214 protein-coding genes, 5 tRNA genes and 9 pseudogenes (2 of these 228 only partly in view) are annotated in these 222,343 nt (G+C 63.9%); 98 read left to right on the top strand and 130 right to left on the bottom strand.

What is annotated here, in order from left to right; all coding sequences use genetic code 11:
• The 3 genes from CCOS865_RS09870 to CCOS865_RS09860 form a co-directional block, all read right to left on the bottom strand.
• Positions 1–241 carry the beginning of a L,D-transpeptidase family protein gene (locus tag CCOS865_RS09870; RefSeq protein ID WP_119140233.1) on the bottom strand. The gene continues 737 nt to the left of window position 1, outside the view, so the window shows 241 of its 978 coding nt (coding positions 1–241); its start codon is at positions 239–241; the stop codon falls past the left edge of the window.
• A 158-nt stretch (positions 242–399) separates the two neighbouring features.
• Positions 400–681 (bottom strand): hypothetical protein, encoded by a 282-nt coding sequence (locus CCOS865_RS09865; RefSeq protein ID WP_119140231.1) that lies wholly within the window; start codon positions 679–681, stop codon positions 400–402.
• 58 nt (positions 682–739) lie between these two features.
• Positions 740–1,345 carry an arylesterase gene (locus CCOS865_RS09860; protein WP_167469039.1) on the bottom strand — a complete coding sequence of 202 codons (606 nt, stop codon included), beginning with the start codon at positions 1,343–1,345 and terminating at the stop codon, positions 740–742.
• 10 nt (positions 1,346–1,355) lie between these two features.
• Here CCOS865_RS09860 and CCOS865_RS09855 point away from each other — a divergent pair, with 10 nt between their 5' ends.
• Both CCOS865_RS09855 and CCOS865_RS09850 read left to right on the top strand, forming a co-directional pair.
• Positions 1,356–2,039, top strand: a complete 684-nt coding sequence (locus tag CCOS865_RS09855) for an ABC transporter ATP-binding protein (protein WP_119140227.1) — start codon at positions 1,356–1,358, stop codon at positions 2,037–2,039.
• The gene (locus CCOS865_RS09850; RefSeq protein WP_119140225.1) at positions 2,039–4,546 is read left to right on the top strand and encodes an ABC transporter permease; all 2,508 of its coding nucleotides are present in this window, start codon (positions 2,039–2,041) and stop codon (positions 4,544–4,546) included. The genes CCOS865_RS09855 and CCOS865_RS09850 overlap by 1 nt, the downstream gene beginning before the upstream one ends.
• Before the next feature lie 38 nt (positions 4,547–4,584).
• Here the strand turns inward: CCOS865_RS09850 and greB are convergent, their stop codons facing one another.
• The 4 genes from greB to CCOS865_RS09830 form a co-directional block, all read right to left on the bottom strand.
• On the bottom strand, positions 4,585–5,067 hold the full coding sequence (gene greB, locus CCOS865_RS09845; protein ID WP_119140223.1) for a transcription elongation factor GreB: 483 nt from the start codon (positions 5,065–5,067) through the stop codon (positions 4,585–4,587).
• 89 nt (positions 5,068–5,156) lie between these two features.
• Positions 5,157–5,465 carry a hypothetical protein gene (locus CCOS865_RS09840; RefSeq protein ID WP_119140221.1) on the bottom strand — a complete coding sequence of 103 codons (309 nt, stop codon included), beginning with the start codon at positions 5,463–5,465 and terminating at the stop codon, positions 5,157–5,159.
• 212 nt (positions 5,466–5,677) lie between these two features.
• The gene (locus CCOS865_RS09835; protein ID WP_119140219.1) at positions 5,678–6,115 is read right to left on the bottom strand and encodes a DoxX family protein; all 438 of its coding nucleotides are present in this window, start codon (positions 6,113–6,115) and stop codon (positions 5,678–5,680) included.
• 114 nt (positions 6,116–6,229) lie between these two features.
• Entirely contained in the window at positions 6,230–7,636 is a 1,407-nt protein-coding gene (locus CCOS865_RS09830; protein WP_119140217.1) for an MltF family protein, read from the bottom strand.
• 150 nt (positions 7,637–7,786) lie between these two features.
• Here CCOS865_RS09830 and CCOS865_RS09825 point away from each other — a divergent pair, with 150 nt between their 5' ends.
• The 3 genes from CCOS865_RS09825 to CCOS865_RS09815 all read left to right on the top strand — a co-directional run bounded on the left by CCOS865_RS09825 (position 7,787) and on the right by CCOS865_RS09815 (position 10,670).
• Entirely contained in the window at positions 7,787–8,584 is a 798-nt protein-coding gene (locus CCOS865_RS09825) for a TatD family hydrolase (protein ID WP_119140215.1), read from the top strand.
• A 163-nt stretch (positions 8,585–8,747) separates the two neighbouring features.
• Entirely contained in the window at positions 8,748–10,226 is a 1,479-nt protein-coding gene (locus CCOS865_RS09820) for a methyl-accepting chemotaxis protein (protein WP_119140213.1), read from the top strand.
• Positions 10,227–10,301: 75 nt separating this feature from the next.
• Positions 10,302–10,670 carry an Mpo1-like protein gene (locus tag CCOS865_RS09815; protein WP_119140211.1) on the top strand — a complete coding sequence of 123 codons (369 nt, stop codon included), beginning with the start codon at positions 10,302–10,304 and terminating at the stop codon, positions 10,668–10,670.
• Here the strand turns inward: CCOS865_RS09815 and CCOS865_RS09810 are convergent, their stop codons facing one another.
• From CCOS865_RS09810 to CCOS865_RS09800, 3 genes are all read right to left on the bottom strand, one after another.
• A complete protein-coding gene (locus CCOS865_RS09810) occupies positions 10,671–11,468 on the bottom strand; it encodes an acyl-CoA thioesterase (RefSeq protein ID WP_119140209.1) in 798 nt (265 codons plus the stop codon). It abuts the gene before it with no gap.
• A gap of 108 nt (positions 11,469–11,576) precedes the next feature.
• On the bottom strand, positions 11,577–12,344 hold the full coding sequence (locus tag CCOS865_RS09805; RefSeq protein WP_119140207.1) for a CHAD domain-containing protein: 768 nt from the start codon (positions 12,342–12,344) through the stop codon (positions 11,577–11,579).
• A 14-nt stretch (positions 12,345–12,358) separates the two neighbouring features.
• On the bottom strand, positions 12,359–12,637 hold the full coding sequence (locus CCOS865_RS09800) for a hypothetical protein (protein ID WP_027593946.1): 279 nt from the start codon (positions 12,635–12,637) through the stop codon (positions 12,359–12,361).
• A gap of 155 nt (positions 12,638–12,792) precedes the next feature.
• Between CCOS865_RS09800 and CCOS865_RS09795 the strand changes: the two genes are divergently transcribed.
• Positions 12,793–13,833, top strand: coding sequence for a patatin-like phospholipase family protein (locus CCOS865_RS09795; RefSeq protein WP_119140205.1), 1,041 nt, complete (start codon positions 12,793–12,795; stop codon positions 13,831–13,833).
• Between the two features lie 75 nt (positions 13,834–13,908).
• Here the strand turns inward: CCOS865_RS09795 and CCOS865_RS09790 are convergent, their stop codons facing one another.
• From CCOS865_RS09790 to CCOS865_RS09735, 12 genes are all read right to left on the bottom strand, one after another.
• Positions 13,909–15,780, bottom strand: coding sequence for a SurA N-terminal domain-containing protein (locus tag CCOS865_RS09790; protein WP_119140203.1), 1,872 nt, complete (start codon positions 15,778–15,780; stop codon positions 13,909–13,911).
• 181 nt (positions 15,781–15,961) lie between these two features.
• Entirely contained in the window at positions 15,962–16,234 is a 273-nt protein-coding gene (gene hupB / locus CCOS865_RS09785; protein ID WP_119140201.1) for a nucleoid-associated protein HU-beta, read from the bottom strand.
• 152 nt (positions 16,235–16,386) lie between these two features.
• A complete protein-coding gene (gene lon, locus CCOS865_RS09780; RefSeq protein WP_119140199.1) occupies positions 16,387–18,783 on the bottom strand; it encodes an endopeptidase La in 2,397 nt (798 codons plus the stop codon).
• Between the two features lie 154 nt (positions 18,784–18,937).
• Positions 18,938–20,221: an ATP-dependent Clp protease ATP-binding subunit ClpX gene (gene clpX / locus CCOS865_RS09775; RefSeq protein WP_119140197.1), complete on the bottom strand. Its 1,284-nt coding sequence runs from the start codon at positions 20,219–20,221 to the stop codon at positions 18,938–18,940.
• Positions 20,222–20,329: 108 nt separating this feature from the next.
• Entirely contained in the window at positions 20,330–20,971 is a 642-nt protein-coding gene (gene clpP, locus CCOS865_RS09770) for an ATP-dependent Clp endopeptidase proteolytic subunit ClpP (RefSeq protein ID WP_119140195.1), read from the bottom strand.
• 91 nt (positions 20,972–21,062) lie between these two features.
• A complete protein-coding gene (tig, locus tag CCOS865_RS09765) occupies positions 21,063–22,376 on the bottom strand; it encodes a trigger factor (protein WP_119140193.1) in 1,314 nt (437 codons plus the stop codon).
• 240 nt (positions 22,377–22,616) lie between these two features.
• A complete protein-coding gene (locus tag CCOS865_RS09760; RefSeq protein WP_119140192.1) occupies positions 22,617–22,922 on the bottom strand; it encodes a DUF6388 family protein in 306 nt (101 codons plus the stop codon).
• A gap of 95 nt (positions 22,923–23,017) precedes the next feature.
• Complete coding sequence (locus tag CCOS865_RS09755) at positions 23,018–23,809, bottom strand: alpha/beta hydrolase (protein ID WP_244216076.1); 792 nt, start codon at positions 23,807–23,809, stop codon at positions 23,018–23,020.
• Positions 23,810–24,011: 202 nt separating this feature from the next.
• A tRNA-His gene (locus tag CCOS865_RS09750) sits at positions 24,012–24,087 on the bottom strand.
• Positions 24,088–24,123: 36 nt separating this feature from the next.
• Positions 24,124–24,208, bottom strand: a tRNA-Leu gene (locus tag CCOS865_RS09745).
• A 57-nt stretch (positions 24,209–24,265) separates the two neighbouring features.
• Positions 24,266–24,341, bottom strand: a tRNA-His gene (locus CCOS865_RS09740).
• A gap of 42 nt (positions 24,342–24,383) precedes the next feature.
• Positions 24,384–24,460 (bottom strand) — tRNA-Arg (locus CCOS865_RS09735).
• A gap of 271 nt (positions 24,461–24,731) precedes the next feature.
• Here CCOS865_RS09735 and folD point away from each other — a divergent pair.
• Positions 24,732–25,586, top strand: a complete 855-nt coding sequence (gene folD / locus CCOS865_RS09730) for a bifunctional methylenetetrahydrofolate dehydrogenase/methenyltetrahydrofolate cyclohydrolase FolD (protein ID WP_119140188.1) — start codon at positions 24,732–24,734, stop codon at positions 25,584–25,586.
• 1,092 nt (positions 25,587–26,678) lie between these two features.
• Here folD and CCOS865_RS09725 read toward each other — a convergent pair.
• From CCOS865_RS09725 to CCOS865_RS09700, 6 genes are read right to left on the bottom strand one after another with little or no spacing between them, the layout of a single operon-like run.
• Positions 26,679–28,415, bottom strand: a complete 1,737-nt coding sequence (locus CCOS865_RS09725; protein ID WP_119140978.1) for an ABC transporter substrate-binding protein — start codon at positions 28,413–28,415, stop codon at positions 26,679–26,681.
• A gap of 34 nt (positions 28,416–28,449) precedes the next feature.
• Positions 28,450–28,722, bottom strand: coding sequence for a DUF2160 domain-containing protein (locus CCOS865_RS09720; RefSeq protein WP_119140186.1), 273 nt, complete (start codon positions 28,720–28,722; stop codon positions 28,450–28,452).
• A 13-nt stretch (positions 28,723–28,735) separates the two neighbouring features.
• Entirely contained in the window at positions 28,736–29,536 is an 801-nt protein-coding gene (locus tag CCOS865_RS09715; protein ID WP_119140185.1) for a carbohydrate ABC transporter permease, read from the bottom strand.
• 3 nt (positions 29,537–29,539) lie between these two features.
• Positions 29,540–30,403, bottom strand: a complete 864-nt coding sequence (locus CCOS865_RS09710; RefSeq protein WP_119140183.1) for a carbohydrate ABC transporter permease — start codon at positions 30,401–30,403, stop codon at positions 29,540–29,542.
• Positions 30,400–31,497, bottom strand: a complete 1,098-nt coding sequence (locus CCOS865_RS09705; protein WP_119140181.1) for an ABC transporter ATP-binding protein — start codon at positions 31,495–31,497, stop codon at positions 30,400–30,402. The genes CCOS865_RS09710 and CCOS865_RS09705 overlap by 4 nt, the downstream gene beginning before the upstream one ends.
• Entirely contained in the window at positions 31,497–32,591 is a 1,095-nt protein-coding gene (locus CCOS865_RS09700; protein WP_119140179.1) for an ABC transporter ATP-binding protein, read from the bottom strand. The genes CCOS865_RS09705 and CCOS865_RS09700 overlap by 1 nt, the downstream gene beginning before the upstream one ends.
• Positions 32,592–32,822: 231 nt before the next feature.
• Between CCOS865_RS09700 and CCOS865_RS09695 the strand changes: the two genes are divergently transcribed.
• Together CCOS865_RS09695 and CCOS865_RS09690 are read left to right on the top strand one after the other, a co-directional pair.
• Positions 32,823–34,628, top strand: coding sequence for a sigma-54-dependent Fis family transcriptional regulator (locus CCOS865_RS09695; protein WP_119140177.1), 1,806 nt, complete (start codon positions 32,823–32,825; stop codon positions 34,626–34,628).
• Positions 34,629–34,693: 65 nt separating this feature from the next.
• Complete coding sequence (locus CCOS865_RS09690; RefSeq protein WP_119140175.1) at positions 34,694–39,535, top strand: dermonecrotic toxin domain-containing protein; 4,842 nt, start codon at positions 34,694–34,696, stop codon at positions 39,533–39,535.
• Positions 39,536–39,634: 99 nt separating this feature from the next.
• Here CCOS865_RS09690 and CCOS865_RS28725 read toward each other — a convergent pair.
• Together CCOS865_RS28725 and CCOS865_RS28720 are read right to left on the bottom strand one after the other, a co-directional pair.
• Positions 39,635–40,126: pseudogene (locus CCOS865_RS28725) on the bottom strand (methyl-accepting chemotaxis protein); the annotation flags it as partial.
• A gap of 792 nt (positions 40,127–40,918) precedes the next feature.
• A pseudogene (locus CCOS865_RS28720) lies at positions 40,919–41,200 on the bottom strand (PAS domain-containing protein); the annotation flags it as partial.
• 442 nt (positions 41,201–41,642) lie between these two features.
• Here CCOS865_RS28720 and CCOS865_RS09680 point away from each other — a divergent pair.
• From CCOS865_RS09680 to CCOS865_RS09665, 4 genes are all read left to right on the top strand, one after another.
• Entirely contained in the window at positions 41,643–42,953 is a 1,311-nt protein-coding gene (locus CCOS865_RS09680; RefSeq protein WP_119140171.1) for a C4-dicarboxylate transporter DctA, read from the top strand.
• A gap of 70 nt (positions 42,954–43,023) precedes the next feature.
• Positions 43,024–43,728 carry a FadR/GntR family transcriptional regulator gene (locus CCOS865_RS09675; protein ID WP_119140169.1) on the top strand — a complete coding sequence of 235 codons (705 nt, stop codon included), beginning with the start codon at positions 43,024–43,026 and terminating at the stop codon, positions 43,726–43,728.
• Between the two features lie 16 nt (positions 43,729–43,744).
• Complete coding sequence (locus tag CCOS865_RS09670; protein WP_119140167.1) at positions 43,745–44,440, top strand: GntR family transcriptional regulator; 696 nt, start codon at positions 43,745–43,747, stop codon at positions 44,438–44,440.
• A gap of 246 nt (positions 44,441–44,686) precedes the next feature.
• Positions 44,687–45,697: a hypothetical protein gene (locus CCOS865_RS09665; RefSeq protein ID WP_119140165.1), complete on the top strand. Its 1,011-nt coding sequence runs from the start codon at positions 44,687–44,689 to the stop codon at positions 45,695–45,697.
• Here the strand turns inward: CCOS865_RS09665 and CCOS865_RS09660 are convergent.
• Positions 45,675–46,100 (bottom strand): annotated as a pseudogene (locus CCOS865_RS09660) (PACE efflux transporter); the annotation flags it as partial. The gene CCOS865_RS09665 and the pseudogene CCOS865_RS09660 overlap by 23 nt on opposite strands.
• Before the next feature lie 105 nt (positions 46,101–46,205).
• On the opposite strand from CCOS865_RS09660, the gene CCOS865_RS09655 reads away from it, so the two are divergent.
• From CCOS865_RS09655 to CCOS865_RS09645, 4 genes and pseudogenes are all read left to right on the top strand, one after another.
• On the top strand, positions 46,206–47,084 hold the full coding sequence (locus CCOS865_RS09655; protein WP_119140163.1) for a LysR family transcriptional regulator: 879 nt from the start codon (positions 46,206–46,208) through the stop codon (positions 47,082–47,084).
• A 157-nt stretch (positions 47,085–47,241) separates the two neighbouring features.
• Positions 47,242–48,273 (top strand): annotated as a pseudogene (locus CCOS865_RS28715) (HAMP domain-containing protein); the annotation flags it as partial.
• 114 nt (positions 48,274–48,387) lie between these two features.
• Positions 48,388–49,128: a methyl-accepting chemotaxis protein gene (locus CCOS865_RS28710; protein ID WP_415842619.1), complete on the top strand. Its 741-nt coding sequence runs from the start codon at positions 48,388–48,390 to the stop codon at positions 49,126–49,128.
• 171 nt (positions 49,129–49,299) lie between these two features.
• Entirely contained in the window at positions 49,300–50,085 is a 786-nt protein-coding gene (locus tag CCOS865_RS09645; RefSeq protein WP_119140159.1) for a sulfite exporter TauE/SafE family protein, read from the top strand.
• Between the two features lie 12 nt (positions 50,086–50,097).
• Here CCOS865_RS09645 and CCOS865_RS09640 read toward each other — a convergent pair whose 3' ends face one another.
• Positions 50,098–50,637 carry a histidine phosphatase family protein gene (locus CCOS865_RS09640; RefSeq protein WP_119140157.1) on the bottom strand — a complete coding sequence of 180 codons (540 nt, stop codon included), beginning with the start codon at positions 50,635–50,637 and terminating at the stop codon, positions 50,098–50,100.
• Positions 50,638–50,798: 161 nt separating this feature from the next.
• On the opposite strand from CCOS865_RS09640, the gene ptaA reads away from it, so the two are divergent.
• A complete protein-coding gene (ptaA, locus tag CCOS865_RS09635; protein WP_119140155.1) occupies positions 50,799–51,890 on the top strand; it encodes a pyoverdine biosynthesis transaminase PtaA in 1,092 nt (363 codons plus the stop codon).
• Positions 51,891–51,909: 19 nt separating this feature from the next.
• On the opposite strand, the gene CCOS865_RS09630 is transcribed toward ptaA, so the two are convergent.
• The 4 genes from CCOS865_RS09630 to CCOS865_RS09615 all read right to left on the bottom strand — a co-directional run bounded on the left by CCOS865_RS09630 (position 51,910) and on the right by CCOS865_RS09615 (position 56,450).
• Positions 51,910–52,242 (bottom strand): DUF3325 domain-containing protein, encoded by a 333-nt coding sequence (locus tag CCOS865_RS09630; RefSeq protein WP_119140153.1) that lies wholly within the window; start codon positions 52,240–52,242, stop codon positions 51,910–51,912.
• Entirely contained in the window at positions 52,236–53,774 is a 1,539-nt protein-coding gene (locus tag CCOS865_RS09625; RefSeq protein WP_119140151.1) for a PepSY-associated TM helix domain-containing protein, read from the bottom strand. Before CCOS865_RS09625 ends, CCOS865_RS09630 begins: the two co-directional genes overlap by 7 nt.
• Positions 53,771–54,058, bottom strand: coding sequence for an iron transporter (locus CCOS865_RS09620; protein ID WP_119140149.1), 288 nt, complete (start codon positions 54,056–54,058; stop codon positions 53,771–53,773). Before CCOS865_RS09620 ends, CCOS865_RS09625 begins: the two co-directional genes overlap by 4 nt.
• A 151-nt stretch (positions 54,059–54,209) precedes the next feature.
• On the bottom strand, positions 54,210–56,450 hold the full coding sequence (locus CCOS865_RS09615) for a TonB-dependent siderophore receptor (protein WP_119140147.1): 2,241 nt from the start codon (positions 56,448–56,450) through the stop codon (positions 54,210–54,212).
• A gap of 278 nt (positions 56,451–56,728) precedes the next feature.
• Here CCOS865_RS09615 and CCOS865_RS09610 point away from each other — a divergent pair, with 278 nt between their 5' ends.
• The 5 genes from CCOS865_RS09610 to CCOS865_RS09590 all read left to right on the top strand — a co-directional run bounded on the left by CCOS865_RS09610 (position 56,729) and on the right by CCOS865_RS09590 (position 59,603).
• Positions 56,729–57,073 carry a metalloregulator ArsR/SmtB family transcription factor gene (locus CCOS865_RS09610; protein ID WP_119140145.1) on the top strand — a complete coding sequence of 115 codons (345 nt, stop codon included), beginning with the start codon at positions 56,729–56,731 and terminating at the stop codon, positions 57,071–57,073.
• 21 nt (positions 57,074–57,094) lie between these two features.
• On the top strand, positions 57,095–58,378 hold the full coding sequence (locus tag CCOS865_RS09605) for an arsenic transporter (protein WP_119140143.1): 1,284 nt from the start codon (positions 57,095–57,097) through the stop codon (positions 58,376–58,378).
• A gap of 15 nt (positions 58,379–58,393) precedes the next feature.
• Complete coding sequence (locus CCOS865_RS09600) at positions 58,394–58,864, top strand: arsenate reductase ArsC (RefSeq protein WP_119140141.1); 471 nt, start codon at positions 58,394–58,396, stop codon at positions 58,862–58,864.
• A 114-nt stretch (positions 58,865–58,978) separates the two neighbouring features.
• Positions 58,979–59,299 carry a transcriptional regulator gene (locus tag CCOS865_RS09595; RefSeq protein ID WP_167469038.1) on the top strand — a complete coding sequence of 107 codons (321 nt, stop codon included), beginning with the start codon at positions 58,979–58,981 and terminating at the stop codon, positions 59,297–59,299.
• Positions 59,286–59,603 (top strand): helix-turn-helix domain-containing protein, encoded by a 318-nt coding sequence (locus CCOS865_RS09590; RefSeq protein WP_119140139.1) that lies wholly within the window; start codon positions 59,286–59,288, stop codon positions 59,601–59,603. The genes CCOS865_RS09595 and CCOS865_RS09590 overlap by 14 nt, the downstream gene beginning before the upstream one ends.
• A gap of 58 nt (positions 59,604–59,661) precedes the next feature.
• Here CCOS865_RS09590 and CCOS865_RS09585 read toward each other — a convergent pair whose 3' ends face one another.
• The gene (locus CCOS865_RS09585; RefSeq protein WP_119140137.1) at positions 59,662–60,852 is read right to left on the bottom strand and encodes an MFS transporter; all 1,191 of its coding nucleotides are present in this window, start codon (positions 60,850–60,852) and stop codon (positions 59,662–59,664) included.
• Between the two features lie 105 nt (positions 60,853–60,957).
• The gene (locus tag CCOS865_RS09580) at positions 60,958–61,632 is read right to left on the bottom strand and encodes an RraA family protein (RefSeq protein ID WP_119140135.1); all 675 of its coding nucleotides are present in this window, start codon (positions 61,630–61,632) and stop codon (positions 60,958–60,960) included.
• A 229-nt stretch (positions 61,633–61,861) separates the two neighbouring features.
• Between CCOS865_RS09580 and CCOS865_RS09575 the strand changes: the two genes are divergently transcribed.
• Together CCOS865_RS09575 and CCOS865_RS09570 are read left to right on the top strand one after the other, a co-directional pair.
• Positions 61,862–62,839, top strand: coding sequence for a hydroxyacid dehydrogenase (locus CCOS865_RS09575; RefSeq protein ID WP_119140133.1), 978 nt, complete (start codon positions 61,862–61,864; stop codon positions 62,837–62,839).
• Between the two features lie 82 nt (positions 62,840–62,921).
• Positions 62,922–64,241: an MFS transporter gene (locus CCOS865_RS09570; RefSeq protein ID WP_119140131.1), complete on the top strand. Its 1,320-nt coding sequence runs from the start codon at positions 62,922–62,924 to the stop codon at positions 64,239–64,241.
• A gap of 89 nt (positions 64,242–64,330) precedes the next feature.
• Here the strand turns inward: CCOS865_RS09570 and CCOS865_RS09565 are convergent, their stop codons facing one another.
• Entirely contained in the window at positions 64,331–65,065 is a 735-nt protein-coding gene (locus CCOS865_RS09565; protein WP_119140129.1) for an IclR family transcriptional regulator, read from the bottom strand.
• 277 nt (positions 65,066–65,342) lie between these two features.
• Between CCOS865_RS09565 and CCOS865_RS28705 the strand changes: the two are divergent.
• Together CCOS865_RS28705 and CCOS865_RS28700 are read left to right on the top strand one after the other, a co-directional pair.
• A pseudogene (locus CCOS865_RS28705) lies at positions 65,343–66,440 on the top strand (cache domain-containing protein); the annotation flags it as partial.
• Between the two features lie 87 nt (positions 66,441–66,527).
• On the top strand, positions 66,528–67,295 hold the full coding sequence (locus tag CCOS865_RS28700) for a methyl-accepting chemotaxis protein (protein ID WP_415842620.1): 768 nt from the start codon (positions 66,528–66,530) through the stop codon (positions 67,293–67,295).
• A gap of 116 nt (positions 67,296–67,411) precedes the next feature.
• On the opposite strand, the gene CCOS865_RS09555 is transcribed toward CCOS865_RS28700, so the two are convergent.
• The 5 genes from CCOS865_RS09555 to CCOS865_RS09535 form a co-directional block, all read right to left on the bottom strand.
• Positions 67,412–67,633, bottom strand: coding sequence for a formate dehydrogenase subunit delta (locus CCOS865_RS09555; protein WP_119140125.1), 222 nt, complete (start codon positions 67,631–67,633; stop codon positions 67,412–67,414).
• Positions 67,630–70,515 carry a formate dehydrogenase subunit alpha gene (fdhF, locus tag CCOS865_RS09550; protein ID WP_119140123.1) on the bottom strand — a complete coding sequence of 962 codons (2,886 nt, stop codon included), beginning with the start codon at positions 70,513–70,515 and terminating at the stop codon, positions 67,630–67,632. Before fdhF ends, CCOS865_RS09555 begins: the two co-directional genes overlap by 4 nt.
• Positions 70,512–72,065: a formate dehydrogenase beta subunit gene (locus CCOS865_RS09545; protein ID WP_119140121.1), complete on the bottom strand. Its 1,554-nt coding sequence runs from the start codon at positions 72,063–72,065 to the stop codon at positions 70,512–70,514. The genes fdhF and CCOS865_RS09545 overlap by 4 nt, the downstream gene beginning before the upstream one ends.
• On the bottom strand, positions 72,059–72,544 hold the full coding sequence (locus tag CCOS865_RS09540) for a formate dehydrogenase subunit gamma (RefSeq protein WP_119140119.1): 486 nt from the start codon (positions 72,542–72,544) through the stop codon (positions 72,059–72,061). The genes CCOS865_RS09545 and CCOS865_RS09540 overlap by 7 nt, the downstream gene beginning before the upstream one ends.
• Before the next feature lie 277 nt (positions 72,545–72,821).
• Positions 72,822–73,454: a hypothetical protein gene (locus CCOS865_RS09535; protein WP_119140974.1), complete on the bottom strand. Its 633-nt coding sequence runs from the start codon at positions 73,452–73,454 to the stop codon at positions 72,822–72,824.
• Positions 73,455–74,097: 643 nt separating this feature from the next.
• Between CCOS865_RS09535 and CCOS865_RS09525 the strand changes: the two genes are divergently transcribed.
• The 3 genes from CCOS865_RS09525 to CCOS865_RS09515 are packed head-to-tail and all read left to right on the top strand — an operon-like array spanning position 74,098 to position 76,148.
• Positions 74,098–75,585 (top strand): sensor histidine kinase, encoded by a 1,488-nt coding sequence (locus tag CCOS865_RS09525; RefSeq protein WP_119140117.1) that lies wholly within the window; start codon positions 74,098–74,100, stop codon positions 75,583–75,585.
• A gap of 46 nt (positions 75,586–75,631) precedes the next feature.
• Positions 75,632–75,874, top strand: a complete 243-nt coding sequence (locus tag CCOS865_RS09520) for a CopG family transcriptional regulator (protein WP_119140972.1) — start codon at positions 75,632–75,634, stop codon at positions 75,872–75,874.
• On the top strand, positions 75,864–76,148 hold the full coding sequence (locus CCOS865_RS09515) for a type II toxin-antitoxin system RelE/ParE family toxin (protein WP_119140115.1): 285 nt from the start codon (positions 75,864–75,866) through the stop codon (positions 76,146–76,148). Before CCOS865_RS09520 ends, CCOS865_RS09515 begins: the two co-directional genes overlap by 11 nt.
• A gap of 11 nt (positions 76,149–76,159) precedes the next feature.
• On the opposite strand, the gene umuC is transcribed toward CCOS865_RS09515, so the two are convergent.
• The gene (umuC, locus tag CCOS865_RS09510) at positions 76,160–77,437 is read right to left on the bottom strand and encodes a translesion error-prone DNA polymerase V subunit UmuC (RefSeq protein ID WP_119140113.1); all 1,278 of its coding nucleotides are present in this window, start codon (positions 77,435–77,437) and stop codon (positions 76,160–76,162) included.
• Complete coding sequence (locus CCOS865_RS09505) at positions 77,427–77,855, bottom strand: LexA family protein (RefSeq protein ID WP_119140111.1); 429 nt, start codon at positions 77,853–77,855, stop codon at positions 77,427–77,429. The genes umuC and CCOS865_RS09505 overlap by 11 nt, the downstream gene beginning before the upstream one ends.
• Before the next feature lie 104 nt (positions 77,856–77,959).
• Here CCOS865_RS09505 and CCOS865_RS09500 point away from each other — a divergent pair, with 104 nt between their 5' ends.
• From CCOS865_RS09500 to CCOS865_RS09490, 3 genes are all read left to right on the top strand, one after another.
• Positions 77,960–78,655 (top strand): SOS response-associated peptidase family protein, encoded by a 696-nt coding sequence (locus CCOS865_RS09500; protein ID WP_119140109.1) that lies wholly within the window; start codon positions 77,960–77,962, stop codon positions 78,653–78,655.
• Between the two features lie 225 nt (positions 78,656–78,880).
• On the top strand, positions 78,881–79,159 hold the full coding sequence (locus tag CCOS865_RS09495; protein WP_119140107.1) for a type II toxin-antitoxin system Phd/YefM family antitoxin: 279 nt from the start codon (positions 78,881–78,883) through the stop codon (positions 79,157–79,159).
• Complete coding sequence (locus CCOS865_RS09490) at positions 79,131–79,433, top strand: Txe/YoeB family addiction module toxin (RefSeq protein ID WP_119140105.1); 303 nt, start codon at positions 79,131–79,133, stop codon at positions 79,431–79,433. The genes CCOS865_RS09495 and CCOS865_RS09490 overlap by 29 nt, the downstream gene beginning before the upstream one ends.
• 9 nt (positions 79,434–79,442) lie before the next feature.
• On the opposite strand, the gene CCOS865_RS09485 is transcribed toward CCOS865_RS09490, so the two are convergent.
• From CCOS865_RS09485 to CCOS865_RS09475, 3 genes are read right to left on the bottom strand one after another with little or no spacing between them, the layout of a single operon-like run.
• Positions 79,443–80,372: a 5-oxoprolinase subunit C family protein gene (locus tag CCOS865_RS09485; protein WP_119140103.1), complete on the bottom strand. Its 930-nt coding sequence runs from the start codon at positions 80,370–80,372 to the stop codon at positions 79,443–79,445.
• A complete protein-coding gene (locus tag CCOS865_RS09480) occupies positions 80,369–81,073 on the bottom strand; it encodes a 5-oxoprolinase subunit B family protein (RefSeq protein WP_119140101.1) in 705 nt (234 codons plus the stop codon). The genes CCOS865_RS09485 and CCOS865_RS09480 overlap by 4 nt, the downstream gene beginning before the upstream one ends.
• The gene (locus CCOS865_RS09475) at positions 81,070–81,819 is read right to left on the bottom strand and encodes a 5-oxoprolinase subunit PxpA (RefSeq protein WP_119140099.1); all 750 of its coding nucleotides are present in this window, start codon (positions 81,817–81,819) and stop codon (positions 81,070–81,072) included. Before CCOS865_RS09475 ends, CCOS865_RS09480 begins: the two co-directional genes overlap by 4 nt.
• Positions 81,820–81,956: 137 nt before the next feature.
• On the opposite strand from CCOS865_RS09475, the gene CCOS865_RS09470 reads away from it, so the two are divergent.
• From CCOS865_RS09470 to CCOS865_RS09425, 10 genes and pseudogenes are all read left to right on the top strand, one after another.
• Entirely contained in the window at positions 81,957–82,862 is a 906-nt protein-coding gene (locus tag CCOS865_RS09470; RefSeq protein WP_119140097.1) for a LysR family transcriptional regulator, read from the top strand.
• 188 nt (positions 82,863–83,050) lie between these two features.
• Entirely contained in the window at positions 83,051–83,893 is an 843-nt protein-coding gene (locus tag CCOS865_RS09465) for an ABC transporter substrate-binding protein (RefSeq protein WP_119140095.1), read from the top strand.
• Positions 83,894–83,908: 15 nt separating this feature from the next.
• Complete coding sequence (locus CCOS865_RS28545; RefSeq protein WP_119140093.1) at positions 83,909–85,414, top strand: amino acid ABC transporter permease/ATP-binding protein; 1,506 nt, start codon at positions 83,909–83,911, stop codon at positions 85,412–85,414.
• Positions 85,411–86,088 carry a GntR family transcriptional regulator gene (locus tag CCOS865_RS09455; protein ID WP_119140091.1) on the top strand — a complete coding sequence of 226 codons (678 nt, stop codon included), beginning with the start codon at positions 85,411–85,413 and terminating at the stop codon, positions 86,086–86,088. The genes CCOS865_RS28545 and CCOS865_RS09455 overlap by 4 nt, the downstream gene beginning before the upstream one ends.
• A gap of 27 nt (positions 86,089–86,115) precedes the next feature.
• Complete coding sequence (locus CCOS865_RS09450) at positions 86,116–86,982, top strand: urea carboxylase-associated family protein (RefSeq protein WP_119140090.1); 867 nt, start codon at positions 86,116–86,118, stop codon at positions 86,980–86,982.
• 438 nt (positions 86,983–87,420) lie between these two features.
• Positions 87,421–87,591, top strand: a pseudogene (locus CCOS865_RS28405) (serine/threonine protein kinase); the annotation flags it as partial.
• A 312-nt stretch (positions 87,592–87,903) separates the two neighbouring features.
• Positions 87,904–88,728, top strand: coding sequence for a WG repeat-containing protein (locus tag CCOS865_RS09440; protein WP_167469037.1), 825 nt, complete (start codon positions 87,904–87,906; stop codon positions 88,726–88,728).
• 729 nt (positions 88,729–89,457) lie between these two features.
• The gene (locus tag CCOS865_RS09435; RefSeq protein WP_119140086.1) at positions 89,458–90,204 is read left to right on the top strand and encodes a hypothetical protein; all 747 of its coding nucleotides are present in this window, start codon (positions 89,458–89,460) and stop codon (positions 90,202–90,204) included.
• The gene (locus CCOS865_RS09430) at positions 90,201–90,707 is read left to right on the top strand and encodes a hypothetical protein (RefSeq protein WP_147406497.1); all 507 of its coding nucleotides are present in this window, start codon (positions 90,201–90,203) and stop codon (positions 90,705–90,707) included. The genes CCOS865_RS09435 and CCOS865_RS09430 overlap by 4 nt, the downstream gene beginning before the upstream one ends.
• On the top strand, positions 90,704–91,108 hold the full coding sequence (locus CCOS865_RS09425) for a hypothetical protein (RefSeq protein ID WP_119140082.1): 405 nt from the start codon (positions 90,704–90,706) through the stop codon (positions 91,106–91,108). Before CCOS865_RS09430 ends, CCOS865_RS09425 begins: the two co-directional genes overlap by 4 nt.
• Positions 91,109–91,119: 11 nt before the next feature.
• Here the strand turns inward: CCOS865_RS09425 and CCOS865_RS09420 are convergent.
• A pseudogene (locus CCOS865_RS09420) lies at positions 91,120–92,117 on the bottom strand (DUF4113 domain-containing protein); the annotation flags it as partial.
• Positions 92,118–92,502: 385 nt separating this feature from the next.
• On the opposite strand from CCOS865_RS09420, the gene CCOS865_RS09415 reads away from it, so the two are divergent.
• Both CCOS865_RS09415 and CCOS865_RS09410 read left to right on the top strand, forming a co-directional pair.
• The gene (locus tag CCOS865_RS09415) at positions 92,503–93,822 is read left to right on the top strand and encodes an AAA family ATPase (RefSeq protein WP_119140080.1); all 1,320 of its coding nucleotides are present in this window, start codon (positions 92,503–92,505) and stop codon (positions 93,820–93,822) included.
• Positions 93,822–94,472: an RloB family protein gene (locus CCOS865_RS09410; protein WP_119140078.1), complete on the top strand. Its 651-nt coding sequence runs from the start codon at positions 93,822–93,824 to the stop codon at positions 94,470–94,472. The genes CCOS865_RS09415 and CCOS865_RS09410 overlap by 1 nt, the downstream gene beginning before the upstream one ends.
• Positions 94,473–95,088: 616 nt before the next feature.
• On the opposite strand, the gene CCOS865_RS09400 is transcribed toward CCOS865_RS09410, so the two are convergent.
• The 30 genes and pseudogenes from CCOS865_RS09400 to CCOS865_RS09255 all read right to left on the bottom strand — a co-directional run bounded on the left by CCOS865_RS09400 (position 95,089) and on the right by CCOS865_RS09255 (position 119,620).
• A complete protein-coding gene (locus tag CCOS865_RS09400) occupies positions 95,089–95,883 on the bottom strand; it encodes a DNA adenine methylase (RefSeq protein ID WP_119140076.1) in 795 nt (264 codons plus the stop codon).
• Between the two features lie 150 nt (positions 95,884–96,033).
• The gene (locus tag CCOS865_RS09395; protein WP_119140074.1) at positions 96,034–96,552 is read right to left on the bottom strand and encodes a lysis system i-spanin subunit Rz; all 519 of its coding nucleotides are present in this window, start codon (positions 96,550–96,552) and stop codon (positions 96,034–96,036) included.
• Positions 96,549–97,100 carry a glycoside hydrolase family 19 protein gene (locus CCOS865_RS09390; RefSeq protein WP_119140072.1) on the bottom strand — a complete coding sequence of 184 codons (552 nt, stop codon included), beginning with the start codon at positions 97,098–97,100 and terminating at the stop codon, positions 96,549–96,551. Before CCOS865_RS09390 ends, CCOS865_RS09395 begins: the two co-directional genes overlap by 4 nt.
• The gene (locus CCOS865_RS09385; protein WP_119140070.1) at positions 97,100–97,729 is read right to left on the bottom strand and encodes a DUF7338 family protein; all 630 of its coding nucleotides are present in this window, start codon (positions 97,727–97,729) and stop codon (positions 97,100–97,102) included. The genes CCOS865_RS09390 and CCOS865_RS09385 overlap by 1 nt, the downstream gene beginning before the upstream one ends.
• A 29-nt stretch (positions 97,730–97,758) precedes the next feature.
• Positions 97,759–98,805 (bottom strand): phage late control D family protein, encoded by a 1,047-nt coding sequence (locus CCOS865_RS09380; RefSeq protein WP_119140068.1) that lies wholly within the window; start codon positions 98,803–98,805, stop codon positions 97,759–97,761.
• Positions 98,806–98,865: 60 nt separating this feature from the next.
• Positions 98,866–99,072, bottom strand: coding sequence for a tail protein X (locus tag CCOS865_RS09375; RefSeq protein ID WP_119140967.1), 207 nt, complete (start codon positions 99,070–99,072; stop codon positions 98,866–98,868).
• Entirely contained in the window at positions 99,047–99,892 is an 846-nt protein-coding gene (locus CCOS865_RS09370) for a phage tail protein (RefSeq protein ID WP_167469036.1), read from the bottom strand. Before CCOS865_RS09370 ends, CCOS865_RS09375 begins: the two co-directional genes overlap by 26 nt.
• A 9-nt stretch (positions 99,893–99,901) precedes the next feature.
• On the bottom strand, positions 99,902–102,952 hold the full coding sequence (locus CCOS865_RS09365) for a phage tail tape measure protein (RefSeq protein ID WP_119140066.1): 3,051 nt from the start codon (positions 102,950–102,952) through the stop codon (positions 99,902–99,904).
• Between the two features lie 131 nt (positions 102,953–103,083).
• Positions 103,084–103,383 carry a phage tail assembly protein gene (locus CCOS865_RS09355; RefSeq protein WP_119140062.1) on the bottom strand — a complete coding sequence of 100 codons (300 nt, stop codon included), beginning with the start codon at positions 103,381–103,383 and terminating at the stop codon, positions 103,084–103,086.
• 30 nt (positions 103,384–103,413) lie between these two features.
• A complete protein-coding gene (locus CCOS865_RS09350) occupies positions 103,414–103,923 on the bottom strand; it encodes a phage major tail tube protein (protein WP_119140061.1) in 510 nt (169 codons plus the stop codon).
• Positions 103,924–103,935: 12 nt separating this feature from the next.
• Positions 103,936–105,102, bottom strand: coding sequence for a phage tail sheath C-terminal domain-containing protein (locus tag CCOS865_RS09345; RefSeq protein ID WP_119140059.1), 1,167 nt, complete (start codon positions 105,100–105,102; stop codon positions 103,936–103,938).
• 84 nt (positions 105,103–105,186) lie between these two features.
• Positions 105,187–105,585 carry a tail fiber assembly protein gene (locus tag CCOS865_RS28400; protein ID WP_244216075.1) on the bottom strand — a complete coding sequence of 133 codons (399 nt, stop codon included), beginning with the start codon at positions 105,583–105,585 and terminating at the stop codon, positions 105,187–105,189.
• Between the two features lie 11 nt (positions 105,586–105,596).
• A pseudogene (locus tag CCOS865_RS28600) lies at positions 105,597–106,115 on the bottom strand (glycine-rich domain-containing protein); the annotation flags it as partial.
• Between the two features lie 888 nt (positions 106,116–107,003).
• Positions 107,004–108,101, bottom strand: a pseudogene (locus tag CCOS865_RS28395) (phage tail protein); the annotation flags it as partial.
• Positions 108,094–108,702, bottom strand: coding sequence for a phage tail protein I (locus CCOS865_RS09330; protein ID WP_119140055.1), 609 nt, complete (start codon positions 108,700–108,702; stop codon positions 108,094–108,096). The pseudogene CCOS865_RS28395 and the gene CCOS865_RS09330, both read right to left, overlap by 8 nt.
• Positions 108,699–109,583, bottom strand: coding sequence for a baseplate assembly protein (locus CCOS865_RS09325; RefSeq protein ID WP_119140053.1), 885 nt, complete (start codon positions 109,581–109,583; stop codon positions 108,699–108,701). The genes CCOS865_RS09330 and CCOS865_RS09325 overlap by 4 nt, the downstream gene beginning before the upstream one ends.
• Positions 109,580–109,906, bottom strand: a complete 327-nt coding sequence (locus CCOS865_RS09320) for a GPW/gp25 family protein (RefSeq protein ID WP_119140051.1) — start codon at positions 109,904–109,906, stop codon at positions 109,580–109,582. The genes CCOS865_RS09325 and CCOS865_RS09320 overlap by 4 nt, the downstream gene beginning before the upstream one ends.
• 3 nt (positions 109,907–109,909) lie before the next feature.
• The gene (locus tag CCOS865_RS09315) at positions 109,910–110,113 is read right to left on the bottom strand and encodes a hypothetical protein (RefSeq protein ID WP_119140049.1); all 204 of its coding nucleotides are present in this window, start codon (positions 110,111–110,113) and stop codon (positions 109,910–109,912) included.
• A gap of 41 nt (positions 110,114–110,154) precedes the next feature.
• The gene (locus CCOS865_RS09310) at positions 110,155–110,736 is read right to left on the bottom strand and encodes a phage baseplate assembly protein V (RefSeq protein ID WP_119140047.1); all 582 of its coding nucleotides are present in this window, start codon (positions 110,734–110,736) and stop codon (positions 110,155–110,157) included.
• Positions 110,733–111,266, bottom strand: a complete 534-nt coding sequence (locus CCOS865_RS09305) for a hypothetical protein (protein ID WP_119140045.1) — start codon at positions 111,264–111,266, stop codon at positions 110,733–110,735. Before CCOS865_RS09305 ends, CCOS865_RS09310 begins: the two co-directional genes overlap by 4 nt.
• Positions 111,263–111,919 (bottom strand): hypothetical protein, encoded by a 657-nt coding sequence (locus CCOS865_RS09300; protein ID WP_119140043.1) that lies wholly within the window; start codon positions 111,917–111,919, stop codon positions 111,263–111,265. Before CCOS865_RS09300 ends, CCOS865_RS09305 begins: the two co-directional genes overlap by 4 nt.
• The gene (locus tag CCOS865_RS09295) at positions 111,916–112,230 is read right to left on the bottom strand and encodes a head-tail joining protein (protein ID WP_119140041.1); all 315 of its coding nucleotides are present in this window, start codon (positions 112,228–112,230) and stop codon (positions 111,916–111,918) included. The genes CCOS865_RS09300 and CCOS865_RS09295 overlap by 4 nt, the downstream gene beginning before the upstream one ends.
• Before the next feature lie 2 nt (positions 112,231–112,232).
• Positions 112,233–113,228: a major capsid protein gene (locus CCOS865_RS09290; protein WP_119140039.1), complete on the bottom strand. Its 996-nt coding sequence runs from the start codon at positions 113,226–113,228 to the stop codon at positions 112,233–112,235.
• A gap of 62 nt (positions 113,229–113,290) precedes the next feature.
• The gene (locus CCOS865_RS09285) at positions 113,291–113,638 is read right to left on the bottom strand and encodes a head decoration protein (protein WP_119140037.1); all 348 of its coding nucleotides are present in this window, start codon (positions 113,636–113,638) and stop codon (positions 113,291–113,293) included.
• On the bottom strand, positions 113,635–114,792 hold the full coding sequence (locus CCOS865_RS09280; protein WP_119140035.1) for a head maturation protease, ClpP-related: 1,158 nt from the start codon (positions 114,790–114,792) through the stop codon (positions 113,635–113,637). The genes CCOS865_RS09285 and CCOS865_RS09280 overlap by 4 nt, the downstream gene beginning before the upstream one ends.
• Positions 114,789–116,279 carry a phage portal protein gene (locus CCOS865_RS09275; protein WP_119140033.1) on the bottom strand — a complete coding sequence of 497 codons (1,491 nt, stop codon included), beginning with the start codon at positions 116,277–116,279 and terminating at the stop codon, positions 114,789–114,791. Before CCOS865_RS09275 ends, CCOS865_RS09280 begins: the two co-directional genes overlap by 4 nt.
• A complete protein-coding gene (locus CCOS865_RS09270; RefSeq protein ID WP_119140031.1) occupies positions 116,276–116,482 on the bottom strand; it encodes a phage head-tail joining protein in 207 nt (68 codons plus the stop codon). The genes CCOS865_RS09275 and CCOS865_RS09270 overlap by 4 nt, the downstream gene beginning before the upstream one ends.
• A gap of 1 nt (position 116,483) precedes the next feature.
• Positions 116,484–118,523, bottom strand: a complete 2,040-nt coding sequence (locus tag CCOS865_RS09265; protein WP_119140029.1) for a phage terminase large subunit family protein — start codon at positions 118,521–118,523, stop codon at positions 116,484–116,486.
• A gap of 4 nt (positions 118,524–118,527) precedes the next feature.
• On the bottom strand, positions 118,528–119,109 hold the full coding sequence (locus CCOS865_RS09260; RefSeq protein ID WP_119140028.1) for a terminase small subunit: 582 nt from the start codon (positions 119,107–119,109) through the stop codon (positions 118,528–118,530).
• 166 nt (positions 119,110–119,275) lie between these two features.
• Positions 119,276–119,620, bottom strand: coding sequence for a hypothetical protein (locus CCOS865_RS09255; RefSeq protein ID WP_147406496.1), 345 nt, complete (start codon positions 119,618–119,620; stop codon positions 119,276–119,278).
• A 121-nt stretch (positions 119,621–119,741) separates the two neighbouring features.
• On the opposite strand from CCOS865_RS09255, the gene CCOS865_RS09250 reads away from it, so the two are divergent.
• Positions 119,742–119,990: a hypothetical protein gene (locus CCOS865_RS09250; RefSeq protein WP_119140023.1), complete on the top strand. Its 249-nt coding sequence runs from the start codon at positions 119,742–119,744 to the stop codon at positions 119,988–119,990.
• Between the two features lie 11 nt (positions 119,991–120,001).
• Here CCOS865_RS09250 and CCOS865_RS09245 read toward each other — a convergent pair whose 3' ends face one another.
• The 6 genes from CCOS865_RS09245 to CCOS865_RS09220 form a co-directional block, all read right to left on the bottom strand.
• Positions 120,002–120,349, bottom strand: coding sequence for a phage holin family protein (locus CCOS865_RS09245; protein WP_119140021.1), 348 nt, complete (start codon positions 120,347–120,349; stop codon positions 120,002–120,004).
• Between the two features lie 204 nt (positions 120,350–120,553).
• Entirely contained in the window at positions 120,554–121,033 is a 480-nt protein-coding gene (locus CCOS865_RS09240) for a hypothetical protein (protein ID WP_244216074.1), read from the bottom strand.
• Positions 121,034–121,359: 326 nt separating this feature from the next.
• Positions 121,360–124,125 carry a bifunctional DNA primase/polymerase gene (locus CCOS865_RS09235; protein WP_119140019.1) on the bottom strand — a complete coding sequence of 922 codons (2,766 nt, stop codon included), beginning with the start codon at positions 124,123–124,125 and terminating at the stop codon, positions 121,360–121,362.
• The gene (locus tag CCOS865_RS09230; protein WP_119140017.1) at positions 124,122–124,325 is read right to left on the bottom strand and encodes a TraR/DksA C4-type zinc finger protein; all 204 of its coding nucleotides are present in this window, start codon (positions 124,323–124,325) and stop codon (positions 124,122–124,124) included. The genes CCOS865_RS09235 and CCOS865_RS09230 overlap by 4 nt, the downstream gene beginning before the upstream one ends.
• Positions 124,318–124,806 carry a phage regulatory CII family protein gene (locus tag CCOS865_RS09225; RefSeq protein WP_119140015.1) on the bottom strand — a complete coding sequence of 163 codons (489 nt, stop codon included), beginning with the start codon at positions 124,804–124,806 and terminating at the stop codon, positions 124,318–124,320. The genes CCOS865_RS09230 and CCOS865_RS09225 overlap by 8 nt, the downstream gene beginning before the upstream one ends.
• A gap of 207 nt (positions 124,807–125,013) precedes the next feature.
• Positions 125,014–125,310 carry a YdaS family helix-turn-helix protein gene (locus tag CCOS865_RS09220; protein ID WP_244216073.1) on the bottom strand — a complete coding sequence of 99 codons (297 nt, stop codon included), beginning with the start codon at positions 125,308–125,310 and terminating at the stop codon, positions 125,014–125,016.
• Between the two features lie 97 nt (positions 125,311–125,407).
• Here CCOS865_RS09220 and CCOS865_RS09215 point away from each other — a divergent pair, with 97 nt between their 5' ends.
• From CCOS865_RS09215 to CCOS865_RS09170, 8 genes are all read left to right on the top strand, one after another.
• Positions 125,408–126,112 (top strand): LexA family transcriptional regulator, encoded by a 705-nt coding sequence (locus CCOS865_RS09215; protein WP_119140013.1) that lies wholly within the window; start codon positions 125,408–125,410, stop codon positions 126,110–126,112.
• A 305-nt stretch (positions 126,113–126,417) separates the two neighbouring features.
• The gene (locus CCOS865_RS09210; protein WP_119140011.1) at positions 126,418–126,927 is read left to right on the top strand and encodes a hypothetical protein; all 510 of its coding nucleotides are present in this window, start codon (positions 126,418–126,420) and stop codon (positions 126,925–126,927) included.
• A complete protein-coding gene (locus CCOS865_RS09205; RefSeq protein ID WP_119140009.1) occupies positions 126,924–127,172 on the top strand; it encodes a pyocin activator PrtN family protein in 249 nt (82 codons plus the stop codon). Before CCOS865_RS09210 ends, CCOS865_RS09205 begins: the two co-directional genes overlap by 4 nt.
• A gap of 84 nt (positions 127,173–127,256) precedes the next feature.
• Positions 127,257–127,775 carry a hypothetical protein gene (locus CCOS865_RS09200; protein WP_119140006.1) on the top strand — a complete coding sequence of 173 codons (519 nt, stop codon included), beginning with the start codon at positions 127,257–127,259 and terminating at the stop codon, positions 127,773–127,775.
• Positions 127,772–129,451, top strand: coding sequence for a DNA cytosine methyltransferase (locus tag CCOS865_RS09195; protein ID WP_119140004.1), 1,680 nt, complete (start codon positions 127,772–127,774; stop codon positions 129,449–129,451). Before CCOS865_RS09200 ends, CCOS865_RS09195 begins: the two co-directional genes overlap by 4 nt.
• Complete coding sequence (locus tag CCOS865_RS09190) at positions 129,448–129,732, top strand: hypothetical protein (RefSeq protein WP_119140002.1); 285 nt, start codon at positions 129,448–129,450, stop codon at positions 129,730–129,732. Before CCOS865_RS09195 ends, CCOS865_RS09190 begins: the two co-directional genes overlap by 4 nt.
• A 371-nt stretch (positions 129,733–130,103) precedes the next feature.
• Complete coding sequence (locus CCOS865_RS09180) at positions 130,104–130,829, top strand: hypothetical protein (RefSeq protein WP_119139998.1); 726 nt, start codon at positions 130,104–130,106, stop codon at positions 130,827–130,829.
• A 183-nt stretch (positions 130,830–131,012) separates the two neighbouring features.
• Positions 131,013–131,288 (top strand): pyocin activator PrtN family protein, encoded by a 276-nt coding sequence (locus CCOS865_RS09170; protein WP_119139994.1) that lies wholly within the window; start codon positions 131,013–131,015, stop codon positions 131,286–131,288.
• On the opposite strand, the gene CCOS865_RS09165 is transcribed toward CCOS865_RS09170, so the two are convergent.
• The gene (locus CCOS865_RS09165; RefSeq protein ID WP_119139993.1) at positions 131,289–132,410 is read right to left on the bottom strand and encodes a site-specific integrase; all 1,122 of its coding nucleotides are present in this window, start codon (positions 132,408–132,410) and stop codon (positions 131,289–131,291) included. It abuts the gene before it with no gap.
• A 101-nt stretch (positions 132,411–132,511) separates the two neighbouring features.
• On the opposite strand from CCOS865_RS09165, the gene dusA reads away from it, so the two are divergent.
• The 3 genes from dusA (at position 132,512) to CCOS865_RS09150 (ending at position 136,816) form a co-directional block, all read left to right on the top strand.
• Positions 132,512–133,522 carry a tRNA dihydrouridine(20/20a) synthase DusA gene (gene dusA / locus CCOS865_RS09160; RefSeq protein WP_119139991.1) on the top strand — a complete coding sequence of 337 codons (1,011 nt, stop codon included), beginning with the start codon at positions 132,512–132,514 and terminating at the stop codon, positions 133,520–133,522.
• 310 nt (positions 133,523–133,832) lie between these two features.
• Positions 133,833–134,759 (top strand): transaldolase, encoded by a 927-nt coding sequence (gene tal / locus CCOS865_RS09155; RefSeq protein ID WP_119139989.1) that lies wholly within the window; start codon positions 133,833–133,835, stop codon positions 134,757–134,759.
• 170 nt (positions 134,760–134,929) lie between these two features.
• Entirely contained in the window at positions 134,930–136,816 is a 1,887-nt protein-coding gene (locus CCOS865_RS09150; RefSeq protein WP_119139987.1) for an alkaline phosphatase D family protein, read from the top strand.
• On the opposite strand, the gene rssC is transcribed toward CCOS865_RS09150, so the two are convergent.
• Positions 136,813–137,295, bottom strand: coding sequence for an anti-sigma factor antagonist RssC (rssC, locus tag CCOS865_RS09145; protein WP_119139985.1), 483 nt, complete (start codon positions 137,293–137,295; stop codon positions 136,813–136,815). The genes CCOS865_RS09150 and rssC overlap by 4 nt on opposite strands.
• The gene (rssB, locus tag CCOS865_RS09140; RefSeq protein ID WP_119139983.1) at positions 137,292–138,476 is read right to left on the bottom strand and encodes a two-component system response regulator RssB; all 1,185 of its coding nucleotides are present in this window, start codon (positions 138,474–138,476) and stop codon (positions 137,292–137,294) included. Before rssB ends, rssC begins: the two co-directional genes overlap by 4 nt.
• A gap of 269 nt (positions 138,477–138,745) precedes the next feature.
• On the opposite strand from rssB, the gene CCOS865_RS09135 reads away from it, so the two are divergent.
• Positions 138,746–139,045: a PilZ domain-containing protein gene (locus CCOS865_RS09135; RefSeq protein WP_119139981.1), complete on the top strand. Its 300-nt coding sequence runs from the start codon at positions 138,746–138,748 to the stop codon at positions 139,043–139,045.
• A gap of 66 nt (positions 139,046–139,111) precedes the next feature.
• Here CCOS865_RS09135 and CCOS865_RS09130 read toward each other — a convergent pair whose 3' ends face one another.
• Positions 139,112–139,819: an MlaA family lipoprotein gene (locus tag CCOS865_RS09130; protein WP_119139979.1), complete on the bottom strand. Its 708-nt coding sequence runs from the start codon at positions 139,817–139,819 to the stop codon at positions 139,112–139,114.
• Positions 139,820–140,012: 193 nt separating this feature from the next.
• Between CCOS865_RS09130 and pcrP the strand changes: the two genes are divergently transcribed.
• Both pcrP and CCOS865_RS09120 read left to right on the top strand, forming a co-directional pair.
• On the top strand, positions 140,013–140,576 hold the full coding sequence (gene pcrP / locus CCOS865_RS09125; protein ID WP_119139977.1) for an HAD superfamily inactivated hydrolase PcrP: 564 nt from the start codon (positions 140,013–140,015) through the stop codon (positions 140,574–140,576).
• 121 nt (positions 140,577–140,697) lie between these two features.
• The gene (locus CCOS865_RS09120; protein WP_119139975.1) at positions 140,698–140,961 is read left to right on the top strand and encodes a DUF4404 family protein; all 264 of its coding nucleotides are present in this window, start codon (positions 140,698–140,700) and stop codon (positions 140,959–140,961) included.
• Between the two features lie 133 nt (positions 140,962–141,094).
• Here the strand turns inward: CCOS865_RS09120 and queF are convergent, their stop codons facing one another.
• On the bottom strand, positions 141,095–141,925 hold the full coding sequence (gene queF / locus CCOS865_RS09115; RefSeq protein ID WP_119139973.1) for an NADPH-dependent 7-cyano-7-deazaguanine reductase QueF: 831 nt from the start codon (positions 141,923–141,925) through the stop codon (positions 141,095–141,097).
• 65 nt (positions 141,926–141,990) lie between these two features.
• On the bottom strand, positions 141,991–142,500 hold the full coding sequence (locus tag CCOS865_RS09110) for a cupredoxin domain-containing protein (RefSeq protein WP_119139971.1): 510 nt from the start codon (positions 142,498–142,500) through the stop codon (positions 141,991–141,993).
• A 159-nt stretch (positions 142,501–142,659) separates the two neighbouring features.
• On the opposite strand from CCOS865_RS09110, the gene CCOS865_RS09105 reads away from it, so the two are divergent.
• A complete protein-coding gene (locus tag CCOS865_RS09105; protein ID WP_119139969.1) occupies positions 142,660–143,340 on the top strand; it encodes a heavy metal response regulator transcription factor in 681 nt (226 codons plus the stop codon).
• Positions 143,340–144,686 (top strand): heavy metal sensor histidine kinase, encoded by a 1,347-nt coding sequence (locus CCOS865_RS09100; protein WP_415842618.1) that lies wholly within the window; start codon positions 143,340–143,342, stop codon positions 144,684–144,686. The genes CCOS865_RS09105 and CCOS865_RS09100 overlap by 1 nt, the downstream gene beginning before the upstream one ends.
• A gap of 1,044 nt (positions 144,687–145,730) precedes the next feature.
• On the opposite strand, the gene CCOS865_RS09090 is transcribed toward CCOS865_RS09100, so the two are convergent.
• Genes CCOS865_RS09090 through CCOS865_RS09080 form a run of 3 tightly spaced genes read right to left on the bottom strand, consistent with a single transcriptional unit; the run spans position 145,731 to position 148,977 of the window.
• Positions 145,731–146,975, bottom strand: coding sequence for a lipoprotein-releasing ABC transporter permease subunit (locus tag CCOS865_RS09090; RefSeq protein ID WP_119139965.1), 1,245 nt, complete (start codon positions 146,973–146,975; stop codon positions 145,731–145,733).
• Between the two features lie 60 nt (positions 146,976–147,035).
• Complete coding sequence (gene lolD, locus CCOS865_RS09085) at positions 147,036–147,719, bottom strand: lipoprotein-releasing ABC transporter ATP-binding protein LolD (protein WP_208644513.1); 684 nt, start codon at positions 147,717–147,719, stop codon at positions 147,036–147,038.
• Positions 147,720–147,726: 7 nt separating this feature from the next.
• Positions 147,727–148,977, bottom strand: coding sequence for a lipoprotein-releasing ABC transporter permease subunit (locus tag CCOS865_RS09080; RefSeq protein ID WP_119139961.1), 1,251 nt, complete (start codon positions 148,975–148,977; stop codon positions 147,727–147,729).
• A gap of 93 nt (positions 148,978–149,070) precedes the next feature.
• Here CCOS865_RS09080 and CCOS865_RS09075 point away from each other — a divergent pair, with 93 nt between their 5' ends.
• Positions 149,071–149,655 (top strand): PilZ domain-containing protein, encoded by a 585-nt coding sequence (locus CCOS865_RS09075; RefSeq protein ID WP_119139959.1) that lies wholly within the window; start codon positions 149,071–149,073, stop codon positions 149,653–149,655.
• 30 nt (positions 149,656–149,685) lie between these two features.
• Positions 149,686–150,408 carry a glycerophosphodiester phosphodiesterase gene (locus CCOS865_RS09070; RefSeq protein WP_119139957.1) on the top strand — a complete coding sequence of 241 codons (723 nt, stop codon included), beginning with the start codon at positions 149,686–149,688 and terminating at the stop codon, positions 150,406–150,408.
• A 42-nt stretch (positions 150,409–150,450) separates the two neighbouring features.
• On the opposite strand, the gene sthA is transcribed toward CCOS865_RS09070, so the two are convergent.
• The 3 genes from sthA to CCOS865_RS09055 form a co-directional block, all read right to left on the bottom strand.
• The gene (gene sthA / locus CCOS865_RS09065) at positions 150,451–151,845 is read right to left on the bottom strand and encodes a Si-specific NAD(P)(+) transhydrogenase (protein WP_119139955.1); all 1,395 of its coding nucleotides are present in this window, start codon (positions 151,843–151,845) and stop codon (positions 150,451–150,453) included.
• 202 nt (positions 151,846–152,047) lie between these two features.
• Positions 152,048–153,046: an FAD:protein FMN transferase gene (locus CCOS865_RS09060; protein WP_119139953.1), complete on the bottom strand. Its 999-nt coding sequence runs from the start codon at positions 153,044–153,046 to the stop codon at positions 152,048–152,050.
• Between the two features lie 206 nt (positions 153,047–153,252).
• Positions 153,253–154,716 (bottom strand): glyceraldehyde-3-phosphate dehydrogenase, encoded by a 1,464-nt coding sequence (locus CCOS865_RS09055; protein WP_119139951.1) that lies wholly within the window; start codon positions 154,714–154,716, stop codon positions 153,253–153,255.
• Positions 154,717–154,884: 168 nt separating this feature from the next.
• Between CCOS865_RS09055 and mfd the strand changes: the two genes are divergently transcribed.
• Genes mfd through CCOS865_RS09040 form a run of 3 tightly spaced genes read left to right on the top strand, consistent with a single transcriptional unit; the run spans position 154,885 to position 162,224 of the window.
• Complete coding sequence (gene mfd, locus CCOS865_RS09050; RefSeq protein ID WP_119139949.1) at positions 154,885–158,328, top strand: transcription-repair coupling factor; 3,444 nt, start codon at positions 154,885–154,887, stop codon at positions 158,326–158,328.
• A gap of 10 nt (positions 158,329–158,338) precedes the next feature.
• Positions 158,339–158,911: a CsiV family protein gene (locus tag CCOS865_RS09045; protein WP_119139947.1), complete on the top strand. Its 573-nt coding sequence runs from the start codon at positions 158,339–158,341 to the stop codon at positions 158,909–158,911.
• Between the two features lies 1 nt (position 158,912).
• Positions 158,913–162,224 (top strand): DEAD/DEAH box helicase, encoded by a 3,312-nt coding sequence (locus tag CCOS865_RS09040; protein ID WP_119139945.1) that lies wholly within the window; start codon positions 158,913–158,915, stop codon positions 162,222–162,224.
• A gap of 36 nt (positions 162,225–162,260) precedes the next feature.
• Here the strand turns inward: CCOS865_RS09040 and nagZ are convergent, their stop codons facing one another.
• From nagZ to CCOS865_RS09025, 3 genes are read right to left on the bottom strand one after another with little or no spacing between them, the layout of a single operon-like run.
• Positions 162,261–163,259, bottom strand: coding sequence for a beta-N-acetylhexosaminidase (gene nagZ / locus CCOS865_RS09035; RefSeq protein ID WP_208644520.1), 999 nt, complete (start codon positions 163,257–163,259; stop codon positions 162,261–162,263).
• 36 nt (positions 163,260–163,295) lie between these two features.
• Positions 163,296–163,820, bottom strand: a complete 525-nt coding sequence (locus CCOS865_RS09030; RefSeq protein ID WP_119139941.1) for a L,D-transpeptidase — start codon at positions 163,818–163,820, stop codon at positions 163,296–163,298.
• 52 nt (positions 163,821–163,872) lie between these two features.
• The gene (locus CCOS865_RS09025) at positions 163,873–164,580 is read right to left on the bottom strand and encodes a TetR/AcrR family transcriptional regulator (protein ID WP_119139939.1); all 708 of its coding nucleotides are present in this window, start codon (positions 164,578–164,580) and stop codon (positions 163,873–163,875) included.
• Positions 164,581–164,867: 287 nt separating this feature from the next.
• Here CCOS865_RS09025 and lexA point away from each other — a divergent pair, with 287 nt between their 5' ends.
• Both lexA and sulA read left to right on the top strand, forming a co-directional pair.
• Positions 164,868–165,476, top strand: a complete 609-nt coding sequence (lexA, locus tag CCOS865_RS09020) for a transcriptional repressor LexA (RefSeq protein WP_119139938.1) — start codon at positions 164,868–164,870, stop codon at positions 165,474–165,476.
• Between the two features lie 13 nt (positions 165,477–165,489).
• Positions 165,490–165,966 carry an SOS-induced cell division inhibitor SulA gene (sulA, locus tag CCOS865_RS09015; RefSeq protein WP_119139936.1) on the top strand — a complete coding sequence of 159 codons (477 nt, stop codon included), beginning with the start codon at positions 165,490–165,492 and terminating at the stop codon, positions 165,964–165,966.
• A gap of 49 nt (positions 165,967–166,015) precedes the next feature.
• Here the strand turns inward: sulA and CCOS865_RS09010 are convergent, their stop codons facing one another.
• From CCOS865_RS09010 to CCOS865_RS08980, 7 genes are all read right to left on the bottom strand, one after another.
• Positions 166,016–166,249: a hypothetical protein gene (locus CCOS865_RS09010; RefSeq protein WP_011534820.1), complete on the bottom strand. Its 234-nt coding sequence runs from the start codon at positions 166,247–166,249 to the stop codon at positions 166,016–166,018.
• Between the two features lie 50 nt (positions 166,250–166,299).
• Positions 166,300–166,821 carry a DUF6586 family protein gene (locus CCOS865_RS09005; protein ID WP_119139934.1) on the bottom strand — a complete coding sequence of 174 codons (522 nt, stop codon included), beginning with the start codon at positions 166,819–166,821 and terminating at the stop codon, positions 166,300–166,302.
• Positions 166,822–166,968: 147 nt separating this feature from the next.
• On the bottom strand, positions 166,969–169,581 hold the full coding sequence (gene topA / locus CCOS865_RS09000; RefSeq protein WP_119139932.1) for a type I DNA topoisomerase: 2,613 nt from the start codon (positions 169,579–169,581) through the stop codon (positions 166,969–166,971).
• A gap of 101 nt (positions 169,582–169,682) precedes the next feature.
• Positions 169,683–169,934, bottom strand: a complete 252-nt coding sequence (locus CCOS865_RS08995; RefSeq protein ID WP_119139931.1) for a DUF1653 domain-containing protein — start codon at positions 169,932–169,934, stop codon at positions 169,683–169,685.
• Positions 169,935–170,012: 78 nt separating this feature from the next.
• Positions 170,013–171,188 (bottom strand): acetyl-CoA C-acyltransferase FadA, encoded by a 1,176-nt coding sequence (gene fadA / locus CCOS865_RS08990; RefSeq protein WP_119139929.1) that lies wholly within the window; start codon positions 171,186–171,188, stop codon positions 170,013–170,015.
• A 31-nt stretch (positions 171,189–171,219) separates the two neighbouring features.
• Positions 171,220–173,367, bottom strand: a complete 2,148-nt coding sequence (fadB, locus tag CCOS865_RS08985; protein WP_119139927.1) for a fatty acid oxidation complex subunit alpha FadB — start codon at positions 173,365–173,367, stop codon at positions 171,220–171,222.
• A gap of 509 nt (positions 173,368–173,876) precedes the next feature.
• Positions 173,877–174,314: a hypothetical protein gene (locus CCOS865_RS08980; protein ID WP_119139925.1), complete on the bottom strand. Its 438-nt coding sequence runs from the start codon at positions 174,312–174,314 to the stop codon at positions 173,877–173,879.
• A gap of 109 nt (positions 174,315–174,423) precedes the next feature.
• Between CCOS865_RS08980 and CCOS865_RS08975 the strand changes: the two genes are divergently transcribed.
• A complete protein-coding gene (locus CCOS865_RS08975; protein WP_119139923.1) occupies positions 174,424–174,870 on the top strand; it encodes a universal stress protein in 447 nt (148 codons plus the stop codon).
• Positions 174,871–175,014: 144 nt separating this feature from the next.
• Here CCOS865_RS08975 and CCOS865_RS08970 read toward each other — a convergent pair whose 3' ends face one another.
• Positions 175,015–176,943, bottom strand: a complete 1,929-nt coding sequence (locus CCOS865_RS08970) for an ATP-binding cassette domain-containing protein (protein WP_119140961.1) — start codon at positions 176,941–176,943, stop codon at positions 175,015–175,017.
• Positions 176,944–177,159: 216 nt separating this feature from the next.
• Here CCOS865_RS08970 and CCOS865_RS08965 point away from each other — a divergent pair, with 216 nt between their 5' ends.
• Positions 177,160–179,088 (top strand): transglycosylase SLT domain-containing protein, encoded by a 1,929-nt coding sequence (locus CCOS865_RS08965; RefSeq protein ID WP_119139921.1) that lies wholly within the window; start codon positions 177,160–177,162, stop codon positions 179,086–179,088.
• 914 nt (positions 179,089–180,002) lie between these two features.
• Here the strand turns inward: CCOS865_RS08965 and CCOS865_RS08960 are convergent.
• Together CCOS865_RS08960 and CCOS865_RS08955 are read right to left on the bottom strand one after the other, a co-directional pair.
• Positions 180,003–181,691, bottom strand: coding sequence for a DEAD/DEAH box helicase (locus CCOS865_RS08960; protein WP_119139919.1), 1,689 nt, complete (start codon positions 181,689–181,691; stop codon positions 180,003–180,005).
• 436 nt (positions 181,692–182,127) lie between these two features.
• Positions 182,128–182,883 (bottom strand): spermidine synthase, encoded by a 756-nt coding sequence (locus tag CCOS865_RS08955; protein WP_119139917.1) that lies wholly within the window; start codon positions 182,881–182,883, stop codon positions 182,128–182,130.
• Positions 182,884–183,004: 121 nt separating this feature from the next.
• On the opposite strand from CCOS865_RS08955, the gene CCOS865_RS08950 reads away from it, so the two are divergent.
• Positions 183,005–184,351 carry a class II 3-deoxy-7-phosphoheptulonate synthase gene (locus CCOS865_RS08950; RefSeq protein ID WP_119139915.1) on the top strand — a complete coding sequence of 449 codons (1,347 nt, stop codon included), beginning with the start codon at positions 183,005–183,007 and terminating at the stop codon, positions 184,349–184,351.
• 122 nt (positions 184,352–184,473) lie between these two features.
• Here CCOS865_RS08950 and CCOS865_RS08945 read toward each other — a convergent pair whose 3' ends face one another.
• Positions 184,474–184,692: a DUF1127 domain-containing protein gene (locus tag CCOS865_RS08945; protein WP_119139913.1), complete on the bottom strand. Its 219-nt coding sequence runs from the start codon at positions 184,690–184,692 to the stop codon at positions 184,474–184,476.
• 96 nt (positions 184,693–184,788) lie between these two features.
• On the opposite strand from CCOS865_RS08945, the gene CCOS865_RS08940 reads away from it, so the two are divergent.
• Complete coding sequence (locus CCOS865_RS08940) at positions 184,789–185,643, top strand: LysR substrate-binding domain-containing protein (protein WP_119140959.1); 855 nt, start codon at positions 184,789–184,791, stop codon at positions 185,641–185,643.
• Positions 185,644–185,655: 12 nt separating this feature from the next.
• Here the strand turns inward: CCOS865_RS08940 and CCOS865_RS08935 are convergent, their stop codons facing one another.
• Positions 185,656–186,405 (bottom strand): sulfite exporter TauE/SafE family protein, encoded by a 750-nt coding sequence (locus CCOS865_RS08935; RefSeq protein ID WP_119139911.1) that lies wholly within the window; start codon positions 186,403–186,405, stop codon positions 185,656–185,658.
• 112 nt (positions 186,406–186,517) lie between these two features.
• Between CCOS865_RS08935 and CCOS865_RS08930 the strand changes: the two genes are divergently transcribed.
• The 3 genes from CCOS865_RS08930 (at position 186,518) to CCOS865_RS08920 (ending at position 188,543) form a co-directional block, all read left to right on the top strand.
• The gene (locus CCOS865_RS08930; RefSeq protein ID WP_119139909.1) at positions 186,518–187,471 is read left to right on the top strand and encodes a LysR family transcriptional regulator; all 954 of its coding nucleotides are present in this window, start codon (positions 186,518–186,520) and stop codon (positions 187,469–187,471) included.
• Between the two features lie 57 nt (positions 187,472–187,528).
• On the top strand, positions 187,529–187,984 hold the full coding sequence (locus tag CCOS865_RS08925; RefSeq protein ID WP_119139907.1) for a MarR family winged helix-turn-helix transcriptional regulator: 456 nt from the start codon (positions 187,529–187,531) through the stop codon (positions 187,982–187,984).
• 130 nt (positions 187,985–188,114) lie between these two features.
• Positions 188,115–188,543 (top strand): organic hydroperoxide resistance protein, encoded by a 429-nt coding sequence (locus CCOS865_RS08920; RefSeq protein ID WP_119139905.1) that lies wholly within the window; start codon positions 188,115–188,117, stop codon positions 188,541–188,543.
• 62 nt (positions 188,544–188,605) lie between these two features.
• On the opposite strand, the gene efp is transcribed toward CCOS865_RS08920, so the two are convergent.
• Entirely contained in the window at positions 188,606–189,175 is a 570-nt protein-coding gene (gene efp / locus CCOS865_RS08915) for an elongation factor P (RefSeq protein WP_119139903.1), read from the bottom strand.
• Positions 189,176–189,223: 48 nt separating this feature from the next.
• The gene (gene earP / locus CCOS865_RS08910; RefSeq protein WP_119139901.1) at positions 189,224–190,348 is read right to left on the bottom strand and encodes an elongation factor P maturation arginine rhamnosyltransferase EarP; all 1,125 of its coding nucleotides are present in this window, start codon (positions 190,346–190,348) and stop codon (positions 189,224–189,226) included.
• Between the two features lie 136 nt (positions 190,349–190,484).
• Here earP and CCOS865_RS08905 point away from each other — a divergent pair, with 136 nt between their 5' ends.
• Positions 190,485–190,877, top strand: coding sequence for a hypothetical protein (locus CCOS865_RS08905; RefSeq protein WP_119139899.1), 393 nt, complete (start codon positions 190,485–190,487; stop codon positions 190,875–190,877).
• Positions 190,878–190,879: 2 nt separating this feature from the next.
• Complete coding sequence (locus CCOS865_RS08900; RefSeq protein ID WP_119139897.1) at positions 190,880–191,362, top strand: GreA/GreB family elongation factor; 483 nt, start codon at positions 190,880–190,882, stop codon at positions 191,360–191,362.
• A 214-nt stretch (positions 191,363–191,576) separates the two neighbouring features.
• Here CCOS865_RS08900 and CCOS865_RS08895 read toward each other — a convergent pair whose 3' ends face one another.
• Positions 191,577–192,515 (bottom strand): LysR family transcriptional regulator, encoded by a 939-nt coding sequence (locus CCOS865_RS08895; RefSeq protein WP_119139895.1) that lies wholly within the window; start codon positions 192,513–192,515, stop codon positions 191,577–191,579.
• Between the two features lie 120 nt (positions 192,516–192,635).
• On the opposite strand from CCOS865_RS08895, the gene CCOS865_RS08890 reads away from it, so the two are divergent.
• The gene (locus CCOS865_RS08890; RefSeq protein WP_119139893.1) at positions 192,636–193,385 is read left to right on the top strand and encodes a 3-oxoacyl-ACP reductase family protein; all 750 of its coding nucleotides are present in this window, start codon (positions 192,636–192,638) and stop codon (positions 193,383–193,385) included.
• 104 nt (positions 193,386–193,489) lie between these two features.
• On the opposite strand, the gene CCOS865_RS08885 is transcribed toward CCOS865_RS08890, so the two are convergent.
• On the bottom strand, positions 193,490–194,374 hold the full coding sequence (locus tag CCOS865_RS08885) for a LysR family transcriptional regulator (RefSeq protein WP_119139891.1): 885 nt from the start codon (positions 194,372–194,374) through the stop codon (positions 193,490–193,492).
• Positions 194,375–194,482: 108 nt separating this feature from the next.
• On the opposite strand from CCOS865_RS08885, the gene CCOS865_RS08880 reads away from it, so the two are divergent.
• The 3 genes from CCOS865_RS08880 to CCOS865_RS08870 all read left to right on the top strand — a co-directional run bounded on the left by CCOS865_RS08880 (position 194,483) and on the right by CCOS865_RS08870 (position 198,573).
• On the top strand, positions 194,483–195,670 hold the full coding sequence (locus tag CCOS865_RS08880) for an MFS transporter (protein ID WP_119139889.1): 1,188 nt from the start codon (positions 194,483–194,485) through the stop codon (positions 195,668–195,670).
• Positions 195,671–195,873: 203 nt separating this feature from the next.
• Complete coding sequence (locus tag CCOS865_RS08875) at positions 195,874–196,251, top strand: hypothetical protein (protein ID WP_119139887.1); 378 nt, start codon at positions 195,874–195,876, stop codon at positions 196,249–196,251.
• A gap of 192 nt (positions 196,252–196,443) precedes the next feature.
• The gene (locus tag CCOS865_RS08870) at positions 196,444–198,573 is read left to right on the top strand and encodes a TonB-dependent siderophore receptor (RefSeq protein ID WP_119139885.1); all 2,130 of its coding nucleotides are present in this window, start codon (positions 196,444–196,446) and stop codon (positions 198,571–198,573) included.
• Between the two features lie 279 nt (positions 198,574–198,852).
• On the opposite strand, the gene CCOS865_RS08865 is transcribed toward CCOS865_RS08870, so the two are convergent.
• Positions 198,853–198,942, bottom strand: a tRNA-Ser gene (locus CCOS865_RS08865).
• Between the two features lie 288 nt (positions 198,943–199,230).
• Here CCOS865_RS08865 and CCOS865_RS08860 point away from each other — a divergent pair.
• The 3 genes from CCOS865_RS08860 (at position 199,231) to CCOS865_RS08855 (ending at position 201,173) form a co-directional block, all read left to right on the top strand.
• Complete coding sequence (locus CCOS865_RS08860; RefSeq protein ID WP_119139883.1) at positions 199,231–199,920, top strand: crotonase/enoyl-CoA hydratase family protein; 690 nt, start codon at positions 199,231–199,233, stop codon at positions 199,918–199,920.
• 72 nt (positions 199,921–199,992) lie between these two features.
• On the top strand, positions 199,993–200,121 hold the full coding sequence (locus CCOS865_RS28385) for a hypothetical protein (RefSeq protein ID WP_415842658.1): 129 nt from the start codon (positions 199,993–199,995) through the stop codon (positions 200,119–200,121).
• An 80-nt stretch (positions 200,122–200,201) separates the two neighbouring features.
• Positions 200,202–201,173, top strand: coding sequence for a magnesium and cobalt transport protein CorA (locus CCOS865_RS08855; protein WP_119139881.1), 972 nt, complete (start codon positions 200,202–200,204; stop codon positions 201,171–201,173).
• A 121-nt stretch (positions 201,174–201,294) separates the two neighbouring features.
• Here the strand turns inward: CCOS865_RS08855 and CCOS865_RS08850 are convergent, their stop codons facing one another.
• Positions 201,295–202,029 carry an amidotransferase gene (locus CCOS865_RS08850; RefSeq protein ID WP_119139879.1) on the bottom strand — a complete coding sequence of 245 codons (735 nt, stop codon included), beginning with the start codon at positions 202,027–202,029 and terminating at the stop codon, positions 201,295–201,297.
• Positions 202,030–202,555: 526 nt separating this feature from the next.
• Here CCOS865_RS08850 and CCOS865_RS08845 point away from each other — a divergent pair.
• Positions 202,556–203,356: a cytochrome c gene (locus CCOS865_RS08845; RefSeq protein WP_119139877.1), complete on the top strand. Its 801-nt coding sequence runs from the start codon at positions 202,556–202,558 to the stop codon at positions 203,354–203,356.
• Between the two features lie 93 nt (positions 203,357–203,449).
• Here the strand turns inward: CCOS865_RS08845 and CCOS865_RS08840 are convergent, their stop codons facing one another.
• From CCOS865_RS08840 to CCOS865_RS08825, 4 genes are all read right to left on the bottom strand, one after another.
• Complete coding sequence (locus CCOS865_RS08840; protein ID WP_119139875.1) at positions 203,450–203,782, bottom strand: ribonuclease E inhibitor RraB; 333 nt, start codon at positions 203,780–203,782, stop codon at positions 203,450–203,452.
• Between the two features lie 184 nt (positions 203,783–203,966).
• Entirely contained in the window at positions 203,967–204,203 is a 237-nt protein-coding gene (locus tag CCOS865_RS08835; RefSeq protein WP_119139874.1) for a hypothetical protein, read from the bottom strand.
• A 156-nt stretch (positions 204,204–204,359) separates the two neighbouring features.
• Positions 204,360–206,438, bottom strand: coding sequence for an LTA synthase family protein (locus CCOS865_RS08830; protein ID WP_119139872.1), 2,079 nt, complete (start codon positions 206,436–206,438; stop codon positions 204,360–204,362).
• Positions 206,439–206,712: 274 nt separating this feature from the next.
• On the bottom strand, positions 206,713–206,904 hold the full coding sequence (locus CCOS865_RS08825) for a PLDc N-terminal domain-containing protein (protein WP_119140957.1): 192 nt from the start codon (positions 206,902–206,904) through the stop codon (positions 206,713–206,715).
• 127 nt (positions 206,905–207,031) lie between these two features.
• Between CCOS865_RS08825 and CCOS865_RS08820 the strand changes: the two genes are divergently transcribed.
• A complete protein-coding gene (locus CCOS865_RS08820; RefSeq protein WP_119139870.1) occupies positions 207,032–207,970 on the top strand; it encodes a ZIP family metal transporter in 939 nt (312 codons plus the stop codon).
• 118 nt (positions 207,971–208,088) lie between these two features.
• Here the strand turns inward: CCOS865_RS08820 and CCOS865_RS08815 are convergent, their stop codons facing one another.
• The gene (locus CCOS865_RS08815) at positions 208,089–208,619 is read right to left on the bottom strand and encodes a hypothetical protein (protein WP_119139868.1); all 531 of its coding nucleotides are present in this window, start codon (positions 208,617–208,619) and stop codon (positions 208,089–208,091) included.
• A 59-nt stretch (positions 208,620–208,678) separates the two neighbouring features.
• A complete protein-coding gene (locus tag CCOS865_RS08810) occupies positions 208,679–209,203 on the bottom strand; it encodes an ankyrin repeat domain-containing protein (RefSeq protein ID WP_119139866.1) in 525 nt (174 codons plus the stop codon).
• 267 nt (positions 209,204–209,470) lie between these two features.
• Between CCOS865_RS08810 and CCOS865_RS08805 the strand changes: the two genes are divergently transcribed.
• On the top strand, positions 209,471–209,743 hold the full coding sequence (locus CCOS865_RS08805; RefSeq protein WP_119139864.1) for a DUF3509 domain-containing protein: 273 nt from the start codon (positions 209,471–209,473) through the stop codon (positions 209,741–209,743).
• A gap of 127 nt (positions 209,744–209,870) precedes the next feature.
• On the opposite strand, the gene CCOS865_RS08795 is transcribed toward CCOS865_RS08805, so the two are convergent.
• The 3 genes from CCOS865_RS08795 to aroC all read right to left on the bottom strand — a co-directional run bounded on the left by CCOS865_RS08795 (position 209,871) and on the right by aroC (position 212,785).
• Positions 209,871–210,407, bottom strand: a complete 537-nt coding sequence (locus CCOS865_RS08795) for an oxidase (RefSeq protein ID WP_119139862.1) — start codon at positions 210,405–210,407, stop codon at positions 209,871–209,873.
• A complete protein-coding gene (locus CCOS865_RS08790) occupies positions 210,407–211,561 on the bottom strand; it encodes an MFS transporter (RefSeq protein WP_119139860.1) in 1,155 nt (384 codons plus the stop codon). The genes CCOS865_RS08795 and CCOS865_RS08790 overlap by 1 nt, the downstream gene beginning before the upstream one ends.
• 132 nt (positions 211,562–211,693) lie before the next feature.
• A complete protein-coding gene (gene aroC / locus CCOS865_RS08785) occupies positions 211,694–212,785 on the bottom strand; it encodes a chorismate synthase (RefSeq protein WP_119139858.1) in 1,092 nt (363 codons plus the stop codon).
• Positions 212,786–213,050: 265 nt separating this feature from the next.
• Here aroC and CCOS865_RS08780 point away from each other — a divergent pair, with 265 nt between their 5' ends.
• Positions 213,051–214,013, top strand: coding sequence for an alpha/beta hydrolase (locus CCOS865_RS08780; protein ID WP_119139856.1), 963 nt, complete (start codon positions 213,051–213,053; stop codon positions 214,011–214,013).
• Positions 214,014–214,106: 93 nt separating this feature from the next.
• Positions 214,107–214,892, top strand: a complete 786-nt coding sequence (locus tag CCOS865_RS08775) for a hypothetical protein (protein ID WP_119139854.1) — start codon at positions 214,107–214,109, stop codon at positions 214,890–214,892.
• A 135-nt stretch (positions 214,893–215,027) separates the two neighbouring features.
• Here CCOS865_RS08775 and prmB read toward each other — a convergent pair whose 3' ends face one another.
• Entirely contained in the window at positions 215,028–215,936 is a 909-nt protein-coding gene (prmB, locus tag CCOS865_RS08770) for a 50S ribosomal protein L3 N(5)-glutamine methyltransferase (protein ID WP_119139852.1), read from the bottom strand.
• 178 nt (positions 215,937–216,114) lie between these two features.
• Here prmB and CCOS865_RS08765 point away from each other — a divergent pair, with 178 nt between their 5' ends.
• The 5 genes from CCOS865_RS08765 to CCOS865_RS08745 all read left to right on the top strand — a co-directional run bounded on the left by CCOS865_RS08765 (position 216,115) and on the right by CCOS865_RS08745 (position 218,899).
• Positions 216,115–216,705: a cysteine hydrolase family protein gene (locus CCOS865_RS08765; RefSeq protein WP_119139850.1), complete on the top strand. Its 591-nt coding sequence runs from the start codon at positions 216,115–216,117 to the stop codon at positions 216,703–216,705.
• Between the two features lie 94 nt (positions 216,706–216,799).
• Positions 216,800–217,120 (top strand): hypothetical protein, encoded by a 321-nt coding sequence (locus tag CCOS865_RS08760; protein WP_119139848.1) that lies wholly within the window; start codon positions 216,800–216,802, stop codon positions 217,118–217,120.
• A 170-nt stretch (positions 217,121–217,290) separates the two neighbouring features.
• A complete protein-coding gene (locus CCOS865_RS08755) occupies positions 217,291–217,851 on the top strand; it encodes a Smr/MutS family protein (protein WP_119139846.1) in 561 nt (186 codons plus the stop codon).
• A 70-nt stretch (positions 217,852–217,921) separates the two neighbouring features.
• Positions 217,922–218,467, top strand: coding sequence for a GTP cyclohydrolase I FolE (gene folE, locus CCOS865_RS08750; protein ID WP_119139844.1), 546 nt, complete (start codon positions 217,922–217,924; stop codon positions 218,465–218,467).
• Between the two features lie 60 nt (positions 218,468–218,527).
• Positions 218,528–218,899 (top strand): glutaredoxin family protein, encoded by a 372-nt coding sequence (locus tag CCOS865_RS08745; protein WP_119139842.1) that lies wholly within the window; start codon positions 218,528–218,530, stop codon positions 218,897–218,899.
• Positions 218,900–219,001: 102 nt separating this feature from the next.
• Here CCOS865_RS08745 and CCOS865_RS08740 read toward each other — a convergent pair whose 3' ends face one another.
• Entirely contained in the window at positions 219,002–219,604 is a 603-nt protein-coding gene (locus CCOS865_RS08740) for a glutathione S-transferase family protein (RefSeq protein WP_119139840.1), read from the bottom strand.
• A 142-nt stretch (positions 219,605–219,746) separates the two neighbouring features.
• On the opposite strand from CCOS865_RS08740, the gene CCOS865_RS08735 reads away from it, so the two are divergent.
• From CCOS865_RS08735 to CCOS865_RS08725, 3 genes are all read left to right on the top strand, one after another.
• On the top strand, positions 219,747–220,937 hold the full coding sequence (locus tag CCOS865_RS08735; RefSeq protein WP_119139838.1) for a benzoate/H(+) symporter BenE family transporter: 1,191 nt from the start codon (positions 219,747–219,749) through the stop codon (positions 220,935–220,937).
• A 257-nt stretch (positions 220,938–221,194) separates the two neighbouring features.
• The gene (locus CCOS865_RS08730; protein ID WP_119139836.1) at positions 221,195–221,611 is read left to right on the top strand and encodes a helix-turn-helix domain-containing protein; all 417 of its coding nucleotides are present in this window, start codon (positions 221,195–221,197) and stop codon (positions 221,609–221,611) included.
• Between the two features lies 1 nt (position 221,612).
• Positions 221,613–222,343, top strand: the 5' portion of a protein-coding gene (locus CCOS865_RS08725) for a type II toxin-antitoxin system HipA family toxin (protein ID WP_119139834.1). 595 nt of this gene lie beyond the right edge of the window; the window shows 731 of its 1,326 coding nt (coding positions 1–731); it begins with the start codon at positions 221,613–221,615; the stop codon falls past the right edge of the window.

The following is a 222,343-nucleotide window of genomic DNA, read 5'->3' as shown; positions in this document are numbered from 1 at the left end:
CGGCGCCCGGCAGCCACGGGTCGACACCCGGGTTGGCGGCGATCATCTCCAGGTAGCCCAGGTCGTTGGCGGTACCGATGTCGGCAAAGGTGTCTTCGTACTTGGCCTTGATGGTCTGCACCTGACCGACGACGTCCTCACCAGGCGGTGGCAACGGCAGTTCCAGCGCGCAGGCGGGGCCTGCTACCAGCAGGGCGGCCAGGGACAGGCTACGGGTGACGGCGGGAAAGCGCGGCAACATCCGGTAAATCCTTCGAAAGATGGGACAAGAGGATCGATTGTACACCCGCCCCGGCACCAGCGGGAGGCATCGGTCCGATGCATGCATTTCAGATGATGAAAGGCAGCCAGAGTTCCGCGCCATTGGGCCGCGCGCCGGCGCCGCCAAGCCGCGCCGATCTAGAGCTGCGGCCAGATCGGCCGGGTGCCGCGGCGCTGCGCATCGAGGATCGCCCGGCACAGCGTGCACAGGCGCCGGTCGCGGTTGATCGCCCGCGGCACCAGCGACCAGCGTGGCTGCGCCGGCAGCAACCCACCGCACAAGGTGCGGTCGACCGGCGCCCCCAGTTCCAGTTGGCGGGCTACCAGGTGGACGCGGACTTCCTGACACGCGAACAGGTCGAGCTGCTCATCGGGCTCGATCAGTTGATAGGCATACAGGGACCAGGCAGGACGCGGCATCGGGGGGTCTCGAAACGGGGGGCGCAACATTATCCGAAAGCCGCCCCCGTTTAAAGCGTCACAGCAAGGGTTTTATCGCCGGCCAGGCATTTTCCAGCAGTTGCTGCTGCGCACCCGCGGCCGGGTGAATGCCATCGGCCTGCATCAGCTCCGGCACGCCGCCCACACCTTCGAGGAAAAACGGCACCAGGGCGACCTTCTGCTGCGCGGCCAGCTGTTCATAGGCCTGGGCGAAGGCGGTGGTGTAACGCACCCCGTAGTTGGGCGGCAGGCGCATGCCGAGCAGCACCACCTTGGCCCCCGCCGCGCGGGAACGTTCTATCATCGAAGCAAGATTTTGTTGCAATTGCGCCGGAGGCTGCCCGCGCAGCCCGTCATTGCCACCCAGCTCGAGCACCACGACACTCGGCTTGTGTGCTGCAAGCAGCGCCGGCAGCCGCGCCTGGCCACCGGCACTGGTGTCGCCACTGATCGAGGCATTGACCACCTTGTCGGTGAATCCCTCGTCCTTCAGGCGCTGCTGCAGGAGGGAAACCCACCCCACCTGGGTATCCAGGCCAAAACCGGCGCTGATACTATCGCCAACCACTAGCAGTGTTCCCGCCGCCGCGCTCTGGGCCAGGCAATACAGGGCCAGACCGGCACTCAACCACCACACTCGCATTGGATTCTCCATGGGCCCAAGCATTCTCGTTGCGCAGAACCTTAGCAAAGTGGTCCCCAGCGCGGAAGGCGACCTGACCATCCTGCACGCGCTTTCGCTCGACCTCGCGCAGGGCGACAGCCTGGCCATCGTCGGCGCGTCGGGCTCGGGCAAGTCGACCTTGCTCGGCCTGCTCGCCGGCCTCGACCGCCCCAGCGCGGGCAATGTGATCCTGGCCGGCAACGACCTCGGCCCGCTCGACGAAGACCAGCGGGCCAAGGTGCGCGCTGAACATGTCGGCTTCGTGTTCCAGTCGTTCCAGTTGCTCGACAGCCTCAACGCCCTGGAAAACGTCATGCTGCCGCTCGAGCTGGACGGTCGCCGGGATGCTCGCGAACACGCCCGCAGCCTGCTCGAACGGGTTGGCCTGGGCAAACGCCTGACCCACACCCCGCGCCAACTGTCGGGCGGCGAACAGCAACGGGTGGCGATCGCCCGGGCCTTCGCCGCGCAGCCGGCGGTGCTGTTTGCCGACGAACCGACCGGCAACCTCGACAGCCACACCGGCGAGCGCATCAGCGACCTGCTGTTCGAACTGAACCAGGAGCGCGGCACCACCCTGGTCCTGGTGACCCATGACGAGCGCCTGGCCACGCGCTGCCGTCGCCTGATCCGCCTCGACGCTGGCCGCCTGGTGGCGCCCCTGGAGCCCTGATGACCCGAATGCCGTTGTTGCGCCTGTGCACCCTGGCGCTGCGTCAGCTGCTGCGCGATGCCCGCGCCAGTGAAGTACGCGTGCTGTTCTTCGCCCTGCTGGTGGCCGTCGCCGCCAGCACCGCCATCGGCTATTTTGGCGCCCGCCTGAACGGCGCCATGCAGTTGCGCGCCAGCGAGTTCCTCGGCGCCGACCTGGTCCTGCAGGGTAATTCGCCGGCGCGCGCCGAGCAGATCGAGGCGGGGGCCACGCTGGGCTTGCGCCATGCCCAGGTGGTGGAGTTCACCAGCGTGGTCGGCGCCGATGCAGGCATCCAGCTGTCGAGCATCAAGGCCGCCGACCCTGCCTACCCGTTGCGTGGCGAACTGCGCAGCGCCGCCGCGCCGTATGCCGAAGAAACCCCAGGCGGCGGGCCCGCGCCCGGAGAAGCCTGGGTCGAACCGCGCCTGCTGGTGGCGCTCGGCCTGGCGATCGGCGACAGCATCGACGTCGGCATGAAGACCCTGCGCATGACCCGCGTGCTGACCTACGAACCGGACCGCGCCAACAACTTCTACAGCCTGACCCCGCGCGTGCTGATCAACCTCGACGACCTGCAAGCGACCGGGGTGATCCAGCCCGGCAGCCGCGTCACCTACCGCGAGCTCTGGCGCGGCGAGCCCGAGGCACTGGCGCAGTATCGTCAGGCGGTGGACAAGGACCTCGCCGCCAACCAGCGCCTGCGCGACACCCGCGACGGCAACCGGCAGATCGGCGGTGCGCTGGGCAAGGCCGAGCGCTACCTGAACATGGCCAGCCTGGTCGCGGTGCTGCTCGCAGGCGTCGCCGTGGCGCTGTCGGCCAGCCGCTATGCCGCCCGCCGCCTGGACGCCAGTGCCTTGCTGCGCTGCCTGGGGCTGTCCCGCCGCGAGGCCCTGGGCCTGTACTGCGTGCAGCTGGCCGCCCTCGGGCTGGTGGCGGCAGTGGCGGGTGCGGCCATTGGCTGGCTGGCGCAACTGGGCCTGTTCCGCCTGCTGCACGGCCTGATGCCGAGCACCATTCCGCCGGGCGGGATCACCCCGGCCCTGGCCGGCATCGCTACCGGCCTGGTCGCGCTGGCCGGCTTTGCCCTGCCACCGCTGGCCGCGCTGGGCCGGGTGCCACCGCTGCGGGTGCTGCGCCGTGACCTGCTGCCGGTGCCGCCGAGCAGCTGGCTGGTGTACGGTACCGCCCTGCTCGCCCTGGGCCTGATCATGTGGCGCCTGAGCCTCGACCTGCTGCTGACCTTTGCCCTGCTCGGCGGCGGCCTGATCGCCGCGCTGGTGCTCGGCGGCCTGCTCCTGCTCGGCTTGCGCAGCCTGCGCCGCTTGCTGGTAGGCGCACCGCTGACCTGGCGCCTGGGCCTTGGCCAACTGCTGCGCCACCCCCTGGCGGCAGCGGGCCAGGCGCTGGCGTTCGGCCTGATCCTTCTGGCCATGGGCCTGGTGGCGCTGCTGCGGGCCGAACTGCTGGACAACTGGCAGGCACAGTTGCCCAAGGACGCGCCCAACCATTTTGCCTTGAACATCCTGCCGGATGACCGCGACGCCTTCGCCCAGCACCTGCGTGACGCCAACGCCACCTCGGCGCCGCTGTACCCGGTGATCCCCGGGCGGCTGACGCACATCAACCAGGAGCCGGTGCGGCAACTGGTCAGCAAGGAGTCCACCGGCGAGCGCGCGGTGCAGCGCGACCTCAGCCTGACCTGGGCCGCCGATCTGCCCCAGGGCAATGCACTGGTCGCCGGCAGATGGTGGCAGGCAACGCCGCCCAGTGACGATGTGCCAGGCGTCTCGGTGGAGTCGGAACTGGCCGCCAGCCTCAACCTCAAGCTCGGCGACCTGCTCGACTTCGACATCGGCGGCCAACCGCGCCAGGCCCGCGTGAGCAGCTTGCGCACGGTGCACTGGGACAGCTTCCAGCCCAACTTCTACATGATCTTCCAGCCCGGCACCCTGCAAGGCCTGCCGACCACCTACCTGACCAGCTTTTACCTGGCGCCGGGGCACGACCAGCAGGTGGTCGCCCTGTCGCGGGCGTTCCCGGCGGCGAGCATTCTCCAGGTCGACGCCCTGCTCGCGCAGTTGCGCAGCATCCTGGCGCAGGTGACCCTGGCCGTGCAGTACGTGCTGCTGTTCGTGCTGGCGGCGGGCCTGGCCGTGCTGTTTGCCGGCCTTCAGGCAACCCTGGATGAGCGCATCCGGCAAGGCGCGTTGCTGCGCGCGCTGGGTGCGGGGCGGCCATTGCTGGTGCGGGCGCGGCGCATCGAGTTCGGCCTGCTCGGGGTGGCCAGCGGGCTGCTGGCCGCGCTGGGCTGCGAGCTGATCAGCTGGGCGCTGTATCGCTATGCGTTCGACTTGCAGTGGAGCCCACACCCGTGGCTGTTGCTGCTGCCGGTGCTGGGCGCGCTGCTGATTGGCGGGGCCGGCGTGTGGGGTACCCGGCGCGCGTTGAATGCGAGCCCGCTGACGGTGTTGCGCGAGGGCTAGCCGAGCGGCGTCGTTGCCGACCGCAGCGACGCCGTTGCTTACGCCTGACTCACGCCGTAATGGATCCGCGCGATATACCAGGTCGCCTCGCCGGTCGGGGTCTGCACCACCACCTCATCGCCCTCCTCCTTCTTGAGCAGCGCGCGGGCCATCGGTGAGTCGATCGAGATGTAGTCGTTGCGCCCGTAGATCTCGTCATAGCCGACAACGCGGAATTTCAGGATCTCGCCCTCATCGTTGTCGATCTCCACCCAGGCACCGAAGAACACCCGGCCTTCCTGCTCGGGCGAATAGGCCACCACCTTGACGTCCTCGAGGCGCTTGCGCAGGTAGCGCACGCGGCGGTCGATCTCGCGCAGGAGCTTCTTGTTGTACTGGTAATCGGCGTTTTCGCTGCGGTCACCGAGCGACGCCGCCCACGCGACCTTCTGGGTGATCTCGGGGCGGTACACGCGCCACAGATGATCAAGCTCCTGCTTGAGCGCCTGATGACCTTCGGCAGTGATGATGTTGGTGCTCAAACGGCGTTCTCCTCAGCGCTTGCCCGGCGAGCAACAGAGGCTGACCGAAGCGCCGAGCTTACCGAAAAAAGCCCAGCGCGACACGCCGCTCAAGCACGGGTGATCAGGCCTTGGCGGGCGATGCGGGTGAGATGACCGATGACCTCGGCGGCCTGGTCGGCCGCAGGCGCCTGGATCACCGCCAGATCGAAGCGATCGGCCGCATACTGATCGAGCAGCGCGAAGGTTTCGGCGAACTGGATGAGAAAGGCACGGGCCTGGCCTTTACGCCGCGAAAAACCGTCGAGGTGACGCAGCAAGGTAGGTTGATGCTGGCCGCCGAGCAGGATGCGCGGCGTACGGGAGGCCTGGTTGGCAGGCAGAGGGGTCAGGCAGACACTGGTACGTGGACAACTCATGGAGATTATCTCCGCCTCGCGAATCCCGCTGGGCAGCGGTGGGAGGCGTCACCGAACCAGCGCTTTAGCGGTATTTCGGAGGGCCGTCGAGGCCTCTCCTGCGCCCCGCAAGTAGCTGTTTAAATCGGCGCAAGCGTTATCCTAGAGCGTCAAACCGCAAGCTGCAAGTAGTCGCTACTGGCAGCTTGCGGTTTTCTCGTTGCAGCCGTGTGTCAGCGGGCGATCAGGCGGTCCAGCGAGAAACGACCGGCACCTTCGATGAGCACCGCCACGGTGCCGGCGAGCAAGGCCAGGGCGAATTCATAGCCGTTGTTGGCCATGAACAGGCCGTTGCCGATGTGCACCGAGAGAATCGCCACTACCAGGGTCACGCTCAGCGCCAGGGCCGCGGGGCGCGCCAGCAGGCCGATCACCAGGGCCAGGCCGCCGAAGAACTCGGCGCTACCGGAGAGCAAGGCCATCAGGTAGCCCGGCGCCAGGCCGATGCTTTCCATCCACTGGCCGGTGCCTTCCAGGCCGTAGCCACCGAACAGGCCGAACAGCTTCTGCGCGCCGTGGGCCATGAAGATCACGCCGACGAGGATGCGGATGACGCTCATGCCAGCGCCGGCACGGGTGGAGAACAGGGCGTTGAGGGTGGTGGTGTTCATGGTGAGACTTCCTTGAGCAATTCAGTGTTGTGTTGGGATGGGCGCCATCTTAATCAAAATAATAAATAGTAAAATCGCAAAAAATGCGTACTAACTATCGACCATATCGATTTGTCAGCGCTTGGCCACCCGCTCCAGCGCAGCGCGCTCGCGATTGAATGCCAGGAAGTACTTGTTGACGCTGTTGACGAAGTTGACCGGCCCCATGCCCACCTGCTCCATGGCGATGCGCTCGGTCTGGAAGAACCATTGGTTGCCATTGAGCCCGCGCCGACGCGCCTCGGCACGCATGGCCTGGACCCGCTCCGGGCCGAGGTTGTAGGCCGCCAGGATAAACGCCATGCGCTCACGCTCGTTGAGTTGGGGGCTGGCAAAGAATTTACGGCGGATCAACGCCAGGTAGCGGGCGCTGGCCTGGACATTGCCATCCACCGTCGCGGTGTTGCTCACCCCTACCCGCTGCGCCGCTGCCGGGGTGATCTGCATCAGCCCATGGGCACCGCCGGTGCCGCGTGCCGCCGGGTTGAGCGTGGACTCCTTGAACGCCAGTGCGGCCAGGTTGAGCCAGTCGATCTGCTGCGCCTGGCCGTGCTTCTGCAACACCGCGCGCACCGACTGCAGGCGCTGGCGGTCCTGCCGGGCGAGCGGGTCATGCACCCGGTACTGGCGCCGGTAGATCCGTTCAAAGGCGGCGTCCTGGTTCTCCGGGGCTCGGTAACCCGCCAGAAAACGGTCGACGGTCTCCAGCAGCAAGGTCGCATCGCGGCCCACGTACCAGCGCACGGCCTGCGGCTGGCCCAGCTGCAGGCGGGTGTCCAGGCGCAGGCGCGGCATGACCCGGGCCCAGCGCTGGGCGATCGGCCGCTCGACCACGGTGAGGTGATAGATACCGGCCTGGACCATCTCCAGCACATCCTCGACCGCCAGCGTCGGGTCGACCCATTCCACCTTGATCGGCGCACGCTTGCGTAACGCCAGTTGCTGGTTGAGCGCCTGGATCACTGCGCCGGCGCCACTGGCGCTGGTCAGGGCGATGGTCCGCCCGGACAGCTGCTCGACCCGGCTGAAGCTGCGCTCGCCCTTGCGCCCGACCAGCAGCAACGCCACCTGGTCGACGACTGGCGCACTGCCGCTCACGCCCCGCACCAGGCCGGGATCGAGCAGTTCGCCGGGCGCGGCAAGGTCGCCCTCGCCACGCTGCAAGGCACCGAGCAGCTGTTCCTTGGCGCGCGGGATGAGCTTGACCTTGATCAGCTGGCCCTGGCGTTCACGCCCATTGAGGTAGTGCTCAAGAGCCCGCAGGCGGTGGTATTCGACGCCCACCGGCTCACCCTTGATCTCGCCAGAGCTGTTGCGGCTCTGGTTGACCAGCACGCGCAATTCCTTGGTGCTGCGCACTTGCGGGAGGTCGCGTGGCTGGCTGTTCGCGCTGGTCTGCAGCGGCCCGGGCAGGCGTGCGCTGGCCGGGCCCGCGAACAACAGGCCGAAGATCAACAGCAGGGTCAGCAACGGTCGCTGCATGCGAAGACGTATCCGAAAGCGGTGGGCTGGCGCCAACAAGGCGGTGACAAATGACGTCAAAAGACCATGGCAAACGATTGAAGTTCTTGGATTTTTCGTGAAATCAGGGGTTTTTGCTATGCTGACGGCCCCGCAGCACGAGGTAGCACCATGCAACTGATCGATATTGGCGTCAACCTGACCAACAGCAGCTTCCACGACAAGCAGGCCGAGGTTGTCGAGCGTGCGGTGCAGGCTGGCGTGGTGCAGATGGTCCTCACCGGCACCAGCCTGGACGGTAGCGAGCATGCCCTGGAGCTGTGCCAGCAACTGGACGCGCCGGGCCAGCGGCTGTTCTCCACGGCTGGCGTGCACCCTCACGACGCCAAGAGCTGGGTGGCCGACAGCGACCGCCGACTGCGCCAGTTGCTCGAGCAACCGCGGGTCAAGGCGGTGGGTGAGTGCGGCCTGGACTTCAACCGCGACTTCTCCCCTCACCCACAGCAGGAGCAGGCACTGGAAGCGCAACTGGCCCTGGCTGCCGAGTTGCGCCTGCCGGTGTTCCTGCATGAGCGTGATGCCAGCGAGCGGCTGCTGGCGATCCTCAAGGACTACCGCGATCATCTGCCTGCCGCAGTCGTGCACTGCTTCACTGGCGAGCGCGAGGCGCTGTTCGCTTACCTCGACCTGGACCTGCACATCGGCATCACCGGCTGGATCTGCGACGAGCGCCGCGGCACCCACCTGCACCCGCTGGTAGGCAACATCCCCGAGGGCCGGCTGATGCTCGAGAGCGATGCGCCGTACCTGCTGCCACGCAGCCTGCGGCCCAAGCCGAAAAGCGGCCGCAATGAGCCGGCGTTTCTGCCTGAGGTGCTGCGCGAGGTGGCGTTGCATCGGGGTGAGACACTGGAACATACCGCGCGACACACCACTGAATGTGCGCGCCAGTTCTTTAACCTGCCCTGACTGCGCGTCGCACTTTTCGCGGGTAAACCCGCTCCCACAGGGTCCCGGGGTGATCCTGTCGGGGGTGGTTTCTTGATGCATATCAAGACTCACTCTGAAGCAAGCGGACACAATGATGGCACCTTGCCAATACTGTTTCCGCTCAACTCAGAGAAGACCTACCATGGGTGCCTGGCTTAGCAATATTTCCTTGAAGTACAAGTTCTGGGCCGTCAACGCAGTGGCCTTTGTCACCACCCTGCTGCTGGTGCTGTACGCCGTGCACCTGGAGCAGCAGGCCCGCGCCGAGGGTGCGCGCGCGCAAGCCCAGGCACAGGCACAACTGATTGCCGCCTGGCCTGCCGGGCAAGCCCTGCCCAAGCAAGCGAACGTGATCACCTGGCAAGCCGGCCAGACCCCGAGCTATGCCGGTGCGCCACTGCCGGCGCTTGGCAATGCCCAGGGCTGGGTCGAACTGCCCAGCGCCGCGCTGCTGGGCGACAACCCGGTGCACGGCGCCCAGGTGCTGCGCCAAGGTGACCAGCAACTGGCCGTGGTGGCCCAGTCGCCCAGCCTGCGCCAGGTGTTCGTCGAGCGCTTCAGCAACTACGCCGTGTGCGTGATGATCCTGATGCTGGCCATGCTCGGCGCGTCGCAGTTGCTCATCCGCTTCTTGCTCAGCCAGCTCAACACACTCAAGGACGTCATGCTGCACGTCGAGAAGACCGGCGACCTGTCGGCCCGCGTGCCGCTGGCCTGCGGCGATGAGGTGGGCCAGATGGCCGGGGCGTTCAACGCCATGCAGTCCACCTATCACCGGGTGGTCAGCACCGTTGCGCGCACGGCGGCCCAGCTCGACGCCGGCGCGGCGCGCCTGGCGGCGAGCATGAACGACGTCCGCCAGGGCATGCTCGGCCAGCAGAGCGAGACCGACCAGGCCGCCACGGCAATCAATGAAATGTCCGCCACCGTGCACCATATCGCCCAGCACGCCGGTGCCACCCGCGACCTCTCGCAGACCGCCGACACCCTCGCCGGCAGCGGCCAGGCGGTGGTCAGCCGGGTGCAGGACTCGATTGCCGGCTTGTCCAGCGGCGTGCAGCAGACCGCCGAGATGATTCGCCAACTGGCGGAAGACAGCCAGAAGATCAACAGCGTGGTCGGGGTGATCCACAGCATCGCCGAACAGACCAACCTGCTGGCTCTCAATGCCGCCATCGAAGCGGCCCGCGCCGGCGACCTCGGACGCGGCTTCGCGGTGGTCGCCGATGAGGTGCGCAACCTGGCCAAGCGCGTGCAGACCTCCACCGACGAGATCACCGAGATGGTCTCGGCGCTGCAGGCGGGCACCCGCGATGCGGTCGATTTCATGCAGGAGAGTTCGTACAAGGCCGACGACTGCGTCAAGCAGGCCCGCGAGGCCGGTGAGTCGCTGGCGGACATTACCGGTGCGGTGGCGCAGATGCGCGAGAGCAACACCCAGATCGCGGTGGCCGCCGAGCAGCAGAGCCAGGTCGCCGAAGAGATGAACCGGGCGGTGGTGAGCATTCGCGACGTCACCGAGCAGACCGTCCAGCAGACCGTCGGCTCGGCGACCACCAGCAACGAGCTGGCGACCCTGGCCGGCGAGCTCAACAAAGCCATCGGCCAGCTCAAGCTATAGTGATGATAGCCAGCCTCGATTGGCCCCCTTGCCGGGGCCGCACTAAGCTTTGGGCATACCGAGAGGAATTGTCCAATGAGCAAACGCCTGCCTAACCTGCCCGCCTGGCAATGGCGTGGCTACCCCAACAACCATCGCCACCCGGCCAACCTGGTACTGCACCTGATTGCCGTGCCGTTGTTCATCCTTGGCGCACTGCTGGTGCTGTCAGGGCTGTTCGGCTTCGACCTCGGGCAGATCGCGGTGGGGGTCATTGCCCTGATCGCCGGGCTGGGCCTGCAACGCCACGGCCACCGCCTGGAGGCCGAGCAGCCCGAACCCTTCGCCAACCGCAAAGACGCCGTCAAACGCCTGCTCACCGAGCAGTTCATCACCTTCCCCCGGTTCGTCCTCAGCGGCGCCTGGTGGCGAGCCTGGCGCGAGCGCCACAAGCACCACCGCTAGCTAGGCGAACACCGTCACCGTCTGCCGGCTGAGTGCCAGCAACTCCCCCTCGGCCGTCCACAGGGCGGCCGAGGCGTGTCCGTAGCCATCGCGCGCATACTCGGTCTCGACGCAGTACTGGCACCAGTCGAGGGTGCTCAGGCGCGGCGTGGGCTGGACGAATTCGATGGTCCAGGTCAGGGTACTGCCCGCCGCCGGCTGCTTGAGCATCGGCAGCACGCTGGGTGGCCAGGCATCGACCAGGGCCAGCAGGTGGGCGGGATCGACTGGCCCCTCGGCAACGTCGCGCAGGCGCACCCAGCCGCCCATGTGGCGTGAGCTGTTGCCGCTGAACGGCAGGCCGCCGATCGCCCAGCGCAGCGCTACGTGGCGCATGAACTCCGGCGTCACCCCTTTGATGTAAGGCAGTTCGGGGGCGGCCTGATCGAGCGGCTTCATCTCGAGCGGCGGCTGCGCGTGCACCTCGACCGCCGAGGGGCGCCCCGCGCCGAAGCTGCCCTGCACCAAGGTCACCACCTGCCCTGCCTGGACCGCACGGCCAAGCAGCGTGCTGACCGCCTTGCCCTCGCGCAGCACCTCGACCTCGAAGCTGATCGGCACATCAGGTGCAGCGGGGCCGACAAAGGTGATCGCCAGGGAGCGCACCGGACGCTCGTCGACCAGCCTGGCGCGCATGGCCTCATAGACCATCGCGGCCATCAGGCCACCAAATGCGGCCCGGCCCTGGGCCCAATCGGCCGGCACGGTGACGGTTTCAGCAGACTGGCGCACTGCCGTCAGCAATTGCGTGAAGTTCATGGGGTTCCTCGACACCTGGACAGACAATGGGGCAAGGCCTGATGTTAACCAGCGCAGGGCTGGCGAGCAGCCCGCATATCGGTCATTTGCAGGGGCTATTCGCACGCGCTATCGGCGCGCCAGAGCGTCTTGCAGGCGTTGCAGGGTGATGTCGGACTTCGCCTCGGCCTGGTGCAGCTCCGCCTCCCAGGTGGCCTGACAGGGCGCCAGGTCGGGGTGCTGGGGCACCTGCAGCAACCATTGCAGGCGATCGTGCCAGTCACCCAGGTCTCCCTGCGCGCGCTTGAGCAGGCGCTGCAACTTGCTGCCGGCATGATCGAGCTGCGGATAGGCGTCATCGCCATAGCGTACCCGCTTGATCAGCAGGCGCAGGCGATGGCGGTCGTGGGCGGGGTCTTTCAGGCCTTTCTCAAGCTTGCGCCACTGGCTGTGCAGGCGCTTGTCGATACGCTTGCCCAGGCCATCGACCAGGCCTTCTCGGTCCGCAGCGCGCAGGAACACCGGGAACGCATCGACGATCGCCAGCATGCGTGTGAGCTCGGCACTGCCCGCGACACCGGCAAAGGTCGCCGCCCTGCCCTGCAGACGCTGCTGGGCCGCCTGCTGCAGGCCGCGCCCGAGCAGCTCGGCAGCGAGCACCTCGCGGTCGCGCAGCGGCGTGGTCAGCGTGCCGAGGGCCTCGGCCGCCTGCTCCAGCTGCTCGACCGCAGGCAACCCGCGCAAGGGCCGCAGCAGGCTACGCAGGCGCCGGGTGGAGGTGCGCAGGTCGTGCAGGGCTTCGCTGTCGACATCGGCCGCAAGGCGCTCGCGGCACGCCAGCAGGCGTACGTGCAAGGTCAGGACCTGGGCGACCACATGATCGAGCATGGCGGACATAAGGCGCTCCTTGTTCAACGGCCGGCGCGCGACTCACGAATGTAGAAGCGTGCCTTCTCGGCCTTCTTGGTGCAGCCCTCGAAACCTTCGAACTGCTGCTGGGTCTTGGCACCGGTCAGCAGCGACAGTGCCTTGGAGTAACTCACAGTGCCGGCGAAGCCTTCGGCCTTGGCCAGGTCGAGCTCCTTCCAGGCGGCATCCAGCTGGGTCGCGCAGCTGTCACGGTAGGCCGTCTTGCCCGCGCAGCCAGCCAGGGCCAGGGCAATCAGTGGAAGGCAGATCCAGGCTTTCATCGGTATTACCTCAAAGTGAACGAGAGAGTGGCAGTTCGACGCACGGGCAATCGAAAAGTGCCCTGCCCAAGGGTAGTTCAGCACACATGGCATTGAAGCACAGGCCGCAATAGGTGCATTGTTGACCCATGCTTGCACAGCCGCGAGGGAATATCATGAGCAAACGTGTCGCGTTGGTATTGGGGTCGGGTGGAGCGCGCGGGTATGCACACATCGGGGTGATCGAGGAAATCGAACGGCGCGGGTATGACATCGCCTGCATCGCGGGGTGTTCGATGGGGGCCGTGGTCGGCGGCGTGTATGCCGCGGGCAAGCTCGACGAGTACCGCAACTGGATCGAGAGCCTGGACTACCTCGATGTACTGCGCCTGGTCGACGTCAGCTTTCGCCTGGGGGCGATTCGCGGCGACAAGGTGTTTGGGCAGATCCGCAAGATCGTCGGCGAGATCAACATCGAGCAGTTGCGCATCCCCTACACGGCAGTGGCCACCGACCTCACCAACCAGCAGGAAATCTGGTTCCAGGAGGGCTGCCTGCATCAAGCCATGCGCGCCTCGGCGGCGATTCCCAGCCTGTTCACGCCGGTGGTGCAAGGCAATCGCATGCTGGTCGATGGCGGCATTCTCAACCCGCTGCCGATCGTCCCGGTGGTGTCCAGCCACTGCGACCTGATCATCGCGGTCAACCTCAACGCGACCAACCAGAACCAGTACCAGTTGCCGGTGATCGAGCGGCCGGCGGCGTTCAAGAAGCGCTTCGATGCGCTGATCGACTCGGTGGGTTCACGCCTGCCGTTTCGCCGCCGGCCCGCCGAGCAGATGATCCGCCTCGACCAGGAAATCAACGCCGAAAGCCTGTCTGTGCCCAACCCCTGGCTGGGCGAAGCCGCCAATCCTGAGGGTCAGCAGCCAGCGGCGGCGCCAGAGAGCAGCGGCGCACCCAAGTCGGCGACCGGCTCGTTCATCATCGACAACGTCGGCCCCGCGTCGCTGCTGGACTTGATCAACCAGAGCTTCGAGGTGATGCAGACCTCGCTGGCGCAGTACAAGATCGCCGGGTACCCGCCCGACATCCTGATCAACGTGCCCAAGCGGGTGTGCCAGTTCTTCGAGTTCTACAAGGCGCCGGAGCTGATTGCGCTGGGGCGGGAGATTGCCCGCGATACCCTGGATACCTATGAGGGCAAGCGACGCTAGTCCCCAGCCTGAACAACCGGATTGCAGAAACACGACAGGCCGCATAAGCGGCCTGTCGTGTTATCCGAGGTGCACTCAGTAGCGAGTGATATCGGCGGTGGCTTCCAGCTGCTTGCGGTAAGCCGCGAAGTCCTGCTGGCCGGCACGCGAGGCGAGGTAGCGACGGATCTGCTGCTTCTCCTCGTCAGTGGCCGCAGCGCCTTCGTTGACGCCTTTGAGCTGCACCAGCACCAGGCTGCCATCAGCCAGGACTACGCTGCTGAACTCCGGCTTGTCCTTGCCTTCAGGCTTGGCCAGGCGGAACACGGCCTGCAGCTCGGCCGGCTCGATGCCGTCCTGGCCGCGGGTGACCGCTTCCTGGGTTTTCCAGGTCTGGCCGTCGTGGGCAGTGCCCGGCTTGATCGAACCGTCACGCAGGCCGGCGATCAGCGTGTCAGCCTTGACCTTGAGTTCGGCAGTCGCCTTCTCCTTGGCCAGGTGCTCGCTGATGCGCTGGGCCACCGCTTGCAGAGGCAGTTGCTCTGGCTTGCGGTGCTCCTTGGCACGCAGGACGATCACGGTTTCCGGGTCCAGCTCGATGGCGTTGCTGTTGGAACCTTCGTCGATCACTTCTTCGCTGAACGCGGCCTGCACCACCGAACGGTTGGCGGTGATGCCTTCGCCACCCTCGCGGCCAAACGGCGCCGAGGTCTGCACCTTGAGGCCCAGGTCCTGGGCCGGTTGGGCCAGGTCGGAGGCTTCGAAGGCAGCGTCTTCCAGCGCTTTGGTCACTTCGACGAAGCGCTGCTCGACCTGCTGGGTCTTCAGCTCACGCGACAGCTTGTCTTTCAGGCTGGCAAAGCTTGGCACCTCAGGTGCCTCGACGCCCAGCAGCTTGATCAGGTGGTAGCCGAACTCGGTGCGCACCGGCTGCGAAACCTGGTCCTTGTTCAGCTGGTACAGGGCGTCTTCGAACGCTGGGTCATAGACGCCAGGGCCGGCAAAGCCGAGGTCACCACCGGTAGTGGCCGAACCCGGATCCTGGGAGAACTCCTTCGCCAGCGTGGCGAAGTCCTCACCCTTGGCCAGGCGCTGCTGGATCTCTTCGATACGTGCCTTGGCCTGGGCATCGGTGACCTTGTCGTTGACGTCGATCAGGATGTGAGCGGCATGACGCTGCTCGGCCAGGTTGGCGATTTCTTTCTCGTAGAGGGCCTTGAGCTGGTCTTCGTCGACCTTGACCTGATCGAAGAACGACGACTTCTTCAGCTCGATGTAGTCGATGACCACCTGGTCCGGCGTCATGAACTCCTTGGCGTGCTGGTCGTAGTGCGCCTTGACCTCTTCATCGCTGACCTTGACGGCGGCCGGGTTGGCCTTGAAGGTCAGCGAAGCGAAATCGCGGGTCTGCTTTTCCAGGCGGGCAAAGGCGTCGACCTGCTTGTCAGTGACGAAGCTGCTGCCGGCAAGGCCGGTGCGCAGCTGGCCGATGAGCATTTCTTCGGCCAGCATCTCGCGGAACTGCAAGCGGCCATAGCCCATCTGGCGAATGACCTGGTCGAAACGGTTGGCGTCGAACTTGCCATCGACCTGGAACTCAGGCGTCTGCAGGATCACTTGATCCAGCGCGGCTTCGGAGAAAGCGAACTTGGCGTCTTCAGCACCCTGCAACAGCAGTTTGCGGTCGATCAGCCCTTTCAGCGCGGCTTCGCGCAGCATCTTCTCGTCGAGCAAGGCAGGATCGAAATCCTTGCCCAGCTGTTGCATCAGCTGGCGGCGCTGCATGTCGACGGCCTGGCTCAGCTCGTTCTGGCTGATGGTCTGGCCGTTTACCTTGGCGGCGTCCTGGCTATGGCTGGCGGCCTGGAAAATGGCCTCGAAGCCAGTCAACGCCATCAGTACGACGATAAGGCCGATGATGGTCTTGGCAATCCAACCCTGTGAATTGTCCCTGATATTCTGCAGCATGCGTCCCCCAGAAACGGTTGTACCACTGCGTCGTCAACCGCGGAGCGTGGGTAGAGTCCTGATAGAAGAAAGGCGCATCCGAAGATGCGCCTTCTCGAAGCGAGCGTGTCGGGCGGGAACGTTTGCGTCCCGCCGTCACGCGGTCGACCCGAGCAATGCCCGGGCCGGCTGAAGAGACGACTTAGTTGACGGCGTCTTTCAGGCCTTTACCAGCTTTGAAGCCTGGAACCTTGGCAGCGGCGATCTTGATGGCGTTACCGGTTTGCGGGTTACGGCCGGTGCGCTCAGCGCGCTCCTTGACGGAGAACGTACCGAAACCTACCAGTACCACGTCGTCGCCTTGCTTCAGGGCACCGGTAACGGATTCGATCACGGCGTCCAGCGCCTTACCGGCGGTGGCTTTGGAAATGTCAGCAGATGCGGCGATAGCGTCAATCAGTTCCGACTTGTTCACTCTAAGTCCCCTTATCTCTATTTGAGTTTGTTTCTAAATATGTAATGAAATGCGTGTGAAACTAGCGCTGGGTGGCCTGTTGACACTGGCGTGCCGCTTTATAACAAGGGCCCGAAAAAACTGTCAAGGAAAGCCCCCCAGCGAAAACCGTATTAGTGCGTGCTGATTCTTTCCTTGGCATCGCTGTCGCGCTTTTCATCCTTTGCGACAATCTCCGGAGCCACATCTGGCAAGGGCTCCGGGGCGTATTGCAGCGCAATTTGGAGGACTTCGTCAATCCATTTGACCGGTTTGATCTGAAGATCCTGTTTGATGTTTTCCGGAATCTCCTTCAGATCGCGAACATTCTCCTCTGGAATGATCACCGTCTTGATCCCCCCACGGTGTGCCGCGAGCAGTTTTTCCTTCAAGCCACCGATCGCCAGCACCTGCCCACGCAGGGTGATTTCACCGGTCATGGCGACGTCTGCACGGACCGGAATCTGCGTCAGCGCCGACACCAGCGCGGTGCACATGCCGATACCGGCACTTGGCCCATCCTTCGGCGTGGCGCCCTCTGGCATGTGGATATGCACGTCACGCTTCTCGTGGAAGTCGTTGCCGATCCCCAGGCTGCGGGCACGGCTGCGGACCACGGTCTGCGCGGCGGTGATCGACTCGACCATGACATCGCCGAGCGAGCCGGTCTTGATCAACTGCCCCTTGCCCGGGATCACCACGGCTTCGATGGTCAGCAGTTCGCCGCCCACCTGGGTCCAGGCAAGGCCCGTGACCTGACCGATCTGGTCTTGCTGCTCGGCCAGGCCGTAGCGGAACTTGCGCACGCCGAGCAATTGCTCGAGCTGCTCGCCAGCCACCTTGACCTTGACCAGTTTCTGCCCGGTATGTTCCTTGACCACCTTGCGGCAGACCTTGGCGATCTGCCGCTCGAGGCCACGCACACCGGCTTCGCGGGTGTAGTAACGGATGATGTCGCGGATCGCGCTGACGTCGACGTCCAGCTCGTCCTTCTTCAAACCGTTGGCCTTGACCTGCTTGGGCACCAGGTACTTGACCGCGATGTTGATCTTCTCGTCCTCGGTGTAACCCGGCAGGCGGATGACTTCCATCCGGTCGAGCAGCGCCGGCGGGATGTTCATCGAGTTCGAGGTGCACAGGAACATCACGTCGGAAAGGTCGTAGTCGACTTCCAGGTAATGGTCGTTGAAATTGTGGTTCTGCTCGGGGTCGAGCACTTCGAGCAACGCCGACGCCGGGTCGCCACGCATGTCGCTGCCCATCTTGTCGATCTCGTCGAGCAGGAACAGCGGGTTGCGTACGCCTACCTTGGTCATCTTCTGGATCAGACGGCCAGGCATGGAGCCGATGTAGGTGCGACGGTGGCCGCGGATCTCGGCCTCGTCACGCACGCCACCGAGGGCCATGCGCACGAACTTGCGGTTGGTCGCGGTAGCGATCGACTCGGCCAGCGAGGTCTTGCCGACGCCAGGCGGGCCGACCAGGCACAGCACCGGGCCGCGGATCTTCTTCACCCGCTTCTGCACGGCGAGGTACTCAAGGATGCGTTCCTTGACCTCTTCCAGGCCGTAATGGTCGGCGTCGAGGATTTCCTCGGCCTTGGCCAGGTCAAGGCGCACCTTGCTCTGGGCCTTCCACGGCACTTGCACGAGCCAGTCGAGGTACGTCCGGACCACGGTAGCTTCGGCCGACATCGGTGACATCTGCTTGAGCTTGTTCAGCTCGGCCTGGGCCTTGGCCAGGGCGTCCTTGGGCAGGCCCGCGGCGTCGATGCGCTTTTTCAGCTCTTCGACTTCGTTGTGGCCTTCGTCGCCATCACCGAGCTCTTTCTGAATGGCCTTCATCTGCTCATTCAGGTAGTACTCGCGCTGGCTGCGCTCCATTTGCTTCTTGACCCGACCGCGGATGCGTTTTTCCACCTGCAGCAGGTCGATTTCAGCGTCCAGCAGGGCCAACACGTGCTCGACACGGGTCTGCAGGTCGACGATCTCGAGGATCTCCTGCTTCTGCTCGATCTTCAGGGCCATGTGTGCGGCCATGGTGTCGACGAGGCGACCAGGCTCTTCGATGCTGTTGAGCGACGAGAGCACTTCGGCAGGGACCTTCTTGCCCAGCTGCACATACTGTTCGAACTGCGACAGCAGGCTGCGCACGAAGACTTCCGACTCGCGCTCGGGCGCGTCGGTTTCTTCGATCAGGCTGACTTCGGCACGCACGTGCCCATCGACTTCGGTAAAGCGCTCGACCGCGCCACGCTGCTCGCCTTCGACCAGTACCTTGACGGTACCGTCGGGCAGTTTCAGCAGCTGCAGAACGGTGGCAATGGTACCGACGCGGTACAGGGCGTCTTCGCCTGGATCATCGTCGGCCGGGTTTTTCTGGGCGAGCAGAAGGATCTGCTTTTCGCCGGTCATCGCGGCCTCGAGGGCCTCGATGGATTTTTCGCGCCCCACAAACAGCGGGATGACCATGTGCGGATAAACGACGACATCGCGCAATGGCAAAAGAGGCAAGTCGAGGGTGGTCTTCATGATTTCGCCTCTACAGCGGCCTTGTGGCCGGAAACCGGTGGAAATGATGCTTGGACCTAATGTGGGGGCAGCCCTGGGAAATTACAAGCGTTGAAGCAGGAAAAGCAGAAAGGGGCCCGAAGGCCCCTTTCTTTTTACCCACCGTCGGCCTGAATCAGGCGTCCGGTACGGCTTTGGCTTGCGGCTCGCTGTTCTCGTAGATGAGCAGCGGCTGCGAGGTGCCTTCGATAACGCTCTCGTCGATCACCACCTTGCTGACTTCCTTCTGCGAAGGAATTTCGTACATGGTGTCGAGCAGCACGCCTTCGAGGATCGAACGCAGGCCACGGGCGCCAGTCTTGCGCTCCAGGGCTTTGCGGGCAACGGCCTTGAGCGCATCGCTGCGGAACTCGAGGTCGACGCTTTCCATCTCGAACAGCTTGGCGTACTGCTTGGTCAGGGCGTTTTTCGGCTCGGTGAGGATCTGCATCAACGCAGCCTCATCCAGCTCGTCGAGGGTCGCCAGGACCGGCAGACGGCCAACGAATTCCGGGATCAGACCGAACTTGACCAGATCGTCAGGCTCGACTTCACGCAGGGACTCACCAACCTTCTTGCCTTCTTCCTTGCTGCGCACTTCAGCACCGAAACCGATGCCACCTTTGGTGGAGCGGTTCTGGATGACCTTTTCAAGGCCCGAGAATGCGCCACCGCAGATGAACAGGATGTTGCGGGTATCAACCTGCAGGAATTCCTGTTGCGGGTGCTTGCGGCCACCTTGCGGCGGTACCGAAGCGACGGTGCCTTCGATCAGCTTCAACAGCGCCTGCTGCACGCCTTCGCCCGAAACGTCACGGGTGATCGACGGGTTGTCCGACTTGCGCGAAATCTTGTCGATTTCGTCGATGTAGACAATGCCCATCTGGGCCTTCTCCACGTCGTAGTCGCACTTTTGCAGCAGTTTCTGAATGATGTTCTCGACGTCCTCACCGACATAACCGGCTTCGGTCAGGGTGGTGGCGTCGGCAATGGTGAACGGTACGTTCAACAGGCGTGCAAGGGTTTCGGCGAGCAGGGTCTTGCCCGAGCCAGTTGGCCCGATCAGGAGGATGTTGCTCTTGCCGAGTTCGACTTCGTCGCCCTTCTTGTCACGCTGATTCAGGCGCTTGTAGTGGTTGTAGACCGCTACCGCAAGCACCTTCTTAGCGCGCTCCTGACCGATCACGTACTGATCCAGGATGCCGCTGATTTCTTTCGGCGAAGGCAATTTGTGCGCGTTGCTCTCGGCCTGGGCTTCCTGCACCTCCTCACGGATGATGTCGTTGCACAGGTCGACGCACTCGTCGCAGATAAATACCGAGGGCCCGGCAATCAATTTGCGCACTTCGTGCTGGCTTTTGCCGCAGAAGGAGCAATAGAGCAATTTGCCGCTGTCCTCGCCGTTACGGGTGTCAGTCATTCGATCGATCCAATCCGGTAGGCTTGAAACACAAGATGAAGGCAATTGCGGGCTTTTTCAAGTCCGCAGGTGGGCGCTTTTGGCACCCACCTGCTCTGGCCCCTAGGATCAGGAGACCAGTTGCCGCTTGTCGTATACCGAGTCGATCAGGCCGTACTCGGCCGCGCGCTGGGCGCTCATGAAGTTGTCACGCTCAGTATCACGCTGGATGGTCTCGAGGTCCTGGCCGGTGTGGTAGGCCAGCAGCTCGTTGAGACGTGCCTTGATGCTGAGGATTTCCTGGGCGTGGATCTGGATGTCGGTGGCCTGACCCTGGAAGCCGCCAAGCGGCTGGTGGATCATGACGCGCGAGTTCGGCAGGCAGTGACGCTTGCCCTTGGCACCCGCGGTCAACAGGAAGGCGCCCATGCTGCAGGCCTGGCCGATGCAGATGGTCGAGACATCCGGCTTGATGAACTGCATGGTGTCGTAGATCGACATGCCCGCAGTCACCGAACCGCCCGGCGAGTTGATGTAGAGATGGATATCCTTGTCCGGGTTTTCCGCTTCGAGGAACAGCATCTGCGCCACGACCAGGTTGGCCATGTAGTCTTCTACAGGACCTACCAGGAAGATCACTCGCTCCTTCAACAGGCGCGAGTAGATGTCATAGGCGCGTTCGCCACGGGCGGACTGCTCGATAACCATCGGGACCAGGCCGCCTGCGGCCTGGATGTCAGAGCTCTGCTGAATATAAGAATTGCGGGACATGTCCTGCACTCACTCCCAAATAGTCATGGCTTGATAACGCACAAGCCAGCGCGAAGGCTGGCTTGTGGGGGTTTCCTACGATAGCTGCAGGTTACTCAGCTTCGGCAGGAGCCTGTGCTGGTTTTACTGCATCTTCGTACGAGACCGATTTGTCGGTCACAGTCGCTTTCTGCAGGACAGTATCCACAACTTGTTCTTCAAGCACAACCGAACGCACTTCGTTCATTTGCTGGTCGTTCTTGTAGTACCAGCTGATGACCTGCTCTGGCTCCTGGTAGGCGGAAGCCATTTCCTGGATCATTTCGCGAACCTTGTCTTCGTCAGGCTTGAGGTCGAACTGCTTGACCACTTCAGCGACGATCAGGCCCAGCACGACGCGACGCTTGGCTTGCTCTTCGAACAGCTCGACCGGCAGTTGCTCAGGCTTGATGTTGCCACCGAACTGCTGAACCGCTTGCACGCGCAGACGGTTGACTTCGTTTTCCAGCAGCGCTTTCGGCACTTCGATCGGGTTGGCGGCCAGCAGACCGTCCATGACCTGGTTTTTCACCTTGGTCTTGATCGCCTGGCGCAGTTCACGCTCCATGTTCTTGCGAACTTCGGTGCGGAAGCCTTCCAGGGTCGATTCCTTGATGCCGAACTGGGCGAAGAATTCTTCGTTCAGCTCAGGCAGCTGTGGCGCCGAAACACTGTTGACGGTGATGGTGAACTCGGCGGCCTTGCCGGCCAGGTCGAGGTTCTGGTAGTCCTCTGGGAAGGTCACGTTGACAACGCGCTCTTCGCCAGCTTTGGCGCCAACCAGGCCATCTTCGAAGCCTGGGATCATGCGGCCGGAACCCAGCACCAGCTGGGTGCCCTTGGCCGAACCACCGGCGAACTCGACGCCGTCGACCTTGCCAACGAAGTCGATGTTGACCTGGTCGTCGTTCTGCGCAGCGCGCTCGACGATTTCGAAGCGGGTGTTCTGCTTGCGCAGGACTTCGAGCATGTTGTCCAGGTCGGCGTCGGCCACTTCGGCGCTCAGGCGCTCGACGTTGATCGAGTCGAAGCCGGCAACGGTGAACTCAGGGAACACTTCGAAGATTGCGACGAATTCCAGGTCCTTGCCTTTTTCGAAGGACTTCGGCTCGACGGCCGGAGCGCCAGCCGGGTTCAGCTTCTGCTCGACAACGGCTTCGTAGAAGGACGACTGGATCAGGTCGCCGAAGGCTTCCTGACGGGCGTCGGCTTCGTAGCGCTGACGGATGACGCTCATTGGCACCTTGCCAGGACGGAAGCCTGGGACCTTGGCGCGACGGGCAGTCTGTTGCAGACGCTTGGTGACTTCGGTCTCGACGCGCTCGGCCGGGACGGCGATGGTCATGCGGCGCTCGAGAGCGGAAGTGTTTTCAACCGAAACTTGCATGGATATTCCTCGTTGCACAGACGTTAGCCGGCGATAGCCCGACTCCAGAATCAAGGGCAAACATTCTAGTGACTCACGCACCAGAAGTCACCCCACTCGGGACGACGGGAAAGCACGCCGATCGATTTCATTCAAGGGCCCGGGCGATTGAGCGCCAGACCCTCTCCGTTAGGGCTGCGCGCCACTGTTCACGGCGCGCGACTGAAAAACCTTGTCAAACAACTGCAGCGCAACCGATCGTCAGCCCTGCTCGGGATCGATCTCGTTGAACGCGCAGTACTCTTCCCACGCCATACCCAGCGCTTCGGCCACCTCGCGATGGACCTCCAGGCGCATCGCCTGCAGCTGCTCAGGGCTTTCGGCGATCAACTGCAGGGCCAACTCCCAGGGCTCGATGCCCTGCTCCTGCGCCGCATCCTCGAAGGCCCACTCGATCTGCTGAGCCTGCTCGCGGGCATCCAGCGCGCGGATTTCCTCGAGCATCTGCGGATTGGCCTCGGCGAAACGTTGCAGCGCCAGCGCCTGGCGAGCTTCTTTGGCAATCATGGGTAACTCCTTGCCGGCCAACCAGCCGGAATTTCAACCGACTGAAATCTATCAGCTTTTATAAGGTCGCCACCAGAGGGCATGACGCACGGAGGCTATTGCTGGCTATTTGCGCACGGCAGCGGCCGGCTGCGCCACTGCTGCCAGGCCTGCGCCCAGCCCTGCTCATGGCTGGCACCGGCGATCGAAACGAACTGCGCACAGCTGGCCGCGCCCAGTTGGCGCCGATAATACGCCGCCACTGCGGCGGGCACCTGCCGGTCATCGCCGCCCAGCAGGTGCCGCTGCGCGATCGTCGCCAGGCGCTGGCGATACTGCAGCGGCTCCAGCGAGCCCTGCAAGGGCGTCAGCTCAAGCTCGCGCGCCCATTCAGCCGGGCTGAGATTGCCCGCCAGCGTCTGCACCTGCCGCACATCATCACGCCGCCCCGCCAGCAGCAAGGCCAGGGCACCGCCCCCTGAGTAGCCGACCAGTTCGAACGCCTGGTTACCGTAGCGCCGCTTGAGCTGATCAAGGGCCTGCTCGAGGCTGACGAGCACCTCGGGCGAGAAGCGCCGCGCGGTCCACATCGCCGGCGTGCAGCCTGGCGCGGTGACGAACTGGCACGGCCGGGCCAGGTACACCGACGGCTGCGGGTCATCGAACGCCAGCTGCGCGAGCATCAGGTGCCGCGGGCTGGGGTCCAGGCTCGGCTGGGTAGCGGTCGCCCAGGCACGCCCATCCCCTTCCAGATAGACCCGCAACAGCGGAGCTGCGGCTGGGATACGCGCAGCGCTGTAGGCCAGGGGGTAATCGCGGGTCTGCAACACCTCGACACGCTGGCCATGGGCCGCCGCGAGGGTTTCGAGATTTTCCCGAGGGGACTGGCAGCCGGCGATTGCCAGCATGCCCAACGCGAGAAGGAAGCCGGGCATTCCGGCACAGCGGTGGGTCATTCTGCCTCTGGATGCTGACTGAACGATATTACGGAACTCCATCCCCAAAAAATCAGCTTAGGCCGGAGCCACCAAAACCTTTAAGTACCTTATCCGCACAGCGCAGAAACGACAAAGGCGCCCGATCTCACGATCAAGGCGCCTCTGAAAAATATGGGGTGGACGATGGGAATCGAACCCACGACAACCGGAATCACAATCCGGCGCTCTACCAACTGAGCTACGCCCACCATAGTGCGGTACTGCGTTGAAACCTTACAAAAACATGGTGCGGACGAAGAGACTCGAACTCTTACAGCTTGCGCCGCTGGAACCTAAATCCAGTGTGTCTACCAATTTCACCACGTCCGCATGCAACACTTAAAACAAAGGCGCCAGATCCAACAATCCAGGCGCCTTCGTAGAATATGGGGTGGACGATGGGAATCGAACCCACGACAACCGGAATCACAATCCGGCGCTCTACCAACTGAGCTACGCCCACCATATTGCAGTACTACGTCACTTGCGTGCCTATGCTGCCTAATGGCGCACCCGGCAGGACTCGAACCTGCGACCATCCGCTTAGAAGGCGGATGCTCTATCCAGCTGAGCTACGGGCGCAATAAGCATTCGACCTGACCGAACGAGGATTACCAGTCAAGCTGCTAAACCACTCATTCTGCCCGACTTCGCCAACCAGTGCTAGGCTGTGCCCGACAAGTGCGCCGAATGTTATAGGCGAGCTGCTAAAGCGTCAACACCTTTCTCAAAAAAATTTAAATTATTGAAGGGGTTAGAGGATTTGCCCGACCACCCGCCTTTGCCCTCGGCGCGTGTCGTGCGAGAATGCGCCCCTCTATATGTTCCTTTCTCGATGGTTAATCACGCGTCTATGACTGCACACCTTATCGATGGCAAGGCGATCGCCGCCAGCCTGCGCCAGCAGATCGCTCAACGTGTCGTGGAGCGTCGCCAGCAAGGCCTGCGTACGCCAGGCCTGGCGGTGATCCTGGTCGGCACCGACCCCGCCTCCCAAGTCTATGTATCGCACAAGCGCAAGGACTGCGAAGAGGTCGGCTTCATTTCCCAAGCCTTCGACCTGCCCAGCGATACCACGCAGCACGCCCTGACCGACCTGATCGACCGCCTCAATGATGATCCGGCGGTCGACGGCATCCTGCTGCAACTGCCGCTGCCGGCGCACCTCGACGCGTCGCTGCTGCTCGAGCGCATTCGCCCGGACAAAGACGTCGACGGCTTCCATCCGTACAACGTCGGTCGCCTGGCCCAGCGTATCCCGCTGCTGCGCCCGTGCACCCCGAAAGGCATCATGACCCTGCTCGAAAGCACCGGTCAGGACCTGTACGGCATGGATGCGGTGGTGGTTGGCGCGTCCAACATCGTCGGCCGGCCGATGGCCATGGAGCTGCTGCTGGCCGGCTGCACCGTGACCGTGACCCACCGCTTCACCAAGGACCTGGCCGGCCACGTGGGCCGCGCCGACCTGGTGGTCGTGGCCGCCGGCAAGCCGGGCCTGGTCAAGGGTGAGTGGATCAAGCCGGGTGCCATCGTGATCGACGTGGGCATCAATCGCCAGGAAGACGGCAAGCTGGTCGGCGACGTGGTCTACGAGACCGCCCGGCCGCGCGCGGGCTGGATCACGCCGGTGCCGGGTGGCGTTGGCCCGATGACCCGCGCTTGCCTGCTGGAGAACACACTGTATGCGGCGCAAGAGCTGCATAAGTGATTGGCACCACGGGGTCTGGCATCCAGTGAAGTCATAAAGAGAACGGCACCCTTTGCGGGTGCCGTTTTTTTTGGTTCTTCAGCATGGGCTTGGGCTTGCCGATTGGGGGCTTATCCATTCGATGTGGTGGCACTTATGGCCCCTTCCGCCCTTACGGCGGGTCACTTTTTTCTTGGAAAAAGTAACCGAAACCGCCGGCTCCCACATACGGCCCTCCGCTGCGCTGCGGGTTCCCTCACTCCGGTCTTGCTCCCGCGTGGACCGCGCCGGACGGGCCTTCCTGGCCCGCGGCGCTTGCCGGCTACCCATGGCCGTCACCTCGCTCCGCAAGACCTCCGTTCGGCCTCCTGAGGCCGCCAAGTTAGGGGTGGCGCCTGGGCTGGCGTTATCTTCGACAGTGGCAATGGTGGTGGATAGCTTGGCCTCTTCGCGGGTAAACCCGCTCCCACAGGGACCGCAGTGGCCTTACAGTCAGCAGAGAACCTGTGGGAGCGGGTTTACCCGCGAAGAGGCCGGAACTGCCAATGCACATTCTGGCGCTGACGCGCTGTACCGCCCTTATAAACAAGCGAGAGCGCAGCGATTCGCCAGCCGTTGCCCTGGCCCTTGATCTGGCCGTTGATCTGGATCTGGCTCGTGATCTTGATCTACTGCGACTTCAGGAGGCCGAACGGAGGTCTTGCGGAGCGAGGTGCCGGCCAGGAAGGCCGGCAAGGGCTGCGGGCCAGGAAGGCCCGTACAGCCCGGTCCTCGCGGGAGCAAGACCGGAGTGAGGGAACCCGTAGCGCAGCGAAGGGCCGGATGTAGGAGCAAGCGGTTTTTGGTTACTTTTTTCCAAGAAAAAAAGTGACCCGCCGTAAGGGCGGAAGGGGCCAGTGGCCGCACCACACCGAACGGATAAGCTCAACAATCGAAACGCGCCACCACCGGCAACTATCCCAATAACCCCTGAAGAACCGTTTTTTTGCCTGGGTTTTGTAGGTGCCGTGTTGGCCTCATCGCGGGCAAGCCCGCTCCTACAGACGCCCCCGCCGCATCTGTAGGAGCGGGCTTGCCCGCGATGAGGCCAGAGCGGCCTACACCACCCTTCCCTTACTTGCGCGCCGCTTCCCACGACTTGACCAGCTCGGTGTAGCTAACAGTCTCGCCCTGGGGCTTCTCATTGGCCAACTTGGGCTTCGGCGCCCCCGGCTGGTCGAACCAGTACTGGGCGTCCTTCTCCGGATTGAGCTTGGGCGCACAGGTTGCCTGCGCCTTGGAGCGCTCGAGCCGCGCCAGCATGGCATCCTGGTCACGGGCCAGGCCGTCCAGCGCCTCCTGCGGAGTCTTCTCGCCGCTGGCGACCTCGGCGATATGGCTCCACCACAGCTGGGCCAGGCGCGGATAGTCCGGCACATTGGTACCGGTCGGGGTCCACTGCACCCGCGCCGGGCTGCGGTAGAACTCGACCAGGCCACCGAGCTTGGGCGCCAGGTCAGTCATGGCCTGCGAATTGATGTCCGACTCGCGGATCGGCGTCAGCCCGACGATGGTCTTCTTCAAAGAGACCGTCTTGGAGGTGACGAACTGGGCGTACAGCCAGGCGGCCAGGCGCTGCTTCTCAGGCGTGGATTTGAAGAAGGTCCAGGAGCCGGTGTCCTGGTAGCCGAGCTTCATGCCCTCCTCCCAGTACGGCCCTTTGGGCGACGGCGCCATGCGCCACTTGGGCGTGCCGTCGGCGTTGACCACCGGCAGGCCCGCCTTGGTCATGTCGGCGGTAAAGGCGGTGTACCAGAAGATCTGCTGGGCGATGTTGCCCTGCGCGGGCACCGGGCCGGCCTCGGAGAAGGTCATGCCCTGGGCTTCCTTGGGCGCGTAGGCACGCAGCCAGTCGACGTACTTCTGGGTCGCGTAGACCGCCGCCGGGCCATTGGTGTCGCCGCCACGGGTGACGCTGGAGCCGACCGGGTGGCAGTCCTCGACGCGGATGCCCCACTCGTCCACCGGCAAGCCGTTGGGCAGGCCCTTGTCGCCGCCACCGGCCATGGAGAACCAGGCATCGGTGAAGCGCCAGCCCAGCGAGGGGTCTTTCTTGCCATAGTCCATGTGGCCATAGACGCGCTTGCCGTCGATTTCCTTGACGTCTTCGCTGAAGAACTTGGCGATGTCCTCGTAAGCCGACCAGTTCACCGGCACGCCCAGCTCATAGCCGTACTTCTCCTTGAACCTGGCCCGCAGATCGGGCCGCTCGAACCAGTCGGCGCGGAACCAGTAGAGGTTGGCGAACTGCTGGTCGGGCAGCTGATAGACCTTGCCATCCGGCGCGGTGGTAAAGGAAATGCCGATGAAGTCCTTGAGGTCGAGGGTCGGCGAGGTGTAGGCCTTGCCTTCGTTGGCCATCAGGTCAGTGATCGACTCGACCTTGCCGTAGCGAAAGTGCGTGCCGATCAGGTCGGAGTCGTTGACCCAACCGTCATAAATGTTCTTGTCCGACTGCATCTGGGTCTGCAGCTTTTCGACCACGTCGCCTTCCTGCAGCAGGTCGTGGGTCAGCTGGATGCCGGTGATTTCACTGAAGGCCTTGGCCAGCACCTTGGACTCGTACTCATGGGTGGTGATGGTTTCCGACACCACGTTGATCTTCATCCCACGGAACGATTCGGCCGCCTTGATAAACCACTTGAGCTCGGCCAGTTGCTGCTCCGGGGTCAGGGTTGACGGCTTGAACTCGCTGTCGATCCACTTCTTCGCCGCGTCTTCGTACTGATCGGCCCAGGCACTGCCGTGCAGGCCGAGCAGGAGCAAGGCCGCCAGGGTCACCTGTCGCCGCTTGTTGTTGTTATCGAACATGGTCATCTCCCGATTGAGTTATTCCAGGCGCCAGTCAGCCCCAGCGCAGCACCACCACAAGCCAGGCCAGCGACAGCAGCGAGGCCACCCACAAGGGCCAGGTGCTGACCCCGACCACCAACAGGTGCAGGTACGCGCTGACCAGCAAGCCGATGAACAAGCGGTCGCCACGCGTCGTGGCGATCGGCAGCCAGCCGCGCCGCTCGACGCACGGCCGGCGCAGTTCGAGCAAGGTCATGCACAGCAGCAACAGGCCGACCGCGGCGAAGAACAGCGCCGTCGGCAGGGTCCAGGCCATCCACTCCATCGCAGCGCCCTCCTCACACCCGGCCAAGGGCAAAGCCCTTGGCCACATGGTTGCGAACGAACCAGATCACCAGCATGCCCGGCAGGATGGTCAGCACCCCGGCGGCGGCCAGCACGCCCCAGTCGATCCCCGACGCCGACACGGTGCGGGTCATCACCGCCGCGATCGGCTTGGCGTTCACCGAGGTCAGGGTGCGCGCCAGCAACAGTTCGACCCAGGAAAACATGAAGCAGAAAAACGCCGTGACGCCGATCCCCGAACCGATCAGCGGGATGAAAATCTTCACGAAGAACCGCGGGAAGCCATAACCGTCGATGTAGGCGGTTTCGTCGATTTCCTTGGGCACGCCGGACATGAACCCTTCGAGGATCCACACCGCCAGCGGCACGTTGAACAGGCAATGGGCCAAGGCCACGGCGATGTGCGTGTCGAACAGGCCGATCGACGAATACAGCTGGAAGAACGGCAACAGGAACACCGCCGGCGGCGCCATGCGGTTGGTCAGCAGCCAGAAGAACAGGTGCCGGTCGCCGAGAAAGCGGTAGCGCGAAAAGGCGTAGGCGGCCGGCAGCGCCACCGCCAGCGAGATGACCGTGTTCAGGCACACGTAGTACAGCGAATTGAGGTAGCCGGTGTACCAGCTCGGGTCGGTGAAGATCACCCGGTAGTTGGCCAGGGTAAACGCCTCGGGCCACAAGGTCAGGCCGCCGAGGATTTCGCTGTTGGGCTTGAACGACATGTTCAACAGCCAGTAGATCGGCACCAGCAGGAAGAAGAAGTACAGCAGCAGCGGCACGCTCTTGCGCAGGTTCATGGCCTAGTCCTTGTCGGCATGGGTCATGGCGGTATAGAACAGCCACGACACCAGCAGAATGATCAGGAAGTACACCAGCGAGAACGCCGCCGCCGGCCCCAGGTCGAACTGCCCGACCGCCATCCGCGTCAGGGTCTGGCTGAGAAAAGTGGTGGCGTTGCCGGGGCCGCCGCCGGTGAGCACGAAGGGCTCGGTGTAGATCATGAAGCTGTCCATGAAGCGCAGCATCACCGCGATCAGCAGCACGTTCTTCAGCTTGGGCAACTGGATGTGCCGGAACACCGCCCAGGCCGAGGCACGGTCGATACGCGCGGCCTGGTAATAGACGTCGGGGATCGCCCGCAGGCCGGAATAGCACAGCAGCGCCACCAGCGAGGTCCAGTGCCAGACATCCATCACCAGCACGGTGATCCAGGCATCGAAGGGGTTGCCGGCATAGTTGTAGCTGACGCCCAGTTGAGCCAGGGTGGCGCCGAGCAGGCCGATGTCGGCGCGGCCGAAGATCTGCCAGATGGTGCCGACCACGTTCCACGGAATCAGCAGCGGGATCGCCATGACGATCAAACACACCGACGCCATCCGCCCCCGGGTCGGCATGGTCAGGGCGATGGCGATACCCAGCGGGATCTCGATCAGCAGCACGCAGCCAGAGAAGATGAACTGACGCAGCAGGGCAGCGTGCAGGGCCGGGTCCTGCAGGACCTGGCGGTACCAGTCGGCGCCGACGAAATAGCGGCTGGACGGGTCGAAGATGTCCTGCACCGAGTAATTGACCACGGTCATCATCGGCACCACCGCGCTGAACGCCACCAGCAGGAACACCGGCAGGACCAGCCACCAGGCCTTGTTGTTCTGCACCTTGTTCATGGCCCCGCCTCCAGCAGCAGGTCGTCGACATAGAGCATCAGCCACTGGCTCGGCAGGCTGACCCAGGCCCGTTCCAGCGGCACCGGACGGTCCTCGGGCAGGCGCGCCTTGAGCGTCGTGCCGCCCAGCGCCAGGCTGACAATGCGGTAGGTGCCGAGGTCTTCGACATCGACCACCCGCGCCTCGAACGCGCCGTCGAGCGGGTGTTCCCAGACCTGCACGAACTCTGGCCGGATACCGACCTGCAGGCGCCCACCCGGTTGCGCGGCGAGCTGTTCGCGCAGCGCCTGCGGCAGCGCCAGCTGGACCTCGCCGAAGGCCACCCCGTCGCCCTGCACCTGAACCTCCATGAGGTTCATCCCGGGGCTGCCGATGAAGTAGCCGACAAAGGTGTGCCGCGGCCGCTCGAACAGCTCGCGCGGGGTGCCGAACTGGACGATGCGCCCGCCATGCATCACCGCGATCTTGTCGGCGAAGGTCGAGGCCTCCAGCTGATCGTGGGTGACGTAGATCATGGTGATGTTGAACTGCTCGTGAATCTGCTTGAGCTTGCGCCGCAGCTTCCACTTCAGGTGCGGGTCGATCACCGTCAGCGGCTCGTCGAAGAGGATCGCCGACACGTCCTCGCGCACCAGGCCGCGGCCCATCGAGACCTTCTGCTTCTCGTCGGCACTCAGGTTGCGGGCTTTCTTCTTGAGTACCCCGGCAAGGTCGAGGACCTCGGCGATCTCCGCCACGCGCTGGCGCACCCGCCCCTCGTCGAGGCCCTGGTTACGCAGCGGAAAGGCCAGGTTGTCGAACACGCTCATGGTGTCGTACACCACCGGAAACTGGAACACCTGGGCGATGTTGCGCTGTTGCGGCGACAGCTCATTGACCGGCTTGCCATCGAACAGCACCTCACCCTGGGACGGGCTGAGCAGGCCGGAGATGATATTGAGCAAGGTCGACTTGCCGCAGCCCGAAGGGCCGAGCAAGGCATAGGCGCCGCCCTGTTCCCAGACATGCTCGAGCTCATGCAGGGCGTAGTCGGCCGCCGAGGCCGGCTGGCGACTGTAGCTGTGGGCCAGGTGGCGCAAGCGGATCTCGGCCATCAGGCACTCCTCGCCTGGCGCAGGCCGGGCGCCTGCAACAACACCCCGGCACTGTCGAAGACGAACAGCTTGTGGGTCGGGACGAACACCCGGATGGCCGTGTCGACCGGATAGCCGTGCACGCCCGGCAGGTGCAGGATCATCCGCCAGTGCTCGTTACGCACGTGCAGGAAGGTTTCCGAACCGCTGATCTCGGCCAGCTCCACCAGCACCGACAACTCCAGGTCATCGTCATGCGCGGGCACCAGGGTGATGTGGCTGGGGCGTACGCCGAAGCGGTAGCTGCCGTCGCCGAGCCGGCGCAGGTCGGCATTGCGGGCGAAGTGCACGGCGCCGGCCAGGCTGACCTCGTTGCCGACGATCTGGCCAGCGATCAGGTTGATCGGCGGCTCGGAAAACAGCTCGGCGGCGAGCACGTTGCAGGGCTGGTGATAGACCTCGGCCGTGGGCCCGCTCTGGATGATCCGGCCCTCGTGGAGGATGGTCGTGGTGCCGCCCAGCGCCAGCGCCTCATTGGGCTCGGTGGTGGCATACACGGCAATGCAGTTGCGCGCGGCAAACAGCTCGCGCAGCTCCTGGCGCAGGCCCTCGCGCAGCTTGTAGTCGAGGTTCACCAAGGGCTCGTCGAAGAGGATCAGCGAGGCGTCCTTGACCAGCGCGCGGGCCATTGCCGTGCGCTGCTGCTGGCCGCCCGAGAGCGCCAGCGGCAAGCGCTCGAGGAAGGGTTCGAGACGCAGCATCTGCGCGGTTTCGTGCACCCGCCGGCGGATCTCCTGCTCGGGCAGGCGGGCCTGGCGCAGCGGCGAGGCGATGTTCTCGAACACCGTCAGGGTCGGGTAATTGATGAACTGCTGATAGACCATCGACACGTTGCGCTGACGCACCGGCACGCCGGTGACGTCCTGATCGTTCATCAAGACCCGGCCACTGTCCGGCCGATCGAGCCCGGCCATCAGGCGCATGAGGCTGGTCTTGCCGGCCAGGGTGCGACCGAGCAGCACGTTGAACGAGCCGGGCTCGAAACGCAGGCTGGCCTCGAGGATCCAGGCCTGGTTATCGACGCTGCGGCTGACCTGCTCCAGCACCAGGGACATGGCGGGGCCTATTGTCGTTGTTGTGCGCAGAGCAGAGCCAGATCCGTGCCAGCCATGGGCGCCCGCTCTGGCGTGAGGCTTCGGCCGAACGGCCGCTGCGCACGCTGTTCACGGCTGAACAGAAATGAACACTTTCGCTGCACACCTGAACACGCCGCGCATTGACAACGAACCGGCGTGAACGACACTCAAGGGCGGTCGGCAGAAAACAACAACACACAGGACGGGCCCATGGCCACCTCCGCTTCGACCCATGAACTGATCATCCAGGCCTCCTGGGCGCGCTGTCGCGAACATGGCCTGCAGGCGCAATGCGCGCCGGATTTCGACTGCCTGAGCAGCGCCGAACTGAGCAGCCTGCTCGAACGCCAGCAGGCATTGCTGCGCCTGACCCGCGACGAGGTGCTGCCGCAGTATGCGCACCTGCTGGGCAACGCCAGCTACCTGGTGATGCTTGGCGATGCCAGTGGCTGCCTGCTCGAAGCCTGGGGCACGCGGCGCTTCGTCGACCCGCAGCAGGCGCAAGGCTTCGTCGCTGGCGCTCGCTGGTGCGAGCAGCGCGTGGGCACCAATGCACTGGGCACCGCGCTGGTCTGCGGCGAGCCGATCCATGTGGCCCAGGACGAACATTTCCTCCGTCAGAACCGCTACATGGCCAGCGCGGCGGCGCCGCTGTTCGATGCCGAGCGGCGCCTGATAGGCGTGCTCGATGTCGCCAGCGATGGCTACCTGCCCGCCGCGCAGACCCTCGGCCTGGTGCGCATGATGGGCCAGAGCCTGGAGAATCGGCTGATCCTGGCCCAACAGGGCGACCAGCACTGCCGGTTGCTGTTCAACAGCGGCCCGGACAGCCTCGACAGCCCCTGGGCCGGCCTGTTGCTGTTCGACGACCGTGGCCGGGTGCTGGCGGCCAACCAGCGCGCCGACAGCCTGCTCGGTCGCGACCCGTTGCGTCACAGCCTGGAGCAGTTGTTCCAGATCCCGCTGCGCCAGTTGCTGGCACACCCCGAAGGCCAGCCCTTCGCTTTGCACGCCAGCGGGCGCAACCGCCTGCACTGCCAATGGCATGCCCCGCGCAGCGCCAGCCGGCCGCGTGCCAGCAGCAGCGACCCACGGGTCGACAAGGCACTGGCCCAGGCCAGCCTGTTGCTGGAAAAAGACATCCCGCTGTTGGTGCAGGGTGAGACCGGGGTCGGCAAGGAAGTCTTCGTCCAGGCCCTGCACCGCGCCAGCAGCCGGGCCGGCCAGCCGCTGGTGGCCGTGAACTGTGCAGCGATCCCGGCCGAACTGGTCGAGTCGGAGCTGTTCGGCTACGACAAAGGGGCGTTCACCGGCGCGCACCACAAGGGCAACCCCGGGCTGATCCGCAAGGCCGACCAGGGCATCCTGTTTCTCGACGAGATCGGCGACATGCCGCTGGCCACCCAGGCACGCCTGTTGCGCGTGCTGCAGTCGCGCAGCATCCAGCCGCTGGGCAGTGGTGAGCCGGTGGCGGTGGACATCCGCGTGGTCTCGGCGAGCAATCGTGACCTCGCCGCCGAGGTCCAGGCCGGGCGCTTTCGCCAGGACCTGTACTACCGCATCGCCGGCCTGGTGGTGAGCCTGCCGCCGCTGCGCGAGCGCAGTGACCAGCGCCAACTGATCGAACAACTGCACGCGCGGCACCGTGAGCCCGGGCAACCGCAACGGCTATCCGACGACGTCATGACCCTGCTGTTGTGCCATCCCTGGCCGGGTAACCTGCGCCAGCTGAGCAGCGTAATGCAGGTGGCGCTGGCGCTGGCCGGGACACAACCGATCAGTGCCGAACACCTGCCAGAGGCTTTGCTTGCACCACCCGCGCGGCCGCTCGAACCCGCGCCAACGAGGCTCACCAGCGCCGCGCCCGGCGACCTGGCCAGCCTGCTGCGCTCGAGCGACGGCAACGTGTCATCGCTGGCGCGGGCGCTGGGCATCAGTCGCACCACGCTGTACAAACGCCTGCGCGAGCAGGGCATCGAGCCCGACAACCGCCCTGTCGATGGGCAAAGGTGTTAGCCGGATACCGAACCTGCGCTCGGCCCCCTGATTAGCCTCGCTGCTTCCGTCACCAGGAGCAGCCCATGCCGCACTCTCTGCCTCATCACCTCGTCCTGATCCAGCAACGCATGCCCCAGTGGCTGCAGCACGCCAGTGCAGACCAGCGACACACACTGAAGACCCGCATTCAGCTCAGCCATCGCGCAACACGCGCGCTGCACGACGCCATGGCGCCGATCCAGTCGGTGGAGCATTTCTGCCGCCCGCGCCTGCGCGACGCCCTCGGCCACTGGTTCCCTGACATCACCGTGCCTGACGTCGACCGCGCCCTGTGCCTGGACCGTACCCCGGGCCAGCAGCGCTCGCTGTCCTGGCTGGAAGCGGCCATGCAGAACATGGAAGCCGACACACCGATCCGCTTGTACGCCTCCAACGAGGCGCCCGCGCCAATGGCGATCGAGCCTGCCAGGTTCATCAGCGGGATCCGCAACCTCGACCTCGGCGAAGGTTACCTGAGCCACCTGCGTGAACACCTCGACAATGATCCCTTGCGCGGTTTGCTGCGCGCCCAGGACCACGCCGCCTTCGCCGCCGAGCTGAGCACTGCGCGCCTGCAAGGGCACCTCGACAGCGACGGGGAAGCCTTGGGCGAAGCGGCACTGACAGGTGCGCACGAAGTGCCGACGTCGAACGGCTCGGCAGGCCTGCAGTGCGGCTACCTGAGCCTGTTCGGCATTGGCCTGGCCGGCCCGCTGCTGGTGCGCCGCGACCCTCACGAGGGTGCCGAACCCTGCTTGCTGTACCTGCCCGGCGACCCCGAGGGCGCGCTGCGCCAGTACCCATCGCTACAGGCCGTGGGCGCCGCGCTGACGCAACGGCTGTGGGGCGCGGAGTTCCGGCGGTTGTTCACGCGCTACGTCAGCCACGCGCAGCAACCGCTGTTCGCGGCACGACTACGGCAGACCCTCTACCCTCGCTATCCCTACTCGACATTGCATCCAACCCCGCCGGTGCTGGAGAAGGGTGAAGCGTTCAGCTGGATCAAGCGGGTGTTCCCCGCCCCGCATGACCTCTGGCAAGAAACCCTGGACAAGAATGCCCGCTTACCCCTGGACTTCGCGCCCTGGCGTGGCGACTGTTTCAGCGCCCGCGCCAGCCACCAGGTACGCAGTGCCCTGGACGACGCCGTGACCCTCGTTGTGCCCACTGCGCAAGTCGACGCTGCCGCCCGCGATGCCCGGATACTGGGATGGCTCGGGGTCGGCCTGAACGTGCTCAACGTGGCCAGCCTGTTTGTCCCAGGCCTGGCACAGGTGATGCTGGTGGTTGGCGGCGCACAGATCGTCGGTGAGTTTCTCGAAGGCGTGCATGCCCTTGACGAGGGTGAAACCGACGCTGCCATCGGCCATTTGTTCGCCGTGTTCGAGAACCTGGTGCAGTTTGCCGTGCTCGGCGCGGCGCAGGCCGCGATCGAGTTGCCCGGGCCGCTGGACAACTGGCTGAGCATCCCTGGTAAATCCGGACCACGCCTGTGGCACGGTGACCTGACGCCCTTCACCCGTGAGGCACCCTGGCCAATCGACGCCGTGGCCAACGCCGAGGGCCTGCACACCTGGCAAGGCCGGCAGTGGCTCAAGCTCGACGGCAGAGCCCTGGCGGTCGAGCGCAGCCCAGAAGGCCGCTGGCAGCTGATGGCTCAGCCAGGGCACCGCTATCAGCCGCGACTGTTTGGCAATCGGCTTTCGCCCTGGCAATTCGAGCACGAGCAGGCGCAGGGCTGGACGGCCGCCAAGCTGCTGCGACGCATCGCCAACAGCTCGCCTGCGGTGAGCGATGAAACCTTGCTCCGCGCGCTGCGTTGCAGTGGCTACAGCGAAGCGGCCGTGCGCCGTGTGCTGGTCGACCAAGTGGCCGCCCCTGCCCTGCTGCTCGACAGCCTGCAGGCACTCGAGGCCGCCGAGGCGACGGTGCCCAGCAGCCTGTCCGCCAACGCCCAGGTGCTGGCGCGAGACTTCCCCTCGCTCAGCGCCGGCGCCCGCCAGGAGATCCTCGCCCAGGCCAGCGCCAAGGCCCTGGCGACGTTGCAACTGAGCGGCCGCCTGCCACTGTCGATGGCCGAAACCGCGCGTATCTACCTGCGCGAAGCGCGCATCGACCGGGCATTGCAGCGTTTCTATCAACGCAGCGGACCGGTCGAGGACCGCGACGCCTTGATATTCGGCACGCTGGAGCGATTGCCTGGCTGGACGTCGGAGGTGCGCCTGGAGCTGCGAGACGCCAGCACCACCGGCGCCCTGCTCAAGGCCAGCGGCGCGGCAGGCCGCCCGGTCAAAACGGTGGTGCGTAGCCCCCAGGGCTACCAGCCCTATGACGAGCAGGGCATTGCCCTGGCAAGCACGGCGGATATCTACCGGGCCATACTCCATGCCCTGCCAGACGGCCAGCGCACAGCGCTGAAGGTGCAGATCCACGCGCCGCTGGCATTGCGCGACGCTCTGTTCGAACGGGCCGCCGGAGACCGTCGGCACAGCGCGGCGCAGCTGCGTATGGCACCACTGCGCCCGCTCTATCGCCTGCCGACCCGCCTGGCCGAGGACCGCCGCATCGGTTACCGGCTCAGTGGCCGGGGTCAAGGCTTGGCCGATGATGACGCGCTGTTCGAGGCCTTGTTCCCCAGCCGTACGCCGGGCGATCGCGCTGCGCTGCGACATCGCCTGGTGCAGGAGGCCGGGACCCTCCCCGGGGCGTTTACCCGCTTGCTGGTGGGCCTGCGCGAAGACTACCAACGCCTCGAGCGTACGCTTGATCAATGGGTCAACGATCCGCAGGGCATCGCCGTCGGTGCCATCGAGCAGCAGCTGGCCGCCCGCACCGAGGCCGCCCGGCGCATTCGCCAGGCCTGGCGGCGCGACGGCGCGCCAGACGATGTCGGGCTGACCTTGCAGGCACAGTCGCTCGGCGCGCTGCCGACGCTGCCGGCGCGCCTCGACCACGTCCGGATGCTGGTCGTCAGCGGTGCTCGCAGCGGCGAAGCGGCCAACCTTGACGGGTTTCTGCAGGCGTTTGGCGGCGTACAGTTGCTGGACATCTCCGCCAACCAGCTGCGCTGGCTGCCCGAGTCGATCGGCGAAATGCGCGGCCTGCAGTCGCTGGACGTGGCAGAAAATGTCCTTGCACTCGACAGCGAGCGCAACCTGGGCGTGCTGATGCGGCTGACCGATCTGCGCCAGCTGAACCTGACCGACGCCGTGGAGAATCTGCCCGTCGCAACCCTGCAACGGCTCGGCCAGTTGCCACACCTGGACGCGCTACAGGCCGACCTGAACACGCTGACGCTGCACAGCGGGCACTTTCAGGCCTTGCAGGGCTGGCCGTCGTTGACTGACCTGAGCCTGGGCAGCAATGACATTCGCCTGACGCTCGAGAGCCGCAGCGCGCTGGCCCAGCTCAACCGCCTGCAGTCCTTGCGGCTGAGTGAAAACCCGTTGCAGCTGGCACCCGACGTGAGTGGCTGGCGCGACCTGGCAACGCTGGATCTCGAGCACAGCGAGATCGTCGACTGGCCCGTCGGCCTGACCGCCCTGATGGACCAGCGCCCGCTGGTACTGCGCACGCTCGACCTCAGTGGCAACCACATCGTCGAGGTACCGATGCTTCAGGACAGCGCCTTCGCTGAGGCGATTCGCAGCAATGACCAAGGCACCTACTATGACTTCGATGGCAACCCGTTCAACCCACAGGCCCAGGCCCGTCTGCACGATGCCGGCCTGACTGCGGTCCCCGGCCAGGCAGAGGCGGACCCGCCGCAGGTCGACGACTGGGCTGTCGAGCTGCCCGCCGACCTCGAGGCGCAGCGTCAGGCCAACGCCGATGACCCTGCCTGGACACCCCTGTACCGACTGTTCGAGCGCATGCTCGACACCCAGCAGTACCTGGCCAATCCTGCCCGCCTGCGCGAGCGCATGGCCCACATCCTGCGGGTCCTGAGCGATGAGCCGGCGGCTGGCGATGACGCCGGCTGGGGCCTCGACGCGCTCCGCCAACAGCTCATCGACGAGATCAACGAGGCCGCAGAGGCGTGCGTGGACCAGGCTAGCCTGCTGTTCCAGCAGGTCGAAAACGACGTCTCGATCTGGCGCTTCGTCGCGGCGGCCCAGGCCAGCGCCAGCGATGAACGCGTGGCCGTGGCGGCGGCCACCGGCATGGCCCGCCAAGCGCACCTGGATCAACGCGTCGCCGCGCTGTACGACGCCCGGGTCGCCCGCCGCACGGCCTTGGCCGCGGCCCAGGATGACGCCGCGCGTCAGGCGGCGCCTGCGCTGCACCCGGACGACGACCTCAGCGACGCGGTGCTCAGCGACACGTGGCAGCCGATCGACGAGATCGAGATCGCCCTGGTAGCGCGCATCCAGCTACGCGAACGCCTGGGCCTGCCGGAGCAACCCGGGCAACTCGCCTTTGCTTACCTCGCGCGCCTCAGTGAGGCGACCCTGCAACGCTTGGGGCAGGCGGTGCTCGCCGAGGTCGACGCGCACTTCCTGGCGCACTGGGCCAGCGCACAGCGCTTCTGGCGCGCCTGGACCCGGCGTTTGCACCCGGCGCCGTTCGAGGCGCTGGCGCGGGAGTGGGAGGCTGGCGCGGAGTATTTCAACGCGCTGAGCGAGCCCACCCCGGCGCCCGGCCCGTACCCTGGGCCAGCCGTGCCCGAACGCTTGATCGTCGCTCTGGAACAGCAAACCGCCACGGTGCCCGGGCTGGTCTGGCGCATCGATGGCGTGCTGCAGCGCATCGACCTGGTGTCCAACCGCTACCCCGGCGAGAGTGCCCTGTATGCGTTGGCGGGACGGCTGTTGCTGAGCAGCCGTGGTGAGGCCGAGGACGCGCTGTTCATGCACCTCGCAGAGGCGATGTTCCAGGTGAACTGAGGGCCAACGCGAGGCCGCGCCAACGGGCTGGGCAATGGCCCGGGGCGCGGCTAGCCAGCGCTAGCTGAGGGCTGCTGTGCAGCCAGGCATTCAACCGCGCTAGCGGTTGAAGCGCTCCACCAACGCGCGCAAACCGGCGCACACCTGCTCCAACTCAGCCCCACGCGACGCCGCCGCGTTGGCGCCGACGGCGCTCTGCTGGGCGATCCCGGCCACCCCGTTGATCTGCCGCGAGACGTCTTCGGCGACCGACGATTGCTGCTGGGAGGCCGTCGCCATCTGCTGGCTCATGTCGCTGATCCGCTGCACCGCCTGACGAATGCCGTGCAACGCAGTCTGCGCCTCGAGCACTCGCGCCACGCCCTGCTCGGCGCCCGCGATGCCACGGCTGGCGATCACCACCGCCTGGTCGGCACCGCCGCGCAGCTCGTCGATGATGGTCTGGATGTGCAGGGTCGACTGGCGGGTCTTGTTGGCCAGCGCGCGCACTTCATCGGCCACCACCGCGAAGCCACGGCCTTGCTCGCCGGCCCGGGCCGCTTCGATGGCGGCATTGAGCGCCAGCAGGTTGGTCTGCTCGGCGATCGCGCGGATCATCCCGGCGGCCTCGGCGATGGTGTCGGTCTGACCGGCCAGGTCGCTGACCGCCTGGTTGATCTGGCCCACCGTCGCGGCCAGGTCGCGGATCGCCGCGCCACTGGCATCGGCCACCTGGCTGCCCTGCTCGGCCAACTGGTGAGCGGTGTGGGCTTCAGCCGCAGTCAACTGCACATGGCTGGCGACCTCGCTGATCGACGCGGCCATTTCGGTCATGGCCGTGGCACTGAGGTCGGTTTCTGCGCGCTGCTCGAGCAAGGCCGCCTCGGTCCCGCGGGACAGGCTGCCGGCGTCGTGGGCCGCCACTGCCATCTGTGCGGCCAGGTCGCTCAAGCGGGTGAGCGCGGTCTTCAAGCGCGCTTCTTCGCTGATCAGGATCAGTTCGAGCTGCCCGGCCGGGCCGGCCAGGTCGCTGTAGGTCAGGGCCGCGACCGCATCGGCAAAGGTGCCGTCGGCCCCCTTGACGATGCTGCGCAATTGCCGGCCGACACCGCCTTGCAGCCACCACCCCGTCGCCACGAACAGGGCCAGGGTCAGCCCCTGGCCGACCAGGCCTGGCCACAGCTGGTTAGCGGCAACCGCCAACGCCCCACCCAGCACCGGCACGGCCAGGGCCTGGAGCACGGCTGCCAGGCGCTGCCCGGCCGGCAGCACGCCCTTGCCTTCGCGCAAGCGCGCATACAAGGCCTCGGCCCGCGCGACCTGCTCGCGGGTCGGGCATACCCGCACCGACTCGTAGCCCACCAGCCGGCCGTCTTCGAGGATCGGCGTGACGTAGGCGTTGACCCAGTAGAAGTCGCCGTTCTTGCAGCGGTTCTTGACGATGCCCATCCAGCTTTTGCCGGCCTTGAGGTACCCCCACATGATCTCGAACACCGCTTCGGGCATGTCCGGGTGACGCACCAGGTTGTGCGCACTGCCGATCAGCTCCGCCTGGGTGTAGCCGCTGATGGCCGCGAACTCGGCATTGCAGTAGGTGATCAGGCTGGCCGTGTCGGTGGCCGAGATGAGGCGCTGCGCTTGTGGAAAGCGTTGTTCGACCGGCGAAACCGGCAGGTTGAGACGCACGATGTGACTCCTGGGATGGCTGAGCCGGCGGAGTGTCGGATCGGCGCTAAGATTTTTGAATGACTGTTCAGTCAAAAAAAATCGAAGTCTACGGGTCCCGTTCAGGATTGCAATAAACGCTTAAAAAACAGTTATTTATTGATTCAGCCCGCGCACCGTTATTGCGCAGCGCAAGGGCTCTGCGGCGCTGCTTGGCAGCAGGATTGCGCGCAAACGGTTGCGTAGCAGGCGCTAATTCGGCGCCTTGCACCGCGCTAGAGCTTCCCACCCAAAAACGCCCCACAACTGGTCAGACCGGTAAGGCCAAAATCCCTTGCATTGTCGGAATTTTCGCGCTTTTATGATCTCGCACTGAACAAACCGGTAAGACCACAATAATTAAGTTCTGCGCTCTTTGGCCCCACCGCCATCGAAGCAAGGACACCGATCAGAGACTCCTCCCATGCTTAAGTGGTGCTCGCGTTCGATTTTCCTCCAAGTGGTGCTAGGGCTAGCCCTCGGTATTGCCTGCGGCCTCAGCTTCCCTGAAGTGTCCCTCCAGTTGAAACCCCTCGGCGACGGCTTTATCAAGCTGATCAAGATGCTCATCGGCCTCATCGTGTTCTGCGTGGTGGTCAGCGGCATCTCGGGTGCTGGCGACCTCAAGAAGGTCGGCCGCATCGGCCTCAAGTCGGTGATCTACTTCGAGGTCCTGACCACCATCGCCCTGATCATCGGCCTGGTGTTCGCCTTCACCTCCGGCATCGGCAGCGGCGCCAACATCCACCTGGATCAACTGTCCAGCGCCGACGCCAATGGCTTGGCCGAGCGCGGCCAGCACATCCATGGCACCGCCACCTTCCTCATGGACCTGATCCCGACTTCAGTGGTCGGCGCCTTTGCCGACAACAACATCCTCCAGGTGTTGCTGTTCTCGGTGCTGTTCGGCAGCGCCCTGAACCTGGTCGGCGAGTCGGCCTCGGGCATCTCGCGGCTGATCAACGAGCTCAGCCACGTGATCTTCCGCATCATGGGCATGATCGTGCGCCTGGCGCCGATTGGCGTGTTCGGCGCCATCGCCTTCACCACCAGCAAATATGGCCTGGAGTCGCTGCAGCACCTGGGCGGCCTGGTGGCGCTGTTCTACCTGACCTGCGCCGGTTTCGTCGCCGTGGTGCTGGGCACCGTGATGCGCGTGTCGGGCCTGCGCCTGTTCCCGTTGCTCAAGTACCTGCGTGAAGAGCTGACCATCGTCATGGGCACCGCTTCGTCCGACGCGGTACTGCCGCAGATCATGCGCAAGCTCGAACACTTGGGCATTGGCAGTTCGACCGTCGGCCTGGTGATCCCGACCGGCTACTCGTTCAACCTCGATGGCTTCTCCATCTACCTGACCCTGGCCATCGTGTTCATCGCCAATGCCACCGGCACGCCGCTGGCCATGACCGACCTGCTGACCATCCTGCTGGTCTCGCTGGTCACCTCCAAGGGCGCCCACGGCATCCCGGGTTCGGCGCTGGTAATCCTCGCCGCGACCCTGACCGCCGTGCCGGCGATCCCGGTGGTCGGCCTGGTGCTGGTGCTGGCGGTGGACTGGTTCATGGGCATCGGCCGTGCACTGACCAACCTGATCGGCAACTGCGTCGCCACCGTGGCCATCGCACGCTGGGAAAAGGACATCGACCTGGAGCGGGCCAATAACGTGCTCGACGGCAAGCCGGGCTTCGCCCACCTGCCGCGCAAGCAACCCAACGCCCACCAACAGGAATTCTGATCACAGCGGGCCGGCGACCCAGCCGGCCCGCTGCAGGAGCTTCGATGCACTTTTTTTCAAGGAGCCCACCATGATCAGTTCTTCGACCGTGGTCACCTCGGTGGTGGAGAAACTCCGCCACGCCCTGGCCCGCGGCCAGTGGCGCACCGGCGAAATGCTGCCGGGCCAGCGCGAACTGGCCGAGCAACTGGGCATCAGTCGGCCGAGCCTGCGTGAAGCGGTCACCGTGCTGGAAACCCTCGGCCTGGTGCGTTCGTTGCCCGGCAAGGGAGTACTGGTGCTGGATGCCGAGGCCGCCGCCCAGGACCCGCTCGGCGACAGCGTCGGCACCGCCAGCCTGGCTGACGTGCTGGAGCTGCGCTACACCCTCGAACCGTTCATCGTTGGCCTGGTCGCGCAGTCGGCCAACAGCCAGGACATCGGCCAACTGCGCCTGACCCTGATGGACATGCGCGAGGCGCTCGACGCCAATGACAGTGAAGCCGGCGTCAGCGCCTACATCGCCTTTCACCAGGCGCTGTTCGCGCTGACCACCAACCCGATCTTCCAGAGCGTGGTGCAGCAGACCGGCAATGCCCTCAAGCAAAGCGCCGACATGCTGCGCAATTCGCCCGAACACCTGGCCGCACGGCTGCGCGAGAACGACGCCGTGGTACGCGCCATCCGTGACAAGAACAGCGCTGAAGCCAGCGCCCAGATGCGTCGCCATATCCTTCAGGAAGGGCAACGCATGGGCATCCAATTGAACATCCCGGACGAACACCCCGGCCAATGACTCGAGGACCGCGACCATGACCGCCTGCGCCCACGCCGCCCCGCACTTGCCCGCCCTGCTCAGCGCCGGCGAGACCCGCCTGTCGGCCGAGCAGATCTACCCCCGGCTGTTCGACGCCATCCTCGAACAGCGCCTGCCACCGGGCAGCGCCCTGCCCGAACAGGCCCTGGGCGATGCCTTCGGGGTCAGCCGCACGGTGATCCGGCGCGTGCTCGGCCGCCTCTCGGACCAGCAAGTGGTGGTCCAGCGCCCAAGCCACACCGCGCACCTGGCGGCCCCCGACCCGCAGCAGGCGCGCCAGGTGCTCAGCGCCCGGCGCCTGGCCGAGACCACCCTGATCACCCTGGCGACGCAACGGGCCCGGCCGACGCAGATCCGCCAGTTGCGCCAGCTGGTCGAGCGCGAACGCCAGCACCATGAACGCGGTGAGCGCTGCACGGCGATCCGCCTGGGCGGCGAGTTCCACCTGAAGCTTGCCCAGATGGCCGCCAACGCCCCGCTGGCGCGCTTTCTCAATGGCCTGGTGCCGATGACGTCGCTGATCATCGCCCGCTATGAATCGCCCTGCTGCGAGCACTGCGCGTGGGAAGAACATGCGGCGATCATCGACGCGGTTGAGCGCGGCGACAGCAGCGCGGCGCTGGCCTTGATGCACGAGCACCTGGATCGGCTCGAGGCCAAGCTCGACCTCGGCGTCGACCAGAGTGCGTAATCAGAGACATCTGCGCTGACCTCTTCGCGGGTAAACCCGCTCCCACAAGGACATGAGCTGTTCTGAGGACTTGGGCGGCACTCCCCACTGGACAGCGCTGCGCTGAGGCATTGCGCGGCACCTGTGGGAGCGGGTTTACCCGCGAAGAGGTCGGTACCGTCGAAACACTCCGGGTGCCAAGCCCCAAGCCCCGCCCTTACCTATAATCAGAGAACCCTCCCGCCTCTACCCTGCGAGGCTCGCCGTGTGAACCCGCGCCTTTCGCTGGTCCTGCTGTGCCTCCTGCTGGCCCTCACCGGTTGCGCCAGCAAGCCCCCACCTGCGCCGCCACCGCCGGCCATCCTCAGCGACGCGGCCTGGCAGCGTGTCGACCAGGAGCTGGTCGAGGCCTCGGTGGCGGCCACCGGCTCGGCCAACGACTATGCCCGGCGCTCCATGCGGGTGTGGAAGGAGCAGGTGCAGCAGCGCACCGAAAGCGACTTCATCCCGTGGTTCACCGGCTACTGGACCCAGCAATGGCTGACCCTCAAGGTGGCCTGGTACAAGATGAACAGCGGCGACGCCGGCGAGACACCCGAGAAGCGCCTGGCCCTGTACCTGCAAGAGCAATATCACCAACGGGTGATCGAACCGGTGGCCGAGCAGATCAACCCCGAAGCCATCCGCGATCGCGCCAGCGAGCTGTACCTGCAGCTGTTGGGCCAGCAACTGCCGGCGATCATCCAGCGCTACAACGCCCCGCCCGAGCAATTCAGCCAGCGCCTCAACCGTGTTCCGGCGATTGCCCTGGGCCCGCCGGATGCGCGCAATGCCACGCTGTACCAGTTGCTGCGGGCCAAGCCGCTGGAGCAGCAGCCGGCCTGGCAGGCCCTGCGCCAGCACTTGAACCAGCAGGCCAGCAAGATCGCCAGCCAGACCGAAGTGGGGTTGTCCTCGGTGGCCACGCGGGCCAGCGAGAAACTCGGCGCCACCCTCGCCCCGCGCGGCATTGCCAGTGCGGTCGCTGCGGCAGTGGGCAAGGCGGCGGGGGCGTTGATCTCGGTGGCGGCCACCGGTATCGCCATGATCACCCACGACCGTGAACATCCGCAGATGGTCGAGCAGTTGCGGGTGATCCTCAATGTGGCATTGAACGAGGAATGGCAGGGCTTGATGGAGAATCGTCAGAGCGGCGCAATGTCGGGGGTGTATTACCTGTCGGGGCAGGTGGAGGACAGCCTGCTGAGGACTGATCGGCAGGCGCCAGCGCCGAAGTAGGCAGGCCGAAGAGCCGGTCGAACGCCCAGTTGTAGGCAAAGGTGTAGCACGGCACCAGCACGATGAACGCCAGGTCCACCAGCAGCGCCTCGACCAGCGTCATGCCCAGCCACCAGGCAATCAGCGGGATCAGGTAGACCACCAGGGTCAGCTGAAAGCCGATCGCATGGCCGATCCGCCGCGCCACGCTGCGGCCGCGCTTGGCCTGGCGGCTCTCCCAGTACTCGAACAGGCTGTTGTAAATGAGATTCCAGAGCATCGCGATGGTGGTGATCATCACCGCCAGCGGGCCGGTGTGCGACGCGTCGGTATCGCCAAGGTAGGCCAGGCCGAGGGTCGACATGCACAGCCCGATCAGTTCATAGAAAGTCACATAGACCAGTTTGCGTTTGATGCCTTGCACCGGGTTACCTCGGGGTTGCGTGATCAGGAAGCGGCAGAGGATGCTTCAATGGACTTGACAGAAAAAGTCGGTAGCTTTCAGATTTACTGAAAGGAGACCGACCCCATGAACTTTTCCAGCGAGATGATCCAGGTGTTTCTGGCGGTGCTCGACCGCGGTTCGTTTTCTGCCGCGGCGCGCGCCCTGCGGCGTGTGCCTTCGGCGGTGAGCATGGCCATCGGCAACCTGGAAGCCGAACTGGGTTACCCGCTGTTCGAGCGCGGCGCCCGCGAAGCCCGCGCCACGCCCCAGGCCAAGGCGCTCGAGCCGCATGCCCGGCTGATCGCCGAACAGCTCGGGCTGCTCCAGGTGCACGCACTGGAGCTGTCCCAAGGCCTGGAGAGCAGCCTGGCCATCGCCGTGGTCCCGGACATCGACCACCGCCCGCTGCTGAATGCCATCGCGGCACTCGGCGAGCGCTACCCGCTGCTCGACATCGAACTGCTCAGCGCCCCGCAGGAAGAAGCCCTGCAGTTGCTCGACGGCGGCCGGGTGAGCCTGTGCCTGGCGTTTGCCGGCCTGCAGGTGGACCCGCGGCGCAGCTTCCAGAACATCGCCAGGGAGTCGCTGGTAGCGACCCTCGCACCGACCCACCCGGCCCTGCGCGGCGGGCGCATCCGCTACCTGGAAGACCTGGTCAACGTGCGCCAGATCCTGGTTTGCAGCAGTGAACTGCCGATGAGCGACCCACGCTCGCTGATCGGTGCCGCGCATTGGCGCAGCAACAGCCTCGACCTGGCGCTGCAGATGGTCGAAGCGGGGCTGGGCTGGGGCGATTTTCCGCTGTCACGGGTGGCGCCGCTGGTGGCCGCCGGGCGCCTGTTGCGGCTGGATTTTCGCAATACCCAGAATGCCCTGGAACTGCCGGTGCACGCGTTCTGGGCCAAGCAGCAGCCGTTGCGCCAAGGGGCTCGCACGCTGGTCGAAATGATGGCAAATTGTTAGCACTGTGGTGCGGCGTGCCGTCCGTCGAAATCACATGAAGAAGTCGCTGTAAGCGTTTCAATCTTTTTCCCGCTGCGCCGATAAAAATACTGAAAGGTTCGCCCTCGCCACGAGCGCAGGGCGCCCTCCCCCAAGACATGGCTCAAGGTCTCGAAACATGAACCTGAAGTTCCGCCACAAGATTCTTCTCAGCGCCTGCGGTGTCGTGGTTCTGGCATTCGCCCTGTTCACCCTCTACAACGATTACCTGCAGCGCAGCACGATCCGCCAGAACATCGAATCGTCCGTGCAGCAGTCCGGTGCCCTGACGGCCAGCAGCGTGCAGAACTGGATGAGCGGACGCATCCTGGTCCTGGAAAACCTCGCCCAGGACATCGCCCAGCAAGGCGCCGGCGACAGCCTGGCCGGGTTGGTCGACCAGCCGTCCTACACGCGCAACTTCCTCTTCACCTACCTCGGCCAGGCCAACGGCGTCTTCACCCAGCGCCCCGACGAGCAGATGCCGGCGGGTTACGACCCACGCCAGCGCCCGTGGTACAGCGCCGCCGCCAGTGCCGGCCAGACCGTGCTCACCCCGCCCTACCAGAGCGCCGTGGGCGGCCTGGTGGTGACCATCGCCACCCCGGTCAAGGCCAAGGCCGACGGCCAGCTGATCGGTGTCATCGGCGGTGACCTGGCCCTCGACACCCTGGTCGAGATCATCAACTCGGTGGACTTCGGCGGCATCGGCCACGCCTTCCTCGCCGACCGCGACGGCCAGGTGATCGTCAGCCCGGACAAAGACCAGGCGATGAAGAACCTCAAGGACATCTACCCAGGCAGCAACCTGCGGGTCGCCGCGGGCATGCAGGACGTCACCCTCAACGGCCAGGAGCGGCTCATCTCGTTTGCCCCGGTGACCGGCCTGCCCTCTGCGCAGTGGTACATCGGCCTGTCCATCGACAAGGACAAGGCCTACGCCGCGCTCAGCCAGTTCCGCACCTCGGCGATCATCGCCATGCTCGTCGCCGTGGCCGCCATCGCCGGCCTGCTCGGGCTGTTGATCCCGGTACTGATGCGTCCGTTGACCACCATGGGCCGGGCCATGCGCGACATCGCCGAAGGCGAAGGCGACCTGACCCGCCGCCTCGACGCACAGAGCAAGGACGAGTTCGGCGAACTGGCCGGCTCGTTCAACCGCTTCGTCGAACGCATCCATGCCTCGATCAGCGAAGTGTCCTCGGCCACCCGCCTGGTGCACGACCTGTCGGAAAAAGTCGTCAGCGCCTCGAATGCCTCGATCAGCGGCTCTGAAGAACAGAGCATGCGCACCAACAGCGTCGCCGCGGCGATCAACCAGCTGGGCGCCGCCACCCAGGAAATCGCCCGCAACGCTGCCGATGCCTCGCAGCATGCCAGCGGTGCCAGCGACCAGGCGCATGACGGCCGCCAGGTGGTCGACGATGCGATCAACGCCATGACTGCGCTGTCGCAGAAGATCAGCGAGTCGTGCCAGCAGATCGAGATCCTCAACGCCAGCACCGACGACATCGGCAAGATCCTCGATGTGATCAAGGGCATCTCCCAGCAGACCAACCTGCTGGCGCTCAACGCGGCCATCGAAGCCGCCCGCGCCGGCGAGGCGGGCCGTGGCTTCGCGGTGGTGGCCGATGAAGTGCGCAACCTGGCCCACCGGACCCAGGAGTCGGCCGAAGAGATCCACCGCATGATCACCAGCCTGCAGGTCGGCTCGCGCGAAGCGGTGCACACCATGAACGCCAGCCAGGTCTCCAGCGAGCAGACCGTGCAGGTCGCCAACCAGGCCGGCGAGCGTCTGGCCAGCGTGACCCAGCGCATCGGCGAGATCGACGGCATGAACCAGTCGGTGGCGACCGCGACCGAGGAGCAGACCGCGGTAGTCGAGAGCCTCAACCTGGACATCACCCAGATCAACTCGCTGAACCAGCAAGGGGTGCAGAACCTCAACGAGACGCTGGTGCACTGCGATGCGCTGAGCCAACAGGCTGGGCGTTTGAAGCAGCTGGTGGGTAGCTTCAGGATCTGACCCCCACGCAGGGCCCTATCGCGGGCAAGCCCGCTCCTACAAGAGCGGGGCTTGCCGGCGATGGTGCCCTGCGCAGTTATAACCTAATAACCAACAAGTCTATTTGGCTATAAAAAAATCTATATGCTGGCACCCATCCGATCACGGGCACGTTGGGTAGTCGAGTAGCGTATGGATGTAGGTTCTTTCGGTTTCACCCTTGCGGGTCTGATTGTAGGTTTCATCGTTGGCATGACCGGCGTCGGCGGAGGTTCGCTGATGACCCCGATCCTGCTCTGGTTCGGCGTCAACCCCGCGACTGCCGTGGGTACCGACCTGCTCTATGCCGCCATCACCAAAGCCAGTGGCGTCTGGGTGCATGGCCGCAACAAGAACATCGACTGGAAGATCACCGGCTGGCTGAGCCTGGGCAGCGTGCCTGCGGCCGCCGTGACCTTGTGGTTCCTCAGCACCCTGCACACCGACACCTCGGCACTCAATGCGGTGATCAAGCAAGGCCTGGCCGTGGTGCTGATCCTCACCGCGCTGGCGCTGCTGTTCAAATCGCGCCTGCAGTCCTTTGCCAGCCGCCATGCGGGCGACCATTACCACCTCAGCGACCGCACCTTGAACGTGCTCACCGTGCTGACCGGCGTGGTCCTCGGCGTGATGGTCACCCTCACCTCGATCGGCGCTGGCGCGCTGGGCACCGTGGCGTTGTTCCTGCTCTATCCGTTCCTGGTGACCCGCCGCTTGGTCGGCACCGAGATCGCCCACGCCGTGCCGCTGACCCTGGTCGCCGGCCTCGGCCATGCGGGCATGGGCAACATGGACTGGTCGCTTCTGGGCTACCTGCTGCTCGGCTCGCTGCCAGGCATCTACCTGGGCAGCCACCTCACCGGGCGCATCTCCGACCGCGTGCTGCGGCCGTGCCTGGCCGCGATGCTGCTGCTGATCGGTTACAAGCTGGCGTTCTGAGGCGGTCGCCGGTCAGGCCAGGCGCAAGCGCCACTGACCGGTGTAACTCAGCGCCAGCCGCGACAACGGCAACACGTCGATACGCTGCAACGACGCCAAGGGACAGCCCAGCACCTGCACCAGCACGGCGCGAATGACCAGCGGATGGGTCACCGCCAGCCAGTCCCCCGGCGTATCGAACCCCGCCAGCCAGGCGCCAACGCGCTGGCACAACTGAGCGATCGACTCACCGCCATGCGGTGCACTGTGAGGGTCTTGCAGCCATTGCTCGAGCGCCTCGGGCTGCTCGGCCTGCAACTGCTTGAGCGCAAGCCCCTGCCACCTACCCAGATCACAATCGGCCAGCGCCGGCTCGACACGCCCAGTCAGTGCCAGGCCAGCGGCGGTCTGCACGGCCCTGCGCTCGGGCGCGTGCAACAGCTGAGTGTGCTGCTGCAACGGCTCAAGCGGGGTCGGCGGCAGCAGGATGCCGTCGTCTGGACTGGCCAGGTGGCCGGTCCGCTGGGCATCGGTCAGGGCATGACAGATCAGGGTCAAATGAACGGCTTTCACCGGCTTCCTCATGATGGTAGGGCTGGCTCGTAGCATGCCGTTTTTACCCGATGATGTCGCGGCGCAACGGGCAAGGCTAACCCTGGAGCTAATTGCCACCATTAATCGACTGCGGTCTTTCTCGTTTCTTTGATATCCAATGACAACAGGGAAGTCGATTGATGACCGCTATGACACGTCGTTCGTTGGTGGGCCTTGGCATGGCCCTCCCCCTGCTAGGCCCCTTGGGCTGGAGCGCGCACGCCTCGCAGCGCCCCGCCAGCGCCAGCGACCCGGTCCGTATCAACTATAACGAAAGCCCCTGGGGCCCCAGCACAGCGGCACGCCAGGCGATGCGCGAAGGCATCGAGCACTGTGGCCGTTACCCCTACGATGCCCAGTACCGGCTGATCGAGACGTTTGCCGCGAGCAACGGGCTTGAGTCGGATCAGGTGCAGGTGTTCTGCGGTTCCAAGCTGGCCTTGCAGCACGCGGTGATGGCCTTCACCGGCGCACGCAGCCTGGTGGTCCCCGACCCCTCTTACGAAGCGCCGGTCGATGCCGCCGAGAGCCGTGGCAGCACCGTGCACCGGGTTGCCCTCGACAACCGCCACGCGCATGACGTCGAGGCCATGCTTGCCGCCGACCGCACGCCGGGGCTGATCTACCTGTGCAACCCGAACAACCCCACCGGCACCCTGACCCCGCGCCGCGACATCGAGCGCCTGCTGGCGAACAAGCCGGACGGCAGCGTGATCCTGGTCGACGAGGCGTACATCCATTTCAGCGATGCCCAGAGCTGCATTGGCCTGGTCAAGGAGCATCCCGAACTGCTGGTGCTGCAGACGTTTTCCAAGCTGTACGGGATGGCGGGGGCGCGCCTTGGACTAGCGGTCGGGCAAGCGCCCCTGCTGCAGCGCCTGGAAGTCTACGACGGTGGCAATGTCGCGCCGGCGCCGACCTTGCTCGGCGCCTTGGCGAGCCTGCAAGATCGCCAGCTGGTGCCCCAGCGCAAGGCCGACAACGCGAGACTGCGCGAGCAGACCATCGCCTGGCTGGGCGAGCGCGGCTGGCGCTGCACCGCGTCGCAGACCAACTGCTTCATGATCGACCTGCGCGGCCCGGCAACCCCGGTGGTCGAGCGCCTGGCCAGCCAGGGCGTGCTGGTGGGCCGGGTATGGCCGAGTTGGCCGAACTGGGTGCGGGTCAGTGTCGGCAACGAAGCGGAGATGCTGCGCTTTCGCGAGGCATTCGCCACCCTGACCACAGGCTGAACCCGCAGGGCAGCGATGCTCAGCCGAGCAGCTGCACCGTCGCCCACAGTGGGACTGTCGCGACCAGTCCCACCGCCACCTTTGGCCAATACGGCAACACCATCACCAGCAGCAGGCCCGCCAGCGATATCGCGCCGAACCAGGCCACTGGCCCCATGGCCCAGCCCCAGGCCTGCGCGCACAACAGCAAGCTGGCCAGCAGCCCCGCCCACCCCAGCCCGCGCAAGGTCAGGCGCAGGCCGCGCGGGCAAGGCCGCTGCCACACGTGCTTGTAGTGCCGTTCCAAGCCCTGGCACAGGCCAAGCATGCCCGCATAGGCCAGCAGCAGGCCGCCAATGATCGTGCTCAGCATGCTTCGACCTCCGTGTTGCGCGCCGCCCTCGCCTTGGCCGGCGCAGGCTTGCGCGATGCCACCCGCCACGCCGCCACCGCCAGGCCGACGCCCACTGCCAGCCCGGTGAGCTCGACGCCCAGACGCAGATTATCTGCACCACCGGCCAACGCACCGAGCACACCCAGGCCGCCGCACATCACCGCCGTCAGCGCCAATTGCTCGACCCAGGCGCGCTTAGCCGGCCGCAACCCGGCATGCAGCACTGCCAGCAGCCACAGGCCAAAGAACGCGCGCACCTCCCACGCCTCGCGGTGGGCCAGCTCGGCCGGTAGCAAACGACTGGCCCACAGCAGGCCGACGCAGGCCAGCAGCAAGCCGGCAATGAAGCCGATATTGCACACCTCCGCCAGCCGGTACCAACGCCGCGCCGCGCGATCGGCGCTGGCATTGGCGTACTTGCGCCCGCGCTTGAGGCAGAACAGCACCAGCCCGCTGGCGATCATCGCGCAGCTGACCAGCCCGCAGATGAAGTACAGCCAGCGCATCGGATAGCCGCCGAACTGGGCAAAATGCAGGCCGGCCATCACCCGCTGGGTCAGCGGCGCCGGGCGTAACGCGGGCACATCGCTGAGCAGCTTGCCGCTGACCCCGTCGAAGACCATCGCGTTGCCCTTGGTCAGGGCGATGCGGTTACCCAGCACCGGACGAATCTCGATGCGCGCGCCGGCGGTATTGGGGTTGCGGATGCTCAAGCCGCCAATCGGCCCCAGGCTGGCTTCGGCCTGGGCCAGCAACGGCGCGACATCGACCAGTTCGCCAGGGGTTTTTGCCTGGCGCCGCTGCTGCGGCTGTTCAGTGCGCGCATTGCCCTGGGCCTGGAAGTACGCGCGCTTGTCACCGTCGAACAGCGCGTCCACCCCCGCCGGGATGTAGATCATCATGAAGATCACCAGGCCGGTGTAGGTGATCATCAGGTGGAAGGGCAGCAGCAACACCGCACTGGCGTTGTGAAAATCCAGCCAGGAGCGCTGGCCCTTGTCCGGCCGGAAGGTAAAGAACTCCTTGAAGATCTTCTTGTGAATGACGATGCCGCTGATCAGCCCGGCGAGCATCACCAGCGCCAGCGCACCGACGACGAAGATGCCCCAGTTGCGCGGCAGGTCGAGGGTGAAGTGGAAGCGGAAGAAGAAGTTGCCGCCAACGCTTTCGCGCACCTCGATCGGCGCGCCGGTCTGCGGGTCGAGCTGCACGCCACCGCCATGCCGGCGATCGCCGGTGGATACGCTCAGCCCCGGGGCGCGCTCGGTGGGCAAGCTGATGCCCCAGTTGTCGGCCTGGGCCTGGTTGGCCTGCAGGTAGGCGATCGCGCGCCGGGCGGCATCGGCCTGGGACACCTCGGCCGCCGGGATCTCCGGCTGCATCCAGTGGTTGAGCTCTTTGTCGAACACCGCCAGGGTGCCGGTGACGAAGATCGCGAACAGCAGCCAGCCGAAGATCAAACCGCCCCAGGTGTGCAGCCAGGACATCGATTGGGTAAAGGTGTTTTTCATGCCAGCCACCGGATTGCCTGGGGCCAGAAACCGACCAGCGCCAGCGGTGCGGCGAGTGCCAGTGGCGCCCAGGCGCGCAAGGCGTCACGGCTGGCGAAGGCCCAGAGGATCGCCAGGGTGTAGAAAACGAACGCCGGCAGGGTGGCGACGATGACCGCGTCGGCGGGCGCCAGGGGCAGGATCCGCGCCAGGCAGGCGGTGGCCGCGTAGCTGAAGGCATAGCCGCCGAGCAGGGCTGCGGCGCTGCGCGAAAGGATGCGCAGCCAGGCAGGGGTCTCGGTCATCAGGGGACTCCTCTTGAACGTGAACGGGGCTGCTGTGTAGCCCATCGCGGCGGTCCGGCGTCCCGGCAAGCCCGCTCCTACAGGTTTCGCGCGGACCCTGTAGGAGCGGGCTTGCCCGCGATGGACCGCAAAGCGGCCCTAGTGCTGGTTATCAGAACGAAATATTCAACGAAGCGAACAGCGCACGCCCCGGCTGGTTATAGGTATTGGCGCCCGAGCTGCTGGCGTTACCGCCCCGCAGGATCTGCTTGTCGAACACGTTGTTCACGCCCACCCGCACGTCGTAGTTCGCGTTGAATTTGTAACCAGTGCTGATATCCACCAGGCCATAGGCTTCGACGTCCTGCTGGGCGACTTCGTCGTAGGCCTGCTCGGTGCGGTAGTTGTAGCTCGGCGACTTCTGCTTGCCGAAGTAGGTGCCGGCCAACTGGAACGACAGCTTGTCGGTCGCGCGCCAGTCCAGCGTGGTGTTGACGGTGTATTCAGGAATCACCGACAGCGGCTCGCCAGTCTCGCGGTTGTCGTTGTCGAGCATCCAGGTCAGGTTGGTGTTCCAGTCCAGGGTCGGCGTCAGCTCGATGAAGAAGTTGCCTTCGATCCCTTCCACCCGCGCTTCACCGGCGTTTTCCCACTGGGTCACGCGGCTGCCGGCATTGATCGCATAGAGCACATCGGTGCCACCGATGATCTTGTTCTGGTAGTCATTGCGGAAGTAGGTCGCGCTGGTGCGCCAGGTGCCACGGTCGTACAGCAGGCCGATTTCCTTGTTGACGCTGATTTCCGGCTCGAGGTCGCTGTTGCCCTGCAGGTAGCAGCCACCGGAATTGGTCTGGCCGGTGCTGCAGCCGTTGCCGCGGCTGTACAGCAGGTAGTTGGAGTTGTACTGGTACAGGTTCGGCGTCTTGTAGGCGCGAGCAATGCCACCTTTGACGGTCAGCGCGTCGGTCAGCTTGTGCGACAGGTTGAGGCTCGGGCTGAGGTTGTCGCCAAAGGCCTCGTGGTGGTCCAGGCGCAGGCCAGGGGTGATGGTGGTGGCGCCCAGGACGATGTTGTCTTCGACGAACAGCGCGTAGCTCTTGGCGGTCATCTTCGAGTCGCTGCGGTCAAAGCCACGGATAACGCTGTTGCCAGTGCCGCTCGGGTCGAAGCTCTGTGGCCGGAACGAGCCCTGGTCGTTGAGCGTTTCGTACAGGTACTCGCCACCCAGGGTCATTACATGCTCGGTGCTGCCCAGGGCGAACGGCAGGTTCACCTCGCTGGTCAGGCGGGTATTGCGCAGCCGCGACATGGCCGCGCCGCTGTCGTTGATCGCACCTTCCGGGCCGCCGGCCAGGCCTTCGTTGAGGCGCCAGTTGCGCACGTACTCGTAGGCCAGCACGGTCTTGCTGGTGCCCCAGCTGAAGTCGCCCAGGTGGGTCAGGTCGTAGGTGCTGCGCTGCATGATGTTGGTCTCCTGGCCGTACAGGCTGGAGATCAGGTCGGGGTTGCCGCCCGCGTTGCTGTTCATCGTGTCGCCAGCGTAGATGTTGCCCTGGCGGCTGTAGCCGGCGCTCATTTCCAGGCGGTGTTCATCATTCAGCCGCCAGCTCAACAGGCCGTTGATGTCTTTGTTGCGCACCCCCTCGCGGCCACCCACCAGGGCGCTGTTGGCCTGATCGGCGTTGATGTCGAGGTCGTCGGCGTCGGTCTTGGCCAGGCCACCGAAGAGGCGGAAGCCGAGGTTTTCGGTGAGGCCGCCACTGAGGTTGAAGTTGGTCCGGCGGCTGACACCTTCGGCGCTGTCTTCGGGCATCTGGGTGTACAGGTTGATGTTGCCCTTGAACTCATCGGTGGGACGCTTGGTGATGATGTTGACCACCCCGCCCATGGCGCCCGAGCCGTAGCGTGCCGCGGCCGGGCCACGCAGGATCTCGATGCGTTCGACCGCCTCGGCCGGCACCCAGTTGGTCTCGCCCCGCGTGTCGCGGTCGCCGTTCCAGCCATAGCGCACCGCGTTGCGGGCGTTGGACGGCTTGCCGTCGATGAGGATCAGGGTGTTTTCCGGGCCCATGCCGCGCAGGTCGATCTGGCGGTTGTTGCCGCGCGCGCCGCTGGCGCTGTTGCCGGTCAGATTCACCCCGGGCTCGCGGCGGATGATGTCCGACAGGTCGTTGGCCGGCGGCCGGCGCTTGATGTCTTCTTCGGTGATCACCGAAGAGCCCAGCGCCTGGCGCGCCTCACGCTCGGCGGTGACCAGGGTGTCCTGGATGACCAGGGCCTTGCTGTCGACCGGCACTTCCAGCACCTCAGGATTCTGCTGCTCCTGGGCATGCACCGCGGTCACCACCATGGCCGGTGACGACAGCGCGACAAAGGCCAGGGCCAAGCCGTTGGGTGAGGTTCTGGACTGCATCGACACATCTCCTGATTCATGGGCAATAAGCCAAACCCCGACCAGGAAACCGAAGAGCCCACACCCTTCGGCCTCTCAAGCGGTACTTGGGGGGCCAATAGGGTTGGTAAATATAATGATTCGCAAATAGGTTTATATCTTATTTACGAAATTTACAGATTGCCGGGGAACTCCTGGAGCGATTCGCCCATCGCCGCGCGCGCTTGAATAGCCAGCCGTTCACCTGTATACATATGGAAATCCGCATATGCGAATTTACACATATCAAGGGTCACGCCATGATTTCCCCTCCCGACCTGTTCAAGTGCCTGTCCGACGAAACGCGCACCCGGGCCACGCTGCTGATCGCCGAACAGGGCGAGTTGTGCGTCTGCGAACTGATGTGCGCACTGGCCGACAGCCAGCCGAAAATCAGCCGTCACCTGGCGCAGTTGCGCAGTGCCGGCGTGCTGCTCGACCGGCGTCAGGGCCAGTGGGTGTATTACCGCCTGAACCCGCAGTTGCCCGGCTGGGTCCACGAGGTCCTGGCCATCACCTTGCAGGCGAATGCCGACTGGCTCGCGGCCGACAGTGCCCGCCTGCACACCATGGATGGCCGCCCCGCGCGTGCCGCTTGCTGCTAACTCCTTGCCGGGCCCTCTGACATGTTGATTGCCGTCGCTGTCTTCGTCTTTACCCTGATACTGGTCATCTGGCAGCCCAAAGGCCTCGGCGTCGGCTGGAGCGCCAGCCTCGGCGCCCTGCTCGCCCTGCTGGTCGGCGCGGTGTCACTGCACGACATCCCCGCCGTGTGGGCGATCATCTGGAACGCCACCGCCACCTTCATCGCCATCATCATCGTCAGCCTGCTGCTGGACGAGGCCGGCTTCTTCGAGTGGGCGGCGCTGCACGTGGCGCGCTGGGCCAAGGGTGATGGCCGGCGCCTGTTCGCCTTCATCGTGCTGCTGGGGGCCGCGGTGTCGGCGCTGTTCGCCAATGACGGCGCGGCGTTGATCCTGACCCCGATCGTCATGTCGATGCTGATCGCCCTGCGCTTCTCGCCCGGCGCGACCCTGGCCTTTGTCATGGCCGCCGGCTTTATCGCCGACACCGCCAGCCTGCCGCTGGTGGTGTCGAACCTGGTGAACATCGTCTCGGCGGATTACTTCGGCATCAGCTTCAACCAGTACGCGCTGGTCATGCTGCCGGTGAACCTGGCGGCCGTGGCGGCGACCTTGCTGGTGCTGTGGCTGTATTTTCGCCGCGACATCCCGGCGCGCTATGCGCTGGACGAATTGAAGCACCCCGCCCTGGCCATCCGCGACCGGGCGACCTTTCGGGTCGGCTGGGTGGTGCTGGTCGGCTTGCTCGCCGGGCTGTTCATCCTTGAACCGCTGGGGGTCCCGGTCAGCGCTGTGTCTGCCGTGTGCGCCGCCGTGCTGTTCGCGGTGGCCGCCCGTGGCCATGTGATTTCGACCCGCCGGGTGCTGCGCGAGGCGCCGTGGCAGATCGTGGTGTTCTCGCTGGGCATGTACCTGGTGGTCTACGGGCTGCGCAACGCCGGCCTGACCGACGCCCTCGCCGGAGTGCTCGACCGGCTCGCCGATCAGGGCCTGTGGGCCGCGACGCTGGGCACGGGGCTGATCGCGGCGCTGCTGTCGTCGGTGATGAACAACCTGCCCAGCGTGCTCATCGGCGCCCTGTCGATCCATGCCAGCGACGCCCAGGGAGTGATCCGCGAAGCGATGATCTACGCCAACGTGATCGGCTGCGACCTGGGCCCGAAGATCACCCCGATCGGCAGCCTGGCCACGCTGCTCTGGCTGCACGTGCTGGCGCGCAAAGGGGTGCAGATCACCTGGGGCTACTACTTCAAGGTCGGCATCCTGCTGACGTTGCCGGTGTTGCTTGTCACCCTTTCTGCCCTGGCCTTGCGCCTGAGCCTCTGACTTGTGGAGTCCACCATGCGTGTCCTGTTCATGTGCACCGCCAACAGCTGCCGCAGCATTCTGAGCGAAGCGCTGTTCAATCACCTGGCACCTGACGGTTTTACGGCCGTGAGCGCCGGCAGCTTTCCCAGGGGCCAGGTACTGCCGCGCAGCCTGACCACGCTGGAGCACGCCGGCATCTCGACCGCCGGGCTGTCGAGCAAGGGCAACGATGCCTTTGCCGACAACCCGCCAGACATCGTCATCACGGTGTGTGACAACGCGGCTGGCGAGGCCTGCCCGGTGTATTTCGGCCCGGCGCTCAAGGCGCATTGGGGGCTTGAAGACCCCTCGGATGTTCACGGCAGTGACGCCGCTATCGAAGGCGCATTCGACGCCACCCTTGCGCATATCGAACGGCGTTGCCGGGCCTTCTTCGCCCTGCCGTTCGATCGACTCGACAGCGCCGCGCTCACGCGTGAACTCGAACGCATCGGCACGCTTTGACTTGTAGAACCCATTGCTGGCGCCCAGGCTTGGCAACCGCCCGAAACAACCTATTGCTTCCTTGTGAAAGCCCCTGAAAGCAGAATACCTACGTCATCGACGTAGGGATGAGGTATGCTGACAATAATCGAAGCGCCACTTTTTTCGAAGCAGTGGCCTGACTACTGGACCACGGAAGAACACGGCATATTCATGTCATACCTTGCCAGCGATCCAGACGCTGGGGTGCTCATTCCGGGCTCGGGAGGATGCCGCAAGGTGCGCTGGAGCCTGGATGGGAGGGGCAAACGAGGCGCTGTCCGGGTGATTTACACCGCCCAGCTCGCCAACGGCACTCTGGTTGCCCTGCTCGTTTATTGCAAAAGCGCCACCGTCAACATACCCGCACATGTACTACGCAAGATTGCGAAGGAGCTGGACCATGCCCCTGACTGAAAAAGAACTCATGCAGCGCGATGCCAAACGCAACATTGGCGACGAGCTGCTGCAGTCCATACGCGATGTCAAGGCCGGTCGTTTTGGCGCTGTGCATCAGGTCGAAGTGACTGCGGCAGCCGAGGCACGCAGTAAAACCGGGCTCTCGCAGCCCAAGTTCGCTGAATTGCTGGGTGTCTCGGTGCGCACCCTGCAAGAGTGGGAGCAAGGTCGGCGAGCACCTTCCGGAGCCGCGCGCTCGCTGCTTCATATTGCGGCCTCTCGACCTGATGTTTTTCGCGAAGTCCTGCAAGGTCAGCAATAGGGAATTTGCCTTCAGCACAGGCCCGGTATTGAGCGATTTCCAAAAGTCACCTACCCGCTCACTCTTTCACTGGGGCTCGCCTCGCCAGCTGCCGAGCAAGGGTCAGCAGCAACAACGCGCCACCGGCGATGCCCAGGGTCATCGGTGCCCCGAACTGGGCCGCCAGCACCCCGGCGAGCAGCCCGCCGATCGCTTCGAAGCCGAAGCGCAAGGCGATGTAGAACGCTATGACCCGCCCCCGCAGTGCACTCGGCGCGCCACTCTGCAGCTGCATGTTGGTGCTGACGTTGCTTACCGTGATGCCGAACCCGAGTACCGCCAGCGCCAACAACGCCAACCACAGGGGCGCGGGCACGGCCAGGCCGAGCAAGCCCAGCGCACACAGCAACGCCCCGCCCAGAATGAACCGCTGCAGGCGCGACGCCGAGCCACTCACCGCCAGCACCAGGGTGGCCACGAACGCGCCCGCGCCAGCCGCCCCCCACAGCCAACCGAGGGTGCGCGCATCCCCTGCATAAACGCTCTTGGCCACCACCGGCAGCAGCGCGGTGTAACAGGAGGCCAGCAGGTTGACGATCACCACACTGACCATCAAACGCCGCACCTCAAGCGTCTGCCACAAGTAGCGCAGGCCTTCGCGAAACACCTCGCCGGTTGATCCCGTCGCTCTTGGGGTTGGGCTGCCACGCACGTTCAACAAGCCGACCAGCAGCCCGCCAAAGGCCACTGCGGTGAGCAGGAAGCACCCCGCCTCCCCCGCCGAGGCAATCAACGCCCCCGCCAGCGGCGGGCCGACGAAGCGCGCCGCATTGATCAGCATCGCGTTGAGCACCAGCGCATTGGGAAGGTCGGCCGGCTGCGGCACGAAGCTTGCGATCAAGGCCTGACGCAGCGGCGTTTCCAGGGCGTTGAGCAGGCCCAGCAGCAAGGCCATGAGGGTGATCGTCGTGGCGTTCAGCCAGTGCTGGTAAGCCAGCACTGCCAGCGTCAACGACTGCAGGGCAAGGATCGTCTGGACGATGATCAGCAAGCGCCGTTTGTCATGCCGGTCGGTCCAGGCCCCTGCCAGCGGGCCGATCAGCAGTTGCGGCGCCAGGCTGACGAAGGCGATGGTGCCGAGCAGGATCGCCGAGCCGGTGAGGTGATAGGCCAGCCAGGACAACGCGACTTGCTGCACCCACTTACCGAGCGTGGACACCGCCTGCCCGGCAAAATAAATCTGAAAGTCCTGATGTGCCAAGGCCCGCACAGAGGCGGGCCATCGGCGGATGCGCGTTGAGGTGCGGTCGGGCAAGCCTGTACTCCTGCTAGTCAGCGGGTGTGCCGTGCTCGCCCAGGCCTCGGCAACGAGGCATCAGGGCAGCAGGCAGCCTTTGTCCTTCAGTGACGCCAACACCCAGCTACGGTCGTTGGTGCCTTGAGCAATCTGATCCAGTTGCTTGTGCTCAGCGGCGTGCTTGGCAGCGGCGCGGTCATAGACCTCGCCGACCTGGTCGAACGGCACGCACAGCAGGCCGTCGTCATCGCCGATGATCAGGTCACCCGGCTCGATCACCATACCATCGATGGCAATCGCCACGTTGACCTCGCCTGGGCCGTCCTTGTACGGGCCGCGGTGGGAAATGCCCGCCGCGAACAACGGGAAATCACCCGCGCCGATCGCTGCGGCGTCGCGAATCGCACCGTTGATCACGATGCCTGCCACGCCACGCTTGATGGCGTAGGCGACCATCATTTCGCCGATCAACGCGTTGGACAGATCGCCACCGGCGTCGACCACCACCACGTCACCTGGCTGAGCGATGTCCAGTGCGTGGTGCAGCATGAGGTTGTCACCCGGGCGCGCCTTGACGGTCAGTGCCGGCCCGACCAGGACGCCTTTGCGGTGCATTGGACGGAGCGTGGCGCCACCGGCCGTCATGCGGTGCATGGAGTCGCTGACGTTAGCCACCGGCACCTCCCGGTAACGCGAAACCCAGTCGGCATCGACCTTGCGCGCTCGCTCCAAGACCCTGAACCCAATGCTCATGTGACCTACCTCTCTTGCTGTTATTCGATGGCGCCGGCGCAGTGCCTAAGCGTTTTTTCAGAATTGCATTTCATTTTATAGAATGCAATAGCGTAAAAACACCTTTCATCGGCATCAAAAAATGAAAACACCACGCATATTGCAACGTCGTTTCACTACGGTTAGTGTTAGCCCGTCTTGACCGTCGAGCCTCGAGGTCAGCAACACACAAAACAACAAGGTGCCGAACATGACCAGAACCCTCTTGCTCACCGGGCCCGAGCTCGCCGCGGATGCCATGCGCCTGGCCGCCAGCGAAGGTGTCCGGGTGATCCCCACCACGCCGTACCTGCCCGCCGAAGCGCTCGAGGCGATCATCCGCCGCGAGCAGCCCGATGCGATCATCGTGCGCCAGGGCGAGCTGACACGCGCCATGATCGAGGCCTCGCCCAAGCTCAAGGTCATCGCCAAGCACGGTGTGGGCTACAACACCATCGACATCCAGGCTGCCGCCGCACACGGGATACCGGTCAGCATTGCGGTAGGCGCCAACGCGCAATCGGTTGCCGAACACGCCTTTGCGCTGATGTTCAGCGTCGCGCGGCAGACTGCCCTGCTCGATGCACGCCTGCGCGACGGCCATTGGGACAAGTCCTCGGCCAACGGCATCGAGCTGTCTGGCAAGACCTTGGGCCTGGTCGGGCTGGGTTCGATCGGCAGTATCCTGATGGACCTGGTCGCGCCGCTGCGCATGACGGTGAAGGTCTATGACCCGTACCTGCAGCAGCTGCCGCAACGCGACCATGTGCAGCGCGAAGAAGATTTCGATCGGCTCCTGGCCGATAGCGATATCATCAGCCTGCACTGCCCGTTGACCGAGGCGAACCACAACCTCATTGGCGCCGCTCAACTCCAGCGCATGCGCCCTGGCAGCATCCTGATCAACACCGCTCGAGGTGAACTGGTCGATACCCAGGCGCTGGTCGAAGCGCTGAGCGAGCGTACGATTGCCGGTGCCGGCCTGGACACCTTCAACCCTGAGCCGCCGCCTGCCGACAGCCCGCTCTGGGGCCTGCCAACACTTGTCGCCACCCCTCATGTAGGGGCGAACACCTCCGAGGCGCGCGACCGGGTAGGCCTGGTCGCCTTGCGCCAGGTCTTCGATGTATGGGCCGGCACGCCGCTGGACCCGCGCTGCGTGGTCAACCGGCACCTATTCGACAGCTGACCAGACGCCTGCACGTGCCCTTTACGCAAAGGGCCGTGTGCCCAACGCGATACTCCAGAAAAAATAACAATTGGAGAGCCTCATGACTTCAGCAACTCCCAGCGTCAGCGAGCTCGAGCGCAGCACCATGCGCCGCGTCGCCTGGCGCATCCTGCCCTTCCTGATCATCTGCTACCTGATCGCGATCATCGACCGCGGCAACATCGGCATGGCGTCGCTGCAGATGAACGAAGACCTCGGGCTCACGGCCAAGGTGTTCGGCTTCGCCAGCAGCCTGTTCTTCTTTGCCTACTTCCTGGTTGAAGTGCCCAGTAACCTGGCCATGCAAAAGTACGGCGCACGTCTATGGATCGCCCGAATCATGGTCACCTGGGGCCTGATTTCAGCCGGCACGGCCTTTGTCGAGGGCGCCAACTCGCTGTATGTGATGCGCTTTCTGCTAGGCGCCGCCGAGGCGGGCTTCTTCCCTGGCGTGCTGCTGTACCTCACCTACTGGCTGCCTTCGGCCTACCGGGCGCGCATGGTGGCGATTTTCATGGTGGCGATCCCGGCGGCAAACTTCATTGGCTCGCCCCTGTCTGGCCTGCTGCTGAGCCTGGATGGCTGGATGGGCATGCGCGGCTGGCACTGGCTGTTCATCATCGAAGGCATCCCCGCGGTGCTGCTGGGGATTGCCTGCCTGTTCGTCCTGACCGACCGCCCCGAGCAGGCAACATGGTTGGCCGACGATCAGCGCAGCTGGCTGATCAAGCGCCTCGCCGAAGAGTCATCGAGAAAAACCGCCATCGGCCACATGTCGCTGTGGAAGCTGCTGCGGCACAAGGATATCTGGGTACTGGCGTTGATCTACTCGGGCGCTTCCGCGGCGGGCAGCACCATGAGCGTGTGGGCGCCTCAGTTGCTCAAGACCTTTGGCCTGAGTGCCATGGAGATCGGCCTGGTGAACGCCATTCCTTACGGCATCGCGTCGGTCCTGATGATCCTCTGGGGGCGCAGCTCGGACCGTACCGGTGAACGCCGCTGGCATACCGCGATGACCTTGCTGCTGATCGCCGCCGGGCTGTTGATGACGTTGTTCACGTCATCGCTGCCTGCCACGGTGGTGATGCTGAGCATGGTCCTGATCGGCGCCTACTCGATGAAGGGGCCGTTCTGGGCACTGGTCTCCGGCTGGCTGTCGTCCTCTACCGCTGCGGCAGGGCTGGCTGCGGTTGGCGCCATGGCCAACCTGATCGGCGGCGGCATCATGGTCAATGCCTACGGTGCCATTCACGATGCCACCGGCAGCTATGCCCTGGCCCTGATGCCGCTGGCGGCGCTGTGCACCCTCGCCGGAGCCATGGTGCTGGTGATCGGCCGTAAGCGCCAGCGCGAACAGGCCGAACCCCTCGGCGCCAAGTGATGCCATGAACGCGAAGCCCACGGCCCCTGGAACGTGGGCTTCGCTGCGTTTACCCACTAGCTCGGCGCCATCTCAAGGGCGCCGAGCCGTCAGCCAGCAGCGGTTCCTGGCGCGACGGCGGTGGGCTTGGTCTCCGCCGACTTGAACCCCAGGCTGCGCATCAGCTCGCGTGCGGTGTCGAAAAACACGTCTTTCAAGGTATCTGCGGTGTCTGCCGTGAGCCGGCTCGCGGGTCCGGAAATCACCAGGGCACCCATCAGCTCTTGCTGGGCACCGTAAATCGGCAAGGCGATCGAAGCGGCGTGAGGATCGGTCGCGCCACAGGAGTAGTACGGTTTTTCCAGTGCGATGCCGACCTGGTAGGGCGCGCGCAGTGCCTGGGCGCCGGCAGCTTCATCCATCGGGCGCATATCACCCGGCTGCAGGTTGAGCCGCAGGCGATGCGAGGAGTTCACCCGGTACTGACACATGCGGTAGGCACCATGGCGAACGTAGAACGAAGCCGTTTCGCCGCTCTGCTCCGACAGGTAATGCAACCTGGGCATCACATGGCGCTCCAGGTCGAGCCCCTCCTGATAAACCGCGTTGAGCCTCATGATTTCACTGGCCAGTTGGTATCGCCCATCGGCCATGCGCGTGATGAAGCCATGATTTTCCAGCGAAACCATCAAGCGCATGATCGTGCTCTTGATCAGCCCCGTGCGTTCGACAAGCTCCACCAGGCTCAATGCCGCATCGCCAACCTGGAACGCCGTGAGCACGGTCAAGACACGGTCGGCCGAAGCCACACCATTTACCGCTGGACGCGGCCGCGCTTTTACCATCGGAGAAACCTCATCTACTGGGGCCCATCGGGAAGCCTGTGTCAGGGCCAGGATCGGCCATTATCCGACAACCTGATAGTCCCCGCCATCCTGGCGGTCATTGGGTCACCGCGCGAGTACTCGGCGAGTATGTACGACCGATGAGCCTAAAAAACAATCAATGATTTTTTTGTACACGAAATACTTTCTAAAGCTTTATATTCGACCCGCCGAAACAGAATAGATAGCAGGTCGCCATTACCGATTCGGACCGGCCATTTGCCTCTCTCTCACATGGATGGTCGTGACGATGAAAATAAAAAACAAACTGATACTTGCCTTCGTACTCGTGGCGTTTATCCCGGTTACCTTGGTCGGCGTCATCTCTGTGTTGAATACTCGCGCCGATGCCGTCGATCAATTCGTGGATGGCAGTACCCGTGAAATACGCCAGATCGACGGCAACATGCGGCAGTTCTTTGATGGCACTTCGCAGAACGTCGATCAGTTGTCCGCAGATCCTGTATACACTTCCGTTACAAGTTTAAAACACTATATCGGTACCGACGCTGCCAAGCATCCCATGCCGGCCGCCGCGCAACAGGTAATCGATAACTTTGCCCGCTATGGCGCTACCCACCCGGCGGCGGCGATCCTGTCCATCGGCCTGGAGGACGGCAGCTACGCCAAGTGGCCAGACGATCCGCAACTGGCCAACTACGACCCGCGTACCCGCCCCTGGTACAAGGCCGCCATGGCCAGCCCGCAAAAGACTGTGCGCACGGCGGCCTATTACTACGACAAGGATGACGTGGCCCTGGTCGGCACGGCGCGGGCGTTGCTCGACGAAGCCGGCAAGGCCAAGGGCGTGTTTGTCGTCAGCGTTTCGCTGAAGAACCTCACCGAACTGATCAAGAGCATCAAGCTCGGTGAAAGCGGTTACGTGATGCTGGTCGAGGACGGCACCGTACTGGTCGACCCACGCGACGCCAGCCATAGCTTCAAACAGCTCAAGGACCTCGGCGCGCCCTATGCGCAGCTCGCGGCCACCCCCCAGGGTTCGACCGAAGTGGAGATCGACGGGGTCCATTACATGGCCAACGTCTGGACCTCGCCCGGCCTGGGCTGGCGCTTCATCGGCCTGATCGAACAGAAGGAAGTGATGAGCGCGGCCACCCGCATGACCTACCTGACGGCGGTCATCGTCACCCTGCTGGTGATTGTCTTTGGCCTGGTGGCGGCAGCGTTCTCCAAGGTCATCGTCAAACCGATTGGCCAGGTCAGCGTCGGCCTGCAGTCGATCGCCGAGGGCGAAGGCGACCTGCGCCGTGACCTCGACGTCCAGGGCAAGGATGAAACCGCCGAGCTGGCGGGCTGGTTCAACAAGTTTCTGGCCGCGATCCGCCAGTTGATCCAGCGTATCGGTGCGGCCTCGAGCAACCTGCAGGACGCCTCGCGGGTCAACAGCGAGGTGGCCAGCAACATGAACGAAGCGGCCGGCCGCCAGCGTGAAGCGGTGGAGCTGGTGTCCACCGCCTTCAACGAAATGGTCGCGACCGCCAACGAAGTCGCCCGCTCGTGCAGCAGTGCCGCCGATGCCGCAGAAAACGGCCATCGCCGGGTCGCCGAAGGCAAACAGCAGATCGAAGTGACCACCGAGAACGTCAATCGCCTGGGCAGTCGCCTGAGCGAGTCGTCGCAGGCCATGGTCGAGCTGGAACAAGGCAGCCGCAGCATCAACCAGATCCTCGGCACCATCCGCGCGATCGCCGAGCAGACCAACCTGCTGGCGTTGAACGCCGCGATCGAGGCGGCGCGGGCCGGTGACCAGGGCCGTGGTTTTGCCGTGGTCGCCGACGAAGTGCGGGCCCTGGCAAAACGCACCTCCGACTCGACCGGGGAGATCGACCAGTTGCTCAACACCCTGGGCAGCAAGACCCAGGAGGTGTCGCAGAAGATGGAAAGCTGCCTCGACCTGTCACGGGCCAGTGTGTCGTCGATCGAGAATGCGCGCGACAGCTTCGAAGGCATCCAGTTGTCGGTCAACGAGATCCGCGACCAGAACCTGCAGATCTCGGCGGCGGCAGAAGAGCAGCACAGCGTTGCCGAGGAGATCAACCGGCATATCCAGCAGATCTACGACGAGGCGCGCCTGGTCGAAGGGCTGGCCAACTCGGCGCAGGAGGACTCCGGGCGGTTGTCGCAGCTGTCGCAGGAGCTCAATGGGCTGGTGGGGCGGTTCAAGTCCTGAGGGGTGTCAGGCGCATCGCTGGGGGCGCGTTGCGCCCCTTTCGCGACACAAGGCCGCTCCCACAGTCAGCGGGGTTGTGTGGGAGATTCAATCAGCCGTTGACGGGGCCATTGCAGCTAAGCCACCGGCGTTGACATCGCCAATGCCTCGCGCACCAGCGCATCCACGCCCTCCCCCGGATTGGCCTGCATCCACTCGACCATCTGCCTTCGCATCGCGGGGGTCCAGAAGTTCTGCAAATGCTGCCTCACCCCCTGCACCGCCAGCGCCCGGTCGGGCTCGCTGTCGAAGTAATGGGCGATCTGGTTGGCCATCTTGACCAGGTTGTCGGCACTCATCGGCGTACCTCGACAGTCTCGGGTTGCTCGCTGTTGCGCCGCTCCTTGAGCAACCGGCGCTGTTCATCACTGAACGCCTGATAGCGCTGCTGCCACTGCGACGGCTGGGTGACCCGCACCACCTCCACCGCCGTGACCTTGTACTCGGGGCAGTTGGTGGCCCAGTCGGAGTTGTCGGTGGTGATCACGTTGGCGCCCGACTCGGGGAAGTGGAACGTGGTGTAGACAACCCCCGGCGCCACCCGCGCACTGACCAGGGCACGCAATACGGTCTGCCCGGCGCGGCTGCCGATACCGACCCAGTCGCCGTCGACGATGCCGCGGCTTTCGGCGTCGCTGGGGTGGATCTCCAGGCGGTCCTGGGCATGCCAGGCGACGTTTTCGGTGCGCCGCGTCTGGGCGCCGACGTTGTACTGGCTGAGGATCCGGCCGGTGGTCAGCAGCAGCGGATAACGGCTGTTGACCTTCTCGTCGGTGGGCACATAGCCGGTCAGCATGAAGCGCCCCTTGCCGCGCACGAACTGGTCGATGTGCATGGTCGGCGTGCCGTCGGGCGCGGCGTCGTTGCACGGCCATTGCAGGCTGCCGTGGCGGTCGAGCTCGGCGTAGCTGACCCGGTGGAAGGTCGGCGTCAGGCGGGCGATCTCGTCCATGATCTCGGACGGATGCCGGTAGTCCATCGGGTAGCCCAGGGCATTGGCGAGGGCCACGGTCGCTTCCCAGTCGGCCTTGCCGGCGAGTGGCTCCATGACCTTGCGCACCCGCGAGATGCGCCGTTCGGCGTTGGTGAAGGTGCCGTCCTTTTCGAGGAACGAGCTGCCCGGCAGGAACACATGGGCGAACTTGGCCGTCTCGTTGAGGAAGATGTCCTGCACCACCACGCACTCCATGGCGCGCAGTGCGGCCGTGACGTGCTGGGTGTTGGGGTCGCTCTGGGCGATGTCCTCGCCCTGGCAGTAGAGCGCCTTGAAACTGCCATCCAGCGCCGCCTCGAACATGTTCGGGATGCGCAGGCCCGGGTCAGGCTGCAGGGTCACGCCCCAGGCCTGCTCGAACTCGGCGCGCACGGCCTCGTTGGAGATGTGCCGGTAGCCCGGCAGTTCGTGCGGGAAGGAGCCCATGTCGCACGAGCCTTGCACGTTGTTCTGCCCGCGTAGCGGGTTCACCCCTACCCCTTCGCGGCCAATGTTGCCGGTGGCCATGGCCAGGTTGGCGATGCCCATCACGGCGGTGCTGCCCTGGCTGTGCTCGGTGACGCCAAGGCCGTAGTAGATCGCCGCGTTGCCGCCGCTGGCGTACAGCCGCGCGGCGGCGCGGATCTGCTCGGCGGGCACACCGCAGACCGGCCCGAGGGCTTCGGGCGCGTTTTCCGCCAGGCTGACGAACTCGCGCCAGCGGGCGAAATCCGCGCCTTCGCAGCGGGCATCGATAAAGGCTTGATCCTGCACCCCTTCAGTGATGATCACATGGGCCAGCGCGTTGAGCATGGCCACGTTGGTGCCGGGGCGCAGTTGCAGGTGCAGCTCGGCGCGGGCATGCGGCGAGTCGACCAGGTCGATGCGCCGTGGGTCGATGACGATCAGCCTGGCGCCCTCGCGCAAACGGCGCTTGAGCTGCGAGCCGAACACCGGGTGGGCGTCGGTCGGGTTGGCGCCGATCACCAGAATGACGTCGGCCTGCATCACCGAATCGAAACTCTGAGTGCCGGCCGACTCACCCAGGGTCTGCTTGAGGCCATAGCCGGTGGGCGAATGGCAGACCCGCGCGCAGGTGTCGACGTTGTTGTTGCCGAACGCCGTGCGCACCAGTTTCTGAACCAGGTAGGCCTCTTCGTTGGTGCAGCGGCTGGAGGTGATGCCGCCGATGGAATCACGCCCGTACTTGAGCTGGATGCGGCGCAGCTCGCTGGCCGCATAGGTGACCGCCTCGTCCCAGCTGACCTCCTGCCAGGGGTCGTCGATATGCTTGCGGATCATCGGTTTGGTGATGCGGTCCGGGTGCGTCGCGTAGCCCCAGGCGAAGCGGCCCTTGACGCAGGCATGGCCATGGTTGGCGCCGCCGTTCTTGTCCGGGACCATGCGCACCAACTGCTCGCCCTTCATTTCCGCACGGAACGAACAGCCCACACCGCAGTAGGCGCAGGTGGTGATCACCGCACGTTCCGGCTGGCCGATCTGGACCAGGCTCTTCTCGGTCAGGGTCGCCGTCGGGCAGGCCTGCACGCAGGCACCGCACGAAACGCACTCGGAACTCAAGAAGTCGTCACCGCCCGCCGCCGCCACCCGTGACTCGAAGCCACGCCCGGTGATGGTCAGGGCGAAGGTGCCCTGGATGTCCTCGCAGGCGCGCACGCAGCGGCTGCAGACGATGCACTTGCTTGGCTCGTAATCGAAGTACGGGTTGGAGACGTCCTTGGCTTCGGCCAGATGGTTGTCGCCCTCGTAGCCATAGCGCACCTCGCGCAGGCCGACCTGGCCGGCTACGGTCTGCAGCTCGCAGTTGCCGTTGGCCGAACAGGTCAGGCAGTCCAGCGGGTGGTCAGAGATGTACAGCTCCATGACGTTGCGCCGCAGCTCGGCCAGCCGTGGGGTCTGGGTGCGCACCACCATGCCGTCGCTGACCGGTGTGGTGCACGACGCCGGGTAGCCGCGCATGCCGTCGACTTCGACCATGCACATGCGGCACGAGCCAAAGGCTTCCAGGCTGTCAGTGGCGCAGAGCTTGGGAATGTTGCTGCCGAGCAGCGCGGCGGCGCGCATCACCGAGGTGCCGGCCGGCACGCTGATCGCACGGCCGTCGATGTTCAGGCTGACCTGCACCGCGCTGTCACGCGCCGGCGTGCCGAGGTCGATGTCACGGGAGGGATCGAAGTAATTGATCATCGTGCAGCCTCCGGGCTGGCCAGACCGAAGTCGGCAGGGAAGTGCTTGAGCGCGCTGGCCACGGGGTACGCGGTCATCCCGCCCATGGCGCACAGTGAGCCGTACTGCAGCGTGTCGCAGAGGTCGCGCAGGAGGTTGGCCTGGTCTTCGCGGTAGGCCGGATCGGTGCTGGCGATCAAGCGCTCGATCACCTCCACGCCACGGGTCGAACCGATCCGACAGGGCGTGCACTTGCCGCAGGACTCTTCCGCGCAGAACTGCATGGCGAAGCGCGCCATGCCGGCCATGTCGAGGGTGTCGTCGGCCACCACCACGCCGCCGTGGCCGATCATCGCGCCGAGCGCGGCAAAGGCCTCGTAGTCCAGCGGCGTGTCGAACTGGCTGGGCGGCACCCAGGCGCCCAACGGGCCGCCGATCTGCGCCGCCTTCAATGGCCGGCCACTGGCGGTGCCGCCCCCGTAGTCTTCGACCAGCTCGCGCAAGGTCAGGCCGAACCCGCGCTCGACCAGCCCGCCGTAGCGGATATTGCCGGCCAGTTGAAACGGCAAGGTGCCGAGCGAGCGGCCCATGCCGAAGTCGCGGTAGAACGCCGCGCCCTTGGCCAGGATGATCGGCACCGACGCCAGTGTGAGCACGTTGTGCACCAGCGTCGGCTGGCCGAACAGGCCTTGCAGCGCGGGCAGTGGCGGCTTGGCACGGACGATCCCGCGCTTGCCTTCGAGGGATTCGAGCAGGGCGGTTTCTTCGCCACAGATATAAGCGCCAGCGCCGACCCGCACCTCCAGGTCAAAGGCCACGCCGCTGCCGGTGACGTCCAGGTAGCCCGCCTCACGGGCCAGCAGCACCGCCTCGTTGAGTGCGCGCACGGCATCGGGATACTCCGAGCGGACATAGATGTAGCCCTTGCTCGCGCCCACTGCGAGGCCGGCGATGATCATGCCTTCGATCAGCAGGAACGGGTCGCCCTCCATCAACATGCGGTCGGCGAAGGTGCCAGAGTCGCCTTCGTCGGCGTTGCACACCACGTACTTCTGGGCCGCCGGCGCATCGCGCACGGTGCGCCACTTGATGCCTGCCGGAAACGCCGCGCCACCACGCCCGCGCAGGCCGGACTCGAGCACTGCGGCGACCACGTCGGCGCCGTCCATCAGTGCCGCCTTGGCCAGGCCTTCGAAGCCGCCATGGGTGCGGTAATCGTCCAGCGACAGCGGCCGGGTGATCCCGGCCCGGGCAAACAGCAGCCGCTGCTGCGTCTTCAGGTAGGGGATCTGCTCGACCGGCCCCAGCGCCAGCGGATGCTGACTCGGATCTGCGGCGAGCGCATCGAGCAGGCTCGGCACGTCTTCGGCCGAAGCCGGGCCAAAGCCCAGGCGGCCTTCGGCGGTGTCCAGCTCGAGCAACGGCTCCAGCCAGTACAGGCCGCGCGAGCTGGTGCGCTGGACCTGCACGGGCAATTGCCGGCGTGCAGCCTCGTCAGTCAAAGCCTGGGCCAGTTGATCAGCGCCCACGGCGCGTGCGACCGAGTCGCAAGGGATGCTCAGCGTCAGCATGGCTTCACCTCCTGCAAGCACCCCTCGACCAACGCGCGCAGGCGCTCTGGGGTCAGCCGGGCATGCACCTGGCCGTCCAGCTCCAGCGCCGGCGAACAGGCGCAGGCGCCCAGGCAATAGACCGGGCGCAGGCTCAGCGCGCCGTCGGCGCTGGTGCCGTGGTCATCCAGCCCCAGCTGCTCGCGCAACTGCGCGGCCAGCGCCTCGGCGCCGCGGCTCTGGCACGACTCGGCCCGGCACAGGCGCAAGGTATGCCGCGCGGGCGGCGTGCTACGAAAATCGTGGTAGAAGCTGATCACCCCGCGCACCTCGGCCTGGCTGAGGTTCAGCGCGTGGGCGATCTCGGGCACGGCAGCATCGGGCACATAGCCGGTGCCGGCCTGGATCGCATGAAGAATCGGCAACAGCGCGCCGGGGGTGTTGCGGTGGTGCTCCAGCACACGCTGGAGCACGGGCAGGTCAAGCGTCTCATCAGGCATACAGCGGACCTCGGCATACGGACACCGCTGCGCGTGGGCAGGCGAACGTCCGGCGTCTTCGGCTGTGGCGCACCGCGCACCTCACGGGCGGGTGGTTGGCGGGCGCCTCCTTGCCCTGTGCCGTGCCTCTGCGTGCACGTGCTCCATGGGCATCCTGACAGCATGGCACTCCTGCGCCCGAGGGGATGTGCACGAACGACCAGGCGCATTCTGAAACCGACGAAGGGTGCGACTATCGGCCTCGCCAATGCGCGCGCAGGCCGCCACCACTGGTGCCTCACACGGCCAGGTGTACCAGCCGCTGCAGGTCGCCGATCACTGCGGGGTCGCGCGCCTCGAAGACATCGGCCTGGATCCGTGCGATCACCGACTTGAGCAGCTCGGTCTGGCTCATGCGGGTGGCCTGCAGCAACGCCAGAAAGTCCTGCGCGACGTGCGCGTTGATCTTCATCGACAGCCGCCGGGTGGCCGCTGGCGCGGCCAGGTCACGCTGGCGCAGTTGCTCGTCCAGCGAGCGGGCGAAGGCCTCATGCACCGCCTGCAGCCCAGCCGCGTCTTCCGCCTGCGCCAGCGCATGGAAGTAATAGCCCAGGAACAGCTTGCGCAGGTTGGCGCCAGCATCGTTGCTCACCGCATGCATCGCCGCGTCCAGCACATCGAGGTAGACCGCTGGCAGGCGCGCCTCGATCGACTTGAGCTGCTGCCTGCGCGCCTCGCGAATCGCCGGCGTCGACTGCGGCGGCACCGCCACCACGCTGTCACACCCCGTGCACACGCCGACCAGGATGTCCCTGGCCTCGCCCTGGCCATCGCTGAACGGCACATCGCGGCGCTGGTAGCGGATGTCTACCAGCGCCTGGCAGCGTTCGCAGAGCGCCTTGCCGGTGTCGCCTTCGAAAAAGATCTGCATGGTCAGGGTACTCACTGGTGAACGCTGACGAACCAGGTATGCGGCTCGATGAAGTAGAACTTGATGTACCACCGTGCCGCTTGAGCACATGCACATCGACGGTCGGGACTGCGTGATGAGGGCTGCAACTGTGATGTACACCGCTGCATGAGCGAATGATCTCGACGATTGTCTCGGCTGAAACCTCCCCCATTGCCAGTAGGTTCTTGACGTCGAGGTCACCCCGCGCCACATGCAGGTACTGACCGGACTGCAGCGCCGCGATCACTCCGTGCCTCGCTTTTTTTAAGCCGGTTTCCAAAATCATCCCTGTCGATACGAAAATCATCGTACATTATCGAAAATGAATCCACCCCCTTGGCGGACTCCGGCGACCAGCGGTCGTTTGCCGGCATGAGGCAACGTCGCAGTTCGCATAGATGACTATGGCAGCAGTACCTGTGGTGCGACGGGCGACACTGTTGCCGATGTTTTCGCGACTTTTCATGATGTTTCGGCCTGCACAGGCAGCCGCTCGTGTCACTCCAACGAAAAACCTCCTCCGGCGCAGCCTGTGCCTAAAATGGTTACTAAATGCCATCAGTCCCGCGCATGGCCCTGCCACCGGGGCTGGCACCTCCAACACTCGACCCGGGGTCCACCGATGCCATCCTTGCCAGCCTGGCTCGCGCCCATTCGCCAGAGGTTCTCGCCGGCCGGCCCGGTCGAGCCGTTCAACCTCATGCGGCGTTTTTCGCTGATCAGCTTCGTGATCATCAGCGCGGTGGCGATCGGCCTGGCGTCGCTGTCGACGCGCTTTCTGGTCAACGAAAGCCTGGAGCGCGACGCCCTGCTCTCGGCCCAGTTCATCCAGTCGATGGCGTTTGGCGAAATTCGCCACCATGACCTCGACGGCATGAAGATGGGTGACATCCTGGCCGCTACCCAGTACGGCATGCTTGCCAGCGAAACCGCAAAGAACCGCGAGCGCGCTCGCTCGGAGTTTCTCGATCACCTGGCCCACCTGCCCGACGTGTTGCTGGCGAGCATCTTCTCGCCCGAGCGCAAGGTGATCTGGTCGACCAACCCGGCGCTGATCGGCCGCCAGGTCCACGAAGACGCCGCGCTGGAGGCCGCGTTCGCCTCCCACGGTCAGGTCAGTGCGCGCTACAACGAGGTCGAAGCCGGTCGCACCGAGCAGCAGTTCGTGCGTGCGCCGAAGATGTTCTTCGTCGAGAACTACATCCCCTTGCTCGACGACCAGGGCACGGTGCTGGCCATGGTCGAGATCTACAAGGAGCCGGTCGACCTCATCGAACGGATCGACCGCGGCCACCAGTTGATCTGGGCCGCCACCGCACTGGGCGGGCTGACCATCTACTTCGGGCTGTTCTGGATCGTCTGGCGGGCCTCGCGCCTGCTGGCCTCGCAGCAGGACCAACTGGTGGCGAACAAGACCTACGGCGGCCTGGTGGAGATGTCCACGGCGGTCGCCCACAGCCTGCGCAATCCACTGGCGAGCATCCGCAGCAGCGCCGAGCTGGCCGAGGTGATGCCCGGCCAGCCGGCGACCCGCAACATCAGCGACATCATCAGCCAGGTCGACCGCATGTCGAGCTGGCTGCATGACCTGCTGCTGTGCCTGCGGCCATTGCGCGGCGAGCCGCAGCGCGTCGACCTGGTCGAGGCCGTGCGCAGCGCGCTGGGTACGTTCGAACCGCAGCTGCGCCAGGCGCGCATCGAGGCGGTGTTCAATACGGTTACAGCGCCTGTGGTGTTGAGCAACGCCTTGTTGCTCGGGCAACTGCTGAACAGCGTGCTGGCCAATGCCATCGAGGCCATGCCCGAAGGCGGCAGGCTGGTGCTGGCGCTTGAAGGGGGTGACGAGGGTGACTTGCTGCTGTGTATCGATGACTCCGGGCAGGGGCTGAGCCGGCAGCAGGAAATGATGGCGTTCAAGCCGTTCTACAGCACCAAGCAGGGGCGGCTGGGGATTGGTCTGGTGATGGTCAGGCAGATCATGGAGTACTTTGGTGGGGAGGCCAGTTTGCACAACCTGCCGGCGCAGGGGACGCGGATCTGCTTGCGCTTCCGGACTGAATTCGGACCTCCCTTCGGATACCCTTCGCGACAACTTGACGATCCCAGCTGACATTTGAGGGTGTAACATGACGACTGCCCCCAAGATCGAGGTTGCCATGACCGGGATTTCGCTGAACCTTCCGGAAGACCTTTCCAATGCTCTCGCTGACATCGCCAAGGCGCATGGCCAAAGCGCGAGCTATATGGCTATGAGCGTTCTTCGTGACTACATCGAACACGAAAAGACGCTGAGCAGACAGATCGAACTGGCAGTTACAGAGGCTGACGAAGGTAAATTCGCGAGTGATGACCAGGTCGCGGCGCTTCGTGCCCGGCGCTGGAGTCCGGATGCGCGTTGAGTGGCTGGAAACAGCGCTCAAGAACCTGGAAGACGAAGCAAACTACATTGCTCTAGAAAACCCGAAGGCCGCTGATGATTTCTCTGATGCGGTATTCGCCAGCATCGATAACCTCGCGCTGTTTCCGACCATGGGGCGCGAGGGTCGGGTCAGGAACACCCGGGAATGGGCGGTCCTGAATTGGCCCTATTTGATTCCCTACCGCGCTCGAGGCGATTGCCTGCAAATCTTGGGCGTCTTCCATACACGGCAAAAACCGCGCGATAAGTGGTGATTAATCCTGATTCAGTGCGCAGAGACTCTCCAAAGCTGGTCGACACGCGTGGTATAGGACTGACTCATCATTTCCCTACGCATTCCCCAGTCAGGTATGCGGGGTACACTGCCAGCCCTCAAACTCCCCCTACCATATCGGCCATTTATCTCATCTAGCGTTGCCATCAACCGCTCGCACTCAACCGGCTGCGAGACCGCGAACAAGTCATCGGTAAACTCCCCAGGTTGCCGCAGATCTAGCAGCAACACTTCGGCCTTGCTGTACCGGTAACCCGCCTGAAAAACCCGCTCGACCGCCGCCGTAGCCGCCCGCGTCAGCAGCAACGTATCGTTAGTCGGATAAGGCAGTTCCACCAACGCGCCCTGCGCATGATGCAACTCGTTGGGGTTGAACATCCCCGTGCGAATACTGACCCGCATGCGCTTGCACAGCGAACCCTGCGCGCGCAGCTTCTCCGCAGCCCGCCCCGCATAGGTGGCCACCGCCTGCTTGATCGGCGTGAGTTCCGCCAGACGCATGCCAAACATCCGGCTGCAGCAGATCTCCTGCTTGGCCGGCGCCGCTTCATCCAGCTCGAGGCAAGGCGTGCCGGCAAGCTCCCGGGCGGTCTTCTCGACCACCACGCTGAACTTCTGGCGGAGCATCTGTGGGTCGGCCTTGGCCAAGTCCATCGCCCTGTAGATACCCATGCCCTCCAGGTGCGCCGTCATCCGCCGGCCGATCCCCCACACTTCCTTGACCTTTGTGTTGCGCAGCACCCAATCGCGCTTGAACGGATCACAGATGTCGATCACCCCGCCCGTTTCGGCGAGCAAGCGCTTGGCCATGTGGTTGGCCAGCTTTGCCAGGGTCTTGGTGCGGGCGATCCCCACGCCGACCGGAATGCCGGTGCAGCGCAGCACCTTGGACCGAATATCGTGGCCGAACTGGGTCAGGCTGCCGGGTATGCCCGTCAGGTCGGCAAAGCACTCATCGATCGAGTAGACCTCGGTCGCCGGCACCCTCGACTCGATCAGCGACATGACCCGCTCGCTCATGTCGCCGTACAGCGCGTAGTTCGACGAGAACGCCACGACCCCATGCCGTCGCAGCCGCTCCTTCACCTGAAAGTACGGCTCGCCCATCTTGACGAACGGCTTGGCGTCATACGACCGGGCGATCACGCAACCGTCGTTGTTGCTCAGCACCACGATCGGCGTCTTGGCCAGGTCCGGCCGAAACACCCGCTCGCAGCTGGCATAGAAGGCGTTGCAGTCGATCAGCGCGAACACCTGATCACTGCGCATGGTCGCGCACGCTGTAACGAACCACACCCCAGATCACCAGCTCATCACCCTCCATCACGTACCTCGGCGGATACGCCGGGTTCTCCGACTGCAGGATCACCGCACCGTTGCGTTTATGCAGCCGCTTGCACACCGGCTCTGCATTGATCGCGGCGATCACGATATCGCCGTGCTCGGCCTCATGGCTGCGGTCTACGATAAGCAGGTCGCCAGAGTAGATCCCCGCGCCCTGCATGCTGTCGCCCTCTACCTGAACCAGGTACACATGGGGCGCACGCAGGTCGAACAGCTCGTCGAGGGAGATGTGCCGCTCCATGTGGTCAGCCGCCGGCGACGGGAAGCCCGCCGGCACGCGGAACGCGTACACGGGCAGTAGCGTGGGGCCGCCCGTCGGCGTACCGATGAGGGTGATGGTCATGGGAAACGATCCAATGGAAACTGTATATACGTACAGTTAACTGTCAGATCGTTCCTACGTCAATGCGCAGCTGCCTGGCAGCCGACAGACGCTCGAGGTGAATCATGTGTGGGCGGTACTCGATCTATGAGGGGATGGACCACTACCTCAAGCAACTCTCGCTTGATCTGGTGGTGATCAATGGCTACGACGATGAGCGCATCAACAAGTACAACGTCGCCCCCAGCACCCGCGTCGAGCTGATACGGCCGGTCTACGGAGGGGTGAGCGTGGACCGGGTGAAATGGGGATGGTCACCGTTCTGGGCGAAGGGCAAACGCCCCGACCCGATCAATGCGCGGGCCGAAACGGTGATGAGCGGGAAGTTCTTCCAGTCGCTGTGGCCGGGCGGCCGCGCCTTGGCACCGGCCAACGGATGGTTCGAGTGGGTCCCGGACCCCGCCGACCCGAAGCGCAAGCAGCCCTACTACATTCGGGCTGCGGACGCTGGGCCGCTGTATTTCGCGGCGCTGGCCGAAGTGCATTCAGGCCTGCAGGTGGACGAGCGAGACGGGTTCGTCATCATCACCGCGGCGGCGGACCAAGGGCTGGTGGACATCCACGACCGCAAGCCACTGGTGCTTGGCGCCGAACTCGCCCGCGAATGGATTGACCCCCGGACCTCGACGGCGCGCGCGGCGGAGATCGTTCAGGCGGGCTGCAGGCCGGCCGCCGAATTCACGTGGTACCCCGTCAGCAAGCAGGTCGGCAATGTCCGCAACCAAGGGGCGGAATTGATAGCTCCGCTGCCTTCGACATAAGACCCCCTGATGACCGGCCACTCGCTGTAACGCTCCGGCACTTTGACACTTGTACAAAGTGTCGTACCATGTTCCACATGACAGATGCCGAGCCGTGGACGGCCTAAGCCAAGTCTGTCTGGATGCTTTGAAAAACTGACCACTTTCAAAGCCAACGCATCCTTGTGCGCTAGCTGAAGTGAAGAGCGCACGCCATCCACTGAGTAAGTGGTAGGAAATCAAGCCATGCAAATACTCACCTTTAGCGAAGCCCGAGCCGGACTGAAGCAAGCAATGGACGACGTGTGCCGGGACCATGAGCCCACCGTCATCACCCGTCAGCGCGGCGAGCACGTAGTGCTGCTCTCATTGGAAGACTTCAACGCGATGAACGAGACGATGTACCTGCTGGGTACCGCCTCGAACGCTTCGCGACTTCGCGAATCCATTGCGCAGCACAAGACCGGGGCGACGTTCTCGAAGGATATCCCCATCGATGTCTCAGAAGACAAAGCTGCAGAATAAGAAAGCCGCCACCGAGAACGCTCAGGTATCGTTTACAACGATAGGCTGGGAGGATTTCGAGCACTGGCGCGCCAGCGATACCAAGATCCACGCCGAAATCTGCCGACTGATTGGGGAATGCATGCGCACCCCTTTCGAAGGCCTGGGCAAGCCGGAACCGCTGAAAGGGGATCTGTCGGGCTACTGGTCACGGCGTATAACCAAGGAACACCGGTTCGTGTATTACTTCAGCGCGGGAATGCTCACGGTGATTGCCTGCCGGTATCATTACTGAAGCCTGCGTTTACCCCCTCTCCCCGGACAACTCCCGCAGCTGGCGGTGATGCCGCTGCTGCGCGGCATAGGCCACCTGCGGCCACAGGCTCACGGTCTCCCCCGGCAGGCACTGGGCAAGCCGCGCCACCGCCAGCGGGCTCAAGGCGCCCAGGCGAGGATAGCCGCCAATGGTCTGGCGATCGTTGAGCAATATGATCGGCTGGCCATCAGGCGGCACCTGTACAGCGCCCAACGGAATACCCTCGGACACCAGCCCCGGGCCTTCGTAGCGTAGCGCTGTACCGGTCAGGCGCAGGCCCATGCGGTCGCTGCGGGTGTCCACGGTCCAGGCCTGGTTGAAGGCATCGAACAGGCTCTGGCCACTGAAACCGCCCGCCTGGGCGCCCAGAATCAGCTCCAGCCGCGCCGGTGCGCGCAGGTCCGGGATCAGCGCCGGCGGCACCGCGCGCACCGCGCCTGCTTCGCCCTGCCACGCCAGCCGGTCGTCGACCTGCAGCCCGCTGCCACGACTGTCCAGGCCACCGACGCCCTCGCGGGCAACCGTGGCACAGCTACCGGCCAGCAACGGCGCGCACACGCCGCCCGGCACTGCCAGGTAGGCCCGCGCGCCCAGCCGGGGGCTGGCAAAACACAAACGTTGCCCGGCGCGCACCTTGAACGGCCGCCACACCTCCAGTAACTGGTCATCCAGGGTAGCGCCCAGGTCGGCGCCGGCCAGCGCCAGCCAGCCTTCACCTTCACAGCGCACGTGCAGGCCGCCGAGGGTGACCTCGACCACCGCCGCATCCAGGCGGTTGCCCAGCATCCAGTTGGCCCAGTGCTGGGCCAGCCAGTCCAGGGCGCCGCCCTGGGTCAGGCCCAGGTGGCGCACGCCGAAACGTCCGCCGTCCTGCACGCTGGCCTGGGGCCCGGCCTTTTCCACGATCAATGCGCTCATGCCTGTGCCTCCATGGGCGTGTCATCGCCACCCAGGCGAAGAAATTCGTCGCGTTGCACCGGCACGAAGCGCACCCGGTCGCCGGGGTGCAGCAGGCTGAAGCCTTCCAGGGCCGGGTCGAACAGGCGCGCTGGACTGCGCCCGATCAGGTTCCAGCCGCCGGGCGAAACCGCCGGGTAGATCGCCGTCTGCCGCTCGGCGATGCCGACGCTGCCCGCCGCCACCCGCTGGCGTGGCGTGGCCAGGCGCGGGCTGGCCAGCCGCGGGTCGACCAGCCCCATGAAGCCAAAACCCGGAGCAAAGCCCAGGGCGAACACCGAGTAGGCGCGGCCGCTGTGCAAGGCGATCACCTCGTCCACGGGCAACCCGCGCTGGCCGGCCAAGGCCTCGAGGTCGGGGCCGACGCTGGGGTGGTACCAGACTGGCAAGGCCAGCTCACGGCCACCACCGGTAGCCGCCGGCTCAAGCCCGACCAGCGCCTGCTCGCACAACGCACGCGCCTGGGCGTCATCCAGCTGGGCCAGGTCGTACTGCAGCATCAGCGTGGTGTAGGACGGCACCAGCTCTACCAGGGCCCCGGCGAACACGCCGCGCAGGCGCTCGGCCGCCGCCAGCAGCCAGGGTACGTTGGCCTCGTCGATCACCTCGAACAGGCGCAGGGTCAGGCAGTCGATGGCCGCGACTTCGATACGCGCTTTCATGCCGCCAAGCCATCCAGCGCCTGGCGGATCTGCCGCACGGCCGCCACCGACGCCGGGTTGTCGCCGTGCACGCACAGGGTGTCCACGTGCAGGCGCAGGGCGCTGCCGTCACGGGTGACCAGCGGCTCGCCACGGGCCAGGCCCAACGCCTGGGCGACCACCTGGGCGGGGTCATGGTGCACGGCGCCGGGCAGGCGTCGGCTGACCAGTTGCCCGTCAGGCTCGTAAGCGCGGTCGGCGAAGGCCTCGAACCACAACCGCAGGCCCAGCTCATCGGCCAGGGCCTGGCTGGCGCGGGTGTCGGCCGTGGCCATCAGCATCAGCGGCAGCTGTGGGTCGTAGGCGTGCACGGCACGCATCACCGCGCCCAGGCGCACCGGGTCGGCCATCATGTCGTTGTAGAGCGCGCCGTGGGGTTTGACGTACTGCACCCGGCTACCCTCGGCGCGGCACATCGCATCCAGGGCGCCGATCTGGTACAGCACCAGGTCTTCGATTTCCTGTACCGAGCAGGCCATGCTGCGGCGGCCAAACCCCACCAGGTCGGGGTATGCGGGGTGGGCGCCGATGCGCACTTGATGGCTGACCGCCAGCGCCACGGTGCGGCGCATGGTGCCAGGGTCACCGGCGTGGAACCCGCAGGCAATATTCGCGCAGTCGATCAACGGCATCACCTCCGCGTCCAACCCCATGGACCAGGCGCCGAAGCTTTCGCCGATATCGCAGTTGAGCAAGGGACGTTTCATGGGGGACTCCGCAGGTGGCTGATGGGCAAATTGTTCACACGCCGGCCACGCAGGGTCCAACGGATTATTCGCGGTACAGGTGATAAGTAAAGTCGATCACCCTTATGATGACGTCTCGCCCGCCGGAAGCCGCCGCCATGAACCTCAAGTTTCTCGAAACCTTCATTTGGGTCGCGCGCCTGGGCAGCTTTCGGCTGGCGGCGCAGAAGCTGTTCAGCACCCAGGCGGCGGTGTCCAACCGGATCGCCGCCCTGGAGGACGAACTGGGCGTGCGGCTGTTCGAGCGCGATGCCCGTGGCGCCACCGTGACCCCGCGCGGCCAGGCCCTGCTCAGCTACGCGGAGCAGGTGCTGGACAGCACCCAGGCGCTCCGTCAGGCGGTGGACGCCGGCCATCCGGGGCGCGTGCGGGTGGGCGTGATGGAGAGCGTGATCCACACCTGGCTGGGCCCTTTCATCCAGCGCATCGACGCCCTGCGCCCCGGCCTGGAGCTGGACCTGCAAGCCGATACCGCGCGCAACCTGGCCGAGCAGCTGCGCCGCGGCCAGCTGGACCTGATCCTGCAGACCGACCCGCTACCGGACGAAGGCCTGCGCAACGCCCACCTGGCCAGCTACCCCACGGCCTGGCTGGCGCGCACCGACAGCGCCCATCAGGCCGACAGCCTGGCCGAGCTGGCCAGCCAGCGGCTGATCACCTTTTCCCGTCACTCGCGCCCCCACCAGGACCTGCTCGGCCTGCTGCACGCCCACGACTTGCGCGCACCGCGGCTGTGCTGCATCAACTCGGTGGCCGCCATGGAACGGCTGTTGGCCGAAGACTTCGGCATCGCCGCCCTGCCCCCGGCGCTGGTCAATGCCGCACTGGCCAGCGGCACGCTGCAATGCCTGGACGTGCAACCGGCCCCGGCGGACCTGGAGATGTTCGCCAGTTGGCGTGCCGGGGTCGGCCTGGAGACCGTGGAAAGCCTGGTGGCGCTGGCGCGCGAGGCTGCCGCCGAACACGCCCGCGACCTGCCCCAAGGCCAGGTGCACCTGCGCTGAGCGGCGCACCATCAGGTAACACCGCGTCACCCTCTTGCCCCAGTGTGATACACACCCCGCGCTCGACCACGTCGCACACCCCTTCCTCTAGTACGCCTCGAATTCGCTGATTTTTGCCTGTTGGCACGAGTATTGATTACGCACTCCTCAAGGATTGTTGAACAATCATCTCTCAGCGGAGCTATCTGATGTCCAGACGTGTCAGCCTTACCCGTTCGCTTCTCACCCTGTCGCTGCTCGCCGCCGCTCACGCCCAGGCCGACGAGGCGACCCTGCAGCCGCAACGCCTGAGCATCGGCTCGGACCTCACCTACCCGCCGTACACCTACCGTGAGCAAGGCAAACCCGCCGGCTTCGACCCGGCATTCATGACCCTGCTGGGCGGCCACCTGAAGTTGCAGCCGCAGTTCGTCGACACCCGCTTCGCCAACCTGGTGATGGGCGTCAATGCGCGGCGCTTCGACCTGGTGGCCTCGGCGCTGTACGTGACACCCGAACGCGCCGCCCAGGTCGACTTCCTGCCCTACCTCAAGAGCGGCGCCTCGCTGATGGTGCGCAGCGACGACAGCTTCCGCCCGCAGCAGCCGCAGGACCTGTGCGGCAAGCGCGTGGCCTCGATCAAGGGCGGCTCGTGGATCCCCAAGCTGGCGGCCCTGTCGAAAGACTACTGCCAGGCCAACGGCCAGGCGCCGATCGATTCGCGTGAGTTCCCCACCTCGCCGGAAGCCGCCCAGGCGTTGCTGGCCAAGGCCGTCGACGTGCAGTTCGAAGACGCCGCGGTGGCGCGCATCACCACCGACAAGCTCAAGGGCCGAGTGACGATCAGCTCCAGCACGCTGATCTACCCCGTGGTCATCGGCCTGGCGGTACGCAAGGGCAATGAAGCCCTGCTCGGCGAACTGCGCCAAGGCTTCAGCGCCATGAAGCAGAGCGGCGAATACCAGGCCCTGCTGACCCAGTACAACCTGGGCGAACCCAGCGCCGCCGAGATCGCCCAGGCCCTGGGCCAGAACCCGCAAGCCGCGCAGTAAACGGGAGTAACCCCCATGCAATTCGATTGGCATTACGCCGTCAGCCTGCTGGCCAACGGCGACTTCTGGAAGGCCGTGGGCACAGTGGTGCAACTGAGCCTGGAGACGTGGGTACTGGGCATCGTGCTGGGCTTTGTCCTGGCCCTGGCCCGGCAATCGCCGCGGCGCAGCCTCAACCGCGCCGCCGCCTTGTACATCTGGTTCTTCCGCAGCCTGCCGCTGCTGGTGCTGCTGATTTTCGTCTACAACCTGCCGCAGGTATTCCCCGCCACCAGCGTGCTGTTGTCCAACCCCTATGCCGCCGGGCTGATCGCCCTGGTGCTGAGCGAGGCGGCCTACATCGCCGAGATCCACCGGGGTGGCTTGCTGGCGGTGCACAAGGGCCAGCTGGAAGCCGGCAAGGCGCTGGGCATCCGCTACAGCGGCGTGCAGCGCCTGATCGTCATTCCCCAGGCACTGCGGGTGGCGCTGCCGACCCTGGCCAACGAATACATCACCATCGTCAAACTGACCTCGCTGGTGTCGGTGATCTCGCTGTCGGAGATCCTGCTGGTGGGCCAGCAGCTCTACACGCAGAACTTCCTGGTGATGGAAACCATGCTCGCGGTCGCCTTCTACTACGTGCTGATCGTCACGGTGTTCAGCTACCTGCTGCGCCGCCTCGAGCGCCACCTGGATGTCAGCCAGCGCACGCCCCGCGCGGTCGCCGACAGTGCCAGCAGCGGCGCTGCACCCGAGCCAGCGACGCCGGCACGCCAGGGCGAGCACGCACTGCGAGTGCGTGGCGCGCGCAAGCACTATGGCCCGCTGGAAGTGCTCAAGGGCATCGACCTGGACGTGCGCTTCGGCGAGGTGGTGTCGATCATCGGCCCGTCGGGCTCGGGCAAGACCACCCTGATCCGCACCCTCAACGGCCTGGAAGGCCTGGACGCCGGCACGGTGGAACTGTGCGGCGCGCCGTTCCTGCGCGGCAGCGGCGAGCCCGAGGGCAGCCTGGGGCCGCGGGTGCACATGGCGGGCATCGTCCAGGTCGGCATGGTGTTCCAGGGCTTCAACCTGTTCCCGCACAAGACCGTGCTCGACAACGTACTGCTCGCGCCGCGCCATCACGGCCACGCCGCTGACAGCGAGCTGCGCGCCCTGGGCCTGGCCCTGCTGAGCAAGGTCGGCCTGCGCGAGCACGCCGGCAAGTACCCGCACCAGCTGTCCGGCGGCCAGCAGCAGCGCGTGGCCATCGCCCGGGCGCTGGCCATGCGCCCGCAAGTGATGCTGTTCGACGAACCCACCTCGGCACTGGACCCGGAGCTGGTGGGCGACGTGCTCAAGGTCATCGAGGACCTGGCCCGCGACGACATGACCATGATCATCGTCACCCACGAAATGAAGTTCGCCTTCCAGGTCTCCGACCGCGTGGTGTTCATGGAGGCCGGGCAGATCGTCCAGGCCGGCGCGCCCCGCGAACTGCTGGACAACCGTAGCGAACGCATGGGCCGTTTCCTCAAGGATGTGCAACTGGCATGAGCAACCTACCTCCCCAACACGCCAGCGAAGGCCTGTCCCTGGCCGACCAGGTGGCCCACGAGCTGCGCGAAGATATCATCGGCGGCCGCCTGCTGTCGGGCATGGCCCTGGTCGAAGCCGACCTGGTTAACCGCTACAACGCCTCGCGCAACACCGTGCGCGAGGCCCTCCACCAACTGGGCCGTGAAGGCCTGGCCACCTATGTGCGCAACAAGGGCGTGATGGTGCGCCGCCTGGGCGTGGCCGAGGTGCGCGACCTTTTTCTGGTCCGTCGCACCCTGGAGATCCAGGCCATTCTCGGCAGCAAGCCGCTGCGCGAATACCAGTCCGACCGCATGCTCGACGCCATCGAAGCCGCAGAACTGGCCCGCGACCGCGAAGACTGGCAAGCCTTCGGTACCCACAGCCTGCGCTTCCACCAGCACATCGTCGGCCTGCTGCGCAGCCCATTGCTGGATGCCTTTTTCACCAACATCGCGGCGCAGATGCGCCTGGTGTTCGCCGTCGCGCCCGACGAAGAAAACTTCCAGCGCCCCTGGCTGGAGCGCGACCATGAAATCCATGACCTGCTCGCTGCCGGCCACCGCCAGGCGGCAGCGGAAGGCATGAACCGTTACCTCGACGATTCCGAGCACGCCCTGCTCGACCTGTTGAGCCACCCTACCCGTGCATAGCCCGCGTGCAACCCAACGGAGAACCCCATGAAGCCTATCCCTCTTTCCAAGGCCCCGATTGACGCCGCACAGCGCAAGGCCATCAAGCCGGTGCTGTGCTACCCGGTCGAGACCCTGCCCCGCCCTGACATTGGCGCTTACCGCGCCGTTCGAGAAGGGCTCAAGCACGTCAGGACGGTCGTGGTGCCCGCCCGCGACGCGGCAACCTTTACCGTGCCGGCGGGCAGCTTTTTCCGCATTGTCTCGACCGAGGGGCCACAGGTCGGCGACCTCAACCTGTTCAACCAGCATGACCTGAGCGAGCGCTTCTACACGGGCAAGACCCGTGCACTGAACGGCACGCACCTGGGTGTTGGCGACCAGCTGTTCTCAAGTTTTCCCAGCCTGCGCCCGATGGCGACCATCACCCATGACACGCTCGACTGGTACGGTTTCGATGAGTTTGGCGGGTCGGTGCACGACGTGATCGGCACGCGCTGCGACCCCTACACGCACAACCTGCTCAGTGGTGGCGGTCAGTATCACCATTGCTGCCATTCGAACCTGACGCGGGCCTTGTCGGCCTCGACAGGGCTGGCACTGCATGACGCCGAACCGCATGTGCATGATGTGCTCAACGTGTTCATGTGCACCGGGTTTACCCGCGATACCGGCCAGTACTTCATGAAGGCCAGCCCGGTGCAGCCGGGCGACTATCTGGAGTTTTTTGCGGAGATCGATTTGCTGGGGTGCCTGTCCGCCTGCCCGGGAGGGGACTGCTCGGCGGAGCATTCATCCGATACGGCCAAGTGCTATCCGTTGCTGGTTGAGATCTATGAAGCGGCGCAGCGACCTGAGGGATGGGTCGCGCCGGTGGTGAGTGGTTACGATCGTACCCATGGGGTTGGGGTGTAAAAGCCAGCCCTTCCAAGGTGTTCAGAAATTGCGCTTGGCTTGAGCTCGCTGGGGCCGCTGCGCAGCCCTTTCGCGACACAAGGCCGCTCCCACAGGAGCGGCGCGGTGCAGTCATTTTTGCGTAGTGAGCAAAAATTGGGCATCACGGCATTCCTGTGGGAGCGGCCTTGTGTCGCGAAAGGGGCGCGCAGCGGCCCCGGCGATTTCACGCCGAGCGCATTTTCAGAACACCCTGAAAGGCTGGTTGTAAAAGCGAAACGCGTGTGCCGATATGAGGGGGTTTGCCGGTGATGCTGATCCGGTAGACACTCCAAGTAGATAATAGAGTCGATGTCCAGCGTATAAGGCATACCGCTGCCAGAGGCGAACATCAACTCGCCATCATCCGGCTCAGGAATCATTGCAATCTGCACCTGCAGCGTGTTCTCCCGCTGGCCCTTGGAGCAGGGGCTGCAAGCACCTAAGCACTTATCGAAACAGTGCTGGCTAGCACTGCGAACGGCGCTGGCTTTGGATGTCGTGGATCGAACGATCACCGCTAAGCAATTACGTGATGTTTTTGGCGTCACTTCATCCTGGCTGCAAAATTTGATGCATTGGCGTAACTGATGACTACCGAAACGGGGAGAAAACAAGATTCAACAGTTTTAACGAAGTGCATCCCAGTCCGCCAATAAACCACCACGCCATGCATTACTTACCTGTCGAACCTCACAGTGATATAGTCCAGTGGATGACTCGGCTACGCAGTCGCCGAATCAAAGAGATGAGTGGCTTTGTGCGTGGCGGCGGGCGGCTAGGTTTTATTCAGCTGGGTCAAAGCGGCGTATTTTGTTCCACTCCAGCACTCCCGAAAGCGGAGCTGAGTATAGTAAAGCCTTTCAGGTCGCCCCTAATTAATCAGAAAATATGGAAATTATCATGGTTGTTAAATGCGTGATTTGGGCTTTTGTTATTGGCGTTCTTTCTGGCTGCGTATCTGCTGAAAGGAATACTACTGACAAGTATCCAATTCCATTTGAGTTAAATCGAAGCTGGGGGGCTAAAGATAAGAATGGCGTTGTTGTGATCCCTCCAATCTACAAAAACGTTTTGCTGTTCAAAGGAGGCATTAGTGCTGCCAGAGTGGGGGAAAAGATAGGCTATATCGATCAGCGTGGAAAAATCGCTATACCCTTTAAATACGATAGAGGCTTGAATCTTAATAGTGGGCTCGTGGGCGTCTGCGCTGAAGGAAAATGTGGATATTTAGATGCCAAAGGAAATGTCGTCATTCCTTTTCTGTATAAGGAAATAGACTATTTCCGGCAGGAGCAGGGAAACCTGGCAGTAGTGCAAGGCGAGCGCGGCTGGGTGATTATTAATACTGCGGGGCGCGAGATAATTGGACCGACATTCGGATCAAAGCCATCTATATCTGAAGGGTTTATAGTTGCCTTTAAGGGTAAGCGAGACGGCATGATATATGACTTGAAAGGCAATCCAGTAACGCCACTAAATTATGATCAAATTGCTTATAATGTGTGGGCTGGCAGATACCTGAACGACAATCTTTTTACAGTGGCAATCGATGGTCGCTGGGGATTCATTGATAAATCTGGCAAGGTCATAATCCCTCCACGCTACGACAAGCGAGGGTTTTTCTTTGAAGGCTATGCAGACTTAGTTCGAGACGGGAAAGTTTACCGAGTGGACAAGCACGGAAAGGAAGAGTTAATGGGTGATTGGCAGCGACCAATCCCATAAGTAGTGCAATTTTCGGCTTAAGCCTTTTACACGACTATCTAGCCCCCCACCTGCAACCCTATCGGAACCTCGTGTCCCGACTTGAGGGGGTTATCGACTACGGAAAGGGTAACGTCCGATCGTAGTGATAGCCCTCGAACCCCCTCGGACTCCTAGCACCCAGCCTCACGTCGGCGGATCCACGCTTCGGCAGACTGTTTGCGCGCGAAGGCCTGCGTCTCTTGGTAGACTTGCGGCCATCACGATTGATCCGGATCTGGAACGCCTGAAACCGGTACAAAATACGCAGACCAACATGCACACGAAATCAGCCACAAACCCGCTAGACACAAGGCCTGAGCCTTCCCGCCGCTTCAGCGTTGCGCCGATGATGGATTGGGCCCACTTTTACCTTAGCCCTTGAATCACTTGGCGCGCATGGCACCATGACTACCCGCGTACCATTTTTGTACCATGGAGTCATTTTCGGATGATGGCCGGCCGCCGAAGGCGCATCACCAAGTAAAAGCTCAACCCTGCGCCTCGCCAGAGACCTACCAGGAAGACCCCATTTCATCCATTCCTATCGCTACGCCCAAACCCGTTCTCGGCCATCTGCTACCCTGAAGCTAAGCAATACTTGCAGAGAAAGCCGTGAAATGGTAATGAGTAGGCCTTTTTGGCGTTTGCTTGAGCCTGCTCTCGCACACGAGCGAATTTTACAATCGCATGCATAATCGGACCTCATCAATGTTTGACATGAAGAAAGCGTATATCTCTCAAGCTGTCTATCAAGCAGCTTACGATATCGACACAAGGATTAAGTACAAGCAGGAGCTTGCCGACGACGCTTTTGGAAGCTTTATCCAGTCTCAGTCCCATCAAACCAACCTCCCTGATGATTTCGACCCTGCCCAACCACGCTTACTCTTTCAAAACTCTCACAAGCAACTGCTAATCAGCCAGACCCTTTGCCAGCTTAATCTTGGATTTGAACCCGGCCATAAATCCTTAAGAGAACAACTCGAAATTGTTTTCACTAATGCTCGCGAAATTCACAAACGAATTCAAAAGTTCCGCAAAGACACAAACCTGAATGAGAGCGCACTTATAATCACACTGTCCCTACCATCTGCCGAATCCCGCGAAGCACTTGGAGAGTACCTTTTCAGCCACTCTATCAAGTTCCCGAAATTCGGCGAAATTGCTAGCACATCAGTAAAAGTTGGGTATTTGCATCCAAGCAACAACTTCCTCAACGTCGAAGCCGATGTTTATGAGAAGCGCGGCGGCATGGTTGAAGGCGGGCAAACAATTGACCTAATGAGTCTTCCCATCGTTGAGCAAGGCGTAGCCCTCAAAGTTGACGTAAACTCTCGCCCCAAAGCTCAAGTCGAGGGATATAAAAATAGCGGCCCAGATGAAATAATTTCCATCATCACTCAGTATTTCCCAGAAGAACTCCTTAAGCTACTAAACATAGGGGATGAACTGTGAACGACTTTTTCCAGACCATAACAACCACTGAAACTACCGCGACCCACAACTTGAAAGAGCTAGATATGCTCGCCCGGGTCACGAAAAACACATTTTCGCAAATAGTTGAAATTCAAACCATCAGGACGCAAGATTTTCTAGGCCAACTAAATGAAGTCAGAGCAAGATGGCAGAATGACCTGAGAACTCTGAATAATGTAATCAACTGGCAGCATCGAGTCCTCGACTTCAACTCGAGCTATACCGCTTACCTACTCGAGCAAATCTCTGAGGAGGAATTTGAAAAAGCAGCAGAAGCTATTGCCGTTGAGGAAATGGAGCATCCGATTAACTCTCTAGCAGTGTTAATCAAAAAGACCCTTGAATTAACTGAGATTGAGTTCTCGCCTTCTGACCTTGCGAACTTGCTTCATTGCTCAGTAGAGTCAGTGGATAAAGCCTTGAGCCTCATCCCCCGAAACCTGATTTTTAGCCAACCACAATTGCAGGAAGCAGCAAAATGAGAAAGTCGGCCATCGGCGATTCCATTGAAGGAAACGCCTTGGAGTTGCAGTGCCGTAAATTCAAAATGAACGGCCCAACAAAATCTAAATTCACCAAAGCTCTTGTATTCAACTTTAAGTTAAGCATCCATGGCTTTGCCAGGATCAGCAAGCCTCTTGGGGACACAGAAACTCAAGTATCTGATAAATCGATGATTAACGTTGGCGATGAGATTCATGGCGAAAGCATTAACGGCTTTTCATCCAAGCCAATGGGCCGAGAAGAGGTTAAGCACGCTACCAGTACGCACAAAGCCACTTTTGTTAGCACCCGTGGAAAATCTTACGCCAATGTAGAAATCGGCGTCAGGGAGTTCCTTCAAGCAATTGATAACTCCAACACACTCCCGAATTCACTGTAGCGCTCCGAACTCTAGTAGACCTTCCACAACTGGTCGACACGAGCTGTGTAGGACTTGACTCATCATTTCGCGGCGCATACCCCAATCGGGGGCGCGGGGGACGCTGCCGGATCTAACAGTTCCTCGGCCATACCTCCCATTGATCTCATCCAGGGCAGACATGAGGCGATCGCAGGTTGCCGGCTGGGAGAGCGCGAACAGATCGTCAGTGAACTCCCCTGGTTGCCGCAGATCGAGCAGCAGCACCTCGGCCTTGCTGTACCGGCACCCAGGCTGGTAGATCCGCTCCATCGCATCAATCGCCGCCCGGGTGAGCAGCAACGTATCGTTAGTCGTGTACGGCAGCTCCACCAACGCCTTGCGCGTGATGCAACCCGTTGTGGTTGAACATGCCAGTGCAGATGCTGACTCGGAGGCACTTGCACACTGAGCCCTGGGCGCGCAGCTTCTCCTCCGCACGCCCCGCGTAGGTTGCCACCGCCTGCTTGATCGGCGTCAGCTCCGACAGCCGCATGCCGAACATCCGGCTGCAGCAGATCTCCTGCTTGGGCGGCGCCGCCTCATCCAGCTCGAGGCATGTAGTGCCGGCAAGCTCTCAGGCGGTCTTCTCAACCCCCACGCTGAACTTCTGCCGAAGCATCTGCGGATCCGCCCTGGCCAAGTCCATTGCTCTGTGGATGCCCATGCTCTCCAGGTGCGCGGTCATCCGCCGGCCGATACCCCAGACCTCCTTGACGGCGGTGTTGCGGAGTACCCAGTCACGCTTGAACGACTCGCAGATGTCGACCACTCCGCCCGTCTGGGCCTGCAGCCGCTTCTCAGTGTGGTTGGCCAGCTTTGCCAGGGTCTTGGTGCGGGCGATCCCCACACCCACGGGGATGCCAGTGCAGCGCAGGACCTTGGGCCGAACTTCGCGGCCGAACTGGGTGAGGCTGTCGGGAAATCCAGTGAGGTCGGCAAAACACTCATCGATCGAGTAGACGTAGGATGCCGGCACCATCGCCTCGATCGACGAATGGCCCAATCAAAGCCCTCCAACAACGAACTGCCTTTGGTCAACACCTGGCACCACTCCAGCATCCCCTGGATTGATGACGTTGCGTCGAATCCGGAATGCAGGAAGCTCTTCACCCTCAGTCGAGCATTGGCATTACTGATGTACAGAGCAAAGCCTCCCTCTGCACAGCGCCCTCATCCGACGGTTCCCATCAGTCGGCGAAAATTAACTGTCACGCTTCAGGGGTAGCCCTCATACACAGCCAGCCTTGATGAGGACAGCTGCCAGCACCTTGGGGGCCAGGGCGAAAACGAGCCAGCAACGCTATAAATCTCTTACAAGCCTAATTTTTCTGTTAAATTAAGGAAAAGCACCGCCAGTAAAGGATCCAAACCGCATGATCGTCGACTTCAGCTTCAGAAATTTCAGGTCATTCCGAGACGATGCGATGCTGAGCCTGCACGCTGAGCATCCCAAATCCAACCTTCTGGGCAACATCACTTACCCTCTAAATGATGGCATCGCGGTGCTGAAATCGGCCGTGATCTACGGTGCGAATGCGTCTGGAAAATCAAATGTCCTTATGGCATTCAAAGCATTGCGCTGGCTGGTATCAGAGTCGGACAGCTTTAAAGAAGACAAAGAAATACGTTGCTTCGAGCCCTACTTACTCTCAGCAGAAAGTCTTGACTCTCCAATTGAATTTGAAATTGAATTCATAATCCCAGGAGATCGTCGCTACATATACGCAGTATCATTTAACAATCAAAAAATCCTGACCGAAAGCTTAGACTTCTACCCGTCGAGACTTAGAGCTAATATTTTCACTCGAAAACTAGGAGACTCCTGGGAAAACATCTCCTTTGGAAGCCACTACAAAGGCGGAATGAAGAAAATTCCTTTCTTCGACAACAATCTTTATCTCTCTAAGGCAGGAAACAACGCAGCCGCGCCGAAGATGATTAGGAATGTTTATAACTACTTCCGCAATATTTTGATTTTCGGCCTGAATCGAGAACTGCCTCTATCCGACATATATAAGAGCGATGGCGTACTGGAGCTCACTGCGAACTTCATGAGCCGGATTGATACTGGGGTCTCCAGAATTACTCGAGAGGAAATCGACCTCGGCCAGCATAAATTCCCAGTTGAAATGCCGCAAGACATCAAAGACGAGATTCTGAGACGTCACCGGTATAACTTTATCTTCCACCACGACACAGAAAATGGCGGATCCACAGCTTTCGAACAAGATCAAGAGTCTGAAGGAACCCAACAACTATTCAAGATGCTACCAGTGATTCTTAGCTCATTAAAAATGGGCTCCGTAATAATCATTGACGAGCTTGAGAGCAGCTTCCACCCGCACATCGCAGAGCTAATAATCAAGATCTTCAACTGCCCCGACCTAAATATTAATGGGGCACAGCTTATTTTTACAACGCACAACCTGGAGCTCATGAGTCCTACATTGATGCGCCGAGACCAAATCTGGTTTGCGAAGAAAAATGGCGGCGCGTCAAAAATCTACTCGCTTGATGAGTTCGATAAGAGCACAGTAACTCCCTCGAGTCCTTATGCAGCTTGGTATGCAGAGGGTAGGTTTGGGGCAATCCCTCAGGTTAATTTCCAAGCAATATCCGAGTACCTTTTGGACGAACTTGATCTCAGCAAACCAAATGTTCGCCACGAAGCTGCTACCGACGAGGAAGAATAATGCCTAAGCCTCGCCCCAACACTAACGCCCGCGTCCCTCGAAAGATGCATGTCTATTGCGAGGGCAGGAAAACCGAGCCAAACTACCTTCAATCGTATATAAACAACAAAAGCGACTCACGCCTTCGCACTGTAATACGGATTGAAGACTCAAACAAAAACACCCCTGTACAACTTGTTGAAGAAGCGATCAGAGATAAAAATAGCGGCAACAACCCCACAGGGGACGCGTACTGGGTAGTTTATGACAGGGAGTCCACTCATAAGTATTCAGATGATCTGCACGAGAAAGCCTACTCATTAGCAATCCAGAACAACGTAAACATCGCACTTTCCAACGTTTGCTTCGAGTACTGGCTTTTACTACACTTCATCAGCACTAACGCACCATACGCATCCTTTGACGACCTGATTACACAAAGCGTATTAAAAACGCACGTTAGAAAAAATACGGGCAAGGGGTATGAGAAAGGGTCGAGGGAGATCTTCCGGATTGTGCGTGAAAACATCGGAGATGCGAGAACTCGAGCACTAGCGATAAACGCTCAGACCTTGTCCACAGCACCAGCAGGAGTTACAAGGCCGTACAAGCTCAATCCATATACAGGAATTCCACTTTTATTGGATGCTATCGACTCATTCCCCGGTTAGTCCCATGAGGCTTTTGCAATAGCTCTTCATCTGGTGCCTCACCAGTGCCTAACCCCACAAAATCCAGTTCTGTTGGAGCACGAAAAGGCGCTCAAGCCCACGCCACCGGTCCTTGAGCGCCTTTTTACGTTCTGATACCACTGCATGCATTGGCATAGATTCGCGTAGAGCGGCCTACGATTTGCCCCATTAGTGCCCCACTGCTGCAATTAGTGCTGTGGACCTGAGGGGTGCCCGAGGACTTGCAGGTTGTGATCCGCAATCGCCTGAAATAGAAATTCGGCCAAGACGCGTAGACCCTCGAGCTCCGGTTCCGCACAGCCTGAGGCCTGCGCCTCTTGATATCGCCTCATCGCACAAACGGCTTCCAGCATCCGACGGTCGTCGGGCAGGATCATGTCCGTTAATCCCTTTGCCATTCTTTCAACTCCGCAACCGCGCTAAAGCATTGATTCTAGCCTATTGAGCTACAGGGATTTGAACCCGCCGGCGGTGGAGTGGCGCCGTCACAGGCCAGATTTAAGGGGTTGCCAGCTTGCTCATATGGCCCATGGCGACTTCTCGCGGCCCAGATCCCCCCCAAAATCTACCCTAAGGCTCGTAGGCTCCGTGACCGCTAGAACAGCTGCTCAAGGCCCTCAGGCTGCCAGTTCATGATCACCAACTCGCCCGTGACGTCAGCCTTACCGTGCCGCTGATTGGCCGTGGTGTAACGGATGTCGACGCATTCGAAGTGAAAGCCGTCGAAGGCTCGTCGGATGTCCGGGTGGTCGTTGATGCTCACCATCACCTTGCCCTTGCACCGGCGCATGAACTCGGCCATGCGCTCGTACTCCTCGAACGGGAAATCGACGCCGTAGCCGGCGGTCTGCCAGTAAGGCGGGTCCATGTAGAAGAACGTGTGCGCTCGATCGTAGCGCTCCGCACAGTCGAGCCAAGAGAGGTTTTCGACGTAGGTGCCGGCAAGGCGCTGCCACGCTGCTGATAGGTTCTCCTCAATACGCAGGAGGTTGATCGCCGGCCCGGTTGTAGCGGTACCAAAGGTCTGACTGGTGATCTTGCCACCGAAGGCATGCTGCTGCAGGTAGAAGAACCTGGCAGCGCGCTGGATGTCGGTAAGCGTTTCAGGGCGGGTCATCTTCTGCCACTCAAAGATCTGGCGCGAGCTGAGTGCCCATTTGAACTGGCGCACGAATTCCTCGAGGTGGTTCTGCACAACACGATAGAGCGTGACCAGGTCACCGTTGAGGTCGTTCAGCACCTCCACGGGGGCCGCCTGGGGGCGCATGAAGAACAACGCGGCACCGCCGGCGAAGACTTCGACATAGCATTCATGAGGGGGAAAGAGGGGGATCAAGCGATCGGCCAGGCGGCGTTTGCCACCCATCCAGGGAATGATTGGAGAGGTCATAGGTTAGCAAGTCTTTACTGTATGGATAAACAGGTGTTAGGCTCACCGCGCTTTGTGCACGGAGCAAGAGCCTCGGCTGGACTTGCAGGAAGGGTCTGCGGGTTCGGCGGGCCGGCGAGGTGTTGACGCACCTCACCGGCTCGCTCTTTTTCAACGGGTCACTTCGCGCACGTAGGCCTGACAGGCCTTGAGCGCGATCAGTCCTCGATCGCCTTCGTCGGTGATGGCGATAATTCGCTGAGCATGCGCTGGGTCAAGGTCGGCTCGTACGACTCCATGTACCACGCCTGCGGTGCTGGTGGCGGTTGGCACCCCACAGCCACAACCCTCGACTGAGGTAGCGGCGAGGACGACTGACAGCCGCAGATCAGCAGTAGCGAGCCTGTCACGCAGGCGATCTTGAGTTTTTTTAGCATCGCTCATCTCCTTCCAGTGGGTGCCCGCAGTGGACTCCAAACGATCTTCCAGGCCGCGACGGTGCTCCTGTTCTTCAGCCTGCCACTTGATCACCGCCGCAGCTGCGTCTTCACGCTCGAGCCGATATTCGCCGGCCTGATCAGCGAGCGCCTTTCCGTAGTGGTTGTCCTGCCAAAGCCATGCGCCACGGGCGCCGAAGTAAGCGCCAAGCAACAGCGCGAGGACAGCTACACGCCAACCCAGCGCGTTCACTGCAGCACCTCGAGCGCTCGCTTGTAGAGGGCCATACGGTCATCCAGCCCATTGGTGCCACCGTTGATACGCTTGGTGATCGCCAGGATGTCGCCCTTGTCGGCGAGAGAGTTCAACCCTGCGCGCTGCCAGAACCAGCCGGCGGACAGCGACGCATACACAGGCTGCTCGAGCAGCTCAGGGGTGTTGAGGAGACGACTGTCGCCAAACAGCGCCTCGCTGCACGCCTCATAGTTCGCACGACCGGTAACCTGGATAAGCCCCCGGCCGCGATACAGCTGCCCATCACCATCCGCGTCAGGAGTATTGCCCAGGCGCTGAGCCAAGCGCCCGGTGTCGTACTTGGCCAGGTAGGCATCATTGCCAAGTTCCCGCACATAGCGCAGCTGGCCGGATTCATGGCCGAGCTGGGCGATGAACGCCGCCATGCGCAGCCGGGTGATGATGGCGTACTTGCCCATGGTGGCATTGAGGCCCGGAATGAAAACGCCGGCTTTAGCGCCGGCGTTTGGGAGGATCTGCAGCAGTTGCTTTTCGGTGATAGCCATTACGAGATGTCCTTGAACAGGTTGATTTCAAACGTCATGCCGGCCCACTGCCGGGAAAGGTCTCCGGTGTAGTCCTCGGCCCAGTCCTTCGGCTCACCCTTGAAGCCGATCTGCACGACCACGGCGCGAGTCGCCGACCACTGCCACACGCCGTAGAACCCGTAGTAGCGCCGGCCGGTCTGCTTGTGAGTGGCCAGCAGGAAGCGGCGACCACCCTCGCCCGGGCGATCCTCGACGTTCTCGTCACCCCAGTAGCGGTAATCGCATTCCGTTACGGGGCAGCCCAGTAACGGCGCGAACCGCATGTTGTTGGCGGGGTTGCGCAGGGCCAGCCACCAGAGCTTGGAAAACCAGTGATAGGCGCCGAGGCCAAACGGGGCATTCAGGTGCCACCAGCCGCGCTTGTCGCCCAGTGCGCCGTCGCGGTCGTTCGACCAGAGCCACGCCCAATCGGGCAGCGTGACCAGCTGCCAGTCACCAGGGGCTTGCGTGAAGAGCACGGCGGGGCCGCTGGGCCGCGCGAGCGGCAGCGCCAAGGGCACCACCAGGGCGCCAACGAGGATCAGCAGCACGCGGACAGGGAAAAGCAGCAGCCATTGACCGGCCGCCCGTAACAGATGGGGGAACATAGAGACCTCTCAGAGGGGTTGGGGTGGGGTTACAGCTGCTCGACCTTGAGCGGCTTTCCTGCCTTCTTCGTTTTCTTGCCGGCGGCCTTGGCCTTGCCTTTCTTGCCGCCGTTGCACTCGACCGCCGTGGTCCAGCCGGACGGGGTAAAGACCTGCTCGACGCTGTCCACCAGGTACTCGCCATCCAGCCCCGACTTGAAGCCCTGGGCGTCGATCCGGCGCTCGGCAAACAGGTCGGTACGCCCGGCCATTTCCAGGCGCACGGCGGCGGTGCTGCGGTTGAATGCGGCCAGACGGGCCTTGGCGGCCTGCTTGGCGGCTGATTGGTTGGGGTAGATATGTCGGTCGGTATGGACGCCCGGCAGGCCATCGGGCGCATCGTCGTTGCCCAGCTCGATCACCTGCATGGCGCCGGTCTTCGGGTCCTGGTGCTTGGTCTTGACCGCTTGCTGGGTGCCGCGATCACCAAGGCGGAACGAGTACCGGCTAACGTCCGCGCGACTGATCGTGAGCTTGGGCAGCGTCTTGCCGCTCGCGCTCTCGTTGCCCTCCCTGGGCATCACCAGCAGCTTGCCCTCGGCCACCTTGGCCGTGCAGTCGTACTGCTTGGCCAGGCGCGTGACAAAGTTAAAGTCCGACTCGTTGTTTTGATCGATCCGCGGCACCTTGGTCTGCACCGAACAGACCGGGGTCCAGCCGTTGCGGGCGGCCACGTCGCGGACGATCTGCGCAAGCGGCACGCCCTCCCAGCTGCCGCTGCGCGTGGTCTTGCCGCTGCCGCGCATGTCGCTGGCCTTGCCGCGAATGCTGATGGTGTCCGGCGGGCCGGTCACCGACACCTCGTCAACGGTGTAACTCCCCAGGCGCGCCAGGGCCTGCTCGGAATAGCCCATATAGACCTCGATCTTGGCGCCGCGCACCGGCAGCGTCACCGCCTGGTCGCGGTCGTCAATGCGCAGCTCGAACTCGTCAGAGTCCATGCCGGGCTTGTCCGAGGTGCGCAGCAGCAACAGGCGGTCATTGATCAGCGCCGTGATGTCCTTTTTATCGGCGACGATGCGAAAGGTGGGCTTCATGCGTTGCTCCAGAAATGAAAAACCCCACACTCGGCGGGGTTCGTTACGCGTAACGCGGGATCAATCCCACAACATGACCTGCTCGGTTTCAGCGGTCGGCAGATCCGGGAAGCGGATAATCAGGCCAGCCCGGTATGGCTGAGCCTCATCCGACAGCCCTTGGTTGGCCTCCAGCACCGCCTCCACGGTGCCGCTCAAGTGGCCGTAGTAGTGGTTGCACAGGGTGTCGAGCAGATCCCCGTCAGACGTCCTGCAGGTCATTGCCATAGCTCACGAATTCCAAAGAGAACCCTTGTTTGCGGGGGATGCCGCCGGCGAGCAAGGCCGACTGGTCCTCGTCCACACTGAGCAAGCACCAGGTGCCGAGGACTTCGCCGAAACCGGTGGTCAACGTCAGCGGCTGCAGGCGACGGCCGATGGTTCGCAGGGTGTTCAGCTGGCCCAGTCCGCCCTTGAAGAGCGGGAAAATGGCCCCCTTGATGGTCAGCTTGTCCTCGCCCTGCCCCACGGCCTGCTGCGCGATATCGCGCGTCAGGCGCTCTTGGCCAGCCCAGCGGAACGCCGTCTGCCGGCGCAGCTCGTCAAAGGCCGCCGTATCCAGGTTGAAGTAGTACGGCTGCAGCTTGGGGTCCAGGGGCTGCATGATCAGCAGGTGCGGGAACGGCTTCACCGCCTCGGCCGCCGGCGTGGCGTCCGGGGCAAACGCGCCGGTCGGCAGGATGTTGCCCAGGGACGGGCTGATCTTGCCGGCGATGCGATTGATGGCCGTAGCGGCCTTGGCCGCCTGCTCCTTCATTGCGCCGATTCGTTCCTGCACCTGGCTGGCCGCCGTAACGGCCCGACTGTACGTCGCCGCCACCTGCCCCACGGCCGACTGCGCCGCGTTGATGGCACGCATGGAACGCTGCAGCTTGGCGCCGATGGCGGGACCGACGAAGGGCAAGCCCTCCAGCTCGGCCGCCGCGCCGGTCATATCGCTGACGGCGCCGTTGAGCGGACCCAGCATGCCGTCGAGACTGGTACGGCCAGCCTCCCCCGCCGCGACCAGCGACGCCAGCGCCGACCCCAATGATTCCATGTAGGCCATGGCACCTCCTTAGACGTGTGGTGCGTCAAACAGCTGGGTTGAGGCCATACGGGCGCCCTGCTCACGCTGGAACGCCTCGAACTGGCTACGCAGGTGCGGCTCCAGCTCGCGCGCCAACTGCGCAGGGTCTTTAACGTCGCCTTGCACCGTGATGCTATTGCTCGGCGAGAACGCAAACGACTGCTCGACCTTGGGCGCTTCGCCTTTCGGCGCTGCCGCCTTGGCCAGTTCCGGGGCACTGGGGCGCGGCGGCACGGCGCTGGCCATGTCGCGCACCACGTTGCCCATCGGCGGCGTGAGACCTGCCCCTGGGAACCGCACCCGGTTGGCCGTCAGTGCCGGCACCAGGAACGGGTCCTTTGAGTTCGGGTCGCGCGGGTCGTACGAAACGGCCGGCGCTGCAGCAGCGGCTGGTTGTTCCGCCGGCGGAACCAGCGGCTTGACCAGGCCCGCCCCAGGGAACCCCACCTTGTTGGCCGTCAGTGCCGGCACCAAGAACGGGTCCTTTGAGTTCGGGTCGCGCGGGTCATACGAAACGGCCGGCGCTGCAGCAGCGGCTGGCTGTTCCGCTGGCGGAACCAGCGGCTTGACCAGGCCCGCCCCAGGGAACCCGACCTTGTTGGCCGTCAGTGCCGGCACCAGGAATGGGTCCTTTGAGTTCGGGTCGCGCGGGTCGTACGAAATGGCCGGCGCCGGTGGTACTGCAGACGCCCCCAGGGAAACAGCAGGCGGTGCCGGCGGTTCCTCTTTCTTGGCGACCTCCGGCGGTTTCTCCGGGGCATCCTCACCGAACCAGGCCTTGCCGAGCCAGCCGCCCAGCGATTCACCCCCCATGCCGCCGATGGCCGCGCCAATGGCGCCACCAATGACGGTGCCGATCACGGGCACTACCGAGCCAATCGCCGCACCGGCCGCGCCGCCCGCGAGGGCGCCCGCCAGTCCGCCGGCAGCGCCGCCATAACCCTCGGCCTTCTCGTCTTGGGTCGTGGCGTTCAGCGCGGTGTCCACCACACCAAGGCCGGCGTCCAGCAGATTGCCGCCCGGCATGCGCTTGGCCAGCATGGTGGCGCCGCGAATGTTGCGCACGGTCTTGCCCAGGCCGCCGAGTTCGCCTGCAGCAGCTGCAGCCCCTGCGCCCGCGAGCGGCAGGCTTGGGGCCTTGACGGCCGGCCGCGCCTGGGTGGCACCGAGCGAACCGCCCCGGCGCCGCGCACGGCGACGACTGCGACGACTGCCAGTACGCTCTGCAGGGGCCGAATTAGCACCGCTGCCGCCGCCCCTGCCGAATGCCTCGGCATTGACGACAAACACGCGCTGAGGCTCGCTGCCAAGGCCTGCGCCGCCATCGTTGCTGGCAGGCATGCCCAGCATCTTGCCGAGCACGCCCAGCCCCTTGCTGCCGGCCCTGGGCAGTGCATCGCCAATATCGCCGGCACCACCACGCCCGGCGCGCCGACCCATGATCGAGCCGCGCGCGATGTTGAACGCCCCACGGCCGATCCTGGCGGCGCTGATCGCGGTGAACAGCGCACCAATGGCCACCACCGTGCCGCCGATCCCCATCACCAGCCCCGGCAGCTTGTCCGACAGGCCGGTGACGCCCTTGGCTACCCAGGTCAGGCCCTGGGCGGCGGCGTCCGTGGCCGGCCGGATAGCGTCGCCAATGCTGCGCATCGAGTCGTCAACCGACTGGGCCAGTTCAGCCCACTGCTGTGACGACGTTTCGCGGCGCTCGGCCAGGTTCTTGTCGAGGATCCCGGCCGACTCCTTGGAGTCGTTCTTGAGCTGCTCGTACAGCTCCTTGTTCTGCGAGTAGGCCGTGAGCGCGGCTTTGACCTGCATGTCGGCGAACAGGTCGCCGGTGCGCAGGGACTTCTCCAGGGCGTCGAGCGCCGCCTTGGCTTTCTCCGGGTCGACCTCGCTGCTGATCTTGGCCTTGGCGTCCTTGATCTTTTGCGCCTTCGCCGGGTCGGTCGCCTCGACGTACCTCATGGCCAAAGCCATGGACGACTCAATGCTGCTCATGCCATTTTGGATGCCGGTGTTCAGGGACGCTTGGTAATCAATGCCAACGTCCTTGTACGCCTTGACCACATCCCCGGAACCGATTTTCTCGACCCAGTTCTTGAAGTTGTTCGCCGCTTCGTCCGAGCTGCCTGCAGTCTTCATCTGCACTTGCAGCATCGAACCCAGCGACGTGACCGCATCCAGGCCGGTGCTGCCGTTCTTCTCCATGCTGGCCAGCAGCTGGGGGAACCAGCGCGCCATGTCGCTGGCCTCGAAGCTGCCCGCCTGGCCTTGGTAGGCGATTGCCTCCAGGGCCTGCTGCATGACCTTCGGATCGGTGATCTTGGCGTTTTGCTGCAGCGCCATGATCATACTGGCCGTGTCGACGCCCGACGCGCCCTGCCCCACGGCGAACTTGGCCGCCGTCGGGGCGTAGGCCATGGCCTTGTCCAGCTCCATGCCGGCGCCGACCAATTGGTTGATCAGATCCGCCACGTCATTGCGGGCCATACCGGTGTCATTGGCCGTACCGATGACGGTGCGGCTCAGTTGCACTTCCTGCGGCTTGTTGACCGCATCCGCCTTGATCGCAATGTCACGGATGATCGCTTGATAGTCCGCACTGATCTTGGTCGGGATGGCCGTAAGGCCGACGCCTACCGCCGCCGCGCCCATGTTGGACTTGAGCGAGGATTTGCCGGCAGCCATCTGCTGATGACCCTTGAGCTGCAGATCGGCGCCCTTGGCCTCGCGAGCCAGGCGCTGATACTCACGCCCCAGGCGGCCCACTTCCACGCCCTGCTTGCGCAAGGCGTCAAGGTTGCCGTCCAGCTTGCGCAGCAGCTTGTCCGCACCGGCGGCGCCGGCGTCGTGCGCCTTCTTCCACTCGTCGCGCAGCTTCATGGTTTCGCCAATGGTGCTTTTCAGCACCTTGGCCTTGTTGCCCTTGTCCTCGAGCTTTTTTATCCGGCCTTCGACCGAACTAAACGCGGCACCGACCGACGATGCGACGGCGCCGCCGATCACCAGCGATAGAGCCAGTTTGCTTGCCATCGGTTAACCCCCTAACGGCTCATTCCGTGAGCCACCAAACCACGTCCTCCCAGGGCATATCGGTGATTTCAGCGGCCGAGAAACCCAGCTCCACAGCCAGCCGTTTGGCCAGCTGCTTTTGCAGTTGCGGGTTAAAGCTCGTCGTCTTGCACCAAGCGAAAATAGCCAGTCTGCAGGCGGGTGTAGTCCTTGAGGGCCAGCCCTTCCAGGTCCTTGACGCCAACCTCGGCGAGGCTAGCGAACAAGTTCAGTTCGCGCTGTTCCTCGTCCTGGGCGCCGCCCTGGGCACTGCGGATATCGCGCACGGTCGGCGCACGCAGGGACACTGCGTCGAGCTGCACGCCATTGAGTTCGGTGAGCTTGCTCAGCCTGACAGTGACGCGGTCGCCAGCCAGAGTCAGCCAGGAAGGGATCTTGTTTACTTGTGCCATGGTGAATAGTCCTTGATTCAGAGAGAGGGGTTACAGGCCGAGGGCCGCACGTTGCGCGGCGAGCTGGTCAACGCCATTGATGACGCGCTTAATGCCGAGGGCGTCGATCTCGTAGATCACACGGCCGTCGACTTCGAGCTTGTAGTAGGTCAGCGCCACGGCATGCTTGATCTCGGCCTTGTCGCCCGACTTCCAGTCGCCCATGTCGACCTCTTTCAGGCTGCCGCGCAGGGTGACGATCACCGGGTTGATCTTGCCCTTGAGGCCCTTGAAGGCACCCCGGAAAACGCCGTTGAAGGCAGTGCCGTCAGCCAGGCCAAAGAGCTTCAGCGACTCACGGCGCACGCCGGTGGTGACAAAGCTGGCCTCTTGCTTCTCCATGCCCTGGTCCATTTCGATAGGCACGTCCATGCCGCCGGGGCGGTGCTCCTCCATTTTCAAGGTGAGCTTGGGGAGGGTCAGACTGGGGACATCGCCTTGGAAGCTGATGCCGTCGGCGAACATGTTCATGTTGGCCAGGGTTTCGGGAATCATTGCCATGTGGTGCGCTCCTTAAGCGGCGGCGTCGAGGACTTCGGTCAACCACTGGTTGGTGACCTCGACACGGAAGTTGGGGTTTTCGGCCGGCGGCACGTCGGTAAAGCGGATGTTCCAATACACCTTGCCCTGCTCCAGCTGGCTGGCAGTGTTCAGCTCGGTATCCGCGTAAACCTCGAAGTTGATGATTGCGCCCTGGTTCTTCAGGTCGCGCATGAACGCCTGCAGGCCCTCGGTTACGTCGCGGACGTAAGTCGCAGTGATCGAGCGGTCGACCGCCCACTTGTGGCCGTACAGGATCGCGTCCATGACGATATCCATCGTCCGCACGCGGGTGACGAAGGCCCATTTCGCATCGCTCGACAGCGTGCGGTTGCCCCACAGGCGGTAGCCGTCGTCGCGGATGATGGTCGCGATATTGGCGTTGTTCAGCAGGTTGGCCCGGCAGGTCTCATCGCCGTCCAGGAACTCAATCGGCCGGCCGGTACCGGTGATGCCGACGAACTCCTTGTTCGACGGCGAGGCCCAGAAGCCGTACTCGTTATCGGTCCAGGCGAACAGGCCAGCCACCCAGGCCGAGCCAGGCGCGTCGACCGTGGCGCTTGTGGTGGTATCCCAGTATTTGACGCCGGGGTCGACCATGTAGGCGCGCTTGGCGCCGAACTCGCCAGCGTAAGCCTGCACGGCCTCGTCGGTGGTGTTGGGGCCGTCGATGATCGCGATAGCGCGCAGCTTGTCCGCCAGCGCCACCAGCGCAGTACCGACCGCCTGGGTCGCACTGTGCTTGGGTGTCACCAACAGCCGCGGCTGTGCGTTGAACCGGCTTTTGCCATCGAGCAGCGCCTGCAGCCCGGTACGCTTGCCGCCCAGCAAGGTGCCGCCGATGATCGCCGAGGTCTGCTCGGCAGCGTCCTCCAGCTTGGCCACGCCACAGGCGACGATGACCGCCTTGGCGCGGGTGTAGATCGCCTGGCAGGCCTTGGTGATCGCCGAGTCAGGACCGAACGCGGCAATCGCCTCGCGCTCGCTGGTGATCAGCACCAGGTCATTGAGCTGGGCGCTGTACTTCGCGTCAGGGGTGAAGGTGTCGACCAGGCCAATGATCGAGGACGACGGCAAGGCGATGGTCCGCGCGCCGGTGTCGACGTTCGTTACGGTAACGCCGTGAAAAAAACCACTCATGTAAAGTCTCCAGAAACGAGAAGGCCCCGCAGAGCGAGGCCAGGTGGTACAGCGGAAAAGAGAACGCCCCGTCAGTGCGGGGCGTTATTGGGCGTATGTATCAAGCCAGCCGGGCGCCGGCGGCCGCTGCTGCGGATCCGGGAAGAACTCCGAAACTGGCCAGTCGCGCAGCGCCTGCAGGTAGACCAGGAATTCGTCGAACCACTCGTTTCTCAGCGTCGTCGGCCGGCCCAAATCCTGCTCATCCCGATGCCGATCGCGCAGCCACTGGCGGGCGGCAAGCTCACCGTCGCGCCATTGCCGTTCGGTGCTCTTGCGCTGCTCCAGCGTCTCGACCTTTTCGGCAAAGACGCCGTTCTCGAACAGCCAGCCGGCCCGCACCAGGTCGGAACAATGGCGCCACTTGAGGTCAGGGTGATAGCGCCCCTCAGGATCAACGTCGGTCGTCTCCAGCACCAGACCGTCCTGTATCAATGCCCACATGATCCTGCTCCTTAGTAAGTGATAAATACGCAGCCGTCTGCGCCTGGCTGGGACTGGTTACTGGTGCGGCCGCCGCCACCCATGCCGGGCTGGCTCGGGGTGGTCGAGTTACTGGTGGCAAAAATACTTTCGCCGCCCCCGCCAGCACCACCCAAGGCATAGGTGCTAGGTGCGTTTCGGAGCGCAGGGTTACCAGCTCCCAGCGACATATTGATATCGCCGCCGGCCCCAAAGCCGCCGGTCGCCCCGCTACCCGAGCTGCCGCCCGAGCCGCCCGTGGCGGAACAGAACGTACCAAAGGCCGACGCAGTGCCAGAGTTACCCGATGCACCCACAGTTGAAACCGCAGCGCCACCAGCGCCGACGGTAATGGTGATTACAGAGCCAGGCACGACGGTGCAAAGGCGTTTGCTGATGCCCCCGCCGCCACCGCCGCCAGACCCGGTCTCTTGAGAGCCAAAGCCGCCGCTACCACCAGCGCCCCGGACCTCAACATCAACCTTGTACACGCCAGCGGGCACAGTCCATTGATAGACCCCTGCCGACCTGTAATAAACCTTTGCCCGGTACGGCAAGTGCCTGTCTGTGACCACAAGCTCCCAAGCAGACCAGGCGCCCGCCGTATTCTTTGTGCGCACAAACGACAAAGGGTTGATGCTGCCGATCAACGAATCCCAACGCTGCGTAGCCATTTTGCTACTGCCACGCTCGATGTGCTCAAGCGTGCCATTAGGGATCTGCCCAACCCCGACCAGTGCTGGATACTCGGGCTTAGTACCTGTGGTGGCGGCACTGACCATGTAGAGGGCACTCACGCTAATAGCGTCAATGTCGTCTGTGAAGTTTACCGCTGAAGCGCCCCAGCCCCAGGCGCCAACCGTAAGCATCGCGCCTGGGGTTACGTCCAAGGGGCCGGTCTGTTTTGGTGTGTCTGCCCCGCTCCAGATCGGCACCCAAGTTTTCCATTGCCCGGAATCGCAACGCCGGTAGAACAGCCGATCATAAAGCCGGTCGATGAGCAGCTGAACCTCACTGCGCGAAGCGCCGTCGGTGTAGCTCATGTGCAGCACCTGCGCCCCTTGAGAGATAGCAGGGGTCACCGCCGGCAGTCCGCCCGAGGTCGTGGTGCCGACGCTATACAGGCCGCCGAATTCGATACTGTCCAGGCTGCCCGCAACGACGGGCGAGCTGCCACCAATGCCGAACAGCGCCATTGCCGCGCGCACAAAGGCCGTGCTCGCTGCCGACGTGTCATTATCAGTCGCAAGGGCTGTCGGCACCCTGGGATCGCCAGTAAACACCGGGCTGGCCAGCGGCGCCTTGAGCGCTAAAGCGTTGGTGACGGTGGCGGCAAAATTGGGATCATTACCCATTGCCACTGCCAGCTCGTTCAACGTGTCCAGGGCGCCAGGTGCGGACGAAATCAAGACAGCAATCGCGGCCTGAATAAATGCCGTGCTGGCCGCCTGCTCGGTGTTGGTCCCAGGCGGCGCCGTCGGCACTTTCGGGGTGCCGGTAAAGGTTGGGCTGGCGATGTTCGCCTTGAGGGCCAACGCTTGGTCAATCTGCGTCTTGGTGTACACGTCGGTCAGGCCATAGCCGGCGACCGTGGTCGGGTTAGTAGCAGCTACTACCCGGCCGCAGGCGTCCACCGTGACGCTGCGGTAGGTGCCAGCAGCCACACCTGTACGGCCAAAGACCCTTTCAAAGGCCAGCGCCGTGACGCCCAGGGTAATGGTGGCATCGGTCACCAACTGCCAGGCGCTATCCCCATTGAGGGCTCCCCGCTCCACCTGGACCAGCAGACCCGGCGTCACCTTGGCGCTGGTGTCTGCATCGGTGCAACGGACCCAGGCGCCGGCGGCGACCAGATACAGACCGTTATCCTTGCCGGCTACCTGATTCTTGACCAGTACCCGCGCGCCGGCTGTGAGCGCTACGCCATCGACCGTCTGCAGGCCACTGAGGGTAATCGCGGCCGTGGTGGCCGCCAAAACCGAATGCTTGAAGTCCTGCTTGGCCAGCTCCTCGGTTACCCACTCGCGGGTCGCGACCACAACGCTTGGGTCGATCTTGAGTTGCACATTGCTGGAACTGCTGACAATCATGTTCATCCGCACCACCTGGGTGCGACCAGATCCCTGACTTAGCAGAGGCTTGTAGGTCGGCGCGCAGTTGGCCACCGCCACCATGTCGCCGTCGGCGTCATACAGGGCGATTTCGCGAATCCAGCGACCGCCCACGTCGGCCGGAATGACCTGCTCGGCAACGATGATCGAACTGTCTTTATCGTCAACCTTCAGCTGATTCAGCGGCGCCCGGCGCCACTCATTCAGCAATGCCACTGCGCTAGCGGACGGCATTGGAAGGGGTGGGTTTTCCACGACGCCGGGGTTGCCGTCGCCGACGGCCATTTGAGTGATTTTCCACGGAATGCCCAAGGCATCCGCGTTGGCCTGCTTGGCGGCCCCGATATTCGTCAGGATCGCGTAAAACTGTGAATTCTGGTCAACCATGGTAAACGTCCAGATAGTCAATGGTGTGCTCGCGGCCGCCGCGACCAATCTCGCCCGTGACCTCAAGGTCGGACGCCTGCGGCGGGTACACGTCGAGTTCGTCGCCGTCGTAGACGGATGAGGCCAGGTACACGCCGCCGGTCGTTTCCAGACTGATGGCCAGGCCGGTCATATGCCGGCTGACCGGGCGGGCGTCATCGATCAGCCAAGACAGCTCCTGATAGGTTTCTTCGCTGATGCCTTCATTCGAGACGCCGACCTTGAGCGCGAAGGTGCCGGGCACGCCTTGCGGCTGGGTCTGCCACCACTCAATCACCTCGATCAGGTAGCCGAACGGCTCGACCACCCGACGCAGCGCGCCGATGGTCCCCTTGTGGGCATGGACGTAGAGCGATGAGCGGATGATTGAGCGCTTGACCTCCTCCGACCAGGTGTCGTCCCAGCGGTCCACCGACCAGGCCCAAGCGAGCTGGTACAGCAGCGCCGCCGGGCAGGTGTCGGGGTTGTACAAGGTGCGCAGGGTGATCTTTGTGCGGTCGAGCGCGGCCGAGCCAATGGCCCGCTCCAGCGGGGTGCTGTTGTTCGGCAGCAAGGCCGTCATGGCAGCACGCCCCGCGTTACGGTAACGCCAGTGCACCAAGCCGCCTGGGCATTGGTCGGCCGAATGTCGTTCCAGCCGTTGACCTCCACCCGACTCACCCCGTCGACATGCAACTGGGCGTCAATCGCGGAACGGGAGACCTCCACCCCGAGGCGCCGGCGCGGGTTTTTCCACGCCTCAAGGCGGCGTTTGGCCTCGGCCAGCACCGCCTCACCCTCCGGCCCGTTACTGGCGAGGTAGACCACAGCCTCGATCTGATACGGCAGGATCTGCGCGCTACGCAAGTTGACCCGGTCGGCGACCGGCCGCACGTCGTCGTCATTGACCTGCGCGTCGACCGTGGCCAGCAGCTCGGCGTCGGCCGTGCCGTCGCCCACCAGGCTCAACACCGTCAGGTCAACTACCGCCGGTGACGGGCTTTCAGCCGTGGCGTCAGCCACCAGCCCGGATGCGTTACGGGCGTGCAGGATGTAGCTGTTACGCGGCCCGGCCGTGGTCAGCCCCTCATACACCAGCTGCACCCGCTCGCGCAGGGCGTCGTCTTCCTCCAGCACCTCAGCGACCGGCGGAACGGCCGCCAGGTCCTCGGCCTGGACCACCAGGCGCAGCAGCCCCACGTTGGCCGCGAGCTGGTCCAGATCCTTGCCCTTGGCATACGCCAGTAGCAGCGCCTTGGCGGCGTCATTGACGCGCGCGCGGTCTTGAACCCGCCAATAAGCGATCAGCTCCAGCAGCACGACTACCGGCTCGCTCTCCAGCGCCGCCGACCAGTTCTCGGCCATGTACTCGCGGAACTGCGCCAGAGCGGCCTCATACATGACTTCAAAGTCCAAGCTCTCTAGCACTTGCGGCGCCGGAACCGCCGTCAGGTCAATCGTCATGCGCTCACCTCCAAAACCGCGCTGTCGCCCAGGTAGGCCCCGGTCAACTGCAGGGTGATTTGCCCACCCACCACGGCCACGACGCGCACCCGCTCTAGTCGCAAGCGGGGCTCCCAGCGACCAAGGGCGCGGGCGACCTCGGCCTGCACCGCACTTTTCCAACCGTCGTTAACCGGCAGGTCGACGTAGCGGCGCAGATTGCTGCCGAACTCAGGGCGCATACGGCGGCTGCCGACAGGGGTCGTCAGAATGACCTCGATGGACTGCCGCAGATGGTCCAGGCCGGACAGCGGCAGCCCCGTGCGGCGATCCATTCCGATCATGGGTTACGCCTCCAGGCGCTCGATGTCCGAACGGGCGTCCAGGTAGGCCATGGCCTCGATGTCGTCCGCGCCGATCTCCAGCCGCGCACGAAGCACTTTCAGCTCGCGGCCGTTGGCCATGAACAGCGAGCGCGAGGCGTTGAGCTTGTCGCAATAGATGACCGTCGCCGGCGCACTCTGCGCAGCGTCGTTTTTCTTGGTACTCATGGGATCCCCCAGGCATGAAAAAGCCCGCTCGAGGCGGGCTGTTAGTGTTTGTGGTTGGCCGTGTTACCGGCCGTGTCAATGATTCGAGCGCCGCCGAGAATGTCGCCCGTTACGGATAACGGCCCTTTGATCTGAACCGACCCCTTCAGCGTGATGGTCCCCGCCTGCACTGTGACCGCGCCCGACTTGGCAGTGATCATGTCGTCAGTGGCTACCACCTCGCTGCCGCCGACCTTGGTGGTGACCGTGCCACTGGGAACAGTGATGGTGTAGCTGCTGGCCTCCCAGTCGTAGACCAGTGAGCCGCCATCATCGAACCGCCAGACCTCCACATGATCGCGGTTGTCTGGCTGGCCGCCGGCATCGCCATACAGACCCGGTATGAACGTGCCCTGCGCGGGGTCACCACTAGGGCTTATCAGCGCGCCCTGCTCGTTCAGGCTCGGCGCTCGCCAGTGGCGCGCCTTGCCAGCGGCCTGGCTATGCCAGCGCACCCAGGCGCTGGTCCAGCCAGCACCGTCGGACACGCGCACGCGGGCCGCCTCCAGATCGACAGCCACCACGCGGCAACCCATCACCACGCAGGCAATCATTCGGTCGTGCTGTGCGGCTGCGTAGCTCATTCCATGGCCTCCGGCGACTGATACCCGCCCTCGTTGCCAGTGCCGCTGTCAGGATGGAAGGCGAACACCAGTGTGCCGGGCGGTTCGTTCGCCCAGGGCCACTCTTCTACGCCGAGGTAGATGATCTGTGTCCACTCGACTACCCAGACCGCATACGCATCGAGCTCAGGCCGCGTCCAGTCCCGCTCAGCTCGCACAAACTGGGAAGGCTCAACCGGCAGGCCCCATGTCTGGATTCGCAGCAGTACAGCCAGTTGAGCCGCGACGAATGCCGCGATGTGCAGGCAGTTGTCTTCCTCCGCCCCCACGATGACCCGCGCCTCAAAACGAGCCTCGACCGCCGTCTCACCGGTACCAGGATCCTTGTCCGCGTCGTCAAAGCCAGCCAGCTCAATGACTACCGCGGGAGGGGGGACCACCTCGATCCCTGAAGGCATCGTGCCGACGTAGGCTAAGCCGGGGATAGCCTCCCTGATGTGCTCCTCGATCGCGGCGTACACCTGACTGAGGGGAATTTGATCATCAGTCATGCTGTTCTCCGTAGGTACTTGTGCAGCTCATAGTTCAGCTCTTGCGCCATCACTTCCTGCAGGCGCTGGTGGGCGCGAGCGGTCCAGGCCTCGAAGTGAGGTCGGACGTCATCCAGAGATATCTTTGCCTTGGCCAGCGGGAACCGGCTGTCATTTTCCGAGACCCAGCCGCTGCGATGACCGCCCCCTCCAGAGACCTCGCTGTCCGGGTAGTCACCTGCGTCGAAGTGTTTGCTCGCTGTGCGTATCCATATATCCAGTGAGCCGCCATAAACACGCTTGAAGAACGCGCCCTGGTAGCGCCGCCCGGCTACCGACACACCAGATCGGCTCTGCCGCGGCCGACCCGCGCGACTGGCCTCAATCGGATTGATGCCGAACCACAGCTTGCCCTGGCCGTTGCTGCCCATGGGGAACGCCTTGAGGCGCTGCCTCACCGCCCCGATGGCGATCCGTTCCTGTCGCCCCACTTCGCGGGCAACGTGCGTGCGCAGCCAGCGAAGGGTCTTGTTGATCGCTCGTCGCTGAGCGGCGATGACCGCCTTGGGCACCAGCTTGGCGAAGTCTTGAAACCCTTTCATGTCCTCTGGGCTGACCTGCAGGGAGATGATCCCCGCAGCGGCGGACTGTTTGTGGTAGCTGCCGACGCTCATGGCGATTTCCTCAGTACCAGCGTGACCAGGCCATCACCACCCGGCTCGATGTTGGTGATGGTGTAATTGCCCCCGCCGTCCTCGGGGGGCATGTCGATAACCACCTTCTGCTTGGCCTCGACACCCACGTTGTCACCTACACGGATGACCAGGTGCGGCTCTCGCAGGGCCGTTCGGATCTGGCCGAGCTTGGGCTGCAGCCAGGGCGCGGAGAACATGCCAACCACGTCGCGCCCCTCTATCTGCGCCGGATCGCCCAGCACCTCGAAAACCGTATCGTCAACGTCGGCCAGCAGCTCCCGAAAGCCCATGGCTAGAGCATCAGGCGAATGATTGCGCGGGGTCGGGTGCAGATGTGCAGCGGGTTGGACTGTGCCTCACCCAGAACGCCCTTGCCGAAGGGCATTTCCTCCAGCTTGCTGTAGTACGGCAAGCCTTCGGTATTTACGGTTTCCATGTAGTCCGCCGGCGCGTAAACCGAAAGCAGTAGTTCCGACACCCCTTCAGGGACCAGGCGAGCCTCATCGTCTGCGACGAACGGGACACCGGATACCTTGCCACGGTAACGCTCCCAGGCGATGCCACCGAAGTCGAAGGCCTCACGACCATCGCCGCGAAGGGACGCTGCCTGCTGGCTGCCTTTGTAGGTGTCGACCACCGACTTGTGGGCGATCAGCTTCTTCCAGAAGTTCTTACCGCAGAAAGCGCGGGAGCCAGTGGTGGTGACGTTGCCGAGGGCGTCCTCCTGCATGTCCAGCGCCTCAACGCACTGAACCTGAACATTGGAGTCCGGATCGTTGAGGCCCATCACCATCTTCTGCTGCGACACACCGAAGACTTTGTAGATGTCGAGGAGCACCAAAGACCCGTCTGCATCCAGCACCTTGCCGTTGATCGCTCCCATGCGATGAAACTCGTGGGTGGCATCCAGCTGACGCTTTGCCTTTGCCAGGCGCTTGTTGACTACATCCTGCACAGCCTGCAACTCGGTCAGCGAGCCGAACGCGCGGATACCCTGAATCTCGTCGGCCTTGATCGCGAAGCGTTGTGGCAGGTGAACGGTGTTGAACGGGATCAGGTTGCGCTTGCTACTGCCTACCACCAGGCCAGAGGTCCCACGCTCACCCGCCGGCACAAGGGCGAGGGTGTCGCCATCCTTTTCGATTTGCACAGTGAGGGTAGCCACCCCCTCCTCCTGGAACAGACCGAGGGCAGCCAAGCGCCCTGGAACGTATTCCTGATCGTTGATGGCAGCAGTCAGTGCTGCAACGCCGAAAACGTCGTCTTGAAAAATGGCAATCTCGGCCATGAGGTACTCCAAAAAGTAAAAAACCCGCTCGAGGCGGGGTTGAAAGAAGTGAGGGAGCCGGTTCAGCGAAGGATGATGAAGTGCGCAGCCAGTGCCTGTTCGGCATCGGCGTCGAGGCCTGTCAGCAGCGCTTCATGCACCTCAGCCAACCGCACCACCGCGCGGCCACGACGCACGGTGTCGGATTCCCCCAAAGAGGCGTAGAGGATGCAGACGGCTTTTTCGCTGCCATCCTCTGCAGCGGGGTCGTAGGCAGTGAACTCACCACTGGCAGTGACCAGGCCGAGCACTTGGCCCGCCACTAATCCCGAACCGGCTGCGACGTTGATGGCTTCGCGGGAGATCTTCCCCGCGCCTTCGGAGAGCAGAAACTCGCCGGCGTGAACCGGCTCCTGCAGGATGGTACTCATGGTCGTACTCCTTTATTGGCGGCCTGCCGGCGGGCAGCCCAGATGCTGGATGGATTGGGGAGTTGCGCTTTGACCTTGTCCGGCTCGTCATCGGCCGGCGGCAGGCTGTTATCGATCTCGAAGCCCTTGCCGGAGCCAACCAGCTTTTCGAACAGCCGCGCCCGCACCGCATCGGGCTCCAGGCCAGCTTGCACGAATTCACCGGTCAACTCGGGCAGCCGGGCTGCGACGCAAAGATCACGGACGCCCTTGGCGCGATTCAGCGCTGCCTGGACCGTCGCCTTGTCGATCAGCTTGGTCGAAGCGATCAGCGGCTCGACCAAGTTGCTGATCCCCGCCTTGGCGCAATCCTGGGTGATCATCAAGGCCAGGGCTGTGGCGTCGCCAGGCTCAGGGGCTGGAGGCTCAACTGGTGCTGCCGAATCATCACCCGCAGCCTCGGGTGGGCTGGCGAGTTGATCCAGGAGTGCTTGCGGAGTTTTCCGGTACCGCGCCATAGCGGTGCCCTGACCAAGGCAAGCGAGGACCTGCACCCCGCTTCCGATCTCATCAGCCAGCCCCAGCTCAACTGCTTCTTGCGCCGTGAGCCAGCTTTCATCGTTGACCAGGCGGCGCAGCTCAGCCTCGTCAATGTCAGGTGCCTTCGCCTTGTAGGCCGCGATGATCACTTCAAATGCCTGGTCGAGCACATCGGCTACGCGCCGTAGCTCTTCCGCATCACCCTCGGTCCAGGTGTAAGGGTTGTGGATCATCAGGATCGCGTTCGACGCCATGACCACCCGGTGCGCGCCGCACGCGGCTACGCTGCCAGCGCTGGCGGCCAGAGCATCGATCCGTGCCGTACAGCGCTCACCCAGTCGGCTCAGCGCGTTGTGGATGGCGAGGCCCTCGAACAGGTCACCGCCGTTGGTGTTGAAGGCGACCACGACTGGTGAAACACCGTCGTCCACAGCCTTTAGGTCCCGAATGAACTGGTTGGCGGTGATACCCCAGCCACCAATTTCGCCATAGATGTAAATCTCAATGGGCGCCTGCTCAGCCTCACCAGCGGCAGCGGCCTTTACAGCGGCTGTGATCTTGTACCAGTGCTGGTCTTCGACTTTCGGCACGGACGGCACTTTGTTGAAGATGCGGATCGGCATCGACTGTTTCATTTCTTCACCTTTTGGTCAGGCTCATCAGGGTCATCGTCGATGGCCGGCAAGCTGCTGTAGTTGAGGCCCAAGGCCTTGGCCCGGGCGATATCGGCGGCGTTCTCTTCATCAACCACCTCTGCATCGGTGCCATTGCGCAGGCAGACCTCGCTGCGCGACCCGAAGCCAGCGGCGATTTCCATGCTGCGCGACTGAACGTCTTGCACCGGGTGGATGTAGGCCCATCCCTGTGGCACCCAGCGCGTGCGCTGGTACTCGCGACGTCGCTGCGAGTAGTCCGGCAGATCGAGCGCCCCGGACAGCACAGCCATGTCCAACCAGGCTTTACGCACCGGCCGACACAACTGGTGGACGTACACCTGAAACTGGAGCTGCTCCAGCCGCCGGCGGAACTCGTTCAGCACCACACGGATCGCACGGTCGTTCACGCCCTGCATGTCACCGGTCATCAACTCATAGGGCAGGCCTGAACCGGCAGCCGCGGCCATGAGCTGCTGCCGCATGAAGTCGGGGTAGTTGTTGCCGGCGTCGGGCGGGTCCGAAAAGTCGACCTGCTCACCTGGCAGCAGCTCCTGCATCGTGCCGGGCTCAAGCCCCACCATTGGTGTGAAGCCGTCCCGGTCGAACTTGACCGGCGCACCAGTCAGCGGGTCAATTTGCGGTGGGCCGTCCGGAGCGGGCTTGCGAACGAAGCCTGCGAACAGGTTGGCCACCTCTTGCCGAAACAGCACCGCATCGTCGAAGTTGTCGAGGCTGCGCAGGCGCTTGAGAACCGGTGCCAAGCGCGGAACGCCACGCAACTGACCAGGCTCCAGCGGCTCGAATACGTGCAGCATCTGCTCTGCTGTGATTCGCACCAACTGGTTGTAGCCCATGTTGAGTGAGGACTTGTCGCTGGGGTGATTGCGGTAGCACCAGTAAGCCACGCGCCGGCCCATGCCGTTGAACTCGATGCCGGCACGGATGACATTGCCGAAACGGGTCATTTCGAATTTGTCATGGGGGACGAACTCCGGCGACAGGCACTGCAGCTGCAGCGGCACCGCGTAGCCATCCTCCAACCGGCGGGGGCGAAGGCGGATGAAGCACTCGCCCGACTGCTCGACAGTGCGCGCTACCAACGCCTGGAGGCCATAGAAGTCAGTGAGCTGATCGGCGTCAGCCTCATCCACCCAGTCCTCCCACAGCTCCTGCATCCCCTTACGGATCGCCTTGTCCAACAAGCGCGGGTGCGGGGTGATCCCGGTACCGATCAGGTTGCTGACGCGCTTGTCGATGACGTTGGCGGCATAGGGGTCATTGCGCACCGCGCTACGCGAGCGAGACCGCAGATTACGCAAAGCCGGCATGATCAGGCTGTTTACGCCCGTGTCGGGAGCATCCCACCCTGATGAGCGCCGGCCCTCAGCGGCGCCTTCATAGCTAGCCTTGATCCGCTCGGGCACCAGAACGCTCGAGCGGCTGAGTGACAGATAGCGGCCGCTCACAGCCCCTTACCCCCGTGGTAGATGCGTGTCACGCGTGAGCGTGGCCCTGCGGCACTGACCAGCTCGGTGCGGATGAGGTCGCGGGCCTTGATCAACTCATCGACAGTTCGATACTCGACGGTACGGTCCGAGTAGCGAACGATCTTTTCACCGCGCGCGATCGCCCGCTCGACGGCGTCGAGGTGTGCTTTTGTATAAGCCATGTCAGCGTCTCTTTAGGTAGCCGCTGTTAGAGCTGCGGCGTTGCATGGGTTGGGACCCGGCTCGAGGAGCCGGCGGAGGCGGTGGTGGTGGATCGTTGCGTTTGATCGGAGCCGGCGGCGGCGAGGTGTCTTCGTCTTCCTGGTCGTCCGAGTCCGACTCGATGGCCTGGGGCCGAGCTGGGGGCGATTCGCCCTGATCGAACAAACTGGCCTGCGCCAACGCCTGTCGCAGCTTGTCCCAGTCGTGTTCACCGTAACGGTGCAAACCAAGGAAGTTGGCCATGGCCAGGTTGTACACCATGAGGTCGAGGGCCTCGTTGCGCTCGGCCTTGCTCTTGACCCACTCGATCCGCTTGTAGCCCTTCACGTAGCGAGCGACTTTGCGTTCTGCCACGCACTGCTGGAAGAACTCGTCGGGCAGGTCCTTGGCGAAGTGAAGTGCACCTGGACCCGTCTCAAAGCTATAGCGGTTGTAAATCCAGTCCTTGGCCGTGTCGGTACCGACGATCCACAGCTCAGCACCGTTACGTTCTGTTTGACCCTTCCAGGTGACATCCACCTGTGACGGGCGCTGGGCGATCACAGGCCGGCCCGGCTTGCTCGCCCCCTTGAGGGCAAACACGTTGCGCCAACGACGCACGCGGGTGAACTGATAGACCTCGTGAGTGTGGTGACCGCCGGAGTCGATGCCGGTGGCCAGGATCCCCAGGCTCACGCCACAGGGGTGCCGATACCGGATCTTCAAGCGGTCATCAAGCAGCGCCCAGGTACGCTCGTCGGCCGGATCACCAGGAATCACAAGGTGATCTACCACCCAGCGCTCCATCCCAGCCCCCCAAGCCATGACCATCAACTCCAGGCGGTTGGCCTGCACGTCGACGGAAGCGGTCAGCGCAAGCGCTCCCACCGGCAATGTGCCGAGCACGTAGTCCTCTTGCAGCGCACGGGCTTGGAGCACCTCGGCCTTGGTTTGCTCGATAGCACTGTCCCACACCTCGGCGAGGCGGGTGTTGTAGAACACCTGCATGGGTTCGAGGTCGCCACGGTCCTGGGCGCGCTTGGCCTCCTCGAACTCGCGGGCCAGCATCACCCAAGAGTGCCATCCAAGCGGGGCATACAACGCGTTGAGATGGAAGCTCACCGTCTCGCCATCGCCCTGGGCATGGGCACGCCACTCGCCTTTGGCCAGCATCTCAGCCTTGTGGTGCTCTTCGATCAGCACGTCGCACTCAGGCCCTGCGCACTGGTAGTGCACGGTACTGAAGTCTGACGAGTACAGCAGGCTCTCCCACTTCAAGACCTGCATGTGCCCGCAAGTCGGGCACGGCACGTAGTAGTGCCGCTGATCCCCCATCATGAAGAGATCGTCGATCCGTGAGGCACCCTTGATGAGAGGGGAGCTCGAGAAGTAGAACTTGGCGTTGCGACCGAAGGTACTACCCCGCGCCTCGGCCAGCTTGATAGGGTCGCCCTCCTGGTCGACGTCGACGTCCCAGCGATCCACCTCATCACCATAGACATACCGGGCTGACAGCTCGGACAGGTTGGCGGCCGAGCCAGCCGTGGTCGCGTACAGCGTGCCGCCCTCAAACTCCTTGGTGTCAATCGTGTTGCGGGCATCCCTAGAGCGGTTGGCTGCGACGCGAGCCTTGAGTTCAGGCGTTGCATCCATGGTCTTGCCGATCCGCGATGACACACGCTTGGCCAGGCCGATGCTGGGCAGCAGCGTCAGGATGTTGGAGGGCGCCATGTGAATCAGCGCGCCGATCCAGTTCAGGGCAATCTGGGTTTTCATCAGCTGCGAGGCGACCTTGGTCACCACCCGCTTGCACGGATGGGCAGGCGACAGGCAGCGCATGGGTTCACGGGCATACGGGGTACGCGCGGTGCGGTATTTGCCAGGTTCTGCGGCGCCGGTATCACGCGGGATCCGCATGTACTCATCCGCCCACTCGTCTACCCACAGCTCAGGGTCAGGCGTCAGCCCACGGCAATACGCTTCGCGGTACACCTCGGCACCGTCTGCGTATCCGGTGGGCATAGGCTCAGCTCTGTTTGATGGCTCGATCGAGGTCGGCGCTGCTCATTTTCTCGACCTCTGTGAAGACACGGCGAAAGGCGGTGGCGAGGTGCTTCTCGATATCCCATGGGTCATTCTTGCCGACCAATTCAGCTGCGAGCTGCGGCGCAAGCCCGAAGAACTGGTCGCGTAGCATCCGGCCTGCAGCAAAGGCGGCGTCTTCCACCGATTTGCGCTCGACCAGGTTGCCTTGAACCTTGTGGAACTCAGCCTCGGCCAACTGCGCCAAGTAGAACTCGCGATGCGCTTTCGAGCGTTGGAAGTTGTGGCCACCGCCCGGCACCAGATCCGGTTGCTGCACCGCAGGTGTTTCGACGCCGGGTTGGAGGTGGATGCGGACATCCCGCTCGATTCGATTTTCTTCATGGCGGGCCGCGACGGCCGCTTTGCTCGGATCAGTCGATTCGGCCAGCAGCCCCTCGGTGGCTTCGACGTCAACCTTGCCATCGGCGGCGAGCACCAGGCGCTCCTGCTTGGCTAGCTTGGAGACGTAAGATTTCGACCATCCGTGTCGGGCGGCGAACTCCGATTTCGTGAGGTAGGTCATGTCGAAAAGTCCAGTTCACCCAATGATTTCAGGGGGTTAACCAGTTCACCGCAGTTCACTAAGCTGGTGAACCTCCCGCTAACGAAGCGCCGCGGGTTCCCTGTCCCGTACCCCGGCGATATCGCCAGGGTCCCCGGCCCTCGCCACCCACGACCTGGGCATCTCATCACACCAACCAGCAGCCGACCCCATAGAGGCCCGCCAACGCCGCACCGACACCGGCCAAAAACGGCCACACCGGGGCGGGATGGCTTTTGATCTCCGCAACGGCGCCAAGCGCAACTGGCTCCACGGTCGGACGCTTCGGCACCCACGGCAACAGTTCAGCATTTGCGCATGAGTCTTGCGCCAGGTCGGTACGAACCACAAAACCGCGATCAGAGGTACGCGCCACTGCTTCGTCGCCCTTACGCAGAACCAGCTCGCAACCCAAGTGCGCGAAGTCGTCAGCCTCGATACAAATGGGCAAAGGACGATCAGGCAAAAACACGGTGTAAGTTTTCTGAGTCATAAGCACCTCACAAGCGGATTGGGCCTACCACGTAGGTAGGCATGTAAAAATGCGATCAGGCGTGATAACAAGTCCAGTTGGCAGGCCTCGCTCCGAGGCTTCCAGCAAAAAGGACTTAGCAATGCAGTTGGATATCTATCGCGATCAGGCGCTTGAGAGAGTTCTGATCGTGAAGCGCAACGCAGACATCAAGCAAATCACAGGCATCAAGCCTGAATTTCTCAATCGTCTGGCTCAGCCTGATCACATTGACAGTGACTCCGGCAGGCTTCCCACCGGGCTGAAACTGGAAGAAGTGATTGAGGCGGTAAGCGCACGCGGGTACTTCGCTACCACGCTTATCGTCAACATCAAGGAGATCGATAACTAAACCAGTCCACCTTAATCGGCACCATTCTGGCTGGGCGAAGGCAACTCGCTAACACCCAGCCGCTTGGCGGCCCAGCGCTCGTATAAGTTGATCGCCACATCGGCGCCGGCCATCGCTGTCAAACAACCAACCGCTGCCGCCGCCCAGACCGAAACGCCGAGGGCGTATAGCAGCATATTGGTCGACAACCCGCAGGTAACGCAGGCACCTGAACGCAGAGCCAGCCGGCGAATCAGGCCCCAACCGCGAGCCCCCGCCTTATCCGCCCGCCACATTTCTCCCGACACACCACCGACCAGGGACAGCACGATCACCATCCAGATCGGTATCTCGGCTAACGCTTGTTGCTCGCTGTTCATGAAAGCCTCATTGGCAAAGCACGGCGCCGGAAAAAGAAAACCCCGCCGGATGGCAGGGTTCTCAATACCCCGAAAGATCGGGGCGGGTTGCACAGCACGGTGCTTGTAGGGGAAGCGCCTAAGCGCACTTTTGATATCGTGGGGCCTTTTTACATGCCACCGGAAAAACCGAAAAGGGGCAATTTTCGGTACTCCGCTTTGGCGCTACTTCGGCGCACCTTCGGCGCACACACGGCGCATAGTGAACCGACGAACGGTATGGCGCCGGCTCGGCCCAGAGCGGGCGACCAGGATCGCCAGCACCTGCAAGTGCAACGCCTTCACCCAGTTCCGATAGGTGCGGTCTGCATCCTCGGCGAGCCCTACGACACGCATTTGCTCTCGAATGGTGGCTCCGTGGAGATAGCGGTATACGGCCAGCTCAGCCAGGACAGCTCCCCGTTTGTCGCGGCGCCCAAGCTCTGCCACCGCTGCGTCGATCTCAGCGGCCGAGTGATCCAGGCCGGCACCACCGATCAGGATCCTTGCCCCTGAAACCCCGCCACGCGGCGCGGCGCCTTTCCATTCCATGATGCTGCCCATCTGGCTGCCCAACCCAGCCTCATGTCCGAGTAGCGCACGCTGCTCAGCCCAGTGCTGCATCAATCCCTCGACCAGTTGCAGGCGTTCGGCTTCTACAGTCATCACTGCGCCCCCCCTAAATTGCGCACCCAACACACTTTTCGGCAACCCAACACAAACCCAACACAGATAAAAACCAATGAAATCAATGCATTAAAAGAAAGTGTGTTGGGTGTGTTGGGTTTGTTGGGTATTTCAGTCCTCGCATAGAGTTTTTTTCTAATGGGAATGAAGCCTTGAGAAATTACGCGCATGCGCGCGCGAGAGAAAACCCAACACACCCAACACACATACCCTGTAGGCCAATGATTCCGGGGATCCGCGCTGTGTTGAGTTGCCCGAATGAACCCAACACAAACCCAACACACCCAACACACTTAGCGATGTAGTCATGCTGCAAGCCCCCTTTTCACATGGTCCCAGCCGTCCACGTTCCAGCCGGCCAGCTTCGCCCGGGCACGCCACTCAACGACGTTCTTGCCCAGCTCGGCCGACTTCAGGGATGGGGGCAGGGAAGGATCACCATCGCTCGGGAAGAAGAACGCGGCGAACCGCCGGTTGTTGCCATCCGTCCAGGGGATTGCCCGCGTCTTCTCAACCTTGGCGCTCACCATCAGCGAGAACTTGGTCTGACTCATGGCGTTTTCCCGGTTGTGCGAACACCACTCGATGAACATCGCGTACACGTCGGTACTCAGGGCGCAACCCCACAACCCTCCCCCCAGCTCACCAGCGCGCCACAGATAGAAGAAGGTTTGCCAGGCTGTACGGCTCAGCTCGACCAGCCGTTGGCGAGCCTCTGTTTTAGGGGGCCGCGTACGCTGGTTGAATTCGCCCAGGTCAACCTCGAGCAACCAACCGTACAGCGCCGAGACACCACCATTGGCTAGCTCTCGGCTGATAGCCTTCTGCCGCTCAGGCGGCAAAGTCTCCAGCGGCCACATCACCAGCATGCGTCGATCGTCTTCACTGATTGGCCACGGCATGATTTCGTTGCTCAAGAACGCGGAGTTCATGTGGTTGGCTTCCTCCCAACCGTTTATGAATTTCGACTCCATACGCACCGTCTTGCCGGTGATCATGTGCTTGATCTTGCCCACCTGGTTGTAGCGCTGGTCGCGGCTGACGACTTCCTCGAATACTGCCCACAGCTTGCGGCTCTGCCAGGCGTTGAAGTTACCCTCCAGCTGCGTCTGCCCCACCGTTGCACCGTACTGGCCGTAGAGCTCCCCCATCACATCAGCGAACATGAGGCTCTTGCCCGAACCTTCCATCGTGGAGTGGAAGAGCACCGCCGTATCCATCTTGGCGCCCATGTTCTGCAGGGGGTATGCAAGCCACTTCACCAGCCATCCCAGCGCTTCAGCGTCGTGATTGCACAAGAAACTGATAAGCCAGCGCAGGTTCTCGCAAGCCTCATCATTCCGCACAGGCTCAAGCGGCAAGCCCTCAAACGTGTTGATGTAAACGGCTGGATCCTTGGTCATCGTCGGGTCGAACACGATATGGTCGACGTCAACAACGCGCCGATCCTGGCTGTTCAGCCACCACTTGTACTCGTCGCCCAGGGCCATTTTCACAGCGCCCTCAGGGATTCGTCGTTTCTTTTCCCGGTCCCAGACATCTTTGGTGCCGTCGATGTAGACGTACCGCTCGATGGGGTCCAGCTTTAGCGCACCTCCTTTCTTTGCCGCCAAGCGCTTCACTTGCTCAAGCTCTTTCACTTGATCGAGCGAAACTAGCTTCTTGTCAGTCCGGTCGATCCACTGCTTAGCCAGGGGCTTCCCCACCAACGCTTCAAAGCCGGCCCGCTTCATCGACTGGCCCTTGTCGAGGTCCCACACATTGGTAGAGCCTTCGACCAGGGCGAACCGGCGCATCGCGCTCTTCAACACCAGGCCGTCCACCCCCTCACCCCCCTGGGCCGAGGATGAGGCCGAGCTGGCGGCACTCTCATCCGATGAGGTGTGGGTCAGGCATTCGTCTTCGCAGTCACCCGCTGGCAGTTGCTCGGCCTGCTCGACCACCGTTGGGGCATGGGGAAGTTCGCCCAAGGGCGGAGGTGCCGGTGGGCGCGACTTCGCATCAATGCCGAGTAGCTTCGCAGCAGCCCTTGTCGCTGCCTTCTGATCGCCGTTGTGCATCAGGATGCAGAACACATCGAAGGCGTCGTTCTTGTGGCCGTTGGCCAGCGGATCGGAGGTGTGGTGCGAGTACAGCTTTTTGTCGATGATGGTGACACCCGGGTCGCCGCTACTGCTCTGCGGGCACAGCCACTTGCCGTCCATCCGCTTGTAGCCATGAGCTTCGATCAGGGTTGCAATGTCATGGCAGCGATTGAATTCTGGAATGACCTCCGGCAATTCTTGGCCGTCACGTCGCGGCACAAGCCGAGGCTTCGGCTTAGCGGCTGCCGGAGGGACAGCGGGTTTTGGGCGCCAAGGGCAAGAGGCCTCAGCATCAGGCTTGAACTGCTCCCACCCCTGCCAAATGGCCAAAAGCTCAGGCGGCAGGTCTAGCAGACCATCAGGGGACGGAGGGTTTCGCCAGAAGTACGGTTTGCCGGTGGTAGGGTGGATCGATGGCGGCAGCACGTCCTGGACAAGTCCGCCTCTCAGCTCGAACACGGTGATTTTCTTGAACGGATCAGCCGCCGCCCGCAGGATCGCTTCTTTGGCAGCGTCACCAGCGTCCATAGCGGCTTTGACCTGCACCATGATGCCCTTCCAGATCGATCCGTCAGGATCAGTTGGATTCGGCCACACCAGCGAGTGTCGGGTCAGTTCAACCCCATCAGGAACGCGAAACAGAATACGGAAACGCGCAGGGTTTCCGACCGTTGTCGGGTAAGAAACTGCGAGGGCATCCAGGTCCATCCCAAGCGTCGCCTGGAGGCACTGGCGGGTCATCGCGACGTTATCAACGTCGAGCGAACAGATGCGACTCGGGCCGAGAACGACGCCGAGGTTGTGAGTGGGGTTGGCTTTCCAGAATGCTTCGCCGGAATCGGCATCCGTGAAATAGCCACCAGGCTTGTTCCACCCCTGCCCCTTCGGCCCTTTCTCACCAGGCTCAATGGGCACTAGGGCAAGACCGAAAGTTTCAATGTAGCGCCGTGCCCAATCAGCTGTGGCAGTAGATGGGCGCTCGCTCATCTCCGACGCTCCCGAAGCTCTTGGCAGCAGATGCAGGTTTCGCAACCAGCAACCGACCGCTGACGAGCCAAGGGGATCGGTTCCTCGCAGTCCTCGCAAAACTGGGCGCTTGGCTTTTCAGGGAGTCGTGCAAGTCGCTGCAGTGAGAGCTGCAGGAAGTACTCGGCGTGGTCGTTAGCGAAATCGACGGCGTCAGCCATGAGCAGCATCCTCCATCGCTTGACGCGCACCGGCCGTGATGGCAAGGACCTGACGGATCACATCGATGCCGCATGCCTCAAGATTCTGGACCTCATGCAGTTCCCATACGTTGTCGGCGGCCCCTTCGTGCATGCTGCTGACGAACTGAGCTGCCTCCTCGAGCAACAATGCGACAGCCTTGAGCTGCTCATTGGTGGCGGGCACTGGCTGCGGGCGATACCAGACGACTCCAGCAGCACGCCCCAGTGCATCGAGCACACGCTTGTCGGAGGTCCATTGCAGGACCTCTTCCAGTTCATCCGGTGTGAGCCAGCGGCGTTCTTCGTCGTGTTTGAGTTTCTTCTGCAGGGCATCCAGATCCATGCCCATCTCAAAAGCCAGTCGGGTGATACCGCCTTTGTATTCGCGACCAGCGCGATAGAGCGCGTGGCGTAGGGAAAGGGCCGGACCGCTGTCCGGCAGAGTATTGATGCGACTCATAACCGTTAAACCTCGATTAACGGTGTAGCCACAGGAATAGGTAGGACCTATCCTACAGCCACGACCGATGTGCCGTGCTTAGCGTGCTGTGCGGGCACGGCATGTGGTAACAGTCATCCGGCATATCTTGTGGTGAGAGCCCGCCGGATGACGGGAGTGGTGGTGCATTGCATCCTCATAGCTGAGTCGGGAGGTGAGAGTCCCGGCTCAGCGTTCTTTACTGCTACTGCATTGGTCATCACCGCGAAAATCATCCGCGCCGCGGCTTACTTCCTCCCCAGGCGCGCTGCCTTGCCTCAGGTATGCCCAGTCAATATCCGGTCGCAGCAACTCGCAGCGAATCGCCCCTGCCGTTTCTCTATCCAGGCTGACGGCCAAGCCCGCACTCGCTCGCCGATTCCCGTAGGCCACTTGCTTCAGCTGGCCAACCGACGTTCCGCAGCTACGCGCAAAAACCTCAAGTCCGGGCTTATCCATCGTTTTTAGGTACTCGCTGAGTGTCATAGGCACCTCCATTGGCGGCGAGATTAGCAATTGCTAATTATCAACGCAATAGCACCTTGTAATTTACTGTTTGCTAACGGAAAGCAATCATCGTCGTATGGATATCAATGAAAGGCGTATCGCCTCCCTCCGCAAGATCATGGGGACCATGAGCCAGAAGGAATTCGCCGAGGCTCATGACCTGGACGCGTCGTACCTGTCGCAGCTGCTGAACGGCCACCGCAAGCTGGGGGAGAAGGCTGCGCTCACTCTTGAGGTCAAGATCGGGCTCGCTTCTGGCACCCTCACATCACCACCATCGGAAGCCACCAAAGCGAAGGCCTCCGACAACGTGATCCCCCTTCCCGCGCGCCCAGTCAAAGACAAGAATTTCGTTTTGATACCGCATCTCGACATCGCGGCATCAATGGGCCCTGGCAAAGCCGCCCCGTACATGCACATCGAAGTCATCCACGACATGACAGTGCACCTCGATTGGCTGAAGATGCAGGGGCTCACCTTCTCGAAAGTCGAAAACCTGGCGATCATCACAGGCGACGGCGATAGCATGTCGGGCACATTCGCGGACGGTGATTCACTTCTGGTTGACCGTGGAATCACGGAGGTTAAAACCGATGCGATCTATGTGTTCACTTTGGATGGAGATCTCTTCATCAAGCGTCTCCAGCGCCTTACAGGCGGTCTGCTCCGTATGATTTCCGACAATCCAATCTACCCGCCGATCACCATCGACGTGTCCATGATTGACCGCATGCACATTCAAGCCCGCGTGCTGCTCGCGTGGAACGCTAAGAAGCTCTAACCCCTCCCCTCAACTGTAGGTACCAGCCATCCGGCAGGTATCGCCACGCCCAACATATTTAGCATTTGCTATTGCTCAATATTTTAGCTTTTGCTAATTTCGCCCCGTGTCATCCCCTCTCTCACAGGACACGGACCAATGAAACCAGCACAGCACAAGGAACCAGGCACGGTTCTTATCCACCCTACAACGTGCAATAGCCCCCAGAAGATCATCGCTTTTCAGCGCCGCACCGGATTGCACATCGTCGTGACTTCGACTGGCACCGCTCATGGTGTGCCGGGCCTGCTCATGGGAGGTGCCGCTTGAGCGAGTTCACTATCCCGTTGAGCCGAGTGATGTTGCTCCAGAGAGCACTCGAGAACGGCGGCACTACCACATGCGCGCTGCGGCGCCCTGAAACGACGGTCGACGCCCAGATCGCTGTCGAGAACGATCAGAACACTCACCAGCTGAAAATCACTATTGGGCCTCTTACGGCTTCCCTAGCACTCCCGCGCAACGACTCGGGCAAATACATGGCCCTGCGCGACCACCTTGAGGACATGGCGAACGGGCGCAGTGAGTCGGGGCAATTGTCCGAGCGCGCCATCGCTCTGATGGAGGCGCTCGACAGCGTGAACGACGTACTGGAAGCCGGACACATTGCTTTCATCACCCCGACAACGAACCCAAAGCTACCGTTCGGCGCGGTCGTGACCAATGAGCAGGGCGAGATTTGCGCTGCAGCCACAGGCAGTTGCAAGGACCACTTGGCTGAAGTCGTGCGCGGCCAGCTCCGGCCTGCCAAAGAGGGGCACGGGGAACAAGCATGAGCAAGACGCTTGAGCAATTGCGCAGCCAGTGGAGCACGCCCTGCCCGACTCTCACGGCTGTGCGAGAACACTACTTCCCTCACATCAAAACAGACCGCCGTTTCAGGGAGCTGATCAACAAGGGCACGATCGATTTGAAGCTCAACAAACTGCACAACTCGGCGAAGGCACAGCACGTGGTCTACCTGCACAACCTCGCCCAATACCTCGACAACCAAGCTGATCAAAACACGCAAAGCGCTTGATTCGACGGCCCCGGTCATCAGGGGCACCCGGCCTGCCACCGACTCTCACCTTGCAAGGTGGCGGACCAAACTGGAGCACAGCACATGCAACCTCACCAGTACGCACTCGGCGCCGGTATTCTCTGGCTGGTCACCCTGACTATCCTCCCCTTCTTGATTGCCACAGCTCGCCGGCGGGCCTACGCCGAAGGCTTTGAGGCTGGCAAAGGCCACCGCGATCAAACCCTGAACCTGCAGCTCAAAGAAGCAATGCAGGCTCAAGATGAGCTGCGCTCAGAATTTCAGCGCACTCAGCAGACCACCACGCTGCTGTTAAACGCCCGCCAAGCCAGCATCACCTCACTCAAAGCCAGCATCGGCGAGCTCGAAGCTAGGATCATGTCCTATACCGGATTAGCGGTGACCAGGGCGGACTACGAGAACCTGGTTAGTGCTACATCTACGATGCGCCTGGCCCAGCGCACCCTCAAAGCGCTTAAGTCATCAGCTCAGGCAGACCGAGCAGAAGAGCACGCCGAGGCCCTGGACGAGCTGGCTAAGCGTATACACGCTCAACTGCGGGATACCCCTGCCAGCTGTTCGACTGCGGGGGCTGCAGCATGACTCTGCGCAAGCACACGCTGAAGCATTTCCACATGTGCTGTGGCTTAGGCGGGGGAGCCAAGGGGTTCAATCGCTCCAAACCCATCGTTGGCAACCTGCAGGCCGATTGGCAGTGCATCGGCGGGGTGGACGTCGATCCCGCCGGCCTGGCGGATTTCGAGCGTCTTTCAGGGGTCAAGGGCACACTGATCGATCTGTTCACCCGCGACCAGTACATCCGGTTCCACGGCAAGGAGCCGCCACCAGGTTGGCGGGAGGCCACGCCGGAGGACATCCGACGTGCTGCCGGCGGACAGCGCCCCGATGCCGTTTTCATCAGCTCTCCATGCAAGGGAGCAAGCGGCCTGCTGTCCGAGACGATGAGCCTGACCCCGAAGTATCAGGCACTGAACGAGTTGACCCTGCGTTGCATCTGGCTGTTCTGCGAAGCCTGGGCTGATGACCCGGTACCACTGCTGGTTTTCGAGAACGTCCCACGCCTCGCCACCCGTGGCCGCCACCTGCTCGACCAGATCAACAGCCTGCTGTCCAGCTTTGGCTATGCAGTTGCTGAGACCACCCACGACTGCGGTCGGATCGGCAATCTGGCACAGAGCCGTAAGCGCTTCCTGCTGGTCGGCCGCCATGTCGAGAAGGTGCCGGCGTTCCTCTACGAACCTGAGCAGAAGTCTCTACGGGCAGTGGGGGAGATCCTCGGCCGCATGCCACTGGCCGGCGACGTCGAAGCCGCAGGCCCCATGCACCGCGTCCCCGCACTGCAGTGGAAGACGTGGGTACGACTTGCGCTTGTGGAGGCAGGAAAGGACTGGCGCAGCCTCAATGACCTTGCGATCGAAGACGGATACTTACGTGACTTCGTGATCGTGCCAGAAGCCTTCTCGGGCTACCTTGGCGTGAACGATTGGGAGAAGTCGGTCGGCACCGTGGCCGGCCGCTCCAGCCCAACCAATGGCGCCTTTTCGATCGCCGACCCTCGCGGCAAGGCCGGCGCCCTGCAGTATCAACAATACGGGGTTCGCCGGTGGGAAGATCCGAGCGGCGCCGTGATCGGCGTCAAAAGCCCAGGGCAAGGCACCTTCAGCGTTGCTGATCCGCGAAGAACCGGCAAGGGGTTTGGCAAGTACCAGGTCACGCCCTACAGCAGCGCCGCTAACACGGTCATCGCTGGCAGCACCACCGGCCAAGGCGCATTCGCCGTCCAAGACCCACGCCCAGGCATGCGCCGCACCAAAGGAGACGCCTATCACGGCGGGGGCCACTATGGCGTTGTCGACTGGAACACGCACACCGGCGCCGTATCCGCCAATGCCATCCACGACAACGGCCGCTGGAGCGTCGCCGATCCGCGGCTACCGGCTGCCAACGACCGACTCACTTGCGTCATCGAAGCACTGGACGGCACTTGGCACCGCCCCTTCACCACACTGGAAATGGCCGCGCTGCAGAGCCTGGTTGAACCAGAGGAACAGCTGGAACTGGACGGCCTGAGTGACCAGGCATGGCGCGAGCGCATCGGCAACGCGGTACCACCGGCAGCAGCAGAAGCCGTAGCCGATGTAATGGGAACCACCCTGCTGCTCGTGGCCCAAGGCGAGACGTTCGTCCTCAGCAGCATCCCAATTTGGGTCCGCCCCATTGCAGTGGGCCTGAGCGTTGCGCAACGGGAGGCGGCATGAACACTCACCGCCACGACTGGTACACCTCCGAGGGTTACGACGGCGGCCTGCATCACTGCAGGAAGTGCAAGCGCAGCCACCAAGGTCCTCGGCCAGAAGACCACGATTGCCCTGTGTCGGACGCCGAGCACAACCCAGCCGCTTGGCTCGGCCAGGCCGGGCTGTACCGCACTCGGCTGGAAGCCATGCAGAACGGCGAACAGCTCGTGGAACCAGTCTCCTCCGACGAGCTGTTCGAGCTTGCACGCAGTCACGTAAGCGAGGGCTACAACCATGCCTAATCCGACACGCACCTGGCAGCTGGCCAGTCTGATCTTGGCCTGCGCACTCATCGCTGCTCTGGTCCAGCTACATCAGCGCCCGACTGCAAACGCGCCGAAAGGCACGTTGCCGACCGTTAACAACATTTCCGGTTACGAGCATCTGGCCTTAAGCCCGAACGCCCGGCGCACCCATGAGAGGTTTTCGCTGTGATGACCAAACAGATCTACACACCGACCACTCGTGCGCCGCAGGGCATGCAACCAATGTTGCGCCCCTCAATGTCGGTCATCTGCGATGTCTGCAGCAAAGCGCGCTCCAAAGGTAACCACGACCGCTGCTCCAAGGTCCGCCAGGCAGCTGGCTTCATCATCAGCAGGAGGACCGCGGCATGACAATCGATCTCTCGAAAGTGAAGGGACTCGCCGCCGCTGCCGTCGCCAACCAGTACGACGCTGTAGCCTTGAATGAGTACGGCGCGGCAGTACCGCCCGCGACAGTGCTGGGTCTGATTGCCGAAATTGAGCGCCACCGCCTGATGAACGCAGAGGGCTGTAAGCCCGACAGCAACATCCAGCTCTCCGGCCTCCCCTGCGCTGGCGCAGCGTGTTGCCGCAGCCTCGAAAAAGTGGAGGGCTGCAAGCCCGACCTCATTACCAGATACCACCTCCGTTACGTGGCAGAACGATCTGAGAAGGATGTTCTGCTGGAAGAGGTTCTGGACGCCGTCGCATCGATCGGCATGCATGACCTGGTCGACCGCATCAACGATGCACTCGCGGTTGATGCCGACCGGATGCCCCTAAGTCCCGCAGTCACTGACGTGCTTACAGAGCGATGCCGCCAGAGATACGTCGAAGGGCACAGCACAGAGCGTGACGACCATTACGTAAATGGGGAACTCGCAACAGCAGCTGCTGCTTACGCATTCTGGGCATTGCTCTCAGACCTGCACCCTTCCATGGGCAAATTGGACCCACCCTGCACCTGGCCATGGGAACCGGAGCACTGGAAGCCGTCGGGGCATCGGAACATGCTGGTGAAAGCGGGTGCGCTAATCATGGCCGAGATCGAGCGCCTGGATCGTCAGCGGGCAAGCGAGGTGCGCCATGACTGAACGCACTAGACCACCCATGGCCTCTCACAGCCTCGACCTGCCCGCCATCTGTGATGTTTGCGGCAAAGGCAGGTCGACCCGTAGACATGCGAACTGCAGTCGGATCCGGCAACAACGCGAGAACGATAAGTGGGCAGCCTACATGGCCAACGTGACTGCAAAACGAGCACTGGGGAGACGCGAATGAACACCGCATTCGTGCTGATGGCGCAATACAACGGGAAGGCGATCATCTCGATCGAGCAGGTGTGCCACGATTACTTTACACACCTCACACCTGACATGTTTCAACGGAAGGTACTGGCGGGTCAGATCAAACTCCCCATCACTCGGCTCGAAGCGAGCCAGAAAAGTGCAAGAGGCGTTCATATCGCGGATCTGGCCCTGTATCTGGACCAACAAAGGGATGCTGCGCGCAAAGAGTGCGCGCAGTTGAACAAAACACTTAGAGCGAGCTAACTACCCTACCCGGGCGCCGAGGGTAACCGGCGCCTGGATAATCTGCTCCAACCACTTCCAGTCCTTATACTGATCGCCACGCCCACGCAAATGGGTATACCGCCGTAGTGAGTTCCAATCGCGGTGACCAGACACACTTGAAACCCTCGGTATATCCCAGTCCATTTCAAACAGCCGACTCACCCCTTCATGCCTGAGATCATGGAAGTGGAGATCAGCTATGCCTGTCATCTTGCACGCCTTGTTCCACGCCGTACCAACTGAGTCTGTGTTGTACGGGAAGATCTCCGCGCACTCACGCGGCATGCTTCGGACGATTGCCCAGGCTTGATCTGGCAAGTGGCACCAGACATCGTTGCCAATCTTCTGGCCCGGGTTCTTCATGTCCCGCACCTTAACGGCCTGCCGATGCTCGTCCAGATCCTCCCAGCGGATGCGAGTAATCTCGTCCATCCGGCGCGTTGAGAAAATTGCGAACGCCGCCACCTTCGGCATATGGATAACGGAAGGTCGGCGATCCAGCATCTGGAAGAAGTGCTCCAGCACCTTGTCCAGCTCATCCAACGTCGGCCGCCGATCTCTTTCCCGGCTTCTCATGTTGTAACCCAACTTCTTCAACACCAGCCGCGCATCAGGCATCGCCAAGGCGTTGATCTCGTAGCCCCAGGCTGCCCTGGCCAGCGACAAAACCGCCCCCAAGTGCGCCAAGTCATTGCCGGCCGTCTGCGGCTTGATCGCGCCCCCCTCAGGACTCATGCGCCAAAGGGCGTAGTCCACCAGTACCTGCTGGCTGATGTCAGAGTCGACCTTCTCACCCAGGTAACTGTTCTTGATGGCGTTCAAGGTGCGTCGCTTCGTCTCACCCAATGGCCGGGCTTTCTCAGCCTCCACCAGGTAACGATCGATCATTTGTTTGACCGTTTGCCCTACCCGGCTCGCACGCTCGATAGCACCAGGTTCAGACAACTCGGTTTCCCGTCGCTTCGCCCAGGCCACAGCAGCCTGTTTACGGGCGAACGTCTGGCTCTCTTGGTAGACTGTGACCTTGTCGCGGTTGATGCGAATCTGAGCTGTGTAGCTGACGGTGCCGTCTGCCTTCTTGCGGGGTCTGATGGTTGCCATGAGAGTTGGTACACGTCCGGATTCGATTGGTACATTGTACCAAGCGCTTGGTAAAAACGCCGCAAAACCCCCGAAAATCGGTACAAAACACGTTGAACGAAATGACCGCAAAACTAGGCTCTAACCCAGAAACCACGCGCCATGAGCCTTCCCGCCGGTTCAGCGTTGCGCCCATGATGGACTGGACCGACCGCCATTGCCGGTTCTTCCTGCGCCTGCTCTCCAAGCACACCCTGCTCTACACCGAAATGGTCACCACCGGCGCCCTGCTGCACAACGACGCCGAGCGGTTCCTGCGCCACGATGTCTCCGAGCACCCGCTGGCCCTGCAACTGGGCGGCAGCGTGCCGGCCGATCTGGCCGCTTGCGCACGCCTGGCCGAAGCGGCCGGCTACGACGAGGTCAACCTCAACGTCGGCTGCCCGAGCGACCGGGTGCAGAACAACATGATCGGCGCCTGCCTGATGGCCCACCCGGCATTGGTGGCGGACTGCGTCAAGGCCATGCGCGACGCGGTGGCGACGCCGATCACGGTCAAGCACCGCATTGGCATCAACGGCCGCGACAGCTACGCCGAGCTGTGCGACTTCGTTGGCCAAGTCCGTGAGGCCGGGTGCAAGAGCTTTACCGTGCATGCGCGGATCGCGATCTTGGAAGGCCTGTCGCCGAAGGAAAACCGTGAGATCCCGCCGCTGCGCTACGACATCGCCGCGCAGCTGAAAGCGGATTTCCCGGACCTGGAGATCGTGCTCAACGGCGGTATCAAGACCCTCGACGAGTGCCGCACGCACCTGGCGACCTTCGACGGTGTGATGCTGGGCCGCGAGGCGTACCACAATCCCTATGTGCTGGCCGAAGTCGACCAGCAGCTGTTCGGCAGCGAAGCGCCGGTGGTCAGCCGCAGCGAGGCGATCGAGCGGCTGCGACCGTATATCGTCGCGCACATCGAAAGCGGCGGCGCGATGCACCACATCACGCGGCATATCCTCGGGCTCGGCCAGGGCTTCCCGGGGGCGCGGCGGTTCCGTCAGCTGCTCTCGGCGGACATCCACAAGACCGATACGCCGCTGGCGATCCTCGACCAGGCTGCGGAGCTCCTGCAAGGGCGTTGAGGCCTCGCCGGGGTCGCCTGCGATAGCAGCGACAGATTCCTTGACTGCGCGGTGTTCCAGCTCGGCGGGCTGGGCAATCTTTCGCGGAACCCAGGGCGGGGTTTGCACTCGAAGGTTGACCCTACAGATGGCTCTGGGATCCCGGCTTGGCTGGTGATCCTGGGGCTGCTATGCAGCCCATCGCGGGCAAGCCCGCTCCTACAGGGTTTTGCGCTATTTTGCGGTGGGTATGCCCGACCGCCTTGACGGCCCTTGAGCGGCCGTCGGGGCTCGGGTAATGTCGAGTCATTGCACAGGACAGAGCACGCCCATGACCTCCAAGCTGGAACAACTCAAGCAGTTCACCACCGTGGTCGCCGACACCGGGGACCTGGACGCCATCACCCGGCTCAAGCCGGTGGATGCCACCACCAACCCGTCGCTGCTGCTCAAGGCCGCCGCCATCCCGGGCTACGCCGACCTGCTCAAGCAGGTCAAGGCCGATGCCAAGGGCAATGTCGACCTGGCCTGCGACAAGTTTGCGGTGGCCGTGGGCGCGGGGATCCTCAAGGCGATTCCGGGGCGCATCTCCACTGAAGTGGATGCGCGCCTGTCCTTCGACGAGCCGGCGCTGCTGAGCAAGGCCCGTCAGCTGATCGAGCTGTACGATGCCGCCGGCATCGGCCGGGACCGCGTGCTGATCAAGCTGGCGTCCACCTGGGAAGGCATCCGCGCCGCCGAGAAGCTCGAGAAAGAAGGCATCCAGACCAACCTGACCCTGCTGTTCTCGTTCGCCCAGGCCCAGGCCTGCGCCGACGCGGGGGTGTTCCTGATCTCGCCGTTCGTGGGGCGCATCTACGACTGGCACAAGAAGAGCACCGGCACGGACTACGTCGGCGCCGAGGATCCGGGCGTGCAGTCGGTGACGCGCATCTACGACTACTACAAGACCAACGGCTACAACACCGTGGTCATGGGCGCGAGCTTCCGCAACATCGGCCAGATCGAGCAGTTGGCTGGCTGCGATCGCCTGACCATCAGCCCTGAACTGCTGCAGCAACTGAGCGAAGACCAGGGCGAACTGCCGCGCAAACTGGTCCCGGGCAACCAGGGCGAGGCCAAGCAGCAGCTGAGCGAAAGCCAGTTCCGCTGGGCCATGAACGAAGACGCGATGGGCACCGAGAAGCTGGCGGAAGGCATTCGTCAGTTCGCCCGCGACCAGGAAAAACTGGAAACCTTGCTGGCAGCAAAAGCCTGATACAAATCCGATTTGCCTGACGGGCGGGAAATGCCGAGCATCCTCGGTCTTTTTTCCGCCCAGGCCGGATGATTGTTTGAATCATCCGGTCCCATCGCGGGCCAGTGCTCGCCCTGTAGGCGCGGGCTTGCCCGCGATGGGGCCGGCAAGGCTACCCATTCGAGTTGTCGATGACCCCCTCCCCCGAGCTACTCCCTCTTGTGCTGGCCGGCCCGGTGCTGCGCCGTCTGGAACCGCAGCGCCTGGCGATCTGGCTGGTCGGTTCGCAACCGCTGAACCCGCGCTTGATCCTCGACTGCCCTGGCATCGGCAGCGAGATCGACTGCCAAGTCATCGCGATCGGCCAGCACGCCTTCGTGCACCTGCTGGACATCCGCTTCGACACGCCCCTGCCGTGCGACGTCGCCATCGACTACGACCTGCGCCTGGACAACGGCGAAGGCATCGCCGAGTGGGCCCCGCACCTGCTCTACCCCGGCACTGTCCGCCCGAGCTTCGTCCTGCGCGAGCGCATCGATCAGCTGCTCCACGGCTCCTGCCGCAAGCCGCATCACCCGGCCGCCGATGGCCTGCTCTGCGCAGACCGCCTGCTGCAGGCGTGCAGCAGCCCCGAAGAGCGCCCTGCCCTGCTGCTGATGAGCGGCGACCAGGTCTACGCGGATGACGTCGCCGGCCCTATGCTGCGCGCCATCCATAGCCTGATCGAGCGCCTGGGCCTGTTCGAAGAGGCCCTCGACGGCGCCCTGGTCGACGACAGCACGGCGCTCTACCGCCACCCGGCGTGCTACTACCACCGTGCCGACCTGCTGCCCGCCCAGGAGAGCAACGAAAGCCTGCGCGAGCGCTTCTTTGGCGGCAAACGCAAACCGATCTTCTCGTCCAGCAATGCCGACAACCACCTGGTGACCTTCGCCGAGGTGATGGCCATGTACCTGCTGGTCTGGTCACCGACGCCATGGACCCTGGTACGCATGGACATGCCCGCGGGCCTCACCGACAAACGCCAGGCCCGCTACCGCGAAGAGCTGCCGCTGATCGAAGCCTTCGCCGCCAACCTCGGCCAGGTGGCCCGGGTGATGGCGCAGCTGCCATGCCTGATGATCTTCGATGACCATGACATCACCGACGACTGGAACCTCTCGGCGCAGTGGGAAGAAACCGCCTACGGCCACCCGTTCTCGCGGCGGATCATCGGCAACGCGCTACTGGGGTACCTGCTGTGCCAAGGCTGGGGCAACGACCCTGAGCGTTGCCGGGCGCTGGTCGCGCAGTGCCAGGCGCTGACCGAGCACGCTGCCGCCAACCGACTGGCCAAGCAGCCACAGGACACGCTGATCGGCGAGCTGCTGCGCTTCCAGGGCTGGCAGTTCGAGCTGCCGAGCAACCCGCCAGTGCTGGTGCTGGACACCCGCACCCGCCGCTGGCGCAGCGAAAACAGCCTGAAAAAGCCGTCCGGCCTGCTGGACTGGGAGGCCCTGTGCGAGTTGCAGCAGGCGCTGCTCGATCACCCGTCGGCGATTATCGTGTCACCGGCGCCGATCTTCGGGGTAAAGCTGATCGAGACCGTGCAGCGGGTGTTCAGCTGGCTCGGCTACCCACTGCTGGTGGACGCGGAAAACTGGATGGCCCACCGTGGCGCGGCGCAGGTGATCCTGAATATCTTCCGCCATTCGCGCACGCCAGGGCATTACGTGGTGCTGTCCGGGGATGTGCACTACTCGTTCGTCTACGAGGTGTTGATCCGCCATCGGCAGCAGAGCCCGCACCTGTGGCAGATCACCAGCAGCGGCATCAAGAACCAGTTTCCCAAGCGCTTGCTGGATGTGCTCGACCGGCTCAACCGCTGGCTGTACTCGCCGCGCTCGCCGCTCAACTGGTTCACCAAGCGCCGCCTGATGGAGGTCAAGCCGCGCACGCCAAGCCGCAGCCAGGCGGGTGAGCGGCTGTGGAACAGTGCTGGGTTGGGGCAGGTGTTCTTCAATGAACAGGGGCAGCCGGCGCGGGTGTATCAGCTCAATGCTGATGGCTCGGCTGCCAACGAGTTCATCAAGGACTAGGAACGCTCGAGCGCGTTGACCAGGTCGTGGAAGGCTTCACGGTTGGAGTCGTTCAGGCCCATGAGGATCTTGTGCGCCTCGAGCACCTTGGAGCGCACCACCTCTTCGCTCTGGTCCTGGGACGGCAGGTCGGTCAGGCACTCTGGGCAGGGGATCGGGCGGTCGACGATGTTGAACACCTGATCGAAGCCCATCGACTGCAGCAACCGGGAAATGTCCGGGTTGGTGGTGACCACGGTCGGCAGCAGGCCGACCTTTTGCCGCGACAGGATCGACAGCTTGGCCAGCAGGCCCAAGGTGGTGCTGTCGATGCTCTCGGTCTCGGTCAGGTCGATGACGATGGCCGAGAAGTTCAGCGCGGTGAAGATCTTCTCGATCGTCGCATCCAACGCCGAACACAGGGTCAGGCGCACTTCACCGACGAACTTCAGGACGAAGGTGCCACTCTGTTCGGCAAACTGGATTCTACCGGTACTCATTGAAGGTTCCTGCTCAACACCAATAGGGCGATATCATCCGGCATCTCCCCAAGCGTAGCCAATCCGAAACGTTGGCGCAGCCCATCCAGGCTACCCCCTGCTGCCTTGACGATTTCCGGCAAGGCGGCTTCTTTATCTTTGAGCGTGTCCCCAGGCAAAAGGTCCAGAATGCCGTCCGACATCAGGCTGAGGCTGAACTGCGGTGGCAGCTCGACGACCAGGTCCTGGTAGGTGGCTTCCTCGAACAGCCCTACCGGCAGGCCGCGGCCTTCGAGGTAGCGCGTCTGCTCCGGGGTGTACAGCACCGGCAGCGGCAGGTGGCCGCCAACGGCGTAGGTCAGCAGGCCGGTGTCTTCATCGATCACCCCGCCGACCATGGTCACGTGCTTGCCCAGCTTGCAGTTGATCAGGCCACGGTTGATGTGGCTGAGCACCTCCGACGGCTTGAAGTCGCGCAGCTTGGCGCCGCGCCTGATTTCAAACAGCAGCCGGGTGGTCATGAACTTGAGCAGCACGGTGACGAACGCCGACGACGCGCCGTGGCCGGACACGTCTGCCAGGTAAAACGCGATCCGCCGATCATCGACCCGGAAGTAGTCACAGAAGTCGCCCGACAGGTACAACGACGGGATGATCTGGTGCTCGAAGGCGATGCCAGCGCCGACCCAGGGGCTTTCCGGGAGCATGTTCATCTGCACCTGGCGCCCGGCGGTCTGGTCTTCCTGCAACAGGTGCAGGCTGGCCTCCAGCTCGCGGTTGGCAGCTTCGAGCTTGTCGCGGTAGCGCTGGTTTTCCAGCACCAGGCGCGAGCGATCGAGGGCGCGGCGCACCGAGTGTTCGAGGACGGCGAGGTCTTCCAGCGGCTTGATCAGGTAATCGGCGGCGCCCAGGCGCAGGGCCTCGACCGCGTCGCTCATGACACCGGCACCGGACACCACGATCACCGGCAACTGCGGGGCGAGCTCGCTGATCCGACGGATCAGCTCGAGGCCGCCCATCTGCGGCATGCGCAGATCGCAGATGACGAGATCGGGCTGGTGTTCTTCGAAGACCTGAAGCCCCTGCTGGCCGTTGGCGGCCTGAAGGACGCTGAAGCCGCTGTCTTCCAGATAGGCGGCGAGGCTCGCACGGACCACGTCGTCGTCATCGATGATCAGCAGCGTTGCACTGGTTTTCTGCATGTGGGCGAACGGCGCCGGATTAGGTTGGCGTAGGATCGTCTGAAAGCGCGACGAAGGCTACTGGAATACTCGTTGGCTGCTCTACTCTTTGAGTTGTAGGACAAGAATGCTTGTCCGGCAACCAGCAGAGGTGCCCTGTAAGGCGCAGACGGTACTCCCATCCGCCAGGCGTTTCAAGCATGCGAGCGCCGGGTGCGCTGGACTTTACAGGGCAAATTACCGGGAGTTATAAGAAAGCTGTCCAACGCAACCCGATGAAAGGATCGAGCATGCACCAGACACCCAGCAATCACAGCGAAAAGCGCGATTTCATCCGCATGCGCATCGATGCCGAGGTCAGCCTGCTGCACGCTGGCCAAGTGGTCGCAGCGGTGTGCCTGGACCTGTCCAGCGGCGGCATGCAGGTCAAGGCGGCGCAGCGCTATCAGGTCGGCGACAAGGTCGAAGTGCGCATCGACTCCGATCACCCTGCCCTCAAGGGCCTGCACGCCAGTACCGAGGTGGTGTGGATCGCCGATCAGCCCGGCGGGCAGCACAGGTTCGGTCTGCGCATCCTGGCGATGCATTGATCTGTTACGAAAAAAAAGGCGACCCGAGGGTCGCTTTTTTTACAGTCGCAGTGACATCCGCCGGGATCAGAAGTCGTCTTCGACTTCGCCATCCTTGACCTTGAACTCGCGGTTCTGCAGGTAGGCGTTGCGAATGAACACGTACTTGTCGCCGCTGATCAGCTTCTCGGCCGACAGCAGGCTGGCGCGGGTGTCGATCAGGTCCACGGGGAGGATCGAGTTGCGCGTCGGCACGTGGTTGATGTAGCGGTAGGGTTCGGTGTAGCTGTCCGGGTACTTGGCCAGGCCGTCACGCACGGTGCTTGGGCCGAGCAGCGGGATGACCACGTACGGGCCACTGGAGACGCCCCAGTAGCCCAGGGTCTGGCCGAAGTCTTCGTCGTTGCGCTGCAGGCCCATCTTGGTGCCGACGTCGAAGAAGCCGCCAATGCCGAAGGTGGTGTTGACGATCAACCGCGCAGTGTCGACGCCCGCCGCGTGCGGCTTGAGCTGGAGCACATTGTTGGCCAGGTTGGTGACGTCGCCCAGGTTGCGGAAGACATTGTGAATGCCGTCTTCGAGAAACTGCGGGGTGATCGCCTGGTAACCCTGGGCCAGCGGTTTCAGGGCATAGGTGTCGAGGGTATCGTTGAACCGGAAGATCGGTCGGTTGACCGACTCCCAAGGGTCATCCTCGGTCGCCGCCTGCGAGGCTGCCACCGGCGCCAGCAGCAGACTGGCGCAGACACAGGCCTGGGTGATTCGCTCGATCACACTGGCACCGATCCTAGGCATATGATGTTTCTCCATCGGGTTTCACGGTCACAGCCGCCGAGGCGCGCTGTTGTAATTGGGCGACAGTATAAAGCGTCGCTGGCCGATAAACAGCTTTACACAGTTTTGCTCAACATTTTGTGAACATCGGTTACGCCGTCATCGGACGGTCATGTTCGGCGTCTAGCCTGCGACGTATTTCAGGGAATTTGCCATGCATGACGCTCCCGCCTTTACCGCTGTGCTGTTTGGCCTGCGCGGCTGCCTGGTCCAGGCCCCCAGCGGTAGCCCCCTGCCCGCCCCGGGCGCGCTGGAAGCCCTCGACGGCCTGCGCCGCCGGGCAATCCCCTGCATCTGGCTCGACGAGCCACACAGCCGCGAGGGCAGCGACCTGGCCAGCGTGCTGCCGGCGTGGCTGCCGGGGCACCTCGGGGCGCCCTCGCCCTGGCCGGCGCCGGATGCCTGCTGGCAAGCCTTGATGCAGCTGCAAAGCCAGCAACTGGAGGGCTGCGTGGTGGTCAGCGGCGACCCGTACCTGCTCGAGTCAGGGCTCAACGCCGGGCTGTGGACCGTCGGCCTGGCGACCTGCAGCCCGTCCTGCGACCTGTCGTCGAGCCACTGGCAGGCACTCACCGCGCAAGACCGCGAGCTGGCCCGCGGCAAGGCCACGCTTGAGCTGTTCGGCCTGGGCGTGCATTCGGTGATCGACCACCTGGAGGCGCTGGACACCTGCCTGGCGGACATCGCCCAGCGTCGCCGCAAGGGCGAAAAACCCTGATACAGGTGATTGACGCGGATCATGCAAAGCAGCGGCGAGTGGATTACGCTTGAAGCAGGCGAGAACCTTTGCCGGGTGGCTGAGGTCCATGCTTTGCCAAGTCATTGAGGGAGAACAACCCATGCCCGCCCGCGAACTGCAAGAGCGCTTGAACAGCCTGCGCGAGCAACTGGATCGAAACGTGCCGCTCACCGAAGACGAGCTGGCCGCGCTGCACGAGGAAGCCAGACAGATAGAAGCTCAGCTCAAGCTGGAAGAAGCGACACCGGACAACAACCTGGCCGACGGTTTCAACCTGGCGGTCGAACGCTTTGAAGTCGAACACCCAGACCTGACCGCGACCCTGCGCAGCATTGCCAACAGCCTGCACAGCATGGGCATCTGAGCTCACTGCACCTGCAGCGTCACTGGGCCGCCCCCACAGGTGCCGCGCAACTCACCAACGGCGCGTAACCTGTGGGAGCGGCCTTGTGTCGCGAAAGGGCCGCAACGCGGCCCCGGCACTCTCGAATTACGAATTACTGCCGAACCAAGCGCAGGTTACGCGGGCTGATCGGCCCGGTGCTGCGGTACGGGTTGATGTCCAGCCCACCCCGGCGCACATACCGCGCATACACCGTCAGGTGCTCCGGCTTGAGCAATCGCTTGAGGTCGAGGTAGATCCGCTCGACGCACTGCTCATGGAAGTCGGCATGCTGGCGGAAGCTCACCAGGTAGGTCAGCAGGCTGCCATGGTCCAGCGCCAGGCCCTTGTACTCGACCACCACGCTGCCCCAGTCCGGCTGGCCGGTCACCGGACAGTTGGACTTGAGCAGGTGGCTGTGCACCGCCTCCTCCACCACCCGATCCGCGTCACACTGGAGCAACTGCGGCTGCGGCTGCTCGTAGTTGTTGATCGCCACGTCCAGCCCATCGATGCACTGCCCCGGCAACGCCACCACGCCCTCGCCTTCAACCTCGGCCAGGGTACGCACGCGCACGCTCACCGGCTTGCCAGCCGCCGCCGACAGGTCCTGCTCCAGGCATGCCTGCAGCGCCTCGGTGCTGGCGAACACGGTCTGGTTCAGCGAGTTGAGGTACAGCTTGAACGACTTCGACTCGATGATGTTCGGCGACGCCGCAGGGATCGCGAACTCACCGATGGCCACCACCGGCTTGCCCGACGGCAACAGCCAGGACAGCTCGAAGCAGTTCCAGTAGTCGACACCCTGCCACGGCAAGGCATCACCGCTGACCCCGAGCTCGGCCCACTTGGCCAGGCGCGGAATGGGAAACAGCAGCGAAGGGGTGTAAGTGGAGATGTATTCGCTGGACTTGCCCAGCGGGGAGTGTTCGGCGGCAGGATGCATGGTCAGAACCTGAAAAAACGGATGCGCCTAGTTTACCGGTTTTGCAGCCTGCCTTGGGCGTGAAGTCACTCGATGGTCAACGGCCCGACCATGCCCGCCTGATAGTGCCCAGGCACGTTGCAGGCGAATTCGATCGGTGCCGAGGTGCGGAAGGTCCAGGTCAGCTCACCGCGCTGGCCGGGCTGCAGCAGCACCGTGTTACCGCCATCGTGGCCATGCTCGCCATGGCCCATCTGGCTGTGGTCCATGCCCTCGTGCTGGCTGCCGGCGGTGAAGATCTTGCCCTGCATGGCCACCATCTGCTTCTGGTGTTCGACGTGCATGGCCTTGTCGCCGAGGTTGAACTCGTGCGGCAGCTGGCCCTGGTTGATCAGCACGAAGCGCACCGTCTCGCCCGCCTTGACCTGCAGGCTGGCGGGCTCGAAGGCGATGTCCTTGAGCACCACTTCGACGGTGCGGGTGGCCTTGGCGGCCGGGGCCGGCTCGCCGAAAGCAAAGCCATGAGCGTGACCCTCAGCGGCCAGGGTGGGCAGGCCGAAGAGTGCGAGGGCGGCGCCGATGAACAGGTGTTTCATGTCTACTCCGGGGGTTACAGCAATCATCCGGCTACTCTAGGGAGCACCGACTGGCAGTTGGCTGACGGCAAGATTACAACTTTGTCAGCTTGGCCCGCGGGGTAAACTGTCACGTATCATTTTCAGCCGTATCGATACCCTGCCTGGACAACGCCCCTGATGAAACTGCTGATCGTCGAAGACCAGGCCAAGACCGGCCACTACCTGCGCCAGGGCCTCAGTGAAGCCGGCTTTGCCACCGAGCTGGCGGCCGATGGCGACACGGGGCTGCACCTGGCGCTGACCGGCGACCATGCCTTGCTGATCCTCGACGTGATGCTGCCGGGCCGGGATGGCTGGCAGATTCTCCAGGCCGTGCGCCAGGCCGGCCTGGAAACCCCGGTGCTGTTCCTCACCGCCCGCGACGCCGTGGAGGATCGGGTGCACGGCCTGGAGCTGGGTGCCGACGATTACCTGGTCAAGCCGTTCGCCTTTTCCGAGCTGCTGGCGCGGGTGCGCACCCTGCTACGGCGCGGCGCCAGCCCGAACCAGGACACCAGCCTGCAGCTCGCCGACCTGCGCCTGGACCTGATCCGCCGGCGGGTCGAACGCGCCGGCCAGCGCATCGACCTGACCGCCAAGGAGTTCGCCCTGCTCGAACTGCTGCTGCGCCGCCAGGGCGAGGTGCTGCCCAAATCGCTGATCGCCTCGCAGGTGTGGGACATGAATTTCGACAGCGACACCAATGTCATCGAAGTCGCGATCCGCCGCTTGCGCCTGAAAGTCGACGACGCCCACCCGGACAAGCTGATCCACACCGTGCGCGGCATGGGCTATGTGCTCGAAGAGCGCCAGGGGTGATGCGCCGCCTGTCACTCGGCAGCCGCCTGGCGCTGCTGTTCGCCGCCTGCACCGCGGCGGTTTCGCTAAGCGCCGGCCTGCTGTTCAACCGCGCCAGCGAACGGCACTTCATCGAGCTCGACCAGCAGTTGCTGGGCAACCGCCTGGCGCAACTGCGCCGCCAGCTGGCCGGCGTCGACTCGCCGGAGACCCTCGCCACCCGGCTGCCGCTGCTGCGCGGTGAACTCAGCCACCAGGCCGATCTCGCCTTGCGCATCAGCTCTGCGGCAGGCGAGACCTGGTTCGAAAGCCGCCACGGCCTGCCCGCCCCCAGCCCTCAGCCTGGCCTGGCCACCTCGCATGCCGACGGCGTCGACTACCGCAGCCTGACGGTACCGCTGAACGCGCGCGCGGCACGGTCGGCGCAACTGACCCTGCTGCTCGACATCACCCACCACCAGCATTTTCTGCAGGGCATGCAGCGGCTGATCTGGCTGACCGTCGGCCTGTCGGCGCTGGCCACCGCCCTGCTCGGCGCCTGGGCGGTGCGCCGCGGGCTGCGGCCGTTGCGGCAGATCGGCGAAGTGGCGGCCAGCGTCAATGCCCGCTCGCTGACCACTCGCCTGCCGGTGGCGCAGATGCCGGAGGAGCTGGCCGAGCTGGCGAGCACCATCAACGGCATGCTGCAGCGCCTGGACGACGCCTTTCAGCGCCTCTCGGCGTTCTCTGCAGACATCGCCCACGAGCTGCGCACGCCGCTGTCCAACCTGCTGACCCACACCCAGGTGACCCTGACCCGCCCGCGCAGCCTCGAGGAGTACCGCGAGGCGCTGCACGGCAACCTGGAAGAGCTGCAATGGATGGCCCAGCTGGTCAACGACATGCTCTACCTGGCCAAGGCCGACCACGGCCTGCTGATGCCCAACCGCCAGCCGCTGGACCTGGCCGTTGAAGTCGATGCGCTGCTGGAGTATTACGCCGGGCTGGCTGAAGACGCCGAGGTGCAGTTGTTGCGCGAGGGTGAGGGATTGCTGGAGGGTGATCGGCCCATGCTGCGCCGGGCGCTGTCCAACCTGCTCGACAATGCGCTGCGCTTCACGCCGCAGGGCGGGATGATCAAGGTGACGCTGGAGGCGGGGTTGCGCATCGTGGTCGCCAATAGCGGGCCGGCGATCGACGCGGTGGCCGTGCAGCGGCTGTTTGATCGGTTCTATCGGGCGGACCCGGCGCGCCGCGAAGGCAGCAGCGAGCACGCGGGGTTGGGGCTGGCGATTACCCGGTCGATCATCCAGGCGCACGGCGGCGGGATCCGGGTGGAGTGCGAAGGCGGCTGGACGCGCTTTGTGATCGAGCTGCCGGTCAGTTAGCGATTCAGCGCCCTATCCAACGCTATCGCGGGGCAAGGCCGCTCCCACGCCGACCGCGTGATGCCCCTGTTTTTTGCGTGTGTTCGGTGTAGATGCGTTGGGCCTTGGGGGCTTATCCATCTGATTTGGTGACGCTTATGGCCCCTTCCGCCCTTACGGCGGGTCACTTTTTTTCTTGGAAAAAAGTAACCAAAAACCGCCGGCTCCCACATACGGCCCTCCGCTGCGCTGCGGGTTCCCTCACTCCGGCCTTGCTCCCGCGAGGACCGGGCTGTACGGGCCTTCCTGGCCCGCAGCCCTTGCCGGCCTTCCTGGCCGTCACCTCGCTCCGCAAGACCTCCGTTCGGCCTCCTGAGGTCGCCAAGTTACGGGTGGCGCCTGGGCTGGCGTTATCTTCGACACTGGCAATGGTGGTGGATATTCGGGCCTATTCGCGGGGCAAGCCCGCTCCCACAGGATAGTGTCGCTCCTCCGGTCAGCGGAGATCCTGTGGGAGCGGGCTTGCGCCGCGAAAGGGCCGGAACTGCCAATGCACATTCTGGCGCTGACGCGCTGTACCGCCCTTATAAACAAGCGAGAGCGCAGCGATTCGCCAGCCGTTGCCCTGGCCCTTGATCTGGCCCTTGATCTGGCTTGTGATCTTGATCTACCGCGACTTCAGGAGGCCGAACGGAGGTCTTGCGGAGTGAGGTGACGGCCATGGATGGCCGGCAAGCGCCGCGGGCCAGGAAGGCCCGTCCGGCGCGGTCCTCACGGGAGCAAGACCGGAGTGAGGGGACCCGTAGCGCAGCGAAGGGCCGGATGTAGGAGCAAGCGGTTTGGTTACTTTTTTCCAAGAAAAAAAGTGACCCGCCGTAAGGGCGGAAGGGGCCAGGAGCCGCACCACATCAACCGGATAAGCTCGCTAATCGAAACCCGCCCCCACCGGCAACTATCCCAATCACCCGTGAAGAACCCTATTTACGGGTCAAGCGCTGATACTGTGGGAGCGGCCTTGCCGGGGCGCCGGGCCGGTCAGAAAGGGGCGCATAGCGCCCCAGTACATCACTCGTAGCGCAGCGCCATGGCCGGTTCGATCTGCGAAGCCCGGTACGCCGGATAGATCGTTGCCAGGAAGCTCATCACCAACCCGGCCGTACAGATCATCGCCACGTCACCCCACTGCAGTTCGGACGGCAGGCTGCTGATGAAGTACACGTCCGAGGTGAAGATGTGCTGGCCACTGACCCGCTCCAGCCAGCCGACGATCTGGCTGACGTTGATCGCCGCCACCACCCCGAGCACGCCACCGAGCAACGTGCCGACGATGCCGATGAGGCTGCCCTGGACCATGAACGTGCCCATGATCTGCGTGGGCGTGGCGCCGATGGTGCGCAGGATGGCGATGTCAGCACCCTTGTCGTTCACCACCATCACCAGGGTGGCGATGATGTTGAACGCCGCCACCGCGATGATCATCATCAGCAACAGACCGATCATGGTCTTTTCCATCTTCATCGCACTGAACAGGCTGCCCTGGGTGTGCGACCAGTCATCGGCGTGGTAGCCCTCGCCCAGCTGCGCGGCAATCGCCTTGGACACCTGCGGCGCGGCGTACAGGTCGTGCAGCTTGAGGCGCACGCCCTGCACGCTGCCCGGCGCCCAGCGCTGCATCTCGCCGGCGTCGGCCGCGTTGATGTAGGCCTGCGAGCCATCCAGCTCGGCGCCGACCTTGAAGATGCCGACCACGGTCAGGCGCTGCATGCGCGGGGTGATGCCGCCCGGCGCCTTGCTGATTTCAGGCACGATCAGCGTCAGTTTGTCGCCGGTATTGAGGCGGAAGCGACGCGCCGTCAGCTCGCCGATGACCACGCCATATTCGCCAGGCAGCAAGTCCTGCAGACGGCCCTGGACGATGTGCTGGCCGACGATCGAGACCTTGCCCTCTTCGGCCGGGTCGATACCGCTGACCTGGATCGGCTGCATCGCACCTTTGTAAGAGAGCATGCCTTCCATTTCGGTCACCGGCGCCGCGGCGATCACCGCCGGGTTCTTCAGCGCCGCAGCGGCCACCGTGCGCCAGTCGTCCAGCGGCTGCGCGCCGAGGATGCTGGCGTGCGGCACCAGGCCGAGAATCCGCGAGCTCATTTCACGCTGGAAGCCGTTCATCACCGACAGCACCACGATCATCGCCAGCACGCCCAGGGACAAGCCGATCATCGAGGTCATCGAGATGAACGAAATGAAGTGATTGCGACGCTTGGCACGGGTGTAGCGAGCACCGATGAACAAGGGCAAGGGTCTGAACATGTACGAGTACACCCAATGAATAGTGTGGCGGGGCGGTTTAGGCCGCCCCGTGCAAGCGGCTCAGATCGCCACCAGGTGGCCGTCTTCGAGCTTGAGTACGCGGTCCATCTGGCGCGCCAGGCTGAGATCGTGGGTCACCACCAGGAAGGCCGTCTGCGACGAGCTGGAGAGCTCGCGCATCAGTTCCTGGATGCCCTGCGCGGTGTGGTGGTCGAGGTTGCCGGTGGGCTCGTCGAGCATCACCAGGCCCGGCCGGTTGACCAGGGCGCGGGCGATCGCCACGCGCTGACGCTCACCGCCCGACAGCTCGGCCGGCTTGTGGCTCAGGCGATGGCCGAGGCCCACGCGCTTGAGCAGCGCCTCGGCGCGCTCGCGGGCCTCGGGGATCGGCGTGCGGCCGATCAGCAGCGGCATGCAGACGTTTTCCAGGGCGGTGAACTCAGCCAGCAGGTGGTGGAACTGGTAGACGAAGCCCAGCGCACGGTTGCGCAGCAGGCCACGGGCCCGCTCGCCGAGCGCCGACAGCTGCTCGCCGGCCAGCCAGACACTGCCGGTGGTCGGCGTGTCGAGGCCGCCCAGGAGGTTGAGCAAAGTGCTCTTGCCGGAGCCGGAGCTGCCGACGATCGCCACCCGCTCACCGGGCTGCAGCTCCAGCTGCAGGTTGGCCAGCACCTGCACCGACTCCGGGCCCTCGTCGTAGGACTTGCCCAGGTTGCGGCAACTCAGAACGGCTGTATCACTCATGCGCGACTCACTCATAACGTAGCGCCTCTGCAGGCTGGGTGCGCGCCGCACGCCAGGCCGGGTACAGGGTGGCGAAGAAACTCAGGACCAATGCCGCGCCGCAGACCATCCAGACGTCTTCGGCCATGATCTGCGAAGGCAGGTAATCGATGAAGTAGACGTCGGCGTTGAGGAACTTGTGGCCGATCAGCGTCTCGATGCCGGCAATCGCCGCACTGACGTTGAGCGCGGCAAGGATGCCGACCACGGCGCCGATCAAGGTCCCGAACACACCGATCACCGTGCCCTGGACCATGAAGATGGCCATGATCTGCCCCGGCGTGGCGCCAAGGGTACGGAGGATGGCGATGTCGCCCTTCTTGTCGTTGACCACCATCACCAGGGTGGAAATGATGTTGAACGCGGCCACCGCGACGATCAGCAACAGCAGCAGGCCGATCATCGCCTTCTCCATGCGGATCGCCTGGTACAGGTTGCCGTGGGTGCGGGTCCAGTCACGCGCGTAGAACTCCTGCTCGCCCAACTGCTGGGCGATGCTCCAGGCCACCCGGGGCGCCTGGAACAGGTCGTCGAACTTGAGCCGCAGGCCCTGCACCTGGTCGGGCTTCCAGCGGTGCAGGCGGGACAGGTCGGCAATGTTGGTCAAGCCCAGGAAGCCGTCGATCTCGCCGGCGCCGACATGGAAGGTGCCGACCACGGTGAAGCGCTTCATGCGCGGGAACATCCCCGCCGGGGTCACGCTGACCTCGGGGGCGACGAAGGTCACCTTGTCGCCGACGCTGACGCCCAGCTTGGCCGCCGCCTTGTCGCCGATCATGATGCCCCACTCGCCCGGCGCCAGCGCATCGAGGCGGCCTTCGCGGATGAAGTTGTCGATGATCGACACCTCACGCTCGCGCGCCGGATCGATGCCGTTGAGCAGCACCTTGGAGACCTTGCCGTCATGCGTCAGCAGGCCCTGCATCTGGGTGAAGGGTGCCACCGCAAGCACTTGCGGATTCTGCTTTACTTGTTGAGCAAGGGCCGACCAATCGTTGATCGGCTGGCCGCTCTCGAGCGTGGCGTGAGGGATCATGCCAAGCACGCGGGTACGCATCTCGTGGTCGAAGCCGTTCATGACCGAGAGCACCACGATCATGACTACCACGCCCAGGGCGAGGCCGATCATCGAGGTCAGGGAAATGAACGAGACGAAATGGTTGCGGCGCTTGGCACGGGTGTAGCGCGTACCGATGAATGCGAAAAGAGGTCTGAACATGTCGGGGCTTGTTCGGATGAAAGGGAACGTCCTTGTGGCGAGGCGCCTACGGCGGCTTTACACTCGGACCACCGCCGTAACCTTGGGTTCGCCATGACGACACTAGACGATGAAGATCGCCGCGAATACTACCGCATCGAAGACAGGATCGCACTGGAAATCAGCCCCTTGAATGCGGCTGAGGCCCTTGATCCAGAACTGTTGCAAGATGATTCGCCGCTGTTCAGCCTGCTCAGCGAACTGCACCTGGCGGACTTCGAATCGCAGCACCTGCTGCGCCAGCTGAGCGACAAGGACCGCACCCTCGGTGCGTTCCTGCGGGCGCAGAACAAACGCCTGGACCTGCTCAGCAGCGTGGTCGCGCAGAGCCTGCTGGGCGAGATCGGCGAGCCGCACCGGGTGATTCTCTCCGAGGGCGGCATCGAGTTCGCCCAGGCCGAGCAGATCGCCCCCGGCACCCGCGTGAAAGTGAAGATGGTGCTGATGCCCCGCGCCCATGGCCTGCTGCTGCGCGGTCGAGTCACCCATTGCGACCCGCTGGCGGGCGGCGACTACGAGGTGGGCACCGAGTTTACCGACATGACCGACGCCCAGCGCCAACTGCTGGCGCGCTACATCCTCCAGCGCCAGCAACAGCAACGACGCCAGGCGCTGGAACAGAACGACCCCGCCCCCTGAGCCCTGCTCTCTTGATTTGAAGGAACGAACGTGACCCTGATCTACGGCCACCGCGGCGCCAAGGGCGAAGCACCCGAAAACACCCTGACCAGCTTCCGCCAGTGCCTGGCACATGGCGTCAACCGCTGTGAACTGGACCTGCACCTGTCGGCTGACAACCAGCTGATGGTGATCCACGACGCGACCCTCAAGCGCACCACCGGCCGACGCGGCAAGGTGGTCGAAAACAGCGCCGCCGACCTCAGCACCTACGACGCGCGCAAGGGTGGCCCCGGGCATGTACAGCCCTGCCCTATCCCGCGGCTCGAGGAGTTGTTCGAGAAGTGTGCGTTCGAGCACTGGCAACTGGAGGTCAAGAGCGCCTCGCGCACCCGCGCCGCCAGCACGGTACTGGCGATCCGCGAACTGGCCCAGCAGTACGGCCTGCTGGACAAAATCACCATCACCTCGAGCTCGCGCGAAGTGCTCGGCGCCGCCCTGGAGCTGGTGCCGGACGTGTCGCGTGGGCTGGTGGCGGAATATGCCTGGCTCGACCCGCTGAAGGTCGCGCAGAACTACAACTGCGAGATGCTCGCACTGAACTGGACGCTGTGTACCCCCGAGCGCCTGATCAAGGCCCAGCGCCAGGGGCTGCACGTGTCGGTGTGGACGGTCAACGAGCCGGCACTGATGCGCCGACTCGCCGACTTTGGCGCTGACAGCCTGATTACAGACTTTCCCGGTTTGGCCAAGACCACCCTAGGGCAGGACTGAAATCACACTCCCCGACCGGCTCAGGCCACCGGCCGGAGCCGCTCAAAAAAGCCGGTTGAGGCCGTCGTACGCGGCTACCCGATAGGCTTCGGCCATGGTCGGGTAGTTGAACGTGGTGTTGACGAAGTACTTCAGGGTGTTGCGCTCACCCGGCTGATCCATGATCGCCTGGCCAATGTGAACGATCTCCGAAGCCTGGTAGCCGAAGCAGTGCACGCCGAGGATTTCCAGGGTTTCACGGTGGAAGAGGATCTTCAGCATGCCTTGCGGCTCGCCGGCGATCTGCGCCCGGGCCATGCTCTTGAAGAACGCCTTGCCGACTTCGTACGGCACCTTGGCCTGGGTCAGCTCCTGCTCGTTCTTGCCGATCGAGCTGATCTCGGGAATGGTGTAGATGCCGGTCGGCACGTCGTTGACGAAGCGCCAGCTGCCATTGTCGACGATGCTGCCCGCCGCCGAGCGACCCTGGTCGTGGGCGGCACTGGCCAGGCTCGGCCAGCCGATCACGTCACCGGCGCCATAGATGTTCGGCACGGTGGTGCGGTAGGCCTCGTCGACCTCGATCTGGCCACGGCTGTTGACCTTGATGCCGATGTTTTCCAGGCCCAGCTTGTCGGTGTTGCCGGTACGGCCGTTGCACCAGAGCAAGGCGTCGGCCTTGATCTTCTTGCCCGACTTGAGGTGCAGCACCACGCCGTTGTCCAGCCCTTCGACCCGCTCGTACTCCTCGTTGTGGCGTACGGTGATGTTGTTGTTGCTGAAGTGGTAGCTCAGCGCCTGGGAGATTTCCGAGTCGAGGAAGCTCAGCAGCTGGCCGCGGTTGTCGACCAGCTCGACCAGCACACCCAGGCCGCTGAAGATCGACGCGTACTCGCAACCGATCACACCGGCGCCGTAGACGATCAGCTTGCGCGGGGTGTGGCTGAGGCTGAGGATGGTGTCGCTGTCGTAGACGCGCGGGTGGTGGAAGTCGATGTCGGCCGGGCGATACGGGCGCGAACCGGTGGCGATGATGATGTGCTTGGCCACCAGCTTCTCGACCACCCCGTTCGGGCAGACCACTTCGACGGTCTGCTCGTCGGCGAAGCTGCCGGTGCCGGTGAACACGTCGACGCGGTTACGGGCGTAGTAACCGGTGCGCGAGGCGACCTGCTTGGAGATGACCTTCTCGGCGCTCTTGAGCACGTCCGGGAAGGAGAACCAGCGCGGCTCGCCGATGGCGCGGAACATCGGGTTGGTGTTGAACTGCATGATCTGCCGCACCGAGTGACGCAGTGCCTTGGACGGGATGGTGCCCAGGTGGGTGCAGTTGCCGCCGACCTGACGACGGCTATCGACCATGGCCACCTTGCGGCCTGCTTTGGCGGCGTTCATTGCCGCACCTTCTCCGGCCGGGCCGGAACCCAGCACCACTACGTCGTAGTTGTAGACAGCCATGCGTACTCCTTCAGAACTGGCCCGCCGGCCGGTTGGCCGCGGGGCGCGATCATGTCGCCGGGGCGCCATGAGAAAATTCGGGTGCAGTCTAATCAAGCGTGAACGCCGCGCACATTAACCCTTGGTCGCGTCGTAGGCCAATCCAGCCTGCACTACATATCGTTCACCGATTCCCTGGCGGCGATCATCCTTGCTTGCGCTTTCACTCGCCTTTCAGCGCGTGTTCGAATCCGGGCGTAGCCTGGGAGACGAAGCCACCCTCGACCCGGGTCACCAGCACGGCGGCGATCCCGTTGGCTACGGCAAACGCCCAGCCACGCTCGGGCCCGAGAATCAGCAGCAGGGTCGAATAGCCGTCGGCCTGCAGCGCCGAGGCATCGAGCACGGTGACTGCCGCCAGGGCATGCACGACCGGACGCCCGCTGCGGGCATCGAAGGTGTGCGAGTAGCGCCGGCCATTGTCCTCGAAATAGTTGCGATAGTCACCCGAGGTCGACACGGCCAGGCCATCGACGCTGATCACCTGGCGGGCGATCTGGCGGTCGCCACCCGGCAGCTCGAGCGCCACCCGCCACTGGCTGCCGTCGGGCTTGCGCCCCAGCGCCTTGAGTTCACCGGTGGCTTCGGCCAGAAAGTTGTCGATACCCATGGCCACCAGGCGCGTGGCGATCAGGTCGACCGCGTGGCCGGCGGCGATGCTGTTGAAGTCGAGTTCGACGGCGGCGTCCTTGCACAGCATGCCCGGCTCCAGGCGCAGGTGCTGATAGCCGACCCGCTGGCGCGCCTGGGCCAGCGCGTGCGGGTCGGGCACCTGCTCGTGGCGGGCCTGCGGGCCGAAACCCCAGAGGTCGAGCAGTGGCTCGACGGTGAGGTCGAACGCGCCAGCGCTCTGTTGCGCCAGGCGCTGGCCAAAGGCGACCAGCGCAAGCATGTCGGCGGGCAAGGCCAGGCAGTGGTTGGCCGGGAGCTGGTTGAACTGGCTGACGGTGGAATCACTGCGGTAGGTGGAGTAGTGCTGGTCGATGTCGTGAAGGATCGATTCGACGGCTTGGCGGACCTGCTCCGGAGCCGGGCCACCCGGCATACGCACGTACTGGATGCTGTAGCTGCTGCCCATGGTCGGGCCACCCAGGCGCTCCAGGGTCGGGCGCTGGTCGCAGGCTGAAAGCAGCATGAAGGTGAACAACAGGAGTGCGCGCATACGTTCGATCTCGGCTGGCGGCTCAGACCCTATCGCGGGCAAGCCCGCTCCTACAGACAGCGAGCTGCACCCCGGATGATGAACCGGATCCGCAGGCCCTGTAGGAGCGGGCTTGCCCGCGATAGGGCTTGAGCTGCCAGCACAATACTCTGGACAAAAAAACGGGAACCCGAAGGTTCCCGTTTTTTCAGTCACTTACAAGCGAATCAGTGTGGAAACGCTGGCGGGTTCACACCGGCCATGTCTTCCATCACACGCACCACCTGGCAGCTGTAACCGAATTCGTTGTCGTACCAGACGTACAGGACAACGCGGTTTTCATTGCAGATGGTCGCTTCAGCGTCCACGACACCGGCGTGGCGCGAGCCGACGAAGTCGGTCGAAACCACTTCCTGCGAGCTGACGTAGTCGATCTGCTTGTGCAGCTCGGAGTGCATGGCGGTCTGGCGCAGGTACTCGTTGATCTCTTCGCGGCTGGTGCCGTTTTCGAGGTTCAGGTTGAGGATGGCCATCGACACGTTTGGCGTCGGTACGCGGATCGCGTTGCCGGTCAGCTTGCCCTTGAGCACTGGCAGCGCCTTGGCAGCAGCGGTGGCAGCACCGGTTTCGGTGATGACCATGTTCAGCGGCGCGGCGCGGCCACGACGGCTGCCCTTGTGGAAGTTGTCGATCAGGTTCTGGTCGTTGGTGAACGAGTGAACGGTTTCGACGTGGCCGTTGATGATGCCGTACTTGTCGTTGACGGCCTTGAGCACCGGCACGATGGCGTTGGTGGTGCAGGACGCCGCGGAGATGATCTTGTCATCCGCGCTGATTTCGCCGTGGTTGATGCCGTGCACGATGTTCTTCAGCGCGCCCTTGCCAGGTGCGGTGAGGATCACGCGGGCAGCGCCCGGGCAGGCCAGGTGCTGGCCCAGGCCATCGGCGTCACGCCAGACACCGGTGTTGTCGACGATCAGGGCGTTGCTGATGCCGTACTGGGTGTAGTCGACTTCGCTCGGGCTCTTGGCGTAGATAACCTGGATCAGGTTGCCGTTGGCGGTGATGGTGTTGTTGGCTTCATCGATGGTGATGGTGCCATCGAACGGGCCGTGCACCGAGTCGCGGCGCAGCAGGCTGGCACGCTTGACCAGGTCGTTGTCGGCGCCTTTGCGCACGACGATGGCACGCAGGCGCAGGCCGTCGCCACCACCGGTCTTCTCGATCAGGATGCGCGCCAGCAGGCGGCCGATGCGGCCGAAACCGTACAGGACGACGTCGGTGCCCTTGCGCGCCGAAACGTTCTGTTGGCCAACCACTTCAGCCAGCTCTTCGCGGACGAACTGCTCGGCGCTGCGGCCGTTGCCTTCGAGCTTGAACTTGTTGGCCAGCTTGCCCAGGTCGACCGAAGCGGCGCCCAGTTTCAGCTCGCTCATCGCCTTGAGCAGGGGGAATGTCTCGTGGACGGACAGTTCGGTCTCGTCGGCCTGACGATGACGCGCAAAGCGGTGTGCTTTGAGGATCGAGATAACCGAACGGTTGATCAGGCTACGGCCATAGATCGAGCTCACCACGTTGTTATTGCGGTAGAGCTGACCGATAAGCGGGATCATCGCTTCAGCAAGTGCTTCACGATCAATCCACTCACCAAGACACTGGTCGGGCTTCTGAGTCACGGGAACCTTCCACATGTAGGGGGAGAAAAAAGGGGCTACATTATGACGCCCCACAGCGTAACGAGCAATGAGCGCCTGTCGCCGCCGTCGCACAGCGCTGTTCTGGCCCTCGCGGGCCTGACAGCCGGCACCGGCGTCGGTACAATCGATCTCTTTGCCGCAACGCTTGGAGTGCAATCTCCCGTGTCAGTTCTGCGCCTACCGCAAATGTCGGCCACTGCCGGCAAACAAACCTGGGGCAACCTGCCCGGGGCCGCCCTCAGCCTGGCCATCGCCGAGGCCGCCAGCGGCGCCCGCCGGTTCACCCTGCTGCTGACCGCCGACAGCCAGGCGGCCGACCGCCTCGAGCAGGAGCTGCGGTTCTTCGCTCCCGACCTGCCGGTGCTGCCGTTCCCCGACTGGGAAACCCTGCCCTACGACCTGTTCTCGCCGCACCAGGACATCATCTCGCAGCGGATCGCCAGCCTCTACCGGCTGCCGGAACTGGACCACGGCATCCTCGTCGTGCCGATCACCACCGCCCTGCACCGCCTGGCGCCGACGCGTTTCCTGCTCGGCAGCAGCCTGGTGCTGGACGTGGGCCAGACCATCGACGTCGAGCAGATGCGCACGCGCCTCGAAGCCACCGGCTACCGGTGCGTCGACACCGTCTATGAGCACGGTGAATTCGCCGTGCGCGGCGCGTTGATCGACCTGTACCCGATGGGCAGCAAGCTGCCGTACCGGATCGACCTGTTCGACGACGAAATCGAGACCCTGCGCACGTTCGACCCGGAGACCCAGCGCTCGATCGACAAGGTCGAGTCGGTACGCCTGCTGCCGGCGCGCGAATTCCCCATGCAGAAAGAGGAAGTGACCCGCTTCAAAGCGCGCTTCCGCGAGCGCTTCGATGTCGACTTCCGCCGCAGCGCGATCTTCCAGGACCTCGCCAGCGGGATTATCCCGGCGGGCATCGAATACTACCTGCCGCTGTTCTTCGAAGAGACCGCGACCCTGTTCGATTACCTGCCGGCGGACACCCAGGTGTTCTCCCTGCCGGGCGTCGAGCAAGCCGCCGAGCATTTCTGGAACGACGTGCGCGGGCGCTACGAAGATCGCCGCGGCGACCTGACCCGCCCGCTGCTGCCGCCCGCCGAACTGTTCATGCCGGTCGAAGACTGCTTCGCCCGCCTCAAGCAGTGGCCACGCGTGGTGGTCAGCGCCGACGAGCTCGAGGCCGGCAGTGGCCGCGAGCGCTTCCCGGCACGCGCCCTGCCCAACCTGGCCATCGAAGCCAAGGCCAATCAGCCGCTGGCCGCGCTCTCGGCATTCCTCGACCAGTTCCCTGGCCGGGTGCTGTTCACCGCCGAATCGGCCGGCCGCCGCGAAGTCCTGCTCGAGTTGCTCGAGCGCCTCAAGCTGCGCCCGCACACCGTCGACGGCTGGACCGATTTCATCACCGGCAGCGAGCGCCTGGCGATCACCATCGCGCCGCTCGACGACGGCCTGCTGCTGGACGACCTGGCGCTGATCGCCGAGAGCCCGCTGTTCGGCCAGCGCGTGATGCAACGCCGGCGCCGCGAGAAGCGTGGCGAGGCGGCCAACGACGCCGTGATCAAGAACCTCACCGAGCTGCGCGAAGGCGCGCCGGTGGTGCACATCGACCACGGTGTCGGCCGCTACCTGGGCCTGGCCACGCTGGAAATCGACGGCCAGGCCGCCGAGTTCCTCACCCTCGAATACGCCGAGAACGCCAAGCTCTACGTGCCAGTGGCCAACCTGCACCTGATCGCCCGCTACACCGGCAGCGATGACGCCCTGGCGCCGCTGCACCGGCTGGGCTCGGAAACCTGGCAGAAAGCCAAGCGCAAGGCCGCCGAGCAGGTCCGCGACGTCGCCGCCGAACTGCTCGACATCTATGCCCGCCGCGCCGCGCGCAAGGGCTACGCGTTCGCCGACCCGGCCGCCGACTACGCCACCTTCAGCGCCGGCTTCCCGTTCGAGGAAACCCCGGACCAGCAGAGCGCCATCGAAGCGGTGCGCGCCGACATGCTCGCCGGCAAGCCGATGGACCGCCTGGTCTGCGGCGACGTCGGCTTCGGCAAGACCGAAGTGGCCATGCGCGCGGCGTTCATTGCCGTGCACAGCGGCCGCCAGGTAGCGGTCCTGGTGCCCACTACCCTGCTCGCCCAGCAGCACTACAACAGCTTCCGTGACCGTTTCGCCGACTGGCCGGTAACCGTCGAGGTGATGAGCCGCTTCAAGTCGGCCAAGGACATCGCCACGGCCGCCGCCGACCTCGCCGAAGGCAAGATCGACATCCTTATCGGCACCCACAAGCTGCTCCAGGACGATGTGCGCTTCAAGGACCTCGGCCTGGTGGTGATCGACGAAGAGCACCGCTTTGGCGTGCGCCAGAAAGAACAGCTCAAGGCCCTGCGCAGCGAGGTCGACATCCTCACCCTGACCGCCACGCCGATCCCGCGTACGCTGAACATGGCCGTGGCCGGCATGCGCGACCTGTCGATCATCGCCACCCCGCCGGCGCGCCGGCTGTCGGTGCGCACCTTCGTCATGGAGCAGAACAACAGCACGGTCAAAGAAGCGCTGCTGCGTGAACTGCTGCGCGGCGGCCAGGTGTACTACCTGCACAACGATGTGAAAACCATCGAGAAGTGCGCCGCCGACCTGGCCGAACTGGTGCCCGAAGCGCGCATCGGCATCGGCCACGGGCAGATGCGCGAGCGCGAGCTCGAGCAGGTCATGAGCGACTTCTACCACAAGCGCTTCAACGTGCTGATCGCCTCGACCATCATCGAAACCGGCATCGACGTGCCGAGCGCCAACACCATCGTCATCGAGCGCGCCGACAAGTTCGGCCTGGCCCAGCTGCACCAGTTGCGCGGCCGGGTCGGGCGCAGCCACCACCAGGCCTACGCCTACCTGCTGACGCCGGCGCGGCAGAAGATCAGCAGCGACGCCGAAAAACGCCTGGAAGCCATCGCCAACACCCAGGACCTCGGGGCCGGCTTCGTCCTGGCCACCAACGACCTGGAAATCCGCGGCGCCGGCGAGCTGCTCGGCGACGGCCAGAGCGGGCAGATCCAGGCGGTCGGCTTTACCCTCTACATGGAAATGCTCGAACGCGCGGTCAAGGCCATCCGCAAGGGCAACCAGCCCAACCTCGAGCAGCCGCTGGGCGGCGGCCCGGAGATCAACCTGCGCCTGCCGGCACTGATCCCCGAGAGCTACCTGCCCGACGTGCATGCGCGGCTGATCCTGTACAAGCGCATTGCCTCGGCGGCCGACGAAGAAGGCCTCAAGGACCTGCAGGTGGAAATGATCGACCGCTTCGGCCTGCTGCCCGAGCCGACCAAGAACCTGGTGCGCCTGACCCTGCTCAAGCTGCAGGCGGAAAAACTCGGCATCAAGAAAGTCGACGGCGGCCCCAACGGCGGCAAGATCGAGTTCGAGGCCGAGACCCCGGTCGACCCGCTGACCCTGATCAAGCTGATCCAGGGCCAGCCCAAACGCTACAAGTTCGAGGGCGCTACGCAGTTCCGCTTCCTGGTGCCGATGGAACGCCCCGAAGAACGCTTCAATACCCTGGAGGCGCTGTTCGAGCGCCTGACCCCACAGACTGCCTGAAGGAAGTTCCATGCGTGCCATCCGTTGCCTGACCTTGCTGCTGACGCTGTGTGCGCCGGCCGCCTTCGCTGAAGGCCTGTATCAGGTAGAAGTGCTGCTGGTGCGGCAGAACGACGTGCCTGCGGTCACCAGCCAGTTCGCCCCCGAAGACTGGAGCGCGGGCGCCCCGCGCCTGGCCAAGGACGCCGAGCGCCCGCCCGTGCTGGCCGACGAGGCGACCCGCCTGGAGGCGACGCCGAGCTACACCGTGCTGCTGCACAAGGCCTGGCAACAGCAGGTCGGCAGCGAGCCGAGCCGGATCGCCGTCGGCGCGGGCGAGGAGCAGTTCGGCCACTTCCCGATCGAAGGCAACCTGAGCCTGGCCGACGGCCGCTTCATCGCCGTCGAGGCCAACTTCTGGGTCAACCAGCTCGACGGCAACGGCAGCGTGCTGCGCAGCGAGCAGTTCAGCCAGACCAACAGCAACATGAAGCGCGGCGAGCTGACCTTCCTCGACGGTGGGCACCTGGCGCTGCTGCTCAAGGTCGCACCGGTGGGTGCACGGAAGATACCGGTGATGGACCCGGAGACGATGGAGCAGTGAGGTGAACCACGGCGACGCGCTGCAGCTGCTCAGGGACCACCCAGGCTGGACGGCCGACTTCGATTCCGGTGCACTGGCGCGCGGCCGCGATTACGCGGCCCAGGCGCGGGTGACGATTCACTCGAGCAAGGGCGGTACCGTCGAGTCGACCTGCACGGGCTCGGCACGCAACCACTACAGCCAGAAGATCAGCTTGATCCTCAACGACGGCCGCCTGCGGGTCCTGGCCCGTTGCAGTTGCCCGGTCGGGATCAACTGCAAGCACTGCGCCGCCGCACTGTTCCATCTGCTGGACAACAACCCTGAGGAGCAAGACCCGTCCCTGTCGCTGCCCCACGCCCTGAGCCGATGGGTCGAAGGCCTGGAAGCGCCCGCCGCACCTGCCGCCGCCCAGCAACCCTCGCGCAAGGGCCCGGCCGTCTACTACCAGATCAGCAGCGACCATGAGCGCTGGCTGCTGACCGCCTACAAGGGCACCCCGCAAAGCGACGGTCAGCTGAAGCTTGGGCGGATCACCTCGATGCCGGAGATGATCTACTACACCCCACGCTACGTCACCGACGAAGACGCCCGGGTGCTGCGCCTGATCGACACCCAAGGCCGCAACGCCACCACCGCGGCGATCGCCCTGGAAGGCAAGAAAGGCGCAGAGCTGCTCGAGTACGCCCTGGCGACCGGCCGCCTGCTGCTGGCCGACCAGCAAGCCCCGCTGATGGCGGGACCGGAGCGGCATGCCGAATTTCGCTGGGTCCGACTGGACAACGGCAGCTACCGCGGCGCCTGGTACCACAACGACCGCACCGCCCTGCTCGCCTTGCCGCTCGACCCGCTCTACTACGTCGACCCCGAGACGCACCAGACTGGCAGGCTGCAGCACCACCTCGACCCGTTCATCGCCAGCCAGTTGGCCCGCGCCCCTATCGTCCCCGAACACCTGGTTGTCCCTTTGAGCCATCGCCTGAATGCCCTGAACCGACACGTGCCGACGCCAACCGCCGTGCACAGCGAAACCCTGGACAGCTGTCAGCCGACCCCTCGGCTGACCCTGGGCAGCCTCGAGTTCAGCGCCTACACGCCCAAGACCGGCCGCATGCAGCGCCAGATGCAGCACCGCGCCGCGCTGGCGTTCGACTACGATGGCCTGCGCGCCATCGGCAACGATGAAAAACCGCTGACCCGCCTGGTTGGCGACACCAGCCAGCGCATCCGCCGCCAGCCGCAGGCAGAGCAAGCCATCCGCAAGACCCTGCGCGACCTCGGTTTCAAGCCCGCGACAAGGCAGAGCAAGGCCCTGCCCGACAGCGCCGGCGACATGCACCAGTTGCCCGACGACGAAGCCTGGCTGCGCTTTGCCCGGGAAGGCCTGCCACGCCTGCGTGAAGCGGGCTGGGAGGTCGACGTGCACCGCGACTTCTCGTTCAACCTGCACGAGGTCGACGACTGGTACGCCAGCGTCGAAGAAGCCCCAGGCCACGAGTGGTTCGACCTCGAACTGGGCATTGTCGTCGATGGCCAGCGCCACAGCCTGCTGCCGATCGTCCTGCAACTGCTGCGCAGCAACCCTGAGCTGCTACGGCCCAGCGAACTGGCCCGACGCAGCGACGACGAGCACCTGCTGATCGACCTCAATCGCGGCCGCGCAGACAGCCCCGCCCTGCGTGTCGCCCTGCCCTACGGGCGGATCAAGGCGGTCATGGGCACCCTCGGCGAGCTGTACCTGCACGAGGACACCAGCGGCCCTTCGCTGCGCCTGGAGCGGGCCGACGCCGCACGCCTGAACGACATCGAACAGCTGCCGCTGCTGTGGGAAGGTGGCGAGCACGTGCGCGGCCTCGGCCGCCGCCTGCGCGATGCCCGCGACCTGCAGGTCGAGCCGCCGACGGCGCTCAACGCCACCTTGCGGCCTTACCAGCAACAAGGCCTGAACTGGATGCAGGCGCTGCGCGAAATGGGCACCGGCGGCATCCTTGGCGACGACATGGGCCTGGGCAAGACCCTGCAGACCCTCGCCCACCTGCTGCTGGAAAAACAGCACGGGCGCCTGGACCGCCCGGCGCTGGCGGTAATGCCCACCAGCCTGATACCCAACTGGCTCGACGAGGCGCAGCGTTTCGCCCCCGACTTGCGCGTACTGGCCCTGCACGGCCCTGGGCGCAGCAAGCACTTTGCCTCGCTGCCGGACTACGACCTGATCCTCACCACCTATGCCCTGCTGCCCCGCGACCTGGAACACCTGCGCGCGCAGCACTGGCACACGCTGGTGCTCGACGAGGCGCAGAATATCAAGAGCAGCACCAGCAAGGCCGCCCAGGCGGTGTGCGAGCTGCAGGCCAGCCAACGCCTGTGCCTGAGCGGCACGCCGATGGAAAACAACCTGGGCGAGCTGTGGTCGCTGTTCCACTTCCTGATGCCCGGCTGGCTGGGCGACATCAAGCGCTTCAACCAGGACTACCGCACCCCCATCGAGCGCCACGGCGACGCGGAGCGCATGGCGCACCTGGTCAGCCGCATCCGCCCGTTCCTCCTGCGCCGGACCAAGGAGCAGGTGGCGCAGGAGCTGCCGGCCAAGACCGAGATGGTCCACTGGGTCGAGCTCAGCGACGCCCAGCGCGACACCTACGAAGCGGTACGGGTGGCGATGGACAAGAAGGTCCGCGACGAGCTCGCCCTCAATGGCGCGGCGCGCAGCCAGATCGTCATCCTCGACGCGCTGCTCAAGCTGCGCCAGGTGTGCTGCGACCTGCGCCTGGTGAAAAGCGTCGAGAGCAAGGGCAACCAGGCCGACAAGGGCAAGCTGGGCAGCCTGATGCAGATGCTCGAGGAGCTGCTCAGCGAGGGGCGCCGCGTGTTGCTGTTCTCTCAGTTCACCTCGATGCTGGCGTTGATCGAGCAGGAACTGGAGAAGCGTGACATTCGCTACAGCCTGCTGACCGGCGATACGCGTGATCGGCGCACGCCGGTGCAGGATTTCCAGCGCGGTGACAGCGAGGTGTTCCTGATCAGCCTCAAGGCGGGCGGTACCGGGCTTAACCTGACGGCCGCCGACACGGTGATCCACTATGACCCGTGGTGGAACCCGGCCAGCGAAAACCAGGCCACCGACCGCGCCTACCGGATTGGTCAGGATAAACCGGTGTTCGTCTACAAACTGATTACCCGGGGCACGGTGGAAGAGAAGATCCAGCTGTTGCAGCAGGAGAAGGCCGCGCTGGCGGCAGGGCTGCTGGATGGCGGCCAGGGTGGCCAATGGCGCCTCGGCGACGAAGAGATCGAAGCCCTGTTCGCGCCACTACCCGGAAAGCGCAGCAGGTAGTACCGTCTGGGGCCGCTCTGCGGCCCCAGCAATCTGTCAGTCGACCAGTTGCGCGTCCTTCAACGCCCCCAGCGCCTCCAGCCACCGCGGCTGCTGACGATAATCAGTGCGCGCAAAGCCGCGCCCGCGCATCCCGGCGATGCGCGGCGATGGCTTGACCTTCAACCGCTGCGCCGCCGTCAACGCCAGCTCCGCCGCCGCCCGGTCATTGCACACCAGCCCCATGTCACAGCCCGCACTCAGCGCCGCCTCGATGCGGTTGGCCGCGTCACCGACCACATGCGCCCCGGCCATCGACAGGTCATCACTGAAGATCACCCCATCAAAGCCCAGCTCGCCGCGCAGGATGTCCTGCAGCCAGCGCCGCGAGAAGCCGGCCGGCTGGTTGTCGACCTGCGGATAGATCACGTGCGCCGGCATCACCGCCGCCAGTTGGCCGCTCAAGCGGCTGAACGGCACCAGGTCGGCCTCGCGCAACTGCGCCAGGCTGCGTTCGTCCGTAGGGATCGCCACATGCGAATCCGCCTCGGCCCAACCATGCCCCGGGAAGTGCTTGCCACACGCCGCCATGCCGGCCGCGCTCATGCCGCGGATAAACGCACCGGCCAATTGCGTGGCCCGCTCGGGGTTACCCTCGAAGGCACGGCTGCCGACCACCGCACTGCGCTGGTGATCGAGGTCCAGCACCGGGGCAAAGCTCAGGTCCAGGCCCACCGCCAGCACCTCGGTGGCCATCAGCCAGCCACACTGCTCGGCCAGGTAGTCAGCATTGTCGTTATCGGCGATCGCGCGCATCGCCGGCAGCCGCACGAACCCTTGGCGCAGGCGCTGGACTCGGCCACCCTCCTGGTCAACCGCGAGGATCAGGTCAGGGCGAATGGCGCGAATCGAGGCGCACAGCTCGCGCACCTGGCGCGGGCTGTCGATGTTGCGGGCAAAGATGATCAGGCCAGCCACTTCGGGCTGGCGCAGGAGCTGACGGTCCTCGGCGGTCAGCCAGTGACCGGCGATGTCGACCATCAGGGAGCCTTGCAGGCTGGCAGTCATGGAAAGTCCTTCATGCGATGTGTTTCATAGAATGGTCAGAGCAGCCCACTGCGGGCAGGCCGCCTCGTCGATGCGCACCGGGCAGTGCAAGGGGACGCGCTCGAACAGTGCCAGCAGGTCGTGATTGCGCAGGCGCACGCAGCCATGGGACAACGGCATGCCCATGGGTTCCGTGTCGGGTGTGCCATGCAGGTAGATATAGCGGCGGAAGGTGTCGACCTGGCCAAGACGGTTGATCCCAGGTTCGCAGCCGCTCAGCCAGAGGATGCGGCTGAGGATCCAGTCACGCCCCGGGCACGCGGCGTGCAGCGCCGGCGACCAGACCTCGCCCGTCCAGCGCCGACCGCGCAACACGGCCGCCTCCGGCAAGCCGGCGCCGATCTTCGCCCGCACCTGGTGCAGGCCGCGCGGCGTGCACCCCGAGCCATTCAGCTCGCCCGCGCCATTACGCGCCGTGGACACCGCGAGGCGCACGCGCAGCTGCCCACGGGCAAACCCGTAGAGGCATTGGTCAGCGAGGGAAATGTGCAGGAAATCGAGGTCGGGCATGGCCGCTAGCTTAGCCCAAGCGCGGCGCCCAGCCCAGTGCCGCGCCGCGGCCTCAGGCCTTGGCCGGCGCGCCGTTGGATTTGCTGCGCGGGCGCAACTGGGCGGCGGCCATGGCCGGATCGGTGACACCGCTGTCGGCACGCATGCCGGCGGCGAGGAACGGCACCATCAGGCGCATGACCTGCTCGATCGAGGTATTGATGCCGAAATCGGTCTCGCCAATCGCCCGCAGGGCTTTGATCCCGGACATGCTGAACGCCGCGGCGCCAAGCATGAAGTGCACCCGCCAGAACAGCTCGATCGGCGGAATGCGCGGCGCGGCTTCGTTGACCAGCAGCATGTAGCGGCGGAACACCTTGCCGTACATGTCTTCGAGGTAGCGCCGCAGGTGGCCCTGGCTCTGGCTGAAGGCCAGGCCCAGCAAGCGCATGAAGATCGACAGGTCGTTGTTGCTGCGCGGCTGCACCACCAAGGCTTGCTCGACGAGCATTTCCAGCAGCTCTTCGAGGCTCGGCTTGCTCTCTGGACGCGCCTGGCGACGCTCCAGCTCACGTTCGAGGCTGGCACAGAAAGGGCCGAGGAAGCGCGAGAAGACCGCCTGGATCAGGGCCTTCTTGGAGCCGAAGTGGTAGTTCACCGCCGCCAGGTTGACCCCGGCCTTGCTGGTGATAAGCCGCAACGAGGTTTCCGCGAACCCCCTTTCCGCGAACAGCTGCTCGGCAGCATCGAGAATGCGTTCAACGGTTTCCGATTGGGCCATGACTACTCACTACTCCGGGACGAGCCTGACAAACAGTTGTTTGAAACATACGTTTCAGGCTGTCATCTGTCAAGACTCGGTGACCCACCGGTCGCCATTTAAAAGCCCCCAGCCACAAGCTGCAAGCGCCAACAGGCGCGGGCTGCATCATAACGCGAGAAACCCCGGCAGGCCGCCCGCAACGCCTGGCCGCGGCGCATTGCGGCTTTTCTTGCAGCTTGCCGCTTGCAGCTGCCCTTCTACTGTATATAATCCCAGTCACTGTATAAAAAGACAGAGCGCTCGCCATGCTGAAACTGACGCCACGCCAAGCCGAGATTCTGGCTTTCATCAAACGCTGCCTCGACGACAACGGCTTCCCGCCGACCCGCGCCGAGATCGCCCAGGAGCTGGGGTTCAAGTCCCCCAATGCCGCCGAGGAGCACCTCAAGGCCCTTGCCCGCAAGGGCGCGATCGAGATGACCCCGGGCGCATCCCGCGGCATCCGCATCCCCGGTCACGAAACCAAGACCGAAGAAGCCGGCCTGCCGATCATCGGCCGGGTCGCTGCCGGTGCGCCGATCCTTGCCGAACAGCACATCGAGCAATCCTGCAACATCAACCCGACCTTCTTCCACCCGCCTGCCGACTACCTGTTGCGGGTGCACGGCATGAGCATGAAGGATGTCGGCATCTTCGACGGCGACCTGCTGGCGGTGCACACCTGCCGCGAAGCCCGCAACGGCCAGATCGTCGTCGCCCGGATCGGTGACGAAGTGACCGTCAAGCGCTTCAAGCGCGAAGGCAGCAAGGTCTGGCTGCTCGCCGAGAACCCAGAATTCGCCCCTATCGAAGTCGACCTGAAACAACAGGATCTGGTTATCGAGGGCTTGAGCGTCGGCGTCATTCGCCGCTGATCCAGGAGGCGCCATGCAGCCGTTCACCCATGCACCGCAGTCCGTCCAGTTGCCCCTGTTCGAAGCCTTTCTGGCCGAACCGGTGTTGCCGGGCCTCAAAGCCAGCGCCCAGGCGCGCAAGCACGACGAGCCTGGGCGGTTCAGCGAACTGGCCTTGCGCGGTGCGCCAGGGCACTGCCAGAGCCTGCTGGCGCCTGTACTGCGCGAGCTCAGCGAAGAGGTGCATGCGCGCTGGCTGACGCTGATCGCCCCACCCTCGAGCCTGACCCAGGCGTGGCTGCGCGACGCCGGGCTGAACCGCGAGCGCATCCTGTTGCTGCAACCGGGCGGCAACCAGAGCGCCTTGCAACTGGCTTGCGAAGCCTTGCGCCTGGGCCACAGCCACACCGTGGTCAGCTGGCTGGGCAACCTCAACGTCAATACCCGCCAGCAGCTGATCCGCGCGGCCAATGCCGGAAACGCACAAAGCCTGAATATCCGCCTCGGCTGATATTCAGGCTTTGCCTGGAGTCCATCGCTGTCGTGTCGGTGTGACGGGCTCAGTGCAGAACGCGCGGACCTTCGTCACGTTCGAAATCACCCTCGACCAACTTGCCGGCCATCTGCACGCCCACGCTGAGCATGGCCTTGGCCACTTCAACGTGCTGACCCTGCAGGAATGCCTTGGCGTCCTCAGAGAAATCCAGGGTTACCAGAGAGCCTTCGTCTTCGGCGCGACGCAGCTCGATCCGGCCATCAGGCAACTCTACAATTTCAAGAAAGGACGTCGACATAAAGGGTTGTTCTCCACGAAAGGCCGGCATTGTACCAGCCATGGGGCCTGTCAGCACTCACTCAACGCGTCACGAAAACGCCGCACCAGGTCTTTGAGGCTGCTGCGCCAGCGCTCCAACTCCTCGTGCGACAGCGCAGGCGTCTCGGCCTGATCGAGGTTGATGGCCTGGATCAAGGGCTGGGTAACGTCGGTTTTCGGGGCTTTTTTCGCGACAGGTGGTCGGAACAAATCGGCATAAGCGGCTAGCAGTTGCGCCAGCCAGGTTTCCGATTGGCGGGTCAGCTCGAGCATCTCGGCCATTTCCGGAATCGCCACGCTTTGCAGCACTTCATCATTGAGCAGCAGCTCTGCGCGGGCGGCGTTGGCTTGCGGCAAGCGGTAGAAACCGGCGATCTCGTGACACAACCCCAACAGCGCGCCGTACAGGTGGAACAGCGCTGATTCACGCTCCGCCTGGATCAGGCCCTGGGCGTTCATTGCGCGGCTTTGTTCCGCCTTGGCCATGGACTCCAGCGCAAGGCCGGCGAAGAACAGTTTCTGGTTGGTGCGGGTGTAGAGTTCCTGGGTCATGTCGAGTGCCCTCCGTAAGGCTGCGAGGCGATAAGCCAGTTTCAGGCATCGCCCTGCCTTATCGCAAGCCCAAAAGCATCGCGGGCAAGCCCACTCCTACAGGTTTGCGTAGGAGCGGGCTTGCCCGCGATTACCACTCAGCGCAGATCAGCGCTTGTCTTCGACTTTCCACGCGTTGCCGTCGTAGAACGCCTTCCAGCCGGTCGGCTTGCCATCGACTTCGGACTGCACGTACTGCTCCTTGGTCTTGCGGCTGTAGCGGATCACCGCAGGTCGGCCTTCAGGGTCCTTGGCCGGCGCATCGCAGAGGAAGTGGTACTTGGGGTCGATCTCGTGCTTGTGCGGGAGAATCTCCAGCACCAGCGGCGCACGGGTCTCACGGTTTTTCGGGAACTGGCTGGCCGCCAGGAACAACCCCGAAGCGCCGTCACGCAACACATAGGTGTCGTCGACCTTCTCGCACTTGAGCTCCGGCATCTCCACCTTGTCCATCTTCGGCGGCGCCGCCTCACCACTCTTGAGCAGCTTGCGGGTGTTCTTGCACGCCGCGTTGGTGCAGCCGAAGAACTTGCCGAAACGGCCGGTCTTCAGCTGCATCTCGCTGCCGCACTTGTCGCACTCCAGGCTCGGGCCTTCGTAGCCCTTGATCCGGTAGCTGCCCTGCTCGATCTCGTAGCCCACGCAATCCGGGTTGTTACCGCAGATGTGCAGCTTGTGCTTCTCGTCCAGCAGGTAGGCGTCCATCGCCGTGGCGCAGATCGGGCAGCGGTGCTTGCCCAGCAGCACGCGCGATTCCGACTCGCCTTCGTCGTCGGCGGCAATCTCGTCGCCCGGCACCAGGTTGACCGTGGCCTTGCAACGCTCCTTCGGCGGCAGGGTGTAGCCCGAGCAGCCGAGGAACACGCCCGTCGAAGCGGTGCGGATCATCATCGGCCGGCCGCATTCCTTGCACGGGATGTTGGTCATGGTCGGCTGGTTGGCACGCATGCCGTGCTCAGGCGACTCGGCAGTCATCAGCTTCTTGCTGAAGTCGCCGTAGAACTCGTCCAGCACGTTCTTCCAGTCACGCTCGCCCTGGGCCACGTCGTCGAGGTTTTCTTCCATGCCGGCGGTGAAGCCGTAGTCCATCAGGTTGGAGAAGCTCTCCGACAGACGCTCGGTGACGATGTCGCCCATCTTCTCGGAGTAGAAGCGGCGGTTGTGCAGGGTGACGTAGCCACGGTCCTGGATGGTGGAAATGATCGCCGCATAGGTCGACGGGCGACCGATACCGCGTTTTTCCATTTCCTTGACCAGGCTGGCTTCGGTGAAGCGCGCCGGCGGCTTGGTGAAGTGCTGGCTCGGGTCGATCTTGATCAGCTTCAGCGACTCGCCCTGGGCCATGTCGGGCAGCACGTCGTCATCGCCCGGCTTGGTCTGTTGCGGCAGCACACGGGTATAACCGTCGAACTTGAGGATGCGGCCCTTGGCACGCAGCTCGAAATCGCCGGCGTTGACCGTGACGCTGGTCGACAGGTACTGCGCCGGTGGCATCTGGCAGGCCAGGAACTGGCGCCAGATCAGCTCGTAGAGGCGCTCGGCATCGCGCTCCATGCCGGTCAGCTTGGTCGGGTGAGTGGCGACATCGGACGGACGAATGGCTTCGTGCGCCTCTTGCGCGCCCGCCTTGCTGCCATACACGATCGGCGCTTCGGGCAGGTACTGCTTGCCGAACTCACGCTCGATGTAGGCACGCGCCATTTCCACGGCATCGACCGAGAGGTTGGTCGAGTCGGTACGCATGTAGGTGATGTAACCGGCTTCGTACAGACGCTGGGCCATCATCATGGTCTTCTTCACGCCGTAGCCGAGGCGATTGCTCGCCGCCTGCTGCAGGGTCGAAGTGATGAACGGCGCCGACGGCTTGCTGCTGGTCGGGCGGTCTTCGCGCTTGGCGACGCTGTAGCTGGAGGCCTTGAGCTTGTCCAGGGCGGCCATGGCCTGTGCTTCGTTCAGCGGCTTGAAGGCTTCACCCTTCTCGCGCGCCACTTCGAAGCGCACCTTGGCGTCCTTGGCAGTGCCCAGGTCGGCGTGGACTTCCCAGTATTCTTCCGGGATGAACGCACGAATCTCGCGCTCACGCTCAACCACCAGTTTTACCGCCACCGACTGCACACGGCCGGCAGACAGGCCGCGGGCGATCTTCGACCACAGCAGTGGCGAGACCATGTAACCCACTACGCGGTCGAGGAAGCGTCGCGCCTGCTGGGCGTTGACCCGGTCGATGTCCAGCTCGCCAGGCTGCGAGAATGCTTCCTGGATGGCCTTCTTGGTGATTTCGTTGAACACCACGCGCTTGTAGCGGGTGTCATCGCCACCGATGGCTTCACGCAGGTGCCAGGCGATCGCCTCCCCTTCGCGGTCCAAGTCGGTCGCGAGATAGATGGTGTCGGCATCTTTGGCCAGGCGCCGCAGTTCTTCGATGACCTTTTCCTTGCCAGGCAAGATCTCGTACTTGGCCTTCCAGCCCGCATCCGGATCGACGCCCATGCGCGCCACCAGCTGGCGACGGGCCTTTTCCTTCGGCGTAAGGACCGGTGCATCAGCCGCCGCAGCCTTGCCACGCTTGGCCGCCGGCTCCTTGCTGGCGCTGGCGGAACCGCTGGTGGGGAGGTCACGGATGTGGCCGATACTCGACTTCACCACGTACTGGCTGCCCAAGTACTTGTTGATGGTCTTGGCCTTGGCCGGGGATTCCACAATGACCAGCGATTTGCCCATGGATCGGAGTATTCCTGAATCTGAAAAATTAAAAACGCGTCAGGTGCCGCACGCGGCACCGCTATATATAGTGGCAACAGGGTGAGGTCAAGCGCGGTCGTCTAACCGGTAGCTGCGCCAGGCTGCTCGAACTGCCCTTGCTCGGCCTTGACCAAAGCAAAGCGCGGCACCTGCTCGCCGTCAACCTCGACCGACTCGAGAAACATCGAAAGCGGTCGCACCCACAGCCCGTACTCACCATACAGGCATTGGTAGAACACCAGCCACTCTTCGGTCTCGGAATGCCGTGCCGCGCCGAACACACGATACTCAGGCCCCTTGTAATGCCGGTATACGCCTGGCTGTATGTGCATGTCGCTCACCCTCTTGAACAAATCCTGTAAAAAACAAAAACCGGGGCACATGGCCCCGGCTGCTGTCTTGCGCCGCGATCAGACGCGTTCGAAGACAGTGGTGATGCCTTGGCCCAGGCCGACACACATGGTGGCGACGCCCAGGGTACCGCCATTCTGCTTCATGACGTTGAGCAGGGTGCCCGAAATACGCGCACCGGAGCAACCGAACGGGTGGCCCAACGCAATGGCGCCGCCGTGCAGGTTAACCTTCTCATTCATCTTGTCGAGCACTTTCAGATCTTTCAGCACCGGCAAGGCCTGTGCAGCGAAGGCTTCGTTGAGCTCGATGAAGTCGATATCGGCCATGCTCAGGCCAGCCCGCTTGAGGGCTTTCTGGGTCGATGGCACCGGGCCGTAGCCCATGATTGCCGGGTCTACACCGGCCACGGCCATCGACCGGAGCACGGCCAGCGGCTGGATGCCGAGGTCCATGGCACGCTGGCCCGACATGACGATCATGCACGACGCGCCGTCGGTAATCTGCGAAGAAGTACCGGCAGTCACCGTACCGCCTTTTGGATTGAACGCAGGCTTGAGCGCCGCCAGGCTTTCCAGGGTGGTGTCGGGACGAATGGTTTCATCGTAGTCGAAGACCTTGAGGAAGCCGTTTTCGTCATAACCCTGCATCGGGATGATCTCGTCCTTGAACTTGCCCTCGAGCGTCGCCTGATGGGCGAGCTGGTGCGAGCGCAAGCCAAAGGCATCCTGCTGCTCACGGCTGATGCCGTGCATCTTGCCGAGCATTTCGGCGGTCAGGCCCATCATACCCGAGGCTTTTGCCGCATACAGCGACATGTGCGGGTTGGGGTCGACACCGTGCATCATGCTGACGTGGCCCATGTGCTCGACGCCACCGATGACGAACACGTCACCGTTGCCGGTCATGATCGCCTGGGCAGCGGTGTGCAGTGCGCTCATCGACGAGCCGCACAGGCGGCTGACGGTCTGCGCCGCCGACGTGTGCGGGATCTGGGTCATCAGCGAGGCCATGCGGGCGATGTTCCAGCCCTGCTCCAGGGTCTGGTTGACGCAGCCCCAGATCACGTCCTCGACTTCTTTCGGGTCGACCTTGTCGTTACGTTCCAGCAACTTGCTGATCAGGTGCGCGGACATGTCTTCGGCGCGGGTGTTGCGGTGCATGCCACCCTTGGAACGACCCATCGGGGTACGACCGAAGTCGACAATCACCACGTCTCTTGGATTGAGGCTCATATCAATACTCTCGCTCTAACTCGTTGGACGCTCAGTTGAAGAAACGCTGGCCGGTCTTGGCCATTTCGCGCAGCTTCGCGGTGGGGTGGTACAGCGGCCCCAGGTCAGCGTACTGGTCGGCCAGGGCGACGAACTCAGCGACCCCGATCGAGTCGATGTAGCGCAGCGCGCCCCCACGGAAGGGAGGGAAGCCGATGCCATAGACCAGGCCCATGTCGGCCTCGGCCGCGGTCTCGACGATACCGTCTTCCAGGCAACGGACGGTTTCCAGGCACAGCGGGATCATCATCCAGTTGATGATGTCTTCATCGCTGACTTCACGCTGCTCGAACACGATCGGCTTGAGCACGTCGATGACGGTGGCGTCGACAACCTTCTTCGGCTTGCCGCGCTTGTCGGTTTCGTAGGCGTAGAAGCCCTTGCCGTTCTTCTGGCCGAGGCGGTTGGCCTCGTACAGGGCGTCGACGGCGGAGCGGCGATCGTCCTTCATGCGGTCCGGGAAGCCTTCGGCCATGACGTCACGACCATGGTGGCCGGTGTCGATGCCGACCACGTCCATCAGGTACGCCGGGCCCATCGGCCAGCCGAACTTTTCCATGACCTTGTCGATGCGCACGAAGTCGACACCGGCGCTGACCAGCTTGGCGAAGCCGCCGAAGTACGGGAACAGCACGCGGTTGACCAGGAAGCCCGGGCAGTCGTTGACCACGATCGGGTTCTTGCCCATCTTCTTGGCGTAGGCCACGGTGGTGGCCACGGCCACTTCGCTGGACTTCTCGCCACGGATCACTTCCACCAGCGGCATCATGTGCACCGGGTTGAAGAAGTGCATGCCGACGAAGTTTTCCGGGCGTTTGAGGGCCTTGGCCAGCAGGTTGATGGAGATGGTCGAGGTGTTGGACGCCAGAATCGCGTCGTCCTTGACCTGGCCTTCCACTTCAGCCAGCACGGCCTGCTTGACCTTGGGGTTCTCGACCACGGCCTCGACGACGATGTCGACGTTGGCGAAGTCGCCGTAGGACAGGGTCGGGCGAATGGCGTTGAGCGCCTCGGCCATCTTCGCCGGGGTCAGGCGACCCTTGTCGACGCGGTTGCCAAGCAGCTTGGAGGCTTCGTTGAGGCCCAGTTGAATGGCGTCCTCGCGGATGTCCTTCATCAGTATCGGCGTGCCTTTGACCGCCGACTGGTAAGCGATGCCGCCGCCCATGATGCCGGCGCCGAGCACGGCGGCCTGCTTCACGTCGCGGGCGATCTGGTCGTGCGCCTTGGCCTTGCGCTTGAGCTCCTGGTCATTCAGGAACAGGCCGATCAGGCTGGCGGCAACCGGGGTCTTGGCCAGTTTGGCGAAGCCGGCGGCCTCGACTTCCAGGGCCTTGTCGCGACCGAAGTTGGCGGCTTTCTGGATGGTCTTGATGGCTTCGACCGGGGCCGGGTAGTTCGGGCCGGCCTGGCCCGCGACGAAGCCCTTGGCGGTTTCGAAGGCCATCATCTGCTCGATGGCGTTGAGCTTGAGTTTTTCCAGCTTGGGCTGACGCTTGGCCTGGTAGTCCAGCTCGCCGCTGATGGCGCGCTTGATCAGGTCGAGGGCGGCAGCCTGCAGCAGCTCGGGCACCACCACGGCATCCACGGCGCCGACCTTGAGGGCGTCTTCGGCACGGTTTTCCTTGCCGGAAGCGATCCACTCGATGGCGTTGTCCGAACCGATCAGGCGCGGCAGGCGCACGGTGCCGCCAAAGCCTGGGTAGATGCCCAGCTTGACTTCCGGCAGGCCGATCTTGGCCGTGGTCGACATGACCCGGTAATCGGCCGCCAGGCACATTTCCAGGCCGCCACCCAAGGCGATGCCGTTGATCGCGGCAACGGTCGGCACGCCGAGGTCTTCGAAGTCATTGAAGATACGGTTGGCTTCCAGGTTGCCGGCGACCAGTTCGGCCTCGGGCAGCTTGAAGTTGTCGACGAACTCGGTGATGTCGGCGCCGACGATGAACACGTCCTTGCCACTGCTGACAATCACGCCCTTGACCGAAGCGTCGCCCTTGATGGCGGCCACGGCCTGACGCAGGTCTTCCAGGGTCAGGCGGTTGAATTTGTTGACGGACTCACCCTTGAGGTCGAACTTGAGTTCGACGATGCCGCTTTCAAGAGCCTTAACCGTGATGGCTTTACCTTCGTAAATCATCAACTGATCTCCACGATATGGAAGCTGAACAGTACACGCCGGACGCTGGCAAACGCTGTCTGCACAGCGCCGTTTCCAGGCACACCCGTCAGCGCGAGAGTCGGGTTACGCATGAACGGTTTGACATACAAACGCTCAATTCATACGCCCGTTTGATTTGGGTACGCACACATTCTCCGAAAAGGTCGCCATTGTCAAATCCTCGCTAACAGGCAGAAAACGCGACTTTCCGGTCATTTTGCAACGCTCGGGTACTCAGCATGATGACAGTGATCGCCGAGCATTCATGTCAGCGATAGACAGCGCCCGCGAAGAAAAAACTGCAACGTGACACGCGCAGGATTTTCGCGGGCGGCTATAGTGATGGGCGAGTTGAATGTATCCCGGCCTGCCTGGCCTTTCTGCGGCTGCAGAACGCATCGCGGGGCAAGCCCGCTCTCACGCTGTCACTCCATTCTGGAGCGGCAACGTAGGAGCGGGGTTGCCCCGCGATGTCGTTGTAGAGGGGGTTAAGCGAGGGTTTCGAGGGTCTGGGCAATATCCTGCAACACAGATTCATCGCCCCGCTCACCCCAATACAGGGCAATCATCTGGGTGCCGGCCTCGACCAGGTAGACGTTGTCCGGCAAGCGTGCGAAGGCTTCGCTCAGGCGTGGGTCCTCGCAGGGCTCGCGCCATTTGTTCAGCCACACGCCCGGGCTTATCTGCCAGTAGGCCCAGCAATCGTCGCGCCCTTTGCGGCGTGCCCGATGGTACTGCGGGCACGGGCTGGGCGGCTCCTTCTGCAGCCAGTGCGGCCACTGCTGCGGCGCCAACTGCATGGCCAGGCCCAGACGCCGGCCGGCCAGGCGCAGGCTCATCTGCTCGCTCTGTTTGCGCGAGGGGCGCAACCAGGCCAGCGGGCTGAGAATCAGCGCAAGGATTGACACAACTAGCCATACCGTCATATCTGTAGATCCCATAAAGCGTTGCAAATGAGCTGGTTAGCCAGGTTTCACGGTAATCGGCGCGAAAGCGACCATACTTCTACTATCGCGATTGTCAGGAGTACCACCCATGGAATACCAACATATTCTGGTCGCCGTCGACCTGACCGAAGAATGCGACCCGGTGATCAAGCGCGCCAAGACCATCGCTCTGGCCAACGGCGCCAAGGTATCCCTGGTGCATATCGTCGAGCCGATGGCCATGGCCTTTGGGGGTGACGTGCCGATGGACCTGTCGCAGCTGCAACAGCAGCAGTTCGACCAGGCCAAGGAGCGCATGGAGCGCCTGTACAACAAGTACCCGGACATCCAGCGCGGCGACTCGCACCTGGTCTACGGCCAGCCGCGCCAGGAGATCCATCAGCTGGCCAAGGACCAGACCTGTGACCTGATCGTGGTCGGCAGCCATGGCCGGCATGGCCTGGCACTGCTGCTCGGCTCCACTGCCAACGACGTGCTGCATGGCGCGCCCTGCGACGTGCTGGCCGTGCGCCTGCAGAAGAAAGAAAAAGAATGACCTGAGGCCTGTGACCCCATCGCGGGCAAGTCGGATCGCCGCACCGCAGCTCCTACAGGTTTACCGCAAACTCTGTAGGAGCGGCGGTGCGGCGATCCGACTTGCCCGCGATTGGGTCAGCCCAGTCAACGGCCAGGGCTACCCTCAGCCCTCGAGCTCAGCCCAACGCTCGACCAGCACATCCAGATCAGCCTGCAACGCCTCGAGCTTGGCCAGCACCGCCGACGTCTCGCCAATCGGACGCTGGTAGAAACTCGCCGAAGCGACCTCCTCCTGCAGCTTGGCCATGGCCTTCTCGATCACGTCGATCTGCCCCGGCAGCGACTCCAGCTCGCGCTGCAGCTTGTAGCTGAGCTTTTTCTTGTTGGCATCGGCGGCCGGCGCCGCAGCTACCGCTACCGGCTCCTGCGCGGTCTTCTCGACCACGGCGCTGTTCAACTCGGACTTGCCACCCTTGCTCTCGGTGACGCCCAGCAGCTTGGCCGAACCGCCTTGGCGGATCCAGTCTTCATAGCCGCCGACATACTCGCGCACCTTGCCCTCGCCTTCGAACACCAGGGTGCTGGTGACCACGTTGTCGAGGAAGGCCCGGTCGTGGCTGACCATCAGTACCGTGCCCTTGTAGTTGCACAGCACTTCTTCGAGCAGCTCGAGGGTTTCCACGTCGAGGTCGTTGGTCGGTTCGTCCAGCACCAGCAGGTTGGCTGGCTTGCTGAACAGCTTGGCCAGCAGCAGGCGCGCACGTTCACCGCCCGACAGCGCCTTGACCGGCGTGCGTGCACGCTGCGGGCTGAACAGGAAGTCGCCGAGGTAGCTCAGGACGTGGCGGTTCTGGCCGTCGATCTCGATGAAGTCGCGACCCTCGGCGAGGTTCTCGATCACGGTCTTTTCCAGGTCGAGCTGGTGGCGCATCTGGTCGAAGTAGGCCACTTCCAGCTTGGTACCGCTCTCGACCTTGCCTGCGGTCGGCTGCAGGTCACCGAGCATCAGCTTGAGCAGGGTGGTCTTGCCGGTACCGTTGGCGCCGAGCAGGCCGATACGGTCCTGGCGCTGCAGGACCATGGAGAAGTCCTTGACCAGCATCGGCCCCTGCGGGTGATTGAAGCTGACGTTTTCCAGCAGCATGACCTGCTTGCCGGATTTTTCCGCCGACTCGATCAGGATGTTCGCCTTGCCCTGACGCTCGCGGCGCTCGCCGCGTTCCACACGCAGCGCCTTGAGCGCACGCACGCGGCCTTCGTTACGGGTGCGGCGGGCCTTGATGCCCTGGCGAATCCACACTTCTTCCTGGGCCAGGCGCTTGTCGAACAGCGCGTTGGCGGTTTCTTCGGCGGCCAGCGCGGCCTCCTTGTGCACCAGGAAGCTGGCGTAGTCACCGTTCCAGTCGATCAGGCCGCCACGGTCCAGCTCGAGGATGCGCGTGGCCAGGTTCTGCAGGAAGGAACGGTCGTGGGTGATGAACAGCACGGCGCCGTTGAAGCCGTTGAGGGCCTCTTCGAGCCAGGCGATGGCACCGATGTCCAGGTGGTTGGTCGGCTCGTCGAGCAGCAGCAGGTCCGGCTCGGACACCAGCGCCTGGGCCAGCAGCACACGGCGGCGCCAGCCACCGGAGAGCTCGGCCAGGGTCTTGTCGGCCGGCAGTTGCAGGCGGCTCAAGGTGCTGTCGACCACTTGCTGCAGGCGCCAGCCATCACGGGCTTCGAGCTCGTGCTGGACGTGCATGAGCTTGTCCAGGTCTTCATCGTTGTGGATGTTCTGGCTCAGGTGATGGTACTGGGCGAGCAATTCGCCGACGCCATCCAGGCCAGCGGCCACCACGTCGAACACGGTACGCTCGTCGGCGACCGGCAGCTCCTGCGGCAATTCGCCGATCTTCAGCGCCGGGGCGCGCCAGATTGCACCGTCGTCAGGCTTCTGCTCGCCCTTGATCAGGCGCAGCATGCTCGACTTGCCCGTGCCGTTGCGGCCGATGATGCACACCCGCTCACCTCGGGCGATCTGCCAGGAAACCTTGTCCAGCAGCGGCATGGCGCCGAACGCGAGGGACACATCGCTTAATTTGAGCAGGGTCATGATCATCTCCAAAAACCGGGCGCGCATTCTACCTGACTTGACCCTATCCAGCATCAAGTCAACGCCGGCACGGGTGCTTTGCGACATCCGGTACCGGTAAACAGTTGGATACAACGGCAGTGCTTTCACCCGCGGTCGGCAAACGGCTAAGCTTACGCAATACAACAGTGCTGGCCTCGCCGTCACTTCCCCATGGTTTCACTGCCCGGACGTATCATGCGCAGCCGCCTGTTACAGATTACTTCCTGCCTGTTGCTCACTGTCGCCACCGCGGGTGCGGCACAGGCCATCGACCTCACCCAGCAACGTCAATACTACGACGAGGCCAAACGGGCCCTGGCCAAGGGCGACAAAGGCCCTTACCTGCGCTATTCGCAGGCCCTCAGCAACTACCCGCTGACCCCGTACCTGGCCTACGACGAACTCACCGCACGCCTGAAGGGCGCCAGCAACGAAGAGATCGAGGGCTTTCTCGCCAAGCACGGTGACCTGCCCCAGGCCAACTGGATGAAACTGCGCTGGCTGCGCTGGCTGTCCGAGCGTGGCGAGTGGAACACCTTCGCCAAGTACTACGACCCCAAGCTCAACTTCACCGAGCTGGACTGCCTCAACGGCCAGTACCAGCTGAGCCACGGCAAGCGCGCCGAAGGCTTCGCCAGCGCCGAAAAACTGTGGAACGTCGGCAAATCGCAGCCGGCTGCCTGTGACACCCTGTTCGCGATGTGGGCGGCTGAAGGCCAGCTCACCGAGGCCAAGCGCTGGGAGCGCATCAAGCTGGCCGCCCAGGCACGCAACTACGCCCTGGCCAACAGCCTGGTGCAGACGCTCACCACCCTCGGCCCGCAGGGCAAGCTGCTGATCGACGTGGCGCAGAAGCCCGAGCTGCTCAACCAGCCTTCGCGCTTCACACCGGTCAACGAGGCGATGTCCGACGTGGTCAGCCTCGGCCTGCGCCGCCTGGCCCGACAAGACCCTGAGCGGGCGATGGCGCTGCTCGATGACTACGCCCAGCGCATGCACTTCTCGCGCGATGAAAAAGTCGCCATTGCCCGCGAGATCGGCCTGACCCTGGCGCGGCGCTACGACCCGCGCGCGCTCGACCTGATGACCCGCTACGACCCTGAGCTGCGCGACAACACCGTCAGCGAATGGCGCCTGCGCCTGCTGCTGCGCCTGGGCCGCTGGGAGGACGCCTACGCGCTGACCAAGCGCTTGCCGCAGGACCTTGCCAGCAGCAGCCGCTGGCGCTACTGGCAGGCCCGCAGCCTGGAGCTGGCACAGCCGAACAACCCGCAGGTCCCGCTGCTCTACAAGACCGTGGCCCGCGAGCGCGACTTCTACGGCTTCCTGGCGGCAGACCGGGTGCAGACGCCTTACCAGCTGAACAACAAGCCGTTGCTGTTGAGCCCGCAACTGGTCAACAAGGTGCGCAACACGCCGGGGATTCGCCGGGCACTGGAGTTCCACGCGCGCGGCCAGATCGTCGAGGGGCGTCGCGAGTGGTACCACGTCAGCCGGCACTTCAGCCGCGACGAGATGGTCGCGCAGGCGCGCCTGGGCTACGACCTGCGCTGGTACTTCCCGGCGATCCGCACCATCAGCCAGGCGCAGTACTGGGATGACCTGGACATCCGCTTCCCGATGGCCCACCGCGACACGCTGGTGCGCGAGGCCAAGGTGCGTGGGCTGCATTCGAGCTGGGTGTTTGCGATCACCCGGCAGGAAAGCGCCTTCATGGAAGACGCACGTTCGCCGGTGGGTGCCAGCGGCCTGATGCAACTGATGCCGGCGACGGCCAAGGAGACTGCGCGCAAGTTCAGCATCCCGCTGGCGTCACCGGCGCAGGTGCTCAATCCGGACAAGAACATTCAGCTGGGTGCGGCTTACCTGAGCCAGGTGCATGGGCAGTTCAATGGCAACCGGGTGCTGGCTTCGGCGGCGTACAACGCCGGGCCTGGGCGTGTGCGGCAGTGGTTGAAGGGCGCCAAGCACTTGAGCTTCGATGTGTGGGTTGAGTCGATCCCGTTTGATGAGACGCGCCAGTACGTGCAGAACGTGCTGTCTTATTCGGTGATCTACGGGCAGAAGCTCAATTCGCCGCAGCCGCTGGTGGATTGGCATGAGCGGTACTTTGACGATATGTGATTAGCGGGGGGGATTGGGCTTGTGGGCTTGCGGGCTTGTGGGCCTGCGGGCTTATCCATTGGATGGGGTGGCGCTTATGGCCCCTTCCGCCCTTACGGCGGGTCACTTTTTTTCTTGGAAACAAGTAACCAAAAACCGCCGGCTCCCACATACGGCCCTCCGCTGCGCTGCGGGTTCCCTCACTCCGGTCTTGCTCCCGCGTGGACCGGGCTGTACGGGCCTTCCTGGCCCGCAGCCCTTGCCGGCCTTCCTGGCCGTCACCCCGCTCCGCAAGACCTCCGTTCGGCCTCCTGAGGTCGCCAAGTTACGGGTGGTGCCTGGGCTGGCGTTATCTTCGATAGTGGCAATGGTGGTGGATAGCTTGGCCTCTTCGCGGGTAAACCCGCTCCCACAGGGACCGCAGTGGCCTTACAGTCAGCAGATAACCTGTGGGAGCGGGTTTACCCGCGAAGAGGCCGGGACTGCCACTGCAAATTCTGGCGCTGACGCGCTGTACCGCCCTTATAAACCCGCGAGAGCGCAGCGATTCGCCAGCCGTTGCCCTGGCCCTTGATCTTGATCTGGCTCGTGATCTTGATCTACTGCGACTTCAGGAGGCCGAACGGAGGTCTTGCGAAGCGAGGTGACGGCCAGGAAGGCCGGCAAGGGCTGCGGGCCAGGAAGGCCCGTACAGCCCGGTCCTCGCGGGAGCAAGACCGGAGTGAGGGAACCCGTAGCGCAGCGAAGGGCCGGATGCAGGAGCAAGCGGTTTTTGGTTACTTTTTTCCAAGAAAAAAAGTGACCCGCCGTAAGGGCGGAAGGGGCCATAAGCGCCACCACACCAACCGGATAAGCCCCAAAACCCAACGCATCTCCACAAAACGCACGCAAAAAAAATCCCCGACCAGGTCGGGGATTTTTTCAGAGCCCGAGGATCAATCCTCGCGATAACGGCGCAGCTTCAGCTGCTTACCGGCAACGCGGGTGTCCTTGAGCTTGGTCAGCAGACGCTCCAGACCATCTTCCGGCAGCTCGACCAGGCTGAAGCTGTCGCGTACCTGGATACGGCCGATAGCATCGCGGGCCAGGCCGCCTTCGTTGAGGATCGCGCCGAGCAGGTTCTTGGCGGCGATGCCGTCACGGGCACCCAGGGCGGTACGGCAACGCACACGGCCTTCGGCCAGTGGCATCGGCGCGCGACGCTCACGGTCACCACGGTCGCTGCGCTCGGCACGCTCAGGGCGATCGCCACGCTCGGTACGCTCACCACGCGGGGCGTTGGTCGGCACCAGCGGCTGCTCGCGCTCAACCGAAGCCAGGTCCAGCGGCTGGCCGTTGGTGGCCTTGCGCAGCAGGGCCGAGGCCAGGGCACGCGGGGTGCACTCCAGCGAGGCGGTCAGACGGTCGAACAGTTCGCCATGGCTGGCTTCTGCTTCGGCCACCAGCGGCGCCAGGCTCGCGGTCAGCTTCTTGATGCGCGCGTCGAGCACGGCTTGTGGGCCAGGCAGACGGGCTTCGGCAACCTTCTGACCGGTCACACGCTCGATCACTTGCAGCATGCGGCGCTCACGCGGGGTGACCAGCAGCAGGGCACGGCCTTCGCGACCGGCACGGCCGGTACGGCCGATACGGTGCACGTAGGACTCTGGGTCGTACGGCATGTCCACGTTGAATACGTGGGTGATGCGCGGTACGTCCAGACCACGGGCAGCGACGTCGGTAGCGACGACGATGTCCAGGCGGCCATCCTTGAGCGACTCGATCACGCGCTCACGCTGGTTCTGGGCGATGTCGCCGTTCAGCGCGGCAGCCTTGTAGCCTTTGGCTTCAAGGGCGGCAGCGAGGTCCAGGGTGGCTTGCTTGGTCCGCACGAAGGCGATCAGTGCATCGAACTCTTCGACTTCCAGCAGACGCAGTACAGCCGCGATCTTCTGGTCAGCGTGGACCATCAGGTGAGCCTGGTCGATCGCGGTAACAGTCTGGGTCTTGCTCTGGATCTTGACGTGCTTCGGGTCACGCAGGTGACGCTCGGCGATGCTGCGGATCGACGACGGCAGGGTCGCCGAGAACAGCACGGTCTGGCGGGTAGCCGGGAGCGACTCGAAGATCACTTCGAGGTCATCCATGAAGCCCAGCTTGAGCATCTCGTCGGCTTCGTCCAGCACCAGGTGCTGAACAGTCGACAGGACTTTCTCGTCGCGACGCAGGTGGTCGCACAGGCGGCCCGGGGTAGCGACGACGATCTGAGCACCATTGCGAATGGCACGCAGCTGTGGGCCCATCGGGGCGCCACCGTACACGGCAACGACGTTAACGCCCGGGGTTTGCTTGGCGTAGGTTTCGAAAGCGGTTGCAACTTGCAGCGCCAACTCACGGGTTGGCGCCAGGATCAGGGCTTGCGGTTCGCGCTTGCTCACATCGATACGATTGAGGATCGGCAGAGCGAAGGCAGCGGTTTTACCGGTGCCGGTCTGCGCCTGGCCGATCATGTCATGACCGTCGAGGATGATCGGAATCGATTGGTGCTGAATGGCGGACGGCTCTTCGTAGCCGGTGGCCATTACGGCAGCAACAATGTTCGGGTTAAGTCCGAGAGCGGCGAATCCGCCGGTTTCCTGGGTCATGGGTCTGCCTCTATGTGCATCCGCAAAGACCCATGCTCCAAAACTGCACATGCCTTGAAAGACCCAAAGGTCACCCAGGCAGTTTTGGCGGCGGGGATTTGCGAAAACGATTGAAAAAGAAAAACTTGGGAAGGTCCGCCTAGCGGACGTGCAGCCGAAGCTGGACTCGGAGGATTTGCACCACCTGATTTTGCGGCCCGCTAAAAGACCGGCGCGTACTATACCCGAAATCCTTTATTACAGTGAGATTTTTTTCCGGGGATGAGGCCAGTACCGAGCCATCACTCGATAATGGCTGAATCGGTTCCCTCAGGAACACCGCGTCGGCCTTTTCGCGGGTAAACCCGCTCCCACAGGATGCCGCGCCAGCGTCGGGTTTCCACGATCCCTGTGGGAGCGGGTTTACCCGCGAAAAGGGCGACGCGGTTTCACTGACTCAAGTGGCCGGCCGAACCGCCTTGACCAGGTACTCCAGGCTATACCCCAGCTGCGGCGCCAGGGCCGCAGCCCGCGCGCGCACCGCCTCGATGTCCAACTCCTGCTCCAGGTCCGCCGGCACCAGCACGATCACATTGCCCTCCTTCACCGGCAGCTCCCAGTAATGCCGGTGATACAGCCCGCGCAACAGGGCCGCACCCAGCGGCTTGCCGTCGTCCCCCGCCCACTGGTTGATCACCAGCCAGCCATCCGGGTTGAGCTGCTGCTGGCAGTTCTCGAGGAAATTCCAGGCCAGGTGGCCCACCCCTGGGCCATGGTCGGTGTACAGGTCGACAAAGATCAGGTCGGCTTTTTCTGCCGTGGGCAGCAACTCCACCGCGTCGCCGATACGCACGTACAAGCGCGGGTCGTCGTCCAGCCCCAGGTACTCCATGGCCAGGCGCGGCACGTCCGGGCGCAGCTCGATCGCCTCGACGTCGTCCAGCGGCAGGAACTTCAGGCACGCCTGGGTCAGGGTACCCGCCCCCAGCCCCAGGAACAGCGCGCTCTCCGGCTGCGCATGGCACAGCGCGCCGACCAGCATGGCCCGGGTGTAGTCGTACTCCAGCCAACTCGGGTCGGCGGTGAACACGCAGCTCTGCTCGATGGCCTCGCCGAATTCGAGAAAGCGATAATCCTCGACTTCGTAGACACTGACGATGCCAAAGGCATCCTCGACCCGGGCCAACAGCCGCTCTTCCCGCTCGTTCGCCATTACCACTCCCGCTGACCTGCGTGCAAAACGCGCATTGTCCGTCAATGCCCCCGGTGCAACAAGCGCGTCGCCACCTGATACCATGACAGGCACCTAATACCAGACCCACATAGAGCCCGTGATGACGCAACCCTGGAGCCCTGAAAGCTGGCGTGCGCTGCCGATCCAGCAGCAACCCACCTACCCCGACGCCGCGCACCTGCACAAGGTCGAACAGACCCTGGCCAGCTACCCGCCGCTGGTCTTCGCGGGCGAGGCGCGCGAGCTGCGCCGCCAGTTTGCCGAGGTGACCCAGGGCCGCGCGTTCCTGCTGCAGGGCGGTGACTGCGCCGAGAGCTTTGCCGAGTTTTCTGCCGCGAAGATCCGTGACACCTTCAAGGTGCTGCTGCAGATGGCCATTGTCATGACCTTTGCCGCCGGCTGCCCGGTGGTCAAGGTCGGGCGCATGGCCGGCCAGTTCGCCAAGCCGCGCTCGACCGGCGACGAGACCATTGGCCAGGTCACCCTGCCGGCCTACCGTGGCGACATCGTCAACGGCATCGGCTTCGATACCGCGAGCCGCATCCCCGACCCGGAGCGCCTGCTGCAGGCCTACCACCAGTCCACCGCCAGCCTCAACCTGCTGCGCGCCTTTGCCCAGGGCGGCTTTGCCGACCTGCACCAGGTGCACAAGTGGAACCTCGACTTCATCGCCAACTCGGCGCTGGCCGACAAATACCACCAGCTCGCCGACCGCATCGACGAGACCCTGGCGTTCATGCGCGCCTGCGGCCTGGACACGGCGCCGCAGCTGCGCGAGACCAGCTTCTTCACCGCCCACGAGGCGCTGCTGCTCAACTACGAGCAAGCCTTCGTGCGCAGTGACAGCCTGACCGGCGACTACTACGACTGTTCGGCGCACATGCTCTGGATCGGCGACCGCACACGCCAGCTGGACGGCGCTCATGTGGAGTTCCTGCGCGGGGTGCACAACCCGATCGGGGTCAAGGTCGGCCCGAGCATGAACCCTGAGGAGCTGATCCGCCTGATCGACGTGCTCAACCCGAGCAACGACCCGGGCCGCCTCAACCTGATCGTGCGGATGGGCGCCGGCAAGGTCGGCGAGCACCTGCCGGGGCTGATCCGCACCGTCGAGCGCGAGGGGCGCCAGGTGCTGTGGAGCTCGGACCCGATGCACGCCAACACCATCAAGGCCAGCAGCGGCTACAAGACCCGCGACTTCGCGCAGATCCTCGATGAGGTGAAGCAGTTCTTCCAGGTGCACCAGGCCGAGGGTTCGTACGCCGGCGGGATTCATATCGAGATGACCGGGCAGAACGTCACCGAGTGCATCGGTGGCGCCCGGCCGATTACCGAAGATGGCTTGTCGGACCGCTACCACACCCATTGCGACCCACGGCTGAATGCCGATCAGTCGCTGGAGCTGGCGTTCCTGATTGCCGAGACGTTGAAGCAAGTCCGCCGCTAAACCGCGCGGGCCTCATCGCGGGCAAGTCGGATCGCCGCACCGCCGCTCCTACAGGATCTGCACAACCCCTGTAGGAGCGGGCTTGCCCGCGATGAGGCCAGCACTGACACGACCCCACCCCTTCATTTGCGCAGCGGATCATCCCAGAACGGCCGCTCGGCCTCTTGCTGGATATCCGCCCGACTCAACCCCAGGTCGGCCAGCGTCGCATCGCTAAGCTGTGCCAACTCCCGACGCTGGCGGTACAGCTGGTGCCAGCGCGCCAGGCGCTGAGCGACCTCATGGAACACGTGGCTCAGGGTAAACACCGGTTGCTGGGTAACGCTGGCATGACCTTTCATCGTGAAGCCCTCCGTGTGGATGGCGTCAGTCTCGCGCTGGGCTTAGGATCAATCCAACGAATGTTTCTGATGCCATGCATCTCGGAGATTGATGCAATGTCCCAGTACCAGACCCTCGATTCCGACGTCCTGCGCACCTTCGTCGCGATCGCCGAGCTAGGCGGTTTTACCCGCGCCGGTGAAGTGGTCAACCGCACCCAGTCGGCGGTCAGCATGCAGATGAAGCGCCTCGAGGAAGACATCCTCCAGCGCCAGCTGTTCGAGCGCGATGGCCGCCAGGTCCGCCTGACGGCGGAGGGCCAGGTGCTGCTCGGCTATGCCCGGCGCATCCTCAAGCTGCAGGGCGAAGTGTTCAACACCCTGCGCAGCCCGCACATGGTCGGCGTGGTGCGCATTGGCACACCGGACGACTACGCCATGCGCTTCCTGCCGAGCATCCTCTCCAGCTTCGCCCAGGCCTACCCGTTGATCCAGGTGGAGGTGCACTGCGAGTCGTCCAAGCAACTGATGCTGCGCCAGGACCTCGACCTGACCATCGTCACCCGCGAGCCTGGGCATGAAGTCGGCCAACTGTTGCGCCAGGAGCGGCTGGTGTGGGCGGCCGCGCAAGGCTTCTGCCCACAAGAGCAGCGGCCGATGCCGCTGGCGCTGTTCAATACCGACTGTTTTTGCCGGGCCTGGACCTGCAATGCCCTCGAGACCCAAGGCATCGACTACCGGATCGCCTACACCAGCCCCAGCCTGGCGGCGATCTTTGCAATCGTCACGGCCGGCCTGGCGGTGACGGCGCAATTGCAGAGCCTGATCGGCGGCAACATCCGCATCCTCGGCGAGCAGGACGGGCTGCCGCAGTTGCCGGTGGCCAATGTCATGCTGCTGCGCAACCCGCAGACCCAATCGCCGATCACCGACTGCATGGCCGACTACATCAGCGAAGGGTTTGCGCTGTAAGGGCGGCTGACCCTACAACTCGAACACGAGCATCACCGCACACACCACCAAAAACCCACAGAACAGCGTGCGCAGCACCTTCTCCGGCAGGGCGTGAGCCAGTTTCACGCCCCAACTGATGCTCAACAGCCCACCCACCGCCAGCGGCACCCCCACCTGCCAGTCGACACTGTGGTGCAGCCCATAGGTCAGCAAGGTGACCGAGGTGCTCGGCGCCGCCAGCGCCAGCGACAGCCCCTGCGCCACCACTTGCGTGGTGCCGAACACACTGGTCAGGATCGGCGTGGCAACCACCGCGCCACCTACCCCGAACAGCCCGCCCATGCTCCCGGCAAAACTCCCCAGCACCCCCAGCCACGGCCAGCCATAGCGGATCTCGCTGCTCGCCGGCGCCACGCGCATGAACATCCGCGCCACGTTCCACCCCGCCAGCGCGACCAGAAAGCCGACAAAGCCCAGGCGCATCGAGTGCGCATCGATGCCCACCGCCCAGATCGAGCCCAGCCAGGCGAACACCAGGCTGCACAGCGACAGCGGCAAGGCATGGCGCAACTCGATGCGGTTGCGCTGGTGATAACGCCACAGCGCCAGCAGCACGTTGGGTACCACCATCACCAGCGCGGTGCCTTGCGCCATCTGCTGGTCCAGGCCGAACAACACGCCCAGCGCAGGGATCGCGATCAAGCCACCGCCGATCCCGAACAACCCGCCCACGGTACCCAGCGCAGCGCCCAGCACGATATACATCAACCACTCGATCATCAGGGCCTCGCCTGCCTGTTACAGAATGTGTGCATGCTAACGATTGCGGCCTGGCGGGGAAACGCACAGCAGCGCACAATGGCTGTGCGTAACTCGCATAAGCAGACCTGCCATGAACCCCGATACCCTGACCGAACAACTCAGCCTGTTTCTCGATGTGCTGGAGTCCGGCAGTTTTTCCGCTGCCGCCCGTCGTCATCCGCTGACCCCCTCGGCGGTGGCGCGGCGCATCGACAACCTGGAAGCGGCTGTCGGCAGCCGCCTGTTCGTGCGCAGCACCCACGCGGTGCGCGCGACGCCGGCCGGCAATGCCTTCGCCGAACGCGCCCGGCGCATCATCGACGAGCTGCGCCTGGCCCGCGCCGAGGCGGTGTCGCTGAGCAACGCCCCCGAGGGCCTGATCCGCGTCGACGCCCCCGCTGCCTTTGGCCGCCGCCACCTGGCACCGGCGATCGCCGACTTTCTGGTCGCCTACCCGGGGCTGGACGTGCAACTGCGCCTGATCGACAGCTTCGTCGACCTGCACGGCAGCCACCTGGGTGAGGTCGACCTGGTGCTGCGCGCCGGCCCCCTGGCCGACACCCGCCTGGTGGCCACCCCACTGGCCTACATGGTGCGCATCGCCTGCGCCAGCCCGGCCTACCTGGCCAGCCGCGGCATGCCCAGCTGCCCCAGCGAACTGCCCGGCCACGACGGCCTCGACTGGGACGGCCTGGCGCCGCCGTTCGCCTGGCGCTTCAGCGTCGACGGCCAGACCCGCCTGTACCGCCCGGCGCGCATGCGCATGGCGGCCAACAACGCCGAGACCCTGTTGTTCGGCGCCCTGGCGGGGCTGGGCATCGCCCACCTGCCGACCTGGCTGATCAGCGACTACCTGCTGCGCGGCGAGCTGCTGCCGCTGTTTTGCCACAACGGCCTGCCAAAACCTGAGACCAGCGGCGTTTATGCGCTACGCCTGGCACATGAAACGAACTCTCGCAGCCGCTTGCTGCTCGAATTCCTCAAGAGCCGCTTCAGCCCTGTGCCCCCTTGGGACTTGGCCTTGCGCCATGAATTACGCTGTTGATGCCTGCGCTTAACCCGCCGCATGGCGATTTATAATCCGAACCTTCCAAGGACCTGCATGAACGCCGACAACAACGCCCCTTGCGACGAGCTGCTGCTGGACAACCAGGTCTGCTTTGCCCTGCACTCCACCTCGTTGCTGATGACCAAGGTCTACAAGCCCTTGCTCCAGGCCCTCGGCCTGACCTACCCGCAATACCTGGCGATGCTGGTGCTGTGGGAGCAGGACGGCCTGACCGTCGGGGAGATCAGCCACCGCCTGCTCACCGACCCCGGCTCACTGACGCCCCTGCTCAAGCGCCTGGAAAGCGAAGGCCTGCTCAAGCGCACCCGCAGCCGCGAAGACGAACGGGTGGTACTGGTGCAACTGACCGACAAGGGCCAGGCCCTGAAAACCGAGGCCAAGCAGGTGCCGACGTGCATCCTGCAGGCCAGCGGCCAGAGCCTGGAGCGCCTGCAACAGCTGCAAGCCGAGCTGCTCGCGCTGCGCACCAGCCTGCAAAAAAGCCTCTGAGGGCTATGCTGTGAGGTGACCGTTCGGACGAACGGCTGAAGATTTATCTTGCGCACTAAATAATTGCGCGCTAATTTAAATCCCATACCCACCCAGCGCTTCGGCGCACAGCACATTCGCGAGGCTCACGATGCAAAAGGTCACTCCCCTGTACATTGCACAAGCGACGTCCACTGGCGGTCGCGATGGCAGCTCCCGCTCCAGCGACGGCAAACTCGAGGTCAAGCTGAGCACCCCCAAGGAGCTCGGCGGCGCGGGCGGTGAAGGCAGCAACCCGGAGCAGCTGTTTGCCGCGGGCTATTCGGCCTGCTTCATCGGCGCCCTGAAATTCGTCGCCGGGCAAGAGAAGAAAGCTCTGCCGGCAGACGCGTCGATCACCGCCAAGGTCGGCATTGGCCAGATCCCCGGTGGTTTCGGCCTGGACATCGACCTGGAGATCAACCTGCCAGGCTTGGCCCAGGCGGACGCCGAAGCGCTGGTCGAGAAGGCCCACCAGGTGTGCCCGTACTCCAACGCCACCCGCGGCAACGTCGACGTACGCCTGCATGTGACGGTCTGACGATCGCGCAGGCATAAAAAAACCCGGCCAAGGCCGGGTTTTTTTGCGGTCGCAAGAAGTGATTACTTCTTGGAACGGCCCTTGAAGCTACCGTCGCGGGTGTCGATATCGATCATTTCGTCGATTTCGATGAAGTCAGCGACCTGTACTTCAGTACCGTTGGACAGCTTGGCAGGCTTCATGACCTTGCCCGAAGTGTCGCCACGAGCGGAATTCTCGGTGTAGACGACTTTACGGCTGATGGTGGTCGGCAGCTCTACCGATACCAGACGGTCTTCGAAGAACACGGCTTCGCAGACGTCGGTCATGCCTTCTTCGATGTACGGCAGAACGGCCTCGATGTCTTCGGCGTTCAGTTCGTACATGGTGTAGTCGGTGGTGTCCATGAAGGTGTACTGGTCACCGCTGATGAACGACAGGGTCGCTTCTTTGCGATCCAGGATCACGTCGTCCAGCTTGTCGTCCGCACCGTAAACGGTTTCGGTCTTGTAGCCGGTCAGCAGGTTCTTCAGCTTGGTCTTCATGATCGCGCTGTTACGGCCCGACTTGGTGAATTCAGCTTTCTGGACCAGCCACGGATCGTTATCGATGCGCAGAACGGTACCGGGTTTGATTTCTTTACCAGTTTTCATTGCTAAATATCCGAATCTGGATGGATTTATAAAAATCGAGGCCGCGTATCATAGCGAATTTCGGTAAAAGTGTACTAGCGCCGTGGCAAGGTCCGGCCGAGCGGCCTGCCCTGCCGCCCACCCACGCGCGTATTGCTGCAGTTCATCCCAGTGCGGCTGCAGCGCTCGCCAGGCCTGGCCCATGTCGCGGTCCATGTTCCACGCCCGGGACAATTCGCCCAGCGCGGCCGCCGCCGGGTCCGACAGGCCCTGGCGATAAAGCGCGAGAAAGGCGTCGAGTTTTTCCCAATGGGCGTTCTCTTCCTGCACATAGATGTGCCACAGCATCGGCACGCCCGCCCACTGCGCGCGGACGAACGAGTCTTCGCCGCGCACGGCATTGAAGTCACACGACCAGAGCAGCTTGTCGTAGTCGTCCTGACTGACGAACGGCACCACCTGCACCGTCAACGCCCCGCGCTGATGCAGCGCGCCGGGCGCCAGCTCGGCCTCGCCCAGCCACTGGCCGAGGTCGGCGAGCACCCGACCTTGCGGCACCAGCAGGTGGGTGGGCTGGGTATCGGCCACCAGCGCATCGAGCCAATTGGCCAGTTGCGGGTTTTCGTAGGCGAACAGCGACATCAGCCGGCTGCCGGCCTGCACCTGCACGCCCAGCCCTGCGAGAAACGCCGAGCGCTGGCCCTTGAAGGCATCCCGCCGCGCCAGCAACGAGGCCTCGCGCAGCAGGCCGCCAGTGCCTGCGGTAAAGCCGGGGAAGAAAAACACCTTGCGCAACCCATTGGCCTGCGGCGAGGGCAGGCCATGGCAGCCTTCGACCCAGTCCTCGGCACTCAGGTACTCGAGGTTGAGCCACAGCGGCGGCGTGGGCTGCTGGCGCATCGCTTCGATGTAGGCCGCGGGCAGCTGGCAAGCAAAGGCACCCACCACGACATCGGCCGGCGCGGCTAGCTGCCAGTCGGCGGGCCAACGGCGCACGTCGACGCCCTGCTGGCATTGCTGCTCGGCGTTGGCATCCGCCTCGGGGCACAGGCGCACGAACGACTGCAGGTCGTCGACCCACAGGCGCACCGCCAGGTCGTGCTCGGCCACCAGTTGCCGGGCCAGGCGCCAGGTGACGCCGATGTCGCCATAGTTGTCGACGACGGTGCAGAAGATGTCCCAGGTGGTTTTCATCGCCACTCGCCCTTGTTCGCGCGGAAAAGCCGGCGATTCTGCGGATAAATTGTCGCCGACAAAAGCACTGTGCTGAAAATTTGTCCGTGGCGCATGCGACAATGCCCGCCATCACCCGCCCTGCCAGGAGGCTGCCATGAACCGCTACCGCCGCCGCGAACTGAAGATTACCCTCAAGCCCGTGCAACTGATCGCCTGTATCGCCTTTGGCCTGTGGCTGGGCGCCGTGGCCATCGGCCTGAGCCTGTGGTTGGCGCTGCGCCTGTGGCCGGAGCAGGTGCAACCGGTGGCCCAGGTCATCGCCCCGGCCGCCGTGGCGCCGGCACCTGTGCCCCCGGCCGATGCCCAGGCGCAGATGTTCGAACGCTACAAGGACATCCTGCACAACCAGGAAGCCGAGCAGGCGGCCCAAGCGGCCCAGGGCAACCCGCGCAACCTGAACAAGCCCAAGTGCCAGTTCTGGCTGCAACAGAACCGCACCGCCCCCACCGACAAGAGCCAGGCCAATGTGCTGGAGTTCTGCTACTGACCATGAACAAGACCGCCCTGCTCGCCCGCATCGTCGAAACCCTCGAACATGACGTCGAGGTGTTGCGCCGTGCGGCCCAGACCGCTTACGAAACGGCCACCGCCGAAGAGAACATCGCCGAGAACAAGTACGACACGCTTGGGCTCGAAGCGTCGTACCTGGCGACCGGCCAAGCCCGGCGCACGGCCGAGATCCGTGAGGCGCTGCTGACCTTTCAGCAATTGCGCCCGCGCGACTACGACCCGGCGCGGGGGATCCAGGTCAGCAACCTGGTGACGCTGGAGGATGAGGACGGCGTGCAGCGATTACTGTTCATCGGGCCTGAGGGGGCTGGGCTGAAGATTGGCGAAGGGGCGCAGCAGGTGACCGTGATCACCCCGCGCTCGCCGCTGGGGCAGGCCCTGCTGGGCAAAGGCGTCGATGACGAAGTGCGTCTGGTGGTGGCCGGGGTGGCGCAAGTGGCCTTTGTGGTCGAGGTAGTCTGACCCGGCCTCTTCACGGGGCAAGCCCGCTCCCACAGGTTCGGCGCCGCTCTTCCGGCCAGCGGAGAACCTGGAGGAGGTTCGGCGCCGCTCTTCCGGCCAGCGGAGAACCTGGGGGAGATTCGGCGCCGCTCTTCCGGCCAGCGGAGAACCTGTGGGAGCGGCGGTGCGCCGATGCGACTTGCCCCGCGAAGAGGCCCTCACAGCCACCACAACGCTAGAGCGCCTGCAACGCATCGAACTGCTGCAACAATCCCTGTTCAGCAAACCGCTCCACCACAAAATCAATGAACGCCCGGGTCTTGCCCGGCAACAGCTTGTGCTCGGCGTAATAAATACTGATGTTGCCGTCATCCACATACCAATCCGCCAGCACCCGCTGCAAGCGCCCCGCCCTCAGGTACGGCACCGCAAACGGCAAGCTCACCAGGGCGACCCCCAAGCCCTGCTCGGCCACCGCGCAGGCCGCATCGGAGTCGCTCATGGTCATCGCCTGCCGCAACTGCAAGGGCCGCTGCTCCTTCCAGCGGCTGGTCAACGGCCACGCGCGCACGCGCCCGGTCTGCGGTGAGCGGATGAGGATCCCGGCATGCCCCGGCAAGTCCTCGGGCGCCGTGATCGGCGGGTGCTGCGCCAGGTACCCCGGCGCCGCCACCAGCACCCGGTGCGCCGGCGTCAGGCGCCGCGCCACCACGCCGGGCGGCAGGTCGAAGCCGCCGCCAATGGCCGCGTCGAAGCCCTGGCCGATCAGGTCCACCTGGCGGTTGTCGAAATGCCAGTCCGGAGTGATCGCCGGGTAGCGCTGAAGAAACTCACCCAGCAGCGGCACCACATACAGCCTGCCGAACACCGTGCCCATGCTCACCCGCAACAGCCCCGCCGGCTGCCCTTCGGCGCTGGCCAGGTTGGCCATGGCGTACTGAATGGTGCGAAAGCTGTCGCTGACTTCTGCGAGAAAACGCTGGCCGGCCTCGGTCAGGGTCAGCTTGCGCGTACTACGCTGGAACAACCGCACGCCCAGCCGCGCCTCCAGCTGCGCGACATTCTTGCCCACCGCCGCCGGGGTCAGGCTGAGGCGCCGGGCCGCTTCGGCAAAGCTGCCGACTTCGGCACTGCGGATAAAGCACTCCAGGGTGCTGAACGATTCCATGGCCATTGATTCACAACCCAAGGTTTACTCTGATGATCGCGATTGCCATCTTATCAGCAGCTAATCCTCGGCCGATACTGCGCCCATCCCAAGGCATCCAGCCTTGCTCATCTGCAGGAGATCAGCATGTCCATCCCACGTAATCTCGACGGTAAGGTAGCTCTGGTTCAAGGCGGTTCGCGCGGCATCGGTGCGGCCATCGTGCGGCGCCTGGCGGAGCAAGGCGCGCAGGTCGCGTTCACCTACGTCAGCTCGGCCGGCCCGGCTGAAAACCTGGCCGAGGCGATCAACCAGGCCGGCGGCAAGGCCCTCGCCCTGCGCGCCGACAGCGCCGACGCCAGTGCCGTGCAACAGGCGGTGCAGACCACGGTGGACACCTTTGGCCGCCTCGACATCCTGGTCAACAATGCCGGCGTGCTGGCCGTGGCGCCGGTCGCCGAATTCGACCTCGGCGACTTCGACCGGATGCTCGCGGTCAACGTGCGCAGCGTGTTCGTCGCCAGCCAGGCGGCGGCCAAGCACATGGGCCAGGGCGGGCGGATCATCAACATCGGCAGCACCAATGCCGAGCGCATGCCGTTTGCCGGCGGCGCGCCGTATGCCATGAGCAAGTCGGCGCTGGTCGGGCTGACCAAGGGCATGGCGCGCGACCTCGGGCCACAGGGGGTCACCGTCAACAATGTGCAGCCTGGGCCGGTGGACACCGACATGAACCCGGCCGAAGGCGAGTTTGCCGACAGCCTGATTCCGCTGATGGCAGTTGGGCGCTACGGGCGTGTCGAGGAGATTGCCAGTTTCGTGGCGTACCTCGCGGGGCCGGAGGCGGGCTATATCACCGGCGCCAGCTTGACCGTGGACGGCGGCTTCTCGGCCTGAGGTTTGGGGTGCCAACGCCGGCCTTATCGCGGGCAAGCCCGCTCCTACAGGTTCACCGCAGCTCTGTAGGAGCGGGCTTGCCCGCGATAAGGCCAGCACTATCATCAACCAGGCGGCGATTGCAGGCTCTCCTCCAACACCTGCAAAAATGCCCGCGCCGCGGGCGTCGGGCTGGCCGCCCACACCGCATACAAATGCCGCACCGGCGCATCCTCCAGCAGCGCCACGCTGACCCCGGCAAAGTCCCTGGCAATGCGCTCCGGCACCAAGCCCACCGCCATCCCACGCTGCACGAACTTCTCCACCAGACGAATATGCCCGATCTCGAACTGCACCCGCCGCACCAGCCCGGCCGCCAGAAACGCCTCGTCGGTCTGCCGCCGCGCCCCGGTGCCCTCGGGGAAGTCCACCAGCACCTGGTCGGCTATATCTGCCAAGGCCAAGCGCTCGCGCCCGGCCAATGGATGCCCCGGCGGCAGCACCGCCACCAATTCCTCGCGACCCAGCAAGCGGTGCTGCACCCCCTGCAGCACCTCACCCTGCCACAGGCCGATAAAGCCGACATCCAGCCGCCGCTCGCAGACATCGGCCACCAGCAACTCGCTCTTGGCCGTCAGCCAGCGCACATCCACGGCGGGGAAGCGCGCATGAAACACCGCCAGCAGGTCGACCAGGTCGAGCGCCGTCAACGAGCTGATCTCGCCAATCGACAGCCTGCCGCGCACCTGCCCGCAGGCCGCCGCGACGTCATCGGCAATCCGCTGGGCAGCCTCAACCGCCGGCCGCGCGCTGAGCACGAAGGCCTCCCCGGCGGGCGTCAGGCGTACCCGCCGCGACGTCCGCTCGAACAGGCTGACGCCCAAATGCGCCTCGAGCCTTGCGACCTGATGGCTGAGCGCCGACTGCACCACATGGCAACGCTCGGCCGCGCGGGTGAAACTGCCGGTGTCGGCCACGGCCAAGGCGTACTCGAGCTGCTTGAGGTTCATGGATTGATCTGCAATCGAGATAGATAAGCTGAAAACTATACATTGGTGTCATGCCGGAAACATGCCGATACTGACCGCACTTTTCTTCTGCCCGCAACGAGATTCGCCATGAACGCCCCGACCCTCAGTCGCGCCCTGATCCTGCTGATGGCGACCGCCACCGGCCTGGCCGTGGCCAGCAACTACTATGCCCAGCCGCTGCTGCACAGCATCGCCGAGCAGTTCGGCCTGAGCACCGCCAGCGCAGGCACCATCGTCATCGCCGCGCAGCTCAGCTACGGCGCCGGCCTGTTGCTGCTGGCGCCGCTCGGCGACCTGTTCGAACAGCGCCGCCTGATCGTCTGCATGATCGCCATCGCCACCCTCGGCCTGGTCATCAGTGCCTGCGCACCCAACCTTCCCTGGCTGCTGGTCGGCACGGTACTGACCGGGCTGTTCTCGGTGGTGGCGCAGATCCTCGTGCCGATGGCCGCCAGCCTGACCGCGCCCGAGCAGCGCGGGCGCGCCGTCGGTACGCTGATGAGCGGCCTGCTGCTGGGCATTCTGCTGGCGCGCACCGCGGCGGGCTTCATGGCCGAACTGGGCGGCTGGCGCAGCATCTATGTGCTGGCGGCGGTGCTGATGGCGATCAGCGCCATTGCCCTGTACCGCAGCCTGCCGCAGCACCACAGCCATGCCGGCCTGAAATACCCGGCGCTGATCGGCTCGGTGTTCCGCCTGTTCGTCGAAGAGCCGGTGCTGCGCCTGCGTTCGCTGCTGGGGCTGTTGGCGTTCAGCCTGTTCGGGCTGTTCTGGACGCCGCTGGCGTTTCTGCTGGTGCGCGAGCCGTATCAGTACTCGGAAGCGGCGATCGGCCTGTTCGGCCTGGCGGGCGCGGCCGGCGCATTGTCGGCGAACTGGGCCGGGCGCCTGGCGGACCGCGGCCGGGGCGCGCTGGGCACCACCGTCGGCTTGCTGGCGTTGCTGCTGGCGTGGATCCCGCTGGGCTTTGCCGAGCACTCGCTGATCGCCTTGCTGGTTGGCGTGCTGGTGCTCGACCTGGCGGTGCAGCTGGTGCATGTCAGCAACCAGAACGCCGTGATCGCTTTGCGCCCGGAAGCGCGCACCCGGCTGAATGCCGGGTATATCACCTGTTACTTCATTGGCGGCGCGCTGGGCTCGCTGCTCGGCACGCAGCTGTTCGAGCGCAGTGGCTGGATCGGCATCGTGGTGGCCGGGCTGGTGATCGGCACGCTGGCGCTGGTGGTGTGGGGGTTGGCCGAGCGCAAGCGCAAGCTGGTGATCCAGACCGCTTGAGGATGAGGGATGCGGCCTCATCGCGGGCAAGCCCGCGCCTACAAGGGCATGCGCTGAACCCTGTGGGAGCGGGTTTACCCGCGAAGAGGCCAATGTGGGCGACATCCCGCCGCATACCCTCCGTCGCCTCGCCTTTGACTTGCCGGCCAGCGCAGTCTTGGATTGGTAGTGGTCAAAAGCCCTCCCACTGACAGGACGACACAATGACAAGACTCACGGTGCAATCCGGCGATTTCTTGCAAGGTGAAGGCGAGTATCGCAATGGATCGCTCACACTCAAGACCCCGCGCAGCCAGTCGCCCGGAGAACGCATCTCCCTGGCGCGCATCCAGGACCTCAAGCTGGCCAGCCTGGAAACCAACCGCAGCCTGGGCACCGCGCTCGGCTGGGGGGTGGCCGGAGCGCTGGTGGCCGGCCCGGTTGGGCTGATCGCCGGGCTCTGGCTGGGCGGCAAGGAAGAAGAAGCGACCTTTGTCGCCACCTTCAAGGACGGCCGCAAGCTGATGGCCATCACCGATGGCAAGACCTGGTCGAAGATCGACGACACCTGGCGTCGCCGCCAGAGCTCAACGGCCAGCTGAATCCACCGACCCGTCTTTCGTCTCCCTTACTGAGCGCCCCTAAATAGGGGCGCCCGGCCTACCTGCGCCTGCTAACATGGCGCCCCTTTGCCTGGCCGGCGCAACACCGCCAGGCACCCTGCCCGCCACCGCACTGCGCACGTCGACAGCAGCCGAACCATAACGGCGCGTCCGCCCTTCAAGGAGCCCCGCATGACCTTGCTTCGCCCTCGCCTGCCGCTGAGCCTGCTCAGCCTTGGCCTTGCCCTGCACAGCGGCCACGCCCTGGCCGACGCCAGCGTGACCCTCGCCCCGCTAGAGGTTTCCGACGTGTACGGCAGCAACGGTTATCAGGTCCGCGAGGCCCAGCTGGGCGGCTTGCAGCCGTCGCCACTGCTCGACACCCCGGCCGCGGTCAGCGTGTTCAGCGAGCAACTGCTGCAGGACCGCCAGGTGCGCAAGCTCAGCGAAGTGCTGCAAAGCGATGCCTCGGTCGGCGAAAGCTACGCACCGATCGGTTATTACGAGAACTTCAACGTGCGCGGCTTCGAGCTGAATGCCGCCAGCAGCTACAAGATCAACGGCCAGACCGTCGTCGGTGAACAGAACGTCGCCCTCGAGAACAAGCAGCAGGTCGAGCTGCTCAAGGGGTTGTCCGGGGTGCAGAGCGGTGTGTCGGAACCGGGCGGCCTGGTCAACTACGTGACCAAGCGCGCTGCAGACGTGCGCAGCGTGAGCGTTTCGACCAACGAGCAAGGCGAGCGGTACCTGGCCACCGACCTCGGCGGCTGGTTCGGCAGCGAGCGGCAGTTCGGCCTGCGCGCCAACCTCGCCCATGAGGACATCCGCTCGTATGTCGACCATGCCGACGGCAAGCGCGATTTCGCCTCGCTGGCGTTCGACTGGCAGATCAGCGCCAATGCCACGCTGCAGCTGGACGCCGAGTATCAGCACCGCGAGCAGCGCTCCGTGCCGGGGTATCAGTTGCTCGGCGGGACCGAGGTGCCGCATGGCATCGACCCTGATGACCGACTGGCGTACCAGCAGTGGGCAAAGCCGGTGCAGAACGACTCGCTGAACCTCGGCGGGCGGTTCGAGTACCGCTTCAATGACGACTGGAATGCGGTGGTGAGTGCGTCGCGCAGCAAGGTGGTGATTGACGATTACAGTGCGTTTGCGTGGGGCAGCGAAAATGGCATGCAGTCGCACTTCAGCCCTGATGGCGACTATGACATCTATGACTTCCGCAGCCCCGACGATACTCGCCGTACTGATGAAGCACAGGCCATGCTCAACGGTCGCTTCGACGCATTGAGCGTTGGCCATGAGCTGACTGTTGGCACCAGCGCCCAACGCCGGACGGTTGATCAGCGTCCTTACTACAACATCGATGTCGGCGACGGCAACATCAATGCTGACACGCCGTCCTGGGCCCAGTCAGAGCTGCCGGTAGGCGCCAGCGAGCGCCGCCTGGATAGCCGTCAGTACGGTTTGTTCTTCAGTGATCGCATTACCCTCAACGAGCAATGGCAGACCGTGCTCGGTGCCCGTGAAGTGCGCCTGGACGAAAAAACCTGGAACGAAAACGGCGTAGCCGGCCGCCACACCCAGCAATACCAGTTGCTGCCCAACGCCGCCCTGATCTACAAACCACGCCCGGACACCACGCTCTACGCCAGCTACTCCAAAGGCCTGTCAGCAGGTGGCACCGCACCATGGTTCGCTAATAACGGTTACGACATCCTCGCCCCCACCCTCTCCCGCCAGCTGGAAGTGGGCATCAAGCGCGATTGGCAGGGCATGAGCTTCACCGCCGCGCTGTTCCAGATCCGCCAGGCCAACCAGTACGTGCGGCCCGAGGACAACACCTACGTGCAGCAGGGCCAGCAGAAGAACACCGGCCTGGAGCTCGGCGCCAGCGGCTGGGTCACCTCGCGCCTGCAGATCCAGGCCAGCGCCGCGGCGATCCGCGCCCGTGTCGAGGACAGCGGCACCGATGCCTACGAAGGCCATCAGGCGATCAACGTGCCACGCTTGCGCGCGGCGCTGCACGCCGACTACAGCTTGCCGATCGCGGGCCTGGCGCTGCTCGGCGGGGCGCGCTACAGCGCCAGCAAGCACGCTAGTCAGGCAGGTGGTGTCGAGGTGGGTGGGTATACCGTGTTCGATGTCGGCAGCCGGTACCGGACCGAGATCGGCGGGTATGACACGGTGCTGAGGCTGACGGTGGATAACGTCTTCGATAAACGTTACTGGCGGGATGTGGGCGATTACCTGGGGGATAACTACCTGTTCCAGGGTGCGCCGAGGACTGCGCGGTTGTCGGCTTCGGTCAGCTTCTGAGGAAACAGGCCATTTCGCGGCAGCATGCTTTGTGGGTGTTGCTGCTGACGGCCTCATCGCGGGCAAGCCCGCTCCTACAGGGGCGCCGCGAAGACCACGGATGTCGCGGATATCGCGGATGTCGCGGATGTCGCGGATGTCGCGGATGTCGCGGATGTCGCGGATGTCGCGGATATTGTAGGAGCGGGCTTGCCCGCGATGGGGCCAGCAGCCGCAACCAAAATGCGCCGAAAACAAAAAGCCCCCGAACCTTTCGATTCGGGGGCTTCTCGTAGAATGTGGCGGTGAAGAAGGGATTTGAACCCTTGATACGATTTCTCGTATACACACTTTCCAGGCGTGCTCCTTCGACCACTCGGACACTTCACCGTTTCTCTTCAAGCTATTCAGCCTGTCGAGGCGCGCTAATTTAGTCGAACACCTTTACCTTGGCAAGCGTTTTTTTCAGAATTTTCATGCGCTTAAGCAGATCGAGCGGAAAACCCAAGGCAGCAAGGCAATGCTGCCATTCTCGCCAGCGCTTTTACCTCGGCCCCGCGCCCTGCCCCCAAACCACACGGCATGCCCGCCCGACGCTGACTGGCCGGTCAGCCTTGCTGCTTTACCTGCCGGGCCGCGCTGGGTAACGTCATCGCCATTCCAACAAAGGACACTGTCATGAGCGAGCTGATCAACTACCACCTGGACGAAGGCGTCGCCACCCTGACCCTGAACAACGGCAAGGTCAACGCCATCTCGCCGGATGTCATCGCCGCCTTCAATGCCGCCCTCGACCAGGCCGAGAAGGACCGCGCGGTGGTGATCATCACCGGCCAGCCGGGGATTCTTTCCGGCGGCTACGACCTCAAGGTGATGACCGCCGGCCCGCAACAAGCGGTCGGCCTGGTGACCGCCGGCTCGACCCTGGCCCGGCGCCTGCTGTCGCACCCGTTCCCGGTGATCGTCGCCTGCCCGGGGCACGCCGTGGCCAAGGGCGCGTTCCTGCTGCTGTCGGCCGACTACCGGATCGGCGTCGAAGGGCCGTACAAGATCGGCCTCAACGAAGTGCAGATCGGCATGACCATGCACCACGCCGGTATCGAGCTGGCGCGCGATCGCCTGCGCCGCTCGGCCTTCCACCGCTCGGTGATCAACGCCGAGATGTTCGAACCGCAGGACGCCGTGGATGCTGGGTTCCTGGACCAGGTGGTGCCGGCCGAGCAGTTGCTCGAGCGCGCCGTGCAGGTCGCCCGCGAACTGAAGAAGCTCAACATGCTGGCGCACAAGAACACCAAGCTCAAGGTGCGCAAGGCGCTGCTGGAATTGCTCGATGAGGCGATCATGCGGGATCAGGAGCATATGGGCTGAGGCTGCCGGCCTCTTCGCGGGGCAAGTCGCACCGGCGCACCGCCGCTCCCACAGGGTGTGTGCCGGCGCCCGGTGGTCGTTCGGGCGCTGGCGCCAATCGCCACCGCAGGGCTCGACAAGGACGGCCTGCCGGCGCTGATCGAGCAGTGTCGCGCGGCGATGCAGCAGTGCCTTGACCAGCTGCACCGTGAACTGGGTTGAAAGCGCATGCGGCGGCGGTTGCCCTGCGGCCGCAGACCGACCAAGCTGTGTCTCGTGTTCAACCGAATAAGCGGACAGCCATGGGTCGAGTCGTCGCAGCGGCGGTGTACAGCGCCGGGAGAAAGGTCACCAACATCAATATCGACGAGGGCAGCGAGTGGGCGCAAAAGCCCGGCCACTTCGTCTGGATCGGCCTCGAAGAGCCCGACGCCGAGGCGCTGGCCAGCCTGCAGTGCCAGTTCAACCTGCACGAACTGGCCATCGAGGACGCCCTGGAGAAACACAGCCGGCCAAAGCTCGAGACCTTTGGCGACGCGCTGTTCATCGTCACCTATTCGCCGGTGCGCCATGAGGGCAAGCTGGAGTTCATCGAAACGCACATCTTTGCCGGCAACGGCTACATCATCACCTGCCGCAACGGCCACTCGAAATCCTACGCACTGGTGCGCCAGCGCTGTGAGGCGCGGCCGCTGCTGCTCGAGCACGGCGAAGACTTCGTGCTGTATGCCCTGCTCGACTTCGTCACGGAAAACTACCAGCCGGTCAGCGAAGCCATCCACGGCGAGATCGAGGAGCTGGAGCAGAGCGTGCTGAGCAATTCGCTCAAGGAAGAAGACATCCAGCGCCTGCACAGCCTGCGCCGCGACATCCTGCGCCTGCGCCGCTATGTGGCGCCGATGGTGGAGATCAGCGAGGAGCTGCAACGGTTGAGCTTCCCGTTCATCGACAAGAACATGCGCCCGTATTTTCGCGACGTGCAGATCCACGTCACCCGGCAGATGGAGGACTTGGCCAGCATCCGCGACATCGCCAGCCAGACCATCGAGATCGGCATGCTGATGGAGTCGTCGCGGCAGAGCATCACCCAGCGCAAGTTTGCCGCGTGGGCGGCGATCCTGGCGTTTCCGACGGCGATTGCCGGGATCTATGGGATGAACTTCCAGAACATGCCCGAGCTGGGTTGGCACTATGGCTATTTTGCCGTGCTCGGGGTGATCGGGCTGGGGTGCAGCGGGCTGTTTGTGAGCTTCAAGCGCTCGGGGTGGTTGTAGGGCTCAAGACGGCGGTGGCTTCTTCGCGGGTAAACCCGCTCCTACAGGTATTGTGCACACCTCGTGCCTGTGGGAGCGGGTTTACCCGCGAAGGAGCCAGCGCAATACCAACGCCTGGTGATCAGGCAGCGCTTTCCTTGCCCTTGGCCGAATGCCCGACAAAGCGCAGCATCCACTCGCCGACCAGGTCACCCTGGTGCTCCTCGGAGAGGCTGGCGATCGCCCGCTGATACACCTCATCACCCAACGACGCCTGGCGCGCATCGAGCAACGCCCGCGAATAGTCGTGGACGAACTCCGGATGCCCCTGGAAGCACAACACCTGATCACGGATGTGGTAGGCCGCATTCGGGCAGAAGTCGCTGGAGGCGATCACCGTGGCGCCTGCGGGCACCTCGGTCACCTGGTCCTGGTGGCTGATCAACAAGGTCAGCTCGGACACCTCGGGGTCCATCCACGGCGCATGGGCCGCCAGGCTGTAGCGATGAATGCCCACGCCCCAACCACGGTCGGCGCGCTCGGCCTTGCCACCGAGCACCAGCGCCAGCAGTTGATGGCCGAAACACACGCCGAGCAACTTCTCGCCACGCTCGTAGAGTTTCAGCAGGTAGACCTTGAGGGTCTGGATCCACGGATCGCTGCCGAACGAGTCGGCCTTGCTGCCCGTCACCAGGTACGCATCGAAGACTTCGCCGTCCGGGGGGTAATCACCGTTCATCACGTTGTAAACACGAAACTCGGCCTTGACCGACTGACGCAAGAACAGCTGCTCGAACATCCTTCCGTAACCTTGGTACTGCGCCGTCAACTCCGGTCGCAGAACATCGGTTTCAAGGATGCAGATGCGTAACGACATAGCGATAGTCCTGAACGACATGGGTGGGATTTGCTGTAGAGACTGACGCGAAAGACACGTACAAGCAAGTAGGATGCACTGACGAACGGTAGGCCCTGTCACCCTTGGTAACCACCGTCGCGCACTCGTCTAGCCCCAGCCTGCCAGGCTGCTGGCCAGTGGCCTTACAAGCAAATTCGTTCGGTGGTTTTGCGGTTAGAACAAAGCGTTCTGAAACAGGGATCACCTACACCCTACTGTTGGTTGTATATCCACACACAGGAGGCAAGCAGGATCGGCGAAGGTTTACGCCGCTGCGATCGACCCGACACGTGACAAGGAAGCCAACGGCTATTCAGGAATAACAACAAGAAGGCGGTCCGCCATGTACAGACAATCGAAACTACGCCAAGCCGGACTTATATTGTTCGCCACCACATTGCTGCTGATCCTGCCGAACCTCACGCGGCTGTTTGGCTGAAGGTGGCTGTGGAATTTGCACGCCGCGCACAGGTAACCTGCCAACCCTGACGGTTGGAGATCGCCCATGCGCCACACCCTTGCCCTGCTCGCCTTGCTGTTCAGCCTGCCGCTGTGCGCAGCGCAACTGAACCTCGAGCTGGGTGAGCACTCACGCCGATGGAGCAGCGCCGCGCTGCTCAGCCATCCGCAGGCCCGCAGCCTCGACATTGCCCAGGACGTTGCCTACAAGCGGCCCATGCGTTATCGCGTGGTGCCGCTGGCGGCGCTGCTCGAGGGCGTGACGGCGGACGATCACCTGCAGGCGGTGGCGCTGGATGGGTTTGCTGCGGAGATGCCGGCGGCTCCGCTGCTGCAGGCAGGGCCGGCGCGGGCCTGGCTGGCGGTGGAAGACTCGGCCCAGCCGTGGCCGGCGCTGGGCCAGGGCAAGCCGAGTGCGGGGCCGTTCTATCTGGTGTGGAGTGACCCGCAGGCGGGTGGCATTCGACCGGAGCAATGGCCGTTCCAGATTGCCACGATCCGTCGGCTGGCCTCGGTTGAACAGCGGTTCCCGGCATTGCTGCCCGACCCCAAGCTTGCCAGTGATGACCCGGTGCGCCAGGGGTTTGCCTTGTTTCAGCAGAACTGCCTGGCGTGTCATCGGCTCAATGGGGCGGGGGATGCGCAGTTTGGGCCGGATTTGAATGTGCCCTATAGCCCGACCGAGTATTTTCAGCCGGCGTTCTTGCGCCGTTATATTCGGGACCCGCAGGGGTTGCGGCAGTGGCCCCAGGCGAAGATGCCGGGGTTTGCTGAAGCGGTGTTGAGTGAGCAGGAGCTGGATGCCCTGCTGGCGTATCTGGGGCATATGGCCAAGCGCAAGCCTTGAGACCGCGTCGCCTTTATCGCGGGCAAGCCCGCTCCTACAGATTCTCAACCCCTGTAGGAGCGGGTTTACCCGCGAAAAGGGCGGCGCGGTGGATCAGGCCCGAGGCCTTTCGTGTTTGACGCCCCAGCCTTCGACCTCGCCGCCCAGAGGGCCAACGACCCCCTCGAAGGTTTCCTCGAAGGCACCAATACCCCGGTAAGTGGCATACATGATCTTGCTCAACTCCAGGTCCCAGCCGCCATCGTCCCGTTCACGCACCTGAGCATTCAAGGACTCGCCACGAAACTGTCCGGCGGCTCGCCGCGCGCCGTCTTCATTGGGAAAAACCGCGTAAAACTCGATGGGGTGGATCTGGGTGAAGTCGAAACCGCCAGCTTTCATCTGGCTCAGGACATTGCTGCTGATATCGTCGTTCTGGCTGCTCATGAATCGTCCTCCTGAATAATGCAATGGATAGACTTTCCGTGCACTACGCACCTACCCGGCCCGTGAAGGCACCTGGCAGTTCGAGCTGATGCAAGACGCGATGGAACCCACACCGACCCGCAGAAAAGGCCGATGCGTTCATCCAGCGTAGTGCCTGCAGCGGCACTACGCCAGAACAGGCTGCTCAGGGCAGTTCGCGGATATCGCTGATGGTCACGCCACTCTGCTCCTTGAGCCAGCGCGCGGTGGGGGATTGGCTGCGGTCCTGGAAGTCGTTGAGGTCCAACTCGTCCAGCAGCGGGAACAGCTTGGTGCGGATCGCCCGCGCCGCCTCCTCATCACTGGGACGCTGCTCGGCGGTGAGCAACAGCGTGGTCGGTTCGCCTTTCTGGTCGGCAAAGATGACTTCCCACTCTTTCATTGAATAGCCCTCGCTGGTAACGCATTGAGTGACATCCGTTCTAGCTTGACCCCAGCCCGGGCGCATTGTTCAGCATGGGGTGCCGAGCGCGCATGAAAAAGGGCTCGCCGGTCACCCGGCGAGCCCTCGCTCAACAGCAGCTGTTACTGAAGCAACTTATTTAGGCGTGCCGTGCACCACACCGGCGGTGTTATCCAGCAAGCTCTTGGTCGCGGTCTGGATATACGCCTCGAGGTTTTTCAGCAGCGCCGGCTGGTCGGCACCCTCGATCAGCTCGGCCTTGAACTCACTGCCCAGCTGGTAGCGGTACAGGCGCGGGGTCATGTCCTTGGACTCGATGAGTATGCGGTCACCCTGCACCAGGCCAACGATCTGCTCGCTACCCGACGGCTTGATGATGCCCACGCCCGGGTCGCCTTCCGGCAGGTTGAGCAGGTCACGGCCCCAGCACTGATGGCGAGTGGTGCCACCCAGGCGGCCCATGATGGTCGGCACGATGTCGACCTGGGTACCGACGGTGTGGTCGAGCGCGCCGAACTTCTCCTGGATCCCCGGGCCGATCAGCAGCAGCGGCACGTTGAAGCGGCCGAGGTCGAGCTCGGTGACCTGCTGGTGGTTGCCGAAGCCGTGGTCGCCGACGATGACGAACAGGGTTTCCTTGAAGTACGGCTCCTTGCGCGCCTTCTCGAAGAACTGCCCCAGCGCCCAGTCGGAGTAGCGCATGGCGGTGAGGTGCTCGTCGAGACGGCCCTGGCCGGTCACTGGCTCGACCGGCAGGTCTTTGGGCAGCGCGTACGGGGTGTGGTTGGACAGCGTCTGCAGCAAGGCATAGATCGGCTTGCTGCCGTCGCGTTTGGCCAGCTCTTCGGCGCCACGGTCGAACATGTCCTGGTCGGACACGCCCCAGGTCGGGTCGGAGAACACCGGGTTGACGAAGTCGTTACGGCCGATAAAGGTGGTCATGCCCTGGTTGCCGAAGAAACCGGACTGGTTGTCCCAGGCGAAGTCACCGTTGTAGACGTACACGTCGTCGTAGTCGCGCGCACTGAGCAGCGCCGGCAGGCCCGACAGCTTGTGGCTGCCCTCGGGCGTCTGCATCAGGTACTCGAAGCCCGGCAGGTTGGGGAAGCAGGCCATGGTGGCGAACATGCCCTGGTGGGTATGGGTGCCGTTGGAGAAGAAACGGTCGAACAGCAGACCCTCCTTGGCCAGCTTGTCGAAGTACGGGGTGATGTTGTTCGGGCTGCCCAGGGCGCCGACCGAGTGACCGGCGAAGCTCTCCATGAGGATCACCACGACGTTCTTGATCGGCAGGGTGCGTTCGGCCGGCGGCACGAAGTCACGGCGGATCGCCGCTTCGTCGGCATCGACCAGGGTGTCGTGCGGCGTCAGCAGCAGGTCACGCACGCTTTGCTGGGCCTCGACCGGGTCGAGGGTGGCCTTCCACAGGTTGGCGCGGTCTTCACCGAAGCGGCTATGGGCGGCGTCGATCAGGGTCAGCGTGCCGTTAAGGCCGAGCTGGTTGACGAAGTTGGAATCGGTGGTGAAGGCATCCCCCCAACGCATCGGCGGGCCTTGGCGCAGGGTGCCACGGGCGGCGACCACGGCCACCAGCAGGACCACCATGAACACGGCCAGGCGGTAGTACCAGACCGCGACCGGGCGCGCGCCCACTGCGGAACCTGCACCGCGGCCAGGCCGGGTGAGGCGGTCGACGCCCTTGAACAGCAGGCTCAGCAGCCAGGTGCCGAACAGCCAGGCGAGCAGGTAGCGGACCACCGGGAAGCCGTACCAGAGCATGCTCATGACGGTTTTCGGGTCTTCCTTGACGTACTGGAAGACCAGGCCGTTGAGGCGCTGGTGGAACTCGCGATAGAAGTCCATTTCCAGCAGGCCGAGGAACATGACGGTGCTCGCGGCAATCGTCAGCCAGGCGCGGAACAGCCCGCGAGCCGCCATCGCGGCCGGGCTGAGGATCGCCAGCAGCAGGGGAATGCTCAGGTACACCACGACCCGCAGGTCGAAGCGCAGGCCATTGAGGAAGCCCTCTGCGACGGTGGCGGCCGGCGTATCGCCGATCATGTCGCTGTTGTAGACCAGCAGCCCCAGGCGCACCAGGCTGAGCATCAGCATGATGACCAGACCGCAGAGCAAGGTGTAGGCCAGGTGCGATTTGAGGGTCGGCGCGAACGGGACCGGCACGGCCCGTTGTTTCAAGGCATCCGTGTTAGCCATGAATGGGGAGATCCTAGGATTGCGGTTTGCGGGAAGGCGACAGTAAACGCCCGGCAGCCCTGCCATCAAACGTGGCGAGTGGGCGAACGCAGCATTGTGCGGCGCGGATTCTGGTTAATCCAGTGTGAAAATTATGTCACGGGGATTTAGGCGGGGTGTCAGCAACGGCCTCTTCGCGGGGCAAGCCCGCTCCCACAGGATCCCCGCATACCTTCAGAGCGACGCGGTACCTGTGGGAGCGGGCTTGCCCCGCGAAGAGGCCAACCCTGCAGAATCAGATACGGATATTGCCCCGCGGCCCGGCAATCGCCCAGATGATCAGGCCAATCACAGGCAGTAACAAAATCAGCAGAATCCACAGCACCTTGGCCCCCACCCCGACCCCGCTCTTGACCACATTGAGAATCGCCCAGATGTCCAAGGCCAGAATGATCAGCCCCACCAACCCATTGAATGTCGAACCCATGTCGCCGCTCCCGCCGTCGATCGCTGTGAGCCTGAGCATAGCGGCTATCACGTCGATAGAAGGGAATCCTTGGCCGCTCGCGCAGGTCACTGGGTAGACTGCCTTGATTCCCTGCCCTGAGGTCCGCATGCCCCCCGCCCACACCGAAAGCGCCGCCCCCTCCTCGATGCTCAGCGCCTGGCGCCAGCAAGCGAGCAACACGCCCTGGCTCAGTGCCGGCCTGGGCCTGAGCCTGGTCGCGATCATCGCGCTGCTGCTGGCGAGCCTGTGGAACGCGGTCAACGGCGATCACGCGCAGCACCTGCACCTGGCCGTGCTGGGTGGCCTCGCCGGCTTTGGCGCCACGGCGCTGGGCGCGGTGCTGGCGGTGGTGCTGCGCGATGTCAGCGCCCGCAGCCAGGATGTGATGCTCGGCTTTGCCGCGGGGATGATGCTCGCCGCCAGCTCGTTCTCATTGATTTTGCCGGGCCTGGACGCGGCCCGCGAGATCACCGGCAACGGCCCGGCGGCGGCGTTTACCGTGGTGCTCGGCATGGGCCTGGGCGTGCTGTTGATGCTTGGCCTCGACCGTTTTACCCCGCATGAGCACGAAAGCACCGGGCCGTGCGGGCCAGACGCCGCGCGGATCAACCGGGTGTGGCTGTTCGTGCTGGCGATTACCTTGCACAACCTGCCGGAGGGCATGGCGATTGGGGTGAGCTTTGCCAATGGCGACATGAACATCGGCCTGCCGCTGACCAGTGCCATCGCGATCCAGGACATTCCTGAAGGGCTGGCCGTGGCGCTGGCGTTGCGGGCTACCGGGTTGTCGAATCTGAAGGCGGCGCTGGTGGCGGTTGGTTCCGGGATGATGGAGCCGTTGGGGGCGGTGATGGGGCTGGGGATTTCGACCGGGTTTGCCCTCGCTTACCCGATCAGCATGGGGCTGGCGGCGGGGGCGATGATTTTTGTGGTGTCCCACGAAGTGATTCCGGAGACCCACCGCAATGGGCACCAGACGGCGGCCACCCTGGGGTTGATGGGCGGGTTTGCGGTGATGATGTTTCTCGACACCGCGTTGGGTTGAGCATTGGGGCCGCTTTGCGGCCCTTCGCGGGTGAACCCGCTCCCACAGGGATCGCCGCTAACCCCTGTGGGAGCGGGTTCACCCGCGAAGGGCGGCGCAGCCGCCCCAGTACACCGATTTAAACGTGAACGGCGACCTTGAGGGCTTCCAACGCCGGCTCCACCTTGATGCCCACCGCCTCACCCAGCTCCAGCACCCGCGCCAGGTCGTTCTGCCCGACCATCACCATCTGCAGCTCGTCATCCAGCAACTGGCTGAAGTTGAGCAGCACATACCCCCCCGCCTCTTTGTTCAACGCGCCCATCTGCACCTGGATGCGATTGAGCGCGGTCAGCGCCTCGGTCTTGGCCAGCTGCTTGGGCTTGAGGTTCAGCGCCACACTCTTGTCGAACGAGTCGGTAATGCTCTGGAACAGCTCCTGGTAGCTGTCGCCCAGGAACACCACGGTTTCTGGCAGGCTGCCGAGCACCACCCATTCACCCAGCGGGATCGGGAAGCTGTCGTCGTAGATGATGTCCGGATTGGCGGCCAGGAAGGCGGCCGGGTCGGCGTACGCCTGGGCCGCCTCGTCGGCGATGCGCTCGATGTCTTCATCGGGCATGCAACCGGCGCCGATGAGGCTGATGAATTCGCGCAACTGGTCTTTCATGAGGGGGCTCTGCAGTGGTGAAAAAGTCACCAAGGATAGCCGCAAACGCCCCCTGAGGGTTAGCCGGCCAGCGCCTGCAGGCGCGCGGCGGTGTCCACCGCGCCCATGGTTTGCGCTGCGGCCAGGGCATTTGCGCCACGGGCGTCCTGGTGCGCCGGGTCGGCGCCCTGGGCCAGCAGGTAGTCGAGGATCTCGTTGCGGTTGAACATCGCCGCGAGCATCAAGGCGGTGCGCCCGTCGGCAGCGGCGGCGTCCACCGGCACGCCGTGCTCCAGCAGCAGCTGGATCATCGGCAGGTCGCCCTTGAACGCCGCGCCAGCAATCGGCAACTGGCCGTTGTCGTTGGCGATCAGCGGGTCGGCGCCGTGTGCCAGGAGCACCCGCACCGCCTCGTGCTGGCCGTGGTAGCTGGCGAGCATCAGCAGCGTGTCGCCCTTGTGGTTGCGCAGGTTGGCCGGCAAGCCGCTGGCGAGCAGGCGCTCGAGCATGGCGGCGTCGCCACGGCGGGCACGCTCGAAGACTTCATCGGCAAAGGCCGCAGCCTCGTCATCGTTCATCGGGGTGGCGGACGGGTGAGCGGACATCGGGAACCTCCTGGCACATTGGATAGCCCAAGTGTTTGTCAGGCACCACCGTGGGGTCAAAGGTTCAGATTCTATGGGGGCCAGAGGCGCAGTCTATGGCCTTGCAAAATGCACTATGCAAAATGCATGACCATGCACAATGCACGAGGCGGGCTTCGGCAACTTATTTTAAGTGACTGATTTATAAGGGTTTTTTACACGAGGAAAGCTGGCACGGTCACTGCAACCTTCAACTCACGTCTGCCAATACAACAGTCAGGAGTTGATATGGACCTCATCCAGCAAAAGTTCACCTCGGTGTTTTCCGCCTACCAGGTCGCTACTCAGCCTCGCCCGGATGGGGGCATCCTGCTGACCCTGCGTGCAGCCGATGGCAAAGTGACGCGTCGGGTGCTGACCTATGGGCAAATGCACAGCGCCGAGCAGCTGTCCTGGGCGATCAGCGCGATCCGCCGTGACCTGGCCGAGCAGGCCAGTGAGTTGCCGGTGATCACCATGCTGCAGAGCCAACAGCGGTTTGCCCTGCCGACGTATCGTTGATCCAGAATTTGGGCCGGCCCATCGCGGGCAAGCCCGCTCCTACAGGTACCGCGCCGCAATCAAGAGCGGCGCGCGCCCTGTAGGAGCGGGCTTGCCCGCGATGGGCCGCAAAGCGGCCCCAAAATCCTCAGAACTCATCCATGCCGAGGAATTCACGGGCACTGTCATCCCCGGTAAAGCTCGCCTGCTTCCCCTGCTCATCGCTGAACAAACGCAACGCCAGGCAAAACGGTGTCTCCCCCAAGTCGATCCAGCGCCGGGCCCCAGCCGGCACGACCAGCACATCACCCTTCTCGCACAGCACCCCATACACGTACTCGCCCACCCGCAGGCTGACCTGAGCCCGCCCGCTGATCACCGCGAACACCTCGTCGCCGGCATGCACATGCTCGTCCCGCAGGTCGACCTGATCCGCCGCCACGCCCTCGCGATTAAGCAATTCGAACGCCGCACAGCGATGCTCGGTCATCAACCGGTCCAGCGGCGCACGGCACGCCTCCAGCACCTCATCGCGCGAAGTGCCCGGGCGAATCCGCAAGTCATGCGGCTGGTGGGCAAGACGCACGCCCTGCTCGGCCAAGGTCGCGACGACGTCGTCGTGGTGGGTCAGCAGCTTGTACGGCAGGCCAGGGCTGGAGGTGTGGAAAACGCTGAGGGTGCTCATCAGGGGCTGTTCCTGCTATCGGACATTCGAGTGGCAATGATAACGGCTGCAGCGAACGCCGCGACGCTGGCCATACCAAAGGTGAAGTGCGGGCCCAGCAGGTTCCAGCTGTAACCCGAATACAAAGCGCCCAGCGCGCCGCCGGTGCCGGACAATGCCGCATACAGCGCCTGGCCCTGGCCTTGCTGGCGCGCGCCGAAGCTGGACTGGACAAAGGCGATGGCGGCGGCATGGAAGCAGCCGAAGGTCGCCGCATGCATGACCTGCGCGAGGATCAACACCCCCGGCAGGTCCGCCAGGTTGCCCAACAGCAACCAGCGCAGCCCGGCGATGACAAAGCTCGCCAGCAGCACCCGGCGCACCGAGAAGCGCGCGAAGATGCGGCTCATGGCCATGAACACCAGCACCTCCGCCACCACCCCCAGCGCCCACAGCAGGCCAATGCTGCCGCGGCTGTAGCCGAGGTGTTCCAGGTGCAGGGTGAGGAAGGTGTAGTACGGCCCGTGGCTGAGCTGCATCAGCGCCACACAGAGGTAGAAGGCGAGCACCCCGGGCGCACGCAGTTGCCGCAGGAAGCCCCCTGCCCCGCTGCGTTCGGCCTGCTCGACCGGCTGTGCGTTGGGGATCCACAGGCTGGCGAGGAAGATGCCCGCCATGATCGCCACCAGCGCCACCGGGTAGATGTCCAGGCTCAACCATTCGAACAACCGGCCCAGGCCGACCACCGTGAGGATGAAGCCGATCGAGCCCCACAGCCGCACCTGGCTATAGCGCGAGGTCTGGCCGTGCAGATGGGCCAGGGTGATGACCTCGAATTGCGGCAGTACCGCGTGCCAGAAAAACGCATGCAAGGCCATGACCATTGCCAGCCAGGCGTAGCTCTTGGCGAAGAAGATCAGCGAGAAGGTGGCCAGGGTCGCCAACGCACCGAGGCGCACGATCAGCAGGCGCTGGCCGCTGCGGTCACCCAGCCAACCCCACAGGTTGGGGGCGATGCAGCGCATCAGCATGGGGATCGCCACCAGCTCGCCGATGCGCGCCGGGGAGAAGCCCAGGTGGTCGAAGTACAGCGCCAGGAAGGGCGCCGTGGAGCCGAGCAGGGCGAAGTAGAACAGGTAGAAGCTGGACAGGCGCCAGTAAGGGATTGCGGGCATGGGGGTCAGTTCATTGTGGACTGACTGTACTGGCCCCTTCGCGGGTAAACCCGCTCCCACAGGGTTTTGCAGCGCTGCAGATCCTGTGGGAGCGGGTTTACCCGCGAAGAGGCCAGTACAGGCGATAGCGGATTAAAGCTGACCCAGCACCGGCGTATTCACCCGCACATCAGCATTCTGTGCCCGATGACGCAGCAGGTGGTCCATCAGCACGATCGCCATCATGGCCTCGGCGATCGGCGTCGCACGGATGCCCACGCACGGGTCATGACGGCCCTTGGTGATCACCTCGACCGGGTTGCCGTCGACATCGATCGAACGGCCCGGGGTGGTAATGCTCGAGGTCGGCTTCAGCGCCAGGTGCGCGACGATCGGCTGGCCCGACGAGATACCGCCGAGGATGCCGCCGGCGTTGTTGCTGAGGAAGCCTTCCGGGGTCAGCTCGTCACGGTGCTCGGTGCCGCGCTGGGCGACACTGGCGAAGCCGGCGCCGATTTCCACGCCCTTGACCGCGTTGATGCTCATCAGCGCATGCGCAAGTTCTGCGTCCAGGCGGTCGAAGATCGGCTCACCCAGGCCCGGCATCACGCCTTCGGCAACCACGGTGATCTTCGCCCCGACCGAGTCCTGGTCGCGGCGCAGTTGGTCCATGTACGCCTCGAGCTCCGGCACCTTGCTCGGGTCGGCGCTGAAGAAGGCGTTTTCTTCGACCGAGTCCCAGGTCTTGAACGGGATCTCGATCGGGCCCAGCTGGCTCATGTAGCCGCGCACGGTGATGCCCTGGCTGGCCAGGAACTTCTTGGCGATGGCGCCGGCCGCCACGCGCATGGCGGTTTCCCGCGCCGAGCTGCGGCCACCGCCGCGGTAGTCGCGCTCGCCGTACTTGTGGTGGTAGGTGTAGTCGGCGTGGGCTGGGCGGAACAGGTCCTTGATCGCCGAGTAGTCCTTGGACTTCTGGTCGGTGTTGCGGATCAGCAGGCCGATCGAGCAGCCGGTGGTACGGCCTTCGAACACCCCGGAAAGGATCTCGACTTCGTCGGGCTCCTGGCGCTGGGTGGTGTGCCGGCTGGTGCCGGGCTTGCGCCGGTCGAGCTCGTGCTGCAGGTCCGCCAGGGAGATTTCCACGCCGGGCGGGCACCCATCGACAATGGCGACCAACGCCGGGCCATGGCTTTCGCCTGCGGTGGTGACAGTGAACAGCTTGCCGTAGGTATTGCCGGACATGGACGCTCCGCGAATCAGCCTGAATTTGGATGAGAGGGCAGTATACGGAAAGCGGCTGCCTTGCGAGCAACAATCCAAGGGATTTGTCGCCCAGGCTGACCTCTTCGCGGGTAAACCCGCTCCCACAGGGCGCTTTGCAATGCCTGGGTTTTGGACCTTGCCCAGAACCCTGTGGGAGCGGGTTTACCCGCGAAGAGGCCGGCACTGGCTACACGAACCTTCCCCTGCGGCCCCGGTCCAACCCTCATCTCCCCACGAAGCCCCCATGATGCTGCGCCTCGCCGCCCTCCTCCTGCTGTTGTGCACCAGCCTCGCCCACGCCGCCGCCCCGACCGTCCTGCAGCGCCCGATCGACCTCGACACCGGCCAGGGCGTGCTGCACGGCAGCCTGCTGCTGCCCCAGCAAGCCACCCCGCCGCCCGTGGTGCTGATCATCGCCGGCTCCGGCCCGACCGACCGCGACGGCAACAACCCCGCGGGCGGGCGCATCGACAACCTCAAGCGGCTGGCCCTGCTGCTGGCCGGCGAACACATCGCCAGCGTGCGTTTCGACAAGCGCGGCGTGGCCGCCAGCCAGCCGGCCACCCCGGACGAGCGCGACCTCAGCGTCGAGCGCTACGTCGCCGACACCGTCGCCTGGGCGCAGCAGCTCAAGGCCGACCCACGCTTCGGCCCGCTGATCCTGCTCGGCCACAGCGAAGGCGCGCTGATCGCCACCCTGGCCGCTGAACAAGCCGGCGCCAGCGCGGTGATCACCGTCGCCGGCAGCGGCCGGCCGGTGGCCGAGGTGCTGCGCGAGCAGCTGGCCCAGCGCCTGCCGCCGGCGCAACTGACGGCAGGCGCTGCCCTGATCGACCGCCTGCAGGCCGGGCAGACCAGCCTCGATGTGCCGCCCGCACTGCGCGAGGTGTTTCGCCCGAGCGTGCAGCCGTACCTGATTTCGCTGCTGCGCCAAGACCCGGCCGCTGCCTTTGCGCGATTGGGGGTACCGGCGCTGATCCTGCAGGGGCGCAACGATGTGCAGGTCGAAGTGGCTGACGCCGAGCGGCTGAAGGCGGCCAAGCCGGATGCCCAACTGGTGTTGATCGACGGCATGAACCACATGCTGCGCATCAGCCCACGGGCGATGAGCGGCCAGCGCGAGAGCTACCAGAACCCCGAGTTGCCGTTGGCACGTGAGCTGGGTGAGCGGATCGTCGCGTTTATTCGTCAGTTGCCGCCGGCCTGAGCAGTTTGCCCTCAGGTCCTGGCGGCATCTGCCGATAAGCAAGCATCGGGCCCGCGACTGATGGGCCGCCGTGTGCCTGTGAGGACGACCCTGATGACCGATGCCCCCGTCGCTGAGGCGACCGAAGAGCCGCAAGCCCCGGAAAGCGCCGCGCTGCCGTGGGCGGACCTGGCCGCCGAACATTTCCAGCTGTTGCGCCTGGCGCCGCTGCCCACCGACCGCAACAGCGGTGCGCGGCCGCTGCGCTTCGTGCAGTTCGGCTATGCCGAGCGGCACAACCGCGAGCAAAGCCTGCTGCGCATGCAGATCAACCTGCCCGGGCAAAAAGTGCGCAAGGAGCAGAACCAGCTGGATATCCGCGTCGACCACACCGAGCACCTCGTGCGCATCGGTGCCGAAGCGGGCCTGCAACTGGAGCCGCTCAACCGTGGCCTTGGCCGCTTCATGCTGGCCCAGGCCGTGCAGTGGCTGCAGGCCAACTGGTCGCATTACCGGGTCGAAGGCATGGCCCTGCCGAACAAGGACGCGCTCAACGAAGACACCCGCCTGCGGCGTGACAATGTGCTGCGCCATGTCGGCGTCGAGGTGGCGTACGCCGAGGGCCAGGTGCTCAAGGGCAGCACTGTGGAGTTGGCTGTTGGCCAGCTCAAAGGCGGCTGGAACACCGAGAAGGTCCAGCGCGTCGACACGCTGGAGTCGGCTGGCATGCTGCAGCAGGCTGAACAGACCTTGCTGGAGAAGGAAGCGCAGCTGCGCGAGCGTGATGAGCGCGTGGCCAAGTACCGGCGGGAGGATGGCGGGCTGCGGTTTACCATTACCTGCCTGGTGGCGTTTGCCATGTTCCAGGCGGGGTTGTTGATATGGATTGCTACGCGCTAGGGGTTGAAATCCAGTGGGGCCGCTTCGCGGCCCTTTCGCGACACAAGGCCGCTCCCACAATTAGACCGCGTTGCACAGCCCCCTGTAGGAGCTGGCTTGCCTGCGATGGGCTGCGCAGCAGCCCCCCGGCTCACCTCAAACGCGTGACTGGAACAGCTCCTGATGCTGGCGGCACTGCTCGGCCGTCAGCATGAACACCCCGTGCCCACCGTGCTCGAACTCCATCCAGGCAAAGTCGACCTCCGGGTACAGCGCCTCGACGTGCACCTGGCTGTTGCCCACCTCGACGATCAGCAAGCCCTTCTCGGTCAGGTGATCAGCCGCCTCGGCGAGCATCCGCCGCACCAGGTCCAGGCCATCGTTACCGCACGCCAGGCCCAGCTCCGGCTCGTGCTGGTACTCGGCCGGCATGTCGGCGAAGTCTTCGGCATCGACATACGGCGGGTTGGACAGGATCAGGTCGAAGCGCTGCCCCGGCAGGCCGCCGAAACCATCGCCCTGCACGGTGTACACGCGCTCATCCAGGCCATGCCGTTCGATGTTCTGGTTGGCCACTTCCAACGCGTCGAACGACAGGTCGGCCAGCACCACTTCGGCCTCCGGGAACACATCCGCAGCAACGATACCGATGCAGCCCGAGCCGGTGCACAGGTCGAGGATGCGTGCCGGCTCCTGCGCCAGCCACGGCTCAAAGCGTTTTTCAATCAGCTGGCCAATCGGCGAACGCGGCACCAGCACCCGCTCATCGACCACGAACGACATGCCGCAGAACCACGCCTCGCCCAACAGGTAGGCGGTGGGTACGCGGTCTTCGATACGGCGCTTGAACAGGTGCTGCAAGCGCACCCGCTCATCGTCCTCGAGCTGGCAGTCCAGGTAGCTGTCGGCGATTTCCCACGGCAGGTGCACGGCGCCCAGCACCAACAGGCGGGCCTCGTCCCAGGCATTGTCGGCGCCATGGCCGAAGAACAGCTCGTGCTCGTGGAAGCGGCTGACCGCCCAGCGGATGTGGTCGCGCAGGGTGCGCAGGCGGGATGTGATCACGGGGTACTCCTTTTCAGACAGGCCAAAAGTCTAACAGGCCCACCCGCTGAAATGTTCCACCGCGCGCTCGCCGACACGCCCCAAGCCAGTAATTACGCCGCTTGCGTTGTCAACCATTCCCATTAGCGGCCAAGCAAGGGAGAATAGGCCTACAAAAGCCCTACTGAAGGAGCCCTTGATGTCCGTTCCAACCACGATGTTCCGCCTCAGTGGCCGCGACTACCCGCCGGCCAAGCTGGGCAACGCCAGCCTGATCATCATCGATGCGCAGAAGGAGTACCTCAGTGGTCCCCTGGCGCTGTCGGGCATGGACGAGGCCGTGGCCAACATCGCCAGGTTGCTCGACGCCGCGCGTAAGGCCGGCCGTCCGATCATCCACGTCCGTCACCTGGGCACCGTTGGCGGCCTGTTCGACCCGCAAGGGCCGCGCGGCCAGTTCATCGAAGGCCTGGAGCCGCGTGGCGATGAAGTCGTCATCGAAAAGCGCATGCCCAACGCCTTCAAGAACACCCAACTGCACGAAACCTTGCAGGAGAAGGGCCACCTGGACCTGATCGTCTGCGGTTTCATGAGCCATTCCAGCGTCAGCACCACCGTGCGCCGCGCCAAGGACTATGGTTATCGGTGCACCCTGGTCGAGGACGCCTCGGCGACCCGCGATCTGGCCTTCAAGGACGGCGTCATCCCAGCCGCCCAGATCCACCAGGGTGAAATGGCCGTGATGGCCGACAACTTCGCCTGCGTCGCGCCGACCGCCAGCCTGGTCTGACGGCACCGCTCGCAACGGCTACCGCCCGGCGGTCGGGCGGAACCCGCGGGCGGCGCACCGGTCGAATTCCGGATACCCATAGAGGAAATCGGGAATGAAGCTCTCTGACAGTTTCGATGCCAAGCGTCTCCGCCCGCGCCAACCGCGCAACTGGGGCGCCCGTTTGGCCGCCGGTCTGTCTGCCTTGCTGGCCACGCTGGGGATTCTCCTGGCGATGGCCGGGTTTGCGGGGCTGCTGGGCAATTACGAGGCGCTGGCCGAACTCAATGCCAACCGGCCGTTGTCGGGGATTCTGACGGCGGTGGGGTTGTTGTTGCTGTGGGCGGGGGTGCGGTTCTGGCGGCGGAGCCGGATCCGTCTGCGCCGTGGGCGCGAGCTCAACCTTTCGCCGCACCTGATGAAGAAACACGACTAGGCAAGGTGTCAGTGCCGACCTCTTCGCGGGGCAAGCCCGCTCCCACAGGTTCTGCGCCGCTGTAACGGTCAGCGGAGATCCTGTGGGAGCGGGCTTGCCCCGCGAAGAGGCCCGCACAGGTGTACGCAGGCGCGCACTCGCGTAAACTACGCCGCCACGTGGAGGCCTGCATGCAAGACGACGATTTTTCCCTGTTCCATGCCGAAGTGCGCGGCGTCAAGCCGATCAAGCACGACCGTGCCGAGGTCGGCAAGGCCAAGGCTGACCGCAAGCAGCTGGCTGGCCTGCGCCAGTCGGCCACGGTGCGCACCGACCAGCCGTTGGTGGTCGATGGCATGTCCGATCAGTTCGTCATCGATGTCGGCGCCGAAGACGAGTTGATGTGGCGCCGCGACGGCGTTCAGGAAGGCCAGCTGCGCAAGCTAAAGCTCGGCCAGATCGCCTTTGAAGGCAGCATCGACCTGCACGGCATGAACGTCGAAAAAGCCCGCGAGATCCTTTGGGCGTTTCTCGCCGAAGCCACCAAGCTCGAAGTGCGCTGCGTGCGCGTCACCCACGGCAAGGCCGCGCGCATCGACGGCAGGCGGCCGATGATCAAGAGCCACGTCAACACCTGGCTGCGCCAACACCCGCAAGTGCTCGGCTTTACCTCGTGCCAGGCCCGCCACGGCGGCACCGGCGCGGTGTACGTGATCCTCAAACGGACCATGCTCGACGGCCGCGACGAATAACGCCGCGCTTGCAGCGCCGCCCGCGCCGCCGTACCCTTCTTTATTTGCGATTATTCCCACAGGTAGATCCATGTCCCTGGAACAGAACTACACCGAGATCCTCAGCCAGATCGGCGAGGACGTCTCCCGTGAGGGCCTGCTCGATACGCCCAAGCGGGCTGCAAAGGCGATGAAGTACCTTTGCCGCGGTTATGAACAGACCCTGGAAGAAGTCACCAACGGTGCGCTGTTCAGCTCCGACAACAGCGAGATGGTGCTGGTCCGGGACATCGAGCTCTACTCGATGTGCGAGCACCACATGCTGCCGTTCATCGGCAAGGCGCATGTTGCCTACCTGCCCAAGGGCAAGGTGATCGGCCTGTCCAAGGTCGCGCGGATCGTCGACATGTATGCCCGTCGCCTGCAGATCCAGGAAAACCTCAGCCGCCAGATCGCCGAGGCGATCGAGAAAGTGACCGGCGCCGCGGGCGTGGCCGTGGTCGTCGAAGCCAAGCACATGTGCATGATGATGCGCGGTGTCGAGAAGCAGAACTCGAGCATGATCACCTCGGTGATGCTGGGCGAGTTCCGTGAAAACGCCGCCACCCGCAGCGAGTTCCTCAGCCTGATCAAGTGATCGGCCGCTGACCCGAGCCGACCCTGAGGGGTCGGCTTTTTATTTGTTCAGGAGTTGCCCATGATCGTCAAAGCCCTGCGGGTCGGCCTCGGCCAGCTTATCGTGTTCGGCGACTGGATCAGCCGCCCGGCCAAGCAAAAGCGTGACCCGGCGGCCCAGGCCAAGGTCGAGCAAGCGGCCCAGGACCTGGCGCTGTACCAGTTCCATGCCTGCCCGTTCTGCGTCAAGACCCGGCGCAACCTGCACCGCCTGAATGTGCCGGTGGCACTGCGTGATGCCAAGAACGACCCCGTGCACCGCCAGGCGCTGCTCGAGGGTGGCGGCCGGGTGAAAGTGCCGTGCCTGCGTATTGAAGAGCAAGGGCAGGTGACCTGGATGTATGAGTCCAAGGCCATTATTGCCTACCTCGACCAGCGCTTCGCCCAGGCCTGAGATTTGTAGGGCCCGCGAGGGCCCTATCGCGGGCAAGCCCGCTCCTACAGGGCTCGCGGTCTACGTGTAGGAGCGGGCTTGCCCGCGATGGGGCCATCAACTCTACTCACCCATCGGCACATGCCGCGGATGCGAGGCGACCCTGGCAATCCAGGCCTGCACCGCCGGATACGCCGCCAAGTCAAACCCACCCTGATGCGCCACATGGGTGTAGGCATACAACGCCACATCGGCAATCGAGTACTGCTCGCCGACCAGATACGGCGTCATCTGCAGCTGCTTCTCCATCACCCGCAGCGCTTTATAGCCGCCCTTGTGCAGCCCCTTGTATTCCTCCAGCCGCTCATCCGGCAGCCCCAGGTAATACTGGATAAACCGCGCCACGGCGATATACGGCTCATGGCTGTACTGCTCGAAGAACTGCCACTGCAACACCTGGGTACGCAAGCGCGGCTCGCTCGGCAGGAACTCGCTGCCATCGGCGAGAAAGTTGAGAATCGCATTCGACTCCCACAGGCACGTGCCGTCTTCGAGCTCCAGCACCGGCACCTTGCCGTTGGGGTTCTTGGCCAGAAACTCGGGCGTCTCGGTCTCGCCCTTGAGAATATCCACCGGGTGCCACTCGCATTCCCGGCCCAGCAGGCTGAGCATCAGCTTGACCTTGTAGCAGTTGCCCGACTTGTAGTCGCCATAGACCTTGTACATCGCTCCTCCCCTCTCGTGCAGTTGCCGATACCCGGCCAATAGTTGGCGACTGTACGGCTAAAAGCAATGGTCGCTGTATGGCAAGGATCAACCTCAGCCGCGTTAGCCTGAAAAAAACGCTTACCTGTACAAGGACTGCACCATGACCGATGCCACCTCCGCGCGCCTGCGCCCCCTGGCAGACAGCTCCCCGTCGGCAGTGGTCGCCGGCTTTATCGCCATGCTCACCGGCTACACCAGCTCGCTGGTGTTGATGTTCCAGGCCGGCCAGGCCGCCGGGTTGACCACGGCGCAGATCTCGTCGTGGATCTGGGCCCTGTCGATCGGCATGGCCGTGTGCAGTATCGGCCTGTCGTTGCGCTACCGCACGCCGATCACCGTGGCCTGGTCGACCCCCGGCGCGGCGTTGCTGATCACCAGCCTGGGCGGGGTGAGTTATGGCGAGGCGATCGGCGCCTACGTCACCTGCGCGGTGCTGGTGCTGATCTGCGGCCTGACCGGCAGTTTCGAGCGGCTGGTCAAGCGTATTCCGGCTTCGCTGGCCTCGGCGTTGCTGGCCGGGATCCTGTTCAAGATCGGCAGCGAGATCTTTGTCGCCGCGCAGCACCGCACCTTGCTGGTGCTGGGCATGTTCTTCAGTTACCTGCTGGTCAAGCGCCTGTCGCCGCGCTACTGCGTGCTCGCTGCGCTGGTGGTCGGCACCGCATTGTCGGGGGCGTTGGGCCTGCTGGATTTCAGTGGCTTCAACCTGCAAGTGGCCACGCCGGTGTGGACCACGCCGAGCTTCTCGCTGGCGGCGACCATCAGTATCGGCATCCCGTTGTTCGTGGTGGCGATGACCTCGCAGAACATGCCTGGGGTCGCGGTGTTGCGCGCTGACGGGTACCAGGTGCCGGCTTCGCCACTGATATCAGCGACCGGGTTTGCTTCGTTGCTGCTGGCGCCGTTTGGCTCGCACGGGGTGAACCTGGCGGCGATCAGTGCGGCGATCTGCACCGGGCCGCATGCTCATGAAGACCCGAGCAAGCGCTATACCGCGGCGGTCTGGTGCGGGGTTTTCTATGGCATTGCCGGGGTGTTTGGCGCGACCTTGGCGGCGTTGTTTGCGGCGTTGCCCAAGGAGTTGGTGTTGTCGATTGCGGCGCTGGCGCTGTTTGGCTCGATCATGAACGGGTTGAGCGTGGCCATGAGCGAGCCGCGTGAGCGTGAGGCGGCGTTGATCACCTTTATGGTGACGGCGTCCGGGTTGACCTTGTTTTCGATTGGCTCGGCGTTTTGGGGGATTGTGGCGGGGGTGATTACCTTGTTGATTCTGAACCCGCGCAAGGCTTGAGATAGTCGGGGCCGCTGCGCGGCCCTTTCCGACCGGTCCGGCGCCCCGGCAAGGCCGCTCCTACAGGTTCATGCTCCTTTTCAGGAGGATTCTGCAACACAAAGAAATATTTGCCTTATGGCTGTTTTAAGCCATGCTTATAAAGATATTTTTGCCTTACACGACTCAGAAGGCCTGAGCTACAATCATCCTATAAAGCAAAGATTTTTTTGCTTAACCAGCACCCACAGGCCTTAACAGCAAGTAAGGTTTTCTTTATGAGAATCCAACGAAAGAGTGATGACGCGATCGCCGCCCAACTCGGCGAAGCATTACGCGAGCGCCGGCTACGCCAAAACATCACCCAGGACCAGCTGGCAGCACAGGTCGGCGTCAGCACCCCAACGCTTCAGAAAATGGAAAAAGGTAGAGGCACGTTACAGCTACTGATTGCAGTGCTCCGAGAGCTTGGCGCACTGGACCTGCTGTCCAGCCTGGTGGAGCTCCCGCGCATCAGCCCGATTGCTGCAGCCCAGACAGGGAAAACTGGACGTGTGCGAGCACTTGGCGTGACTCGCAACAGTCAGGGTCGAATTCGTACCTATACCACGTCGCCTGAGCCCCACCACCCTCAAGGCGGTCACGACGCCCAACCCGACAAGGTCAAACCCTTGCTGATTCCAAGGAAGCACTGACATGGCGATAACGGCAGAAGTCTGGATGTGGGACGTCAAAGTGGGCGCAGTGCTCTGGGATGACAGTCAGGCACCTGCAACAGGCACATTCGAGTTCGACCCAGCGTTTACCGATATCGGGCTTGAGATTGCCCCACTGACCATGCCGGCTGTACCCGGCGAGGTGTACGCATTCCCGTCACTGAACCCTGCCGCGTTCAAATCTTTGCCGCCCTGCCTCTCGGATTCGCTGCCCGACGACTTCGGTAACGCTGTGATCGACGCCTGGCTTGCCAAGGAAGGGCGTGATCCGAAAAGCTTCACCCCGGTCGAACGGTTGCTCTACATTGGCGCTCGCGGGATGGGAGCGCTGGAGTTCAGGCCAGCCGTCGACAGGATCAAAACCAAGATCGAGAAGTTGCAGGTGGAGTCGCTGGTCGAGCTTGCCGGGCAAATCCTCCAACAGCGCCAGCAGCAATATACAGGGCTGCAACTGGGGGGCGGCGAACGGCATGAGGAGGCGATCAAACACCTGTTCCAGGTCGGTTCGTCTGCGGGCGGCCAGCGGCCAAAAGCCATCATCGCCATCAACGAAAAGACCGGCGAGCTTTGCTCAGGCCAAATCACAGCACCCGGCGGCTACAGCTACTGGCTGTTCAAGTTCGATGTCCCCAAACAGGCAGACTCACTCGGTGATCCTGCGGGTTTCGGGCGGGTGGAATACGCCTATCACCTGATGACCGTGGCCGCGGG

Origin of the sequence: Pseudomonas reidholzensis (assembly GCF_900536025.1) — a bacterium.
GTDB lineage: Bacteria > Pseudomonadota > Gammaproteobacteria > Pseudomonadales > Pseudomonadaceae > Aquipseudomonas > Aquipseudomonas reidholzensis.
Note: the sequence above shows the minus strand (reverse complement) of the source record. Positions and strands in the feature narration are given on the sequence as shown.

What these genes read in the sequence shown, in the direction of transcription:
- clpP (WP_119140195.1), bottom strand. Translation starts at nt 20,971, where the DNA reads ATGTCCCGCAATTCTTATATTCAGCAGAGCTCTGACATCCAGGCCGCA.
- CCOS865_RS09320 (WP_119140051.1), bottom strand. Translation starts at nt 109,906, where the DNA reads ATGATCGGAATGGATCGCCGCACGGGGCTGCCGCTGTCCGGCCTGGAC.
- CCOS865_RS08745 (WP_119139842.1), top strand. Translation starts at nt 218,528, where the DNA reads ATGATCGTCAAAGCCCTGCGGGTCGGCCTCGGCCAGCTTATCGTGTTC.
- CCOS865_RS08995 (WP_119139931.1), bottom strand. Translation starts at nt 169,934, where the DNA reads ATGCACATACAGCCAGGCGTATACCGGCATTACAAGGGGCCTGAGTAT.
- CCOS865_RS09225 (WP_119140015.1), bottom strand. Translation starts at nt 124,806, where the DNA reads ATGAGTCGCATCAATACTCTGCCGGACAGCGGTCCGGCCCTTTCCCTA.
- CCOS865_RS09600 (WP_119140141.1), top strand. Translation starts at nt 58,394, where the DNA reads ATGCGTGTCCTGTTCATGTGCACCGCCAACAGCTGCCGCAGCATTCTG.
- folE (WP_119139844.1), top strand. Translation starts at nt 217,922, where the DNA reads ATGTCCCTGGAACAGAACTACACCGAGATCCTCAGCCAGATCGGCGAG.
- CCOS865_RS09250 (WP_119140023.1), top strand. Translation starts at nt 119,742, where the DNA reads ATGCAGTTGGATATCTATCGCGATCAGGCGCTTGAGAGAGTTCTGATC.
- CCOS865_RS09410 (WP_119140078.1), top strand. Translation starts at nt 93,822, where the DNA reads ATGCCTAAGCCTCGCCCCAACACTAACGCCCGCGTCCCTCGAAAGATG.
- CCOS865_RS08825 (WP_119140957.1), bottom strand. Translation starts at nt 206,904, where the DNA reads ATGGGTTCGACATTCAATGGGTTGGTGGGGCTGATCATTCTGGCCTTG.
- lon (WP_119140199.1), bottom strand. Translation starts at nt 18,783, where the DNA reads ATGAAGACCACCCTCGACTTGCCTCTTTTGCCATTGCGCGATGTCGTC.
- CCOS865_RS09815 (WP_119140211.1), top strand. Translation starts at nt 10,302, where the DNA reads ATGAGCAAACGCCTGCCTAACCTGCCCGCCTGGCAATGGCGTGGCTAC.
- CCOS865_RS09570 (WP_119140131.1), top strand. Translation starts at nt 62,922, where the DNA reads ATGACTTCAGCAACTCCCAGCGTCAGCGAGCTCGAGCGCAGCACCATG.
- CCOS865_RS09075 (WP_119139959.1), top strand. Translation starts at nt 149,071, where the DNA reads ATGACGACACTAGACGATGAAGATCGCCGCGAATACTACCGCATCGAA.
- CCOS865_RS09485 (WP_119140103.1), bottom strand. Translation starts at nt 80,372, where the DNA reads ATGAGCGCATTGATCGTGGAAAAGGCCGGGCCCCAGGCCAGCGTGCAG.
- CCOS865_RS09455 (WP_119140091.1), top strand. Translation starts at nt 85,411, where the DNA reads ATGAGCAACCTACCTCCCCAACACGCCAGCGAAGGCCTGTCCCTGGCC.
- CCOS865_RS09720 (WP_119140186.1), bottom strand. Translation starts at nt 28,722, where the DNA reads ATGGAGTGGATGGCCTGGACCCTGCCGACGGCGCTGTTCTTCGCCGCG.
- CCOS865_RS09565 (WP_119140129.1), bottom strand. Translation starts at nt 65,065, where the DNA reads ATGGTAAAAGCGCGGCCGCGTCCAGCGGTAAATGGTGTGGCTTCGGCC.
- CCOS865_RS09080 (WP_119139961.1), bottom strand. Translation starts at nt 148,977, where the DNA reads ATGTTCAGACCTCTTTTCGCATTCATCGGTACGCGCTACACCCGTGCC.
- CCOS865_RS09835 (WP_119140219.1), bottom strand. Translation starts at nt 6,115, where the DNA reads ATGAACACCACCACCCTCAACGCCCTGTTCTCCACCCGTGCCGGCGCT.
- CCOS865_RS08735 (WP_119139838.1), top strand. Translation starts at nt 219,747, where the DNA reads ATGACCGATGCCACCTCCGCGCGCCTGCGCCCCCTGGCAGACAGCTCC.
- CCOS865_RS09310 (WP_119140047.1), bottom strand. Translation starts at nt 110,736, where the DNA reads ATGAGCTACGCAGCCGCACAGCACGACCGAATGATTGCCTGCGTGGTG.
- CCOS865_RS09505 (WP_119140111.1), bottom strand. Translation starts at nt 77,855, where the DNA reads ATGACCATCACCCTCATCGGTACGCCGACGGGCGGCCCCACGCTACTG.
- CCOS865_RS08895 (WP_119139895.1), bottom strand. Translation starts at nt 192,515, where the DNA reads ATGGCCATGGAATCGTTCAGCACCCTGGAGTGCTTTATCCGCAGTGCC.
- queF (WP_119139973.1), bottom strand. Translation starts at nt 141,925, where the DNA reads ATGCATCCTGCCGCCGAACACTCCCCGCTGGGCAAGTCCAGCGAATAC.
- CCOS865_RS08920 (WP_119139905.1), top strand. Translation starts at nt 188,115, where the DNA reads ATGCAAAAGGTCACTCCCCTGTACATTGCACAAGCGACGTCCACTGGC.
- CCOS865_RS09605 (WP_119140143.1), top strand. Translation starts at nt 57,095, where the DNA reads ATGTTGATTGCCGTCGCTGTCTTCGTCTTTACCCTGATACTGGTCATC.
- tal (WP_119139989.1), top strand. Translation starts at nt 133,833, where the DNA reads ATGACCTCCAAGCTGGAACAACTCAAGCAGTTCACCACCGTGGTCGCC.
- CCOS865_RS08855 (WP_119139881.1), top strand. Translation starts at nt 200,202, where the DNA reads ATGGGTCGAGTCGTCGCAGCGGCGGTGTACAGCGCCGGGAGAAAGGTC.
- CCOS865_RS09500 (WP_119140109.1), top strand. Translation starts at nt 77,960, where the DNA reads ATGTGTGGGCGGTACTCGATCTATGAGGGGATGGACCACTACCTCAAG.
- CCOS865_RS09135 (WP_119139981.1), top strand. Translation starts at nt 138,746, where the DNA reads ATGCACCAGACACCCAGCAATCACAGCGAAAAGCGCGATTTCATCCGC.
- CCOS865_RS09030 (WP_119139941.1), bottom strand. Translation starts at nt 163,820, where the DNA reads ATGCCCGACCTCGATTTCCTGCACATTTCCCTCGCTGACCAATGCCTC.
- CCOS865_RS09190 (WP_119140002.1), top strand. Translation starts at nt 129,448, where the DNA reads ATGAACACTCACCGCCACGACTGGTACACCTCCGAGGGTTACGACGGC.
- CCOS865_RS09705 (WP_119140181.1), bottom strand. Translation starts at nt 31,497, where the DNA reads ATGGCCGAGATCCGCTTGCGCCACCTGGCCCACAGCTACAGTCGCCAG.
- CCOS865_RS08870 (WP_119139885.1), top strand. Translation starts at nt 196,444, where the DNA reads ATGACCTTGCTTCGCCCTCGCCTGCCGCTGAGCCTGCTCAGCCTTGGC.
- CCOS865_RS28400 (WP_244216075.1), bottom strand. Translation starts at nt 105,585, where the DNA reads ATGTGGGCATTGATACAGGACGGTCTGGTGCTGGAGACGACCGACGTT.
- CCOS865_RS08950 (WP_119139915.1), top strand. Translation starts at nt 183,005, where the DNA reads ATGACGCAACCCTGGAGCCCTGAAAGCTGGCGTGCGCTGCCGATCCAG.
- CCOS865_RS08755 (WP_119139846.1), top strand. Translation starts at nt 217,291, where the DNA reads ATGCAAGACGACGATTTTTCCCTGTTCCATGCCGAAGTGCGCGGCGTC.
- CCOS865_RS09045 (WP_119139947.1), top strand. Translation starts at nt 158,339, where the DNA reads ATGCGTGCCATCCGTTGCCTGACCTTGCTGCTGACGCTGTGTGCGCCG.
- CCOS865_RS09435 (WP_119140086.1), top strand. Translation starts at nt 89,458, where the DNA reads ATGTTTGACATGAAGAAAGCGTATATCTCTCAAGCTGTCTATCAAGCA.
- CCOS865_RS09830 (WP_119140217.1), bottom strand. Translation starts at nt 7,636, where the DNA reads ATGCAGCGACCGTTGCTGACCCTGCTGTTGATCTTCGGCCTGTTGTTC.
- CCOS865_RS09465 (WP_119140095.1), top strand. Translation starts at nt 83,051, where the DNA reads ATGTCCAGACGTGTCAGCCTTACCCGTTCGCTTCTCACCCTGTCGCTG.
- CCOS865_RS09330 (WP_119140055.1), bottom strand. Translation starts at nt 108,702, where the DNA reads ATGACGGCCTTGCTGCCGAACAACAGCACCCCGCTGGAGCGGGCCATT.
- CCOS865_RS09170 (WP_119139994.1), top strand. Translation starts at nt 131,013, where the DNA reads ATGAACACCGCATTCGTGCTGATGGCGCAATACAACGGGAAGGCGATC.
- CCOS865_RS09305 (WP_119140045.1), bottom strand. Translation starts at nt 111,266, where the DNA reads ATGACTGATGATCAAATTCCCCTCAGTCAGGTGTACGCCGCGATCGAG.
- CCOS865_RS09625 (WP_119140151.1), bottom strand. Translation starts at nt 53,774, where the DNA reads ATGAAAAACACCTTTACCCAATCGATGTCCTGGCTGCACACCTGGGGC.
- CCOS865_RS09105 (WP_119139969.1), top strand. Translation starts at nt 142,660, where the DNA reads ATGAAACTGCTGATCGTCGAAGACCAGGCCAAGACCGGCCACTACCTG.
- CCOS865_RS09475 (WP_119140099.1), bottom strand. Translation starts at nt 81,819, where the DNA reads ATGAAACGTCCCTTGCTCAACTGCGATATCGGCGAAAGCTTCGGCGCC.
- CCOS865_RS09370 (WP_167469036.1), bottom strand. Translation starts at nt 99,892, where the DNA reads ATGGCCTACATGGAATCATTGGGGTCGGCGCTGGCGTCGCTGGTCGCG.
- CCOS865_RS09545 (WP_119140121.1), bottom strand. Translation starts at nt 72,065, where the DNA reads ATGCTGACGCTGAGCATCCCTTGCGACTCGGTCGCACGCGCCGTGGGC.
- CCOS865_RS09520 (WP_119140972.1), top strand. Translation starts at nt 75,632, where the DNA reads ATGACCGGGATTTCGCTGAACCTTCCGGAAGACCTTTCCAATGCTCTC.
- CCOS865_RS08830 (WP_119139872.1), bottom strand. Translation starts at nt 206,438, where the DNA reads ATGGCTAACACGGATGCCTTGAAACAACGGGCCGTGCCGGTCCCGTTC.
- CCOS865_RS08760 (WP_119139848.1), top strand. Translation starts at nt 216,800, where the DNA reads ATGAAGCTCTCTGACAGTTTCGATGCCAAGCGTCTCCGCCCGCGCCAA.
- CCOS865_RS09795 (WP_119140205.1), top strand. Translation starts at nt 12,793, where the DNA reads ATGAGCAAACGTGTCGCGTTGGTATTGGGGTCGGGTGGAGCGCGCGGG.
- CCOS865_RS08765 (WP_119139850.1), top strand. Translation starts at nt 216,115, where the DNA reads ATGTCCGTTCCAACCACGATGTTCCGCCTCAGTGGCCGCGACTACCCG.
- CCOS865_RS08840 (WP_119139875.1), bottom strand. Translation starts at nt 203,782, where the DNA reads ATGAGCAGCCAGAACGACGATATCAGCAGCAATGTCCTGAGCCAGATG.
- CCOS865_RS09670 (WP_119140167.1), top strand. Translation starts at nt 43,745, where the DNA reads ATGACCGCCTGCGCCCACGCCGCCCCGCACTTGCCCGCCCTGCTCAGC.
- CCOS865_RS09800 (WP_027593946.1), bottom strand. Translation starts at nt 12,637, where the DNA reads ATGAAAGCCTGGATCTGCCTTCCACTGATTGCCCTGGCCCTGGCTGGC.
- CCOS865_RS08775 (WP_119139854.1), top strand. Translation starts at nt 214,107, where the DNA reads ATGACCGATGCCCCCGTCGCTGAGGCGACCGAAGAGCCGCAAGCCCCG.
- fdhF (WP_119140123.1), bottom strand. Translation starts at nt 70,515, where the DNA reads ATGATCAATTACTTCGATCCCTCCCGTGACATCGACCTCGGCACGCCG.
- CCOS865_RS08815 (WP_119139868.1), bottom strand. Translation starts at nt 208,619, where the DNA reads ATGAAAGACCAGTTGCGCGAATTCATCAGCCTCATCGGCGCCGGTTGC.
- CCOS865_RS09495 (WP_119140107.1), top strand. Translation starts at nt 78,881, where the DNA reads ATGCAAATACTCACCTTTAGCGAAGCCCGAGCCGGACTGAAGCAAGCA.
- umuC (WP_119140113.1), bottom strand. Translation starts at nt 77,437, where the DNA reads ATGCGCAGTGATCAGGTGTTCGCGCTGATCGACTGCAACGCCTTCTAT.
- CCOS865_RS08930 (WP_119139909.1), top strand. Translation starts at nt 186,518, where the DNA reads ATGAACCCCGATACCCTGACCGAACAACTCAGCCTGTTTCTCGATGTG.
- CCOS865_RS08960 (WP_119139919.1), bottom strand. Translation starts at nt 181,691, where the DNA reads ATGACCCAGGAAACCGGCGGATTCGCCGCTCTCGGACTTAACCCGAAC.
- CCOS865_RS08730 (WP_119139836.1), top strand. Translation starts at nt 221,195, where the DNA reads ATGAGAATCCAACGAAAGAGTGATGACGCGATCGCCGCCCAACTCGGC.
- CCOS865_RS09790 (WP_119140203.1), bottom strand. Translation starts at nt 15,780, where the DNA reads ATGCTGCAGAATATCAGGGACAATTCACAGGGTTGGATTGCCAAGACC.
- CCOS865_RS09215 (WP_119140013.1), top strand. Translation starts at nt 125,408, where the DNA reads ATGGATATCAATGAAAGGCGTATCGCCTCCCTCCGCAAGATCATGGGG.
- CCOS865_RS09855 (WP_119140227.1), top strand. Translation starts at nt 1,356, where the DNA reads ATGGGCCCAAGCATTCTCGTTGCGCAGAACCTTAGCAAAGTGGTCCCC.
- CCOS865_RS09425 (WP_119140082.1), top strand. Translation starts at nt 90,704, where the DNA reads ATGAGAAAGTCGGCCATCGGCGATTCCATTGAAGGAAACGCCTTGGAG.
- CCOS865_RS09315 (WP_119140049.1), bottom strand. Translation starts at nt 110,113, where the DNA reads ATGAGTACCAAGAAAAACGACGCTGCGCAGAGTGCGCCGGCGACGGTC.
- pcrP (WP_119139977.1), top strand. Translation starts at nt 140,013, where the DNA reads ATGCATGACGCTCCCGCCTTTACCGCTGTGCTGTTTGGCCTGCGCGGC.
- CCOS865_RS09400 (WP_119140076.1), bottom strand. Translation starts at nt 95,883, where the DNA reads ATGACCTCTCCAATCATTCCCTGGATGGGTGGCAAACGCCGCCTGGCC.
- CCOS865_RS08935 (WP_119139911.1), bottom strand. Translation starts at nt 186,405, where the DNA reads ATGATCGAGTGGTTGATGTATATCGTGCTGGGCGCTGCGCTGGGTACC.
- CCOS865_RS09805 (WP_119140207.1), bottom strand. Translation starts at nt 12,344, where the DNA reads ATGTCCGCCATGCTCGATCATGTGGTCGCCCAGGTCCTGACCTTGCAC.
- CCOS865_RS09255 (WP_147406496.1), bottom strand. Translation starts at nt 119,620, where the DNA reads ATGACTCAGAAAACTTACACCGTGTTTTTGCCTGATCGTCCTTTGCCC.
- CCOS865_RS09130 (WP_119139979.1), bottom strand. Translation starts at nt 139,819, where the DNA reads ATGCCTAGGATCGGTGCCAGTGTGATCGAGCGAATCACCCAGGCCTGT.
- fadB (WP_119139927.1), bottom strand. Translation starts at nt 173,367, where the DNA reads ATGATTTACGAAGGTAAAGCCATCACGGTTAAGGCTCTTGAAAGCGGC.
- CCOS865_RS09690 (WP_119140175.1), top strand. Translation starts at nt 34,694, where the DNA reads ATGCCGCACTCTCTGCCTCATCACCTCGTCCTGATCCAGCAACGCATG.
- efp (WP_119139903.1), bottom strand. Translation starts at nt 189,175, where the DNA reads ATGAAAACTGGTAAAGAAATCAAACCCGGTACCGTTCTGCGCATCGAT.
- CCOS865_RS09710 (WP_119140183.1), bottom strand. Translation starts at nt 30,403, where the DNA reads ATGAACAAGGTGCAGAACAACAAGGCCTGGTGGCTGGTCCTGCCGGTG.
- CCOS865_RS09540 (WP_119140119.1), bottom strand. Translation starts at nt 72,544, where the DNA reads ATGCCTGATGAGACGCTTGACCTGCCCGTGCTCCAGCGTGTGCTGGAG.
- CCOS865_RS08860 (WP_119139883.1), top strand. Translation starts at nt 199,231, where the DNA reads ATGAGCGAGCTGATCAACTACCACCTGGACGAAGGCGTCGCCACCCTG.
- CCOS865_RS09195 (WP_119140004.1), top strand. Translation starts at nt 127,772, where the DNA reads ATGACTCTGCGCAAGCACACGCTGAAGCATTTCCACATGTGCTGTGGC.
- CCOS865_RS09695 (WP_119140177.1), top strand. Translation starts at nt 32,823, where the DNA reads ATGGCCACCTCCGCTTCGACCCATGAACTGATCATCCAGGCCTCCTGG.
- CCOS865_RS09490 (WP_119140105.1), top strand. Translation starts at nt 79,131, where the DNA reads ATGTCTCAGAAGACAAAGCTGCAGAATAAGAAAGCCGCCACCGAGAAC.
- CCOS865_RS09630 (WP_119140153.1), bottom strand. Translation starts at nt 52,242, where the DNA reads ATGCTGAGCACGATCATTGGCGGCCTGCTGCTGGCCTATGCGGGCATG.
- CCOS865_RS09555 (WP_119140125.1), bottom strand. Translation starts at nt 67,633, where the DNA reads ATGAGTGCCGACAACCTGGTCAAGATGGCCAACCAGATCGCCCATTAC.
- earP (WP_119139901.1), bottom strand. Translation starts at nt 190,348, where the DNA reads ATGAAAACCACCTGGGACATCTTCTGCACCGTCGTCGACAACTATGGC.
- CCOS865_RS09675 (WP_119140169.1), top strand. Translation starts at nt 43,024, where the DNA reads ATGATCAGTTCTTCGACCGTGGTCACCTCGGTGGTGGAGAAACTCCGC.
- CCOS865_RS08945 (WP_119139913.1), bottom strand. Translation starts at nt 184,692, where the DNA reads ATGAAAGGTCATGCCAGCGTTACCCAGCAACCGGTGTTTACCCTGAGC.
- CCOS865_RS08980 (WP_119139925.1), bottom strand. Translation starts at nt 174,314, where the DNA reads ATGACGGTATGGCTAGTTGTGTCAATCCTTGCGCTGATTCTCAGCCCG.
- CCOS865_RS09480 (WP_119140101.1), bottom strand. Translation starts at nt 81,073, where the DNA reads ATGAAAGCGCGTATCGAAGTCGCGGCCATCGACTGCCTGACCCTGCGC.
- CCOS865_RS09355 (WP_119140062.1), bottom strand. Translation starts at nt 103,383, where the DNA reads ATGGCACAAGTAAACAAGATCCCTTCCTGGCTGACTCTGGCTGGCGAC.
- CCOS865_RS08925 (WP_119139907.1), top strand. Translation starts at nt 187,529, where the DNA reads ATGAACGCCGACAACAACGCCCCTTGCGACGAGCTGCTGCTGGACAAC.
- CCOS865_RS08880 (WP_119139889.1), top strand. Translation starts at nt 194,483, where the DNA reads ATGAACGCCCCGACCCTCAGTCGCGCCCTGATCCTGCTGATGGCGACC.
- CCOS865_RS09200 (WP_119140006.1), top strand. Translation starts at nt 127,257, where the DNA reads ATGCAACCTCACCAGTACGCACTCGGCGCCGGTATTCTCTGGCTGGTC.
- CCOS865_RS09850 (WP_119140225.1), top strand. Translation starts at nt 2,039, where the DNA reads ATGACCCGAATGCCGTTGTTGCGCCTGTGCACCCTGGCGCTGCGTCAG.
- CCOS865_RS09265 (WP_119140029.1), bottom strand. Translation starts at nt 118,523, where the DNA reads ATGCCCACCGGATACGCAGACGGTGCCGAGGTGTACCGCGAAGCGTAT.
- clpX (WP_119140197.1), bottom strand. Translation starts at nt 20,221, where the DNA reads ATGACTGACACCCGTAACGGCGAGGACAGCGGCAAATTGCTCTATTGC.
- CCOS865_RS09415 (WP_119140080.1), top strand. Translation starts at nt 92,503, where the DNA reads ATGATCGTCGACTTCAGCTTCAGAAATTTCAGGTCATTCCGAGACGAT.
- CCOS865_RS09100 (WP_415842618.1), top strand. Translation starts at nt 143,340, where the DNA reads ATGCGCCGCCTGTCACTCGGCAGCCGCCTGGCGCTGCTGTTCGCCGCC.
- fadA (WP_119139929.1), bottom strand. Translation starts at nt 171,188, where the DNA reads ATGAGCCTCAATCCAAGAGACGTGGTGATTGTCGACTTCGGTCGTACC.
- sthA (WP_119139955.1), bottom strand. Translation starts at nt 151,845, where the DNA reads ATGGCTGTCTACAACTACGACGTAGTGGTGCTGGGTTCCGGCCCGGCC.
- CCOS865_RS09300 (WP_119140043.1), bottom strand. Translation starts at nt 111,919, where the DNA reads ATGAGCGTCGGCAGCTACCACAAACAGTCCGCCGCTGCGGGGATCATC.
- CCOS865_RS08795 (WP_119139862.1), bottom strand. Translation starts at nt 210,407, where the DNA reads ATGAGCACCCTCAGCGTTTTCCACACCTCCAGCCCTGGCCTGCCGTAC.
- CCOS865_RS08820 (WP_119139870.1), top strand. Translation starts at nt 207,032, where the DNA reads ATGCCCCCCGCCCACACCGAAAGCGCCGCCCCCTCCTCGATGCTCAGC.
- CCOS865_RS09820 (WP_119140213.1), top strand. Translation starts at nt 8,748, where the DNA reads ATGGGTGCCTGGCTTAGCAATATTTCCTTGAAGTACAAGTTCTGGGCC.
- CCOS865_RS09060 (WP_119139953.1), bottom strand. Translation starts at nt 153,046, where the DNA reads ATGCGCGCACTCCTGTTGTTCACCTTCATGCTGCTTTCAGCCTGCGAC.
- lexA (WP_119139938.1), top strand. Translation starts at nt 164,868, where the DNA reads ATGCTGAAACTGACGCCACGCCAAGCCGAGATTCTGGCTTTCATCAAA.
- CCOS865_RS09655 (WP_119140163.1), top strand. Translation starts at nt 46,206, where the DNA reads ATGAACTTTTCCAGCGAGATGATCCAGGTGTTTCTGGCGGTGCTCGAC.
- CCOS865_RS09860 (WP_167469039.1), bottom strand. Translation starts at nt 1,345, where the DNA reads ATGCGAGTGTGGTGGTTGAGTGCCGGTCTGGCCCTGTATTGCCTGGCC.
- CCOS865_RS08965 (WP_119139921.1), top strand. Translation starts at nt 177,160, where the DNA reads ATGCGCAGCCGCCTGTTACAGATTACTTCCTGCCTGTTGCTCACTGTC.
- rssB (WP_119139983.1), bottom strand. Translation starts at nt 138,476, where the DNA reads ATGCAGAAAACCAGTGCAACGCTGCTGATCATCGATGACGACGACGTG.
- CCOS865_RS28545 (WP_119140093.1), top strand. Translation starts at nt 83,909, where the DNA reads ATGCAATTCGATTGGCATTACGCCGTCAGCCTGCTGGCCAACGGCGAC.
- CCOS865_RS09580 (WP_119140135.1), bottom strand. Translation starts at nt 61,632, where the DNA reads ATGAGCATTGGGTTCAGGGTCTTGGAGCGAGCGCGCAAGGTCGATGCC.
- rssC (WP_119139985.1), bottom strand. Translation starts at nt 137,295, where the DNA reads ATGAGTACCGGTAGAATCCAGTTTGCCGAACAGAGTGGCACCTTCGTC.
- CCOS865_RS09645 (WP_119140159.1), top strand. Translation starts at nt 49,300, where the DNA reads ATGGATGTAGGTTCTTTCGGTTTCACCCTTGCGGGTCTGATTGTAGGT.
- CCOS865_RS09535 (WP_119140974.1), bottom strand. Translation starts at nt 73,454, where the DNA reads ATGCAGATCTTTTTCGAAGGCGACACCGGCAAGGCGCTCTGCGAACGC.
- CCOS865_RS09235 (WP_119140019.1), bottom strand. Translation starts at nt 124,125, where the DNA reads ATGAGCGAGCGCCCATCTACTGCCACAGCTGATTGGGCACGGCGCTAC.
- CCOS865_RS08835 (WP_119139874.1), bottom strand. Translation starts at nt 204,203, where the DNA reads ATGAAAGAGTGGGAAGTCATCTTTGCCGACCAGAAAGGCGAACCGACC.
- CCOS865_RS09230 (WP_119140017.1), bottom strand. Translation starts at nt 124,325, where the DNA reads ATGGCTGACGCCGTCGATTTCGCTAACGACCACGCCGAGTACTTCCTG.
- CCOS865_RS09470 (WP_119140097.1), top strand. Translation starts at nt 81,957, where the DNA reads ATGAACCTCAAGTTTCTCGAAACCTTCATTTGGGTCGCGCGCCTGGGC.
- CCOS865_RS09025 (WP_119139939.1), bottom strand. Translation starts at nt 164,580, where the DNA reads ATGGCCCAATCGGAAACCGTTGAACGCATTCTCGATGCTGCCGAGCAG.
- CCOS865_RS08740 (WP_119139840.1), bottom strand. Translation starts at nt 219,604, where the DNA reads ATGTACAAGGTCTATGGCGACTACAAGTCGGGCAACTGCTACAAGGTC.
- CCOS865_RS09090 (WP_119139965.1), bottom strand. Translation starts at nt 146,975, where the DNA reads ATGTTCAGACCCTTGCCCTTGTTCATCGGTGCTCGCTACACCCGTGCC.
- CCOS865_RS08875 (WP_119139887.1), top strand. Translation starts at nt 195,874, where the DNA reads ATGACAAGACTCACGGTGCAATCCGGCGATTTCTTGCAAGGTGAAGGC.
- sulA (WP_119139936.1), top strand. Translation starts at nt 165,490, where the DNA reads ATGCAGCCGTTCACCCATGCACCGCAGTCCGTCCAGTTGCCCCTGTTC.
- CCOS865_RS08780 (WP_119139856.1), top strand. Translation starts at nt 213,051, where the DNA reads ATGATGCTGCGCCTCGCCGCCCTCCTCCTGCTGTTGTGCACCAGCCTC.
- CCOS865_RS09840 (WP_119140221.1), bottom strand. Translation starts at nt 5,465, where the DNA reads ATGAGTTGTCCACGTACCAGTGTCTGCCTGACCCCTCTGCCTGCCAAC.
- CCOS865_RS09620 (WP_119140149.1), bottom strand. Translation starts at nt 54,058, where the DNA reads ATGACCGAGACCCCTGCCTGGCTGCGCATCCTTTCGCGCAGCGCCGCA.
- dusA (WP_119139991.1), top strand. Translation starts at nt 132,512, where the DNA reads ATGACCGCAAAACTAGGCTCTAACCCAGAAACCACGCGCCATGAGCCT.
- CCOS865_RS09205 (WP_119140009.1), top strand. Translation starts at nt 126,924, where the DNA reads ATGAGCAAGACGCTTGAGCAATTGCGCAGCCAGTGGAGCACGCCCTGC.
- CCOS865_RS09610 (WP_119140145.1), top strand. Translation starts at nt 56,729, where the DNA reads ATGATTTCCCCTCCCGACCTGTTCAAGTGCCTGTCCGACGAAACGCGC.
- CCOS865_RS09120 (WP_119139975.1), top strand. Translation starts at nt 140,698, where the DNA reads ATGCCCGCCCGCGAACTGCAAGAGCGCTTGAACAGCCTGCGCGAGCAA.
- CCOS865_RS08885 (WP_119139891.1), bottom strand. Translation starts at nt 194,374, where the DNA reads ATGAACCTCAAGCAGCTCGAGTACGCCTTGGCCGTGGCCGACACCGGC.
- CCOS865_RS28710 (WP_415842619.1), top strand. Translation starts at nt 48,388, where the DNA reads ATGCGCACCAACAGCGTCGCCGCGGCGATCAACCAGCTGGGCGCCGCC.
- CCOS865_RS09595 (WP_167469038.1), top strand. Translation starts at nt 58,979, where the DNA reads ATGCTGACAATAATCGAAGCGCCACTTTTTTCGAAGCAGTGGCCTGAC.
- CCOS865_RS09150 (WP_119139987.1), top strand. Translation starts at nt 134,930, where the DNA reads ATGACCCCCTCCCCCGAGCTACTCCCTCTTGTGCTGGCCGGCCCGGTG.
- CCOS865_RS09260 (WP_119140028.1), bottom strand. Translation starts at nt 119,109, where the DNA reads ATGACCTACCTCACGAAATCGGAGTTCGCCGCCCGACACGGATGGTCG.
- CCOS865_RS09525 (WP_119140117.1), top strand. Translation starts at nt 74,098, where the DNA reads ATGCCATCCTTGCCAGCCTGGCTCGCGCCCATTCGCCAGAGGTTCTCG.
- CCOS865_RS09005 (WP_119139934.1), bottom strand. Translation starts at nt 166,821, where the DNA reads ATGACCCAGGAACTCTACACCCGCACCAACCAGAAACTGTTCTTCGCC.
- CCOS865_RS09270 (WP_119140031.1), bottom strand. Translation starts at nt 116,482, where the DNA reads ATGGCTTATACAAAAGCACACCTCGACGCCGTCGAGCGGGCGATCGCG.
- CCOS865_RS09440 (WP_167469037.1), top strand. Translation starts at nt 87,904, where the DNA reads ATGGTTGTTAAATGCGTGATTTGGGCTTTTGTTATTGGCGTTCTTTCT.
- CCOS865_RS09515 (WP_119140115.1), top strand. Translation starts at nt 75,864, where the DNA reads ATGCGCGTTGAGTGGCTGGAAACAGCGCTCAAGAACCTGGAAGACGAA.
- CCOS865_RS09365 (WP_119140066.1), bottom strand. Translation starts at nt 102,952, where the DNA reads ATGGCAAGCAAACTGGCTCTATCGCTGGTGATCGGCGGCGCCGTCGCA.
- CCOS865_RS08955 (WP_119139917.1), bottom strand. Translation starts at nt 182,883, where the DNA reads ATGGCGAACGAGCGGGAAGAGCGGCTGTTGGCCCGGGTCGAGGATGCC.
- CCOS865_RS08900 (WP_119139897.1), top strand. Translation starts at nt 190,880, where the DNA reads ATGAACAAGACCGCCCTGCTCGCCCGCATCGTCGAAACCCTCGAACAT.
- CCOS865_RS08805 (WP_119139864.1), top strand. Translation starts at nt 209,471, where the DNA reads ATGGACCTCATCCAGCAAAAGTTCACCTCGGTGTTTTCCGCCTACCAG.
- CCOS865_RS08970 (WP_119140961.1), bottom strand. Translation starts at nt 176,943, where the DNA reads ATGACCCTGCTCAAATTAAGCGATGTGTCCCTCGCGTTCGGCGCCATG.
- CCOS865_RS09680 (WP_119140171.1), top strand. Translation starts at nt 41,643, where the DNA reads ATGCTTAAGTGGTGCTCGCGTTCGATTTTCCTCCAAGTGGTGCTAGGG.
- CCOS865_RS09180 (WP_119139998.1), top strand. Translation starts at nt 130,104, where the DNA reads ATGACAATCGATCTCTCGAAAGTGAAGGGACTCGCCGCCGCTGCCGTC.
- CCOS865_RS09245 (WP_119140021.1), bottom strand. Translation starts at nt 120,349, where the DNA reads ATGAACAGCGAGCAACAAGCGTTAGCCGAGATACCGATCTGGATGGTG.
- CCOS865_RS09285 (WP_119140037.1), bottom strand. Translation starts at nt 113,638, where the DNA reads ATGAGTACCATCCTGCAGGAGCCGGTTCACGCCGGCGAGTTTCTGCTC.
- CCOS865_RS09220 (WP_244216073.1), bottom strand. Translation starts at nt 125,310, where the DNA reads ATGACACTCAGCGAGTACCTAAAAACGATGGATAAGCCCGGACTTGAG.
- CCOS865_RS09345 (WP_119140059.1), bottom strand. Translation starts at nt 105,102, where the DNA reads ATGAGTGGTTTTTTTCACGGCGTTACCGTAACGAACGTCGACACCGGC.
- CCOS865_RS09725 (WP_119140978.1), bottom strand. Translation starts at nt 28,415, where the DNA reads ATGTTCGATAACAACAACAAGCGGCGACAGGTGACCCTGGCGGCCTTG.
- CCOS865_RS08850 (WP_119139879.1), bottom strand. Translation starts at nt 202,029, where the DNA reads ATGTCGTTACGCATCTGCATCCTTGAAACCGATGTTCTGCGACCGGAG.
- CCOS865_RS09715 (WP_119140185.1), bottom strand. Translation starts at nt 29,536, where the DNA reads ATGAACCTGCGCAAGAGCGTGCCGCTGCTGCTGTACTTCTTCTTCCTG.
- CCOS865_RS09390 (WP_119140072.1), bottom strand. Translation starts at nt 97,100, where the DNA reads ATGGCTATCACCGAAAAGCAACTGCTGCAGATCCTCCCAAACGCCGGC.
- CCOS865_RS08975 (WP_119139923.1), top strand. Translation starts at nt 174,424, where the DNA reads ATGGAATACCAACATATTCTGGTCGCCGTCGACCTGACCGAAGAATGC.
- topA (WP_119139932.1), bottom strand. Translation starts at nt 169,581, where the DNA reads ATGGGCAAATCGCTGGTCATTGTGGAATCCCCGGCCAAGGCCAAGACC.
- CCOS865_RS28700 (WP_415842620.1), top strand. Translation starts at nt 66,528, where the DNA reads ATGAACGAAGCGGCCGGCCGCCAGCGTGAAGCGGTGGAGCTGGTGTCC.
- CCOS865_RS09385 (WP_119140070.1), bottom strand. Translation starts at nt 97,729, where the DNA reads ATGTTCCCCCATCTGTTACGGGCGGCCGGTCAATGGCTGCTGCTTTTC.
- CCOS865_RS09810 (WP_119140209.1), bottom strand. Translation starts at nt 11,468, where the DNA reads ATGAACTTCACGCAATTGCTGACGGCAGTGCGCCAGTCTGCTGAAACC.
- CCOS865_RS09760 (WP_119140192.1), bottom strand. Translation starts at nt 22,922, where the DNA reads ATGATTGCCAAAGAAGCTCGCCAGGCGCTGGCGCTGCAACGTTTCGCC.
- lolD (WP_208644513.1), bottom strand. Translation starts at nt 147,719, where the DNA reads ATGAGTGATACAGCCGTTCTGAGTTGCCGCAACCTGGGCAAGTCCTAC.
- CCOS865_RS09240 (WP_244216074.1), bottom strand. Translation starts at nt 121,033, where the DNA reads ATGACTGTAGAAGCCGAACGCCTGCAACTGGTCGAGGGATTGATGCAG.
- CCOS865_RS09350 (WP_119140061.1), bottom strand. Translation starts at nt 103,923, where the DNA reads ATGGCAATGATTCCCGAAACCCTGGCCAACATGAACATGTTCGCCGAC.
- CCOS865_RS09575 (WP_119140133.1), top strand. Translation starts at nt 61,862, where the DNA reads ATGACCAGAACCCTCTTGCTCACCGGGCCCGAGCTCGCCGCGGATGCC.
- CCOS865_RS09280 (WP_119140035.1), bottom strand. Translation starts at nt 114,792, where the DNA reads ATGAAACAGTCGATGCCGATCCGCATCTTCAACAAAGTGCCGTCCGTG.
- CCOS865_RS09295 (WP_119140041.1), bottom strand. Translation starts at nt 112,230, where the DNA reads ATGGGCTTTCGGGAGCTGCTGGCCGACGTTGACGATACGGTTTTCGAG.
- CCOS865_RS08790 (WP_119139860.1), bottom strand. Translation starts at nt 211,561, where the DNA reads ATGCCCGCAATCCCTTACTGGCGCCTGTCCAGCTTCTACCTGTTCTAC.
- CCOS865_RS09325 (WP_119140053.1), bottom strand. Translation starts at nt 109,583, where the DNA reads ATGACGATTGACCTGACGGCGGTTCCGGCGCCGCAAGTGCTAGAGAGC.
- CCOS865_RS09865 (WP_119140231.1), bottom strand. Translation starts at nt 681, where the DNA reads ATGCCGCGTCCTGCCTGGTCCCTGTATGCCTATCAACTGATCGAGCCC.
- CCOS865_RS09165 (WP_119139993.1), bottom strand. Translation starts at nt 132,410, where the DNA reads ATGGCAACCATCAGACCCCGCAAGAAGGCAGACGGCACCGTCAGCTAC.
- CCOS865_RS09825 (WP_119140215.1), top strand. Translation starts at nt 7,787, where the DNA reads ATGCAACTGATCGATATTGGCGTCAACCTGACCAACAGCAGCTTCCAC.
- CCOS865_RS09700 (WP_119140179.1), bottom strand. Translation starts at nt 32,591, where the DNA reads ATGTCCCTGGTGCTGGAGCAGGTCAGCCGCAGCGTCGATAACCAGGCC.
- ptaA (WP_119140155.1), top strand. Translation starts at nt 50,799, where the DNA reads ATGACCGCTATGACACGTCGTTCGTTGGTGGGCCTTGGCATGGCCCTC.
- CCOS865_RS08940 (WP_119140959.1), top strand. Translation starts at nt 184,789, where the DNA reads ATGTCCCAGTACCAGACCCTCGATTCCGACGTCCTGCGCACCTTCGTC.
- folD (WP_119140188.1), top strand. Translation starts at nt 24,732, where the DNA reads ATGACTGCACACCTTATCGATGGCAAGGCGATCGCCGCCAGCCTGCGC.
- CCOS865_RS09110 (WP_119139971.1), bottom strand. Translation starts at nt 142,500, where the DNA reads ATGAAACACCTGTTCATCGGCGCCGCCCTCGCACTCTTCGGCCTGCCC.
- CCOS865_RS08890 (WP_119139893.1), top strand. Translation starts at nt 192,636, where the DNA reads ATGTCCATCCCACGTAATCTCGACGGTAAGGTAGCTCTGGTTCAAGGC.
- CCOS865_RS09010 (WP_011534820.1), bottom strand. Translation starts at nt 166,249, where the DNA reads ATGTCGACGTCCTTTCTTGAAATTGTAGAGTTGCCTGATGGCCGGATC.
- CCOS865_RS09380 (WP_119140068.1), bottom strand. Translation starts at nt 98,805, where the DNA reads ATGAAGCCCACCTTTCGCATCGTCGCCGATAAAAAGGACATCACGGCG.
- CCOS865_RS09055 (WP_119139951.1), bottom strand. Translation starts at nt 154,716, where the DNA reads ATGTGGAAGGTTCCCGTGACTCAGAAGCCCGACCAGTGTCTTGGTGAG.
- aroC (WP_119139858.1), bottom strand. Translation starts at nt 212,785, where the DNA reads ATGTCCGGCAATACCTACGGCAAGCTGTTCACTGTCACCACCGCAGGC.
- CCOS865_RS09375 (WP_119140967.1), bottom strand. Translation starts at nt 99,072, where the DNA reads ATGGCAATGACCTGCAGGACGTCTGACGGGGATCTGCTCGACACCCTG.
- CCOS865_RS09290 (WP_119140039.1), bottom strand. Translation starts at nt 113,228, where the DNA reads ATGGCCGAGATTGCCATTTTTCAAGACGACGTTTTCGGCGTTGCAGCA.
- CCOS865_RS09590 (WP_119140139.1), top strand. Translation starts at nt 59,286, where the DNA reads ATGCCCCTGACTGAAAAAGAACTCATGCAGCGCGATGCCAAACGCAAC.
- tig (WP_119140193.1), bottom strand. Translation starts at nt 22,376, where the DNA reads ATGCAAGTTTCGGTTGAAAACACTTCCGCTCTCGAGCGCCGCATGACC.
- CCOS865_RS09615 (WP_119140147.1), bottom strand. Translation starts at nt 56,450, where the DNA reads ATGCAGTCCAGAACCTCACCCAACGGCTTGGCCCTGGCCTTTGTCGCG.
- CCOS865_RS09755 (WP_244216076.1), bottom strand. Translation starts at nt 23,809, where the DNA reads ATGCTGGCAATCGCCGGCTGCCAGTCCCCTCGGGAAAATCTCGAAACC.
- CCOS865_RS08845 (WP_119139877.1), top strand. Translation starts at nt 202,556, where the DNA reads ATGCGCCACACCCTTGCCCTGCTCGCCTTGCTGTTCAGCCTGCCGCTG.
- CCOS865_RS08810 (WP_119139866.1), bottom strand. Translation starts at nt 209,203, where the DNA reads ATGTCCGCTCACCCGTCCGCCACCCCGATGAACGATGACGAGGCTGCG.
- CCOS865_RS08905 (WP_119139899.1), top strand. Translation starts at nt 190,485, where the DNA reads ATGAACCGCTACCGCCGCCGCGAACTGAAGATTACCCTCAAGCCCGTG.
- CCOS865_RS09450 (WP_119140090.1), top strand. Translation starts at nt 86,116, where the DNA reads ATGAAGCCTATCCCTCTTTCCAAGGCCCCGATTGACGCCGCACAGCGC.